Source organism: Burkholderia sp. BCC1638 (genome assembly GCF_902833195.1).
In the GTDB taxonomy this organism is placed as follows: Bacteria; Pseudomonadota; Gammaproteobacteria; order Burkholderiales; family Burkholderiaceae; genus Burkholderia; species Burkholderia diffusa.
This window is the reverse complement of sequence record NZ_CADFEC010000003.1, coordinates 53860-282518: the sequence shown is the minus strand read 5'-3', so window position 1 is coordinate 282518 and position 228659 is coordinate 53860. Positions and strand designations below refer to the sequence as shown.

Sequence of the window (228659 nt, the reverse complement as noted above, 5' to 3'; positions counted from 1 at the left end):
GCGAGCGCGCTGGCGGGCACCGCCTGAGGCCGGCACGCCGCCAGCCAGCCCGATTCACGACCGATATTTGATTTCAAATCAAATATTTTTGACCTCTAGAGGCGTTTATCTCATCAGTCCAGGACGCCAGAATGGCTTCCATAACGCAATCGGTCCACCTCTTCCAGGAACACAAGATGAGCAACATTCCCGCATTCGGCCTCGGCACTTTCCGCCTGCAAGGCCAGGTTGTCATCGACTCGGTCCGCAACGGCCTCGAAGTCGGCTATCGCGCGATCGACACCGCGCAGATCTACGGCAACGAAGCCGAAGTCGGCGAAGCGATCGCCGCATCGGGCGTGCGCCGCGAAGACCTGTTCCTCACGACGAAGATCTGGGTCGACAACTACGCGCCGGAAAAACTGGTCGCCAGCCTCGAGGAAAGCCTGCGCAAGCTGCGCACCGACTACGTCGACCTGACGCTGATCCACTGGCCGGCGCCGGAGAGCGGCGTGTCGGTCGAGACGTTCATGACCGCGCTCGCCGACGCGAAGGCAAAGGGCCTCACGCGCCGGATCGGCATCTCGAACTTCAACATCGAACTGACGAAGGAAGCGATCGCGGTGGTCGGCAAGGATGCGATCGCGACGAACCAGATCGAACTGAGCCCGTACCTGCAGAACCGCAAGCTGGTCGAGTTCCTGAACGGCGAAGGCATCCACGTGACGTCGTACATGACGCTCGCATACGGCAAGGTGCTCGGCGACCCGGTGATCGGCGCGATCGCGCAACGTCACGACGCGACGCCGGCGCAGGTCGCGCTGGCCTGGGCGCTGCAGCTCGGCTACTCGGTGATCCCGTCGTCGACGAAGCGCGAAAACCTCGCAAGCAACCTGCTCGCGCAGACGCTGCGCCTGACCGACGAGGACATGGCGCAGATCGCCGCGCTCGAGCGCAACGGCCGCGAAGTCGACCCGATCGGCCTCGCGCCGACGTGGGACTGAACGCACCGCCCCCTCAATCGAACCGTCCGCGGCCAGCCGGCCGCGGCACCGACAGGAATTCATCATGACCCAGGACCCGCTTTTCCAACCGCTGCAATTCGGTTCGCTGACACTGCCGAACCGCATCGTGATGCCGCCGATGACGCGTTCGCGCGCCAGCCAGCCCGGCGACGAAGCCAACGAACTGATGGCCGCGTATTACGCGCAGCGCGCGAGCGCGGGCCTGATCGTCAGCGAAGGCACCTACATCGCGCCGCTCGGCAAGGGCTACGCATGGACGCCCGGCATCCACACGCCGTCGCAGGTCGCCGGCTGGCGCAAGGTGACGGACGCCGTCCACGCCGCGCACGGCCGCATCTTCGCGCAGCTCTGGCACGTCGGCCGGCTGAGCCACACGAGCCTGCTCGGCGGCCGGCAACCCGTGTCGTCGTCGCCGCTCCAGGCGAAGGGCGTGAACGTGTTCGTCGCCGGTCAAGACGGCACCACGCCGGGCTTCGTGCAGGCCTCCGAGCCGCGCGCGTTGTCCGTCGACGAAATCCGCGAGATCGTCGATCAATATCGCGCCGCCGCGCGCAACGCGATCGAAGCCGGCTTCGACGGCGTCGAGCTGCACGGCGCGAACGGCTATCTCGTGAACCAGTTCATCGACTCGAACGCGAACACGCGCACCGACGCGTACGGCGGCTCGCTCGAAAACCGGCTGCGCTTCCTGCGCGAAGTCGCGCAGGCGCTGATCGAAGGCACCGGCGACGCGTCGCGCGTCGGCATCCGCCTCGCGCCGCTGACCACGCTGAACGGCTGCGTCGACGACGATCCCGAGACGACCTACCTCGCCGCCGCGAAGCTGCTCGGCGAACTTGGCGTCGGCTACCTGCACATCGCGGAAGCCGACTGGGACGACGCGCCGCTGATGCCGGTCGAATTCAAGCAGCAGCTGCGTGCAGCGTTCCCGGGCGTGCTGATCTACGCCGGCGCGTACACCGCCGAGCGCGCGCGCGAAGCGATCGCCGCCGGCTGGGCCGACCTCGTCGCCTTCGGCCGCCCGTTCGTCGCGAACCCCGACCTGCCCGAGCGCCTGCGTACCGGCGCCGCGCTCACGCCGCACGACCGCAACACGCTGTTCGGCGGCGGCGCACGCGGCCTGACCGACTATCCGACGCTCGCGCAGGCCGCGGCCTGAGCGATCGACAGGAGTCCGACATGAGAATCACGTCCCCTTCCCGCGTAGGATTCGGCACCGCGCCGCTGGGCAACATGTATCGGGACATCCCGAACGAGGAAGCGCTGGCGACCGTCGACGCGGCCTGGGAAAGCGGTATCCGCTACTTCGACGCGGCGCCGCTGTACGGCGCCGGCCTCGCCGAGCTGCGCCTCGGTGAAGCGCTCGCCGGCCGCCCGCGCGACGAATATTCGCTCGGCACGAAGGTCGGCCGCCTCGTGCTCGACGAGCACGAGGATGCGTCGCAGCGCGATCTCGGCGAGAAGGGCGGGCTGTTCCGCCATGGGCTGCCGAACAAGGTCGTCTACGACTACACGGAAGACGGCACGCTGCGCTCGCTCGAGGCGAGCCTCGAGCGGCTGCGCACCGACCGCCTCGATACCGTGTGGATCCACGATCCGGCGATCGACTTCCACGGCGAGCGCTGGCTCGAGGTGTTCGACGTCGCGATGTCGGGTGCGGCCAAGGCACTCACGCGGCTGCGCGACGAGAAGGTCATCAAGGGCTGGGGCCTCGGCGTGAACCGGATCGAGCCGTGCGAGCTCGCGCTCGAGCGCTCGGATCCGGACGGCTTCCTGCTCGCCGGCCGCTACACGCTGCTCGACCATGCGGGCGCGCTCGAACGGCTGATGCCGGAAAGCGCGGCGCGCGGCCTCGGCATCATCGTCGGCGGCCCGTACAACTCCGGCGTGCTCGCGGGCGGCACGCACTTCGAATACCAGCCGGCCACGCAGGAGATGCTCGGCCGCGTCGCGCGCATCCGGCAGATCAGCGAGCAGTTCGGCGTCGACGTCCGCGCAGTGGCGCTGCAGTTCTCGCTCGCGCACCCGGCCGTCGCGGCCGTGATCCCCGGCGCGAGCCGGCCCGATCGCATCGCCGAGAACCTGCGGCTCGCGTCGGCGCCGATTCCGGCAAGCCTGTGGGACGCACTGAAGGCCGAGCGCCTGATCGGGGAACACGCTCCGACGCCGGCCGGCGCGGCCTGAGCCGCTTCCGCGCGACCGCCGCGACGAGCGGCCGCGCACATCCCTTCCCTTGCAATCGCGGCGACTATCGCCGCGATTGCCATTTCCGAATTGCAGCCTGCGCAGTCGCCGCCTAACGTTTACACGATCGACTCCGCACGACCGTCACCCGACCTGAAAGGACGCCCCGCCATGCCAAGCCGCTTTCCGACACGCGACATGCTGCGGGCCCTCGCGGCCGGCCTTTCGTTCGCGGCCTGCACCCTGCCGGCCTACGCCGACGATGCAACCGGTCTCGTGCCGCCCCAGCCGGCGTCGCCCGTGCTCTCGACGACCGCGACCGGCGTTCAGATCTACGCATGCGAATACGACGCCGGACACCGGCTCGCATGGGCATTCCAGCGCCCGGAGGCGATGCTGTTCGACGCCACCGGCGCGCTCGTCGTCCGGCACGGCGCGGGGCCGTCGTGGGAAACGCTCGACGGCAGCCGCATCACCGGCAAGAAGCTCGCGGAAGCGCCCGGCGCGCGCCCGGGCAGCATTCCGCAGCTCCTGCTCGCCGCGACGCCGGCCGCAACCGGCACGCTCGCCGGCGTGCGCTTCGTCCAGCGGCTCGATACCGTGGGCGGCACACCGCCGGAGGCGACGTGTGCGACCGAGCATGCGATCGGCCGCTTTCCGTATTTCGCGCGATACGTGTTCCTGAAGTAACGCGCGGCGGCATCCCGAAGCGCGGACGCCGCCGTCAGCGTGCTGATCACCACGTCCGTTTGATCAGTGATCCTGCATTTACCGATCGGATGCCCGACGCATGCATCGTCATCGATCCGGTCACGCGCGAGGCCCCGGTATCATCCGGACTCACGTTGCGCACGGCGGCGCGGCGCGTCACGCGCGGCCGCATTCACGCACCTGCGCGGCCTCGATGAAAGACATTCGTAATCCCCGATGCCTCACCCGCTCCCGCCCCGCCCGCCGACCCAGCGTTCAAATAATCGCCTTAACGGATTCGAACTAGGCGTATACACGCGTTCCGCGACGACGAAGCCCCGTTGCACGCCGATATAAGCGCTGCGACATGCGCTGCATGCTCTTCCCCCAATGGGACGTGATGGGCCGTTCGCCTAACCTTCGCTACGGCAAAGCACACGTGACGGGGTCGACCACGCCACGCGTCGTACGACGCGGCACACGCGCACCCTTCGACGCGCGGACGACGACACGAATCACGCGTGATGCGTCCCCACGACGCTGCCGATAATTTCAACCAGATACGAGACACCCTGACGACGGCCTGCCACAGGCCGTTTCAGCATGCTGATAAAGGAGCAAGCTCATGAGTGATACCCCGGTGCAGCCGACGGTCGGCGTCGGCGCGGAAGAAACGGACTTCGGCACCAAGGGAGTCATCGACCGGTACTTCGGCATTTCGTCGCGCGGCAGCACGCAGCGTCGCGAAATCGTCGCGGGCGTGACCACTTTCCTCGCGATGGTCTATTCCGTGTTCGTCGTGCCCGGCATGTTCGGCAAGGCCGGCTTCGACACGAGCGCGGTATTCGTCGCGGTCTGCCTCACCACCGCGTTCGGTTCGCTGCTGATGGGCCTGTGGGCGAAGCTGCCGATCGCGATCGGCTGCGCGATCTCGCTGACGGCGTTCACCGCGTTCGGCCTCGTGCTCGGCAAGGGCCTGCATCCGACCGTCGCGCTCGGCGCCGTGTTCCTGATGGGCCTCGTGTTCACGGGCATCTCGGTCACCGGCGTGCGTTCGTGGATCCTGCGCAACCTGCCCGCGGGCGTCGCGCACGGCACCGGGATCGGCATCGGCCTGTTCCTGCTGCTGATCGCGTCGAACGACGTCGGCCTCGTGATCAAGAATCCGGGCGCCGGCCTGCCGGTCTCGCTCGGCCAGATCACCGCGTTCCCGGTCATCATGTCCGTCGTCGGCCTGGCCGCGATCTTCGGGCTCGAAAAGCGTCGCGTGCCCGGCGGCATCCTGCTCGTCGTGGTCGCGATCTCGCTGATCGGCCTCGTGTTCGATCCGGCCGTGAAGTATCGCGGCATCTTCGCGCTGCCGTCGCTGAGCGCACCGGGCCACGCATCGCTGATCGGCGCGATGGACATCAAGGGCGCGCTGTCGATGGCCGTGCTGCCGAGCGTACTCGCGCTCGTGATGACCGCCGTGTTCGACGCGACCGGCACGATCCGCGCGGTCGCGGGCCAGGCGGGCCAGCTCGACGAGAACGGCCGCATCATCAACGGCGGCCGCGCGCTGACCGCCGATTCGATCAGCTCGATCTTCTCCGGCTTCCTCGGCGGTGCACCGGCCGCGGCCTACATCGAGTCCAGCGTCGGCGTGGCCGCCGGTGCGAAGACGGGCCTCGCGGCCGCGGTGGTCGGCGTGCTGTTCCTGGTCGTGATGTTCTTCTCGCCGCTCGCGGGCCTCGTGCCGTCGTACGCGACGGCCCCGGCGCTGATGTACGTCGGCCTGCTGATGCTCGGCAGCGTGAGCAAGCTGCACATGGACGACATGGTCGATGCGATGTCGGGCCTCGTGTGCGCGGTGTTCATCGTGCTGACCGCGAACATCGTGACCGGCATCATGCTCGGCTTCTCGACGCTCGTGATCGGTCGCATCGCCAGCGGCGAATTCCGCAAGCTCAACGTCGGCACCGTGCTCATCGCGGCCGTGCTCGTCACGTTCTATCTCGGCGGCTGGGCGATCTGACCGCGCATCGTGCGCGACGTCGCCGGCAGAAGGACGGCGCGCATCGGGACGACACCGTCTCCTCCACCATCGTCGTCGATGGCCTCCGGCCTGGAAACGCACGTTTCCGGGCCTTTTTTGTCGGTGCGGCCGGCGTTGCGGCGCGCTGTCCGGCGAGACGGAAGGCGGCAGGTGGCGCGTCGCACCGCGAGTCCGAACGCGGTGCTACGATCGCATTTTGTCCTCCGGAACGACCATGAATCCGTTCGGCATCGTCTCTGAATCAGACACGCGAACCGCGGCGAGCAAGCCACCGTTCATCCCGTCGTTCGGTTTCGTCGAAGTTCATGAATCGCGGCCGATCGACGCGCCGCCGTCGCGCATCATCGACGCCGTGGCCGCGCTCGACATGCGCGCCGATCCGGTCATCGACGCGTTGCTTGCCGTGCGCGAATCGCCGGCGGCCATCGCGCGTGCGCTGGGCAACCGCCCCGCCGAAGCCGCACGCGAACGCTTTGGCTTCGATACGTTCACGCTGCTGCATCGCGACGACACGTCGCTGTCGCTGGGGCTCATCGGACGCTTCTGGCGCCCGACGCCCGACGTGCGGACGATCGACGACGCCGCGGCCTTCGTCCGGCACGACGATCCGCGCGACGCGAAGCTGGTGCTGCGGTTCGAGGTCGTCGGACTGTCGTCCGGCACGCGCCTGCTGCGCACCGAAACCTTCGTGCACTGTCCGAGCACGCGCACGCGCCTGCTGTTTCTGCCGTACTGGCTCGCGATCCGGCTCGCGAGCGGCTGGATCCGCCGCCGCACGCTCGCGGCCGTCGAACTGGCGCTTGCCTGACACACCGGGCCGCCACGATAACTTCACGCGGTGTGTCGTCACGCGGCGCATCTCGACGACGTCACGCACCGCACGCACCGTCATCTGCAATCCTGATCGCCGCGCCGCGCCTTGCGGTTTTTGTTCCGCCCGGCGTTCGCCGTCGCGGCGCGCTACCCTATCGATCTTCGCGCCGGCGCCCCGCCCGCCGCCAGATCCGAACCGATCGATGACCCGCATCCGAAACCACCTGAACATCGCGCAGCTCCAGGCGTTCGTCTCCGCCGCGCATCACAAGAGCCTGCGCGCCGCCGCGCGCGAACTCGGCGTCACGCAGCCCGCGATCACGCATACGATCCGCGAACTGGAAACGGCGCTGAACGCGGAACTGCTCGCGCGCAGCGTGCGCGGCGTAGAGCTGACCGCGTGCGGCCATGCGCTGCTGCCGCGCGCCGAGCAGTTGCTCGGCGACATGCGCCGCACCGTCGAGGCCGTCGAGCAGGTGAAAGGGGAAATGTCCGGACGGGTCGCGGTCGGCACGATGCCGTCGATCGCGCTGACCGCGCTGCCGCACGCGGTCACCGCCTTCCGCCGGTCGATGCCGAACGTGAGCCTGCATCTGGAGGAAGTGACGGTGCCGGACGCGCTCGCGCAATTGCGCAACGGCACGCTCGACATCGCTGCGATGCACCATGTGCCCGCGCTCGACCGCGATCTCACGCAAGTGCCGCTGCTGTCGACCGAATTCACCGTCGTGATGCGCGAAGGCCACCCGCTCGCGCACGCGCGCCGGTTAGAGGAATTGCTCGACGCCGAATGGATCGTCACGGTCGGGGCCGAGCAATTCCCGCACAGCGTGATGGTCGGCATGTTCGAGGCGCGCGGGCTGCCGCTGCCGAAGCGCCTGCTGCGCTCGCCGATGTCGTTCGCGGTGACGCTCGGGCTCGTCGCGCGCTCCGACGTGATCGGCTGCTTCACGCGCCCGCTGGCCGCGATGGTGGCGCCGCTCGGGGTTCGCACGGCCAACCTCGACGAAAGCATGCCGCGCTTCGACCTGTCGATCATCGCGCGCCGCGACCTGCTGCCGACGCCGGCCGTGTCGCAATTCGTCACCTGTCTGCAGCGCGCGGTCAACGAAACGCTCGGTTGAATCGTTCCTTCGTCTGAAACGGTCGCGCGCAGCATGCGCGGCCGTCGGGTCCGGTATCGGGGCATGTCCTAGGCGCCCTGCCGGTATTTTGTCTTGATAATCTTGCGCACGTCGCGCGCCCGCATCGGGCAGCGAAACGGACAGTCCGACGCGAAGCCGCGCCGGACCGAAGGCTTACGGCGCGGCACAACCGCGCACCCATCGAACAAAACGAGGAGTCACCGAGTGAAAAAGATTCTTGCGGCTGTGACCGTAGCCCTGCTCGCCGTATCGGCCGGCACTGCATACGCGAAGGACTGGACGACCGTGCGCTTCGGCGTCGACGCAAGCTACCCGCCTTTCGAATCGAAAGGCGCCGACGGCAAGGTGGTCGGCTTCGACGTCGACCTCGGCAACGAAATCTGCCGCCGCATGAACGCGAAGTGCGTGTGGATCGAAAACGACTTCGACGGGATGATCCCGGCGCTGAAGGCACGCAAGTTCGACGGCGTCCTGTCGTCGATGTCGATGACGCCGGCGCGCCAGGAACAGATCGCGTTCTCGTCGAAGCTGTTCAACACGCCGACGCGCCTCGTCGCGAAGAAGGGCGCCGGCCTGATGCCGACGGCCGAATCGCTGAAGGGCAAGTCGGTCGGCGTCGAGCAGGGCACGATTCAGGAAACCTACGCGAAGACGTACTGGGCCCCGAAGGGCGTGAACGTCGTGCCTTACCAGAACCAGGACCAGGTCTACGCGGACCTGATCTCCGGCCGTCTGGACGGCGCGCTGCAGGACGCGGTGCAGGCTGAAATCGGCTTCCTGAAGACGCCGCGCGGCGCGAGCTTCGATTTCGCCGGCAAGGACATCGACGATCCGAAGACGCTCGGCAACGGCGCCGGTATCGGCCTGCGCAAGGAAGACACCGACCTGAAGGCGAAGATCGACGGCGCGATCGCCGGCATGCGCAAGGACGGCACGTACGACAAGATCGCGAAGAAGTACTTCGATTTCGACGTGTACGGCAAGTAACACCGCGCAACGCGCGCTTCGCATCCGCGCAGACGGGCTCCGGAAGGAGCCCGTTTTTTTTGCCCGCGCGCGCCGAAAGACCGCGTGGCACGCGTGAGCGAAGGGCCGTGGCGACGTTATTTTTTACGCAACAACCCGATGATTCGTAAGGGAAATCGACTTGCCATGTACGCGGTTTGATAGGTTCGCGGAAGGCAACGTACAATCGATCTTCCACGCATACCGGATCACTCGCGGCTGCGCCGCCCTCCCCTCATCATGCAAACGCAGACCCATCCGCTGATTTCCCCCGCCGTCGGCACCGAACGCCAGATCACGAGCTTCCACTACGGCCCGCGCGGCGGGAAGAAGGTCTACATCCAGTCGTCGCTGCACGCGGACGAACTGCCCGGCATGCTGGTCGCCGCGCTGCTGCGCCGCAAGATCGCCGCGCTCGAGACGGCCGGCAAGCTGCGCGGCGAGGTGGTCATCGTCCCTGTGCCGAACCCGATCGGCCTGTCGCAGCACGTGTTCGGCGATCACCTCGGCCGCTTCGAGCTCGGCTCGATGCAGAACTTCAACCGCAATTTCCACGATCTCGCAGCGCTCGTGATGCCGCGCATCGAAGACCGGCTGACGAACGACGCGCAGCGCAACGTCGCCGCGGTACGCGCCGCGATGCGCGAGGCGCTCGACGAACAGAAGCCGCGCACCGAGCTCGAATCGCAGCGCCTCGCGCTGCAGAAACTGTCGTTCGACGCCGACATCGTGCTCGACCTGCATTGCGACAACGACGCCGTGATGCACCTGTATACGAACCCCGATCTGTGGGAAGACGTCGAGCCGCTGGCGCGCTATCTGGACGCGCAGGCGTCGCTGCTCGCGCTGAATTCGGTCGGCAATCCGTTCGACGAGATCCACAGCTTCTGCTGGTCCGATCTGCGCAGCCGGTTCGGCGATCGCTTCCCGATCCCGAACGGCGCGATTTCCGTCACGGTCGAACTGCGCAGCGAGCGCGACGTGTCGTACGAGCTCGCGGAGAAGGATTCGCAAGCGATCGTCGAATACCTGACCGAGCGCGGCGTCATCGACGGCACGCCGGCGCCGCTGCCGCCGCTCGCGCATCCGGCCACGCCGCTCGCGGGCACCGATCCGCTCGTCGCGCCGGTGTCAGGCGTGATCGTGTTCCGCACGCCGGTCGGCGCGTGGATCGAAGCCGGCCAGGACGTCGCCGACATCGTCGATCCGCTGACCGATCGCGTGATCACGCTGAAGAGCAGCGTGTCGGGCGTGCTGTACGCGCGCCAGGTCGTGCGCTTCGCGACCGCCGGGATGGAAGTCGCGCGGATCGCCGGCGCGACGCCGATCCGCACCGGGTCGCTGCTGTCGGCCTGAGCCCCCGAGCGGCCCGAGCGGCCGGCCTGTGCGCCGCATCGCGGCGCGCCAACGAAATCGCCCGCTTGCGCGGGCGATTTGCTTTTCGGTCCGGCGCGATGCCCGGCGACGCGGCCGGGCAACGGCCGACGTTCAGAATGCCGGCACGATCGCACCGCCGAACTTCTGGTCGATGAACTTGCGCACGTCGTCCGATTCATAAGCCGCGACGAGCTTCTTCACCCACGGCTTGTCCTTGTCCTGCGCGCGCACCGCGATCAGGTTCGCGTACGGCCCGCGCAGATCCTCGATCGCGATCGCATCCTTCACCGGCGTGAGGCCGGCCTTCACCGCGTAGTCGGTGTTGATCGACGCGGCGTCGAGGTCGGGCAGCGCGCGCGGCAGTTGCGCGGCGTCGAGCTCGACGATCCTGATCTTCTTCGGATTCTCGGCGACGTCGAGCGGCGTCGCGTTCACGCCGTTCGTGCCAGCGCCCGCCTTCAGCTTGATCACGCCGTATTTCTGCAGCAGCAGCAGCGCGCGGTTGCCGTTCGACGGATCGTTCTGGATCCCGACCTTCGCACCGGTCGGCAGATCCTTCAGCGACTTGAGCTTCTTCGAATAGAAACCCATCGGCGCCGTGTAGGTCAGCCCGACGTTGACGATCCGGTAGCCGCGCTGCTTGATCTGGCTGTCGAGAAACGGCTGGTGCTGGAAACCGTTCGCGTCGAGATCGCCCGCGTCGAGCGCCGCGTTCGGCTGCACATAGTCGTTGAATTCGATGACCTTGATCGCGAGGCCTTCGCGTGCGGCGACTTTCGTCACCTCGGTCCAGATCTGCGCGTCGGGGCCGCTCATCGTGCCGATCTTCAGCGTCTGGGAGTCGGCGTGCGCGCCGGGCGCGGCAAAGGCCAGCGCCGCGGCAAGCGCGCCGAGGCCGGTCAGGATCGAACGTCGCATGGTGTCCTCTTGTCCCGTGTCGTTGTTGAAGCGCGCATCGTGGCACGGGGCCGGAACGGCACCAACCAAGCTTATTTCATGTGCATATTCCGGATCCCGATCGAATCTCAGCCGAAATCGGTATAACTCCCCGCTGTACAACCGGGCAGAATCCAGTGTCGCTTCGGCACCACAGATTCGTCATATGACAAAGCCTGTCACATTCATTACGTGGCCCGCCGATAAAGTTGCGACCGGTCCGTGAAAGCGCCCATAGAGAGCGCCGGAACCGCAACTGGACACGCCATTTATTCGCTCGGAGAATCCTTTGAACAAGAAACTGTTGACCATCGCCATCCTCGCAGCAACGGCCGGCGCGGCACACGCACAAAGCAGCGTGACCCTGTATGGCGTCATCGATGCCGGTATCAGCTACGTGAACCACAGCAAGACCGCGAACGGCGGCAGCGGCAAGCTGTTCAAGTACGACGACGGCGTGGCCCAGGGCAGCCGTTGGGGCCTGCGCGGCACCGAAGACCTCGGTGGCGGCCTGAAGGCGATCTTCGTGCTCGAAAACGGCTTCAACAGCGGCAACGGCACGATCGGCCAGGGCGGCGCGATCTTCGGCCGTCAAGCCTACGTCGGCCTGAGCCAGTCGCAATACGGCACGGTCACGTTCGGCCGCCAGTACTCGTTCTCGACCGACATCCTCGGTTCGAACTACTCGACGGGCGGCAACACGGTCGCGGGTAACTACGCGTACCACGTGAACGACATCGACCAGCTCACGTCGAGCCGCATCAACAACTCGGTGAAGTTCCAGAGCGCGAACTACGCCGGCTTCACGTTCGGCGCGTTGTACGGCTTCTCGAACTCGACCGACTTCGCCGGCGCACCGTCGACGACGACGGGCACCACGACGACGGCCGGTTCGTCGCGCGCATACAGCTTCGGCCTGAACTACGCGAACGGCCCGTTCGCACTCGGCGCCGCATACACGGACATCCGCTTCCCGAGCCAGTCGACGCCGGCATTCTCGACGTCGATCGCGAACATCGCGCTGACGAACATCCGCGACCTGCGCACGTACGGCGTCGGCGGCCGCTACATCTTCGGCCCGGCAACGGCATGGCTGCTCTGGACGCGCACGCAGTTCACCCCGATCGCGGCTGGCGCGTCGGGCACGTTCTACAACGCGTATGAAGCAGGCGTGAAGTACGCGATCACGCCGGCCCTGTCGGCAGCAGCGGGCTACACGTACACGAACGCAACGCAAAGCGGCAACTCGGCGCACTGGAACCAGGGCAACCTGGGCCTCGACTACGCGCTCAGCAAGCGTACGGACGTGTACGGCCTGGTCGTCTACCAGAAGGCGTCGGGCAACGGCGTGCAAGCGCAGATCGGTTCGAGCACGAGCTACTTCAGCACGTCGGGCAACGGTTCGTCGAACCAGCTGGCCGCTCGCGTCGGTATCCGTCACAAGTTCTAAAGCATCCGCTTAACTTGTCCGCGCATTTCGCGGACGACGACGGCAAGAAGCGCCCCGCTCCACACGGGGCGCTTTTTTATGGGCTTTTAAGTTTCGCTTAATTCTGGGCTGAGAGGATGCTCTCACCCCCCCTGTTGGCCGCCTGAGCATCGGCGGCTTTTTTTTTGAGACCCACTACGGCACCGCCATCAACTGCCCACAAGACAGGATCGGAGCCCAAGATGATCGAAGATACCGTTTTCAGCCATCTGCACGCGATTCTGACGCGCCGGCATTCGCTGCCGGTCCAGAGCTGCCGCGTGTCGGTCGAAATGCAGCGCCCGTGGGGCCGCCCGTACCGGCTCGTCGAATGGACGATGCATCTCGACGCACCCGCGCGGCGCCAGATCGTGCCGGCCGAATCGACCGACGAGGAAATCGCCGAGGTCGTGGCGTCGCACGTGCCGGGCCGCCTGTACGGCGACGGCCGGCTGCAGTTCTGATTCCCCTCGTTACTCGCCATCACACGCCGTTGCCCGCATCGCGGCCGGCCCGCACGCATCGTGCGGCACTCGGTCTCGTTTGACGCGGCAACGAAGTCTGCTACGCTGCGCGTTTTCGTCCACGCAACACACGATGGAAAACGCATTCAACGAACGCGGCGTGATGGTCACCCGCAACGGCCTGTCGGCCGCCGGGCAGGTCTTCCCGCTGCGTGACATCCGCAACGTCGATGTCGTCAAGATTCCGAAAAATCGCCTCGTGCCCTGGCTGATCTCGCTGATCGGCGTGGCCACCGCCGTCGCAGGCGGCATCGGCGCATCGAGCGCCGCGCTGGTCGTCGGCGTGATGCTCGCGGTCGTCGGCTATCTCGCCTGGACCACGCAGGACATCACCTACCGCCTGATGGTCGAGATGCCCGACGGCAAGCGCGAAGCGCTATCGAGCGTCGACGCCGAATTCGTCGAGCGCGTCGCGCAGGTCGTGCGCGACGCACGGATGGCGACGGCCGCCGGCTGATTTCCGCTGCGCGCGCCGACCACCTACTATGAAATGAGCGGCACGCCGCCGCGTCGTTCGAGGAGGTCGGCATGAACGCCCAATCGCTGTCCGGCATGCTGCGCGCGCAGGAACTGCTGCTCGTCTCGATGATCCGAGCGCTGCCGCCCGACACACGCAGCGCGCTCGTCGACCTCTACGCCGAACAGCTCGCGTTCGCCGAACAGGCCGGCTTCGAAGGCCACGGCGATCGCGCGACGCACGATGCGTTCATCGCGCATGCGCGCAACCTGCTGATTCGTATCGAATCGCTGGCCTAGGGCCAGCCTGCTTTCACCGCATGTCTCGCCGCGCGCGGCTCGCCCGATCCGCGCCGACGGCGCGCGTCCGCACGCGCCGCTTTTCGTCCTTGTATTGATAATAATTCTCATTTACACTGGCGAAACTATCAATTCCCTTTCAACTCGCCGTTCGCCGCCAGTCGCGCGCGAACGGGCCAGCCAGGTGAACGCGTCACCCAGCCAGCCTTCGGGCTAGTCATCGTCAATGGGAGACCACCTGTGCATTGCCATCCACTCGCGCGGCAGCCGATCTGTGCCGCGTTGTTCGGCGCGTTCAGCCTGTCCGCCGCCCCGGCTCATGCCGATTCGCCGCCGCAAGGCGCCAACCCGCCAGCTGCCGTCCTGACCGCAGCCGCGTCCACGCGCGGCGATGCGGCGCTGCTCGACCCCGTCACCGTCACGGCCACCCGCACCGCCACCGCCGCGAGCCGCACGGCCGCGTCCGTGTCGGTGATCAGCGACGACGATCTCGAGGAACAGCAGGTCACCAACATCAAGGATGCGCTGCGCTACGAGCCGGGCGTCACGGTGCGCCGTACCGCGTACCGCCCCGGCAACGCCGCGCTCGGCGGCGGCCGCGACGGCGATTCGAGCATCAACATCCGCGGCCTCGAAGGCAATCGCGTGCTGCTGATGGAAGACGGCATCCGCCTGCCGAACGCGTTCTCGTTCGGCCCGCTCGAAGCCGGCCGCGGCGACTACGCCGATCTCGACATGCTCAAGCGCATCGAGATCCTGCGCGGGCCGGCGTCGGCGCTGTACGGCAGCGACGGGCTGACCGGCGCTGTGAACTTCATCACGAAGGATCCGCGCGACCTGCTGTCGATCTACGGCAAACCCGTCTACTTCTCGTTCAGGCCGAGCTACGACTCGGCCGACCGCAGCATCGGCGCGACCGTGTCAGCCGCGGGCGGCAACGATCGCGTGCAGGGGATGATCATCGCCGATGGCCGGCGCGGCCACGAAGTCGACACGCGCGGCGGCGACAACTCGGCGAGCACGCTGCGCACCACGTCGAATCCGCAGGACGTCTATTCGGAATCGCTGCTCGGCAAGCTCGCGCTGACACCCACCACGCGCGACTCGATCAGGTTCACCGCGGAAACCGTGCAGCGGCGCGTGAGCACCGACGTGTTGTCCGCGATCAATGCGCCGACCACGCTCGGCCTCACGACGAACGACCGGCTCGAGCGCAACCGCTTCAGCGTCGACTACGACTTCCGCGACGACGCGTTCCGCTGGTTCCAGACCGCGCACGTGCAGTTCTATTATCAGGACGCGAAACAGGACCAGTACGCGTTCGAGACGCGCGGCCGGCAGCCTTCGCGCTCCCGCGACAACCAGTACAAGGAGCGCACGTTCGGCGGTGCCGCGTTCGCCGAAAGCGGCTTCGCGACCGGCCCGTTCGCGCACAAGCTGCTGTATGGCGTCGACGGCAGCGTGTCGCGCGTGACGAACCTGCGCGACGGCACGGTGCCGGGCGTCGGCGAAGCGTTCCCGAACAAGGCGTTCCCCGACACCGACTACACGCTGTTCGGCGCGTTCGTGCAGGACCGGATCGGCTATGGCCGCCTGCTCGTCACGCCGGGGCTGCGCTTCGATACGTACCGCCTAAACCCAACGCAGAACGATCCGCTGTTCACCGGCACCGCGGTGTCGACGAGCGCGAACGAAGTGTCGCCGCGCGTCGCGGTGCTCTACGAGATCACGCCCGCGGTCATTCCGTACGTGCAGTACGCGCACGGCTTCCGCGCGCCGACGCCCGACCAGGTGAACAGCAGCTTCTCGAACCCCGTGTACGGCTACACGTCGATCGGCAATCCGAACCTGAAGCCCGAGACGAGCGACACGTTCGAAGCCGGCCTGCGCGGCAAGGCCGGCACCGGCTACGGCATCGTGCGCTACAGCGCGGCCGCGTTCACGGGCCGCTACCGCAACTTCATCTCGCGCACGACGATCGCCGGCAGCGGCCGCCCGGCCGATCCGTTCGTATTCCAGTACGTGAACTTCGCCGACGCGCGCATCCACGGCCTCGAAGGCCGCGCCGAATGGGCGATGCCGAACGGCATCACGCTGAAGACGGCGATGGCGTTCACGAAGGGCTCGACGCAGAACGACGGCGCGGCGAGCCAGCCGCTGAACACGGTCAATCCGTTCTCGGCGGTGTTCGGCGTGCGCTACGAACCCGGCGAACGCTGGTTCGTGCAGACCGACCTGCTGTTCCAGGCCGCGAAACGCGACAAGGACATCGACAAGTCCGACTGTTCGAACAAGACGTGCTTCTCGCCGCCGTCGTCGTTCGTCGTCGACCTGCGCGGCGGCTACCGCTTCAACAAGCACGTGAGCGCGACGATCGGCATCCGCAACCTGTTCGACCGCAAGTACTGGAACTGGTCGGACGTGCGCGGGATCGCCGCCGATTCGCAGGTGCTCGATGCGTATACGTCGTCCGGCCGCACCGTCGCGGTCAGCATGAAGGTCGATTTCTGATGCGCGCCGCCCGCGCTGCCACCCCAACCGTTACTTGAAGGAGTCCGACATGATGCAATCCGCCCTTCCCGGTCAGCCGGCCACGCCGGCCCGCGCGCCCGCCGCGTTGCGCGACGCGTTCATCAAACTCAAGACCGAGCGCCAGCTGCGCAACCGCGACGTCGCGCAAGCGCTCGGCGTCAGCGAAGGCGAGGCGCTCGCCGCGTTCGTCGGCGAACACGTCGTGCGGCTCGACGCGCGCTTTCCGGCGATGTTCGAGGAAATGCCGCGCCTCGGCCGCGTGATGGCGCTCACGCGCAACGACACGGCCGTCCACGAGAAAGACGGCGAATATGCGCAGATGAGCCATGACGGCCCGGTCGGCCTCGCGCTCGGCGACATCGACCTGCGCATCTTCTACCGCCACTGGGCGTCGGCGTTCGCGGTGCACGACGAAACCGCGCACGGTCCGCTCAAGAGCCTGCAGTTCTTCGACGCGCAAGGTCATGCGATCCACAAGGTCTACCTGCGCGCGCACAGAGATCACGCGGCGTACGACGCGTTCGTCGAACGCTGGCGCGCGGCGTCGCAAACGCCGGGGCTCGACGTCGCGCCCGCCGCGCCGAAAACGCCCGAGCGCGCGGACACCGAGATCGACGTCGCGGGCTTTCGCGCCGCGTGGGACGCGATGACCGACACGCATCAGTTCTTCGGCATCACGCAGCGCTTTGGCGTGAGCCGCATGCAGGCGCTGCGCCTCGCCGATCCGCAATATGCGTATCCGGTCGAAGCGGCACACGCGCTGCGTCACGTGCTCGAACGGGCCGCGTCGAGCGGCCAGCCGATCATGGTGTTCGTCGGCAATGCGGGCATGATCCAGATCCACACGGGCCCCGTCGCGAACGTGCGCGAGGTCGGCGCGTGGATCAACGTGCTCGACCCGGGCTTCAACCTGCATGTGCGCGAGGACCTGATCGCCGCCGCGTGGGTCGTCAAGAAGCCGACGAGCGACGGCATCGTCACGTCGCTCGAGCTGTTCGACCGGCAGGGCGACCACGTCGCGCTGCTGTTCGGCGAGCGCAAGGCGGGTCAGGTCGAACGCGACGACTGGCGCGCGCTCGTCGCGACACTGCCGTCGGCGGCGCGCGGAGACGCACGGTGAGCGCGCGATCGTTCCTGCCGCGTCGCCGCGTCGTGCTCGCGAGCGCGGTCGCCGGTGCGCTCGCGGGCGCGCTGCCCGGCCGAGCGCGCCCGCAAGCCGCGCAAAAGCGCGTCGTCGTGATCGGCGGCGCGCTCGCGGAAACCGCGTTCGCGCTCGGCGGCGCCGACGCGCGCGGTTACCGGCTCGTCGGCACCGACACGACCTGCACGTACCCGGACGCCGCGAAACGCCTGCCGAAGGTCGGCTATCAGCGCGCATTGTCGGCCGAGGGGCTGCTGTCGCTGCGCCCCGATCTCGTGCTCGCGTCGGCGGAAGCCAGCCCGCCTGCCGCGATCGCGCAAGTGAAAAGCGCGGGTGTCGCGGTGACGACGTTCAACGAGCGGCATGACGTCGACTCGGTGCGCGCGAAGATCACCGGCGTTGCACAGGCGCTCGACGTGCGCGACGCGGGCACGGCGCTGCTGCGGCGCTTCGATCGCGACTGGCAGGCCGCGCGCGACGCGATCGCCACGCGCGTGCCCGGCGGCGCGCAGCCGCCGCGCGTGCTGTTCGTGCTGAACCATACGGGCAACCAGGCGCTCGTCGCCGGCCAGCGCACGGCCGCCGACGCGATGCTCCGCTACGCGGGCGCGCGCAACGCGATGCAGGGCTTCGATCACTACAAGCCGCTGACGACCGAGGCGCTGGCTGCCGCCGCACCCGACGTCGTGCTGATCTCCGACGAAGGGCTCGCGGCGGTCGGCGGCCGCGACGCGCTGCTCGCCGCACCCGGCTTCGGCGCGACACCGGCCGGCCGCGCACGGCGCGTCGTGTCGCTCGATGCGCTGTTCCTGCTCGGCTTCGGCCCGCGCCTGCCGCTCGCCGTCACGACCCTGCACCGGCGCCTGTCGGATGCGCTCGCCTGATTCCGGATCAACACGATGCCCGCTCACGCTTCACCTTTCCCCGCGCGGTCGCACGTAGCGCGCACGGGCGCCGCACGCGTCGGCGCGACACGCCGCATCGCGCCCTTCGCGCTGGCCGCGCTCGCCGTCCTCGTGTGCGCCATGTCCGTCGTCGCGCTGTGCGTGGGCGCGTATCGCATTCCGTTCGCGGAAGCCTGGGCCGCGCTGAGCGGCGACCCGACCGCGCAACAGGCACGCGCGGTGCTGGTCGACATCCGCGCGCCGCGCGTCATGCTCGCGCTGCTGGTCGGCGGCGGCTTCGGCGCGGCCGGCGCCGCGATGCAGGCGCTGTTCCGCAACCCGCTCGCCGATCCGGGGCTCGTCGGCGTGTCGAGCGGCGCGGCGCTCGGCGCGACGACGACGATCGTGCTCGGCCCCGCGCTGTTCGCCGCGCATGCAAGCGCGGTCGCGCTGCCCGTCGCCGCGTTCGCGGGCGCGCTCGCGGTCGCGGCGCTCGTCTACCGGCTCGCCGCGTCGCGCGGCCGGCTCGCGCTGCCGCTGCTGCTGCTCGCCGGCATCGCGATCAACGCGCTGGTCGGCGCGGCGATCGGGTTGCTCACGTTTGTCGCCGACGACGCGCAACTGCGCTCGCTGACCTTCTGGAGCCTCGGCAGCCTCGGCGGTGCGCAATGGTCCGCGCTGGCGGCCGTTGCACCGTGCGTCGCGATCGGCTGTGGGCTGCTCGCGCGCGATCGTGACGCGCTCAATGCACTGCAGCTCGGCGAGACCGAGGCGTTGCATCTCGGCGTGCCGGTGCAGCAGCTCAAACGGCGCGTGCTCATCGCGGTCGCGCTCACGGTCGGCGCGCTCGTATCGTGCGCGGGCGTCATCGGTTTCATCGGCCTCGTCGCGCCGCACTGCGTGCGCCTCGCGTGCGGCGCCGACCAGCGCGTGGTGCTGCCCGGCGCCGCATTGCTCGGCGCGCTGCTGACGCTCGCCGCCGATCTCGCCGCGCGCACCGCCGCCGCGCCCGCCGAGATTCCGCTCGGCGTGCTCACCGCGCTGCTCGGCGCGCCGTTCTTTCTCGCGCTGCTGTGGAAAAGCCGCGGCGCGCTCGGCGGCTGATCCTTCATTCGCTCATCATGCTGACCGCCCAACATCTCGACGTCGCCCGCCGGCACCGCATCGTTCTGCACAACCTGTCGCTGTCGATCGAACCCGGCCGCGTGACCGCGCTGCTCGGCCGCAACGGCGCAGGCAAGAGCACGCTGCTGAAGACCTTGGCGGGCGAACTGACCGGCAGCGTCGCGCCGCACGGCGTGCGCGTGACCGGCGACATCACGCTGAACGGCGAACCGCTCGCGCGCATCGACGCGCCGCGGCTCGCGTGCCTGCGCGCCGTGCTGCCGCAGGCCGCGCAACCGGCGTTTCCGTTCAGCGTCGACGAAATCGTGCTGCTCGGCCGCTATCCGCATGCACGACGCAGCGGCGCGCGGCACGTGATCGCACATCGCGATCGCGACATTGCGTGGCAGGCGCTCGAACGCGCGGGCGCCGAGACGCTCGTCGGCCGCGACGTCACGACGCTGTCCGGCGGCGAGCTCGCACGCGTGCAGTTCGCGCGCGTGCTCGCGCAGCTGTGGCCGGACGACGACGCATCGGAAAACGGCCCGCGCTACCTGCTGCTCGACGAACCGACCGCCGCGCTCGATCTCGCGCATCAGCACCGCCTGCTCGACACCGTGCGCATCGTTGCGCGCGAATGGCGGCTCGGCGTGCTCGCGATCGTCCACGATCCGAACCTCGCCGCGCGGCACGCGGATACGATCGCGATGCTCGCGGACGGCACGATCGTCGCGCAGGGCGCGCCGCGCGACGTGATGACGCCCGCGCATATCGCGCAGTGCTACGGATTCGCGGTGAAGATGGTGGAAACGGGTGACGGGTCGCCACCGGTCATGGTGCCGGCGTAGCGCACGCGTGTCGTCGCATCCGTGCGGCAGCCTCACTCAATGCTCGACGTCCGCGACGCCGAACGTCCGCATTTTCCATCCGAGCCGCACCGCGAGCATGCGCGTCGTGAAGCCCGCCGCCAGCGCGACCATCGACGCCAACCCGGCATCGATGCCGAGATGCTGGCTCCCGACGTACAGCGTGCCCGTGAAGAATGCGACGCTCGCATACAGTTCCTCGCGCAGGATCAGCGGCATCTCGTTGCACAGCAGGTCGCGCAGCATCCCGCCGCACACGCCGGTGATCGCACCGGCCAGCACGACGATGATCGGCGCGCTGCCCGTCGCCGCGCCGATATCGCAGCCGATGATCGTGAACGCCGCGAGACCGATCGCGTCGACGGTGACGAACAGCGTCTTCATCCGCGCGACGTGCCGCGCGGCCCACGACGCGACGGTCGCCGCGACGAGCGTGATCACCAGATATTCGGGATGCGCGATCCAGCCGAGCGGATAGTGGCCGAGCAGCACGTCGCGCACCGTGCCGCCACCGAGCGCCGTCACCGCGCCGACGAGCGCGAGCCCGAAGCGGTCCATCCCGCGCCGCATGCCCATCAGCGCGCCCGACATCGCCTCCGCGACGATCGCGATCAGATAAAGCGTATGCATCGCGCGCCTCAGTCTTCGGTACGGAAGAGGTCGAGCACGCGTTCGCGCTCGGCCGCATCGACGGCCGCGGGCATCGGCTCGTCGGGCCTGCCCTTTTCGCCCGAAGCATCCGGCGCCTCGGCCGCCGGCGCGCCGCCGCACGCGAAGCGGCTGCGGATGTACGACGGCACGTCGGCCGTGCACGTGCCGCGCGTGTATTCGGCGTACACGAAATCGCCGTCGACGAGCGCGACGTCCTGGGGCGGCGTCGCAGCGACCTGCGTGCGTCCGTCGACGGCCGTCTTCATGTAGTCGAGCCAGACCGGCAGCGCGAGCGTCGCGCCGGTCGCGCGCCCCATCGGGCGCGGCGTGTCGTAGCCGAGCCACGCGACCGCGACGATGCCCGACGAGTAGCCGGCGAACCAGACATCCTTCGATCCGTTCGACGTGCCCGTCTTGCCGGCTGCGTCGTCGCGGCGCAAGGCGAGCGCGCCACGCGCGGTGCCGGCCTTCACGACGTCGCGCAGCATGCTGTCCATCACGAACGCGTTGCGCGCCGACACGACGCGCGCGCCTTCAGGCGTCGTCGCCTCGTACATCGCGCCGCCGTGACGCTGCTTCACCGACAGGATCAGGCGCGGCTCCATCCGCGTCCCGCCGTTCGCGAACACGCTGTACGCGCTCGCGAGTTCGAGCGGCGTCACCGCGCCCGCGCCGAGCGCGAGCGGCAGCGACGCCGGATTGCGCTGCGCGTCGAAGCCAAAATGCACCGCGTGCTGCTGCACGTAGCGCGCGTCGGTGGCCTGCATCAGGCTGACCGCGACCAGGTTCTTCGAGCGCACGAGCCCGCGCCGCACCGGAATGAAGCCCTCGTAGCGGTTGCCGAAATTGCGTGGGCGCCACGGCCGCGCGCCGGTTTCCTCATGGGTCAGCGTGCGCTGCGTGTCGTCGACCAGCACGCCCGGAAAGTAGCCCTTCTCCAGCGCCGCCGAATAGACGAACGGCTTGAAGCTCGAACCCGGCTGGCGATACGCCTGCAATGCGTGGTCGAACACGTTGCGGTTGAAATCCGCGCCGCCGACGAGCGCGAGCATGTCGCCCGTCGCCGCATCCAGCGACACGAGCGCGCCTTCGAGCCCGCTGCGCGCATCGCGCCTCGCGCGCGGCTGCCGGTTCAGCGTGCGCTGGAGCGCGGCTTCGGCCGCGCGCTGGTCGCGCATCGAGATCGTCGTGGTCACGTCGAGGCCGAGCGTATAGGCGTCGTCGTGAAAGCGCTCCACCATCATCCGGCGCGCGCGCTCCGCGACGTACGGCGCCGCGATGATGCCGGGCGGCGGCGTGGTCGCCAGCGCGATCGGCGCGTCGACCGCCGCACGATAGGTCGCCTCGTCGAGCTCGCCGAGCGCATGCATGCGGCCGAGCACGTAGTTGCGCCGCGCGGTCGCGCGCGCCGGATTGACGACCGGATTGAACGCGGACGGCGCCTTCGGCAATCCGGCGAGCACGGCCGCTTCGCCCGCGCTCAGCGCGTCGAGCGGCTTGCCGAAATACACGTTCGCGGCCGCCGCGAAACCATACGCGCGCTCGCCGAGATAGATCTGGTTCATGTAAAGCTCGAGCAGCTTGTCCTTGCTGTACTCGCGCTCGAGCTTGATGGCCATCAGGATCTCGGCGAGCTTGCGGCTCAGCACCTTGTCGCGCGTCAGGTAGAAGTTGCGCGCAACCTGCATCGTGATCGTGCTGCCGCCCTGCCCCGGCTGTCCCGTCACGACGTTCGCGAACGTCGCGCGCGCGAGGCCGCCGATATCGACCGCGCCGTGCTGGTAGAACTTCGCGTCCTCGGCCGCGAGCAGCGCGTGCCGCATGAGCGGCGGAATGCGTTCGAGCGGCACGAATTCGCGGCGCTCGACGCCGTACTCGGCCAGCAGTTCGCCGTCGCGCGAGAAAATCCGCAGCGGCAGCGCGGGCCGGTAGACGGCCAGGTGCTCGACGGATGGCAACTGCGTCCAGATGCGATCGATCGTCCATGCGCCGATGCCCGCGCACGCGAGCGTCAGGCCGAACAGCGCGCCGGCGAAGATGCGCCATGCGCGGCGGCGCGGCGATGCGGGAGGCGGGGCCGGTGGCGTTGGAGGGTTGGCGGTGTGGTCGGTCATGCAGGCTCCTTCTTCAATGCGGCGAACGCGGGCGCGCAACAGGCGCCCGCCGATCACGGAAGGCGCGCATTGTCGAAGGGATACCGGGATACCGGAACATTCTTTAGCCTAAGTTTGGCTGGCTAAATTTTATTTAGGAATGGTTGCGCGGCAGCCGTGCCGGGTGGCCCGCGCGGCGCACGAGCCGGTTCGCCTGTACCATCGTCTGCATGTTCGACACGTACCTGCGCCTGTGGGACCTCGTTCCCGACGGCGGCCCGATCCTGACCGCGAGCGGCGGCGTGCTGCCCGTCGTCTGGCACGCGCGCCCCGCGATGCTCAAGGTCGCGACCTGCGACGAAGAGCGCCGCGGCAATGCGCTGATGACCTGGTGGAACGGGGATGGCGCCGCGCGCGTGTGGCTGCACGACAGCGACGCGGTGCTGCTCGAACGCGCGCAGCCGGCGCCGACGCTCGTCGGCCTGTCCGCCGCGGGCCACGACGACGATGCGATCCGGATCGCATGCCGCGCGGTCGCGCGGCTGCACGCGCATCGCGCACCGGCAGCGCCCGAGGTCGTGCCGCTGACCGACTGGTTCCACGCGCTGCTGTCGCATGACACCGGCGATGACACGCTGCGGCGTTCGGCCACGGCGGCGCGCCGGCTGCTGGCCGCGCCGCCCGTCGACGACGTCGTCGTGCTGCACGGCGACATCCATCACGGCAACGTGCTGCACTTCGGCGATCGCGGCTGGCTGGCGATCGACCCGAAGGGTTTGCGCGGCGACCGCGCGTTCGATTACGCGAACCTGTTCTGCAATCCCGCACACGACATCGCCGTCGATCCCGCCCGCTTCGCGCGGCGCGTCGCGCTCGTCGCCGAGGCTGCGCAACTCGACCGCCGCCGGTTGCTGCAGTGGATTCTTGCGTGGGCCGGTTTGTCGGCGGTCTGGCTGATCGAGGACGGGCTGTCACCCGATACGCGGCTGCAGGTCGCGCGGCTGGCCGCCTCGGCGCTCGACGCGTAGCGTGCGACGACGGTCCGGCCGCCGCGTCCACTGCATCGCACGGCGGCATCAATAAAAAAACCCGCCGGCATGCACCAGCGGGTTTTCGTGTCCGACGTGCGCGACGCTTAGCGCGCCGGGTTCAGCGTCAGATTCATGTGACGGTTCACGTCCTTGTACAGCAGGTAGCGGAAGCGGCCAGGGCCGCCCGAATAGCATGCCTGCGGGCAGAACGCGCGCAGCCACATGAAATCGCCCGCTTCCACCTCGACCCAGTCCTGATTCAGGCGATAGACGGCCTTGCCTTCCAGCACGTACAGGCCGTGCTCCATCACGTGCGTCTCCGCGAACGGAATCACGCCGCCCGGCTCGAACGTCACGATGTTCACGTGCATGTCGTGACGCATGTCGCTCATGTCGACGAAGCGCGTCGTCACCCATGCGCCGTTGGTGCCCGGCATCGGGATCGGCTCGACATCCTGCTCGTTGGTCACGAACGCTTCCGGCAGCGCAATGCCGTCGACGACCTGATAGTGCTTGCGGATCCAGTGGAAGCGCACGGCGGCATCGCTGACGTTGTGCAGCGTCCAGTCGGCGCCCGGCGGGATGAACGCGTAGCCGCCCGGCTTCAGCGTGTGCTGCTTGCCCTGCAGCGTCAGTTCGGCCTCGCCTTCGACGACGAACAGCACAGCTTCGGCGTTCTTGTCCTGCTCGGGCTTGTCGCTGCCGCCGCCCGGATTCACTTCGACGATGTACTGCGAGAAGGTTTCGGCGAAACCCGACAGCGGACGCGCGATCACCCACAGGCGCGTGTTGGTCCAGAACGGCAGCCAGCTCGTGACGATGTCGCGCATCACTCCCTTCGGAATGACCGCATACGCCTCGGTGAACATCGCGCGATCGGTCAGCAGATCGGTCTGCGGCGGGTGGCCGCCATGCGGCGCGTAATACGTTGTCTTAGACATAAAGCATCCAGGCAATGGGTTGGTCCGGCCCCGGGTCGCAACGGCAGGCGCGGCACGCGCGTGGGGCACGCATGCGACGGCGGGACATCGTTGCCGGGGTGGCTTGAAAGCGCGGGCGCCTTCGTTCGGTCGGCCAGGCTTCGCGACGGGCCCGCCCGGTTCAGCGGGCGGGGCGCCCCATGCTTGCGGGTCCGGCGGCCGGGCCGCGGACACTCGGGGTCATGCGGCGGGGCACGGGGGACGGCACGGTTCGATTCCGTACGCGGGCAGCGTTGACGATAGCGAAGTCGATCCGGATCGACCAATTAAATGTTGCGATGACATCCATTCGATTTCCCACTACCCGCCGTTGCGCGCGATGGCCCGACAACGCGTGCCGTGGACGCGTCGGCGCCTCAGGGAAATCCTGATGACCGGACGGCAACCCGTCGATCGGCGATGGCGAAATGGGGATGGCCGACCCTGCGCGGTTGCATGTCGATGCAACTGGCGATGTCGTCTACAAGCGGGAAAGGTGAAGCGGGAGAGAGCGTGCCAACCCGTCGAGCGGGGCCGGGTATGAACTGCCGAAGGGGATGAAGATCGCCGGCCTTGCCGGCGATGGCGGCCCGGCTGAGGCCGCCGGGCCGGCTGTCGGATCGGGCGCCGACGCGTCGGGCGCGTCGGTGCGCAGGCCGCGCACCGTGCCGCGCCCGGGGCGATCAGTCCCAGTCGCGGTGGTGGCGATGCTTGCGGTGACGATGGCCGCGATCGCCATAATCGCCGCCGCGGTCATACGAGTTGCGCGACAGGTTGCCGCCGAGCGCCGCGCCGGCGCCGCCGCCGACGGCCGCGCCCAGCAGGCCGCCCGTGCGGCCGCCCATCGCGTTGCCGGCCGCGGTACCCGCGCCGCCGCCGAGTGCGCCGCCGATGATCGCGCCGGTGCGCTCGCGACGGTTCGACGTCACGGCACCACCTGCGCCGCCGCCGATCGCGCCACCGATCACGGAGCCGGTGCTGCCGCCGACCGCGCCGCCGACCGCTGCGCCGGCAACCCCGCCGAGCGCGCCGCCGAGCGCGTTGTTCATGTCACCGGCCAATGCCGGCACTGCGGTCGCGCCGGTCAGCACGGCGACGACGAGAGCGGGGGCGATTTTCTTCCACATTCCCGTATTCTTCCTTGTTCGCAATCTGGTTATCGAAGGTCCGCTCGATACGACGATCTGAATCGATCGACGTCGATGCCGGCATTGTGCCGAATCCCGGACCAATTCATTTCAATGAGCTTGCGGCGAAGAATAGCACCGGTCGAGCCTGCTTGCCGTCGACATTCTGGTAACAAGTTGTTTACCGAAAGCGGACCGGAAAAGCTTGCCGAAAACCGCCGGGAACGCCCGCCGGCAGGGGCTCCGGCCATGGTCAAGCCCCGTTTTTCGGCGATGCGGAACGTGCCCGTCGCGCGGGTTCGGACACACGTGGCAACACATCGGCGGCATGCCGCGAGCCGGCGGAATCGCCCGGTCGTTCGCGTCGAAAGAGGGTCAGTACACGCCCGGAATCAGCCGCCAGGTGTGCGCGCAATACGCGTCGTATTCGGCGCCGAATTGCGTGCGCAGCAGCGCTTCCTCGGAACGGATGCGCGCGACGAGCGGAATCAACGTCAACGCGACGAGCAGCAGCCCGACGCCCGAGCGGAACGCCAACGCCCAGCCGGCCGCATTGACGAGCAGGCCGAGATAGCTCGGGTTGCGGATCTTGCTGTAGATGCCGTCCGTCACCAGCGTGTGGCCCGGCTGGATCGCAACGAGCCCGCTGAAGCGCTTGCCGAGCACGAACACGGGCCAGAGGCGCAGCACGCCGCCCGCGACGTAGAGCGCGACGCCGATCCAGCGCACCGTGTCGCCGCCGAAGGTCCACACGTCGAGCCGGTCGGTCAGCGCCGGCAAATACGCGAGCAGGAACCCGCTCGCGCCGAAGGCCGCGAGCACCCAGCGATTGTCGCGGTTCTCGCGTTCGCCGGCGCTCAGGTTGCCTTCGGTAAACATCGCGACGACGGCAAGCGCGAGCGTCGCGACGGCAATGGCGATCAGGGGCGGATGCGAGAAGAAGGCGGCGAACCCGCCGATGCCGAGCACGGCAAGCCCGAGATAGACGAGCGTGGAGACGCTCGCAACGATTGCGAACTTGCGCGTAACGGCCATGGCTTGCCTCGCCGGAGTGGGCTTTCCTGTGAAGTATAGGAACCCGGGCGGGCGATGCGCACGCGCGCCGTCATGCGGCGCGCGAGTTTTCCCTGCGAGAAGCGGCGGCGGCGCGTCGAACGACGCGCTCGATCGACGTGCGGGCTGCGCCCGCGACCGCCGCCGGGTCAGCGAATGCGGAAGTTGCCGCCGATCCCGACGCTGACGGGCGGTGCGTAATAGGCCGGCGCATAGCCGTAATAGACCGGCGCGGGCGCGTAGCCGTAAGGCGGCGCGACATAGCAGCCGGACAGGCCGCCGATCAGCGCAAACGTGATGAGAACTTTGTACATGGCTCGATTCCCGGCGAAGAGGACACGTCGCATCGCGCGAAAGCCGTGCCGTCGCAACCCGTGACGGCCGGCACGAAGAGGCGACCAGCCCTACCTGTCGCGCGATGCGGCAATGCGAATGCGCGGAGTCTAGCGCCGGAGCCGCCAGGCCGAGTTTCGCGAGCGGTTACACGTGTTACGTGGTGTGACCGCTGAAACAGGCGCGAACGGCGTCGCCGCACGCGCCCGCTGGCGCTGCCCGAATCACGAGCCGTACAGGCGTTACACGAAATGCGCGCGGATGCGCTCGGCGAGCGATTCGAGCGTGGCCGCGTCGGCGATGTCGCGCGCGTGCATCCGCAGGTCGACGCCTTCCCAGCGCGGAATCACGTGGAAATGCACGTGCGGGACCGTCTGGCCCGCCGCCGCGCCGTTGAACTGACCGATGAACACGCCGTCCGGCCCGAGCGCCGCGCGCACGGCCGCCGCGACACGCTGCGTCATGCGGATGCCGGCCGCCGCCGCGTCGCCGGACAGCTCGAAGATCTGCGCGGCCGGCTCCTTCGGGATCACGAGCACGTGACCGTCGGCCTGCGGCATGAGATCCATGATCGCGAGCGTCGCGTCGTCTTCGGCGACCTTCACGCACGGCAGTTCGCCGCGCAGGATCCGGGCGAACGGGTTGTTGTTGTCGTAGGACATGGCGTTTTCCGATTTTGCGATTGCGGTTTGACTGGGAACGATGCCGGACGATTATCGGCCGACGGCGGGTCGGATTTCAACTTGTCAGGCCGTGTCGCGATCACGGTGAACAATGCACGTCGGATCGCACGTCGTGTCGCTCGCCGGATGGAATATCCGGCCGTCGCCATTCGTTTATTCCGAGTGCGGATTCGCACGGCAAGACTGCGGATCCGCACCGGACATCCGCCAGCTGCGCAGACCGGCAGCCGGGATGACTGCTCGCGATCACCAACCGGAGTCATGCCATGGACCCTCTCCCCTCCTGTCGTTCGCCCGCCCTCGCCATTCACCCGCCGCTCCTCGCCCACGCCTGTCGCACGATGACGCGCACGCTATATCGCGCGGCTTGCGGCGCCGGGCTCGTCGCGTTGTCGTCGGCATTTGCGTGGGCCGGCGGCAACGACGTCATCCTGCCGGTCTCGTCGGTCACCGCGTCGACCGTGCCCGCCAACGGCGACGTCAATCCGTACGGCATCGCCTTCGTGCCGCGCGGCGTGCCGAGCTGGAGCACGCTCAAACCGGGCGACGTCGTCGTGTCCAACTTCAACGCGGCGTCGAACGCGCAAGGCACCGGCACGACGGTCGTGAAGCTGTCGCCCGGGAAGACGCCGACCACGTTCTTCCAGGGCAGCAATCTCGGCCTGACGACCGCGCTCGCGGTGCTGCGCAGCGGCTTCGTGCTGGTCGGCAACCTTCCCGCGCCGGACGGCAAGACCGTCGTGCCCCCGGGTTCGCTGCTCGTCATCGGTCCGCAAGGCAATCTCGTCACGCAACTGTCCAGCAGCACGCTGCTCGACGGGCCGTGGGACATGACCGTGATCGACCGCGGCCAGCGCGTGACCGCGTTCGTGTCGAACGTGCTGAACGGGACGGTCGCGCGGATCGAACTGGCGATCGACAACAACGGCGTCAGGATGCTGCCGAGTTCGCGGATCATCGCGTCGGGCTACGTGAACCGGACCGATCCCAACGCGCTGGTCGTCGGCCCGACCGGCCTCGCGTACGACCCGAACATCGACGTGCTGTATGTCGCCTCCACCGGCGACAACGCTGTGTTCGCGATCCAGAACGCCGCGTCGACGAATCGCAACGCCGGCGTCGGACGGATGATCTACTTCGACGCGGCGCACCTGCACGGCCCGCTCGCACTGGCGCTCGCGCCGAACGGCCATCTCGTGACCGCCAACGGCGACGCGGTCAACCCCGACCCGCTGCAACCGAGCGAGATCGTCGAATTCACGGTGACCGGACACTTCGTCGCGCAGATGCAGGTCGATACCGTGCCGGGAGCGGCCTTCGGCCTCGCGTTCGGGCGCGGCAGCAAGGGCCAGCCGGAATTCGCGGCCGTCGACGACAACACGAATACCGCAACGATCTGGACACTGCGTTCGGACAACGACAACGCACAATGACGCACCGCGTGGACGGGCCGAATGCGGCCCGTTCGAACCCGCGCGATCGACACATGCGATTCGCACACGCCGGGCACCATGCCGCCTGATCGACGCCGCCCGGCGTCGCCACCCCCGCGATTGCCACCGCTCGCCCGAACCTGCGACACTGCCGGATCGTTGCCGGCCGGCACGCCACCGAGGACGCTCGCGCATGACGATCCCCTTCAAATCGCTGATCCTGCGCGGCATCGCCGTCGCGCTCGTCGCCGCGGCCGGCTACACCGGCTACATGCTGTCGCGGCTGGCCCCGATCGCGACGGGTTATGCCGCGAAGGCGCTGTGTTCCGGCGTGTTCGTGTCGGGCCGTCCGGCCGCGTCGGTGATCGACGTCGACATCATGGCCGGCGTGCACCCGCTGCTGAAACTGGTGCGCCCGTCGATCGATCCGGAGCATCATCGCGCCGTCGCGACCTTCGCCGGGTTCGCGCAACGCGAGGCGGACTTCCGGCCCGGGCTCGGCTGCACGCTCGCGCTCGGGCCGTCGCCCGGCGTGCTGCCGGCCGCGCTGCCGCCCGTCCCCGATCCGCCGCCCGTGCAGGCGGCGGCGCCGGCCGCACCGCCCGCCGGCATCGACGCTCGCAAGCTGCAGACCGCGCTCGACCGCGCGTTCGACGAACCCGATCCGGCGCGGCCGCGGCGCACCCGCGCGGTCGTCGTGATGTGGCGCGGCCAGATCATCGCCGAACGCTATGCGCCCGGCTTCACCGCCGACACGCCGCTACCCGGCTGGTCGATGACGAAGACCGTGACGGCCGCGCTGGCCGGCATGCTCGTCGCGCAGCACAAGCTGTCGCCGGACGCGTCGGCGCTGCTGCCCGAATGGCGCGACGTCGGCGACCCGCGCGCGGCGATCACGTTCGACGAGCTGCTGCGGATGACGAGCGGCCTGCAATTCAACGAGGACTACGACGACCCGCTGTCCGACGTCGCCGTGATGCTGTTCACGCAGCCGGACACCGCGCGCTTCGCGTCGGCCAAGCCGCTCGCCGCGCAGCCCGGCACGCAGTGGTACTACTCGAGCGGCACGAGCACGATCGTCGCGCGCGTGATGCGCGAGGCGATGGGCGGCACCGAGAGCGACTACCTCGCTTTTCCGCGCCGCGCGCTGTTCGCGCCGCTCGGGATGCGCAGCGCGGTGTTCGAGCCGGATGCGGCCGGCACGCTCGGCAGCGCGTCGTTCATGTATGCGAGCGCGCGCGACTGGGCGCGCTTCGGGCAGCTTCTGCTGCAGGACGGGGTGTGGGACGGGCAGCGGCGGCTGCCGGAAGGCTGGGTGCGCTACCTGACGCGCGCGACGCCGCTGTCGACGCGCGGGGAATTCGGCGCGCATCTGTGGATCAAGGTGCCGGAGCCGTTCAACGATCGCGATCCGCACGCGCGCCCGCTGCCCGCCGATGCGTTTCATGCGGTCGGCCATGAAGGCCAGTTCGTGAGCGTAGTGCCGAGCCGCGAGCTGGTGGTCGTGCGGCTCGGATTGTCGCGGCCGGAATCCGCGTGGAATCACGAGGCGTTTCTCGCGCGCGTGCTGGAGGCCGTACCGGCGTCCGGCACGTGACGTGCCGCGGGAAGGCAGCGATGCGGCGGCGGTCAAGCCACCGCATCGCGCGCGACATGCAATGCGTTACGGGTTCGCGCTGCCCGCATACTGCTTGAAGCCCTCGCGCGTCGCCAGACGCTCGATGTAACGCTTCACCGCCGGGAAATCCGGGTGCTCGAACGGCGTGCCGAACCAGCGGTTCACCGACAGGCCGATCGGAATGTCGGCGAGCGTGAAATGGTCGCCGGCCACGAATGCGCCGGTCGCTTCGAGCTGCGCGTTCAGGATCTGCATGTGCTTCGTCCAGCCCGCGATCGACTGCGCGATCGCCGCCGGGTCCTGGTGATCGGGCGACTTGCGTACGAGGCCGAGGAACGCGCCGACCCACGAACGATTCAGGTCCGTGCCCTGCCAGTCGATCCACTGGTCGACCCGCGCGCGCGCCCGCGGCTCGGCCGGATAGAGCGCGTCGCCGCCATAGCGGTTCGCGAGATAGCGGATGATCGTGTTCGACTCCCACAGCACGAAGTCGTCGTCCTTGATCACCGGCACGAGACCGTTCGGATTCAGCGCAAGGTAGGTCGGATCGTTGGTCGTGCGAAAGCCCGCGCCCCAGTCTTCCTGTTCGAACGGCAGGTTGAGTTCGGTGCACAGCCACAGCACCTTGCGGACGTTGATGGACGGGATCTTGCCGAGGATGTGCAGCATGCAGGCTCCTTGTGAGGTCGAATGCGAAGCGTTCGGAACGCGCGAAACGGCCCGAACGCGCTCCCGTCGAGTTTATACACGACCACCCGGCAAACGACATGCCGTGCGCGGAAAATCCGCGTGCGGCCGATTCGTCAGGTCACGCAGCGCATGCTCGGCCGTCGGGAACCGAAACACGAATCCGTCCTGATGCAGCCGCGCCGACATCACCCGCTGCCCGTCCAGCAGCAGCTCGGCCATCTCTCCCATCGCGATGCGCAGCGGCGCGGCCGGCACGTGCAGCCACGCCGGGCGGTGCAGCACCTTCGACACGACCTGCACGAACTCGCGCTGGGTCAACGGCGCGGGTGCGACCGCGTTGTAGACGCCGCGCATGCCCGAATTCCCCATCGCGCGCGCGATGATTCGCAGCACGTCGTCCCGGTGGATCCAGCTCATCACCTGCGTGCCGTCGCCGAATCGCCCGCCCACCCCGAAGTAATGCGGCAGCAGCATCGGGCGCAACGCGCCACCGGGGCCGAACACGAGGCCCAGCCGCAGCACCACCGAGCGAACGCCGTGATGCTCGAGCGCCTGCGCGGACTGCTCCCACTGCCGGCACAGCTCGGACATGAAGCCGGTGCCGGCGCTGCTGCTCTCGTCGAGCGGCTCGTCGGAAGGACGCACGCCGTAGTAGCCGATCGCCGACGCCTGGATCCACGTGCGCGGCTTGACCTCGGCGGTCTCGACCCAGCGCATCAGCGATTCCGTGACACCAACCCGGCTGGCGAGCAGCAATGCCTGCCGGCGTTTGCTCCAGCGCGCGCCGAGCACCGGCGCCCCCGCGAGATTGATGATCGTGTCGAAACGCTCATGCGGCTGCAACTGCTCGACGGACGTCACGCTGCGCACACGGCCGTGGAACTGGTAGGCCGCGCGCAGCGGATCACGTGCCAGCAACGTGACCGTATGCCCTGCATCGAGCAGCCCGTTCACGAGGGTTTCGCCGATGAAGCCGGTCCCGCCGGTGACGAGCACGTTCCCCGGCGGGTGCCCCGCGAACGGATTGGCGGCCGGCGCGCGTCGCGCGATCCGGCAGGCCGCGATCCCGTCGCGGATTCCCGATACCGTCACGCCGACGGCAAACAAGCTCAGCAACCCGCCGCGCCAGCCGAGATCGAGCGCCTGCAGCGCGGTCGGTTCGTGCGCCCAGGCGGCCAGCTGTATCGCGACCATCCCGAACAGCGCACCGCCGTTGACGGCCAGCAGCGTGTGCAGCACGCGCTCGGTCGCCGGCAGCTTGCGGCTCCGATCCTCGACGACGAAATCCCACAACGTCAGCACCACCTCGACCACCACCACCGCCGCGATGGCCGCGACCCAGGCACCGTGAAAGGCCACGTTCGCGATCGACGCGAACACAAGACCGTAAAGTACGGAGCGCACCGCGTGAATCGCCAGCTCGAGCCGCGCGCGCGGGCGGTGCGGCAGATCCTGAGTGAGCTCGTGGTGATAGAGCGTATCGAATGCGCCCATCGCGCCCTGCACGATCAACAGGATGAGCGCCCAATCGAAAGCGGGCAAGGTGTTCATACGCTATCCCTCCTCCAGAGCCAGACGAGTGGCGGCACCATCGCGACGAGTGCCGCCGCGTCGATCGCGACGTGGCCCCATACATGTGCCTGCAATGAAAACAGCATGTCCTGCGGCGCCCAGATCAACAGGCCGGCCAGCAACCACCCCCACACTTCCCGCCGGCGCAGCCGGTTGCCGAGGTGGACGAGCGCCAGCATCCAGACCGACGCGCATTGCACCGTCGCACCGATCAGCGCCATCCACCAGATCTGCTGCGCTCGCGCCGGTTCGGGCGCCATTCCCGCCCAGAAATGCCGCTCGATGACGCTGTGATACGCGTCGAACCACGGCGTGCCGGCTACCCACGGAACGGCAATGCCGACGAGCAGATGTGCGATCGCCGCGCCGTACATCCAGGCCAACACGATGTGGCGCACGTCATCACGTGCGGGACGATCCGCTGCGGATTCGGCGGCTCGGTCGATACCGCACGCCACCCCATCGCACGGTGCTTCGGCGCGATAGCCGAGCCAGCGCGAGACGGCAAGCCGGTTGCGCGCGATGCGGCGATACAGCAGCGACAGCGCACTGCGCACGACCGGCACGCGAAGCAGCCGGACGAGCCGGCTTCGCCCGGTCAGCGCATGGGCGGCCAGGATGCCGTCCACACCGGTCAGCATGCGTCCGTCCGGCAGGCGCACGTGCAGCTCCCGATTCAGCGCGGGCAGGTCGACGCCCAGCGGAGCGGGATCGAAGCCCGGCCCGGCGATATCGACGAAAGCCAGCTGTTGTCGCGCGTCGCGGGCCCGAAGACGCTGTATCGCCGCGACACATAACGGACATCGCCCGTCGAAGTACAGCACCAGTTCACTTGAGCCCATGATTCGCACTCCTTTTGTTTTCGCGTGCATCATGAATCGATCGACTGCTTTCCCGTACGCCATGCCGCCGCTCCCGTGCGCCGGCGGCGCGCTTACATCGGCTTGACCACCATCAGGAAATACACGCTCAACATCGCGAAGAACGCCGGATAGCCGAGCAACTCCCAGCGCTTCGCGTAACGCCAGTAGCGTGCCGGCAGATCGGCATCGCCATTCGCATGCGCGAGCTTCGCCATCGCGGCCAGCTCGATCTGCAGCCACACGACCGGCAGCCAGCACGCGCCCGCGACCGCATACAGCACGATCGACGCCATGAGCCACGGCGTCGTCAACGGCCAGCCGGCCGTGTGCGCGAGCCACAGCCCGGACGCGGGCTGGAACAGTACGGCCGGCGTCGTGAACCACCAGTCGGCGCGCACCACGAGGCGCGACACGGCGGCGATCGCCGGCACCGAGCGCGTGCGGTTCGCGAAGAACAGGTAGAACGCGGTGCCGAAACCCGTGCCGACCATCAGCACCGAGGACAGGATATGCAGCGTCTTGATCACGAGATAGATGTTCATGCGTGTTCTTCTGAAAAAAGGATCAACAGGATCGCGAGAATCGGCACGTTCTTCAGCACGGGGCCGAACGGCTCGGCGAGCAGCCCGGGCATCGTGATCGCGATGACGGCCGAATACGCGACGATCAGCGCGCCTTGCGCGGCCCACAGACGGCGGGACGGCGCGGCGACGGTCGCCACGCCGAACGCGAAGTCCAGCGCGCATGCGCCGTAGAGCGCGATCAGCGCGGGCAGTCCGCTCAGGTGGACGCGGGCGAGCATCGCGAGGCTGTCGTGCCGCGGATGGATGAACGCGCTGACGATGGCCGTCCAGATCCAGACGATCGCGAGCGCGCCGAGCAGCAGCGGCCGCCGCCACATCGCGAGCGCATCGCAGCGCAGCGCGGCCGCGCTCGCGTTCGCGCCGATGAAATCCCGCAGGCCGCGCGGCGGCCGGCCAAGCACGGCCGCGAGCGCGGCGGGATCGCCGGTGTTGCCGCCGCGCAGCATCGTCCACGTATCGCGGGTCAGCATCGCGCCCGGCATCGTGCCGAGCAGCGCGGCCGCCGCGCCGACCAGCGGGCCCGGCAGCGTCACGCGCGCCGCCGGCGGGAAGCCCAGCGCGGCGCGATAGACGCTCAGCATCTCGCGATACTCGACTTCGTCGCCACCGACCGCGTCGATGACCGGTCCGCCGGCCGCCGGCGCATCGACGAGCCGCGCGACGAGTTCGGCGAGATCGTCGATGTGCACGGGGCGCAGCGGCTGATGGCCGCCCGCAGGTAACACGTGCACGGGCAGGCTCGCGAGCATCCGGAAGAACCGGGCGGACGTGCCGGCGGTGCCGTAGACGAGCGCCGGACGCACGATCCGGTAATCGAGCGGCAGCGTCTGCAGGAAGGTGTCGGCCGCGTACTTGCTGGCGAAATACGGCGTGTCGCCGCGCTCGACGCCCAGCGCCGAGATCTGGATCACGCGTCGCACGCGGGCACGGCAGCATGCGGTGAAGAGCGCGCAGGGCGCCGCGCGATGCACGGTGTCGAACGTCTCGTCACGCCGGTCGGCGAGGATCCCGACTGCATTGATCACCACGTCGACGCCATCCAGCCGGGCGAGCCACGCGTCGGCATCGACGTCCTTCGCGAAGTCGATCGCGACGTCGTGCGGGCCGACCGCATGCCGCACGCCGCGCAGCACGCGATGGCCGCCGGCCTCGAGCCGCGCGCCCAGCGCCCGCCCGATGAAGCCGTTCGCGCCGCAGACGAGGATGTTCATGTCGCGCTCCGCGATACGCAATGCCGGCGGATCGACAGCACGATTTTGTTCATTTTTTCATCCTCTATATACAGTTATTTCTGTAATGACAGAAATAAAGATTCCAAAAAAAGCGGGCTGCGTGCCCGCATGTCCGGTGCCGCCTACTTCGACGACTTGCGCCTGACCGTCTGGCTGATCTTCGCGCCGATCCCCAGCGCCTTCATCAGCGTGTCGGGCTTGAGCCGCAGCATCTCGTCCGACCAGGTCGTGAGCGTCTCGACGAACTGCAGCGTGTCGCGAATGCGCTGTTCGGTTTCGCGGCTCTCGTTGGCGATCTCGGGGCTCGTCAGGCAATCGCGCAGCACCGTGAGCGTCGGTTCGATCTCGCGCTGCCGCCGCCCTTCGACGATCAGCTTGAACAGTTCCCAGATGTCGGTCGACGTCTCGAAGTGGTCGCGGCGATCGCCCAGCACGTGCACGACCTTCGCGAGCCGCCACGCCTGCAGCTCCTTCAGGCTCGTGCTGACGTTGGAGCGCGCGACGTTGAGCGTCTCGGCGATCTCGTCGGCCGCGACCGGCCTTCCGGCCAGGTACAGCAGCGCATGAATCTGCGAGACGGTGCGGTTGACGCCCCACCGCGAGCCCATTTCGCCCCAGTGGAGAATGAATCGTTCGGCAATCGGTGTGAGTTCCATGTCCGGAAATTTAGTTTTTTCAGTTATTTCTGTCAATAGAGAAATAACTGGCTGCGACGTCAATCGCCGCCCTCGATGATCCGACCCCGGGCAACCGCGAATGACGCCGCCGCCCGCCTTTCCCGCCCTGACCGCCCGCTTCCATTACAATGCGCGGGATTTTTCCGATTTCAGGCCGTCCGCGCCTTTCTGACTAGAGGTTTTCATGATCATCAAACCGCGCGTGCGTGGCTTCATCTGCGTGACGACACATCCGGTCGGCTGCGAAGCCAACGTCAAGGAACAGATCGACTACGTGACTTCGCACGGCCCGATCGCCAACGGCCCGAAGAAGGTGCTCGTGATCGGCGCGTCGACGGGCTATGGCCTCGCCGCCCGGATCTCGGCCGCGTTCGGCTCGGGCGCGGACACGCTGGGCGTGTTCTTCGAGCGCGCCGGCAGCGAAACGAAGCCGGGCACCGCCGGCTGGTACAACAGCGCCGCGTTCGAGAAATTCGCCGCGGAAAAGGGGCTCTATGCGCGCAGCATCAACGGCGACGCATTCTCCGACAAGGTCAAGCAGATCACGATCGACACCATCAAGCAGGATCTCGGCAAGGTCGATCTGGTCGTCTACAGCCTCGCGGCACCGCGCCGCACGCATCCGAAGACGGGCGAAACGATCAGCTCGACGCTGAAGCCGGTCGGCAAGTCGGTCACGTTCCGCGGCCTCGACACCGACAAGGAAGTGATCCGCGAAGTCTCGCTCGAGCCGGCGACGCAGGAAGAGATCGACGGCACCGTCGCCGTGATGGGCGGCGAGGACTGGCAGATGTGGATCGACGCGCTCGCTGAAGCCGGCGTGCTGGCCGACGGCGCGAAGACGACCGCGTTCACGTATCTCGGCGAGCAGATCACGCACGACATCTACTGGAACGGCTCGATCGGCGAAGCGAAGAAGGATCTCGACAAGAAGGTGCTGTCGATCCGCGACAAGCTCGCCGCGCACGGCGGCGATGCCCGCGTGTCGGTGCTGAAGGCCGTCGTCACGCAGGCGAGCTCGGCGATCCCGATGATGCCGCTCTACCTGTCGCTGCTGTTCAAGGTGATGAAGGAAAAGGGCACGCACGAAGGCTGCATCGAGCAGGTGTACGGGCTCCTGAAGGACAGCATGTACGGCGCGACGCCGCACATCGACGACGAAGGCCGCCTGCGCGCGGACTACAAGGAGCTGGATCCGCAAGTGCAGGCCAAGGTCGTCGCCATGTGGGACAAGGTGACGAACGAGAATCTCTACGAGATGACCGACTTCGCCGGCTACAAGACCGAGTTCCTGCGCCTGTTCGGCTTCGAGATCGCCGGCGTCGACTACGACGCGGACGTGAACCCGGACGTGAAGATCCCGGGCATCATCGACACCACGGTCTGACGACCGGGCCCGCCGCGCACGACGCGTGGCGGCGGGCTGACTCTCCAGGGGCGAAGCACGAACGGCGTCGCCCCGTCTGCACACATCCGCCGACAACGCGGTTCGCGCTCGCCCGCCGTGCGAGCGCGTCCCGCGCTATTCCACCGCCCTTGCGGCATCCCACATCGGCTGTCCGCCCAGCGCCGCATGCCACGCGCCGAAACGCGCGCGCCACGACTCGAACGGCTCCGTCAGCGGATGACGCGGATCGTCGCTGAGCGCATACGCCATCCCCTCGATCAGCCAGCGCGGCTTGGTCGCGACCGCGAGGTTGCCGAGCACTTCGGCCTGACGGTGATGAATCAGTTCGTGCGCGAGAAAGTAGGTCTGCCAGCCGCGCGGCGCGATGACCACGCCGAAATCCCCCAGCGTCAGTGCCGCGCGTTCGCCGAGACCGAACTTGTCGGCACACTCGCGCGTCGAGCAGAACACGACGCGCGGGGCCTCGCGAAACGGGCCCACGGCCGCCGCCGCGCGCGCATAACCGTCGCGATAGAGCTGCTGCGCGGCGCCGAACGTCGCGGCATCGTCCGTGCAGATGTCCGCGCTGGGGCACGACACGCCGGGAAGCAGCGCGGGCGCGACGACGCGCAGCGGCTTGACGAGCGCGTAGGCGGCAATCGGCACCGCGACCAGCAGGCCCGTGAGGGCGAAGGCGACATGGGAGCGTTTCATCGAGGCAGTGATTCCTTCCGTTGGCATGGTCGTGGCGTGTTCGAGCACGAATATATCGGAGCGGCGCCGTCGCCGGCCGGCTTTTCGTGTCCGCCCGGCGTCCTGCCCGCGGCCCCGCTCCGCCGCAAGGCGGGCCGATCGCGAGCCGGCTTGCGCACGCATCCAGCCCGGTTACGCGAGCTGCTTGTGAAAATACGTCGTCGCGCACAATGCGCCGTCGGGCATCAGCGCGAAGTTCGGCACGACGCCGACGCGCTGCCAGCCGGCCCGCTCGTACAGACGCTCGGCATCGCCGCCCGTCACCGTGTCGAGCACGAGCACGGTCTTGCCGGCATCGCGCGCGGCTTCGTCGGCAGCCGTCATCAGCCGCGCCGCGATCCCCTGCCTCCGTGCATGACGGGACACGAGCATCTTCGCGATGTCCGCGCGATGCGGCTGGTTCTCCGGCTGCGCGGTCACGACCTGGACGGTGCCGACGATCCGGCCGGCGGCGTCCTCGGCCACCAGCAGGATGCGCTCGCCGCTCGCGACGCCGTCGGCGACGCGCGTCCAGAACGCCACGGCGGTCGAGCGCTCGATCGGCAACATGAAGCTGACGGACGCGCCCCCCTCGACGCAATCGATCAGCACATCGGCCAGCGCGTCGATGCGCGCATGCGCTTCGCTCGCATCGAGGCGGCGCACGGTCACGGGTTCGGTCATACCCTCTCCGGTATGTCAGGTGGGGCACGCGTTCGGCCGGCGTGCGCCCGGATCGAATGGAATGCCGGCGTGCGGTGGATGCATGCGCAACGGCGGCCGGTGTCGGGCAACACGGCGCCCAGCCCGATCGGCGCGTGTTCCCGCCCCATCATGCTACGCGACGAAAAATCCCGCTGCATCGCCTATGCTTAGCCACATGGCTAACTTTCAACCCGGTATCAGCGACGTATTCCACGCCCTCGCCGATCCGACACGCTGCGCGATCGTCGGCGCGCTCGGCAATGGCGGGCGAACCGTTTCGGAACTGGCCGCGCCGTTCGGCATGGCGCTGCCGTCGTTCATGAAGCATCTCGCGGTGCTCGAGCGCAGCGGCCTCGTCACGACCCGGAAAACCGGCCGCTCGCGCACCTGCGAGCTGGTCGGCAGCCGGCTGGCGGAGGCCGAGCAGTGGCTCGCCGCGCAGCGCGCGCAGTGGGATGCGCGCTCCGATCGCCTCGTGGAATTCGTCGAACGCCGTCACCAGGAGGAGCAAGCGCATGTCAACCAGCCATGTCGACCCCGCCGAAACCCATGACCTCGTCATCACGCGCACGCTGCGCGCGCCGCGCCAGGCACTCTGGCGCGCATGGACCGACCCGGAATTGCTGAAGGAATGGTGGTGCCCGAAACCGTGGACCACCGAAGTGCGCGCGTTCGACCTGCGCCCGGGCGGCGCCTTCCACACGTTCATGCGCGGCCCCGACGGCGGCACGAGCGACAACCCCGGCTGCTTCCTCGAAATCGTGCCGGAAGCGCGAATCGCATTCACGTCGATGCTCACGGGCGGCTGGCGGCCGCAGGTGCCGTGGCTGGGCTTCACGGCCGTCATCACGATGGCCGACGACCCCGCCGGCTGCCGCTACGAGGCGCGCGTGATGCATCCTGATGCCGCGACGCGCGAGCGCCACGAGGCCCTCGGCTTTTTCGAGGGCTGGAACATCTGCATCACGCAGCTCGACGAATTCGCGGCCGCGTTGCGCTGAATGCGGCTGCATGCGCGGGCCATTGCATGCGGCCGCGCGCGCGCCTAGGATTCCTGAAGGAAGCATGACGACACGCCGGCATCCGGCGTGCACCGTCGTGCGCGTTCCGCGGGAGGCAACATGCTGCACATGCACACGCATTCGACCCGGGTCAGCCGGCACCTGAACGCGCCGCGCGGGCGCGTCTACCGCGCGCTGCTCGATCCGCACGCCGTCGAACAATGGAAGGTGCCCGACGGCATGACGTGCCGCGTGCACGCATACGACACGCGCGAAGGCGGCGCGCTGCGCGTGTCGCTGAGCTACGACGAACCGTCGGACGGCACCGGCAAGACCACCGCGCACACCGACACCTATCACGGCCGCTTCGTGACGCTCGTGCCGGACCAGCAGATCGTGGAAATCGACGTGTTCGAAACCGACGATCCGATGCTGCGCGGCGCGATGACGGTCACGATCACGCTGTCCGACGAAGCAGGCGGCACACGCGTCGATGCGGTGCACGACGGTGTGCCGCCCGGCGTGCCGGCCGCCGACAACGAGGCCGGCTGGCAAATGGCGCTCGCCCGGCTCGCCGCGTTGGTCGAGAAGGGCTAGCGCGAGGCAACGGACGCAGTACGCGTCAGCCGAGCCGGTACGCGCGCGTGACGGTTCCGCGGAACAGCGCGTCGCGCTCGCTCGGGCTCGCGTGCGCGGTCAGCCGCTTGAACGCGTTCCAGCCGTTCACGTACGAATACGAGCCCTTGTCGACCGGGAAATTGCTCTCGAACATGCAGCGCTCGGCGCCGAACGCCTCGATGCACGTGAGCATCCACGGCTTCCATGCGTCGGCCAGCTGTTCGGACGACGGCGGCCGCGCGCCCTTCTCGAACTCGAAGCCGTTGATCCGCATGCCGAGGCCGCCGACCTTCACGTATACGTTCGGCAGCCGCGCCAGTTCGCGCATCGACGCCGACCATTGCTTGAACACTTCCGGCCGCTTGTCCGCATAGCTCGCGATCCGCACGACGCCGCCGCAGTGATTGACGACGATCCGCGTGTCGGGGTTCGCCTTCGCCAGATCGAACAGCTCGGGCAATTGAGGAAAGAACAGCCACGCGTCGTACGACAGTCCGAGCGGCGCGAGCTGCGCGACGCCGGCGCGGTACGCGGGATCGAGCAACAGCCCGCGCGGCACCGCCGATAACGGATTGGCGAGCGACGGATCGGCATCCCAGGTGGTCAGGTGTCGAATGCCGCGAAAGCGTCCGCGACCGGCGTCGACATGCGCTTCGAGCACGTCGCGCACGCGCTCGCCGAGCCGCAGGTCGGCATGCCCGACGATGCCTTTCGCGACGGCCGGACGGCTCCGTTGCAGCGGCGCCGTCACGCCGGCGACGTAGGCCGTCTCGCCGACCGGCTTCAGTTCGGCCGGCCCCGCGTCGCGATAGCGCGTCAGCGCCTGCATGTAGACGGATGCCTGGACGTTGTGGCCGGATCGCGCATCCTGCAGATAGTCGTCGAGCATGTAGATCCAGCCCGGCCGCTCGTAGAAGTGATGGTGCGCATCGACGATCGGCAGATCCGGGTCGAGTGCGGGTTCGAGCGCGGATGCGAGCCAGTCGTTGCGCACCGCGAGATAGTTGCCTTGGGTCGTCATGCGGGAAGGTCCGTGTTGGGCCGGCGCGCGCGTATTGACGCACCCGGGCAGCGTGAGCGAGGCGGCGGCCGCACCGAGCAACCGGCGTCGTTTGATCGAAATGGTCATGTCATTCGCTCCGGTCGAATGCATACAGCGACAGCGTGAGCAGCGTCGTGATCGCCAGAACGATCGCAAGGCCGAGCATCCCGGCCGTGAAGGTGCCGAAGCTGTCCTTCAGGTAGCCGACGAGATACGGGCCCGCGAATCCGCCGAGCGCGCCGATCGAATTGATCAGCGCCAGCCCGCCGGCCGCGGCCTGGCCGGACAGGAAGCGGGAAGGCAGCGTATAGAAGATCGTGCGTCCGGCGATCGTGCCGATCAGCGCGAGCGTGATGCCGACGAGCGCGGGCCCGAGCGTCAGGAAATGGGTCGACACGCCGAGCGCCACCGCGCCGATGAACAGTCCGATCGCCAGGTTCGCGACCGGGCCGCCGCGCCGGTCCACCCGCTTCGCCCACCACAGCAACGCGATCGTCGCGAAGAAGTACGGCACCGCGGACAGCCAGCCGGTCTGCATCGTGGACATCCCGTGCGCCTTCAGCATTTGCGGCAGCCAGATGCCGATGCCGTACGAGCCCATCGTGAAGCCGAACGAGATCAGCGCGAGCACGTAGACGCGCACGTCACGCAGCGCGACGCCGAAGCGCTTCTTGCGGCCGGCGGCGGCGCCGTCGCGCTCGAACGCGCGCTGCAGCGCGGCACGCTCGTCGTCCGACAGCCAGGCGGCCGTGGCCGGGGAATCCGACAGCAGCTTCAGGACGAGAAAGCCGAGCGCGCACGCGGGCAGCCCTTCGACGATGAACATCCACTTCCAGCCCGCGAGGCCCAGCGCACCGTCGAGCTGCAGCAGCCAGGTCGAAAGCGGGCCGCCGATCAGCGACGAAAGCGGCGTCGACACGGTGAACCAGGCAAGCACGCGCGTGCGGTAACTCGCCGGAAACCACACCGCGAGGAAGAAGATCACGCCCGGAAAGAACCCGGCCTCGCCGATGCCGAGCAGCAGCCGGATCGCATAGAAACTCGTCGGCCCCGTCGCGAGCGCGGTCGCCGCCGCCATCAGCCCCCACGTGATCATGATGCGCGCGAGCCAGCGCCGCGCACCGAAGCGGTACAGCGCGAGATTGCTCGGCACTTCGAACGCGCAATAGCCCGCGAACATGATCCCCGCGCCCCAGCCGAACTGCGTCGCGGTCAGGCCGAGATCGCGGTTCATCGTCAGCGCGGCGAACCCGACGCTCGTGCGGTCCAGGTAGTTGAAGAAGTACGCGAGCGCGAGCAGCGGAATGAAGCGCCATGCGGCCTTGCGCACGGCCCGTTGCTCGATCGACGCGTCGGTTTCGCGATCGGCGGCCAGCGCCGGGGAAGCGGATGTCATGGTTGTCTCCGTGGATGCGGCACTCCGCGCCCGCGCGATCGCGGGCGGGATGCGTTGTTCGTTCGATGGGTCGCGGCGGCGCTACGCGCTCGCCACTTCGTTCGGCGAAGGCGTGTCGACCGGCACGCCCGGCGGTTGGCCGTCCGCGCCTTGCGCGTGCCGCCCGGCGACGACGCCGGCTTCGATCAGCGCTCGCGCCTCGTCCGGCGTATAGCCAAGTTCGCCGAGCAGCACGCAGGTGTCCTGACCAAGCGCGGGCGGCGCCGAGCGCAGCCGCAAGCGCTCGCCCGCGAGCGTGAGCGGCAGCAGCGCGGTATGCGTGTCGACCGGCCGGCCGGCGCTGCTCGCGTCGGCCGGCAGCGTCACGGCTTCGAGCCCGCCCGTCGCGAGCAGGTGAGGATCGTCGAACAGGTCCTGCGGCTTCGTGATCGGCGCATACGGCAGGCCGATCGACTCGAAGATCGTGCCGATCTCCTCAGCCGAATGCATGGCGAGCCGCGCACGCAGTTCGGGCAACAGCCACTCGCGCGCCTGCACGCGCAGGTTGTTGGTCGCGAGGCGCGCGTCGTCCTTCAGTGCGGCAAAACCGAACGCGTCGCAGAACAGCGCCCACTGCGTGTCGGACACCACCGCGAGAAAAATCTGTTCGCCATCCTTGACGGCAAACACGTCGTAGACGGCCCACGCGGAAATGCGGCTCGGCATCGGCGACGCGGCCTGCCCCGTCACCGCGAACTGCATCATGTGCTGCGCGACGAGAAACACGTTGTTCTCGAACAGCGCGCTCTGCACCTGCTGGCCGCGGCCGGTGCGTTCGCGCTGCGCGAGCGCGGCCATCGCGCCGATCGCGCCGAACATCCCGCCCATGATGTCGTTCACGCTCGAGCCCGCGCGCAACGGCCGGCCTTCGGGGCCCGTCATGTAGGCGAGACCGCCCATCATCTGCACCACTTCATCGAGCGCGGTGCGATGTTCGTACGGCCCCGGCAGGAAACCCTTGTGCGACACGTACACCAAGCTTGGATTCAGCGAGGACAGCGCCGGGTAACCGAGACCGAGCCGATCCATCGTGCCGCTCTTGAAGTTCTCGCTGAAGACGTCCGCCGTCGCGACGAGCCGCCGCACAATCTCCAGACCGCGCGGGTCCTTGACGTCGACCGCGAGACTCTTCTTGTTGCGGTTGAACATCCCGAAGAAGCCCGCGCCGGAACCGCGCAGCGCACGCGTGCTGTCGCCCGCGATCGGCTCGATCTTGATGACTTCCGCGCCGAGATCCGCGAGCAGCATGCCGCAGGTCGGGCCCATCACCATGTGCGTCATCTCGATCACGCGCACGCCTTCGTACGGCAGCGGCGAAGCCGGTTGGCGATCGTTCATTGCGCAACTCCCGTCACGCAGCCTTCCGGCTGGGCCGCCGCCGGCGCACGGCCGTCCGCGTATCGGAACCCCTTCGGCAGCCCCGCGTCCGGCACGTGGCCATACAGCGGCTCCCCGGGCAGCGCCGCGTGCAGGATCGCGCGCGCGGCGAGCAGCGCGTCGGCGTCGACGCCCGTGTCGACGCCCATCGACTCCAGCAGGAACACGAGATCCTCGGTGACGATGTTGCCGGTCGCGCCCGGCGCATACGGGCAGCCGCCAAGACCGCCCTGGCTCGCGTCGATCGTCGTCACGCCGGCGTCGAGCGCCGCGACGACGTTGGCGAGCCCCTGCCCGCGCGTGTTGTGGAAGTGCGCGCCGCCGGCCTTGTCGCCGACTTCGCGCTGCAAGCGCACGAACAGCCGGCGCACCTGCGCCGGATTCGCGTAGCCGCTCGTATCGGACAGACCGATCTCGTCGACCCCGCATTCGGCCATCGCGGCCGCCATCGCGATCGTCTCGTCGTCGGAGACCGCGCCGGCGATCGTGCAACCGAACGCGACCGACACGCCGGCCTCGATCTGCACCGACGGAAACCGCGCATCGCGCAGCGCGACGATCGCGCGCACCTCGTCGATCATCTGCGCCGGCGTCTTGCGGATGTTCGCCAGCGAGTGCGCCTCCGTCACCGATACCGGCAGCGTCAACTTGTGGATCCCCGCCTCGAACGCGCTTTCGGCGCCGCGCAGGTTCGGCGCGAGCGCGGCGACGTGCAGCCCGGGAATCGTCAGCGCATGCGCGACGACTTCGCCGACGTCGGCCATCTGCGGCAACAGCCGCGCGGGCACGAACGACCCGACCTCGATCTCGCGCAGACCGGCCGCGGCGAGCGCGGTGATCCAGCGCAACTTGTCGGCCGTCTGCATCACGGACTTGATGCTCTGCAGGCCGTCTCGCGGCCCGACCTCGCTGACCAGCACCTTCGAATACCCGGCAACGCTCATTCGACACCTCATAGTTCTATCTGGAAGAACATCGTTCTGTTTGACGGAACTTTAGAGGCGTGTCGAATCGGCTGTAAGCGGGGTATACCCGTGAAATCTCGATTTTTCGGAACTTGAGTTCTGTCAGGCAGAACGATATAGTCGATCGACCGTCACCCAAAGGAACCACGCGCCGTGCCCCCGACCTCGACTCCCGCAGATCACACCGACGAAATGCCCGACGCGTCGGCCGAAGCCTCCAGCGGCGTCGCCGTCCTGGATCGCGCGTTCGCGATCCTCCACGCTTTCGGGCAAACCGACGACCGGCTGTCGCTCGCGGAACTGTCGCGCCGCACCGGGCTGTACAAGAGCACGATCCTGCGCCTGCTCGCCGCGCTGGAGCACGGCGGCTTCGTGCGCAAGCTCGACGACGGCCAGTACGCGGTCGGACACGAGCCGTTGCGGCTTGCCGCGCTGTATCAGCGCTCGTTCCGGGTCGGCCCGGTCGTCGAACCGTTGCTCGAGACGCTGAGCCGCGAACTCGGCGAGACGGCATCGTTCTACGTGCGCCATGGCGACATGCGCTCGGTGCTCTATCGCGTCGAACCCACGCGCACGGTGCGCGTGTCGATCCGGGTCGGCGAGGAGTTTCCGGTTCAGCAAGGGGCGTCGGGGAAGGTGCTGCTCGCGTTCACCGAGCCGCACGATGCGCGCTGGAACGACGTGCGCGAACAGTTGTGGGCTGCGTCGTACGGCGAGCGCGACCCGGAAACCGCGTCGGCCTCCGTGCCGGTGTTCGGCGCGGCCGGCGACTGCGTCGGCGCGCTGACGGTGTCCGGTCCGATATCGCGGCTGGCCGCCGCGCCGGCGATGGCCGCGGCGCTCGCGATGTTGTTGCCGCTCGCGCAAAAGGCCACCGTCGCGCTCGGCGGCGCGGGCGCGCGCTACGATGCGCAAGCCGTGCGCGACAGTCTCGCCCGATTCGCGATACCGGACAGCCCCGCCCAGCCATAGCCGGCCGCGCGCATGCGGCGACGAGGCAGCGCAAAAGGCGGCCGCATGCGACACTGGCCGTCGACGCATGCGGCACGCCGCCTGTCGGCACCGCACATGCAACCGCCGTCCGGACACGCAAGGGAACCCCACAATGAACACCGCGCGCACCGCCACCTGGTATTTCGATTTCGTTTCGCCGTTCGCGTATCTGCAGCAGGAACGGTTCGACCAATTGCCGCCTGCCGTCGCATACGAGCCGAAACCGATCGTGCTCGGCGCGCTGCTCACGCACTGGGGCCAGAAAGCGCCGGCCGAGATCGCCGCGAAGCGCATCTTCACCTATCGCCACGCGCAATACCGCGCCAACAAGCTCGGCATCCCGTTCCGGATGCCGCCCGCGCATCCGTTCAACCCGATCCGGCCGCTGCGTCTCGCGATCGCGATGGGCAACACGCCCGATGCGATCCGGCGAATCTTCCGGCATATCTGGCGCGACGGCCAGGACGTGTCGACGCCGGACGGCTTCGCCGCGCTGTGCGAGGCGGTCGGCTTTCCGGAAGGCGTGACGGCCGTCGAGGCCCAACCGGTGAAGGACGCGTTGCGCGCGAACACCGATCAGGCGATCGCGCACGGCGTGTTCGGCGTGCCGACCTTCGAGCTCGACGGCGACCTGTTCTGGGGCGACGATGCGACCGACATGTTCGTCGACTGCGCGACGTCCCGCGCGTGGCTCGACTCGCCCGAAGTGCGCCGCATCAGCGCGCTGCCGGAAGGCATCCGGCGCGGCTGACGGCACGCACGACGACGCTTGCGTGCCGCGCCCTTCGACGCGCAGCGGCACGGCTTCGCGTCATCGCGACGAAGTCCGCGAGCAGCGCCCGGCGCAAGCGCTGTTGGCAAATGCGGAGCGGGCAGGCCCACACGGTCTGCACATCTTTTCTTTTTATTTTTTATTTTCGTTCGGTGCTGCGCGGCACGGCAGATCCGCGCGAGACGCGACGCGCATTCGATCATCCGATGCAAGATCCTCGGTGGCCCGCCGAATTGTCCAGTTCAACAGATTATTTTCGGCGATGCGCAGCGAACGCGCGCGCAACCGTCAGATGATTCGACATGACCGCGCCGCACGGTCACTTCCAATCCGGCCCCATCGGAAAATCGCGTTTTCTCAGGGGAATCCCGGTATTTTTTCCCATTTTCTTCGAAATTACCGGTGACATACTTGCCCCCCATTGCGCTCCGGTGCGAGCGCGCTTCCTGATCCCCGTCGGTCGCATGTCATGTGCTGCGTGTCCGCCGGGGTCGCAGAACATGAATAATTTCGACACCACGATCCAGGTCTTCCTCACCCACATCTCGTTCGGACCGCTGATGAACCACGCGATCCGCGTGATCGCCGGCCTCTATACGTTCAAGGGCTTCATCCTCATCCCCGTGCTGTGCTGGCTGTGGTTCCAGCCGGGACCGGAACGCGAACGGCAACGCGAACTGGTCATCGCGACCGTCGCGAGCGGGCTCGTCGCGCTCGCGTTCGGCCGGCTGCTCGCGAAAGTCCTGCCGTTCCGCGTGCGGCCGATCTACAACCCCGATCTGCATCTGCACTTCCCGTCCGAGGAACTGCGTGCGGCCACGCTGCAGGCCTGGAGTTCGTTTCCGAGCGATCACGCGATGCTGTGGATGGCGATCGCGACCGGCATCTTCATCATCGCGCGCCGCGCCGGCGTGCTCGCGCTGCTGTACGCGGTCGTGTTCATCTGCGTGCCGCGCGCGTATCTCGGCTATCACTATCCGACCGACCTGATCGCCGGTGCCGCGATCGGCATCGCGATCGCGTGGCTGCTGACGCGCGATGCGATCCGATCGCGCTTCGCGCCGCAGGTGCTGGAGGCGATCCGGCGCTTTCCCGCGCCAGCCTATACGCTCGCGTTCCTGCTGTGCTTCGAGCTGATCACGCAGTTCGACGAACTGCTGACGCTCGCGCAGTCGGTCAAGCACACGACGATGTAACGGGACGGCGCCGCGATGCATCCGCTGCTGTCGTCACGACGCCCCGGCACGCGCTGCCGGCCCTGCGCGGCGGCATCGCGCCCCGCGCGCGCCGCCGGTCAGGTCGTCGCCGCGCCGGCAACCGCGGCCGCGCTCGTCAGTCGCGATCGGGCGCGCCGAGCGGAAAGAACGCACGATACGGCCGCGCCTCGTCGACCGCACGCGCAAACGACGGCCGCGCAAGCAGCCGCTTGCGATACGCGATCACGTTCGCGAACGACGGGTCGATCCGGTGCGTCCAGTCCGCATAGAACAGGAACGGCGCCGCGCCGCAGTCGGCGAGGCTGAAGCGGTCGCCGGCCGCCCATTCGCGATCGGCCATCGTTCGATCCAGCCATGCGTACGACGTTTCGAGCATCGCGCGCGCATCGGCGACGCCCCGCGCATCGCGCTCGTGCGCCGGCCGCAGCGCATCGAACACGACCTTCTGCTGCGGCGTCGACACATAGTTGTCGAAGAAACGATCCATCGTCCGCACTTCCAGCGCCGCGCGCCGGTCCTCGGGCACCAGCCGCACGGGGCCCGGATGATAGAGATCGAGATACTCGACGATGATCGTCGCCTCGATCACGGTGCGGCCCGCGTCGACGAGCACCGGAAAGCGCTTCAGCGGCCACAGCGCGGCCAGTTCCTGCATCGGCTTCGGATCGTCGTGCGCGAGCACGCGATACGCGAACGGCGTGCCGTTCTCGTACAGCGCGGTCAGCGCCTTCTGGCAATAGGAGGAAAAAGGATGGGCGTATAGCGTCGGCATCATCGCGAGGTCTCTCAGGGTTTCGGCGCCGCGTCATGCGGCGCCACGTGATCGGATACCTTGACGACGAACGGCGCCAGGCCGATTCGACATCGGACCGATCGATTTTTTTTGCTCCGCGCGCACCGCGCCGCTACGACCGGCCGTCCATCACGACGCGGCCTTCGCCGCGCCAGCGCAGCATCCCGCCGCCGAGGTTCGCGACGGCGTCGAAACCGGCTTTCAGCAGAATCACGGTCGCCTGCGCGGAGCGGCCGCCCGCGCGGCATACGGTCACGATCGGCCGGTCATGCGCAAGCTCGCCGGTGCGCGCGGCCAGTTCGCCGAGCGGAATCGGCGTCGCGCCGGGCAGATGGCCGAGCGGGCCGGTGAATTCGTCCGGCTCGCGCACGTCGACCACCTGTACCGCCGACAGGTGATCCTCGAGCCACTGCGGATCGATTTCCCAGAACCCCGCGAACGTATAGACGAGCGGCGCCCAGTCGGGCGCCACCTGCACGTCGGGCGCGTTCGCGGCGACGCCGCATTGCAGGTTCGCGGGCACCGCGACGTCGATCTGGCGCGGATGCGCGAGCCCGAGGTTGCGCATGTAGCCTGCAAAATCGTCCTCGCTGAGATCGCCGCCGAGGCGCGGATTGAAGCGCCGCTCCTCGCCGACGCTCGTCACCGTCAACCCGCGATAGTCGTGCGCGGGGTACAGCAGGCATGCGGCCGGCAGCGTGAAGAGCCGACCGTGGACCGCGCGATACAGCGCGCGCGGGTCGCCCTGCTGGAAATCGGTGCGGCCGGTGCCGCGAATCAGCAGGCAGTCGCCGGTGAACGCCATCGATTCGTCGTCGAGCACGAGGCTGATGCAGCCGCTCGTATGGCCCGGCGTCGCGCGCACGGTCAGGTAGCGCGTGCCGAATGCGCAGCGATCGCCGTCGTTCAGGTAGCGGTCGGCGCCCTGCGCGCCGCTCGCGGCCGAAATCGCGATCGCGCTGCCGGTGCGCTGCTTCAGCAGCCACGCACCCGTCACGTGATCGGCGTGCACGTGCGTATCGATGGTGGCGACGAGCCGCAGCCCGAGCTCGTCGAGCAGCGCCACATCGCGGCGCACCTGCTCGAACACGGGATCGATCAGCAGCGCCTCGCCCGATGCGCGGTCGGCGAGCAGGTACGTGTAGGTCGACGATTGCGGGTCGAAGAGTTGCCGGAAGATCATGGCGAAGTCGCTCCGTCGGCTGGGCGTGTCGGTTGGATGGAGGGTGCGGGTCGGACAACCCGCCCCGCGTATATCGCCGGCGCGCGGGGCGCACGTTCATACAGCGTAGTTCAAAACACGCGCGCCGCCGGCGGCGAGACGTCATGCCGCGCCCGGAGCGTCGCGCGCGCTGCCTTACACTACCGCCTGTTCTCGTCTTACGTTCACAGGAATTGCGCCGACATGTCGATGACGATCGATCCGAAGCAGGCCGCCGCGCTGCTGGCCGTCGCCGACACCGGCAGCTTCGAGCAGGCCGCCGTGCGCCTGCACGTGACCGCGTCCGCCGTCACGCAGCGCGTGCGCGCACTGGAGGCGAGCCTCGGCACGCCGCTCGTGCTGCGCACGCGGCCGTGCCGGCCGACGGTGGCCGGACAGCGCGTGCTGCAGCACCTGCGCCGCGTCGCGCTGCTGCAGGCCGACCTGCAGAGCACGCTCGCGGCCGAGCGCGAATCGCCGATCTCGGTCACGATCGCGCTGAACTCCGACAGCCTCGGCACCTGGTTCCTGCCCGCCCTGACGTCGGTGCTCGCGGGCGAGCGCATCCTGTTCGAGCTGATCGTCGAAGACCAGGATCACACGTTCGCGTTGCTCGAAAGCGGGATGGCCGTCGGTTGCGTGACGACCGAGCCGAAACCGATGCGCGGCTGCGTCGCGACGCCGCTCGGCACGATGCGCTACCGCCTGCTCGCGGCCGCCGCGTTCGCGGTGCGCTGGTTTCCGCGCGGGCTGAACCGCACGAGCGCGCGCCATGCGCCCGTCGTCGCGTATTCGCGGCGCGACACGCTGCAGTCCACGTTCCTGAAGGAGAAATTCGGGTTGCCCGAAGGCGCGTATCCGTGCCATTACGTGCCGGGCACGCACGCGCATTTCGCGGCGGTGCGGCACGGGCTCGGCTACGCGATGGTGCCGGAGCCGCTGATCGGGGGCGCGCCGCTCGACGCGCAGGGGCTCGTCGATCTCGCGCCCATGCATCCGACCGATATCGCGCTGTACTGGCACGCATGGACCGTGCAGTCGCCGACGATGGCGTCGCTGTCCGCGCGGGTGGTCGAAGCGGCGCGCCGGCTGCTCGCGCCGCTGCCGTGACCAGCGGGTGACCGACGTCGCCAGCGCGGCACGCGGTGCGGCACACGTGGCAACGAACAACCCCGCCGCGCCGCCTATACTTTTTTCATCGGCCTCGCGAACGCGCCGCGCGGCCGATCAAGCATATTCGGCCGTTCCCTTTCCCGTGAGGAGAACATCATGTCCCGCCGCTATATCGATTGCCGCGAGTTCCCCAGCGCGATGCATTGCTCGATCGCGATTTCCGCCGACTCCGACAACGAACTACTGGAGGCCGCCGTGCAGCATGCGGTCTCGGTGCACCAGCACACCGACAGCGCCGAGCTTCGCACGCAATTGAAAGCACTGTTCCGCGACGGCACGCCGCCCGCCGACATGCCCCGGCAAGCCTAATCCGCCGGCACGCCAGATATCGACAGACGGGCTGCAGCACCGCCCCGTCGCCTCCCCACTCCTGCTTCGCGCCATGAGCGCCGGCGCCTCCGCCGGCCGGCGCATTCCGCCTCACGCGCGCCGCTGCGCGAAATACGCGCCGACCGCATCGATGAAGGTATCGATATCCGCCCGCGACACGTCGCAATGCGTGACGAAGCGCGACGCGTACAGCATCTGCGTGAGGATTCCGCGTTCCTTGAGCCACGCTTCGAGCGGCGCGCAATCGGCTTCGGGGAATTGCGCGAACACCATGTTCGTCGCATGCGACAGCACCTTCACCGGCTCGATGCGCGCGAGGCCCGCGGCGAGATGCGCGGCGTTCGCGTGATCGTCGGCCAGCCGTTCGACGTTGTGGTCGAGCGCATACAGACAGGCCGCCGCGAGAATGCCCGACTGGCGCATCCCGCCGCCCAGCACCTTGCGCCAGCGCTGCGCGCGCTCGACCAGCGCGCGATTGCCGACCAGCACCGAACCGACCGGCGCGCCGAGCCCTTTCGAGAAGCAGATCGACACGGTATCGAACGGCGCACACAGTTCCGCGATCGGACGGCCGGACGCGACGGCCGCATTGCACGCGCGCGCTCCGTCGAGGTGCGTGGACAGCCCACGGCTGCGGGCGAGCGCGACGGCTTCCTGCACATAGCCTTCCGGCAACACCTGGCCGCCGATCGTGTTTTCGAGCGCGAGCAGGCGCGTGCGGGCGAAGTGATTGTCGAGCGGCTTGATCGCCGCGGCGATCTTCGCGAGCGGCAGCGTGCCGTCGGGCGCGTTCTCGATCGGCTGCGGCTGGATGCTGCCAAGCACGGCCGCACCGCCGCCTTCGTACTTGTACGTGTGCGCGAGCTGACCGACGATGTATTCGTCGCCGCGTTCGCAATGGGCCATCAGCGCGGCCAGATTGCTCTGCGTGCCGCTCGGGAAAAACAGGCCGGCTTCCTTGCCGGCCCGCTCGGCCGTCACCGCCTGCAGGCGCAGCACGGTCGGGTCGTCGCCCCATACGTCGTCGCCGACTTCGGCGGCAGTCATCGCGGCCAGCATCGCCTGGCTCGGACGTGTCACGGTATCGCTGCGCAAATCGATCATCTTCGTGCCCTGAGTGAATGCGGACCGGAACCGATGCACCCGGCCCTGCCGAAACGAGACTCAGAGTGTACGCAATTCGCGCAGCGCTTGCCGATGCGTCGCACCGCCCAATCCGGGCACCACCGGCACGGCGCACACACTCCGCGTCGGCGTGTCGTTCCCGTGATGCGACGCGCCATATTGCCGCACATGCGGCAGACCGCCACGCCGCCGGCACCCGCGGCGCGCGTCGCGATCTTGATACGAATCAACGATTTATCCCGAAACCACCCGTGAAGGGCTGGACATCTGCGACGAGTTGGCGCATTCCGCGGCGCAACATCGCGGCACATACTCCAGCCAACCCCGATGCCCCGTCGGCCGGGGTCCGCCGGCACCCCGCCGGCGGGTATCGTCAGCTTCGGTCAACTGGTATGGACACCGCTTTTTCGGCCCTCGATCTGGCCCGCCTGCAATTCGCGTTCACCGTCTCCTTTCACATCGTCTTCCCGGCGCTGAGCATCGGCCTCGCCAGCTTCATCGCCGTGCTCGAATATCGCTGGCTGAAGACCGGCAAGCAGTATTACAAAACCCTCTGCCTGTTCTGGTCGAAGATCTTCGCGGTCGCGTTCGGGATGGGCGTCGTCTCCGGCGTGGTGATGAGCTATCAGTTCGGCACGAACTGGTCGGGCTTCTCGAGCTTCGCAGGCGCCGTCACCGGGCCGCTGCTGATGTACGAGGTGATGACCGCGTTCTTCCTCGAAGCCGGCTTCCTCGGCATCATGCTGTTCGGCTGGAATCGCGTCAGCCCGCGCGCGCACTTCGGCGCGACGCTGATGGTCGCGATCGGCACGCTGATCTCGACGTTCTGGATCCTCGCGTCGAACAGCTGGATGCAGACGCCGCAGGGTTTCGAGATCGTCGACGGCCGCGTCGTGCCGACCGACTGGTTCGCGATCATCTTCAACCCGTCGTTCCCGTACCGCCTGTTCCATATGGCGATCGCCGCGTTCATCGTCGCCGCGCTGGTCGTGGCCGCGACGGGTGCATGGCACCTGCTGAAGGGCCGCCGCGACAAGGGCGTGAAGAAGATGTTCTCGATGGCGCTGTGGCTGCTGCTGGTGCTCGCGCCGCTGCAGGCCGTGATCGGCGACCAGCACGGCATCAACACGCTGAAGCACCAGCCGGCGAAGATCGCCGCGATCGAAGGGCTGTGGGAAACCGAAAAGGGCGGCACGGCGCTCAACCTGTTCGGCATTCCGGACATGAAGGCCGAGACGACCCGCTACGCGGTGAAGGTGCCGCACCTCGGCAGCCTGATCCTCACGCACAGCTGGGACGGCGAGATCCGCGGGCTCAAGGACTTCGCGCCCGAAGACCGCCCGAATTCGACGGTCGTGTTCTGGAGCTTCCGGATCATGGTCGGCCTCGGCTTCGCGATGATCGGTCTCGCCGCGCTCGCCTGGCTGCTGCGCCGCCGCGGCGGCCTGTATGAATCGAAGTGGTTCCAGCGCTTCGCGCTCGTGATGGGCCCGACCGGCTTCGTGTCGCTGCTCGCGGGCTGGGTGACGACCGAAGCGGGCCGCCAGCCGTGGGTCGTCTATGGCGTGATGCGCACGGCGCAGGCCGTGTCGCCGCTGTCGGTGCAGCAGGTCAGCCTGTCGATGATGACGTTCGTGATCGTGTATTTCCTCGTGTTCGGCACCGGCGTGTACTACATGCTGAAGCTGATGAAGGCCGGCCCCGCGCTGCCCGACGTCGGGCACGACGCGCAACACGGCGAGCCCGACACGCGCCCCGACCACACCGCGCGCCGCCCGATGTCGGCCGTCGACGAGCTGATCGAGACCGTCTGAGCCCCTTCATATTCGCAAACGAGAAAACCTATGGACGTCACCGTAATCTGGGCCGCGATCATCGCATTGGGGCTCTTCATGTACGTCGTGCTCGACGGCTTCGACCTCGGCATCGGCATCGTCTTCCCGTTCTTCCCGGACGAGAAGGAACGCGACCTGATGATGAACACCGTCGCGCCCGTGTGGGACGGCAACGAGACGTGGCTCGTACTGGGCGGCGCCGGGCTGTTCGCGGTGTTCCCGATCGTCTATTCGACGGTGCTGTCGGCGCTGTACCTGCCGCTGATCTTCATGCTGGTGTGCCTGATCTTCCGCGGCGTGTCGTTCGAGATCCGCGCGAAGGCGCGGCGCACCAAGCAGCTGTGGGACCTCGCGTTCATCGGCGGCTCGGCCGGTGCGACGCTGTTCCAGGGGATCGCGCTCGGCGCGTTCCTGCAGGGCATCGACGTGAAGGACGGCGTGTTCGCGGGCGGCGCGTTCGACTGGCTCACGCCGTTCAGCCTGCTGACCGGCCTCGGCCTGCTCGTGACCTATGCGCTGCTCGGCTGCTGCTGGCTCGTCGCAAAGACGGAAGGCGACCTGCAGCGGCGCCTCCATCGCGTCGTGTGGCCGCTGACGGTCGTGCTGCTCGGCTTCATCGCGGTCGTCAGCCTGTGGACGCCGCTGCAGGACCCGGCCATCGCGCAGCGCTGGTTCGATTCGGGGCTGTTCTGGCGCCTGCTGCCGGTGCCGTTCCTGGTCGCCGGGTGCGCGGTGTGGATGCGTCGCGCGGTGCGCGACCGGCACGACATGACGCCGTTCGTGCTCGCGCTGGCGCTCGTGCTGCTCGGCTACGTCGGCCTGCTCGTCACGATGTTCCCGTATGCGATTCCGCAGACGATGACGATCTGGGAAGCCGCGGCACCGCGTTCGAGCCAGACCTTCACGCTGGTCGGCGCGGCGGTTATCCTCCCGATCATCATCGCCTACACGACGATGGGTTACTGGGTATTCCGAGGCAAGGTGCGCCATGAAGACCAGCATTACTACCACCACTGATTCCGCCGCTCGCCAGCCCGACGCGCCGCGGCCGCGGATGCGCGGCTGGATGTGGTTCGTCGTGCTGTGGGCGGGCGGCGTGCTCGGCGCCGTCACGCTCGGCTATGCGTTCAAGATCTTCATGAACCTGACGCTGTTCGCGGTGAAGTAGGCCGCGCGGCCGCTTCGATCGAACGACGATCGGGGCGGCCGTTTTCGTATCGCCGGCCGATTTTTCCGATTCGCCGACCTCGCCGGCGCCGCGCGCCTCTCCCCTACCCCCGCTCGCGCAGCGCCGCCTCGATCTTTCGATCGGTCTTGTACTGGCTCAGCGCATACACCGACCAGATCGCGGCCGGCAGCCAGCCGATGATCGTGAGCTGCAGGATCAGGCAGATGACGCCGGCGATCGGGCGGCCGATCGTGAAGAACTGGAACCACGGCAGCAAGAGGGCAAGCAGCAGACGCATCGGATTTCCTTTTTCGCATCATCGAGGAACAACGTACGCGGCCAATATGGCGCGTCATGCCCCCGATTTCAAGCCGATCTACGCCGAACCGGACAACCATCGCGCGACGCGCGCGACGAGCGGGTCTGCTTCGTCGAAGCGCTCGACGCCCGCCACCTGCGGCGCGTCGCAGATCCCGAACACCGGCTTGCCCCATTGCAGCCCCAGCGCGATTTCCGACAGCGTGCCAAGCCCGCCGCCGACCGCGATCAGGCACACGGACGCGCGCGCGATCAGCGCATTGCGCGTGATGCCGAGCCCGGTCGGCAGCGCGACGGTCAGATACGGATTCGCGTCCCGCGCATCATCCTCGGGTAGCAGCCCGATCGCGCATCCGCCCGCGGCCCGCGCGCCGCGCGCAGCGGCCTCCATCACACCCTGCTTGCCGCCGCCGACGATCGCGAGGCCCGTCGCCGCGATCCCGTGCGCGATCCGCTCGGCGACGGCGAGCTGCGCGTGCGTCGCGTCGCGCGGCCCGATCACGCCGACCGGCATCCGGTGCCGTTGCGCGCCGCGCTGTCGCTGCGCGAGTTGCGCCAGCGCGGCGCGCGTGTCGTTCGACCATTCAATGACGTCGTTGCCGTGCAAGTCCTTCCCCCAGTGCAAGAACGCAGGTGCAAAGCGCCGTCAGCACGATCGACAGCACGGCGGCCTGCGAGAAATCGGTCTGTCCGTCGGACAGCTTCAGGTACATCAGCAGCGGCAGGATGTTGACCTGCGTGCCGGCCAGCGCGAGCGCCGTGCCGTACGTGCCGAGCGCGATCGCACCCACGAGGCACCACGCGGAGGCGATCGACGGCCACAACTCGCGCCACGCGACGTCGAACCACGCGCGCCACGGCCGCGCGCCGAGCGTCAGCGCCGCCTCGAGCGGCCGCCGGTCGAGATTCGCGAACGCCGGGTAGAGAATCAGCGCGACGCGCGGGATCAGGTAATACGCATAGGCGAACGCGAGCCCCGGCATCGAGTAGATCGCGCCGCCGACCACGGTCGGGTCCGCGCCGAGCGACGCCAGCAGCATCGTGACGAAACCGGCGCGGCCGAACACGAGGATGAAGCCGTACGCGATCACGAGGCCGGAGAAGGCGAGCGGCACGCCGAGCAGCGCCAGCGACCAGCGGCGCCGCGCCGGCGACTGTCCGGCCAGCACGAACGCGACCGGCACGCCGACGGCGACGGACAGCGTGCCGGCGCCGATCGCGAGCGCCAGCGAACGCACGATCGCGTCGGCGACGAGCGGATCGCCGACCACCGCGGCGAACGCGCGGCCGCCGCCGTCGAACGCGGCGCCGACGAGCGCGGCGAGCGGCAGCACGAAGCACACCGCGAACAGCGCGGCCGCCGGCGCCGCGCCGTAGCGGCGCAGGACGCCATCCCGCATGGACGAAACCCGCATCGCGCGCCCCTTACTTGCCGAGCGTGGCCTGCGACCAGAGCTGGTCGACTTCGGCCTTGTGCGTCGCGGCCTTCGCGACGTCGAGCGGACGCACCTGCGGCGCGTTCGGCAGCTTCGCCGCGACGTCCTGTGCGACCGGCGTGCCGGGCACGGCCGGGCGCACGTAGCCCTGCGCGAACAGCCCCTGCCCGACGTCGCTCATCACGAGGTTGAGCCACAACTGCGCGGCGGCCGGATTCGGTCCGTTCTTCACGAGACTCATCGCATACGGCGCCGATACGCTGCCGTCCTGCGGGATCACGACTTCGGCCGCATCGCCCATGCCGTCCGTGTACTTGGCCTTGAGCCCGTCGTTTTCGTAGCCGATCAGGATCGGAATCTCGCCCTTGACGAATTTCGCGTACGGCGTGGTCCCCTCGACGCGCAGCACGTTGCCCGCCTGCTTCAGCTTGCCGAAGAACTCCGCGCCCGGCTTCGGGTTGTCGACGCTGCCGCCGTTCGCATAGGCGGCGGCGAACACGGCGACCTGCCCCTGCCCGGTCGAACGCGGGTCGAGATAGACGACCGCATTGCGATATTCGGGTTTCAGCAGGTCGGACCAGCGCTGCGGCACGTTCTTCACGAGCTTCTTGTTGACGAGCAACGCGATGTTCAGCGAGTGCACCGCGAACCAGCGGCCGTCGGCCGCGCGGAACACCGTGGGCAGCTTGTCGAAATTGACCGGCTTGAACGGCGCGACGACGTCCTTGGCCGTCGCGTCGAGCGCCGACGCCGCGAAGTAGTACGCCGTGTCGGCCTGCGGGCGACGTCGCGACTTGTCGAGCGCGACGACCGTGGCCGCCGATCCGATGTCGTTGTACGTGATCTCGACCTTCGGGTAACGCTTGCGGAATTCGGCGAACAGCGACTTCCAGTTCGCCCACTCAGGGCCCGTGTCGAACGACACGACGAGCCCTTCGTCGGCGGCCTTCTCGTACAGCGCATCCTCGCCGGGATACAGCGGCGCGGCATGGGCCAGCGCCGGCGCGAGGGTCGCGAACGCGCAGAGCGCCAGCAGGCGGCGGCGCGTCGCATGAAGAAAGTGGCGGCGTGCGGACATCGTGATTCTCCGTTGAATGAATAGGTCGCCCGCGCTCACGCGGCGGGCAGCACGAGCAAATGGCGCGGCTCGATCGACACGCAACGCGCGGGCAGTTCGCGCCCTTCGCCGAGCAGTGCGTCGGTCGCGCCGGCCGGCACGAAATCGAAGCGCTGGGTCGCGCCGAAATAGCGCACCTCGCCGACCCGGCCATCGATGCGGTTCGCGACGTACGCGGGGGGATCGGGCTGCAGGTGTTCCGGACGGATCAGCACCTCGACGGCGTCGCCCGGCCGGTGCGCACCCGTATCCGCGCACAGCGTCGTGAACCGCACGTCGACCGCGCCATGTGCGAGCACACGGCCGCGCAGCAGCGTCGAATGGCCGACGAAACGCGCGACCTGCGCGGTCGCCGGACGCTCGTACAGGTCGCGCGGGGTGCCGGCCTGCAGCATGCGTCCGCCGTCGACGATCGCCACGCGATCGGCCATGCTGAGCGCTTCGTCCTGGTCGTGCGTGACGAGCAGCGTCGTCGCGCCGCATGCGCGCTGCAGCGCGCGGATCTCGTCGCGCAGCTGGTGGCGAATGCCGGCGTCGAGCGCCGCGAGCGGCTCGTCGAGCAGCAGCAGCTTCGGTTCGATCACGAGCGCGCGAGCGAGCGCGACGCGCTGCTGCTGCCCCCCGGACAGCAGCGCCGTGCTGCGCCCAGCCTGCGCGGCGAGGCCGACACGTTCGAGCATCTCGAGCGCGCGGCGTCGGCGCGGCGCCGCGGCCATGCCGCGCATCTTCAGGCCGTAGGCGACGTTGTCCACGACCGACAGGTTCGGAAACAGCGCGTAGTGCTGAAACACCATCCCGACCTCGCGCTGCCACACCGGCACGCCGGCCATGTCGCGGCCGCCGATCGCGATACGGCCGCGGTAGCCGTCGAGCAGGCCGGCGGCGAGGCGCAGCAGCGTCGATTTGCCGGAGCCGCTGCGGCCCATCACGGCGAGCAGTTCGCCCTGGGCCGCAGACAGCGTGACCGCGTCGACGCCGTGACGGGCGCCCGGATACTGGAAGCTGACGTTTTCGAAATCGAGACTCATGACGGTTTCACTTCAGGCGTTGCACGGTGAAGACGGAGGCGAGCGTCGCGAGCACGGCGAGGACGAGCAGCACGACGGTCGCCGCGCAGGCCATCCCGGACGCGCCGTAGAACGCCTGCAGCAGCACGATCGGATAGTTGCGGTAACGGAAGCCGGCGATGAGGTTCGAGATCTGGAATTCGCCGATCGACAGCGCGGCGACCATCACGAGGCCGGAGAACAGGCTGTGTCGCAGGTTCGGCAGCACGATCGTGACGAACTGGCGCAGCGGCGTCGCGCCGAGCGTCGCCGCACATGCCTCGAGATGCACGAGGCCCAGGTGCCGCAGGTCGCTCAGCAGCGTCTGCAACAGGTACGGCAGCGTCAGCACGGCGTGCGCGGCGATCATCAGCGGCAGCGTGCCGAGCCACGGCAGCGCATCGCCGCTGAAGATCGCGATGTAGCCGAACCCGAGCGTCAGCGCCGGCACCGCGATCGGCATCAGCATCACGATGCGCGCCGCGAAGCCGCGGCCGGCCAGTGCGCGGTGATGCAGCGCATACGCGAGCGGCAGCGCCAGCACGGCATTGATCGCGCAGCAGGCGAGCGCGACCACGAGGCTCGTGCCGAATGCGCGGGTGAAGCTGCGATTCGCGGCCAGATCGACGAACCAGTGCGACGTGATGCCGGTCGGCAGCAGCGTGTTCGTCCACGACTGGCCGACCGAGCCGATCAGCAGCAGCACGATCGGCAGCGCGAGATACAGCCCGAACGCCGCGACGAACGCCCGCAGCAGCAGGCGTCCCGCCATCGCGCGCGGCCGTTTGTTACGACGAATCGGAATAGCTTCGGCAAGGGCCGGAGCGGATGGCGAATGCATGGCGAATCTCGCTGACGGACACGGAACGGGTCACGCAACGCCCGCCGGGCCGGGCCGGCACGCGTTGTCATGACGGACGCAGTGTGCGGATCCGACATGGCATCGTCATGAAAAAAACGTACAACGCCCGCATCGTTCTGTGCGCGCAAGGAATAGTTCGCCGTGAAGCACCTGTTTCCCAACGTCGCGGAGCTGCACGCGTTCGCGAGTTCCGTGAAGTACCTGAACTTCTCGTATGCGGCGCGCGAGCTCGGCCTGACGCCGAGCGCGGTCAGCCGGCAGATCGCGAATCTCGAGGCACTGTTCGGCGTGAAGCTGTTCGTGCGCGAGGGGCGCAATCTCGCGCTCACGCGGGCCGGGCAGGTTTATCACGCGCGCGTGATCGGCCCGCTGCGCGAGATCGGCAACGCATCGATCGAATTGCTGAGCGCGCGCGAGGACAGCGACCTGCTGACGATCGCAAGCGTGCCGACCTTCACGACGAAGTGGCTGGTGCCGCGTCTCGCGCGCTTTCTGGCCGTCGCGCCAGCGGTCACGCTGAGTTTTCGCCGCCATCTCGCGCACGGCGACGTGTTTCCGTTCGGGCTCGACGCGGCGATCCGCTATGGCGACGGCGCATGGGAAGGCGTCCGGTGCGATTACCTGGACGGCCGCACGTTCGTGCCGGTCTGTTCCGGCGAATTCGCGGCACGGCATGCGCTGCGCACGCCCGCCGACACGGCCGCCGCGCCGCGGCTCGTGCACGAGCAGGCGGAAATCGCGTGGTCCCTCTGGGCGGAGCGCCATCGCGTCGCCCGGATGAACGCGCTCGCGGGGCCGCGCTTCGAACAATATTCGGTGCTGATCCAGGCCGCGCAAGCCGGGCTCGGGCTCGCGCTCGTACCGCGCTTCCTGATCGTCGACACGCTCGCGAGCGGCGCGCTCGTCGAACCGTTCGACGCGCCCGTCGACGTCGACGCGCAGGGGCACTACCTGTGCTACGCGCCGGAGCGCCTCGAGACGAGCGCCGCGTTGCGGCGTTTCAGGGAATGGATGCTCGACGAATGCGCGACGGCGTGAACGGGCCCTGGCCGGCATCGTCAAGCGGAAAAAAATGCGGCGCCGCCGGCCATCAGCCGAACGGCGCCGCGTGCACGGTACCGGACACCGCCCGAAGGCGGCGCCCGTCACGTTGCGTCAGTGGTCGATACCGAGCCCCGGCAGCACGTGCGTGTTCTCGGCCACGACCGCGTGCAGCAGCTTCGGTTCGGCGCCGAGCAGCCCGAGGATGGTCGGCGCGACCTGCTTCGTGCCGACGAGATCGCTCACGGTGCGCGCGCGGTGGAGGCCCGGATACGACACGAGCAGGCCGAGGTGGCTGTCGTCCGGCGCGTTGCCGCCGTGCTCCTCGTCCTTCTTCGTGCTCGACGTGTAGATCACGCCCGGATTCGGCTGGACGACGATGTCCGGCGTGCGGCCGTTGGCCGGATCACCGAACCGGTCGGCCAGCGCCGCGCCGTACAGGATGTATGCCTGCGAGCCGTCGGCGCAGATCCCCGGCGCGTTGCAGCCGAGGTTCGCCTTCAGCGTCTGCACCACGGCCGTGCGCTGGCTGCGGTCGCGCAGCCAGATCAGGCCGACGTCGTCGGTCTGCACGAAGCCCGTGCCGACCAGGCCCGAACCGTCGTTCAGGTTGCCCGTCGTCGTGTTGTTCTGGCCGAAGTTGCCGTTCGGGTCGAGATAGTTGTTCGCTTCGAGCAGTTTCGTCAGCGTGTCGCCGTTCTTCACGAGCTTCGTGTGATCGGTCGGCGACTGGCCGTGCTTCGCCGTGACGATCACCGCCGTCGACGTGTACAGGTTGCGCTGCTTCAACTCGTTGACGATGCGGCCGATCGAGTTGTCGACGTACGTGATCGCGTTCGCGACCTGGCCGTTCGGCGTGAAGTTCGCGTCGAGATAGCCGCCGCCCTTCGCGACCGGCGCCTTCTGCGCGACGCTGAGCGTCTGGAAGTTGGCGCCGAACAGCGTCGGCACCGGCGCGTTCTTCGTGCCGGTCGAATCGCGGCCGTCGATCTGGTTGACCAGCGCCTGCACGTGCAGGTTGTCGAAGCGCGCGGTGTGCGAATAGACGTCGGTGTAGGCGGTGTTCGTCGCCGGGTCGATCGAGTTGATCTCGGTGCGCATCAGATCGTCGACGCCGGTGCCCGACGGGCCGTTCAGCCAGTCGTAGCCCCATGCGTGCTTGTCGGCCCATGCGGTGTATGCGTTCGGCACGCCGGCCTTGACGGCCTCGAACACCGTGTTGGTCTTCACGTAGTTGTGCGGATAGACCGGCACGCACTGACCATTGACCTTCGCATGCGGGATCGCCTGCGGATTGAACGCGCCGCCACCGTCGAGGTGCACGAGCGCGCCGCCGTTGATGGCGTCGATGCCGGTCGTCTCGTCGAACACGACGTTCCAGCCCTGCTTGCCCGAGCAGGTCGTGTCGCTCGGCGCATACAGATTGCGGTCGTACGACACGTCGTAGAACAGGCCGGCCGTCTTCGGCGAGCCGCCCGTCACGAGCGCCGCGAGGCCCGGGAACGAATCCGACAGGCCCGGCGTATAGGCGTTCGTGTACGTGACGCCGGTTTGCGCGAGCACCGCGATGTTCGGACACGTGTTCGCGCCGATGCAGCGCGCGAGGTCCTGCTCGTGCAGGCCGTCGACGCTGATCAGCAGCACGTGCTTCACGACGCGCCGGCCGTGGCCGGCGTCGTCGCCCTGACTGTTGCCGTCCTGCTGCGCGGCGTAGACACCCGCGCTTGCGAGCGCCAGCGCGCCCGCCACCATCGCCGCCACCTTCCGCTGCTTACCAAGGAAAGACATCATCACCCCACCTCATCGATTGACGTTGAACTGCGTGACCTGCCAACAGGCGCGCAAAATATGGCCGGATCGTGCGGCGCTCCGATGAAGCGGGGCTTTCTGTTTTCTGTCAAACGTAACCAATCGCAAATGACACGACGCCGTCGCAATGCAGGGTGACCCGGCGCACGCCGCGACGTGCGCACCGGGCCGGTGCATGGTGCGCGCCATCGCCCGCCGCACGATTTTTTTTCGTGCTTGGCGCATGACTATTGGCGTGTGATAAAGGGTTTTCCCTGACCCGGAGCACGACTATGTCGACCCTGGAAGCTCTCCGGTTCGTGCTGGACGATGCACGTACCCCCGAAATCATTCGCCATCACGTCGTCGACGCGCTGCAGTACGCGCTGCGCAACTACGGACAGGTGTTCACCGCGAAGGAAGTCGAGTGGCTGACGCAGTGGGACGACGCCCGCCTGCCGCTGGCCGCGAGGAAGGAACTGGACAAGCGCGAACCGGCGATCGCCGAGCGCTGACAGGAAGGCGCGCCGCCGCGCCCGATTGCCGGTCGGGCGCGGCGGCGGCGGATGATGGCGTGACGCGGCTTACTGCAGGCCGAAGTCGACGCGCGTCGTCGCGCCCTTGTCCTCGATGCCCTTCGCATCGAGCTTCGGCGCCACGACGAACATGCGGCTCGAATCGATCTTGCCGTCGAGGTATTGGCGCACGGCCTGCGCGCGCTGCTGCGCGAGCGCGCGCAGCGCATTGTCGTCGGCCGGCGCGTGATCGGCCAGCGCCTGCTTCATGTCCGCATCGGGCAGCGTCTTCTGCAAGCCGATCAGGTTGCGCGGCTTCTTGAAGTCGGCGGCCTTGTACGCACGCGTCAGGTACTTGGTGTACTCGGCCGGTTCGACCTTCACCGACATCGGATCGATGCTCTCGCCCTGGCCGACCACGTCCTTCAGCTTCTGCTGACGCACCAGACGCTCGACGTACGCGTCGCGCAGCCCCGGCGTGTCCTTCGCCGGATCGACGCGGCCGATCAGGTCCAGCCGGATCGACGGCTTTTCGGTCAGCATCTTCACGACGGTGTCGAGCTTCTTCTGCTGCGCGTCGGTCAGCGCGTACGTGCCCGGCGCGAACTCGACGTAGCCGAGATCCTCGCCACCGCTGCCGCCGAACGCGTTCGCGAGCAGCGTGAACGGCGACGTGACGGCCTTCGCGATCAGGTTCAGCACCGCGCGCCAGATCAGCCCGCCGACGCTGAACTCCGGATTCGACAGCGAGCCCGACACCGGCAGGTTCACGTCGATCTCGCCGCGCGTGTTCTTCAGGAGCGAGATCGCGAGCTTAACGGGCAGCTTCGTCGCCGTGTCGTTCTCGACGTGATCGCCGAACGTGAGCTGGTCGATGAAGATGTGATTGTTCGCCTGCAGCTGATCGTTCGCGAGCTGGTAGTGCAGGTCGACGTTGAGCTTGCCCTTCGTGATCGGATAGCCGGCGTACTTCGCCGAATACGGCGTCAGGTTGGTCAGCTCGATGTCGTGCGCGGTCGCCGTGAGGTCCAGCGCCGGCTTGTCGATCAGCGGGTTCACCGAGCCCTTGATCGAGATCGGCCCGTTGCCCGCGAGGTTCGCGGCGACGTCGACCGGCGCGGACGTCGTCGAGTCCGTGCCGAACGCGCCGACCGTCCCCTTGATCGCGACCAGATTCGCCGTGTAGTTCGGCTTGATGAAGTTGTCGGTGTAGGTCACGCGGCCGTTCTGCAGCAGGAGCTGGCCGAAATGCATGCGCACCGGATTCTGCGGCGGCGGCGCGGCCTTCACGACGACCGTCGCCGATGCGGCGGCCGGCGCGGACGCCTGCTGCACGGCCGCGGCCGATGCGGCCTGCGCGGCGGCCGGCGGCGTCACGCCCGGCGACAGCGGCACGGGTTCGCCCTTGCTCGCGTCGCGCGTGAGCGATTGCGCGGGGCCCGTCTCCTTCGCGACGACGTCCTTCAGGTTCAGCCGCCCCTGCGCATCGAGCAGCACCCGGCCGTAGAAGTTCGAGAACGTCACGCGCGCGGCGTCGACGTCGGTGCCCTTCTCGTCGTAGTTCACCTTCAGGTTCGACAGCGCGAGCGAGCGCCAGCCCGCGAACGGGTCGGACGTCGCCTTGTCGAGCATCCGCACGTCGACCAGCGCGACATCGCCGCGATAGGTCGCGCGCGGCGTGTCCTTCACCTGCGCGAACGTCAGGTTGCCCTGCGCGTTGAGCAGCGCGCTCGCGATGGTCGCGTTCAGCGCGCTGCCGAAGTACGGCTCGAACGCGGCCGCGTCGAGGCGGTTGCCGTTGATCTTCAGGCCGAGCTTCAGCGGCTGCGCGGTCACGTCGCCCGACACGTTCACCGAGCCCTTGCGGTTCAGCGTCGCCTTCAGCTGCACCGGCAGCGGCTTCGTCATGTCGTCGCTGATCTTCTGCACCGACAGGTCGAGCGGCTTGATCGCGAGCTTCACCGGACGCGGCGTCGACAGGTCCGTGAAGTTCGCGGACGACTCCTTCACGTTCAGCGCGTCGATCCGGTAATGCCACGACGGCGCGGCTGCCTCGGCCTTGCGCGCGACCGTGCGCTTGGGCACCGCCGCCTGCGCGGGTTCGGCCAGCGCCGCCAGGTCGATCTTGCCGTCCTTCAGGCGCTTCACGTCGAGCGCGAGCCCGGTCGCATCGACGCTCGCGATTTCCGCGGTGCGCGCGGCGACGTCGACCTTCGCGATCTTCGCGCTCGCGTCGGGCAGCACGATCGCGGGCGCCTTCGCGTCCGGCGTCGCGAGCTTCAGCGATTTCAGGCTCACCGTGCTGTCGGCGACCTGCGCGTCGAGCGGCGTCTTGCCCCAGTCGGCCTTCGCGTTGACGCTCGCGCCGAGCGTGCCGTCGAGCACGCGCGCGCGGGTCGCCTCGCCGAGATACGGCTGCAGCGCCGGCAATGCGAGCGCGTCGACCGTCAGCTTCGTGTCGGCCTGCTTCGCCGCCAGGCTGAACGCGCCTTCGGCCTTCACGTCACCGCCGCGCGACAGCGACGTCGACAGCATGTATTTCGCGGGCGTCTTGCCCTGCAGCGTGAAGCCGTCGAGCGTCGCGGCGAGCTTCGTCAGCGACAGCGCGGTCGGCGTCGCGGGCACGCGGTCATCGACGTTGATCGTGCCGCCGTCGATCGCGAAATGACGGATCGTCAGGTCGAGCGGCGGCGCTTCCTTCGCGGCGGCTTCGGCCTTCGCGCCGCTCGCGGCGTTGGCGGCGTTGGCGGCGACGGTCGATGCGGCGGCGCCCGACGCAGCCGGCTTGCCCGCGTCGGCCTTCGGCGCGGCGGCCGGCGTGCCGGCGAGCTTCTCGACGTTCAGCACGCCCTGCTTGTCGCGCGCCAGGTCGACGACCGGCTGGTCGAGCCGGATCTCGTCGAAATGCAGCACGTTGCGCAGCGGCTCGAGGCCGGCGGCCGCGACGTGCACGCCGCGCGCGGCGAACAGCGGCGCGGACGCGCGGTCGGTCACCTTCGCGTCGTTGAGATCCACGGTGCCCGACACGCGCAGCGACGGCGTGGCGCCGCTCATCACGAAGTTCAGCGTGAGGTCGCTGCTCAGCAGGCCGCTGGTGACGATCACCGGCAGCTTCGCCGGCGCGTAGGAAATCAGCTTCGGCACGTCGAGCCGGTCGAACTTCAGCGCGACTTCCGATTCGCGCGACAGCGCGAACGGCTTCGTTTTGCCGTCGATCGCGATCGGGCTGCCGTCGAATCGCGCGCGCAGCTTCGGCTGCACGAAGATGTCGGTCTTCGACGGCAGCGTCGCGATGAACGGAATGCCGAGCGTCCAGTTGTCGACCACGTGCTTTTCGTTCAGCAGGCGGTCGTCGAAGTCGATCCGCCCGTCGTTGACCTGAATGTTCGACACCGAGAAATGGGTCGGCTTGCTTTCGGGTTTGGACGGCGTCGAGAACTTCTCGATCAGGTCGGTGAAGTTGAAGCGTTGCGCGTCGTAGCGAACGATATGGAAGCGCGGCGAGTCGACGCGCACTTCGTTGACGATCGGCGCGCCGCGGAACAGCGACGACCACGACGGCCGCACGACGAGCTTGCCAATGTCGATGAAGTCGCCCTGGCCGCCGCGCTCGCCGACGTGCACGCCGTCGGCTTCGAGGTTCAGCGTGTACGGGTTCAGCGCGATGCGCTGGACAGTGGACGGCCGGCCGAGCTGCTGGCTCAGTTGCTGTTCGGCGATGTGGCGGATCAGCGGCGGCGCCGCGAAGAATCCGAGCAGTCCAAATACAACGAGGAAGATCAGCACGCCGAGGCCGATACGTCGGGTCCGGCGCGAGCGTGCAACGCTGCCGAGGGCGTGGAAGGTCGAGGGTACGGTTTCTTTGTCTGCGCTTGACATGCTTGGATGCCTCGGGAATGGATGCCGGGCCGCGCCGGAAAACCGGCACGGCCGCGCACGCTATCCCGAAAGTATAGGCTCAGGTGGTGACGGAACGACGCTCGGGCGAGGCCGCCGCGCCCGCGGGTCGGACAGCGGCGGCGCCCGTCGGTTCACTTTCGGACGACGACGGGCGGCATCCACGAGCCGTCGCTCGCCTGCGGCTTCGGTGCGTAGAGTCGCAGCGCGAGCGCGAAGTCGGCGCGCGGCGCCGGCAGCCAGTTGGCCGCGTGCGTGCCGCCCGGCGACGCCGACACGACCACGTCGATCGAGCCGTCGTGGTTGCGGCGCAGCCGGTCGCGGTCGCCCAGCGACCGGCGCGCCGAGCCGACGTCGGGCAGCGCGCCGTTCGTCGTGTACGGCGTGAGCGTCCAGAACCCGCGCACCGGCGGCAGCGCGCCCGGCGCGAAGTGCAGCACGTAGCGGTTCGCGCCGTTCAGCGTGTGGCCGTCGCTATCGACGCGCACGAGCGCGAGCGTCTCGTCGTCGCGCGTCGCGGTGCCGAACTGCGTATAGGCCGCGTATGCGCGCAGCGCGTAGTCCTGGCCGTACTTGCCGGCCGTGTCGCCGATCCAGCTCCAGCCGTTCGCGTTCAGCAGGTTTGACGGCGGTGTCGCGAGCCGCGCGCGCGCCTCGGCGACGCCGGCCGTCGCGGCGTTCAGGCGATCACCCGTCCATAGCACCGGGTAGCCGGCCGTCACGCCGATGTCGCCGAGCAATTCGTTCGCGTGCGCGTCGTCGGCCGGTGCCGGATTGTCCTGCAGCGCCCGCGCGAAGCGCGTGAAGAACGCCTTCGGATCGAGCGCGGCCACCTGCTCGGCCGGCGTGCCGCCGCTCGCCGCTTCCAACGGCGCGCTGCCCGCATGGACCGCGACCGACGCGCCACGCGTGCTGCCCATATAGACGGACAGCGGCACCACGCGGATCGCCCGCTGCAGTTTCTTCACGTTCGTGAGGTCGCGCCCGCCGCTCGTCTGCAACCGCACCTCGAGCCACGCGTTGGCCGACGGCACGTCGATACGCAATGCGCCCTTCGGCAGCGTGCCCTGCCAGTCCTTCGCGGCGAAGGCAATCGTTTGCGATCGCGCGGCGCCGCGAGCGCCACGCGCCGCCACACTCGACGACGACCACAGCACGTTCGTCCACATGTCGAGCGCGCGGGCATCCCAGTAGCGGCCGCGGGTATCCGGCAGCGTGACGATCACCGGCTCGGCACCGACGTCGAGCCAGCCGGTCGAGTCGAGCGTGTCGACGCCCGGCAGCGGCGGGTTGAGCGCGCCGACGGGCGGCAGCGCCTGCGCGTGGCGCAGCGTGTTGAGCGGCGCCTGGCCCGGCTGCGCGCTGTCGCCGCCCGTCGCGGCTTCCTTCGCGACGTCCATCAGCACGAGCGGATACGCGTATACATAGGAGTCGGCCACTTCGGCACGCATCCAGCCGGTTTTCCGCTGGATCGCGTCCGGTTGCGACGCGCATCCCGCCAGCAGCGCCGCCAGAGCCAGCGACGCGCCTGCCGCGCGCCGCAGAGAAATTGATTCTCGTAGGTTTTCAATCATTGAGTACTGGCCGAATATCGTTCTTGTCAGTCAACGCCTTGTTCGACTCACGATCGGCGAAAGCAAGGCACCCCAGCGTGCCCGGTCGCCGCTTCGCTCGGCGGGCGCTGATGTCAGGCCGGTATCATAGCGCCTAAGGGCATCCCCCAATATGCCGAATATCGGGCGCAGCGGTAGCCGGGCTGTCGTCGGCCCGGAGTTCCATTGATCCGACCCTTGTCCGGAGCCGCCCGCCGCCTTCGCGGGGCGGCAGGTCGGGCGAGAATGGGCCGGCCGTCGGCACGATGCTGTATTGCATCGCCACCCCTTGACCTTCCCATCATGGGAATGTTGATACTGGAGTCATTCGCGGCACGAACCGCGCTTTTGGGGAATCCGACATGACTGAACCACTCGCCTCCGCCGACATGCAAACGATCGAACTGTCCATCGACGGCATGCATTGCGGCGGCTGCACGGGCCGCGTGCAGCGTGCGCTGGCCGCAGTGCCGGGCGTCGTCGAGGCGGCGGTCGATCTCGACGCGCATGCGGCGACGGTGACCGCGCAGGACACGGTCGAGCCCGCGCAGCTCGTCGCCGCGGTCGACGCCGCCGGCTATCGCGCGGCCGTGCGCGAAGCGGCGGTCGAAGCCGTTGCGTCCGCGCACGTCGAGCACGCGATGCACGCGACCGCCCGGCCGGAAACGGCGGCGAGCGCCCTGCCCGCGCCCGCCGCCAGCATCGAACTCGACATCGACGGCATGACCTGCGCGTCGTGCGTGTCGCGCGTCGAAAAGGCGCTGGCGAAGGTGCCCGGCGTCACGCGCGCGTCCGTCAATCTCGCCACCGAGCGCGCGACCGTCGACGCGGCACCGGACGTTTCCGCGTCGCAACTGGCCGAAGCCGTGCGGCAAGCCGGCTACGGCGCGACACCGGTCGCCGCGCCGCCGCCGGCCGCTTCCCATGATCTCGAATTCGACATCGGCGGCATGACGTGCGCATCCTGCGTCGGCCGCGTCGAAAAGGCGCTGGCCGCCGTGCCTGGCGTCACGCGCGCGTCGGTCAATCTCGCGACCGAACGCGCGTCGGTGCATGGCGCCGGCGCGCTCGACGCCGCCACGCTGATCGCGGCGGTCACGACGGCCGGTTATCGGGCATCGCTCGCCGTTGCGCCGGACGCGGACGCCTCGGCCGACGCCGAAGCCCGCGCCGCCGAACCCGCGCAAGCCCCCGACGCCCGCAAGCGCCGCGAAGCGATCCGCGAACGCAATCTCGTGATCGGCTCGGCCGTGCTGAGCGTGCCGCTCATCGTGCCGATGCTCGTCGCGCCGTTCGGCATCGACGCGATGCTGCCCGGCTGGCTGCAGCTCGTGCTCGCGTCGGTCGTCCAGTTCGGCTTCGGCGCACGCTTCTACCGCGCCGCCTGGCATGCGGTGAAGGCACGCACCGGCAACATGGACCTGCTCGTCGCGCTCGGCACGTCGGCCGCGTACGGCCTGAGCCTGTGGATGCTGCTGCGCGACCCCGCGCACCCCGGCCATCTGTATTTCGAGGCATCGGCCGTCATCATCACGCTGGTGCGCTTCGGCAAATGGCTCGAAGCGCGCGCGAAACGCCAGACGACCGAGGCGATCCGCGCGCTGAACGCGCTGCGTCCCGACCGCGCGCGCGTCGTCGAGCACGGCGTCGAGCGCGACGTGCCGCTTGCGCAAGTGCGCGTCGGCACGACCGTCAGCATCCGTCCCGGCGAGCGTGTGCCCGTCGACGGCCGGATCGCGTCGGGCCGCTCGCACGTCGACGAATCGCTGATCACCGGCGAAAGCCTGCCGGTGCCGAAGGAAGACGGCGATCCGGTCACGGCCGGCTCGATCAACGGCGAAGGCGCGCTCGTCGTCGAAACCACCGCGATCGGCGCGGAGACGACGCTCGCGCGCATCATCCGCCTCGTCGAATCCGCGCAGGCGGAAAAGGCGCCGATCCAGCGGCTCGTCGATCGCGTCAGCGAAGTGTTCGTGCCGGCGATCCTCGGCATCGCCGTGCTGACGCTGGGCGGCTGGCTGATCGCCGGCGCCGGCATCGAAACGGCGATCCTCAACGCGGTCGCGGTGCTCGTCATCGCGTGCCCGTGCGCGCTCGGCCTCGCGACGCCCGCCGCGATCATGGCGGGCACCGGCGTCGCGGCCCGCCATGGCGTGCTGATCAAGGACGCCCTGGCGCTCGAACTCGCGCAGCGCACCACGGTGATCGCGTTCGACAAGACCGGCACGCTGACCGAAGGCAAACCGTCCGTGACGGCATTCGACGCCGTCGGCATCCCACGTGAGCAAGCGCTCGCTCTCGCGGCCGCGGTCCAGCGGCAAAGCGACCACCCGCTCGCGCGCGCCGTGGTCGCCGCGCACGATGCGGACGTCGTGGCCCGCGGCGGCGCGGGTTCGGCCGAGATCGTCGCGGCCGACGCGCGCGCGGTGGCCGGACGCGGCGTCGAGGCGCGCGTCGGCGGGGAGATTCTCGCACTCGGCAGCACCCGCTGGCGCGACGAACTCGGCATCGTCGTGCCGCCGGAACTCGACGCGCGTGCCGCGGAACTCGAGCGCGCGGGCAACACGATTTCGTGGCTGATGCGTGCCGACGCGCCGCGCGCGCTGCTCGCGCTGATCGCGTTCGGCGACACCGTGAAGCCGGGCGCGCGCGACGCGATCGCGGCACTGTCGGCGCGTGGCGTCGCGAGCGTGCTCGTCACGGGCGACAACCGCGGCAGCGCGGCGGCCGTCGCGGCGACGCTCGGGATCGGCGAAGTGCATGCGCAGGTGCTGCCCGACGACAAGGCACGCGTGGTGGCCGAACTGAAACGCACGCACGGCGGAATCGTCGCGATGGTCGGCGACGGGATCAACGACGCGCCCGCGCTCGCCGCAGCCGACGTCGGCATCGCGATGGCGACCGGCACCGACGTCGCGATGCATACGGCCGGCATCACGCTGATGCGCGGCGACCCGGCGCTCGTCGCCGATGCGATCGACATCTCGAAGCGGACGTATCGGAAGATCCAGCAGAACCTGTTCTGGGCGTTCGTCTACAACCTGATCGGCGTGCCGCTCGCGGCGCTCGGCTGGCTGAATCCGGTGATCGCGGGCGCGGCGATGGCGTTCTCCAGCGTCAGCGTCGTGACGAACGCGCTGCTGCTGAGGAGATGGAAAGGCCGCGCACGCTGATGCGGGCCGCGACAAGCGCCGGGTCGTTCGATGGACGGCCCGGCGCTTGTCGTATCGGAAATGGCTTGCCGAGCGGCGTGGCGCAAATTGCATGCGCTGCGTCGGGACAGATCATTGGAAGGCGGCCGAACAACGACAACGCGCGTCACCGACGCGCGCGTGCTGGCTTCAGCTCTGGACGACCGGCTTGATCAGCGTCGTCGTGATCGGCACGAAGCCGCACGCCCGATACAACGCGCGGGCCGCCGTGTTGTGATTGAACACCGACAGCCCGATTTCGGTGACACCATGACGGCGCGCCTCGGCCTCGAGTGCATCGAGCGCGCGCGTGGCCCAGCCCTGGCGGCGCCGGGTCGGGACGATGTCGAGATCGTAGATGAACAGCGTGCGGTTCGGCCCTTCGGGCACGATCGCGTACCAGAGGTCGCCGACCGTGTCGCCGCTGTCGGCGTCGATCAGTTGGACGAGCGTCTGGCCGGAAGTGAGCAGGCCATCGGGCAGCAGCGTATCGAAGCAGGCGCGGGCGCGGGTCTGCGCGTCGTCGGTGGCGTTCTGCCCGGATGATACGAGATCGCGCGCGTAGCCGTCGATGGCGCGCGTGCGGTATGCGTGGAATTCACCGGCCGTCATCGGCCGCATCTGCAGCATGGCCCGGGTGTCGCGAGGGAAGTCGGACTTCCAGTGTAGCGGGACGGTCGCACCGGCGCGCGATGCGGCGGTGGAAAACGGGCAGGCAGAGGCGGCGAGCGCCGCGCCGAATCAGCGAATCAGCGAATCAGCGAATCAGCGAATCAGCGAATCAGCGACGGTACAGGACGGTCGGAACGCGGTTCGCACGACGCACGCGCTCGGCTTCGGCGTGACGTGCAGCGTACGAATATTCCGCGTCGAGCGGCAGGTGCGGGGAGACGAACAGGTCGTCGATCTTTTGCAGCAGGGCAAGAATGAAGCTCATGTGAGACTCCTGACAGATGATTCTAGGGTTTTCCCTTAGATGGGTGCCATTCTAAGGGTTTTCCCTGAACTCTGCCAGCTCACCGCATCAGTTTGCCGCACCCGCGCCACCGCTGACCGACGGTCCGCACCGACGCGCCTTGTCACGCCGGTGTTTGCAGGTAGGGTCGGACGATTTAGTGCGTTCGACGCACACGCTTCGCGGCCGCCGCCTCGCGATTCGCATTGCGCTGCAGCCGGTCGACCTGCGACAGCATCGCTTCGTGGTGTTCCGCGAGCGTCATCAGCGTTGCCTGCTGCGTCGACAGGTCGGCAGCCAGCCGGTCGATCCGCTGCTGCCGGGCGTCGACTTCCTGCTTCAGGTGCGCGATTTGCCGCGTTTGCAGCACCAGCGCGACGAGCCCCGCGAACACGACGATCGCCAGCGCCAGCAGCAGCCGGTTGACGCGACGCATCTCGCGATCGGCCGCCTGCTTCATGCCGGCCGTCTCGGCCTGCAGCGCGGCGAGCCGGTCCGACAGCGGGCGCAGTTGCGTGTCGGGATCGAAGGCCGACGCGCTCGACGTGGCCGGTTGCGCACGTTCCGCCGACGGCTTCGTCACGAACGACGCCGCGGACGCAACAGGCTGCGCGAACGGCGCGGCCGGCGCTGCGGCTGCTTGCGCGGCGTCACGGGCACTCGCGGCAACTGCGGCAACCTCGGGCTCGGCCGGTTCTGCGGTCGCCGACCGTTCAGTGGATGGCGCAAGGTGCTGCGTCGGGGTCGCTTCCGCCTCCGCGTCGACGGCGGCCACTTCCGGCGCGCCACGCGCCGCTATCGCTTCGCGCGCGCCAGCGGCTGCACGGCGCTTGCCGCCGGAGGATGCGCGACGCCCCTTCGCGGTCTCGCCAGGTGTTCGCACTGCTTCGTCGCGTGTTGCCGGCACGGCGGCGCCTTCGGGCTCACCGCCCGCTTTCACGGGTCGGTCGCCGATGACAGCATCGACCGCACCTTCCGCCGCTCCGGCATTCGCCGTCGAACGATCGGCGTGCGTCCCGGCCGCGTCGCCTGCTTCCGCCACCCCGCCGGTCTTCACCTGGCTGCCGTCGGTTGCCGGCTCGTCGGCTGCAGTCGCGGCGACACCATTGGGCAGCCGCGTCTCGCCGGGCTTCGTTGCATCGGCATCGGCCACGTCGCCGCTTTCGCGCGTCGACGCAGACGCCGTCGTTTTCGCAACGGCCCCGCCGTCGGCGCCCGGCGTGCCGAATCCATCCAGCGTCGCCTGCCGACCGCCGTCATTGCTGTCGGCAACGGCGGCCACCGTGTCGGCATCCACCGCCCCGTCATCGCGCGAGCCCACCGGCCCACGCGCAGCCGGCTCGAGCACCGGATCGCCGAACAGGTCGAGCGTACGTTCGTCCCGCGGCGCATCGCCGCCCGTCGCGTTGCCGGACCGCGCGGTTGCCCTCGCGGCGGTGTCTGCCGCGGCCGCGACGGAACGCGGACGCGAACGGGCCGACGAGCGGTCGGAGCGGGAACGGGAGCGAGGCAGGGAAACGGATTCGGTCATGGAGTCGGATTACAGGTCCGCGAACGCGGAACCGGATGTCGAACGGAATCAGTGACCGGCCATTGTCGCATGACCGATCGCCGATCCGGCCGATCGGATGCCGTCTATTCGTCGCCCGACAACCCGCCGCCTTCCTCGAATCGCGTCACGCACGACAGCCCGCGCAGCTTGTCGCAGATCGCGCGGTATTCGAGATCCGACACGCGCCCGAGCGCGATGCGCACCTCGTCGTGCTCGCCCGTGTCGTCGGCGCGCTGCACGATGAATTGCTTCACGCGCGCGCTGTCGGGGCCGAGCGCCGCGTGCAGCGAATCGAACGTCAACGCGCCGCCCACCACCGTCAGCGCGAGCTGACGCCGCTGCCGCACCGTGAAGTAGCGGCGCTCGAGCGGCTTGATGCCGGCCAGGATGATCAGAATGATGATCGTCGCGGAAATCGACGCGACGTACAGTCCGCCGCCCACTGCGAGGCCGATCGCGGCGACCGACCAGAGGCTCGCGGCCGTCGTCAGCCCGCGCACGATCTCGCCGCGCAGCAGGATCGAGCCCGCGCCGAGGAAACCGATGCCCGAGACCACCTGCGCGGCGATCCGCGACGGATCGAGCACGATGTGGTCGCTGCTGCCCAGCACATCGGCGAAACCGAACGCCGACACGATCATGATGAGCGTCGAGCCGACACAGACCAGCATGTGCGTGCGCAGGCCGGCCGCCCACGACAGGCGCTCCCGTTCGAAGCCGATGACACTGCCGAGCGCCGCCGCGAGGACCAGGCGCATCACGAGTTCCAGGTTGCCGAGCATTCGATTTCTCTCCCGTTTTGAAGACTGCCGCGCGGAATGGTTTATCCTTGGCCCCGGCCGCGCCGCTCCGCGCCGACTCAATTCGATCCAAGCGCTCAACCCCGCCATGTCCGTTCCCGATTCCGCTTCCGCCCAGGCCGCCCGATTGCGCGACCATTTTGCGCACGTCATTCTGCCGATCTGGCAGGGTTCAGGGTTCGACCAGACGCTGCGGCTGCCGTTCGAGGCCGTCGATCCGGCCACCTATGCACCGCTGCCCGTCACCCGTTATCGCGCAATGGCATGCGCGCGACAACTGTTCGTGTTCGCGCAGGCCGGCCACACCGCGCACGCGGCCACGCTGTTCGACTCGCTGTGCAGCCGCTTCCGCGACCCGCGCCACGGCGGCTGGTTCTACAGCGTCGATGCGCAAGGCGCGCCGCTCGACACGACCAAGGACCTTTATACGCACGCGTTCGTCGTGTTCGCGTGTGCCGCATGGCATGCGGCGTCGGGCGACGCCGCGGCGCGCACGGTCGCCGAGGACACCGCCGCGCTGATCCAGGACCGCTTCGCGCCGCAGCCGGGCGACGCGCTGCTCGACGCCGCGCGTCACGCCGACTTCTCGTCGTCGGGCAGCGGCGCGCTGCAGAACCCGCTGATGCACCTGACCGAAGCATGGCTCGCGGCCGCCGATGCGTTCGGCGACGCGGCGTTCGACGATGCGCTCGTGCGCACCGCGCAGGCCGTCGAGCGCACGTTCGTCGATACGGCGACAGGCTGCGTCGCCGAACTGCCGCTCGGGGCGGCCGACAACCGCTTCGAGCCCGGCCATCAGTTCGAATGGTTCTATCTGGTCGATGCGGCCGGCGTGCGCCTCGCGCAAACCGGGCTCCCCGACGCGCTCGCGCGCGCGTTCGCGTTCGCCGAGCAGCACGGGATCGATCCGCAAACGGGCGCGGTGTGCGCGGCGGTCGACGCGCAAGGCGCATGCATCGACGGCACGCAACGGATCTGGGCTCAGACCGAATACCTGCGCGCGCTCGCCACGCACGGCGGCACGCCGGCCTCCGCACCGCTCGCGCAGCAGATCGAGCGCTTCGCCGCGCGCTTCCTGCATCCGCGCGGCTGGTTCGAGTGCAAGACGGCCGACGGGCAGGTGTCGCGCGCCGACATGCCGTCGACGACGCCCTACCACCTCGCGACCGCTTACGCGGCGCTGCCCGCCGTTTCGTAACCGGCGCCGGCAAACGACGACGACGCGCGCTCGTCGCGGACACCGCGAGCCGCGCGCGCGTCGCCCAGTTCGAACACCGACACCGCCTGCATCAGGTGCGCGGTCTGGTCGTTCAGCGACGCGGCCGCCGCCGCGACCTCCTCCACCAGCGCCGCGTTCTGCTGCGTCAGCTGGTCCATCTGCGTGACCGCCTGATTGACCTGCTCGATGCCGACGCTCTGCTCGACCGACGCGGCCGTGATCTCCGACATCGTCTGCACGACCCGCGTGATCGACGCCGAAACCGTCCGCATCGCGTCGCCGGCCCGTTCGACGAGTTCCGAGCCGCCGTCGATCTGCGTGACCGACTCCTCGATCAGCGCCTTGATTTCCTTCGCCGATTGCGCGCTGCGCTGCGCGAGCGAGCGCACTTCGCCCGCGACCACCGCGAAGCCGCGGCCCTGCTCGCCGGCCCGCGCGGCCTCGACCGCCGCGTTCAGCGCGAGGATGTTGGTCTGGAAGGCGATGCCGTCGATCACCGAGATGATCTCCGCGATGCGCCCGGAGCTTTGGGCGATGCCGCGCATCCGGTCGATCACGCTGTCGACCACGCCGCCGCCGTGGCGCGTCGCGTCGAGCGCCGCGTCGGCCAGCGCGCTGGCCGCACGCGCGCTGTCGGTGTTCTGGCGCACGGTTGCGGCCAGTTCCTCCATGCTCGCGGCGGTTTCCTCGAGCGACGCGGCCTGCGTGCCCGTGCGCGCGGACAGGTCCGCGTTGCCGCCGGCGATCTCGCCCGCGCCGAGGTGGATCGCGTCGGACGCGTGACGCACGGTGCGCACGGTGTCCGCGATGCTCGCCTGCATCGTGGCAAGGCCGCGCAACATCCGGTCGATCTCGAACACACCGCCTGCCCGCACGACTTCGTCGAGCCGGCCCTGCGCGATGCGCTCGAAATGGCGGCCGGCCTCGTCCAGCGGCGCGACCACCGCGCGCCGCGCGGCGGCGTAAATCGCCGCGCTCGCGGCGAGCATCGCCACCAGCAGCACGATGCCGACCCACTTGAACCACTGAATCCCGCTATCGATCGTGGCGAGCGCGTCGCGGCTCGACGCGGCGCCGTAGTCGGCGAAGCGGTGCAGTTCGGCGAGGTATGCGTCCTGGAAGCCCTGCGTCGGCTGGTCAAGGAACGCCTGGATGTTGTCGGCGTCAAGGAACTGCACGAGTTCGCCCAGCGCGCCGCGCAGCGCGCGATAGCGCTCGGCGAGCGCCGCCACGCGCGCGCGGTTCGTCGCGTCGACGGCCTGCGCGGCCGTCAGCGCGGCGAACGCCTTGTCCGCTTCGGCGAGCGAAGCGCTGGCATGGCGGATGATCTCGTCGGGCTTCGGGCCGCCGCGCACCATCCGCGTGCCCGCGCGCGACAGGTTCACGCGTGCGTCGAGCAGGCGCTCGGTCGCCTGGCTGGCCGCGTCGACCTGCGCGATCGCGACGTTCGACAGATCGTCGACGCCGCTGCGCGTCGATGCGAGCGCCCAGAAGCCGAGCGCCTCGATCGCGAACAGAAAGAGGCAAAACACGGTCAACACGCCGAGCAGACCCGACGCGAGCTTGATTTTTCCGAACATGGGGGAGATTCCTGGAGAGGCGACGATGGAGCAATGCCCCGGCATTAGCGGCATTTCTTCGTCGGACTTTAGGAACATCCGGCGAGTGGCGCCCGGCCAGTCCCCGCCATCCCCGTCGAATCGCCGGCAAACGAGGACAACGCGCGCGTTCGGCGCAGTAATCGCGTCGCATCGCGCCGGCCGTCACGCGAAATGCGGACGAATTTCCTTGCTTATCCGCAGCCCCCTTCCTAGAGTTCAGCGCAAGCGGACACGCATTGCGAGGGCAGTCGATGACGGACATCACGGACCACGCGCGCGGCGCATTGCGCGCGCAACCGTTCAGCATGCTGCTGGGCACGGAGCTGATGCATATCGGCGACAACGAAGTGTCGCTGTGCCTGCCCGTGCGGGAAGAGCTGCGGCAGCAGCACGGCTTCGTGCACGGCGGCGTGATCGGCTATCTCGCCGACAACGCGCTGACCTTCGCCGGCGCGCTCGTGCTCGGCCCGCGCGTCATCACCGCCGAATACAAGATCAACTACCTGCGGCCGGCCGTGAACGGCACGCTCGTCGCGCGCGCGAAGGTCGTCTACGCGGGCCGGCACCAGGCGACCTGCCAGTGTCATGTGTTCGTCATCGACGGCGATCACGAGCGGCTCGTCGCGATCGCGCAAGGCACGATCAATCGCGTCGGCGACGGCAAGATGCCGGATGCGCCGGAGGAAACGGCGTAAGCGGCCGATATCGCTCGACACGGCGGAGCACACGCGGCGGCAAGCCCCGCGCACCCTGCTCCGTCAACCCGCGTCATCATCCTGCAACGATAGAAACCGCGGCGCCACGCGCGCCCGCACGTTCCCGTTCTCGTCAGTTCGATAGATCCCGCGCGCTGCATTGTGCGGATGCTCGACCGCAGCGGCCACGCTCAGCACGGGCGCAAAGCACGCGTCGGTCCCTTCGAGCAACGCGCGCCAGTGTGCGGACGGCTGCTGCGCGAATACCTCGGCAAAACGCGCCTTCAGCGCCGGCCAGCGCGCGCGATCGTACTGCGACGCCGGATCGACATCGCTCAACCCGAGCCGCTCGACCAGCAACGCGTAGAACGGCGGCTCGAGCGCGCCGATCGTCACGCATTCGCCGTCCGCGCAGCGATATACGTCGTAGAACGGCGCATCGTGGAAGAGGCTCGGCTGCGCGCCATCGAGCTGCCCGTTCGCGCGTGCCCACAACGCGAGCGAGCCGAGCATCGACACGATGTCGACGATCGCCCCGTCGACCACGCGCCCCGGCCCGCCGCCGCGCACGTCGAACAGCGCGCAGACGATCCCGAATGCGAGCCCGAGCGCGCCGCCCGCATCGCCGACGACGGTCGGCGGCACGCCGGGCCGGCCGTCGCGCGGCGCGGACAGCGACAGCAGCCCGGTCAGCGCGACGTAGTTCAGGTCGTGCCCGGCGGCCGCCGCGAGCGGTCCGTCCTGGCCCCAGCCCGTCATCCGTCCGTACACGAGCTTCGGATTGCCGCGTGCGCAATCGTCCGGGCCGAGACCGAGGCGCTCCATCACGCCGGGCCGCAGCCCCTCGATCAGCGCGTCGGCCTGCGCGATCAGCGCGAGCGCCGCGTCGCGGCCGGCCGGCGTCTTCAGATCGAGTTCGACGATCGTCTTGCCTTCGCGCAGCAGGTCGCCGTCGCGGCCCTGCAGCGCGTCCGGCGCGCTGGTGCGGCCTGCCGGACGCGCGATCAACGTGATGCGCGCGCCCATCCCGGCGAGCATCCAGCCCGCGAGCGGGCCGGGGCCGAGGCCTTCGAATTCGACGATGTGGACGCCGGAAAGCGGCGCGTTCAATGACATGGCGACCTCGCGGAAATGCAACCGGACAGGGGCGAAACGAAACGACGCTCCGATTCTATGCGAACGCGCGCGGCGCCGACGGCAAGACGGCCGATACGCAAGGTTCGCGTCGACATCGGATGATCACCCGCCGCCGTCCGCCCGATGCCGGCGGAGGCCGCCGCAGGCGGACGCGTCGCCGCACGAGCGGCCGCGCGACTCGCCGACCGCTTCGTCCACGCGCTCGGCCAGCGCGTCGCGCATCGCGAGCACGATCGCGCCGCGATGTTCTTCGATCCGCTCGACCGGCCCGGCGACGCCGATCGCGAGCGGCATGCCGTTCCAGCCGTCGGCGATCACCATCGAGATCATCGCCGCGCCTTGCGTCACCGTATGCGCCGAATACGAATAGCCGAGCCGGCGCGTCTCTTCGACCTTGTCCAGCACGACGTCCTCGTCGATCGTCCTGCCCGACCTTCCGATGCGCCGGATGCTGCGCGCCACGAGCCGGCGAATCGTGCTGTCCGGCTGCAGGCTCAGCAACGCCCAGCCGAGCCCCGACATGCAGATCTCGCGACGCGTGCCGATCGGCGCATAGAACTGGACCGGAATCCGGTGCGCGCCCGCGACGGCGTCGATGTACTGCACGTACAGGTCGCTCTGCACCGCAATCACGACGGCCTCCCGCGTGCCGGCCGCCAGCCGTTTCGCCACGGCGTGCCAGTATCGCCGGCTGCCCGCCGCCGAATCGACGAGCGCTTCGCCGAGATTGACGAGCCGCGCCGTCGGCGCATACGCGTGCGTCCGTTCGTCGTACGACAGGTAGCCGAGCACCTTCATGCTGGTCAGCAACGCCGCCGCGCTCGACCCGGGATAGCGGCAACGCGTGGCGATCTCGCGCACGCTCAGCGGCCGCTGCAGTTCGCTGAACAGCTCCAGTACCTCGAACACGCGCGCCGCGCTCTTGACCACGTTTCCGCTCATCCCGCCCCTCCGCGCCCGTCACGGCGGCCCCTTCCACGTATGTGGAACAGAATTTCCCGCCGCCAACCGTCGTGACGATACTAGGCTTCGGCCCGCGGCGTGAAGCCCCGCGGTACAGAACATACGGAGACACCATGTCAGCCTTTCTGATCCGTGAACGACAGGGACCGATCCTGACCGTCACGATGAACCGCCCCGAAACCCGCAACGCCATTTCGGACACCGATGCGATCGACGAACTGGTCGCGTGCTGCGACGAAGCGAACCGCGATGAGTCGATTCGCGTGCTGGTCCTGACCGGCGCCGGCGCCGTGTTTTCGTCGGGCGGCAACGTGAAGGCGATGCGTGCGCTCGCCGAGTCGGACCTGCACGACCTCGCGGCAATCCGCACCCGCTATCGCCGCGGCATCCAGCGCCTCGCGCACGCGTTCCAGCAACTCGAAGTGCCCGCAATCGCGGCGATCAACGGCCCGGCCATCGGCGCCGGTACCGACCTTGCTTGCATGTGTGACATCCGCATTGCCGCCGACAGCGCGCGCTTCGCGGAGAGCTTCATCGCGCTCGGCCTCGTGCCGGGCGACGGCGGCGCGTGGTTCCTGCCGCAGATCGTCGGCGCGGCCGTCGCCGCCGAGATGTCGTTCACGGGCGACGCGGTGGACGCGCAAACGGCGCTGCGCCACGGGCTGGTGTCGCGCGTCGTCTCCGACGGCGAACTGCTGGCCCACGCGCACGCGCTCGCCGCGCGCATCGCGCGCCATCCGGGCACCGCACTGCGCCTGACCAAGCGGCTGCTGCGCGAAGGCCGGCACGCGAGCCTCGACACGCTGCTCGACCTGTCCGCGTCGTACCAGGCATTCGCCCATGCAACGCCGGAACACCGCGCGGCCGTCGAAGCGCTGTTCGCCGCGCGCGACTGAACCCGCGGCGCTTCGCCCTGCACCCAGCCGGCGAACGCCAGCATCGCCGACCATCGAAGGAAACATCGTCATGATCATCAGCAACGAGGGCGCGCTCGCGGGCGTGCGCGTGGTGGACCTGAGCCGCGTCTATGCGGGCCCGTTCTGCACGCAGACGCTCGCCGACCACGGCGCGGACGTCATCAAGATCGAACCGCCGCAAGGCGACGAAACACGCGACTGGGGACCCGCGATGCCGAGCGGCCTCTCCAGCTACTACTGGGGGCTCAACCGCAACAAGCGCAACCTCGCGCTCGACCTGTCGCATCCCGACGGCCGCGACGTGCTGTTCCGCCTGCTCGAGACGGCCGACGTGCTGGTCGACAACTTCAAGCAGGGCACGCTCGAACGCTGGGGCATCGGTTACGACGATTGCCTGCGCGAACGCTTTCCGCGCCTCGTCCATTGCTCGATCTCCGGCTACGGCACCGATGGCCCGCTCGCGCGGTTTCCGGGCTACGACGCCGTCGCGCAGGGGCTCGCCGGCTTCATGTCGATCAACGGCGAGCCGGGCGGCATGCCGCTGAAGGTACCGTTTCCGGTCGTCGACTACGCGGCCGGGCTGAGCGCCATGTCGAGCATCCTGCTCGCGCTGGTGGAACGCACGCGCTCCGGGCTCGGGCAGCACGTCGACATCGACCTGTTCAGCACCGCGCTGTCGATGCTGCATCCGCTCAGCACGACCTGGATGGCGACCGGCGACGTGCCCGTCGCGACGGGGAACGTCTACGCCGCGATCGCGCCGTACGGCGTCTATTCTTGCAAAGACAAGCCGGTAGCGACGGGCGCGGGCAACAACCGCACGTTCGCGAAGCTGGTCGAAGCGCTCGGCGTGCCCGAGCTCGCGCGCGATCCGCGCTTCGCAACCAATGCGCAGCGCGTCGCGCACCGCGACGCGCTCGACTCGCTGATCGGGCAGCTGACCGCCGAGCTGCCCGCCGACGAGGTCGTCGACCGGCTGATGCGCGCCGGCGTCGCGACGGGACCGGTCAACACCATCGCCGACGGGTTCGGCCATCCGCAAGCGGCCCGCAACGCGATGTTCGTCAAGAACGACACCTACACCGGCGCGGGCATCCCGGCCAGGCTGTCGCGCACGCCCGGCTCGATCCGCCGGCCGCCGCGGCCGTTCGCGGCCGACACCGACGCGGTGCTCGACGCGCTCGGCCTCGACGCGGCCCGCCGCGACGCGCTGCGCAAGGCCGGCGTCGTTCACGACGAGCGCGCCGCCACCTCCGGGAGCACGTCATGACCACGCCGCGCACGTTCTCCTCCCTGACCGGCGACGACGCCCCATCGATCCTGCGCAGCGACGACGACGGCATCGCGTGGCTGACGATTCATCGCCCGCATGTCGCCAATGCGCTGTCCGCCGACGCGATCCGGCGCCTGTGCGACGAACTCGTCACGCTCGACGACAACCCCGCGGTGCGCGCGATCGTGATCCGCGGCGCGGGCGAGCGGGCCTTCAGCGCGGGCATCGATCTCGGCGATCCCGAGATGCGCGGCATGCGGCCGATGCGCGGACTTGCACGCAACGTGCACGAGCTGATCCTCGAACTGCGCAAGCCGACCATCGCGGCCATCAACGGCTACGCGGTCGGCGGCGGCTTCGAAATCGCGCTCGCATGCGACCTGCGGATCGCCGCCGATCACGCCTATTTCGCGCTGCCCGAAGCGCGAGTCGGCATGGGTGCGAACTTCGCGAGCGTGCTGCTGCCGCGCATCCTGCCGCGCGCGGTCGCGATGGAGCTGCTGTTCACGGGCCGCCGCTTCGACGCTGACGAAGCGCTGCACGTCGGGTTGCTGAGCCGGGTCGTCCCCGGCGCCGCGCTCGACGATACCGTGCGCGAACTGGCGCAGGCGATCGCCGCGAACGCGCCGCTCACGATCCGGCGCATCAAGGAAACGGCGACCCGCAGCTGGGGCCTGCCGGTTGCCGCGGCGCTGCGGCTCGACGTCGGCCCCGACGTCTATGCGAGCGAGGACCGGGTCGAAGGTGCCCGCGCGTTTCTCGAGAAGCGCAAGCCGGTGTTCAAGGGACGCTGAGCCCGACGGCGCGCGGCCCCGTCCGCCGCGCGCCGTCGATCGCCGCCCCGCACGCGGGCGCGGCGCATAACAAACATGGAACGGAGACACATTCATGCAACGCAAAGCACTCCTGATCGGCGCCTGCGTGCTGTGCACGCCGCACGCGCACGCGTCGTCGGTGACGCTGTACGGAATCGTCGACAGCTACGTCGAATTCGATCGCATCGGCAGCCTGTCGAGCTTCCGGCAGAGCGGCGGTGGCGGGTCGACGAGCCGCGTCGGTCTGACGGGCGTCGAGGATCTCGGCGGCGGCACCTCGACGAAATTCGTGCTGGAAAGCGGCTTCTCGCCGGCCGACGGTTCGCTCCAGGGCGGCACGCTGTTCTACCGGCAGGCGTACGTGGCGCTGCAGGACACGCGCTACGGCGACCTGCGGCTCGGCCGGCAATACACGCCGTCGTTCTACATCGTGTACGAGGGCGACCCGTTCGGCCTGAACGAACGCATGTCGCCGCTCGCGCTGCTCGCGACGTCGACGGACTCGATCACGACCGCCACGACGCCGCCGATTCCGCGCTTCAACCAGGCGGCGTCGTATCTCGGCCCGAACTGGAACGGCCTGCGCGTGATGGCCACCTACGGCTTTCCGACGCCGAACGCGCTGTCCACGCAGGCCGGCCGCAACTACGGCGCGGGGCTCCAGTACCGGATCGGCGGCCTCTACGTCGGCGCGGGCTTCCAGGACGACATGTCGGCCGGCAACCTCGCACCCGTCGTCCAGCCGACGACCACCCGCCACTACGTATTCGCCGCCAACTACGCGTTCGCGCGAGTCAAGCTGTACGGCGCGTTCCTCCACGGCGCCAGCACCGCGCCCGGCTCGCCCGCGTTCTCGACGATGAGCGTCGGCGCGACGGTCGACGTCGGCGCGCTCGACCGCGTGCTGGTGTCGGCCGTGCGCCGCGACGTGAAGGGCTCGGCAAACGACGCGACCGCGTTCGGCCTCGGCTACGACCGTCCGCTGTCGAAGCGGACCTCGCTCTATGCCCGCTACCTGTACATGAAGAACGGCGGCCGCGCGCGCAACACCGTCGTCGCCGGCGTGCAACCGCAACCGGGCGGCACCGAGCAGGTGCTGGCGCTCGGCATCACTCACCGCTTCTGACGGAGTGCCCATGACCTCGACCCTGTCCACCCCGGCCGGCGTGCGCGAAGACGCGATGCCGGCCCTCTACCGCCGCATCTCGCGGCGCCTGCTGCCGTTCCTGATCCTCTGCTACACGCTGTCGTTCATCGACCGCATCAACATCGGCTTCGCGCACGCGCAGATGGCCGCCGAGCTGCGCTTCTCCGACGCCGTCTACGGGCTCGGCGCGGGCATCTTCTTCATCGGCTACATGGCGTTCGAGATTCCGAGCAACGCGCTGCTCGCGCGGATCGGCGCGCGCCGGACCATCGCGCGGATCATGGTGCTGTGGGGGCTCGGCTCGGCCGCGACGATGTTCGTCGCGACGCCCGCGCAGTTCTACGTGTGCCGGTTCCTGCTCGGCGTATTCGAGGCCGGCTTCTTCCCCGGCATCCTGTTCCATCTCGGCGCGTGGTATCCGCCGAAGCAGCGTGCAAAGGCGTTCGCGCTCTTCATGAGCGCGCTGTATCTGGCGGGGCTGATCGCCGGCCCCGTGTCGGGCGTGATTCTCACGGTCTTCGACGGCGTCGCCGGCCTGAGCGGCTGGCAATGGCTGTTCGTCGTCGAAGGGTTGCCGAGCAGCGCGCTCGGTCTCGTCGCGCTGCGCTTCCTCGACGACCGGCCGGACGACGCGCGCTGGCTGTCGGACGCCGACAAGGCCGCGCTGCGCGATGCGCACGCGCAAGCCGATGCCGATGTCGGCAACGGCGTGACGTCGACACGACCGTTGCTCGCGCATCGCGACTTCTGGCTGCTATGCGCGGCCAATTTCTCGATCGCGGCGGCCGGCTACGCGCTCGTGTTCTGGATGCCGGTGATCCTGCACCGCGGTGGCCTGCACGGCGCGATGCAGATCGGCGCGCTGTCCGCGCTGCCCTACCTGTGCGGCGTCATCGGCTTGCTCGGCATGGGCTGGCGCACCGAACACCGGCAGGCGTGGCGCGAACACGGCGCGGCCGCGATGCTCGCGTGCGCGGCGGCGCTCGTCGTGCTGGCGCGCGTCGACGGCACCGCGAACCTGACGATCGCGCTTTGCGTCGCAGTCGCCGCGCATGCCGCGGCACTGCCCGCGTTTTGGGTGCTGCCCGGGCTCGCGCTGCCGAAGCGCTCGATGGCCATCGCGATCGCGGCGATCACGATGTCCGGCGCGATCGGCGGATTCGCGAGCCCGTTCCTGATGGGCGTGCTGAACACCGCCACCGGCTCGATGCGCGGCGGCCTCTATTTCAACGCCGCGTTGCTCGCGGCCGGCTGCGTGGCGCTCTTCCGCACGCTGCGCGCCCGGGCGGCGTCCCCTGCGCGCGCGGTCTGAGCGCGCCCCCTTCCCTTCACTCCTTCATCGACACATCCATGAATTTCGAACTCGATCTCGACCACCAGATGATCAAGGATCTCGTCGCACGCTTCGTGAAAGACGAGCTGATGCCGCTCGAAGCGGCCGTGATGGCGCGCGAGGCCGACGGCCAGCGCTTCGCGCTGCTCGCCGACGAGCGCGCGCGGCTCGACGAGCGCTCGCGGCAACTCGGTCTGTGGGGTCTCGACGCGCCCGCCGATGCCGGCGGCTCGGACCTGCCGGCCGTCGCGATGGTCGGCGTGAACGAAGCGATCGGCACGACCGTGACGCCATACGTCCTCCCGCCCGACTCGCCGAACCTGCGGATGCTGTGCGACGCGGCCGACGACGCACAGCGCGCGCGCTACCTCGAACCGTACGCGCGCGGCGTCACGCGTTCCGCAATGGCGATTTCCGAGCCGGGTGCCGGCTCGGACCCGGGCGCGCTGTCGACGACGGCCGAGCGCGACGGCGACACGTGGGTGCTGAACGGCCGGAAGATCTGGATCAGCCACGCGCGCGAAGCCGACTGGACGATCGTGATGGCGCTGACCGACCGAAGCAAGGGCAAGCGCGGCGGCATGTCGGCATTCATCGTCGAGCGCGACACGCCGGGCTTCGTCATCGAACGCCGCATTCCGATGATCGGCGGGCTGTCGACCTATGAAATCGTGCTGGAGGATTGCCGCGTTCCCGCCACGCAGCTGCTGGGCCGCGAAGGCGCCGGTTTCGCGCCGATGCAGGCGCGCCTGTCGAACCGTCGCCTGGAGATGGCCGCTTGGTGCATCGGCCGCGCCGAGCGCGCGGTCGCGCTGCTGTGCGACCATGCGAAACAGCGCAAGACCTTCGGCGTGCCGCTGGCCGAGCGCCAGGCGGTCCAGTGGTGGGTCGCCGACGCGCTGACGCAGATCCACGCGTGCCGCCTGATGACCTATGAAGCGGCCGCGCGAGTGGATGCCGGACAGGATGCGCGCACGCAGATCTCGATGGTCAAGGTGTTCGCGACGGAGATGGCGTCGGGCGTCATCGATCATGCGATGCAGACGCTCGGCGCGATGGGCATGACGAAGGAGCTGCCGCTGCATCAGATGGCGAACGAAGCGCGGCTGATGCGCATCTTCGAAGGCCCGACCGAAGTGCATCGCTGGGTCGTCGCACGCAGCGTGCTGTGACGCCGCCATCACCGGTTCCCCGGTCGCGCGCGTCGCGCCGTTTTCCTCACGGAGTCGCACCTTGGATACACGTCATCTCGTCGATCCCGACATCCGCCCCTGGCTGGACGCCTGGCCGACCGTCACGCTCACCGCCGACAACCTCGCCCGGCATCGCGACCGCGCCCTGCCGCTGCCGCCGATCGACACGGTCGGCAACACGCTCCAGCATCGGCGCGTGCCGGGCTCCGGCGGCGCGCCGGACGTGCCGGTGCGCGTATACCTGCCCGACGACGCGACGCGCCCGCTGCCGGCGATCGTGCACATGCACGGCGGCGGCTATGTGCGCGGGGCCGCGAAGGATCTCGAAGCCGTGCATCGCCCGCTGGTGAAGACGCTGGGGTGCGCGCTGGTGTCGATCGACTACCGCCTCGCGCCCGAGACGCCGTTTCCCGGCGCGATCGACGACTGCTACGCGGCACTCGCCTGGACCTTCCACCATGCGGACGCGCTCGGCATCGATCCGGCGCGCATCGGCGTGATGGGCGAAAGCGCGGGCGGCGGGCTCGCGGCCGCGCTGGCGTTGCTGGCGCGCGATCGCGGCGAATACCCGCTGGCGTTCCAGCACCTGATGTATCCGATGCTCGACGACCGCACCTGCGTGCGCGCACCGCATCCGCATGCCGGCGAATTCGTCTGGCACGCGGCCAACAACCGGTTCGCGTGGACGTCACTGCTCGGCCACGCGCCGGGCCTCGACGGCGTGTCGCCCTACGCGGCGGCCGCCCGCGCGGAACGGCTCGACGGGCTGCCGCCGGCGTTCATCGCCGTCGGCACGGTCGACCTGTTCGTCGACGAGAACATCGGCTACGCGCAGCGCCTCATCCGGGCCGGCGTGCCCACCGAGCTGCACGTCTTCCCGGGTGGCGTGCACGGCTTCGACATCGTGCCCGACGCGCGCGTATCGACGGCCGCGCGGCGCATCGGCCACGACGCGCTGCGCCGCTTCCTGCACGGCTGACCGCCATCGACGCAGAAACGAAAAAGGGCGGCCGAAGCCGCCCTTGCCGTTCGTCGATACGACGCCCGACACGCTCAGAACGCATCCCCCGGCACCCGCACCCAGCCTTCCATCAGCACGCGCGCGCTGCGGCTCATGATCGCCTTCGTGACCGTCCATTCGCCATTTTCGAGCCGGGCTTCCGCGCCGACGCGCAGCGTGCCCGACGGATGGCCGAAGCGCACCGCGTTGCGTTCACCGCCGCCCGCCGCCAGGTTGACGAGCGTGCCGGGGATCGCCGCGGCCGTGCCGATCGCGACCGCCGCCGTGCCCATCATCGCGTGATGCAGCTTGCCCATCGACATCGCCCGCACCAGCAGGTCGATGTCGCCCGCGTTCACGCGCTTGCCGCTCGACGCGACATAGTCGGCCGGCTTCGCGACGAACGCGACCTTCGGCGTGTGCTGCCGCGTCGCGATCTCGTCGAGCGTGTCGATCAGGCCCATGCGCAGCGCGCCGTGCGCGCGGATCGTCTCGAACTTCTCGAGCGCCTTCGCATCGCCGTTGATCGCATCCTGCAGCTCGGTGCCCGTATAGCCGATCGCCTCGGCCTCGACGAAGATGGTCGGAATCCCCGCGTTGATCATCGTCGCCTTCAGCGTGCCGATGCCCGGCACGGCGAGGTCGTCGACGAGGTTGCCGGTCGGGAACATCGAGCCGCCCGAGCCTTCTTCTTCCGCGGCCGGGTCCATGAATTCGAGCTGCACTTCGGCGGCCGGAAACGTGACGCCGTCCAGCTCGAAATCGCCCGTCTCCTGCACCGCGCCGTTCGTGATCGGCACGTGCGCGACGATCGTCTTGCCGATGTTCGCCTGCCAGATCCGCACGGTCGCGATGCCGTCGCGCGGCACGCGCGACGCATCGACGAGCCCGCCGCTGATCGCGAACGGGCCGACCGCCGCCGACAGGTTGCCGCAGTTGCCCGTCCAGTCGACGAATGCCTTGTCGATCGCGACCTGCCCGAACAGGTAGTCGACGTCGTGGCCGGGGCGCGTGCTCTTCGACACGATCACCGTCTTGCTGGTCGACGACGTCGCGCCGCCCATCCCGTCGATCTGCTTGCCGTACGGATCGGGGCTGCCGATCACGCGCAGCAGCAGCGCGTCGCGTGCGGCGCCCGGCGCCTGCGCGGCGTCCGGCAGATCCTGCAGCCGGAAGAACACGCCCTTGCTGGTGCCGCCGCGGATATACGTCGCCGGAATCCTGATTTGAGGAATGTGAGCCATGTTTGCGTTGTCCCTGTGTGGCCCGGTCAGGCGGCCTGCGACGATTCGAGGAAGTCCTGCGCGAAACGCTGCAGCACGCCGCCCGCCTCGTAGATCGACACTTCCTCGGCCGTATCGAGCCGGCACGTCACGGGCACCGCGACGCGCTCGCCGTTCTTGCGGTGAATCACGAGCGTGAGGTCGGCGCGCGGCGTACGCTCGCCGATCACGTCGAAGGTCTCGGTGCCGTCGATGCCGAGCGTCGCGCGGTTCGTGCCCGGCTTGAACTCGAGCGGCAGCACGCCCATCCCGATCAGGTTCGTGCGGTGGATCCGCTCGAACCCTTCGGCGACGATCGCCTCGACGCCCGCGAGCCGCACGCCCTTCGCGGCCCAGTCGCGCGACGAGCCCTGGCCGTAGTCGGCACCGGCGACGACGATCAGCGGCTGCTTGCGATTCATGTAGGTCTCGATCGCTTCCCACATCCGCATGACCTTGCCTTCGGGCTCGACGCGCGCGAGCGAGCCCTTCTTCACCGCGCCGTCGACCACCGCCATCTCGTTGATCAGCGTCGGGTTCGCGAAGGTCGCGCGCTGCGCGGTCAGGTGGTCTCCCCGGTGCGTCGCGTACGAATTGAAGTCCTCTTCCGGCAGGCCCATCTTCGTGAGGTACTCGCCGGCCGCGCTGTTCGCGAGGATCGCGTTCGACGGCGACAGGTGGTCGGTCGTGATGTTGTCGCCGAGCACCGCGAGCGGGCGCATGCCCTTGAGCGTGCGCTCGCCGGCCAGCGCGCCTTCCCAGTACGGCGGACGGCGAATGTACGTGCTTTGCGGACGCCAGTCGTACAGCGGCGCCGCGCGCTCGCCCGCATCGGCGGTGCGCGCGAACATCGGTTCGTAGACCTTGCGGAACTGCTCGGGCTTCACGCTCGATGCGACGATCGCGTCGATCTCCTCGTCGGTCGGCCAGATGTCCTTCAGCGTGACGGGCTTGCCGTCGTGGTCGTGGCCGAGCGCGTCCTTCTCGATGTCGAAGCGGATCGTGCCGGCGATCGCATACGCGACGACGAGCGGCGGCGATGCGAGAAACGCCTGCTTCGCATACGGGTGAATGCGGCCGTCGAAGTTGCGGTTGCCGGACAGCACGGCGGTCGCGTACAGGTCGCGATCGACGATCTCCTGCTGGATCTTCGGATCGAGCGCGCCCGACATCCCGTTGCAGGTCGTGCACGCGAACGCGACGATGCCGAAGCCGAGCTTCTCGAGTTCCGGCAGCAGGTTCGCTTCTTCCAGATACAGCTCGACCGCCTTCGAGCCCGGCGCGAGCGAGCTCTTCACCCACGGCTTGCGCGTGAGGCCCTTCGCGTTCGCGTTGCGCGCGAGCAGGGCCGCGGCGATCACGTTGCGCGGGTTGCTGGTGTTCGTGCAGCTCGTGATCGCGGCGATGATCACCGCGCCGTCGGGCATCTCGCCCGCCTTCTCTTCCCACTGGCCGGCGATGCCGCGCGCGGCGAGGTCGGACGTCGGCAGCCGCTTGTGCGGGTTCGACGGGCCGGCCATGTTGCGCACCACGCTCGACAGGTCGAACGTCAGCGTGCGCTCGTACTGCGCGCCGTTCAGCGTGTCGGCCCACAGGCCCGCCGCCTTCGCGTAGGTCTCGACGAGCTTCACCTGCTCGTCGCTGCGGCCGGTGAGGCGCAGGTAGTCGGTCGTCTGGCCGTCGATGAAGAACATCGCGGCCGTCGCGCCATATTCGGGCGCCATGTTCGAGATCGTCGCGCGGTCGCCGAGCGTGAGACTCGCCGCGCCCGCGCCGCGGAATTCCAGGTACGCGCCGACCACCTTTTCCTTGCGCAGGAATTCGGTCAGCGCGAGCACGATGTCGGTCGCGGTGATGCCGGGCTGGCGCTTGCCGGTCAGTTCGACGCCGACGATGTCGGGCAGGCGCATCCACGATGCGCGGCCGAGCATCACGTTCTCCGCCTCCAGCCCGCCCACGCCGATCGCGATCACGCCGAGCGCGTCGACGTGCGGCGTGTGGCTGTCGGTGCCAACGCAGGTGTCCGGATACGCGACGCCGTCCTGCGCCTGGATCACCGGCGACATCTTCTCCAGGTTGATCTGGTGCATGATGCCGTTGCCCGGCGGGATCACGTCGACGTTCTCGAACGACTGCTTGGTCCATTCGATGAAGTGGAAGCGATCCTCGTTGCGGCGATCCTCGATCGCGCGATTCTTCGCGAACGCGTCCGGATCGAAGCCGCCGCACTCGACGGCGAGCGAGTGGTCGACGATCAGCTGCACGGGCACGACCGGGTTCACCTTCGCCGGGTCGCCGCCGCGCTCGGCGATCGCGTCGCGCAGGCCCGCGAGGTCGACGAGCGCCGTCTGGCCGAGGATGTCGTGGCACACCACGCGCGCCGGGAACCACGGGAAGTCGCGTTCGCGCTTGCGCTCGACGATCTGCTTCAGCGAATCGGCGAGGATCGCCGGATCGCAACGGCGCACGAGGTTTTCGGCGAGCACGCGCGACGTGTACGGCAGCGTGTCGTACGCGCCGGGAGCGATCGCTTCGACCGCGGCACGCGCGTCGAAGAAGTCCAGCGACGTGCCGGGCAGGGGTTTGCGGTAGGCGGTATTCATGATGTGGGGCGGAAATCGGGGTAAGACGTTCCGCGCGCGCCGGCAGCCCGCATCATGGGCGCCGGTGCGCGCGGCGGGCGTGTCAGCGCTTCTCGATCGGCACGAACTGCAGATCTTCCGGGCCGGTGTAGTTCGCGCTCGGGCGGATGATCTTGTTGTCGACGCGCTGCTCGATGATGTGCGCGCTCCAGCCGGACGTGCGCGAGATCACGAACAGCGGCGTGAACATCGCGGTCGGCACGCCCATCATGTGATACGACACGGCGCTGAACCAGTCGAGGTTCGGGAACATCTTCTTCGCGTCCCACATCACCGATTCGAGGCGCTCGGCGATGCTGTACAGCTTCAGGTCGCCCGCTTCCTTCGACAGCTTGTGCGCAATGCCCTTGATCACCTTGTTGCGCGGATCGGAGATCGTGTAGACAGGATGGCCGAAGCCGATCACGACTTCCTTGTTCTCGACGCGGCGGCGGATATCGGCTTCGGCGTCGTCCGGCGAGCTGTAGCGGCTCTGGATTTCATACGCGACTTCGTTCGCGCCGCCGTGCTTCGGCCCGCGCAGCGCGCCGATCGCGCCGGTGATCGCCGAGTAGATGTCCGAGCCCGTGCCCGCGATCACGCGGCCGGTGAACGTCGATGCGTTGAACTCGTGCTCCGCGTACAGGATCAGCGACGTGTGCATCGCGTCGACCCACGACTTCGACGGCGTCTTGCCGTGCAGCAGGTGCAGGAAGTGGCCGCCGATCGAGTCGTCGTCGGTTTCCGTCTCGATGCGCTTGCCGTTGTGCGAGAAGTGATACCAGTACAGCAGCATCGAGCCGAGCGACGCCATCAGGCGGTCGGCGATGTCGCGCGCGCCCGGCAGGTTGTGATCGTCCTTCTCCGGCAGCACGGTGCCGAGCACCGACACGCCGGTGCGCATCACGTCCATCGGGTGGGCGGAGGCCGGGATCTGCTCGAGCGCGGCCTTCAGCGCGTTCGGCAGGCCGCGCAGCGCGCGCAGCTTGGTCTTGTACGCGGCCAGTTCGGTCAGGTTCGGCAGCGTGCCGTGCACGAGCAGGTGCGCGATTTCCTCGAACTCGCACGATTCGGCGACGTCGAGAATGTCGTAGCCGCGGTAGTGCAGGTCGTTGCCGGTCTTGCCGACCGTGCACAGCGCCGTGTTGCCGGCCGTCACGCCCGACAGCGCCACCGACTTCTTCGGCTTGAATGCGCCTGCGGCGGCCGGTGCTGCTGCGTCTTTCGTCTCGCTCATGTTTCCGTTCTCCAATGGGTATCGGGGGTGTCATGTCGGCCGGGCGCGGCGCGGGTGCGCGCGCTCCGGCTTCATGCAAAGCATTCCGGGAACCGTGTCCCGGCGCGCGGGCCGCGTTACTTCTTGCCCTGCGCGAACAGTTCGTCGAGCTTCTGCTCGTAGGCGTGATAGCCGAGGAAGTCGTACAACTCGGCGCGGGTCTGCATGGTCGGCACGGCAGCCTTCTGCGTGCCGTCGCGGCGCAGCGTCTCGTAGAAATTCAGCGCGGCCTTGTTCATCGCGCGATACGCGCCGCAGCAGTACAGCGCGATGTCGACGTTCGCCTCGCGCAGTTCGTCGAGCGTGAACAGCGGCGTCGAGCCGAACTCGGTCAGGTTCGCGAGGATCGGCACCTTCACGGCGGCCTTGAAGCGGCGGTAGTCGTCGAGCGTCTTCATCGCTTCCGGGAAGATCATGTCGGCGCCGGCTTCCACGTATGCGATCGCGCGCTCGATCGCGGCGTCGATCCCTTCGGCGGCGGCCGCGTCGGTGCGGGCCATGATCACGAACTGGTCGTCGGTGCGCGCATCGACCGCGGCCTTCACGCGATCGACCATTTCGTCGGTCGGCACGACTTCCTTGCCCGGACGGTGGCCGCAACGCTTCTGGCCGACCTGGTCCTCGAGGTGGACGGCCGCGACGCCGGCCTTGATGAACGAGCGCACCGTGCGCGCGATGTTGAACGCGCCGCCCCAGCCCGTGTCGATGTCGACCAGCAGCGGCAGGTCGGTCGCGTTGGTGATCCGGTTCGCGTCGATCAGCACGTCTTCCATCGTGCTGATGCCGAGATCGGGGATCCCGAGCGAATTCGCGGCGACGCCGCCGCCCGACAGGTAGACGGCCTTGAAGCCGACGGCCTGCGCCATCTTGGCTGCGTACGCGGTGATCGCGCCGACCACCTGCAGCGGCTGCTCGGCCGCGACTGCCGCGCGGAATTTCGCGCCGGCGCTCTGAAGATGCGTGTTGCTCATGAACGGCCTCCTGAAGGAATGCCCATCAACAGCAAGGACCGGGCCAGCTCGCGAAACGCCGCTAACCCACTGATTCTTAAGCAACCGGTAGGTGCATTGAATCGTCCGGTGATTTCAATTCGGCAATTCCATGTTTCAAAAATGAAATCGCGCGCGCATAATCGATCGCCATGGACCTCTCCTCGACCAAGCCCGTCGGCCCGGCCGACCGCACCGTTCGCCCGCGCATCTGGGCGATGGGCATCAGCCGCCTGCGCGACCTGTTTCGCGAGATCGCCGGCGAATTCGACGAACGTGCCGACGTGCGCATCGTCACGCGCGCGTACGAAGATGCGCTGAGCGCGATCGCGGAGGCCGGCACCGCGCGGCCCGACGTGATCGTCGCGGCCGGCTCCAACGGCGGCTTCCTGAAAACGCGTGCGCAAGTGCCGGTCGTGGTGGTGTCGCCGACCGGCTTCGACGTGATGCAGGCGCTCGCGCGCGCACGGCGCGACGCGTCGCGGATCGCGCTCGTCAGCGCCGGCGAGACGCCGCCCGAAGTGCGCCGCTTCGTCGCCGCCTACGGCCTCGACGTGCAGTTTGCGTCATATCAGTCCGCGCAGGAAGCGGAAGCCTGCGTGCACGACCTGCACGACCGCGGCATCGAGACGATCGTCGGCCCTGGCCTCGTCACCGATCTCGCGGCGAGCGCCGGCATGGGCGCCGTATTCCTGTATTCGCACGCGTCGGTGCGCAAGGCGGTCGAGACGGCGCTCGAAGTCGCGTACGCCACGCACGCCGAGGCGTTTCGCCGCCAGCGGCTCGACAACCTGTTGCAGCACCTGCGCGACGGCGTGGTCGCGCTCGATGCGCGCGGTCGCGTCGAAGCCATCAACGAGCGGCTCGCGTCGGCGCTCGGGGTCGAACCCGCGGCGGCCGTCGGCCGCGCGCTCGTCGACCTGCGTCCGGAGCTGCGCACGCTGCGCGGCGAGGACGGCGACGCGCTCGCGACCGTGCGCGGCGTGCGCTACGTCGTGCATCGCGGGCCGCTGGTCGATCGCGGCGTCACGTCGGGCAGCGTGCTGACGTTCCAGGAATCGCGGGCGGTCGAACGGCTCGACCGTGCGCTGCGCTCGCAACCGAACACGCAGCAGTTCGCGGCGCGCTACACGCTCGACGACGTGGTCGGCGCGTCCGCACCGATGGCGCGCGTGCGCGACCTCGTGCGCCGCTACGCGAAATCCGACGCGACCGTCCTCGTGCTCGGCGAAAGCGGCACCGGCAAGGAAATGATCGCGCAGAGCCTGCACGCGCTGTCCGTGCGGCGCAACTATCCGTTCGTCGCGATCAACTGCGGCGCGTTTCCGGAGGCGCTGCTCGAGAGCGAGCTGTTCGGTTACGAGGAAGGCGCGTTCACCGGCGCGCGACGCGGCGGCAAGACCGGGCTGTTCGAGGCCGCGCACCGCGGCACGCTGTTTCTCGACGAAATCGGCGAGATGCCACCATCGCTGCAAAGCCGGCTGCTGCGCGTGCTGCAGGAGCGCGAAGTGATCCGCCTCGGCTCGACCGAGCCGATCCGCATCGACGTGCGCGTGATCGCCGCGACGCACCGCCCGCTGCTCGCGGCCGTCGAGGACGGCACGTTCCGCGCGGACCTGTATTACCGGCTCAACATCCTGAACATTGGCCTGCCGCCGCTGCGCGAGCGCGCCGCCGACATTCCGGCGCTCGCGGCCACGCTGCTCGTGCAGGCCGCGCGGCGTGAATCGCGGCTGGCCGAACGCGTGCGCGAAGTCGGCGATGCGATGCGCGTGCTCGACGCGACGCAGGCGACGCTCGCGCGCTACCGGTGGCCCGGCAACGTGCGGGAACTGCAGAACGTGGTCGAGCGGATCGCGGTGGAACTGGCCGAGGAAGTCGACGAACACGATCCGGGCGCCGCGTGCGCGGCTCTCACGCCCGATGCGCTGCAGGCGATCGCGCCCGAGTTGTTCGCGGCGCCGCCCGAGGCGGTCGACGCCGACGACGCGCAGACGCTCCACGCACGCCGCCGCCGCGCCGAAGCCGACGAGATCCGCGCGGTGCTCGATGCATGCGGCGGCGATCGCGATCGCGCATGCGCGATGCTCGGCATCAGCAAGACCACGCTGTGGCGGAAGCTGTCGGCGAAATAGGTTCGGGCGGAATGGGCGCGGCAGCATGACATGCTGCGCGCGCGCTGCCGTCAATCAGCCTTGTGATAGTGGCGGTAAGCCTTCGCGCGATTGCCGCACGACGACATCGAGCACCAGCGGCGGCTGCCGTTCTTGCTGTCGTCGATGAACAGCCACTGGCATGCATCGTTCGCGCAGCGCTTGACCTTCGCGAGCCGCGTGCCGCCCAGCAGGTCCGTCGCCGACCACAGCACCGGGCTCAGCAGCCCCGCGAGCGTCGCGTCTGCTGCCCCGAGCCGCCACGCGTAGCCGCCGTCGATCCGCGCGAGCGCGACGCGCGGCGCCGCTTCCGCCAGAAAACCGCCCAGCAGCGCGAGATCGTCGGCTTGCGGCTCACGCCGCTCGGCTTGCGCGTGAAAGAGCCGATACAGCGCCTCGCGCAACGCGAGCGCGCGCGCCAGCATCGCAGGCTCCCCCCCCTTCTCCGTCACCTGTGCGCGACACACGTCGGCCAGGCCGGCCGGCACGCCCGCCTGCTCGCGACACCATGTGAGCAGGTCGTCCAGCGTGCCGAAGGTTTCGGTCGGCGCGTCCGCGCCGCGCCAATACAGCGTGTTCGCGAAATCGATGCTCAGCGTTTCGGACGGTGCCGGGACCAGGCAGTCCGTCGTGACGGAAGGTTGCGTTTTGCTCATGACGCGATCGTATCTAACCACCATGCCGGTTGACAAGCGTCCGGACGCTTTCTAACATAACCAGCAAGGTGGTTAAAAAAGGTTTGCTGCACTGACGTCCCCTCTTCAGTTCAAGGAGCCACAGATGATCGATCGTTTTTCCTGCGACGTTGTCCACACCGGCCGCAGCCGTGCCTTTCACGACAGCATGCTCGGCGCGCTTCGCTACAAGCGGCTGGCCTGGTGGCTGTAAACGGGTTTGCCGCACTGACGTCCCCCTTCAGTTCAAGGAGCCACAGATGATCGATCACCTTTCGTTCGGCGTTGCCCACATCGACCGCAGCCGCGCGTTCTACGACAGCACGCTCGGCGCGCTCGGCTACAAACGGCTATACAGCGACGACGGATCCCTCGGCTACGGCACCAGCGAACCGGTGCTGTGGTTGCAGCACGCGGCGCGTCCGGTCGTCGCCGATCCCGATTCCGGGTTGCACTTGTCGTTTCGCGCATCGTCGCCCGTGGAAGTCGACGCGTTTTATCGCGCCGCGCTGCAGCACGGCGGACACGACAACGGCGGGCCAGGCAAACGCGAGCACTACGGTCCCGGCTACTACGCGGCGTTCGTCGTCGATCCCGACGGATATCGGCTCGAAGCCCATTGCGAGCTGGACAACGTCGTCTGATCCGGTTCGCACCGACACGGGTGAATGACAAGGGCCCGATTCCGCATCGCGCGGAATCGGGCCCTTGTCTTTGCCGCATCGATGTCCGGTTCGCGGCGGCCACCGCGAACAATCACGCCAGTGACCGAGCGGACGGTCGGACGGCGCGACCGGTCTACTGCGCGTTGCGCGTGCGCTGCAGTTGCTCGCCCAGCCCCTCGACGCCGAGGCGCACGGTCTGGCCGGCTTTCAGGAACACCGGCGACGGCTTGATGCCCATCCCGACGCCCGGCGGCGTACCGGTCGTGATCACGTCGCCCGGTTGCAGCGTCATGCAGGTCGACAGGTAGGCGATCAGTTGCGCGACGGTGAACACCATCGTGCGCGTGTTGCCGTTCTGGTAGCGGTGGCCGTCGATTTCGAGCCACAGGTCGAGGCGCTGCGGATCAGGCACCTCGTCACGCGTCACGAGCCACGGGCCGATCGGGCCGAACGTATCGAAGCCCTTGCCCTTGTCCCACTGACCGCCGCGTTCGATCTGCCACTCGCGCTCGGAGACGTCGTTGACGACGCAATAGCCGGCGACGTAATCCAGCGCGCGCGCCTCGTCGACGTCCTTGCACGTCGCGCCGATCACGACGCCCAGCTCGACTTCCCAGTCCGTCTTCACCGAGCCCTTCGGGATGTCGATGCCGTCGTTCGGGCCGCAGATCGAACTCGTCCATTTGCCGAATACCACCGGCTCCTTCGGTACCGGCATGCCGGCTTCGGCCGCGTGATCGGCATAGTTCAGACCAATGCCGATGAACTTGCCGACGCGCCCGACGCACGCGCCAATGCGTGGCTCGCCCGGGACCAGCGGCAGCGTGGCCGGGTCGATCGCGCGCAGGCGCGCGAGAGCGGCGTCGGACAGCGCGTCGCCGGCAAGATCCGGCACATGCGCGGAAAGGTCGCGAATCCGGCCGTCCGCGTCGAGAATACCGGGCTTTTCCTGGCCGGACGGGCCATAGCGAAGCAGTTTCATCGTGCTCAACCTCTATTGTCGAATGTGACAGGATACCGGCCGACGCAGCCGCCTATGGCCACGCGCCGGACTGAATGCCGATCGTCGATGACGCGCGTCGGCGCCGCATCCGGCAGGCCAATCGACACGCGAGGCTCGCGCTGGCGCAGCGATCGCGGCGCCGCACCGGAGTGCGACGCGCATCGAACGGGCGGCCGCCGGTCTGCGCATCGGCGACGACGGCCCGGCATCCGCGACACGTGCCGGCCTGTGCAGTGCCGGCCGGCTTCACGCGCGGCCGCGCCGTCGCTGGCCCGCCGCTCTTTGTACCATCGGCTGCCCGCCGTGAAATGGCCCGCGACGGATAACGACTATTGGTGCGCCCGCGGCGGTTGCACCGCAGCATCGGGCGCGCCTAATCATCCGGCTTTACGCCAAAAACCACCCGTCCGTCGACTCCGAAAGATGAATTGCGAATATTTCTTATAACACTGTCATCGGGAACGATATCTAATCCGTTCTTGCTGGGTAACGATCGGTAAAAAGACGCTGCATTGCACACTGGATGTTTGTTGTTGAGCTCGCCCGGATGGCAGTCACATCCGCATGCGGCTTCACGAATCCGCGTGCAAAACCAGTCAGCGTGCGTCGCCCACCGATCGGCAATCCCCCGGACTTCCTACCCCATGACGCAAACGACCACTAACCCGCTCCCCGGCAGCGACGCACGGGAGACGATGGGCGCAGCCGACCGATATCGCGCGCCCGCGCTCGACAAGGGTCTCGACATTCTCGAACTCCTGTCGGAACAGAAGGAAGGACTCACCCGCACCGAAATCACGAAGGAACTCGGCCGCAACGCGAGCGAGATCTACCGGATGCTCGAGCGTCTCGTCGCACGCCGCTACGTGATGCGCTCGAGCGGCGGCGACCGTTACACGCTCAGCCTGAAACTGTTCGCGCTCGCACATCGGCATCCGCCGATGAACCGGCTGATCGCCGAGGCGTTGCCGCTGATGCAGCGCTTTGCCGACGCGGCCGAACAGTCGTGCCACCTGACCGTCTACGATCGCGGCAACCTGCTCGTGATCGCGCAGGTGGACGGCCCCGGCCCCTGGGGCGTGTCGGTGCGGCTCGGCTCGCGCGTCGGGCTCGCCGATACGGCGTCGGGGCGCGTGATGCTGTCGTTCCAGGGTGCCGAGCAGCGTGCGCACATGCTGGCCGAGCATCGCAAGGTCAAAGGCGAAGCCGCGATGAACGAGCAGGAACTCGCGCACGCGTGCCAGTCCATTCGCCAATCCGGCTACGTGCGCCAGGACAGCCGCCAGGCATACGGCGTGACAGACCTGAGCGCGCCGATTCTCGGCCCGGCCGGCCATGCGATCGCGGTGCTGACCTGCCCGTACATGCGCCGGATCGACGCGCATATGGCGCCGTCGGTCGAGGTGGTCGTCGCAGGACTGCGCGATACGGCAGGCCAGTTGTCGATGTGCCGCGCGGAGACTTGCTGAACGTTGCAGAACGGTCGACCGCGCTGAAGGCGGTCGACCGTTCGGGCGCGGTGGTCGTTCGGTCACGCGGCCAGCGGATCGGGCAGGCGGGAGGGCTCCACATCGCGCACGCGGCGTACGACGCGCGCCGGCCGCGCGGGCTCTCGTCCCGGCATCCCGCAGACCGTTTCCGGATGCGCGGACGCCGCGCTACGCTAGAATAGCGGCCCTCTCAAAAACTACGACGGCCGGCTGTCGCGGCCGTCGTATCCGATGGATGTCATGGCCAAACTTCTGAACGATCAAGAATTCCAGCGTTTCTCCGAACTTCAGCAGAAGCAGGCAAGCTTCACGATCACGCCCGAGGAAGCGGACGAGCTGCGCGACATCGTCGCGCGCGCGCAGAAGAAGCGCGACGACCGTGCCGAAGCGATGCGCGCGATCGAGAACTACATCGAGCAGTTCGACATCACGCCCGACGAACTCTTCTCGCCCGAGCAGATCGGCGACGCCGCGCGCACCTATGGCCTCATCACGGCCACCAAGAAGGAACGCACGTTGCCGCCGTCGATCACGTTCAATGGCAAGCCGTACCAATGGACCAAGACGCTTCCGGACGACGTGCGCGGCGCGCTGTTCGATGCATTTACGTCCGGCGAATCGGTCAAGCGCTTCATCGCGATGCCGAAAGACACCGCGCGTTGCGCCCTGACGATCGCCCGGCTCGAGCGCGAAACCGGCGGCGTATATGCCGACGCGCACCTCGAAGAACTCGCGATTTCGCGTGACCAGGTGAACGACGCAGCGTCGAAACTCGCTGCGTAAATGCCATCGCGGGCACGGTTCATGCGTGCCCGCACCGGTGCGGACGCCGGCACAAGCCCGCGCCGCGCCAGCCGGAGCACTGCGTCCGCAGGCTCCCGAAAAATCTCACCGAAGCGTCCCGTAAACGCTCACCAGAGCATCCTGTAAAAGCTCACCTGAGGTTCCCGGAGACGCTCACCGGCCCCTCCCGAACGTCCTCACCAACGCATCCCGGAGACGCTCACCACCCCTTCCCAGAAAGGCTCACCGGGGCTTCCCGCAAGGGCTCACCGGCAGCTCCCGCGAAGGCTCACCGGGTGCTCCCGTATCGACTCACCCAATTGCTCCCGGAAAGGCTCACCGTCGGCTCCTGAAAATTCTCACCTTTGTTCTGTTTCCGATGCTGCGGGTGCGCAATGCGGGCGTCAGTGCGCTCAAATATGGCGCCGGGACCGGTGGTACGCGGAGGTCATCGGCGCACGCAACCGCCCGCCGCGGACGCCATGACCCGATGTACTCGCCCTTCCCCGCCGGTCGCGAAGCCAGCGCTTTGCCGATCCGCATATTGGAGCGAAAGAGTTGAACGCTCTGCACCCCGAACTACAATCAATTCGCTCCGTCGCGACTATGAATCCCGGCGTCGCGCGTTCCGCAGCGGCTGCACACGATACCGCCGGACCTTCGGACACGCTCGCCGACGCGATTACGGTTGCAGCTTCATCCTGAACCCCACCACGCCCGGTTCCTCCGTCGTCGACACCTCGAAACCGCAGGATTTCGCCAGCGAGATCATCGCGGTGTTCTCACGCAGCGCCTCGCCCACCATCCACGCGGTGCCACGCGATCGCGCGTGGTCGATGATGCGGGCCATCATCAGCCGCCCGAGACCCTTGCCCTTCTGATCGGGCCGGACAGCGATCGCGAACTCGGCCGTCTCGTTGTCGGGATCGGTAACCGCGCGCGCCACCGCGAGTGTGTGCGACCCGCCCGACACGTCGGTGATCGACACGATGAAGGCCATCTCGCGGTCGTAGTCGATCTGCGTCATGCGCGCGACTTGCGAATGATCGAAGCTGCGCACCGCACCGAAGAAACGCATCCGCAGATCGTCCGGCGTCATCGCGCCAAGCAGCTCGTTGTGCGCTTCCTCGTCTTCCGGACGGATCGGCCGGATCGTCACGGTCTGGCCGCGCCATTCGAACGTCTGCTCGAGATGGCGCGGATACGGCATGATCGCGAGCCGGCTGCGCCCGGCCGCCAGCGTGACGCGCGGCGCGACCACGTATGCCCGGTCGGAGAGCACGCGCAGCGTGACCGACATCGCGACGACCTCGCGCACGTCGCAAACGACTTGCGACAGCGCCGTCAGCGCGTCGAGCGTGGGTTCGACGGGCGTGCGGCGTGCATATGGCGAACGCTCCATCACCACGCGGGCGAGCACCGTATTCAGCGGCGGCAGCCCGTACACGACGAACGGCGCCGATACGCCGTCGGCCGATGGCACGGCATAACGAAACACCGGGCCGAAGTTCGAATCGTCGTACATCTCGACCGTGACGTCGACGACTCTGGCGCCCGCCGACGCATCGGCCGGCTCGCCGTGCACGCCGAAGTGGGACAGCCAGCGCAACGCCGCTTCGCCGGCGAGTTCATGCTCGCCGGCCTCGACCATCCGCCGGGCCTCGGCCTGCGCGGACGCAACGCACTCGGCCGGCTGCAGCGGCGTGCCCTCGGGCGTCTGCATCAGCAACTGCCGCCCGAGGTTGTAGTCGACGAGCCGTGCGTATGCGCGCGCAAGCCGCTGCGGTGTGGTGTGCACCGGAATGCCGTTCGCGTGCAGTGCGTCGCGCGTCGCCGCATCGACCGCACCGAAGAAACACGCGAGGATGCCGCGGTACGCGTACTGCCGCGATTCGATCAGCGTGCGCGCGACCGCATCGGCCGGCGCGCTGTGGGACGTCGAATGCACGACGAACAGCGTGCCCGTTTGCTGGAACGGCGCGAGCGCCTTAATGGCGGCGCCGAAATGCTCGGGGCGCGCATCGTCGCCGAGCGTCAGTGGATTGCCGGGGCCGGCGAGATGCGGCAGCGCGGCCGCGACCGCCGACGCTGCCTCGGCCGGCCAGTCGACCAGCACATTGCGCACCTCCGCGACTGCATCGACCGCGAGTTTCGCGACGCCTGCGTCGCTCGTCACGAGTGTCGCCGCGCCGCGCGCGGTGACGCGCCCGACGCCGAGCGTCTCGATCTCGTCGAGCAGATCGTCGAGCGCATCGACACGCACCATCCCCGCACGCTGGAACGCCGCGGTGTAAAGCGCATCACCGGGATCGGCGCGCCCGGTGCGCAATGCGAGCACCGGCTTGTTGCGCGCCGCCGCACGCGCTGCCGACATGAACTTGCGCGCGGCACACACGGTGTCGAGCTCGAGCAGGATCGCGCGCGTGCCGGGGTCGCTCGCGAGGTAGTCGAGCACGTCGCCCGCATCGACGTCGGCCTCGCTACCCAGCGCAACGACATGTGAAAAGCCGAGGCCTCGCGCATCGGCCCAGCCGAGCACCGCATTCGTCAGCGCGTTGGATTGCGACACCCAGGCGACGCCGCCCGATCGCGCCGTATAGGCCGGTGCGCCGAAATGCGCATGCCGTGCGGGCGACAGCACGCCGAGGCTGCCGGGTCCGACGATACGGAGCACGAACGGCTTCGCGGCCTTGAGCGTGCGATCGAGCGCGGCGCGATCGGCGTCGGTGCGCGCCTCGCCGACGATCACCGCGACACGCGTGCCGATCTCGCCGAGCTTGCGCACGATGCCGGCCCATGTGGCGGGTGGCGTGCAGATCACGGCGACCGATGGCGGCGCGGGCAGCCGGTCGACATCGGCCACGACCGCGTACCCGTTCAGCTCGCGGTACTTCGGATTGACGGGCCACACGGGCCCCTCGAACGCGCCATCGAGCACGCGCGCCCACACCATCGCTCCAATACTGCCCGCGCGCGACGATGCACCGACGACCGCAACGGACCTGGGCTGGAACAACGCATCGAGATGACGGACGGTCACATCGGCTCCATACGGTAACGAAAGACGACCCGACCGGCGCACGAGCCGGATGGCCGTGCGCCGGTCGACGCGAACTCCAAGCATAGGCGAACCCGATGCCGCTGCCTATATGCCGAACGGCCGACTGTGCGACGCGCATCAATGCCCGCAACATGGGCAGGTCATCGACGTCTTCGCACACGCAACGGGCGAGGGCGACACGATGCGGTCTTCCGGTCGCCGCTTCAAAGGTGAGGATTTACAGGAGGCATGGTGAGCAAGTTCGGGAATTGCAGGGCGCGCAGCGTAAATGCGCGAGAGGTGATCGCAATCGGCGGTACGTCTGCACCGCGCAGATCGGGAATGCCAATGCGCGCATGCCGCGCAATTGCAGTGTTGTTTACGGGAATTCGCGGTGATATCCGGTCGAATCGCGGCGAATTCGCAAAACGATATCCGTCAATCGCGCGGCATCGGTGTTCAATTCGCGGTTTCGAGTCGTGCCGCGGCTGCCCAAAAACAAAACGGTGCGACGGCCGCATGGCCGTTCGCACCGTCAGTCAGCGCACGAAAGGTGAGGATTTTCGGGAGTCAGTCCTTGATCAGGAAACGCGCGCGATTCTTGCCGAGCCATGCCGGCGCCCGCCCGCGGCCACTCCACGTTTCACCCGTCTTCGGGTTCAGGTACTTCGGCGGCAACGGACGCTTCGGTTTCGCGGCAGCAGCGGCGCCGATCGGTCGAAAACCGAGCTCTTCCGCGGTAATGTCGAATTCCTCGATTTTCGCCCGAATGGCGGCAATCGCATCGGCAATTGCCTTTTCGCGTTCCTTGTCGATCTTTTGCTGAAGTCTTTCGAGCTGCGCTGTCAGTTGCCTGTAGGTCGCCATATGGATGGGACTCCGTGAGTGTTATTCATGAAAAATAGCCAACTCCAAGCGAATAGAAAAGCGCTTCTCCCGATTACGGTCTCCTTATCCGGCCATGTCGGGATCAATAACCGCTTTTCTTCTTGCATGCGAAGAGAAGATTTCGCGTTGCGTCATCGGTTGATTGCTGGAGGACGTCGAATTCACCATTGCAGATGGCTCGGGCATTGTCCGTGCAATTGCTCCAGTCGCTGCCGGTGCACTGCACCTGCGAAGTCGGGCGCCCGTCAGAAGTGAACAGTGGCGCCCCGCCGCCGCACCCGCCGAGCCCCGCAATCAGGGCCAACAATCCGGCCCGACGCCAATGCGTTCGAGGCCACCGACAGACCGACGCAAGCATGTGTTTCATTGTTCTTTCCGTCAACCGATTTTTTAATGCCGCGAGTATGCCATGCACCGCCGGCAGGCGTTCAGTCGGGCGTCCGGTCCGGCCGTCCACGCGTCTTGTACGGCACGGCCCTGTGCGGATCGTCGGTGATGCGAACGAATACCCGCTCGACGTCGGGAAGCGCGCCGAGTTCGCGCTCCAGCGCCTGCCGATCGAATGCCGGATCGGCACACCCTTCGACATAAATGAAGCGCCGCTGCACGGTGATCCACAGGCTCGTGCCCTGCAGACGATCGGTGCCCGCGAAATGCGCTTTCGCCGCCTCGGCGATCGGCGCGTCATACATATACGAATTCGGTTTCGTGCAGCGGTGGGCGAGCCAGCAGGTGGTCCCGCGCTCGACGCGGTAATGCGCGTCGTCTTCCATCTCGGCGCGCGTCATCCACGGCCCCAGCGGCAACGGGCATTCGGCGAAGCCTCGCGACAGCGCGACGAAGGGATCGTTGTACCAGTTGCGCCGTACCACGGGCGCGTCCGCGTCACCCGCCTGCGCGAGCGAGGACGTCGCCACCAGTGCGGCCAGCCATCCGGCAATTGCGAGTCGCTTCATCGTCGTCTCCTGTCGGGCACTTCACCGGCGCCGTTCGTCATGTCCCAGCGCATCCACCGCTGCTTGCTACCGGTCGATCCCGAGCGCCGTCAGTTTCTTGTACAGCGTCGCCCGGCCGATGCCGATGCGTGCGGCCGCTTCGACCACCTTCCCGTCGCAGGCCGCAAGCGCGTCGATCAGGAACTGGCGCTCCCACGCGGCCAATGCATCGGTATACGAAACGACCGGCGCATCAGGCGCCCCCGCTGCATCGCCCGCATCCCGGCCGACCGGCGACGGAGCAGCCCGCATGCCTGCCGGCACGGCATCCGTCACCACGCGCACCGGCCCGAGGAACGGCGCGAGCGCACCCGCATCGATCACCGAGCGATCCGACAGCATCAGCGCACGCTCGAGCGTGTTGCGCAGTTCGCGTACGTTGCCCGGCCACGGGTACGCGCACAGCATCCGCAGCGCATCGTCGGTCAGTTCGCAGTGCGCAGCGCGACCGTGCTGCGCGGCCAGCTCCTCGAGCGTCGCGTAGACGAGCGCCGCGATGTCGGACGCACGCTCGCGCAACGGGGGCGCGTGGATCGTCAGCACATTGAGCCGGTAATAGAGATCCGCGCGAAAGCGGCCGGCCTCGACCAGCGCGGGCAGGTCGGCCGACGTCGCGGCGATGATCCGCACGTCGGCGCGCACGATCCGGTTCGAGCCAACCGGTTCGAACTCCTTGTCCTGCAATACGCGCAGCAGCTTGCCCTGCAGCGGCAGCGGCATGTCGCCTATTTCGTCGAGAAACAGCGTGCCGCGATCGGCCAGCTCGAACTTGCCGACGCGTCCCTTGCGATCGGCGCCGGTATATGCGCCCGGCGCCGCGCCGAAGAATTCGGTTTCGAGCAGCGTGTCGGGAATCGCGGCCACGTTGACGGTCACGAGCGGCTGAAGCGCGCGCGCCGACGCCGCGTGAATCGCATGCGCGAGCAGTTCCTTGCCGGTGCCCGTCTCGCCGAGCAGCAGCACCGGCGAATCGACCTGTGCGGCGCGCCGCGCCTGCCGCTTGGTTTCGAGGCTTGCGGCGCTCGTGCCGACGAAACTCGCGAACGTGTATTTCGCACGGCGTGCCTGCGCGAGCGAACGCTGCGTGGCGATCAACTGCTGCTGAAGCTGCACGTAACGGGAAAAGATCGGCGTGAGCGTCTTCAACTGGTCGAACAGTGCGAAGCCGATCGCGCCGACCGTCTCGCCCGTCTCGTTCTTCAACGGCAGGCGCGTGACGACGAGCGGCTCGCGGCCCGTCTCCATGATGTCGAGCAGAATCGGCTGTCCGGTCGACACGACCTCGCGCATCAGGCTGTTCGGAATCACCGCCTCGCAGTCGAGGCCGACCGCCTGCTGCGGATCGGCGAACCCGAAGCGTGCCGCATAACGCTCGTTCATCCACACGACGCGCGCGTCGCGATCGACGACCACCGTGCCCGCGCTCGAATCCTCGAAAGTCTGAAACAGCGACTCGGCGGCGCGCCGCAGCACGTCGCCGTAATTGACGGGCAGGCGGGCCCAGTCGTTCATCATCGTGTCGTTGTCTCCGCGTATGCTTGGCCGGACGTCTCCGGAACGAGACGCAGTATCTCATTTTGGAGACATCCCGGAATGCCTTGTCCGGGAAAGCCCTGCCCGATTCAGCGGGCGGTCCTGCCGGCCGAATCGTCTCCCGGTGGAGACGATTTATGTAGAATCTTCAGACATTGGCCGGCGCGGGCCCGCCGGCCTGCGCCGGATCCACGTCCGGCGGCGCAATCCGGCCGATGGCACGAAACCTGCACGAACCTGAGCCGGTTCGCGGCGCGTCCCGCGATCGAACAACAACCAAAGCCATTCCAAGCTATTAGGAGACTCCCCTTGTCTTTCGTGATCGTCCTCGCCGCGCTGGCGTTCCTGATGTTCGCCGCGTATCGCGGCTACAGCGTGATCCTGTTCGCGCCGATCGCCGCGCTCGGCGCGGTCCTGCTGATCGAACCCGCCGCCGTCGCACCGGTCTTCTCCGGCATCTTCATGGAGAAAATGGTCGGCTTCGTCAAACTCTATTTCCCGGTCTTCATGCTCGGTGCCGTGTTCGGCAAGGTGATCGAGCTGTCCGGGTTCTCCGAGTCGATCGTCCATGCCGCGATCCGCTACATCGGCCGCTCGCGTGCGAATGCGGTGATCGTCGCGGTGTGTGCGCTGCTCACCTATGGCGGCGTGTCGCTGTTCGTCGTGGTGTTCGCCGTGTATCCGTTCGCGGCCGAACTCTATCGCCAGAGCAATATTCCGAAGCGGCTGATGCCCGGCGCGATCGCGCTCGGCGCGTTCTCGTTCACGATGGATTCGCTGCCCGGCACGCCGCAGATCCAGAACATCATCCCGACCACGTTCTTCAAGACGACCGCCTGGGCCGCACCCGCGCTCGGCACGATTGGCTCGCTGTTCATCATCGTCGTCGGCCTCTCGTATCTGGAATGGCGCCGCCGTTCGGCGATGGCAAAGGGCGAAGGCTACGGCACGTCGCTCGTCAACGAGCCGGAGCGCGTCGAAGCGACGGCATTGCCGAACCCGGCGCTGGCGATCCTGCCGCTGATCCTCGTCGGCGCATCGAACTTCACGTTCACGAAACTGATCCCGCAGTGGTACGGCGCCGCGTCGTACACGGTCGCGCCGGACGTGCTGCCGGGTGTGCATACGCCGGTCACGACGTCGATCAAGACCGTCGTCGCGATCTGGTCGGTCGAGGCCGCGCTGCTGCTCGGCATCGTGCTGGTCGTCCTGACCGCGTTCAAGCGCGTCAGCGACCGCTTCGCGGCCGGTTCGAAGGCCGCCGTCGGCGGCGCGCTGCTCGCCGCGATGAACACGGCGTCGGAATATGGTTTCGGCGGCGTGATCGCCGCGCTGCCGGGCTTCCTCGTCGTCAGCGACGCACTGAAGAGCATTCCGAACCCGCTCGTGAACGCGGCCGTATCGGTCAGCTCGCTCGCCGGCATCACCGGTTCGGCGTCGGGCGGCATGAGCATCGCGCTCGCCGCGATGTCGGACCTGTTCATCAAGGGCGCGCAGGCAGCCAACATTCCGATGGACGTGCTGCACCGGGTCGTCGCGATGGCCAGCGGCGGCATGGACACGCTGCCGCACAACGGCGCGGTCATCACGCTGCTCGCGGTCACGGGCCTCACGCACCGCGAGTCGTATCGCGACATCTTCGCGGTGACCGTGATCAAGACGCTCGCGGTGTTCTTCGTGATCGCCGTGTACTACACGACGGGTCTCGTGTAAGTCTCCGCATGCGGCGGCGTTCCGAACGCCGCCGCGACGCGTCAGGCCGCATCGCCGCGGCCGGCGCACCTTCCCTCCTCTGCACGCCAAGGCTGGGCAACCGGCCCAGCATCGTCGAAGCAGGCGGCGCAACGCCGGTCGCGACGCGACGCACCTTCCCGATACCTCAGCATGCAAGCCGGGACGGATCACCGAGGTTCTCATCCACCGGTTCGTCCCCCCGCCCGACCGGAGCCGCACGGCCCGACGCCCGTCACGCACCGCCATCCGGCACGGTCCGTTCCCGCCATCCATTGTTACCGGCAGCAGAACACTGCGTTGGGCGCGATCGCATTTTTCGCGCGCGCGGCCGGTCCTACACTGCTTTCAACCGCCGCCGCTTCGTCGAACGAAGGCCGGACGCCCAGTTGGAAACATGGAGGTCACGATCATGAAGCGCCTGATTCACGCAGTTGCCGTTGCCCTCGCCGTATCCGCGTCGTTCGCCGCGCAAGCGCAGTCGAACCCGCCGCTCACGCGCGCGCAGGTTCATGCCGAAGTGAAGGCACTCAAGCAGGCCGGCTTCCAGCCGAGCGACTGGTTCTACCCGGCCAGCATCGTTTCCGCCGAAGCGAAGATCGCCCGTCAGCAGAGTGCCGGGTATGGCAGCGATCAAGGTGCATCGTCGGAGTCGAGCCACTAATCGACGTCACGACGCGGCCGTTCCATCCGGCCGCTTTCTCGCAGGCCATCACGCCTTCACCGGCTCGATCAGCTTCGCGCATGCCGCTGCCTGCGGATCGCCCGCAGGCAACTTCGCGCACACCCCGTCGAACTGCTTCACGACCGACCTGACCGACGCGTCGTGCGCGCCGCCACCGCGCCAGCGATTCAGTTGCGTGACGACCTTGGTCAACGCGCGCAGGTTCGCCCCATAAAACGCATCCTTGGTCTTGCCGGCCTGCGCGAGCACGCTCGCGGCGATCGCCTCGATCCGCGCCGAATCGTCCGGCGCCAGCGCGACCGCGTTCGCGAAATAGGTCGCGCCCCAGCGCAGTTTCGTCGCCGGGCCGCTCGCTGAGTCGTACGCCTTCCGGTACCAGTCGAGCGCCGCGGCCTTGTCGCCGCGCGCCTTCGCATTCGCGGCCAGTCCCGACATGAAGTAGTACGGCGTCGACGAACGCGGCAATTCGGCCTTCAGCAAGACGTCGGATTCGTCGAACAGCCCGGCGTCGGTCAGCGTGTCCGCCGCTTCGCTGACGAGCGCCTGCCGCTCGTACGCGTTCGCGGCGCCCTGCACCGATGCCGCGATCTGCTTGCGTGCGGTATCGACCAGCGCCGGCGCGGCGAGCGGCGCGCCGGCGTGCGCATCGTCGCGCGCGAGCAGCACGCGGCCGTGCAGCGCCATCAGACGGTCGATGGACGACAGCGTCGTATCGGTCGACAGGCGCGCGAGCGCCGTGTCGTACGCGCCGCGCAACTTCGTGCGCTGGGCGGCGTCGCCGCCGAGGTATGCGACCACGCGCGCGGGCGCCGCGACGAGCACGTCCGAATCGGCACGCGCCAACGCCGGCTCGCGCAGCACCGCGCGCAGCGCGTCGGCGAGCGCCGCCTTGTCGAGCGCGCCGGCCTGTGCGGGATCGTCCGATGCCGCCACCACCGCCGACTTCAGCGCGAACCGCGCGGCGTCCGCCTTCGCGCCGGCCGCACGCGCGCGTTGCGACAGCGTCTGCAGCGTCACCGCGACACGGTCGGCCGGCACCGGCAGCGCGCCGTCGGTGTCCCAGGAATAGTCGGCCAGCAGATGCCATTCGGCCGGCGTCAGTGCCGCGCCGTCGTTCAGCGCGGTCGCGAGCGTCTGCCGCACCGGATGCGCGGCCGTCATCCCGAGCGACAGCGCCTGCATGTAGCGGTCGAGATCGGCCTCGCCCGGCAGCCGCGTCACCTCGGTGCCGTCCGGGCGGAACAGGATCATCGTCGGATAGCCGTGCACCTTGAAGCGCTCGCCGAGTTTCTGCGCGCTTTCGGTATCGCCGTCGAGATACACGGGCACGAAGAACGACGAGCGGGTCTTGAATGCCTGCTGGCTGAAGATCGTCGACTTCACCTGGTTGCACGACGGGCACCACACGGCGCCCCAGTATAGCAGCAGCGGCTTGCCGGTGCGCTTCGCGAGCGCGAACGCGGCATCGACGTCGCCCTGCTGCCACGCGATGCCGGGCGGCAGATGCGCGCCGTCACCCGACGGGCTCGATACGGCGGCGCCCTGCGGCGCGGTGGTGGCGAACGCCGCACCCGCGGCGGCGAACAAGCAGGCTGCAGTCACGTTACGGAGAACGGTTTTCATCGAGACGGGTTCCGTTGAAAGAGACGGTTGCGGGAAGCGGCGAAACGAAAACACGATGAAGCGACGAAACGACGAAACGACGAAGGGCATCGACAAGGTAAGCCACGACCGGCCGCTGCATGCTCACATCGCGCAGCCGTGTCGACCGCGACAATCGCGACGACCGGCAAATCGCTCGACGATACGATTCACGCGGCCGGTTGAAAACAAACGAATTCTCGAATGGATATGACGTGCGCTTCGTCGACATCGTCCCGTCATGCCGCCCGATCCCATGCACGAATGCCCTGTTCGCGCAGGCGTTCGAGCCGCTGCCGCCATTTCTCGCGCGACGGAAACGGATGCTGGAGCGCGTTCATGTACACCGCGGGGTGCGACGATGATCTGCCGGATCGCATCGACGTCGTGCGTCTCGCCGCGCCGGATCGTGATATCGGTCATGACTGGGTGGAGTCGCAGTATCGTGCCGGGGCTTGTCGCCGCGCGAACGCAACAACGCACCGAGCTTATCCGATTTCATGCGAATGAAACATGGTCGACGCACAAGTCTATAACGTTGCACGCGCAACTACATGGCGTCACGTCGCCCTCACGAAATCGGCAATTTCTTACCGACATCACGCGCACAAATCGGTAATTTCAGACCGTTCCAACATCCGCACCGCGCGTCGCTTGTTCGTTGCGCACGCAACGTCAAGAACGCGACACGCCATGTCATTTCCGCATCACGAACGCGCGGCGTGCCGGATCCCGGCAACGGCTGTCGCGCGCGTTGCCATACGAGCTGCATGCGAGCGCGCAGATCGACGCCCGCAAGGGCACCGTCACGCTGACGTTCGCGAACACGGGCCGCGCGGCAGCGGTGTTCGACATCACGACGAGACACCTCGACCGCGCGCCACGCCGCTACGTCGTCGAACCGGGCAAGGCGCTGCGCGGCGACTGGGCGGCGCTGGCCGACGACGGCGGCAAATATGACCTGTGGATGCACGGCCCGCACGGCTATCGCCGCCGCTTCACCGGCGACCTCGCCCACTGGTACGACTTCGTCGTCACCGCCGACAGCGGCGCGAGCTTCTCGCGCCGCGTGGCCGGCCGCGTCGAAACGGGTCGCCACTCGGTCAGCGGCCCGGCGATGGGGCTCACCGGGTCGCTTCTGACGGCACTGCGCCCGCCCGACCCGAGCGCCGGCCGGGCGCCGGGCGCGGCGCGGTCCGATCCGGCTGAAACGCCCGCCCGGCGCGGCTCAAACATCAGAGGGATCGGTGGTGCAGCCCTCATTTCGGGTCCACGAAAATGCTCCGTATTGCGGCCCGTTCGCGTTAAACTTCGTCAAGCTGCATTCAACAACGAGATCTTCGCCAATCTGGCACACACGACACGAGGATAGGTTCGATGCGCACTACCGGCTCATCCGGGGCAATGACCCTGCTCACCGAACACGACCCGGCCGACGGCCGCGAACTGCGCTCGCTCAGGCTCGAATCGACCGGCGACGGCAAGAGCGTGCTGCTGATCGAGATCGACGAACGCAAGCCCGGCATTCACCGCGAGGTCCGCTACGAGATCACGCCGGCCGAACTGATCGCGGCGATCCGCTCGCACGGCGCCGAGCTGCCCGGCGAAAACCACGGCGCCGCGTCGCTCGCCCGCACCCCTTCCTGATGTCGAACGGTGAGCCGCGTGCAATGCACTGGCTCACCGTTCTGTCCGCATTTCCCTGCCGCCGTCAGGCGCTTTCCGTCATTCCCCTCCGCCCGCTTGAAAATGGCCGATAATCGGCCCATTCGCGTACCTTCCTCACGCGCTCCCTTTTCGGCCAGCCGTCATGCTCCGTGACCTCGTCGCCCAATACGGGCCGCTTCTCGTCTTCGCCAACGTCCTGGCGGCGGCCATCGGCCTGCCCGTGCCGGCGATGCCGACGCTCGTGCTGTTCGGCGCGATGGCCGCGATGCATCCGGCGATGATCGGCTCGCAGCTCCTGACGGTGCTGGCGCTGTCGGTCCTCGGCGCGCTGATCGGCGACACCGTGTGGTATGTCGCCGGGCGGCGCTACGGCGGCACGACGCTGAAGACGATCTGCCGGCTGTCGCTGTCGCGCGATACCTGCGTGAGGAAAACCGAACGCTTCTTCGGCCGCTACGGCGTGCGCGTGCTCGCGGTCGCCCGCTTCATTCCGGGGCTGTCGCTCGTGTCGGTGCCGATGGCCGGCGCGCTCGGCACGCGCTATCGCACGTTCGCCGGCTACGATGCGCTCGGCGCCGCGCTGTGGACAACCGTCGGGCTCGTCGCGGGGCTCGTGTTCTATCGGCAGATCGACTGGCTGTTCGCCGGCGCGAGCCGGCTCGGCCGCGCGGTGCTGCTGGTGATCGTCGCGCTGCTGGCCGTCTATGCGGCCGTGCGCTGGATGCGCCGCCGTGCGCTGATCCGCCAGCTCGCGAGCGCGCGGATCGGCGTCGACGAACTCGATCTGCTGCTGCGCGACGCGGCCGCGCCGGTGGTGCTCGACGTGCGTTCGCCCGAGCACCGCAAGCTCGACCCGTTCACGATTCCGGGCGCTCAGTTCGCGGACGAGCGGCACATCGAGGACATCGTCGCGCGCTACCCGTTCTCGCAGAAGTTCGTCGTGTATTGCTCGTGCCCGAACGAAGTGACGGCTGCGCTGATGGCCAAGCGCCTGCTCGACGCGGGCTTCACCGATGCGCTGCCGCTGCGCGGCGGTCTCGACGCCTGGCGCGACACGGGCCGCCAGCTCACGTCGCTGGTGGAAGACATCCCCGCCGCGAACGATCCGGTGGCGGGGTTGCACAAGCCGGCCTGATCGAACTGACCGCAGGCCGGCCGCGCGAGACGAGAAATGCCGAAGGGGGCGTTGCGCCCCCCTTCGATCAGAACGCGTGCAGCGGCACGTTCACGACCAGGCGGTATTCCTTGTTGGTCGCGTCCGAGTAGTGCGCGGAACCGTTGTGCCACATCGCGATGAACGTGACCTTCGTGTCCTTCAGCTTGCCGCTCTGGAACGTGTACGACGGGATGAAGCCGAACTCGTGGTGACGGCCCTGCACCGGTGCGCCGTTGCTCCAGTAGATGCTCGACTTGCTCGGATCCGCCGCCGCGCCCGCGCTCGCATCCGCGCCCCAGCCCGTCACGCCCCACACCATCGCCTTGAAGCCCGGCAGGCCTGCTTCCTTGCCGTAGAACGTGTAACGCAGCTGCAGCGACTTTTCGTGCGGCGCGTTGTAGTCGACGTCCATCGAGTTGGTCAGGAAGATGCCGTTGGTTTCGTTCAGGTAGTCGAAGAACTGGTCGCCGAGCACCTGCTGATAACCGAGCAGCAGTTCGTGCGGGCCGTGTTGCGCGGCCAGCGACAGGCTGTACGCGTTGTTGTTGATCTTGCCCTGCAGCGCGTCGCCCGTATCGTGCGTCGAGTAAACGTTACCAAAGCCGGTCCACTTGATCGACTTCGTATCGCCGATGCTGTGCTTCACCGACGCGTAGTACTGGTGCCACACGTCATCGGCCTGGTTTGCGTACAGCGCGACTTCGCCGTCCGGCGAGTAGTCCCACGTGCCGCCGACGTAGGTCAGGCGATTGATGCGCGTGCCGCCGTACTGGGTCGTGAGGTTGGTGAGCGTCGTGTGGCCACGCGCGTCGGTCTTCGTGAAGCTGCCGGCCTCGAGCATCACGTTCTTGAACTCATTGCTGACGATCGTCGCGCCGAGGAACGTCGGCGGCAGCGCGCGGTTGTCGTGCTGCTCCATGAATGGGTTGTCGACGGCCTGCAGACCGTACTTGACCACCGTGTTCGAGATGCGTGCCTTCACGTCGTAGATGCCCGGATAGGCCCACGCAAGCTGGTTCGAACCGCCGCCGCCCTTCGCGATGTGCACCATGCTGCCGGCGCCGGCGCCGCCGTCGAGCTTCAACGCCGCATACAGCGACGCGTCGAAGCCGATGCCGATCAGGCCGGTCGTGTAGCCGGACTCGAAGTTCGCCATCGCACCCTGGACCCACGCGTGACGATGCGGTCCGCCCTTGTTGTCGAGCGTGTCCGCATAGTTGCGGAACAGGAAGTTCAGGTGGCTGTCGGCGATGAAGCCGTTCGATTTCGACTGCGCCGAAGGCTCATCGGGCGGCGTGACGGCCTGGTTCGCCTCGGCGTTGATAATGGCGTTCGGGGTCGTTGCCTGCGCAACCGTCGCGCCGGCGCCGGCGGACGGCGCGGCCTGCGCGACCGTCAGCGGTGCGGGGGCCGCGTCGTCGGCGTGCGCGACGCCGCTCAGCGATACGCCGGCAAGCGCAGGCAAGCCCCATGCAAGCAGCATCTTCGATGCCGTCCCGATCGTCTTTTGCTTTTTCATCGTCATTCTCGTCTTGTGTTGATGTCGTCCACGCCGGTTGCGATCCGCTTCCAGCCCCCCGGCGAGCCCGGTTAAGGACGCGCCTTTACCCGCGACGCGAAGATCATTCGCGCCGCACCCTACCCCTGTTGACCTGCCTGGTTATGTTTGCTGCGTCACTTCACGCCGCCACGCCCGCCCGGATGCACGCGACACGCGCCGCCGAGCCGTGCCGCACTTCCGGCAGCGGCACGTCCTGCGCGCACGCGTCGATCGCGACCGGGCAGCGCGTGCGAAACGCGCAGCCGGACGGCGGGTTGAGCGGCGACGGCATCTCGCCCGCCAGCAGCATCGGACGGCGAGCACGCTCGCGCGCCGGCTCCGGCGTCGGCGCCGCGTCGAGCAGCGCCTTCGTGTACGGGTGTTGCGGCACGCCGTACACGTCATGCCGCGTGCCGAACTCCATCACGCGGCCGAGATACATCACGAGCACGCGCTGGCTGATGGCCTTCACCACCGCCAGGTCGTGCGCGACGAACAGATAGGACAACGACAGTTCGCGTTGCAGATCGCGCAGCAGGTTCACGATCTGCGCCTGGATCGACACGTCGAGTGCCGAGACGGGCTCGTCGCAGATCACGAGCTTCGGCTCGCCGATCAGCGCACGCGCGATGCCGACACGCTGACACTGTCCGCCCGAAAATTCGTGCGGGTAGCGCAGCAGGTGATGCGCGTTCAGGCCGACCCGCTCGAGCATCGTGACCACGCGGCGCCGCACTTCGGCGCGGCCGAGGCCGGCGTGGTGCGTGACGAGCGGCTCCGCGACGATCTGTTCGATCGTCATGCGCGGATCGAGCGACGCGAGCGGATCCTGGAAGATCATCTGCACTTCGCGGCGCATCGCGGTGCCGCGAAGGTGATCGGGCGCGACGGCTTCACCGCGCCAGCGCACCGTGCCTGCCGTCATCGGCACGAGGCCGATCAGCGCACGCGCGAGCGTCGACTTCCCGCAGCCCGACTCGCCGACGAGCCCGACCGTCTCGCCGCGCTTCACGTCGAACGACACGCCGTCGACCGCGCGCAGCGTGCCCTTCGGCGACCACGGATAGCCGCCGAGCGGCACGCGGAAATGCACCTTCAGATCCTCGACGGACAGCAGCGTGTCGCCCGTCGCGCCGGCATTGCGGCGTTCATCGACGCTCATCGCAGACCTCCCGTCAGATCGGCCAGCGGCCGGTGGCACGCGCGCACCGCGCCCGCGGCGCCATAGGTTTCGAGCGCGGGGCGCGCGGCACCGCAGCGCTCCTCCGCATACGTGCAGCGTTTCGCGAACGCGCAGCCGGCCGGCGCGGTGCCGGGCATCGGCGGATTGCCGGGAATCGCGACGAGCGGCGCATCGTCGGCGTCGGTCAGGCGCGGCAGCGCGTTGAGCAGACCGATCGTGTACGGATGCGACGGCGCCGCGAAGATCGATTCGGCCGGCGCGTATTCGACGGTGCGGCCCGCATACATGACCATCACGTCGTCCGCGAGGCCTGCCACCACACCCATGTCGTGCGTGATCAGCACGATCGCGGTGCCACGCTCGCGGTTCAGCTCGCGCAGCAGATCGATGATCTGCGCCTGCACGGTCACGTCGAGCGCGGTGGTCGGCTCGTCTGCGATCAGGATTTCCGGCTCGGACAGAAGCGCCATCGCGATCATCACGCGCTGGCGCATGCCGCCGGAGAATTCGTGCGGATACATGCGGATGCGACGCGCCGCGTCGGGAATGCGCACCGACTCGAGCGCCTCGATCGCGCGCCTGGTCGCTTCCTTGCGCGACAGCTTGCGATGCAGTTGCAGCGTCTCGGTCATCTGCCGCTCGATCGTCAGGAACGGATTGAGCGACGTCATCGGATCCTGGAAGATCATCGCGATCCGGTCGCCGCGCACCGCGTTCAGCGCACGCGTATCCATCTCGAGCAGGTTGTCGCCGCGATAGCGCGCGACACCCGTCGTCGTGCCGTTGCCGGCCAGCAGTCCGAGCAGCGCCATCACGGTCTGACTCTTGCCCGAGCCCGATTCGCCGACGATGCCGAGCGTCTTGCCGGCTTCGAGCGAGAACGACACGCCGCTCACGGCGTCGATCGGCGGCGCGTCCTTGCGCGAGAAGCGCACGCCGAGGTTTTCAACTTCCAGCAGTGCAGCCATTTCAGCGATCCTTCGGGTCGAGCGCGTCACGCAGGCCGTCGCCAACGAAGTTCACGCAATAGAGCGTCACGCACAGCATGACGGCCGGCGCCAGCAGCAGCCACGGCATCGATTCCAGTTTCTGCGCGCCGTCCTGGATCAGCACGCCCCAGCTCGTCATCGGCTCCTGCACGCCGAGGCCGAGGAACGACAGCACCGATTCGGTCAGCACGATGTTCGGCACCGACACCGTCGCGTACACGACGACCACGCCGAGCAGGTTCGGCACGACGTGGCGCACCACGATCGACGCCGGCGACACGCCGATCGCGCGCGCCGCGTCGACGAACTCGCGATTGCGCAGCGACAGCGTCTGGCCGCGCACGACGCGCGCCATGTCGATCCACGAGAACGCGCTGATCGTCAGCACGACCAGCATGAACGAGCGGCCGAACAGGGTCATCATCAGGATTGCGATCAACAGATACGGGATCGCGTACATCATGTCGACGACGCGCATCATCGCGGAGTCGACACGGCCGCCCGCGAAGCCGGCGGTCGCGCCCCACGCGACGCCGAACAGGCCGGACACCAGCGTGCCGAGCAGGCCGACCTCGATCGACACGCGGCCGCCGATCAGCGTGCGCACGAGCAGGTCGCGGCCGAGTTCGTCGGTGCCGAACCAGTGCTGGTTCGCGAGCGTCGGCGGCAGGCTGATCGCGCCCCAGTCGCTCGCGGCGGGATCGGCCGCGAGCAGCCACGGGCCGACGAAACACGCGAGCGTGATGAGCGCGAGCAGCACGAGGCTGAACACGGCCGCGCGGTTGTGAAGGAAGCGCGCGAACGCGAGCGCGAGCGGCGAGCGCGAACGCGGCGGCGAGTCGGTCTGCACGGGCAGACTGACGACGGGAGTAGTCGGAGTCATCGCAGTGCCTCGCTCAATAACGGATGCGCGGATCGAGCCATGCGTACGCGAGGTCGACCAGCAGGTTGAACAGCACCGCACAGACGGTCGTCAGCACGACGAGGCCGAGCACCAGCGTGTAGTCGCGGTTGATCGCGCCGTTCACGACGAGCTGCCCGAGCCCCGGCAGCGCGAACACCGATTCGGTGACGACGGCCGCCGTGATCGACGTGATGCAGACCGTGCCGAACAGCGACACGACCGGCATCAGCGCGGGCTTGAGCGCGTGACGCAGCACGATCGTCGAGCCCGGCAGGCCCTTCGCGCGCGCGGTGCGGATGTAGTTGCTCGACAGCGTCTCGATCATCGAGCCGCGCATCACGCGTGCGAGGAGCGACACGTTGATGAAGGTCAGCAGCACGATCGGCAGCAGCCGGTACTGCCAGCCGCCGTCACCCCATCCGCCGGCCGGCAGCCAGCCGTTGCCGGCCGACGTCTTGAGCAGGATCGCGAAGATCCACACCAGCACCGGGCCGAGCACGAACGGCGGCACGACGTTGCCGAAGTTGCCGATCAGCATCACGAAGCGATCGATCAGGCTGTCGCGGCGCACGGCCGCGACGGTACCCAGCAGCACGCCGAACACGATCGAGATCGGGATCGACACACCGCCCACGCCGAGACTCACGGGCAGGGCCTTCTTCACGAGATCGTTCACCGACCAGTCGACGTAACGGAACGACGGGCCGAGATCGCCTTGCAGCAGCGAACCGAGATACAGCAGGTACTGCTTCCACAGCGGCTCGTCGAGGTGGTACTTCGCGTTCAGGTTCGCGAGCGTCGCCGCGGACAGCTGCTTCTCCGTATCGAACGGTCCGCCCGGCGTGAAGTGCAGCAGCAGGTAGCAGACGGTGATGACGGCGAGAATCGTCGGCACCGCCCACAACGTGCGTCTCAATGCGTAGGCCAGCATGATCGCTCCGCTCAGTGCTTGATCAGGTACATGTCCTGCGAAGCACGCATGTCGATCACGTTCTTCAGCGAGTAGCCGCCCACGTAGGGCTTCACGAGACGGTCCGCCGAGTACTGGAACAGCGGCACCATCGGCGTGTCGTTCATCGCCGTGTCGTGCGCCTGCGTGAGCAGCGCGGCGCGCGCCTTGTCGTCGAGCTTCTGGTTGCCGTCGTCGACGAACGTGTCGACCTGCTTGTTGCAGTAGCCGACAGTGTTCTGCGAGCTGCCGCAGCGGATCAGGTCGAAGAAGGTCATCGCGTCGTTGTAGTCGGCGAACCAGCCGTCGCGCGCGATCTGCACCTTGCCGTCATGCCGCTCCTTCATCAGCACCTTGAACTCGACGTTCTCGAGCTTCGTGTTGATGCCGAGCTTCGTGCGCCATTCCGATGCGGTGAACAGCGCGACCTTCTTGTGCAGGTCGTTGGTGTTGTACGTGAGCGTGAACGACAGCGGCTTCGCGTCCGAGTAACCGGCCTGCTTCAGCAGGTCCTTCGCGGTCGAGATACGCTTGGCCATCGGCCACGACGCCCATTCCGGCGTGAACGGCTGCACGCCCTTCGTGCCGTTCGGCATCAGGCCGTACATCGGCTTCTCGCCGGCCTGCGTGAGCTTCGACGTCAGCACGTCGCGATCGATCACCATCGACAGCGCCTGGCGCACGCGCTTGTCCTTGAGCGCCGCGTCGCTGTTGTTCAGGTAGTAGTAATAGGTCGCGAGCTGCAGGCCCGGGCGCAGTTCGCCACCGAACTGCTTGCTGACCTGCTGGAAGATGCCCGACGGGATCGAGTAGCTGTAGTCGATCTGGCCGGCCTGGTACATGCGCATCGCCGTTTCGTCGCTTTCGATCGGCAGGTACGTGACCTTGTTGATCACGACCTTCGGCGCGTTCCAGTACTTCGCGTCCTTCGAGATCACGATGCGGTTGTTCGGCTGCCAGTCGACGAGCTGGTACGCACCGTTGCTGACGATGTTGCCCGGTCGCGTCCATGCGTCGCCGAACTTCGCGACGGTGTCCTTGTTCACCGGCGCGAGCGGCACCATCGCGGTCAGTTCGGGGAAGAACGCGACGGGCACGTCGGTCGTCACTTCCAGCGTGTACGGGTCGACCGCGCGCACGCCGAGCGTCGTCGGCGCGGCCTTGCCGGCGATGATGTCCTTCGAGTTCTTCACGAACTCGACGAGGATCGTGTATTTCGAGCCCGTCTTCGGGTCGACGAGGCGCTGCCACGAATAGACGAAATCGGCGGCCGTCACCGGCTGGCCGTTGCTCCACTTCGCATCGTGGCGCAGCTTGAAGATCCACGTCTGCGGCGACTTGCGCTCCCACGACTGCGCGACGCCCGGCACGACCTGGCCGGCTGCATCGATGCGGGCGAGCCCTTCGAACAAGTCGAGGCCGATCGTGTTGCCGGTCCACGACTCGATGTGCGCCGGGTCGAGCGATTCGACTTCGGCGGGCACCTGGCGCGTCAGGTCCTGTTGAGGAGCGAGCGCGACGTTCGACGGAACGGTCACGGCGTGAGCGGCGGGCGTCGTCAGGGCGAGCGCGGCCAGCACGGCCGACATGGCATGCAAGGATTTCATCGTGGCGGTCTTGAGAAGGTTGTTCGGTGAGCGATGCGCGGCGAATGCCGCGGTTACGCGTGAGACGCTGACGGGTTCAGCGATTGAGGAGGCCCGTGATTCTCGTATTGCATCTTAGTATTCCTTACGTTTCTTTCGACAGGCATTCCGTCTCGGAAACGAAGGAATACCTGTGCGTTAGAACAGCCGCGGTGTACCGACCCAGACCACCACCGACTCGATCTTCGCGGTGTTGACCCAGCTGTGCGGGACCGTCGACTGATAGTGCGAACTGTCGCCGGCCTGCAGGACGAACGTCTTGCCTTCCAGCGTCAGCGACACTTCCCCTTCAATCACATACAGGAACTCCTCTCCTGCATGTGTCGTCACTTCAGACCGCTTCTGCCCCGGCGGCATCCGCACGAGGATCGCCTCGAGCTGACGCCCTTCGGTCACGTTGGTCAGCCTCGCGAACAGGTTCGCCGAATCGGCGAATCCGAAGAAGCGCAACTGATCGCCTCTGCAGACCGAGCGTTCCTCGCTCGGCGTATCCACGAAGTACTGCACCGTCACGCCGAGCGCCTGTGCGATACCGGCCAGCGACGTCAGCGACGGCGACGCGAGCCCGCGTTCGACTTGAGACAGAAACGGCTTCGAAATCCCCGCGGCGGTAGCGGTGTCGTCGAGCGTGCGCTTGAGTCGTTGGCGCAACGCGCGGATCTTGCTGCCCAGTGCTGCGGCAGCGTCTGCCGACTGCGAGTTTTCAGTGGGGGGAACCATAGCAGGCCGAAATGTGGTCGTCAAAAAATGTTTGATGGAAAGTAACTAAGTTAGATCGATTTGGCTTAGTCTTCGGTTTCGCACACGTCTTCGGTGTTGAGCCCGGTGCACTAAACAGGGCACGAAGCGAGCGAAACGACGCGCTATCTTGCCAGACTCGCCCGCTTCACAGGCAAGCTGCAAGCGGCTCTCCGGGAATTTGCGGAGAACGGGCGCGAAGCTTACAAATAGATGATGAGACAAATGTTCCTGAAAGCTGCTGCCATATCGGGAGTTTCCCTGAGTGGCGCGGACCTGACGCACCGGACCGGCAAACGTTACCATTCGCGCGCCGGTCGGGGCCTTGCACCGCCTTGCCTGGCGGCGTCCGACCCCGGCCCGGGCTAACCGCCCGACTGCTCCATCGCCGACGCAAAGCCTACCCGGCCACAGTGCTCCGGCGCCAGTTCGACCCCCAAGGCGACGCGCGATCCGCGCCGTCCGTTTCAAACGAGATTGATGATGCACGCACCTGTTTCACAGACCCGATCGTTTACGACGGTCTTCCTTATCGAAATGTGGGAGCGCTTCGGCTACTACGGCATGGCCGCGCTCCTGGTCCTCTTCATGGTCGACCGGCTCGGTTTCACCGACAGCCATGCGAACCTGACCTGGGGCGCGTTCACCGCGCTCGTCTACGCGTCGCCGTCGATCGGCGGCTGGATCGGCGACAAGGTGCTCGGCGCCCGTCGCACGATGATCATCGGCGCGGCCGTGCTGTGCGCCGGCTACCTGATGCTGGCGGTGCCGAACGACGCGCTGGCATACATGTATGCGTCGCTCGGCGTGATCGTCGTCGGCAACGGCCTGTTCAAGGCCAACGCGGCGAACCTCGTGCGCCGCATCTACGAAGGCGACGATGCGCGCATCGACAGCGCGTTCACGATCTACTACATGGCGGTCAACATCGGCTCGACCGTGTCGATGCTCGCGACGCCGTGGATCAAGGATCACTGGGGCTGGCACACCGCGTTCGCGGTCTGCTGCGCCGGTATGCTGCTCGCGATCCTGAACTTCATGCTGATGCACCGCACGCTCGCGCACATCGGCTCGCAGCCCGACGACGAACCGATCCGCTGGAAGCGCCTCGGCGGCGTGGCGGCAGGCGGCGTCGCGCTCGCGCTGATCACGCTGTACGTGCTGCAGCACAAGCAGCTCGCGGTCGCGAGCGTGTGGACGGCCGCATTCGCGATCCTCGCGATCTTCGCGTACATGATCGCGAAGTCGGAGCGCTCGGAGCGCGCGGGGCTGATCGCGGCGCTCGTGCTGATCGGCCAGGTGATCCTGTTCTTCATCTTCTACGTGCAGATGTCGACGTCGCTGACGCTGTTCGCGCTGCGCAACGTCGATCCGCGCTTCATCCTGTTCGGCACGACGCTGTTCACGTGGAGCGCCGCGCAGTTCCAGGCGCTGAACCCGATCTGGATCATGATGCTGAGCCCGGTGCTTGTGTGGGTCTACAACGCGGTCGCGAAGAGCGGCCGTGACCTGCCGGTCGCGGCGAAGTATGCACTCGGCTTCGGCGCGGTGGCGGCCGGCTACCTGGTGTTCACGATCAGCGGCCGCTACGCGGTGGACGGTCGCGTGTCGTCGTGGTTCATGGTGTGGGGCTACGGCCTCTACTCGCTCGGCGAACTGCTGGTGAGCGGTCTCGGCCTCGCGATGATCGCCCGCTACGTGCCGGCGCGCATGAGCGGCTTCATGATGGGCGCGTATTTCGTCGCGACGGGTGTGTCGCAGTATCTGGGCAGCGTCGTCGCGAACTTCGCGCAGATGCCGTCGCACGACCTGCCGGCCACCGAATCGCTGCCGCTCTACCTGTCGCTGTTCGAGAAGCTCGGCTGGCTCGCCGCGATCGGCATGCTGCTCGCACTTCTGCTGCTGCCGATGATGAACCGCCTGTCGCGTCAGCATCAGCGCTGCGCGGAAGAACGCCGCGAGGAAGAAGCGGTTCAGGCGCAGGCGATGGCCTCGGCGCAGTAAGTACTATCCCTCGGCGTGCGGCCTGCACGCCACATTCTCCCGCCAGCGCGGCCAGCACGTCCTACACTGGTTGCAACGGCGCATCCGCTCCGTCGCGATGCGCACTGGCGGGAGAAGATCATGAAAAGCAAAACGACTCGGCTCTTGAGGATACTGTCGGATATCCGGCACGCGCAGCGCTGCACCGCGTTGCGCGCCGCCCGGGCCGCGGCCGAAGCCGACGCGGTGCTCGCGGAGCAGGACGATCCGAAGTCCGACGAACGCGACGACGCCGAATCCGACGACGCGACCGCCGTCCCCCGCTCCCGCATCGGCTCACCTCACTGACCGCACCGACGCCGCGCGGCACCCCGCGTGCCGCCTCCGTGCTTCCGCGTTATCGATGCTTCCGTGCCGCTCATGCGGCCGCGCCGCGCCAGCGCGCGAACCACGTTCCCGAACCCGCCACGGCCATCATCAGCCCGACCGCGCATGCGTCGGCCGCGAAGCCCACGCCGATGTGCCGCAGCTCGGCGCCGTTCGCGACCGGATGCAGCAGCGAATCGATGACGAGCGAGATCGCCGCGCCCGCGACGAAGCAGATCAGGCCGCGCCGGCCGACCGCGACGACGGGCTGAACGGCCTGCGCGATGCGCGCGATCCAGCCTCGGCGCACGCAATCGGCCATCAGCCACGCGATCGCCGCGAAGCTCACTATGCGCGGCAGCGCGAGATCGCGCTTGAGCACGCCTTCCGGCACCGGCAGCCCCGAGAACAGCTTGTAGCTGGCGCAACCGAGCACGACCGCGCACGCGACACCGGTCGCCGCGGCGCTCCAGCGCCCGAGCGCGACGTGCCGGTAGAACGGCTGGCAGCGCGCGAGCACGCCGGCGACGAACATCAACTGCCACGCAAACGGATTGAAGCTCCAGCGGAATCCATCGGTGTCCAGCAGTTCGGGGCCGAGCCAGCCGGCCGCGAGCCACGACGCCGCGCTCGACGCGACGAGCAGCCATGGATGGCGACGCGCGAACGGCACGATCACCGGCGACGCGAGCGCGAACAGCACGTACATCGGCAGCACCGACGCGAGATACGGCTGGCGCTGGAACGTGAGCAGCTCGGCCGCGCCCGTGAGCGGCGACGCGAGCATCACGCTGACGTCGTCGAGCGCGAGGTTCGGCGCGTCGATCCCGTAATGGTCGAGCACGGCGGACACGACGAGCATCAGCGTCGACGTCGCGAGAAACGCGCGATAGATCTGCATCGCGCGGTGCACGAACCGCCGCTGCGCGGCGCGCGCGCCGTGCCGGTCGGCGATCGCGCCATACGCGCTCGCGGTCGCGAAGCCGCCGAGGAACACGAACACCTCGGCCGCGTCGCACAGCGCGAATGCGTGGAGCGTCACGCGCGACAGCATGCTCGCGCCGATGTGATCGACGACGATCATCAGCAGCACGATGCCGCGAAAGAAATCGACTTCGATCAGGCGGCCGCCGCGCGCCGGCGGCACCGAGACGGCGGGCGGCATGCTCAACGACATGGCCGCACCTGCGCGACGACGGCGCGGCACGCACCGGTGGAAGAATCGGAAGAGAGAAGGCGAACGCGATCAGCGGCGATGCGCGTATGCTCGCATCGCGCCAACCCGGCCGGCCCGGCACGGAAATGACCGTTCATGGAAAAGCCGCATACGAAGAGAAGACGGTCAGGTCAGTCTAGCGGCCGGCCGGGGGATACCCTAAGTAACAAAGTGCAACGGAATCTTCTGTTCGATTACAGGCGTGACGTCGACGATACGAAGCTGGCAAGGCCGCCAGCCGGGCGTCAGCGCGCTGCCAGTTCGACGCCGGCATCGCGAGATTCGACGCAACGCACACGCGATGCGCGGCACGTTCGCAGCCGCCGTCGCGCCGCCGGGCGATGACGCTCAGCCGCGCATCGGCAAGCGCCGCATCAGCATCGCGCTGTGCCACGCGGTCAGCGCGACGGCGGCCCAGATCGGCCCGTACGTCGCGAGCTGCGCGACGCTCAGCGTCTCGCCGAGCAGCAGCAGCGACACCGCGACGAGCAGCACCGGCTCGACGTAGCCGAGGATCCCGAACAGCGCCATCGGCAGCATCCGGCTCGCCTTCAGGTAGCTCGCGAGCGCGAGCGTGCTGAGCACGCCGAGCCCCGGCAGCAGCACGGCCCACAGCAGCGGATGGCTGGCGACCGGCGTCGCGCTTGCCGACACCATCGCGAGCGCGACCGGACACAGCAGCGCGATCTCGAGCGCGAACGCGGCGAGCGAATCGGCGTTGATCCGGCGACGCAGCACGAAATACGGCGGATAGCCGAGCGCGACGACGAGCGTCGGCCACGCGAACGCGCGCGTCGCCCACACCTCGTGCGCGACGCCGAGCGCCGCGCACGCGACCGCCGCCCATTGCAGCGGATCGAGGCGTTCGTGATAGTAGAAGCGGCCGACGAGCACCATCGTCAGCGGCAGCAGGAAATAGCCGAGCGACACTTCGAGCATGCGCCCGTGCAGCGGCGCCCACAGGAACAGCCACAGCTGCAGGCCGAGCAGCGCCGCGCTCGCCGGCAGCGCGATCAGCAGGCGCCAGTCGCGCACGCCGCGCCGCACGAGTTCGACGAGCGCCGGCCAGCGGCCGCGCAGCGCGATCAGCGCGAGCGCGCCCGGCGCGGTCCACAGGATGCGCCACGCGAAGATGTCGAGCCCGGTGAGCGGCGCGAGCAGTTTCGCGTAGGCAGACATCAGCGCGAACAGCGTCGACGCCATCACCGACAGCGCGATGCCGCGACCGGCCTCCGGATACCCCGTCATGTTGTTTTCGCCTTACTGCTGCTGGAAGCGCTCGAAGCGCTTTTCGACCTGACGCTCCTCGAACGTCACCTCGGTCACGTGCGCGGACGGCGGCCCGTGCCGCAGCCAGGCGAGCATCCGGTCGATCTGCGCGCCGGGGCCCTGGATCATCGCCTCGACACTGCCGTCCTCGAGATTCGCGACCCAGCCGCGCAGCTTCAGCGCATGCGCCTCGCGCACCGTTGCGTGACGGAAGCCGACGCCCTGCACGACGCCGCGCACCCGCACGTAGTAGGTCTCGATCCGTTCGTCCAGTTCATTGCGGCTCATCGCGTCGCCCTCCCGTAGCATTCAAGCCCGGCATTGTAGTCGCGTCGGCGGCTTCGCACACGCGCCCGGCAAGCGGGCCGCACGCGGCCGCCGACGCCCGCTGCGGCCGCCGCGCGGCGCTCGCGTCGCCGGGCGCGCCGACCACGTACAATCTCGCCGACGCACAACCGCCGCGCCGCCCGCGCGCGGCCCTGAAGGAAACGCATGACTGATACCTCCCGCGATCTCGTTCTCGTCACCGGCGCGTCCGGTTTCGTCGGCTCGGCCGTCGCACGCATCGCACAGCAGAAAGGCTATGCGGTGCGCGTGCTGGTGCGCCCGACCAGCCCGCGCACGAACGTCGCGGATCTCGACGCTGAAATCGTCACCGGCGACATGCGCGACGAGACGTCGATGCGCGCCGCGCTGCGCGGCGTGCGCTATCTGCTGCACGTGGCGGCCGACTACCGGCTGTGGGCGCCGGATCCGGACGAGATCGAGCGCGCGAACCTCGAAGGCGCGGTCGCGACGATGCGCGCCGCGCGTGCCGAGGGCGTCGAGCGGATCGTCTACACAAGCAGCGTCGCGACGCTGAAGGTCACGAGCGCCGGCGATCCGTCCGACGAGAACCGGCCGCTGACCGCCGAGCAGGCGATCGGCGTGTACAAGCGCAGCAAGGTGCTGGCCGAGCGCGCGGTCGAGCGGATGATCGCCGACGAAGGGCTGCCGGCCGTGATCGTCAACCCGTCGACGCCGATCGGCCCACGCGACGTGAAGCCGACGCCGACCGGCCGCATCATCGTCGAAGCCGCGCTCGGCAAGATTCCCGCGTTCGTCGATACCGGCCTGAACCTCGTGCACGTCGACGACGTCGCGCACGGCCACTTCCTCGCGCTCGAGCGCGGCCGCATCGGCGAGCGCTACATCCTCGGCGGCGAGAACCTGCCGCTGCAGCAGATGCTGGCCGACATCGCGCAGATGACGAACCGCAAGGCGCCGACGATCGCGCTGCCGCGCTGGCCGCTCTACCCGCTCGCGGTCGGTGCGGAGGCCGTCGCGAAGTTCACGAAGAAGGAGCCGTTCGTGACCGTCGATGGCTTGCGGATGTCGAAGAACAAGATGTATTTCACGTCCGCGAAGGCCGAGCGCGAGCTCGGCTACCGCGCGCGTCCGTACCGGGAAGGACTGCGCGACGCGCTGGACTGGTTCGGCTCGGCGGGCTATCTGAAGTAACACAAAGCGGCGTGCTTCACGCCGCTTTGCGCACTTTGTTACACGTCGCTGACGGACCGGCACCGGCGCAGCGGTTAAAATCGCGGGTCTTACGCAGAGAAGACACGCATGAACCTGAACGAACAGATCGATTCGCTCAACGCGGGCGTCGATCGGCTCCTCCACGATCACCACGCCGCGCAGCAGGCGGCACGCAGCGCGGAAGCGTTCGCGCGCGCCGCCGCGGCTGAAGCCCAAGCCGCCGCCGCCCGTCACGCCGCCGCCGAGACCGAAGCACAGGCCGCCGCGCAGCGCCACACGGCCGCAGCCGCCGACGCCGAAGCCGCGCAGCAGCGCCACGCGGACGCCACCGCCGCGGCCGAAGCCGCCGCCCAACGCCACATCGAAGCCACCGCCCAGGCCGAGGCCGCCGTCGAGCGGCACGCCGAGGCGACCGCGCTGACCGAAGCGCTCGCCCAGCGTCACGCGGATGCCGAAGCCGCGTCGCAGCGTCATGCGGCCGCGATCGCCGAAGCCGAGGCCGCCGCGCAGCGTCATCACGCCGCCGCGACCGAAGCGGATGCAGCCGCGCAGCGTCATGCAGCGGCCGCCACGGAAGCCGAAGCCGCCGCGAAGCGCCATGCTGAAGCAACCGCCGAGGCGGAGGCAGCGACGCAGCGTCACGCGGCCGCGATCGCCGAGGCGGAGGCACTCGCGCAGCGTCACACGCAGGCGATCGCCGAAGCGGAAGCCGCCGCGCAGCGCCATGTCGAGGCAACCGCCGAAGCCCAAGCCGTCACGCAGCGTCACACCGAAGCGATCGCGCAAGCCGACGCGGCCGCGCAACGCCACGCGGCGGCGACTGCCGAGGCCGAGGCCGTCGCGCAGCGCCACACCGAAGCGATCGCGCAGGCCGAAGCGGCCGCCGAGCGTCACGCGAAGGCGATCGCCGACGCGGAAGCGCTGGTCGAAGCCGTCGTGAAGGACGCCGCGACGAACGCGGCGGCTGTGGCAGCCGCGCCGGCCGTCGCGGCCGAAGTCGTCGAACCGGTTGTCGAATCCATGGTCGAGCCGGTGGCGCACGCAGCCGTGGCGGTGACCGCCGACGAAGCCGCGGCAGCGCCCGCCGATGCCGGCACCGCCGTCGTCGCGCCGGCCGCCGACACCGCAATCGAAGTCGCCCCCGCTGCCGAAACAGCGGACGCCGTCGCGGACAAGCCGACGCTGCACGTCGCCCGCCCGTCGCAGAACGAACTGACGCTGACCGTCAACGGCCAGTCGATCACGCTGCACCCGGAACAGCTCGGCCAGTTGATCGAGGAACTCGCGCATGCGCGCGCGTCGATGCAGCCGGAACCGCCGCCGGGCATCCCGGCCGGCTGGCGCTTCGTGACGACGAAGAACCCGATGATGGCCGTGCAGAAGCAGTCCAACGGCGACCGCCTGCTGGTCGCGCGCCACACCGGCTACGGCTGGGTGCCGTTCACGTTCTCGCCGGACGTCGTGATCCAGATGTACATGATGCTGACGCAGCGGTAAGCACGTGCGGCGCCGCCGCATATGACAAAGCCCGATCGATTCACAATCGATCGGGCTTTTTGCTTTCCGGAACCCGGAGCAACGACCGGCATTCGCCGGCGTCTGTCAGCGCTCCACTGGCGCCTGCACGCGCGCCTTCCACTGGCCGCCCTTGCCGCGCCAGTAGCGCCACGCGGACGCGAACGTCGCACCGACGTAGAACAGCGCGACGAGCGGCAGCGCCGGCGCCCACAGCGGCGAGCGGCGGTAGTAGCTCAGCATCGGCGCATATGCGGTGCACATCGACGCCCATGCGAGCCACGCCGGCCACGCGCGCGCGCCGTACGCGAGCGCGGCCACGGGCGGCACGAGGTAGATGATCGTCATTCCGAGCAGCGTGCCGGCGAGCAGCAGCGGCGAATAGTGGAGCTGCGTGAACGCGGTGCGCGCGATCATGTTCCAGATGTCGCGCCAGCTGTCGTACGGACGCAGCGACACGCTGCGGTCGGCGAGATCGAGCCGGATCGGATGCCGGCCGCTGCCGCGATGCTTGATCTGCGCGGCGAGACTGCAGTCGTCGATCAGCGCGCCGCGGATCGATTCGATGCCGCCCGCCTCCTCGAGCGCGCTGCGCTTGACCAGCATGCAGCCGCCCGCGGCGCCGGCCGTCCGGTTGCGCGGATTGTTGATCCAAGAGAACGGATAGAGCTTCGCGAAGAAGAACACGAACGCCGGGATCAGCGCCTTTTCCCAGAACGAATCGCAACGCAGCCGCACCATCAGCGACACCAGATCGCGTTGTTCGGCCTGCGCGCGTGTGACGAGCTGGGCGACGGCGTCCGGCGGATGGCCGATGTCGGCATCGGTCAGCAGCAGATAGTCGGCCGGCAGCCCGAGCGTGCGCACCGCGGCGATGCCCTGCGACTGCGCCCATACCTTGCCCGACCACCCCGCCGGCAGCGGTTTCGCGGCCAGCACCGTCAGGCGGTCGGCGCGGTTGATCGCGAGCGCGGCGGCGCGGGCCGCATCGGCGGTGCCGTCGTCGCTGTGGTCGTCGACGATGATCAGATGAAAGTCGCCCGGATAATCCTGCTCGAGCAGCGACGTCGCCGCCCGGGCGATCACGTCGACCTCGTTGCGCGCCGGCACGACCGCGACCACGGCCGGCCAGCCGGCCTCGGCTGCGGCGCCGCGTGCCTCGGGCGGCAGCGCCCGCGCGGGGCGTGCGCGCCAGAAGCCGCCGCGCGCGACGAGCAGCACGATCCAGATCAGCAGCGACAGGCCAGATACCAGGAAGGTAATCGCCAGCATCATCGGCACGCCTCCTGCCGGATGCCGGCGTGAGCAGCATCGGATCGTCCGGTCATAATCGGGGTCTGAGTAAAAACACCCATGACCGCATCGGCGGCAGGGCAATACGCGTAAGAATCGACGGTCATCGAATGGCCTTGAAATGAGCGCGACGCCGGGCAGCCGGACAGGTTGCCCGCGAAACCGCGCAGTTTACCGGGTTCCGCGCGCGCGAGCGCCGACGCGGCTCTGCGGCGGATGCAACACGGCCGATACGGCACCAGAGCAAGGACGGCGCGATAGGGTTAAAATGCGCGATTAATTCGGGGTTCCGGGGCCTGGCCTGGCCGGTTCGTTTCCTGCCTTCATAACATCAAGCCGGGGCGAGCGAGCAGTGCCAGCTCCTCGAACCCCGGCGTCTGTCGTCGGAGTTCGCTCACTTATGCGAGTCATCCTTGCCCAGCCCCGCGGCTTTTGTGCGGGGGTTGTCCGTGCGATCGAGATCGTCGATCGCGCGCTGCAACAGCACGGCGCGCCGGTCTATGTGCGTCATGAGATCGTGCATAACCGGCATGTCGTCGAAAATCTGCGTAATAAAGGGGCACGATTCGTTGAGGAGCTCGACGAGGTGCCGCATGGGGCCGTGGCGATCTTCAGCGCGCACGGTGTCGCCCAGACGGTCGAACGCGACGCCGAAACGCGCGGGCTCGACGTGCTGGACGCAACCTGCCCGCTCGTCACGAAAGTGCACGTGCAGGGCCGCCAGTACGTCGCGGCGGGCCGCCGGCTGATCCTGATCGGCCATGCGGGCCATCCGGAAGTCGAGGGCACGATCGGCCAGATTCCGGCCGAGGTGATCCTCGTGCAGAGCGAGGCAGAAGTCGATACGCTGACGCTGCCGGTCGACACGCCGGTCGCGTACGTCACGCAGACGACGCTGTCGGTCGACGACACGCGCGGCATCATCGAAGCGCTGCAGCGCCGGTTCACCGACATCGTCGGCCCGGACACGCGCGACATCTGCTACGCGACGCAGAACCGCCAGGCCGCCGTGCGCGAGCTGAGCGGCCAGGTCGACGTGCTGCTGGTCGTCGGTGCGACGAACAGCTCGAACTCGAACCGCCTGCGCGAGATCGGCACCGAAAGCGGTGTGCCGAGCTATCTCGTCGCCGACGGCTCGGAAGTGAAGCCCGAATGGTTCGCGGGCGTGCAGACGGTCGGCCTGACCGCCGGCGCGTCGGCACCCGAGGAAATGGTTGAGGATGTAATCGGCGCGCTGCGCGCGCTGGGGCCCGTCGATGTCACGACGATGGCGGGCCGTGAGGAAAAAGTCGAATTCAAGTTGCCGGCGAAGCTTACGCAAGCTGTCGCCCGCGAAGTTTAAGGAGGACAACTCTTGTCTATTCCGCTGCTCCAGCAAGTCCGCGTCGGCGCATACATCATGCGCCAACACCTGTCCGGCAACAAACGCTATCCGCTCGCGCTGATGCTCGAGCCGCTGTTCCGCTGCAACCTCGCCTGTAACGGCTGCGGCAAGATCGACTATCCGGACCCGATCCTGAACCAGCGCCTGTCCGTCGAGGAATGCCTGGAAGCCGTCGACGAGTGCGGCGCGCCCATCGTGTCGATCGCCGGCGGCGAGCCGCTGCTCCACAAGGAGATGCCGGAGATCGTCAAGGGCATCATGAAGCGCAAGAAATTCGTGTACCTGTGCACGAACGCGCTCCTGATGGAAAAGAAGATGGACGACTACCAGCCGAATCCGTACTTCGTCTGGTCGGTCCACCTCGACGGCGACAAGGACATGCACGACCATTCCGTGTCGCAGGAAGGCGTGTACGACAAGGCGGTCGCGGCCATCAAGGAAGCGAAGCGCCGCGGCTTCCGCGTGAACATCAACTGCACGCTGTTCAACGATGCGATCCCTGAGCGCGTCGCGAAGTTCTTCGACACGCTGGGGCCGATCGGCGTCGACGGCATCACCGTGTCGCCGGGCTATGCGTACGAGCGCGCGCCGGATCAGCAGCACTTCCTGAACCGCGACAAGACGAAGAACCTGTTCCGCGAGATCCTGAAGCGCGGCGAAGGCGGCAAGCGCTGGTCGTTCAGCCAGTCGTCGCTGTTCCTCGACTTCCTGGCCGGCAACCAGACGTACAAGTGCACGCCGTGGGGCAACCCGGCGCGTACCGTGTTCGGCTGGCAGAAGCCGTGCTATCTGGTCGGCGAAGGTTACGTGAAGACCTTCAAGGAACTGATGGAAGACACGAACTGGGACAACTACGGCGTCGGCAACTACGAGAAGTGCGCGGACTGCATGGTCCACTGCGGCTTCGAAGCCACCGCCGTGATGGACACGATCGCGCATCCGCTGAAGGCGTTTGCCGTGAGCCGGAAGGGTATCAAGACGGAAGGCGCATTCGCGCCGGACATCTCGATCGCGAAGCAGCGCCCGGCCGAGTATGTGTTCTCGCGCCACGTCGAGATCAAGCTCGAGGAAATCCAGCGCGCCGGCAAGGGCAAGCTGCAGAAGCCGGCGAAGCCGGCAACGGCGGCTTAAGCGCGTATCGCCACGCGGAGGTTCGCGCCTCCGCGTCGGCCCGCATCGAAGAAGCGCCACGGAGTTCGCTCCGTGGCGCTTTTGTTTTGATGGGCGTCGTCGTAGGGCCGCGTGCAGTCGCGCACGCGTGAGCATGCGAATGCCCGCACGCTAGTGTCTCGATTCCGCCGCCGCGATCAGTTGCCATGCGGTCGGCCCGCGATCGAGCAGCGGGTCGGACGGCGGATCGAAATCGTGACGATGCGCGTCGTCGGACGGCAGCGCCTGCGACTTCGCGATGCCGATCTCGTCGCCGCATACGGTGCATCGATAGATGCCCGCAACCGGCGTCTCGCTGCCCGGCGGCAGGTTCTCGTTGAATGCGCGGCCGCTTCCGCACGTGAAGTAGCCACCGATCCTGTATAGCGCCATCGCGCCTCCTGACTGAAACGAATGCATTCGCGGCGACACGCACGATCGCCGCGAACGCGAGGATGGATCGTCATCGACCGAACCCGTTCGGCTCCTGTCGTGACATTGGGCGGCGAGCGTCGCCCCCGGGGAACGGAACGCGCATGAAACGCAGCCAAGGGTCGGTCGCGTTGCCACCGCTCAATGCAGAACGGCCGCTTCCCGCATCCGGGCCGCCGCCTGCGCGACCAGCCCCGGTTGCTCGCTGGACGCGAACGCGCACACGTGGCGCCACAGCTCGGCGAGCCGGTGCCGCGTGAGCGTCGCGACGCACGCGTCGTTCGCCGCGAGCACACGCTCGAGCGCCGCGCACTCGTCGTCGTGCAGCGTCCATGCGCCGCTTTGCTCGGCGCGCGCCATGCTCGCGTCGAGCACGCGCTCCGCGTCGACGCACAGGTCGACGTTCGCATCCGGGGATACCGCATCGTCGAGCGCGAGGAACACCAGATAGACGCTCGTGCGCAGCCGCATCAGCAACGTTTCGCTGCCGTGCTCGCCGCGCAGCGCGACGAGCGCCATGTGGCATTTCAGCGAGATGTCGCGCACATGCGCGGGCGGCAGCGGCAGCAGCCACTCGCGCGTCAACGGCGGGTGGCGACGGCCTTTTCGGGCGGCCTTCATGATCCGCCCTCGCCTGCCGCAACGTCTTCCACGTCGAATGCCGGCCACGCGGTGCGGCACGCGCGGGCACCGCGCCGTGCATCGCGACCGCCGTTCGCGCGGCGCCGCGCGCCGCCGTACACGTCGTCCCGTCGCCGCGTCGCGCACGTCTGGGGCAGCCGGCGGATCGCGGATGCGCGCAACACGGCGGGGAGTCGGTCAAGGCATGCCATGCTCTGCTCCCGCATCAGAACGTGTTCTCGCCCTTCAGGTAGTACGCGGTCTTCACGAAGAACGCCTTCACCGGATGGCCGCTCTGCGCCGCGCTGGCCGCGCGCGCTTCCATCGCGGCCTTCTCCTCGCGCGAGCGGTCAGGCACCGGGTACCTCACGCGTTCGAGCGCACGCTGCATCGCGAGCGGATAGTTCTGGTTGCCGGCTGTCGTCGCACGATAGCCGGCGCGCGTCATCTGCCTCAATTGCACATCGGTTTCGGCACGCGCCGCCGACCAGCTCAACGGCGCGACGTTCGACTGCCACTCAGTATCGACGGACTGCGCGAAGCTCGCGGCGGGCAGCACGGCAAGCGCGCCGGACAGGACAGCAAGGGAAACAACGGATCGCATCATGGCCTCCAGATGGTTGTTTCCGCATCGATCGTCGTCGTCGATGCGGTGCAATCATCGTATGTCGCGTGACCACGCGCTTGAATAGCCGATTCCGCAATTGATATTTTCGGCACCGACGGACGGGGTGCGATCCACGCGATTCGCCAATGCTGCCTGAGCGGAATTTCTTTATTTCATTCAACTACCTGATCGCGTTTTTGCAGACGAATCGACGTGCCGTGTGAATCGCTTTTGCAGTTTTTGAAATGACGTATTGCCGATGCAATTTCGGCCAAAGCCCTGCCCGGCGCGACTTTCGGCGCGATGCCGCACACGCCGGCACAAGCGGGAAACGATTCGACAAATGCGCTCGTTTCCCTGACATACGACAAAACCTCCGCGCCGATTTACCGCGCCGCGAGAAGACGTGTGCGACACGGACGCGCGATAATTGCGCATCGCGCCGTCAATCACGGCGCTTATCCGTTCCCTATTCTTCTCTCGAGTTCCGCCATGGCTGCCATCGACACCACCGCCATCGACAATTGGCACGCACACGTCTACTTCGATGCCGCGAGCCGCGACGCAGCCTGGGCGTTCCGCCTCGTCGTCGAAGAACGGTTCGGCGCGATCATCGAGCTCGGCCGCTTTCACGAGCGCCTCGTCGGCCCGCATCCGGCCTGGTCGTACCAGATCGCGTTCGACGCCGCGCGCTTCAACACCATCGTGCCGTGGCTCATCCTGAATCACGGCGCGCTCGACATCTTCCTGCATCCGAATACCGGCGAAGATCTGCGCGACCATCGCGACAGCGCGGTGTGGATCGGCAAGTCGCATGACCTGAATCTCGGCGCGCTGGCGGGCTGACGAGCCGCACGCGGTCGCGTTCGACATACGCGACATCCACGTTTCGGCCCGAACTGAAACGTCCGGCGGCGCGGCGTCGATACAGTGGTTCCGTTACCCACGTTTGCCGGAACCCGCCATGACACAAGCCGACACCGATGCGCAACGCATCCATCAAGACTGGCACGCCGCCGTCGTCGCGCGCGACCTCGACGCACTGATGTCGCTGTACGCGGACGACGCGATACTCGAAACGCCGCTGATCGTCGTCGCGCTGCCCGATCACGGCTCGGGCGTGCTGCACGGCAAGGCCGCGATCTGCGCGTTCTTCGCGGCGGCCCTGCGCAATCCGGGAAACAAGCTCGGACGCTGGTATCGAACCGGGCTGTTCTTCTCGAACGGCCGGCAACTCACATGGGAATATCCGCGCGAAACGCCGGAAGGCGATCAGGTCGATCTCGTCGAGATGATGGATCTGCGCGACGGGCTGATCGCGCATCACCGCGTCTACTGGGGGTGGGTCGGGTTCATGGCGCTGCGCGGCGCGGCACAGGCGGCCGGGCACGCATGACGCGCGCCGTGCCGCCCGCGTTCACGCTCACGCGACATACATCGCGACGCTGACGAACTGGCACAAGCTGCCGGCCAGCACGAAAAGATGCCAGATACCGTGCCCGTGGCGGATGCGCTCGTCGTTGATGAAGAAGTAGATCCCCGCGCTGTAGATGACGCCGCCGGCCACGAGCCATGCGGCACCCACCGGCGGCAGCGCATGAATCAGCGGGCGGATCGCGACGAGCGCGAGCCAGCCCATCAGCACGTACAGCACCATCGACACGATGCGCGTGCGCCGACCGAGCGTGAGTTCCTGCGCGATCCCGAACGCGGCGAGCCCCCAGCTCACGCCGAACAGCGACCAGCCCCACGGGCCGCGCAGCGTCACGAGCGTAAACGGCGTGTAGCTGCCCGCGATCAGCAGATAGATGGCCGAATGGTCGCACTTCTGCAGGATCGCCTTCAGGCGCGGGTTGCGCACGCTGTGATACGCCGTCGAGATTCCGTAGAGCAGGATCAGCATCGCACCGTACACGCTGAAGCTCACGATCTTGTAGGGATCGCGGTCGAGCGCGCCCATCGTCACCAGCGCGACCAACCCTGCCACCGACAGCACCGCGCCGACGAGATGGGAAATGCTGTTGAAACGCTCACCGACATGCACGACGGGTTCTCCTGCGCGGATTCTTCGGGGAAAGAGGATGCCTCATATGATACCGACGCCCGGACTTTGCCGCGCTGGACGAAGTCAAACGCCGCAGTGACGGGCGCCTCGCGCGCACCGCACCGGCACGCCAAAGAAAAAGCGCCGCGAATGTCTTCGCGGCGCTTCCCGGTCCGTCACTTGACCGCCTCACCGGCCGGCTGCGCCGGCCCGGTTCAGCAACACTTCCCTGCCCCCGACCCGTACCGCGCATTCTGACGCTCGCGGAAGAATTCCTCGTACGTCATCGGCTCGCGGTCCGGATGGGTTTCGCGCATGTGCGCGACATAGGTGTCGTAGTCGGGCAGGCCGACCATCAGCCGCAACGCCTGCCCGAGGTAACGCCCCGCACTGCGCAGGTCGCTGCCGAGATCGGTGAACATCGCGGCCTCCCGTTATCGTCCGCTGCCGAGCGCCTGCGCGGCCGGCATCGCTTCGTACGGCGTCTCGCGCACGGTCGGGTTCGACTCGCGACGCGCGCGCAGCACGGCGAGCAGGCCGTACCCCGCGATCGCCACGACGACGAAGATGAACAGGCCGGCCAGCGCCGCATCGATGTAGTCGTTGAAGATGATCCGCTGCATCTGCGCGATCGACTTGGCCGGCGCGAGCACCTTGCCTTCGTCCACCGCGGCCTGCAGCTTCGCCGCGTGCGCGAGGAAGCTGACCTTCGGATTCGAATCGAAGATCTTCTGCCAGCCGGCCGTCAGCGTGCAGATCAGCAGCCATGCGGTCGGCACGATCGTCACCCATGCGTAGCGCTCGCGCTTCATCTTGAACAGCACGACGGTGCCGAGCACCAGTGCGATCGCGGCGAGCATCTGGTTCGAGATCCCGAACAACGGCCACAGCGTGTTGATGCCGCCGAGCGGATCGACCACGCCCTGATACAGGAAATAGCCCCACGCGGCCACGCACAGCGCGGTGGCGACAAGGTTCGCCGGCAGCGACTCGGTGCGCTTGAGCGCCGGGTGGAACGTGCCGAGCAGGTCCTGCAGCATGAAGCGGCCCGCGCGCGTGCCGGCATCGACGGCCGTCAGGATGAACAGCGCCTCGAACAGGATCGCGAAGTGATACCAGAACGCCATCATCGCTTCGCCGCCGATCACCTGGTGCAGGATGTGCGCCATGCCGACGGCCAGCGTCGGTGCGCCGCCCGCGCGCGCGATGATCGTCGTTTCGCCCACGGCCTTCGCGGTCTGCGTGAGCATGTCGGGCGTCAGCACGAAGCCCCATTGCGTAACCGTATTCGCGACGGCTTCAGGCGTCGAGCCGAGCACGGCCGCCGGCGCGTTCATCGCGAAGTAGATGCCCGGTTCGATCACGCACGCGGCGACCAGCGCCATGATCGCGACGAACGATTCCATCAGCATCGCGCCGTAACCGATGAAGCGCGCGTTGGTTTCGTTGTCGATCAGCTTCGGCGTCGTGCCCGACGAGATCAGCGCGTGGAACCCCGACACCGCGCCGCATGCGATCGTGATGAACAGGAACGGGAACAGGTTGCCCGACCACACCGGGCCCGTGCCGTCGACGAACTTCGTCAGCGCGGGCATCTTCAGTTCCGGCGCGACGACCAGGATGCCGATCGCGAGGCCGAGGATCGTGCCGATCTTCAGGAACGTGGACAGGTAGTCGCGCGGCGCGAGCAGCAGCCACACCGGCAGCACCGATGCGACGAAGCCGTAGCCGATCAGGATCCACGTAAGCTGCGTGCCGCTGAAGGTGAACCATGCGGCAAGCGCCGGCGAATCGTGCACGGTCTGGCCGAACGCGATCGACGCCATCAGCAGCACGAAGCCGATGATCGACACTTCGCCGATGCGGCCCGGACGAATGTAGCGCGTGTAGACGCCCATGAACAGCGCAATCGGAATCGTCGCGGCGACGGTGAACGTGCCCCACGGCGAATTCGTCAGCGCCTTCACGACGATCAGCGCGAGCACCGCGAGGATGATCACCATGATCAGGAATGCGCCGAACAGCGCGATCACGCCGGGCACCGTGCCGAGCTCCATCTTGACGAGGTCGCCGAGCGAACGGCCGTCGCGGCGCGTCGAGATGAACAGCACGATGAAGTCCTGCACCGCGCCCGCGAACACGACACCGGCCAGGATCCACAGCATGCCCGGCGTGTAGCCCATCTGCGCTGCGAGCACGGGCCCGACGAGCGGCCCGGCGCCGGCGATCGCGGCGAAGTGATGGCCGAACAGCACGTACTTGTTGGTCGGCACGTAGTCGAGGCCGTCGTTGTGCCGGACGGCCGGCGTCATCCGCAGCCCGTCGAGCTGCATGACTTTGCTGGCGATGAAACGGCTGTAGAAGCGATACGCGATCAGATATACGCAGACTGCGGCGATCACGATCCAGAGCGCGCTGACGCGTTCGCCGTGCGCAAGTGCGATCGTCCCGAACGCGAACGCGCCGAGCAGCGCGACCGCGATCCAGAGCAGGGTACTGGAAGCCCGATTCATGGCGTCTCCTGGTCTCCAATGTGGTTTTGAGTGGATCCGGCGAGGCGCCGGACCCGCGTGACGTCGATGCGTCGTGCCGCGTCTCGCGGAAGACACGGCGGTGGGCCGTAGTATTCCGCGCGACGGGGGAGGCTTACAAGCGCACAACTACGTATGCGAGGCTACGTAGAATTACGTAGCCAAGGGGTGAGAGCTCGGGTTGCGGCCGTGATCGACCGACGCGCGGCCGGACATGCCCCGCGGTTGGCCATGCCCGGCGCATTGCGCGCCGGGTCGGTTGCATCAGTGCTTGTCGTCGAGCTTCTTCGGCTTCGGCGGCGACGGCACCTTCGCGTACTGGAACGCGGGCGTTGCCTTCAGCGCGTCCTTCGTCGCGCCCGGCAGATAGATGTTGCCGTTGCGCACGTCGAGCGACGCGATCGGCACCGCGACGTCATGCGCCGCGACGCCCAGGAAACCGCCGGCCGACACGATCGCGGCCGACACCGAGCCGTCAGGCGCGACGATCAGGTCGCGCACCGTGCCGACTTTCTGGTTCTGGTCGTTGTACACGGCCTTGCCGAGCACGCTCTTCTTCACGCTCCAGCCTTCGAGTAGCGCCTGCGATTGCTCGACGGTGACGCTGAGTGGCTGGGCGCCCGCGATCTGCGCATGCACGTTGAGGCTCGATACGAGAACGGCGGCTGCGACGATTGTCTTGGTGAAAGCCATGCTGATTGCACTCCGGTTAGGTTGTTGTTGGTGCCGGGAGCGAAGCGGCGCGGGTGCGGTGGCGAATCGGTGAGCACCCCGCGCTTCGTCGATGCAGCAGCGGCCGGCCGCGCCGCCGCTGCGTGTGCGCGCAACGGGCCCGGACGGGCCCGTCGGTTAACGCAACACGGGTCATGGTAGCGCCAGTCGAGAAGTGCTGCCATGAGGCTGCATTGCACAGCGATGAACGAAGATCAATGTCGGCGTGAAAAATGCCGAGGGAGATTCGGAATCAGACGACGCTCAATGTTTCTCGAGCAGCTTGCGGGACGCGAACAATTCGGCATCGCTGCGGATGCCGAGCTTGCGATACGCCGATTGCTTTTGCGCGCTGATCGTCTTGCGGCTGCGGGAAAATTTCAATGCGATATCGGATACCGACATGCCCGCGAGATAACAGCGCAGCACCTCGTGCTCGCGCGGGCTCAGGCGCAGGTCGGCGGACACTTCCGATTCGGCCGCCGGCGCGTCGTCGCTGACCGCCGGTTTCGGCGCCGTCACACTCTGGACAGGCGTCGCACTCGCCATCACCCTGCCTGCCAATTCGGCACTGATATACGAACGTCCATCTGCGACCACACGGATCGCATGCACCAGTTCGCGAAGATTTTCGCTCTTGCCGAAGAAACCGAGCGCGCCTGCGCGCATCGTCATGTTGACGGTCGCGGGCGTATCGCTGCTCGACGTCATCAGGATCTTGCAATCCGGGAAGCGCGTGCTCACCAGCTTGACGAGATTGAGACCGTCGATCTCGTCCGGGCCCAGCGTGTAGTCGAGCAGCACGACGTCCGCGTGATTCGACTCGAGCCAGCCGATCAGATCGCGCGACCTCGCAAAGCTCGCCGCCACTTCGATGCCGGTCCTCTCCGTCAGATAACTGGCGATCCCGTGCTGGACGACGGCATGGTCGTCCAGGATCACGACGCGGATCGGTTGGAGCTCTGGTCTCATTACTACCCCTTTTGATTCTGGCGATACGGCCCATCAGCGGTTGGCCATTTCTTGCCATGGCAAACCGGAACGGATGATCCGGATTAGCTTACCGGCTTTCTGGATAATTTTTAACCCCGCCGGCTAAACAGCCGAGGTGCGAGTAGTCGTCGCGGACGCCATGCAGTCCGATTCGGCATCCGCAGCAGCGACAGCATGGGAAACGGCCCGCGCGCCCCGTCTCAGCCATCAGAACGGCGTAAGGCGCTGGCGCTGGCGCGACCCGCAACGAATCGCCGACGGCGCTCGCGTCGTCCAAAGGCACTGTTGCTGCCGGTGCTCCCGCCCGCACCGCGTTGCGTCGGCGCAACGGACCATTTGTGATGACGATCTCGCTCCGCGCATTTCTCACGCCGCTGCAGCGCCTGATACAGATCATCCCACCTGCGCAGTTCACGCTTGAGGCAAAGGCATGGATCGCCGCGCATCCGGTCGTGCGTGCCTGTGCCGCCCCACATTAGCGTCCGTTCAAATTTCGCGAATGCGGGAAGGTCGTTGGCGTCGTGTCGTCATATCTCGACGCGATTCCGCGAATCGGCGGACTGCGCGTCGAATATGTCGACAACGTATCGTGGGCCAATTCATACCCGGCTTTCATGTCGGGGAAGATCGACATGGCGCCGGACGCGTCAAGAAGCGCCGACATCTCGCGATACCGCAGTGGCACCATTGTCAGCCTGCCGTAGTTCGCCGGCACGATGGTTGTTGTCGCACCGGAGCCCTTGAATCTCTTCGTCGATCTTGAGAATCTGGCCGGCAAGCAAATCGCGACCAAGGGTAGCGGCGACTCGAATATGCGATCCGCGCATGTCGGCGTGCCGGTGATCCTGCTGACTTTCGACGACGAACGCGACGCGCGCGCGGCCATTCCCGCGCACGACACCGACGAAATTCCGCGTCAATGGATTGAAACGGCCGACTACGGCAAGCCTAGCCCGCAATCGATCGTCCATGACCGTCGCTGGCAAGTCGCAGCGGCCGGCACCATCCTGTTCGCGGTCCCATTCGTTTCGTAGCGCTCGCGCGTCGCAGCTGTGCGCAGCGAACTCGACAAGGCGATGCAACTCGTGTTCACCAGCCACGAGATCCGCAAGGCGGTGCATTCGATCCCGTCGTTGCTCGAACTGCTATCGCGCTCGCAACTAGCACCGAAGCAGGCTGGTCGCGCGGACGCGGCGTTGCTGCTTCGGAATCGCTGCTGACGTTGCTTGACGACGTCCTGGAATATTCGAGTCTCGAGTCTCGAAACGTGACGCTCGTGCCCGAGCCGACGCACGTCCGCGCATTGGCACAGCGCCGACATGGTACGCTGGCGCGTCGACGAGAAAAACCTGAGCCGGGAGCTCGAACTCGCGCCAGACTGAGCTGTGCGCGCCGATCGATCCGCTGCGCACGCGGCAGATCGTGCTGAACCTGCTTGCCAACGCGATCAAGTGCACGCCGGCTGACTCGGTTGCACTGCGCGTCGTTTATCTCGACGGCATACCGGGCCATGCCGGCTCGCTCGCGATCGAAGTCCGTGACACCGGTATCGGCATTCCGCCCGATCGCCAGCGTCGCATTTTCGATGCCCTACCAGTGCGTCGAGCCACCGGGCAGCCGTCGCGTGAACGACAGTGGACCGGGGCTATCGATCCGTCGCGAACGGGTCGACTTGATGAACGCCGTGGAATTCGCGAAGCCGCGTTTCGGCATGCAGCGCGACATTGGCGATATCGCCCAGTTTGGCCAGATGCGACGCCCCCGCAATCCGGTGCGAGGCCCGTGCGGCTGCGGCGAAATCGCGCGATAGCAATCCCTTGACAAGCACGTCGAGATCCTTCGCCACTTCGCGGTCATAGACCGCGTTGAGATCAGCGGCATCGTCGGTATGCGCCGCCTGTTCCATCTCGGCATACGCTGGGCACCACATCGCGATCAGCTGCCGCAACGTTTCGAGCCGCAGCGGCTTGCCCAGCACGCCGTCCATGCCGCTGTCGACGCAGCGCTCCCGATGCCCGTCGCCGGATACCGCGGAAATCCCGATGATCGGAACATGTCTGGCTTCGCGTGCCGACTCGTCCTGACGGATCATCTTCGCGAGCGCATAACCGTCGAAGTCCGGCAGATCGCTATCGAGCAACACGAGGTCGACACGGCCGCGCGCCAGTTGACGCAGCGCGTCCTCGCCGGTAGCGGCGCCGATGCCGACGCAGCCGAGTTCGTCGCATTGCTGCTGCAGCGCGAACTGCACGGTTTCGTGATCGTCGACAATCAGGATACGCGGCGAGTCAGGGTGAGCATATCCAGGCAGTGCGTCGACCAGCACGGGCATCGATGCGGCAGACCGCACCGGCAACGGCTCGTCCACTTCCGTGACCGGCAATCGCACCGTCATCGTCGTTTCGACGCGCGGCAGGCTTTGGACGGTGATCGTGCCGTGCATCAATGCGACCAGTTCACGGCAGATCGCGAGGCCAAGCCCGCTGCCGTTGACGTCCTGGTGAAGCGAGGCAGGCCCCTGCCAGTATGCGTCGAAAATGTGTTCGAGCCGTTCGGGCGCAATGCCGATGCCGGTATCGCGCACCGTGAGGGTCAGCGTGCCATTTTGCCCGTGGCGCCCCGAAACATGCTCGACGCGCAGCGTCACCGAGCCGGCGGATGTGAATTTGATTGCGTTGACGAGCAGGTTCAGCACGATCTGACGCACACGGACCGGATCGATTGAAACACGCACCGCCGGCGGACAAGCAACGTCAAGCACCAGCTCGAGCATCTTCTCGTCGGCACGCCAGCGCACCATGTCGACCGTATGCCGCGCCCACGACTCGAGCTCGACTGTCTGCATGGCAAGCCCGACCTTACGCGATTCGAGGCGAGAATATTCGAGGATATCGTCGAGCAGCGTCAGAAGCGTCTCCGATGCCGAGATCGCCGCATCCGCGCGATTCGCCTGTCGCCCGGTCAACCGCGAGCGCTGCAGCAATTCCAGCGACGACAGGATCGTATGCATCGGCGTGCGGATTTCGTGACTAACGAACGCGAGAAACGTCGCCTTGTCGTGCTCGCTGCGGATCGCGGCCACGCGCGACTTCCACGACAGGAATGCGAGCATCGCGAACGCCACCAGCGCGGCAGCGATCGCGAGCACCTGGGGCGCCCGGTAATGCAGGATCGCACGGATCGTCGGCTTGCCGTAATCGGCCATCTCGACCCAGTCGCGGGTGAGCTCCGCCGTCTTGCTCACGGGAATGGCCGCGAGAGACTTGTCGATGATCGATGCCAGGATCGGCAAGTCTGCCCGCGTGAGCATCGCCAGCGATACAGGGCGGTCAGCAAGCATCCCCGACATGTAAAGCTGCCCGGGAAACTGCCGCTGCACGATCGGCAGAATCGTGACGTCGACGCCGAGCGCGGCATCCGCCTCGCCGTTGGCAACCGCGGCGAGCGCGAGTTCCTCGGTGTCGAACGTAAGCACGTCGAGCATCACGCCGCTGTTGCGCGTGAAATACTCGACCGCGCCTCGCCCCTTGATCGCGACACGCCGGCCTTCGAGCCGCTTCAGGTTGAAGATCATCGCGGAGTCGTTGCGCGTGACGGCTGTCAGCCGGCCGACCAAGTAGGGCGCACTGACGAGAGCACCGGCGCCGACGCGGTCCGGCACCAGGTCGCGCCATACGCCGGGCAGCAGATCAACCTTGTGCGATGCAAGCGCCTCGTACGCGTGCCCCCATTCCGTGCCCGGCACCGTTGCGAACGTCAGCCCGGTCATTTTCGAGATTGCGTTCAGGTACCCCGCGACAAGGCCGGCATGGCTGCCGTTGCGCATGTATTCGATCGGATGCCAGTTCGCCTCGACTGCGATATTGACGACCGGGTGCGCGCGCATCCACTGAAGCTCCTCGTCAGTGAAGGTGGGCTTCCAAGAGGCGGTCGCGCCGTTCGCAGGGAGCGACGAGACAACGAGCCAAAGGAATATTGCGCGCAAGAGCAGGCGCGGTGCGGCGCGGCACGCGATAAGACGTCCTTCCATGTACGATACGGCGGCCGGAGCAAGTGCATCGGAGACCATGCACGGCATGCGCCGTCGGTTGAGGTTTGCAGATGTGTCGACTCTATCCGACGATCCGCAAATCGGCCGTCCATCCAATCCTATTTCGGACAGACGCCTTAGGAATTTGCCTAAATTTTGCCGGAGGCCATGGGATTCGTATTAGCAGGATCGCCCACGGCGCGGCCGCACGCCGCACGGCACCTCGGGCGCACGCGCCTGACAATTTGCGACGCGGCTGAACGAATGTCTCGTCGGCGTCGCCGCGATTCCTGTAGTTCGGATACCGCCGATATGCGACGTGCCGCAGGCCGAACACGCGCGCGAGAAGTTTCCGAGTGGCGCGGCACACGAGACAGATGAATCAACTTGCTCGGCACCAGTCTTAGTCGATGGGCCGACTTTGACGGCGGCGGGCATCAACCCGCCGCCGTCACCTCACGCATTGCGCGAATACACTCGCCGATGCCGCACCGCCTCCGCCAGCACGTCGAGCACCGGCTCCGTCTGCGTCCAGCTCAAACACGCATCCGTAATCGACACGCCATACTGCAACGGCACGCCGGGCTTCAGATCCTGACGCCCCGCCTCGAGATGACTCTCCACCATCACGCCGACGATCCGGTGCTCGCCCTGCGACAGCTGCCGCGCAAGATCCTGCGCGACTTCGATCTGCCGCTCATGCGACTTGTTCGAGTTCGCGTGCGAGCAATCGACCATCACCTGCTCGCGCAATCCGCTCTTGCGCAGCACCGCGCAGCTCGCCTCGACGTGCTCGGCATCGTAGTTCGGCCCGTTCTTGCCGCCGCGCAGGATCACGTGCGCGTCGTCGTTGCCGCGCGTCTCGAAGATCGCGGCCATGCCCATCTTCGTCATCCCCATGAACGCATGGCTCGCGCGCGCGGCGACGATCGCGTCCGACGCGACCTGCACGCCGCCGTCGGTGCCGTTCTTGAAGCCGATCGGGCAGCTGAGCCCCGACGCGAGCTGCCGATGGCTCTGGCTCTCGGTCGTGCGCGCGCCGATCGCGCCCCACGCGATCAGGTCCGCGATGTACTGCGGGCTCAGCAGGTCGAGGAATTCGGTCGACGCCGGCAAGCCGAGCGCGTTGATGTCGAGCAGCAGTTGCCGCGCCGCGCGCAGCCCTTCGTTGATGCGGAAGCTGCCGTCCAGGCGCGGATCGTTGATGTAGCCCTTCCAGCCGACGGTCGTGCGCGGCTTCTCGAAGTACACGCGCATCGTGATCAGCAGGTCGTCCTTCAGCGCATCGGCGGCCGCCTTCAGGCGACGGGCGTAGTCGAGCGCCTGGTCGTGGTCGTGGATCGAGCACGGGCCGACGACGAGCAGCAGCCGGTCGTCCCGGCCGTGCAGGATGTCGCCGATCGCGCGGCGCGTGTCCTCGACGAGCGTCTGCGTGGCGGCCGGCACCGGCAGCTCGTCCTGCAGCAGCGCGGGCGAGATCAGCGGACGCACAGCGCCAATGCGGACGTCGTCGATGCGCGTGGTGTCCTGCGTCGCGTCGGCGCTGCCTACCTCGCGATCGTGGGAAGGATTGTCGAGGTTCTGCATGGGGATTCTCCGGGGACGTCTGGAATGATGTGCAGGCTCGATTATGGCACTCGCGCGTGGCGGCAGCGAGGCGCGGCGGGGGAAGGCGATCGGCGTCAAGGCGCCGGATGAAAAAGGCGATCCGCGAAGGATCGCCGGGCGATTGCGTCGATGCGCGCGGCGGCTAGTGCAGCGTCTCGGGCGCGAGCGAATTGCTCGGCAACAACGCCGTCAGCGCGCAATTGCTCGGCGCGGCCTTGCCGCCGAAGCGGTCGTAGAGCCAGGGCAGCATCCCGGCCACCCACGGCGCGATCGCGCCCGCATGTTCGAGCGGATATTCGGTGTACACGACCGGCACGCCGCTGGCACAGAACTTCTGCGCGAGCGCGCGTACATCGTACGCGAGCATCACGCCGTCGCCCACCTGGCTACCGAACGTGCCGTCGAGCACGCCGGCCGTGCCCTGAACGATGTACATCGGAATCGTCGGCGACGCGGCCAGCCCGGCGTTCACCTTGTTCGCGTAGGTCACGTACGCCGGAATGCTGTTGATGTCGTTCGCGTATTGCGGCTTGAACAGCGTCGCCCAACGCAGCCCCGTGTATTTCGGCAGGATGTAGGCGAGCGACTGGTTCTGGATGTCGTTGAACACGGCGACGCCGCTGTCGCTCAGATACGGCGTCAGATCGAAGCCGAAGCCGCGCGACAGCCCGGCGAGCGCGGCCGCCGCGACGCCGCCCCAGACGATGCTGCCGTCGACGTAGCGCAGGTTGTGCGCGGGGTCGACCAGCACGCCGCCCTCGGCCGCGCCGACGAGCTGCTTGTTGACGTCCGGCGCGTAGCTCGGCGCGAGTTGCGCGGCCCAGTTCGTCGCGATCGCACCGCCGGAATAGCCGATCATCGCGACCTTGCTGGACGGCGCGAGGCCCGTCGACGGCGTGTTGAGCGCCGCGCGGATCGAATCGAGCGTCGTCATCCCGTATTCGGGGCCGGCAGCGAAGTCCGCCGTCTGGCCTTCGGTATCGGGCACGATCACGTTGTAGCCGAGCAGCAGCAGCGTCGACAGCGGGATCGATTCCGCGCTGTAGAGCAAGGTGCCGGCATTGATGATCTTCGTGACGTCGCGATCGCCGGCGATCACCTGCGACGGTTCGTCGTAAGGATTCAGCGAGTCGTAGGCCGACTGGTACGAGATCGCCCGGCCGTTGCTGACCGGGCTCCGGATCACCGACGTCACGTTGACGACCGGCCGGTTCTGCGCGTCGTTGGTGCGATACAGCAACTGCTGGGCGGTCACCGCGGTCGGCATTCCGGCCACGTGATAGGTGACGGTTCGCGTGTTGAGCACCGTGCCGGGTGGAATCGATTTCAACGGCGTGGCGCCCGTATACGTGTAGAACGGGTCGGTCACGGTGGCCGCGCTTGCATGAACCGACGACGTGGCGACGGCCAGCACGGCGGCCGCGATCGTCATCAAACGTTTGGAGGACATCGGAGTTGCCTCTGGGGATAACCTGCTTTTCATCGAGGAAGTTCGCTGTGTTGCGACTTGTCCGGATTGCGGTGTCAAGACGGGTTCCTGGCCATCGGCTGTCTCCTTTGAGTGAAGGGTCTCTTCTGTTTTCGTTATGTCATTTAGTAGGACTGCAAACCGGATGAATTGAAGCACAGCGAGAACGGAATCGATGCGGATTTCCCGTTGTTTGAAGGTAAACGCCTAAACCGCGTCGCGACGATCGCTCTCCGCGAGACGCTCCGGCCGTACGGCCGAGTGTCGCGTATCACCGAGGTACCGTACGATCACGACTGTCCGCCGCCGATGGTGCCTCACGTTCGGCGCGAGCCATCCACGACTCTCACGCAAATATGAAAAAGACACTTGCCGCGTTGCTGGTGTGCATTGCGTTGCCTGCGTCGGCCGAGGTCAGCACCGAGGTGCTGTGCTTCAGGACGACCGGCGACAAACCCGTGCGCTTCGAATTGCGCACGTATTACGACGACGTGGCGAAGTGGCAAGGGGGCGTCGTCCGCTACGCGAAATCGAAGACGTCGATTCCGCTGCTGCTCAAGCACGTGGATCAGGAAGCACTCGCGGAAGGCCGCCCGTACCAGTTCACGACGACGTGGTGGGAAATGGTCGACGGCAAGATCAACGGCGAATACGAAATGATGAGCCAGGGTGCGATCGTCTATTCGATGACGTACACCAATGCGCGCACCGGCAAGAAGACCGATTTCGCGTGGGCGCAGGACGTCGATGCGTCCGAGAAGACGGGGTGCCGCTGGTAGCGCAGGTTCGAGCGGTGTCGGGAGGTGCGTTCGTCAGCCGGCGCGCCCAGATCCGCGCCGGTGTCGAGTTGGCTCGGGCGGGAGGTCAGCCGGCGTCGCCCGGGGTCTCGACGTCGATCCCGAGTTCGGTCGCCATGCGCTGAACGAGCGCGTTCAGCCGCGCCACTTCATCCGCAAGCCGCTTTTGTTCGGCCTTCAGCGCCTCGAACTCGGACGGCGGAACGGAATCCGCGCCGCCGCCGGCATCCGAACCGGCGAAGTCGGCGACGTTCACCTCGCCGCACATCAAGTGCATCCAGCGATTCTCGCGCGCACCGGGCGCGCGCGGCAACCGGACGACGAGCGGCTGCGCACGCGCCGCGAGTTCGTCGAGAAACGCCTCGACCGACGAGATGTCGGCGAAACCGTGCAGGCGTGCGCTGTTCAGGCGCAGTTCGGCGGCCGTCTGCGGGCCGCGCAGCAGCAGGATCGTCAGCAGCGCGATCGCCTGGCTCGGAATCCCGAGCACACGGTTCATGTTGTGCTCGAAACGCGGCACGCGGCTGCTGCTTCCTTCCATCACGAGGCTCAGGTGCTTGAGCCCGTCGAGCGCGGTCGTGACCTCGTCCTCGCTGACGTTCATCACCGGCGAGCGCGCGGTCTTCTGGTTGCAGCCCGAGGTCAACGCATTCAGCGAGAGCGGATAGGTGTCGGGCACGGTGTGCTGCTTCTCGACGAGCACCCCGAGAATGCGGGCCTCGAGGGGCGTAAGTTCGCGCAAGGCGCGTGGCGTGGGCATGTCCGGCGTGGTGTTCATGGATGCGTCGCAGCGTGCAGCAAGTGAAAGGAAACAGTCGCGCCCCGTCCGGCGTCGCGAACGGGCGAGCCATATGATAGCTCGCGACGTGGTGCCCGGCGCCACGCGCCGCCATGGCGTGCGGACTTGCCGCAGTCCGCTTTCGTCCAACGTATCGGCCGCGCGGCGGTGCATGCGTTCGACGTCGCGAATTCACGCACCGCGCCCGCGCGCGGCGTCGCCCGCGTTTGCGCGTCGCGCGGGCCGGCGCTACGATACGCGTTCACTTTTGGAAATGCCGCGCCGCACGCGGCCGACTTCGGCCGCCACGCCGGCGCCGCGCATCGCCCGTCCCGCACGCCGTGCCGCGGCGCATGCGCGCCACGCGTCAACACGCTTCATCCGTTCACTCATTCATCGCCATGACCGCATCCATTTCAGCGCCGCACGTGCGCGCCATCGTCACCGGACACACGCGCGGCCTCGGCGCGTCGCTCGCCGAACAACTGCTGCAGGAAGGCATCGCCGTGCTCGGCGTGTCGCGCAGCCGTCATCCGTCGCTCGCCGCGCAGGCCGGCGACCGTTTCGCCGACATCGAGCTCGACCTGTCGGACACGTCGGCCGTCGCGGCTTGGCTCGCCGGCGACACGCTACGCCGCTTCGTCGACGGCGCGTCGATCGTGCTGCTCTTCAACAACGCTGGCATCGTCGATCCGATCGGCCCGCTCGACGCGCAGGACGCCGCGCTCGTCGCGCGCGCGGTCGGCGTGAACGTCGCGGCGCCGCTGATGCTGTCGGCCGCGCTCGTGCAGGCGGCGGCGGCGCCGACCGAATGCCGGATCCTGCACGTGTCGAGCGGCGCCGCGCGCAACGCGTATGCGGGCTGGAGCGTCTACTGCGCGACCAAGGCGGCGCTCGATCATCACGCGCGCGCCGTCGCGCTCGACGCGAACCGCGCGCTGCGGATCTGCAGCGTCGCGCCGGGCGTCGTCGACACCGGCATGCAGGCGACGATCCGCTCGACCAGCGAAGCGAACTTCCCGATGCGCGAGAAATTCGACCAGTTGAAGTCGAGCGGCGCGCTGTCGACGCCCGAGGCGGCCGCGCGGCAATTGATCGGCTATGCACTGAGCGACGCGTTCGGTTCGGTGCCGACGGCCGACGTTCGCGAATTGCCCGCAACCTGATCCGGGATAGAATTTTGCGGTTGCCTTTCCCCGAGGATCCCCCGATGGTCACGAAGACCACCGCTCCGTTCCAGCAGATCAAGACGCTCGTCCGCCAGAATGTCGACGCGGGCGACTGGCGCCCGGGGGACCGCATTCCGTCCGAACTCGATCTTGCCGCGCAATTCGGCGTCGCGCGCATGACGGTCAACCGCGCGCTGCGCGAGCTGACCGAGGAAGGCGTGCTGAAACGCATTGCGGGCGTCGGCACCTTCGTCGCCGAGGTGAAGCCGCAGTCGAACCTGCTGATGATCGCGCACATCCGCGACGAGATCCGCGCGCGCGGCCACGAATATCGCTGCCGCGTGCTCAGCCAGTCGCGCGAGCCCGCGTCGTTCGACGTCGCGGCCGCGTTCGGGCTAGCGGTCAACACGCCGGTCTTTCATGTGGTGTGCGTGCACGAGGAAAACGGCCGCCCGATCCAGTTGGAGGATCGCTACGTGAACCCGGCCGCCGCGCCCGAATTCATCGACCAGGATTTCCAGGCCGAGCCGCCGTCCGAATACCTGTTCAACAACGTGTCGCACTACGAACTGGAGATCGAGCACGTGGTCGACGCGTCGCTGCCGACCGGCGAACAGGCGCGGCTGCTCGACATGCGCGCCGACGAGCCGTGCCTCACGCTCACGCGCCGCACCTGGACGAACGGACTGCCCGTCACGTTCGTACACTTCCTGCATCCCGGCAACCGCTATCGGCTCGGCTCGCGCTTCAAGCCGGGCGCCGGGCGGCACCAGACCTGAACCTCCCGCGACGCTCGAAAACGACCACGCGCGGCGTCCGCTTCATCGCGAAGCGGACGCCGCGCGCGTGATGTCACCTGATGTCGTCGCGATCCGCCGCTTACGCCCGGATCGCCCCGACCTGCCCCGCGCCGCGCGACCACACGACCGGAAACAGCGGGTGCTCGAGCGGCGCGCCGTCCGGCAGTTCGTCCGCGAGCCCCGGGAAATCGGGCGACGTCTTCCAGCGGCGCGGCGCGTGACGGATGTCGTCGCCGACGAAGCGGATCGAGAACGCGCGCCGGCGGTTCTGCGTCCCGCCCGACGCGTGCAGCGTCAGCATCCGGAAGCACACCATGTCGCCCGGCTCGAGCGCCCAGTGGCGGATCGGGAACGCCGAACGGTCGGCCTCGATGTCGGGCAGGTCGGCGAGGCTGCCTTCCGGGAACCACTTCGCCTCCTTGTCCATGAACGTGCGCGGCATCAGCCACGGCCCCCGGTGCGAACCCGCGACGAACTCCAGCGTCGATTCGAGCGGCACCGGATCGACCGGAATCCACATGCTGACGTTGTCGTCGCCTTCGATGTTGTAGTACGGCTGGTCCTGATGCCACGGCGTGCGCTGCCGCGTGCCGGGCTCCTTCACCAGAAGATGGTCGTGATGCAGCCGCACCGTCCGCGTGCCCATCAGCGCGGCGGCCACCGACGGCGCGGGCGAGCGCACGATGAAGTCGCGGTACGCGTCGTTGTGCTGCCAGTTGCAGAAGTCCTCGAAGAACCAGCCCGGGTCGTCGGGCCGGCTCGCGACCTTCGCGCGCTCGCTCGGCTGCGCGAGGTTCGCGTCGATGCCGGCACGCAGCGCGGCCACTTCGCCGGGCGAGAAGATGCCCTTGATGCAGACCGCGCCTTCTTCACGGAAGGCGGCGATCAGTTCGGGCGTCACGGCTGTCGCGACGCGATCCTGGATACTCGTCATGGCTTGCCTGTCGATTGAATGCGTCACGGGGTCACGGTGCGGCGGTCAGCTGCTGCTTCGCGCCGTAGATGTCGAAGTCGAAGTATTTCGCGGCGATCTTCTGGTACGTGCCGTTCGCGCGGATCGCGGCGATCGCGTCGTTGAGCCGCTTTTTCATCTCGGCGTCGCCCTTGCGCACGCCCATCGCGACGCCGTAGCCGGTGATGCGCACGTCGGTCACGTCGGGGCCCGCGAACGCGTAGCCCTTGCCGCGCGGTGTCTTCAGGAACGAATAGCCGGCCTGCGTCTTGTCCTGGAAGGTCGCGTCGAGACGGCCGTTCACCAGATCCTGATACACCTGGTCCTGGTTCTGGTACGACACGATCGTCACGCCCTTGGTCGCCCATTCGGCCTTCGCGTACGCCTCCTGCGTCGTGCCCTGGTCGATCCCGACGCGCTTGCCGGCGAGCGACGCGGCGGTCGGCAGCAGTTTCGAGCCGGCCGGCGCGACGAGCGCACCCGGCGACGCGTACAGCTTGTTCGAGAAGTCGATCTGCTTGAGCCGCTCGTCGGTGGCCGTCATCGCGGACATGATCACGTCGAACTTGCGCGCGCGCAGCGCCGGAATCATCCCGTCGAAGCCCTGCTCGACCCACACGCACTTCGCGCGCAACTGCTCGCAGATCGCGTTGCGAAGGTCGATGTCGAAGCCGGCGAGCGAGCCGTCGGGCTGCTTCGCCTCGAACGGCGGATAGGTAGGATCGATGCCCCAGCGGATCGTCGCCGTGTCCTGCGCGACCGAGACGAGCGGCGCGAACGCCAGCGCGGAAACGACGAGCTTTGCAGTGCGGTTCATGGTGTGTCCTTGTGGTCTCGACGCGGCGGGCGAGCGCCGGGCGTCCGTTGGGGAGCGTCGTGCCGGCAGGCCCGGCGCGGTACGCGAAAGACTGGGACTTCGATGAAACTGCGATGCAGTCTAGACCGCTCGATTTTCGAGCGCAAGGCGAAGAAATGAAGGCGGAGTGGACGGGCGGGAATTACGCGGAGAAATCGCGCAGAAAGAGCGATCTAACCCACAAAATATAGAAACTTGCCGGGAGTTTGCGCGTGTTCAGGCGTTTACCCGGTAATGCGCACAGCCAACGGAGAGCGTATTCGATCGGATATCCACAAGCCGGGACGATCAGAAATCGCTGGCAAATCAGACCGTCACTCTTCGCGAGTTACCTTGGCCGCGATTCCGACCTATACCGCATCGATGCCACGGTCGAACCGACTCATGTGATCGGCGTTCATACCCGCCCGCACTGCTTCCACATCATCGCCGCCCGTGCACCGCAATCAGCCGCGCCGCGCCGCCGGTCCCCGGGCGCCGGGTCCGGCGAAACCGCGATTGCCCACGGGCTCGGCCCATGTTAAAAATCGTCGCGCGTATTTGAAAATGAAATGTTGCAAGCCGAAAAAGTGCGGATATGAATAGACCTTTGTTCGACCTCGACCTGTTGCGCGCGCTCGTGATGGTCGCCGACTGCGGCAGTTTCACGACCGCGTCCGCGCGCCTGCATTCGACGCAGTCGACGGTCAGCCAGAAGGTGCGGCGGCTGGAGGAGATCGCGGGGCATCGCCTGCTCGACCGCGGCACGCGCGACGTGCGGCCGACCGACGCCGGCGTGACGGTGCTCAGCTACGCGCGGCGCATGATCGCGCTGAACGACGAGATGCTGGAGGCGCTGTCGGGCGCGACCGTCGCGCTGACGATCCGGCTCGGCGTGCCCGACGATTTCGCGGCGGGCCGCACGACCCATGCGCTCGCCGCGTTCAAGCGCGATCATCCGCAGGTGAAGCTCGAGGTGATGTGCGGGCTGAGCCGCGACATCTGCGCGGCCTATGATCGCGGCGAGCTCGATCTCGCGCTGATCAAGCAGCGGCGCGACAGCCGCGAGGCGGTGGCGCGCTGGCCGGAGAAGCTGCGCTGGATCGACAGCGCGCAACATCCGACGATCGACCTCGATCCGGTGCCGATCGTCGTGTTTCCGCCGCGCGGGCTCTATCGCGACGACATGATCAAAGCGATCGAGGAACGCGGCCGCCGCTGGCGGATCAGCTTCACGACGTCGAGCCTGAGCGGCATCCAGGCGGCCGTCGCGGACGGGCTCGGCATCAGCGTGCTGCCCGCGCGCGTGGTGACCGACGACCACGTGGTGCTGACCGAGGAACACGGCGGCTTCGCGCCGATCGAGAACATGGACATCGCGATCCTGCATCGGCCGACGGCCGATCCGATGGTCAGCGAACTGACGAAGGCGCTCGCGGCGATGCTGGAGCACGAAGAGGATTGAGCGCGGCGATGCGGGTCCGCATCAACCGAGCAACCGCGTAACCGTGGAATGCACGCGCATCAGAACATCGTGTTCCCGTTCGCCGCCTGCTCCGGCACCGGCTGGTTCACGTCCCAATGCTCGACGATCTTGCCGTGCTCGAGCCGGAAGATATCCATGATCGCGCTACCGCGCGTGCCGGGTTCGCGCACCGCGTTCACGTGCAGGATCACGTAGTCGCCGTCGACGAACGACCGCTTGATCTCGCTGTGCGACTGCGGATACTTGTCGCGCAGAAACGCGACGAACTTGCGGAAGCCGTCGCGGCCGTCGGCCGCGTTCGGGTTGTGCTGCACGTATCGGTCGCCGACATAGGCGAGCGCGGCATCCGCATCCTTCTCGTTCAGGCCTTTCTCGTAAAACGCGAGCACCGTGCGGCGATTCGCTTCCTGCCGCGCGTCGTCGGGGCCGGCCGCCATCGCATGCGCGGCCGTCGCCGCGAACGTTGCCGCCGCCATCCATCTGGCGGCGCGTGCCGCCCTCGTGCGCGTGCATCGCATCGTCGTCTCCCCGGAGATCAGGCTGAAGAAGGCCCGATCATACCGGCACGATGCGGCGCTCGGCTCAGACCAGCACGCCGTTGCGCGCGACGATCTTCCCCGACGACACGACAAGCCGCCGCGTCGGCCGCGCGACGACGGCCTCGGCGAACGTCAGCGCATCGACGAGCACGACGTCCGCACGCTTGCCCGCCTCCAGACCGTAGTCGGCGAAGCCGCAGCCGCGTGCCGCGCCGTGCGTCACGCAATCGAGCGCGACTTCGAGCGCGTCGTCGCGGCGGAAATCGTTGCGCATGCCGATCAGCATCGCGCGTTCGAGCATGTCGGGCGAACCGTACGGCGTCCACGTATCGCGCACGCCGTCGTTGCCGCCGATCACGGTCACGCCGGCCGCGCGGCACGCAGCGACCGGCGGCACCGGCACCGCGGCCGGCGCGGTCGTGACGATCGCGACGCCGAGTTCGGCCATCCGCGCGAGCAGCGCGTCGCGCTCGCGCTCAGCGATGTCGCCGAGGCAGAAGCCGTGGCTGATCGTGACCTTGCCCTGCATGCCGAGCGCGGCGGTGCGCTGCAGGATCAGGTCGAGCGAGTACGCGCCCATCGACCCGCGCTCGTGCAGGTGCAGGTCGAGCCCGCGGCCGTGACGCTCGGCAATCCCGAACAGCACGTCCACCGCCTCGACCGGATCGCCTTCGATCGCGCACGGGTCGAGCCCGCCGAGCAGGTCGGCGCCCGCGCCGAGCGCGTCGGACAGCAGCGCGGCGGTGCCGGGCCGCTTCAGCACGCCCGACTGCGGAAACGCGACGATCTGGATCTCCACCTGGTCGCGCAGCGTCTCGCGCGTCGCGAGCACGCCGCGCAGATGCCGCAACCCGGCCTCGGTGTCGATGTCCACGTGCGTGCGAATGCGCGTCGTGCCGGCCGCGAGGAACGCGCGCGACAGCGCGAGCGATGCGGCGCCGGCATCATGGCCGCTCGTCGCGCGGTAGTTGCGTTCGTTCTCGATGCGGTCGACGAGGCGCGGCCCCACCGCGTTGCGATACCACGGCATCCCCCATTGGGTCTTGTCGAGGTGCGTGTGGCCTTCGACGAGGCCGGGCAGCGCGAGCGCGCGCGCGCCGTCCTCGATCGCGCAGCCGGCGGGCGCGTCGAGCGACGGGCCGACGCGCGCGATGCGCTCGCCTTCGATCAGGATGTCGAGCGCTTCGTCGGCGTGCGTGCGGACGTTGCGGATCAGCAGGTTCGTCATGTCGGTTCCGGTGTGGTCGGTCAGTGCAAGGCCGTCACGATGCACGCACCGCGACGGCGGTCAGGTCGCTATCGCGTTATCGCGTGAAACGCTGTGCCGGCGCGAACGGCGCGCCGGTATCGCTTTCGCCGCGGCGGAACACCCAGCGTTCGGCCGGCACGCCGGCGACGGCGGCCGCCGCATTCGGCGCGCGCACCGCGACGAAGCTCGCGTCGCAGCCGACCGCGATGCCGTAGTCGGCCTTGCCGATCGCGCGCGCGCCGACATGCGTCGCCATGTCGAGCGCGATGCCGAGCGCTTCGTCGGTGTAGAAGCCCGAGCGGTAGCCGACCATCATCGCGCGCTGCAGCATGTCGCCGTTCCCGTACGGCCACCACGCATCGCGAATGTTGTCGTTGCCGGCGAACACGTGCACGCCCGCATCGCGCAGTTGCCGCACCGGCGGGAATGCGCAATCGCCAGGCGCGTTGGTCAGGATCGACACGCCGGCGCTGGCGAGTGCCGCGGCCGCACGCTCGACGTCGCCGTGATCGACCTGGCCGAGCGCATACGCGTGGCTCACGTTCACGCGGCCGCCGAGGCCCGCCGCGCGCGTGCGCGCCGCGATCCGCAACAATTGCGCGATGCCGATCTCGCCCGGTTCGTGCAGATGGATGTCGATCTTCGCGCCACGCTTCTCGGCGATGCCGAACACGATGTCGAGCTGGCCGTCCGCGTCGCCGTCGAGCGTCGTCGGGTCGATCCCGCCGACCACGTCCGCGCCTTCGCGCACGGCCGCATCGAGGATCGCGGCGGTGCCCGGGCACGTCACCACGCCGGCCTGCGGGAACGCGACCAGTTCGATATCGACGATCCCGCGCCATTGTTCGCGCGCGGCCATCACGGCCTGCAGGTTCGACAGGCCCGTCGTCGCGTCGACGTCGACGTGGCTGCGCATCGCGATCGTGCCGAACGCGGCGGCCTGCGCGATCAGCGCATTCGCGCGTTCGACGATCGGCGGCGCGGCCGCGAGCTGGCGCTTCTCGACCGCGAGCCGCTCGCGCAGCGAGCCGACTGGTTCGTGCGGCACCCAGCGATCGCCGACGAAGCTCTTGTCGAGATGGATGTGGCCGTCGACGAAGCCGGGCAGCACGACGCGCCCGCCGAGGTCGATCGTTTCCGCGCCGGGCGCGGCCGTGCAATCGGCCCCGATCGCGACGAAGCGGCCGTCATGGACGGCGAGGTTGACGGGCTGGCCGCCGACATCGACGGCGTTGGTGAAGAAGCGATCGGTCATGACTCGGAATGTGTGGGGCGGTCGCTGCGCGACGCCGGCGCGGACGGGGGAAAGATCCGCGGCCGGCACGGCACGGCCATTGGCAGGGAATGCGGTCACGATATCGGACGGGGCGGCCAGTGGCCAATTAAATGTCGCGATGCCGTGCATTCGATTTCGCGATGTGCGGACGGGCCGTCCCGTCGGGCCTGGCGCGGCGATGGGGTGCGATCATCGGGGCGGCGCCCGCATTGCCGATAAACGTGCATCGGCGCGGGCGCGGTCGGGCGAATCGCGCCGCCGCGCCCGGCCGCGATTTGCGCGGCAACAGACTTTACACGTTGTTACCCGGCCGCACCGGACGCGCAATCGCCCTTTCCTTATACTCACGCCGAGTTCGCCACCCGTCCTGGAATTCGTCGGCGAACACGTTGCCGATGCAGGAAACATCATGATGCGCATGCCTTCCACGAAGACCGTTCTGTTCGCCTCGCTCGTCGCCGTGGCGGCGCTTCCGCTGACCGCCTGTGTCGCGCCGGGCTACTATGGCGCGCAGCCGGGCTATCCGCAGCAGCAATACACGACGCCCGGTTACGCGCAGCCCGCGTATTCGCAACCCGGCTACGTGCAGCAGCCGGCGTATCCGAGCCAGGCGCCGCAGTACGACCAATACGGCAACCCGCAGTACGGCGGCCAGTACGGCAACGGCTACGGCACGCAATACGGCACCGTCGCGAACATCCAGCCGGTCAGCGGCTCGATCGGCGCGTCGGGCGTCGCCGGCACCGTCGTCGGTGCGCTGGTCGGCGGCCTGGTGGGCAACCAGTTCGGCCGCGGCCACGGCCGCGATGCAGCCACCGTGATCGGCGCGCTCGGCGGCGCGGTCGCCGGCAACCAGATCGGTCAGCAGATGGGCGCGGCCCAACCGCCGAGCAGCTATCGGATCGACGTACAGGTCAGCGACGGCTCGACGCGCTCGTTCGACGTGCAGTCGCCGGGCAACCTGCGTCCGGGCGATCGCGTCCAGATCAACGGCAATCAGCTGTCGCGGTATTGACGTGGGTCGCATGCGCCTGAGCTGATCGGGCGCATCGCGGACACCTCACGTCGCGTCGCGTCGGAATTTCGCGCGCCCGACACCGTGCGCCGCTTCGGCGCAACGCATGGGCGCGCTTCTCTTCATCCCGCTCCCTCCATCCGCGCGGCATGCTTGTCGCGTACGGCATGGCATCGTCACCCGCGGTCGGGCTCGCATCGAACGCAGCGCGGTATGTCCGCATCCGGTTCGTTTCCGCTTGCATCCGTTCGACGCCGAGTGCGCGATTGCCCGCAGGCATCGCGAACGCTCATCGATTCTCCACGCGTCACCTCCATCGCCCTTCGCCCATCGGTGCCGTGTTGCTTCACGCATGCCGATGCGGCACGTCGAACGCACGAGCAAGCGCATGCGTTTCCGCTTAGCATTGCCGATGCCCTGCCGCGCGTCGCGCCGCAGATTCCGATATCCCGGCACACCAACGACAATCCCGACCGATGATCACGATCCGCCTGCTCGACGCCGCCGACGCGGCGCAATTCCAGTCCGTCCGCCTCCGCGCGGTCGACACGTCGCCGACCTCCTTCCTGCCGACGCGCGACGAAGAAGCAGGCGTCCCGATCGATGAATTCGCGACGCGAATCACCCCAACCCTCGAGCGCGCCGTGTTCGGCGCGTTCGACGACGCAACGCTCGTCGGCATCACGGGCGTGCGCCGCGATGCGCGCGCGAAAGTCGCGCACAAGGCGACGATCTGGGGCGTGTTCGTCGACCGCGCGTATCGCGAGCGCGGCATCGCGCAATCGCTGCTCGACAGCGCGACCGCGCACGCAGCGCAAGCGTGGCAGTGCACGCAACTGGTCCTGTGCGTGAACGAGATCAACGGCACCGCGGAACGGCTGTACGCGTCGCAGGGGTTCGTCCGGTTCGGCACGGAACCGCGGTCGCTGTTCGTCGACGGCCGCTTCTACGACGAACACCACATGGTCAAGACGCTGGCATGACGCGTCGCGTTCGCGCGCACCGGCAGGCCGCACGCGAACGCCCCTCCTCGCCGTTACGTCACCGCTTGTCGGTGATCGTCGTGTTGGCGCCTGCCCGGCGATCGTCACGTTCGTCAGCGTCATCGCGCTCACGTTGAACGCATGGATCGGCCCCGGCGCGCCGATCGCCTGTGTGCGCCCACTCACTTCTCAGCGACAGAGAATAAGACATACGTTGTCGTATCTTTATGCGCAAAAACTCCATATCTGATGGATACGCGGTCAGGCCCGAATCGACCGCGCGCATGGAATATGACAAGCTCGCGGAAGCATCACCCGTCCATGCAACCCCGTCACAGGAGCCTCAATTGCAGACCCGCCACGGAGTCGACCTCCTCCGCGCCCGCGCACTGTTCGATCGCGAGCGCCGTGCATTCACCGAAGCCATGCCGATCTCCCGCGCGTTGTCCGCGGAAGCGTCCGAGCATTTGCTGTTCGGCGTGCCGTTGCACTGGATGCAGGACTGGTCGACGCCGTTCTCGCTGGTCGTGAAGGAAGCGCGCGGCGCAACCTTCACCGACGTCGACGGTCATCGCTACGCGGACTTCTGTCTCGGCGACACCGGCGCGATGTTCGGCCATGCGCCCGAACCGGTCGCGCGCGCACTTGCCGAGCAGGCGACGCGCGGCTACACGACGATGCTGCCGAGCGAGGACGCGGCGTGGGTCTCGCGCGAACTCGCGCGCCGCTTCAAGCTGCCGGTCTGGCAATTCGCGCTGAGCGCGAGCGACGCGAACCGCTTCGTGCTGCGCTGGGCGCGCGCGGCCACCGGCCGCAATAGGATCGTCGTGTTCAACGGCTGCTATCACGGCACGGTCGACGACGTGTTCGTCGATCTCGTCGACGGCCGCCCGGTGCAGCGCGACAGCCTGCTCGGGCAGTCCTACGACCTGCTCGCGAACACGCGCGTGGTCGAGTTCAACGATCTCGACGCGCTCGAAGCGGCGCTGAAGGACGGCGACGTCGCGTGCGTGCTCGCCGAACCGGCGATGACGAACATCGGGATGGTCCTGCCCGATCCGGGCTTCTGGGAGGCCGCACGCGAACTGACGCGCCGCTACGGCACGCTGCTCGTGATCGACGAAACGCACACGATCAGCAGCGGCCCCGGCGGCTACGCGGCCGCGCACGGTCTCGAACCGGACGCGCTGGTGGCCGGCAAGCCGATCGCGGGCGGCGTCCCGTGCGCGGTCTACGGGTTCAGCGCCGAATTCGCGGCGCGCGCGAAAGAGGCGAAGCTGAACGCGCCGCCCGGCCATTCCGGGATCGGCACGACGCTCACCGCGAACATGCTGGCCATGCATGCAATGCGCGCGACGCTCGCCGAAGTCGCGACCGATGCCGCGTATGCGCACATGTTCGAACTGGCCGCGCGGCTCGCGACCGGGCTCGAACGGGCGATCGCGAAACACGGGCTGCCGTGGTGCGTGACGCGCATCGGCGCGCGCACCGAGTTCCAGTTCACGCCCGTGCCGCCGCGCAACGGCACGATCGCGGGCGAACAGCTCGACAGCGAGCTCGAGCACATCGTGCATCTGTACCTGCTGAACCGCGGCGTGCTGATCACGCCGTTCCACAACATGATGCTCGTGTGCCCGCAGACGACGGCCGACGACGTCGATACGCTCGTCGCGCAGTTCGACGCGTGCCTGGGCGAACTGGCGTGACGTGATGCAGCGTGCGTTCGGCTCGCCCGCGACGGCGAGCCGAACGCACGCCCGGCGCTACTTCGGCAGATCCGTCGGATCGACCTGCGTGCCGGGCACACCTGCGGTGCGCGCACTCGCTTCAAGCTCGTCGCGCAGCGCCGCACGCGTATCGCCGCCGCCGGAATCCTGCCCCGACGCACCGCTGCCATCGAGTGCCGGCAGGATGTAGCCATTCACCATCCGGCGGAACAGCTTCACGTTCTCCGCGTCGCGCAGGCCGCCATCCACCGGCAGCACGCCGGTCATCACGATCACCGTGTTGCGCTTCGGGAGCACCGTGATGAATTGCCCCTTGAAGCCCATCGCGTCGAATTCGGGCTCGCTCGCGACGATGTTGTTGATCCACCAGTAGTAGCCGAAATGCGGCGACACGCGCGGCGACGTCATCTGCGCGATCCACGCCTGCGGCACGACCTGACGCCCCTGCCAGCGCCCGCCGTCGAGCACGAGCATGCCGATCTTCGCCATGTCGACTGCGCGCAGCCGCAGCCCCCAGCCGGCCGATACGAGCCCCGTGCGGTCCGCGCGCGCCCATGCGGCGCGCTTCATGTCGAGCGGGCCGAACAGATGCGCCTGCGCATAGCGCTCGACGGGTTCGCCGGCCGCCGCGCTCAGCATCGCCGACGCGAGGATCGGATTCACGTCGGTGTACTCGAACGCGGTGCCGGGCGCGACCTTCGGCGCCGCCGACGCGGCGAGCTTCAGCCGGTCCGGCGCGGTGTAGTAGATCGGATCGTCCTTCGGGCTGAAGTCGTAATGCAGGCCGCTCGACATCGACAGCACGTGCTTCAGCTCGATGCCGCGCTTGTCCGCGAGCGCGTCGCCGAGATCGGGACGCCATGCGGTGAGCCGCGCGGCCACCGGTTCGTCGAGATGCACGGCACCGCGATCGACCAGGATGCCCGCGACGAGCGACGTCACGGCCTTCGTCACCGAATACAGTTCGTAGGTCGAATCGCGCGACGCGTTCGCCCCGTAGCGCTCGAAGATCAACTTGCCGTCTTTCACGACGAGCAGGCTGTACACGTCGAGCTTCTGCTCGCGAATCCAGCGCGACAGCTCGACGAGCTTGCGCGAATCCACGCCGACGTCTTCGGGCGCGGCCGCCGCGATGCCGGTTTCATGCAGCGGCGGCAGCGCATCGTCCGCATGCGCCACGGACAGCACCGGCGCCGACGCCAGCGCGCCGCCGCCGATCAGCAGCGCCGCCACCCGCGCGAGCAGCCGTCGCATGAAAGGCGCCGCGGGACGCCGCCCATCGCGACGCCACGTAGACGAAGGGGCAATTACATGCGCAATCCTCATCAAATCTCCGGCGCATCGTTGAACGCGGCGGCGGTGCCGGGCACACCCTTCGTCCGACGGCTGCGCGCGAGTTCGTCGCGCAGCGCCTGCGTGGTTTCCGCGCGCTCGACCGGCGGCTGCGCGGGCGTGAGCGCCGGCAGGATGTAATCGCCGACCATCCGTCGATACAGGTTCAGATAGGTCGCGTCGCGCAAGCCGCCATCGGTCGGCAGCAGGCTCGTCATCACGACGACCGCGCGCTGCGCGGGCAGCACCGTGATGAACTGCCCCTTGAAGCCCATCGCGCCGAATTCCGGCGTGCCGTGTTCGACGACGTGGCTGATCCAGCAGTAATAGCCGTAGTCGGTCGCAGCCGGCGACGGCGTGGTCATCTGCCGGACCCAGCCGGCCGGCACGATCTGCTTGCCGTTCCAGCGGCCGTTGTCGAGCAGCAGCATGCCGATCTTCGCCATGTCGACGGCACGCAGCCGCAGGCCCCAGCCGCCCGCCACCGCGCCGGTGCCGTCGGCGCCGCTCCAGCGGTAATGCGCGAAGCCGAGCGGCTCGAACAGCCGCTCGCGCGCGAAGTCGTCCTCGCGCTCCCGCGCGGCGATCGATACGGCCGTGCCGACCAGCACCGGGTTCACGTCGATGTAGTCGAAATGCGTGCCGGGCGCCTGCGCGGCCCGGCTCGTCACCGCGACGCGCAGCCGGTCGGGCGCGTCGTAGTACAGCGGATCGGTGCCTTCGCGCGTCGTGTAGCGCAAGCCGCTCGACATCGACATCAGATGCCGCAACTCGATGTCCTGCTTGTCCGCGAGTTCGCTCGCGAGATCGGGCCGCGCGGCCGCGATCAGCGGCGCGACCTTCGTCGACGGGCCGAGCTTGCCCTCGCCGTCGAGGATGCCGGCGAGCAGCGCGGTGATCGTCTTCGTCACCGAATACAGCTCGTAGTTGTTGTCGCGCGTCAGGCCGTCGCCGTAGCGCTCGAACACGATCTTGCCGTCCTTCACGACGACGAGGCTGCGCACGTCCATCCGGTCGCGGCGCAGCCATTCGGACATCCGCACGAGCGGCGCCGAATCGACGCCGGCCGCTTCGGGCACGACGCTCGGCAGGTCCTGAGGCGCGCCGCCCGCGGCCAGCGCCGGGCCGCCGCACGACCCGGCGACGATCGCAGCGGCCGCGATGCTGCGCATTGCGAGGGAAACGCTCATCCTTGCTCCTGTTGAAACGCGCGCCCGCCACGTCGTGCGGGCTGTCGCGTCGAATCCCGGGAAATCAGTCGAGACACGGCTTGCCGGCCGGCAGGAATTGCCCGCGCCCCGGCTCCGCCGCGAGCAGCCGGCCGTCCTCGACGAGCAGCTCGCCGCGCGACAGGCAATGACGCGGCCAGCCCGTCACCTCGATCCCCTCGTAAGGCGTGTAGTCGACCGCATGATGCAGCGACGCATTCGCGATCCGCACGCGCTTGTCCGGATCCCACACGACGATATCCGCATCGGCGCCGACCGCGATCGTCCCCTTGCGCGGATACAGCCCGTACAGCTTCGCGGGCCGCAGCGACGTCAGCTCGACGAACTGATGCAGCGACAACTGCCCCTTGCGCACGCCGTCGAACAGCAGCGGCAGGCGCGTCTCCAGGCCCGGGATTCCGTTCGGAATATGGTCGAACGACACGGCCTGCCCGCCCGGATGCTTGCCGCACGGATCGTCGTAGTTGAACGGCGCGTGATCGGACGAGAATACCGAGAATACGCCCTGCTTCAGCGCCTTCCACACGGCCTGCTGGTTGGCCGGATCGCGCGGCGGCGGGCTGCATACGCATTTCGCGCCTTCGTAGCCGTCGTGACCGTGATGACCGAGATCGGCTGCCGTCAGATACAAATACTGCGGGCAGGTTTCGGCCAGGATCGGCAACCCGCGCGATTGCCCCCAGCGGATCTGCTCGATCGCCTCGGCGCCCGACACGTGCACGATCAGGATCGGCACGTCGACGAGTTCCGCGAACGCGATCGCGCGATGCGTCGCCTCGCGCTCGACCACCGCCGGCCGCGCATGCGCATGGAAATGCGGCGCGACGTGGCCGTCGCCGAGCAGCCGCTCGGTCAGCCAGCCGATGCAGTCCGAGTTTTCCGCATGCACCATCACGAGCGCGCCGTGCTCGCGCGCGACCGACAGCACGTCGAGCATCTGCCGGTCGTTCAGCTTCAGGTCGTCGTAGGTCATGTACACCTTGAACGACGTGTAGCCGTTCGCGATCAGCCGCGGCAGCTCCTCGGCCAGCACGTGCGGCGTCGGATCGGCGACGATCAGGTGAAATCCGTAGTCGATCAGCGCGCGCCCTTCCGCGCGCCGGTGATAGTCGTCGACGGCCGCCTGCAGCGACTGCCCCTTCGCCTGCGCGGCGAACGGCACCACGGTGGTCGTGCCGCCGCACAGCGCGGAGCGCGTGCCGGACAGGAAGTCGTCGGCCATCTTCAGCCCGTCGGGCATCGGCTGGTCGAGATGGCAGTGCGCATCGACGCCGCCCGGCATCACCAGCATCCCGGTCGCATCGAGCTCGCGCGGCGCGCGCGGGAGCCCGTGGCCGAGCATGGCCACGCGCCCCGCGCGGATGCCGATGTCGCACGAGAACCGGTCCGCCGCCGTCACGACGTCCGCGTGACGGATCACGAAATCGAGATCGTTCGACATGGCGCGCGCCTCAGATCACGTCGCTGAAGAGACGCCCCCAGCCCTTCACCTGCCGCGTGTCGTAGTCGGCGAGCTGCAGCGACTTCCACACCACGGTCGAGATCGTGTCGTAGATCGGAATGCCCGTCTCTTCCTCGAGCGACGGCACCAGGTGCGCGGCGTTCAGGTTCGTGCAGAAGATCGAGATCGCGCGCGGGCCGGCCTTCGCGACTTCGCGCACCATCCCGCCGATCTGGTCGCCCGTCACTTCGGAGAACGAGAAATTGACCTTCAGGTTCAGGTGGCGCTCGGCGATGCAGTTCAACCCCGAGCGGCGGTAGTTGTCGACGATCTTCGTCTGCACGTCGTCCAGATACGGCGTGACGAGGCCGAACTCGTGCGCGCTGGTCTTCTTCAGGATCTCGTTGAGCGCGAGCACGGAGGTCGTGGCCGGAATGCCGGTCGCTGCGGTGATGCGCTGGCACAGCCGCTCGTCCGCCTCGAAGCCGAGCCAGCCGGACGACGTGCCGTTCCACGCGATCACGTCGACCTTCGCGTCGGCGAGCAGCATCGCGGCCTGGATGATCTTGTCGTCGTCGAACTGGCCGAGCGCCTGGCCCGTCAGCGAGATCTCGGTGACGGGAAAGCGCGCGAAGTGCGCGGACACGCCCGGCAGGCCGGCGACCATCGCGCTCGTCAGCGGTTCGAGCGAGGTGTTGGACGACGGGGTGAGCATGCCGAGCAGGGTACGTTTCTTCATGATGGGTTTCTCTCTACCAGTGAATGCAGTCGATGCAATGAAAGGGGTCGGTCAGACGGGGAGCTTGTTTTCGTAGTCGATCGCGCTGGAGCACGCGAGCAGGCCGACGCCGGCCGCCGCGAACACCATCAGCGCAAGGAAATAGGAACCGGTGAACTGCACGATCGCGCCGACGAGGATCGGCACGGTGATGCCGCCGATGTTGCCGCCGAGGTTCATGAGGCCGCCGAGGAAGCCGATCTTGTTGCGCGTGCCGAGCGACGACGGGATGCACCAGTACAGCCCGCACCAGCGCAGGAAGAACAGCGTCGACGACAGCAGCGCGACGACGACGAGCGGGTTCTTCACATAGGCGACCGAGAAGATCGACACGGTCGCGATCACGGCCGCGATGCCGAACAGCGTGCGCATCACGACGTTCGGACGGCCGCCCGCGGCCTTCCACTTGTCGGCGATCCAGCCGCCGAGCAGCTCGCCGACGAAGCCGCAGAAAAAGATGATGAAGGTCGAGCCGCCCATCTGCTTGATGTCGAAGCCGTGCACCTTGTGCAGATAGTTCGGCATCCACGTGAGCAGCCCGTAAAACACGCTGTTGAAGCACATCCAGCCGAAGAACATGCACCACACCGAGCGGTACTTGAAGAAGTCGCGCGAGCGGCCCGACGCATCGGCCGGCTCGGCCGCGAGATCGCTCGCGTGCGACGCCTCGATGTAGTCGGCTTCGAGATCGTTGACGCCCGGATGCTCGCGCGGCGTGTTGCGGATGTAGTACCACGCGAGGAAACCGGCCAGCACGGTGCCGACCCCGGCCACCGCGAACGCGAGACGCCACGAGCCGAGCAGCGCGATCAGCCCGGCGATCAGCACCGCGCCCAGGGCCGCGCCGAGCGGCGCGCCGCCGTCGAGCAGCGTGGCGCCGCGGCCGCGCTCGGTCTGCGTCATCCAGATCGCGTTGAGCTTGCCGCCGGCCGGATAGATCGGCGCTTCGGACGCGCCGAGGCCGAGGCGCGTGAGCAGCAGCGCCGGCGCGCTCGTGCACAGCGCGGCGATGGCCTGGAAGAAGCCCCAGAACACGGTCGCCGTCGCGATCACGATGCGCGGCTTGAACCGGTCGGCGAGCATCCCGCCCGGGATCTGCATCACCGCATAGGTCCAGAAGAACGAGCTGAGGATCAGACCCTCCATCGCCGGCCCGATGTTGAACTCCTGCGAGATGTAAGGCATGGCGACGGACAGCGACGCGCGATCGACGTAGTTGATCGCGATGAGGCTCAGCATGACGACGAATATCTTCCAGCGGACGGCGGATTTGCCGACCGTCAGGCCGGCGACACCGGAGGTTGAAGACATGGACGGACTCCAGGAGTGAACGAGGATGGTCAGGACGTCGCGCAACGTGGAACCGAGTATAGGATTAGAAATTTATAATTACCGTTAGCGTAAACACTTGGTTTCATTGAATTTGTTTGATCACTACGATGGTGCAGGGTAAGCCCCGATATCGTGATAAGCTTGCCCCATCATGAGCCAGACACCCCGCAATCCCCTGCTTCTGCGCACCCGCGGCATGGCCGCGGAGATCGCCGCGCGCCTGCGCGTGATGATCGACGAAGGCGAATTGCCGCCCGGCGCGCGGATCGACGAAAAGGAACTGAGCCTCGCGTTCGACGTGTCGAAGACGCCGCTGCGCGAAGCGCTGAAGGTGCTCGTCGCGGAAGGCGCCGTCACGCATCGCCAGTACATCGGCTATCGCGTCGCACCGATCGACGTCGACGATCTCGTGTCGACGTTCGAGCTGCTGCACGGGCTCGAGGCGATGGCGGGAGAGTTGCTGCGCAAGCGCATCGCCGCGGCGACGCTCGCCGCGTTGCAGGCGAAGCACCGGCGGATGGTCGAGTGCCACGAGGCCGGCAAGCGCGTCGAATATTTCCGGCTGAACCAGCAGATTCATCAGATGATCGTCGACGCGGCGGGCAACCCGGTGCTGTCGGGCATCTATGCGTCGCTGATGTCGAAGGTGCACCGCGCACGCGGCGCCGCGAACGCGGACACGCTGCGCTGGGCCGAATCGCTGCACGAGCACGAAGCCATCATGGCCGCGCTCGCCGATCCCGACCACACTCAGCTGCCGCAGGTGCTGCGCAGCCATTCGGAAAACACCGCGCGCGAAGTGCTGGCGATCCTCGATCGCACGAGCACGGCGGACGCGCCGGGCAAGCGGGCGGCCGAAGCGTAAAGCCGGCTGCGCGCAGGCCGCCCTGCTCCGGCGGCAGCCGCGTGAAGGTCGGGCTCGAGGTGCCGGTGGAGATCGGAGACTGACGACCGGCGTCAGCGCCGGTCGGCGGCCAATGAACCGAAAAACGTCGCGACCTTGGCCTTGCTCGTCGTCTGCAAGCGCGACATGAGCCCGTGATCGACTTGTCGCAGCCCGTAAGTCTCGCCGATGTCGCGCTGCATCCGGCACCACAGATGGCTCGCGATCTCCGCGTCGACCATCGCGCGGTGGGCGCGGCCTGCCTTCGGCAGCCGCAGCATGTCGGCGAGGCTCGACAGCCTGTGACTTTGCGCGTGCGGGTAGATGCGCCGCGCGACGAGCATCGTGCACGCGAACGCATGCTCGGCCGCCACGCCGAGCATGCCGAGCTCGGCCTGCCAGAACCGCTTGTCGAAGCCGGCGTTGTGCGCGACGACGGGGTGGCTTCCGACGAATGCGGCGGCTTCCTTCATGACCTTCGACACCGGCGGCGCCGACGCAATCATCTCGTTCGTGATGCCGGTGAGCGCGACGACGTCGGACGGAATGCGGCGCCCCGCGTTCATCAGGCTCTGGTAGCGGTCGACGATCTCGCCGTCGCGCAGCAGAATCACGGCGATCTCGGTCGCCCTGTCGCCCATGTTCGGGGAAAGCCCGGTTGTTTCGAAGTCGAGTACCGCTACGGTTTGCATGGTCGAATCGGAGGAAGGATACCTGGCGCGCCACGTCGATCGGGACGCGTCGCGCCGACGGAAAAGCGCCATAGTATCCCCGGATGCGGTGTCGGGCGGCAAACGCCGTCGTCGTTCAGGCCGACACGCTCGCCGCTTCCGCTGCAAAACAACGGCGAATGCACCGATGCCCCCGCGCATCGGTACATTCGCACGCCCGCTGCGTCAGCGACAACTGAAGCTCGCCGCCGAATTCACGTCGCCCGACCCGTTGTAGCGCGCGACCTGCGGATACGGACACAGCGGACGCGTGCGTCCCGCTCCCCACGACGTCGGCACGTCCGCATTCGGCACCGCGTTCGTCGTGTCGCGCGCCGTGGCGACGATCGCCCTGGGCGCCTGCCCCTGCTCGACCCATGCGACGAGCGGCGTCAGCATGTCGAACTGGTCGGCTGCCGGCCCGCCCGAGCAATGGTTCATGCCCGGCACCGGATAGAGGCGCGCGAAATCCGACGCGTCGCCGCCGTTCGCCTGCGCGAGCCGTCCGTACCAGTCGCTCGTGTCGTTGTACGAGAACACCGGGTCGCCGGTGCCGTGATAGACCAGCAGCTTCGCGCCGCGCGACTTCAGCGCGGACAGGTTGGTCTCGTCGGGCGGCGTCATGAACGACCAAGCGGATTGCGTGTAGACGCCGTTCGTCGCGAAGATCGCCGGCGCGTCGTTGTCCATGTCGAAGCCGAGCGCGAAACCCGCGAGGTTCGCGAGCGTCGCGGCGGTTTTCGGCGGCGTCGTGAACGTGAACGCCATCGCGGCCGGATCGAGCGTGACCGAATTCGACTGCTTCCACGCGGCCCAGCCGCCGGCCGCGATGCCCGGATCGTACGGAAAGCTCGCGTAAAGCGCCGTGCCCGCGCTGTTGCGCGCGCCCGCGAACACGTTCTCGAGCGCGCTCTTCTGCGCGGTCGTCAGGCAGGCGCCGGTGCGCGTGCCGTTCGCGCAGGTCGGGATGTCCGTCTCGACGCTGAAATGCGCCTGGCACGCGGCGACGTCCTGCACCATCCCGTCGGCCACGCCGTCGAGCGCATCGCACTTGTCGAGAATCGTCGCGCCGACCAACCGGCGCTCCGTGTCGGTGAAACCGCTACGGATGTCCGGCAGCCCGTTCGCGCCGGTCGCCGACGCGATCTTCGCGAACTGCTGCGCGCCGTACATCTCCCCGATCGCCGCCTTCGGCAGGTGGAAGCCCGGGTCGCCCGCGATGATCCCGTCGTAGTCGCCCGCGTTGCGCACGGCCGTGACCATCGCGTGACGGCCGCCGTTCGAGCAGCCGCCGAAATAGCTGCGGTCGGGCATCTTCCCGTATGCGAGCCGGATCACCTGCTTCGCCATCGGCGTGAGCGCGTCGACGGCGCCGTAGCCGTAGTCGAGCCGCGCCTGCGGGTCGAGGCCGAACAGCGGGTTCTGCGCGGCGCTGTGCCCGGAATCCGAGCTGATCACCGCGAAGCCCATGTTCAGCGCGTCGGTCAGCGGCCCGCCGCCGCCGATCTCGCCGGTCGCGGTCATGACGTTGCCGTCGAGCCCGCCGTTCGCCTGGTAGAAGAAGCGGCCGTTCCACGCTTTCGGCAAACGCATCTCGAAGCCGATCGCATAGGTCTGGCCGTCTACCGCGCTCACGCGCTCGTTCATCTTCCCGTCGATCACGCAGTGTTCGGCGATCGGCTTGCCGGCCACCTTCAGCGCGCCGGCGGCCGCGGTCGTCACCGACGTGAACGACGTGTTCGCATACGACAGCTTCGCGGCGAGCGCGTCGCAGGCCTGCGTCATCGCGGCCGGCGTCGCGGCGCTCAGGTGCGTCGGCGTGGCGCTGACCGAATCGTCGCCGCCGCACCCGGCGAGCATGACCGCCGCCGACAGCGGCGCAATGCAAAGGAATGCAGATTTTCCGTTCAAGATATCTCCCCTTCGTCAGGCTGCCGGATCAGAACATGTGCCGCACGCCGACCATCGCGCCGAGCTGCCCCATCCCCGCGCCGGGCGTCGTGCCGGGGCCGCCGCCGCTGACCGCGTAGCGTGCATGCGCGCTGTTCCACAGATACGACGATTGCGCGTAGACGGCCGTGCGCTTGGTCAGCAGATAGGTCGCGCGCAGCGTGGCCATCGTCGCGCGCGTGTCGTGCGCGCTGTTGACGATCCGGTAACCCTCGCCGTCGACGACGAAGTCAGGCTTGATCGCATACGACGCACCGAGGAAGAACAGGTCCGAATGCGCGCCGGGTGCGGCCGGCGAACCGGTCGACACGCGCCGCCCGATCCAGCCCGCGCCGATTCGCGCGCCGGCCGCCTGCGCATACGCGCTCACGTGCGTGCGCGCGTCCTTGCCGCCGCTGCTGGTGAAGGCGACCGGCGCGACGCCGTCGAAGAAGTTCGCGGCCGCGCCGGTGCCGCCGCGCTGCTCCTCGTACGACGCCGCCGCACCGAAATACGCGCTGTCGTACTTGAGCATCACCGACCAGTTGCGGCACTGGACGGCATCGCCCGGCACCTGCCCCGCGCACGTGCCCTGCCCCGGCGAATTGCCGGTGCCCGCGCCGTCGCGGCCGAACGAATACGCGGCACCGAGCGTCACGCCGCGATACGTGCCGACGTAGGTCACCGCGTTGTCGGCGCGGCCGTTCGGCACGTATGCGTCGAACGAGCCGAGCCCGTAGATGTCGGGGCCGATGATGTCCGCGCCCTGCAGCGCGAGATAGGTCATCGTGTACTGGCGGCCGAACGCGAGCGTGCCGAAGCCGCTCTTCAGCCCGACGAACGCCTGCCGCCCGAACAGCCGGCCGCCCTGCCCGAGATCGCCGCCGCGCACGTTGAAGCCGCTTTCGAGCGTGAACACCGCCTGATAGCCGCCGCCGAGATCCTCGGTGCCGCGCAGGCCCCAGCGCGACGGCAGCTCGCCCGTCACGCCCGGCATGCGCACGACGTGGTCGCCCGCCGCGTTCGCGTGCGACACGAACTCGACGCCCGTATCGATGATCCCGTACAGCGTCACGCTCGACTGCGCGTGCGCGCCGGTCGCGGCCAGTGCGCAGCACGCGCCGGCGGCCAGCAGGCCGTTCCTTGTCTTCGTCTTCATTTCGTTGCGTCTCCAGACCGTGTTGAATTGCGCGCTCTGACGGCGCGCATTGAAAAAACGAAACCTCAGTCGCCGGCTTGCGGGCGGCGAATCAGCACGAATGCAGCGAAGGCCGCGACGAGCGTGACGGGGATGCTCGCGCCGATCACGACGGGCGCGCTGCGGCCGGCGGCCAGCAGCGTCGCGGCCGCGAGCGGTCCGACGACGGAGCCGAGCCGGCCGACCGCCACCGCCGCGCCGACGCCGGTGCCGCGCATCGCGGTCGGGTAGTAGATCGCCGCGAGCGCATACAGCACCGACTGCCCGCCGACCACGAACATCCCCGCCGCGAACGCGGCCGCCGAGAGCGACGCGAAGCCGGGCGCGGCCGCGAGCGCGGCGAGCGACAGCACGATCCCGACATACATGCCGCCGACCACGCGCGACGCGCGCATCCGGTCGAGCGCCGCGCCGATGCCGAGCGCGCCGAGCCCCGCGCCGACGTTGAACGCGATCTGCACGAGGCCGACGTGCGCGCGATCGAGCCCGCGCGAGGCCATCAGCGACGGCAGCCAGTTCAGCAGGAAGTAGAGGACGATCAGCGTGCAGAAATAGCTGACCCACAGCGCGACCGTCGACGTCGTGCGGCCGTCGCCGAACAGCGTGCGCGCGACGCTGGTGCGCGCGGCCGGCGTGCCGGCGACGTCGAGATACGCGCGCGATTCCGGCAGGAACAACGCCAGCAGCGGCACGAGCAGCAGCGGCCCCACGCCGCCGACGTAGAAGATGTGCCGCCATTCGGTGTCGCCGGCGAGCAGCACGCCGATCAGCGACGCGATCACGCCGCCGAACGGGATGCCGCAATACATCGTCGCCACCGCGCTGCTGCGCGAGCGCGGCTCGACCGCTTCGGACGACAGCGCGATCAGGTTCGGCATCGCGCCGCCGAGGCCGATGCCGGTCAGCACGCGCACGACGACGAGCATCGCGAAGGTCGACACCTGCGCGGTGGCGATCGACAGCAATCCGAACAGCATGGCCGACGCGATCAGCACGCGCTTGCGTCCGATCCGGTCGGCGAGGCGCCCGCCGAGCATCGCCCCCGGCAGCAGCCCGAAGGTGCCCGCGCTGAACGCGATGCCCATCTGCGACACCGAGAGCCCGAATTCGCGCGCCATGCGCGGTGCGGCGACGCCGACCGACTGCAGGTCGAGCCCTTCGAGGAGTGCGATCGCGAAACACAGCGCGAGCGTGGTCGCGACCGTGGGTTTTTCGGCAACGTAAGTGTTCATCGTGTCTCCAGTCCCATGTCTTGTAGTCGGTCGGCCTGCATCGGCCGACCTTATCAGGCAGCCTGATTCACTGGCCGCAAGAATGCCTGCCGGTATCGTGGCCGGCAGGTCGTTGTCGCTGCTTGCTTCGGTTTGCTTCGGTTGGCTTCCGCCTACGCGTAAATCACGTCGGGATCGCGCCGCACCGGGTCGTACAGCGCGTCGATCGTCGCCGCGCGATGCTTCTGCACGGCCGCCTGGTTCAGCGAACCCTTGTCGGTCACTTCGCCGAGATCGAGCGACGGCGGCGTGTCGATCAGCCGGATGCGCGCGACGAACGTCGAACCGCCGCTTGCATGCCGGTTCAGCACGGCAAGCCACGACGCGAACGCCGCGCGCACGGCCGGCGCGCGCAGCACGTCGGAAACCGGTGCATCGGCTGCGAGCCCGGCCAGCGCGCGGCATGCGTCGATGCGCGGAAACACCAGCAGCCCGATGTCGTCGCGATTGATCCCGGTGACGACCACGTCCTGCACGTACGGCGCGCCGCTCGACACCGCGTTCGCCCGCAACGGCCCAACGCTGACGAAGGTGCCGCTGCTCAGCTTGAAATCCTCGGTCAGCCGGCCGTCGAACAGCAGCCCAAGTTCCGGCCGCTCAGGATCGGCGAAGACCCCCGCGTCGCCGCTGCGGTAATAACCCTCGTCGTCGAATACGTCGCGCGGATCGACGTCGGCATGCCAGTAGCCGCGCATCACGTTCGGCCCCTTGAAGCGCAGTTCGAGCTTGCCGCCGCACGGCACGAGCTTCGCGTCGCAGCCGGGTGCGGGCAGGCCGATGTAGCCGGCGCGCATCAGCGGCCCGGTCGTGAACAGGCACGACGGCGACGCCTCCGTCATCCCGAGGCCGGCCATGATCCGGATGCGCTCGCCGCAATGCGCGTCGGTCACGCGGTCGAGCCGGTCCCACGCGGCCTGCGACAGCCCCGCGCCGCCGAAGAAATACAGCTTCACGCGCGAGAAGAACGTGTCGCGCAGCACGGCATCGCGTTCGAGCGCGGCGGTCAGCTCTTCCCAGCCCTTCGGCACGTTGAAGTAGATCGTCGGCGCGATCTCGCGCAGGTTGCGCACGGTTTCGTCGAAGCGGCCCGGCACCGGGCGCCCGTCGTCGATGTACAGCGTGCCGCCGTTGTACAGCGCGATGCCGAGGTTGTGACTGCCGCCGAACGTGTGATTCCACGGCAGCCAGTCGACCAGCACCGGCGGTTCGCGCGTCAGCTCGGGCATCGTCTGGCGCAGCATCTGCTGGTTGCTGCACAGCATCCGGTGCGTGGTCGGCACGGCCTTCGGCTGCTTCGTCGACCCTGACGTAAACAGGATCTTCGCGAGATGATCGGGGCCGATCGCTTCATGGATCGCGTCGATCGTGCGCGGAACGGTCGCGAGCAGGCGCGACAGCGGCACGACGCGGCCCGCCGCGGCGCCATCGGCATCCACGTCGTTCGCGACGATCAGCGCCGCATCGGCCGGCAGCGTCGCGTCGAGCGCACGCGCGAACGGCGCGCGTTCGGCGACGAACACCGCGCCCGGCCGCAGCACGCCGAGGGTGTGACGCAGCTTGCCGTAATCGGTCGACACCAGCGAATACGCGGGCGAGATCGGCGCATACGGCACGCCGGCCAGCATCGCCGCGAACATCAGCTGCAGATGCTCGAGATCGTTGCCGGACAGCACCGCGAGCGGTCGCTCGACCGACAGCCCGAGATCGACGAGGCCCTGGCCGAGCGCGCGGGCGCGTTCGAGCATCTGTGCATAAGTGATCTCGATCCAGCGGCCGTCGGCGCCGCGCCGCGCGGCGAGCACGCGGTCGGGATGCGCGTGCGCGCCGCGCACGAGGCAGTCGGTCAGGCGCATCGGGTAGTCGCCGAGCGGTTCGCGCGAGCGCAGGTACCACGTGCCGTTTTCCGCGCGACGAATCTCGGCCGCGCCGACCGCGACGGCCGCCGCGCGATAGCGCACGCCACCGGTGTCGTTCGCCGGCCCGCTTACGGGCGTCGCAACATTCATCGTCGGCTCGCTCATATCGGGTAGTGACGCGGTGTGGTCTGCACGGTGATCCAGCGCAGCTCGGTGAATTCGGCGATCGACGCGCGGCTGCCGAAGCGGCCGTAGCCGCTCGCTTTCGTGCCGCCGAACGGCATCTGCGCCTCGTCGTGCACGGTCGGCCCGTTGATGTGGCAGATCCCCGATTCGATCCGGCGCGCGACCGTCATCGCGCGTGCGATATCGCGGCTGAACACGCTCGCCGACAGCCCGAACTCGCTGTCGTTCGCGAGCGCGACCGCTTCGTCGTCGCTGTCCGCGCGCAGGATCGCGACGACCGGCGCGAACGATTCCTCGCGATACAGCCGCATATCGCGCGTGACGCCGTCGACGATCGCCGGCTGCATCGTCGCGCCTTCCACACGGCAGCCGAGTGGCAGTTGCGCGCCAAGCGCACGCGCATCCTCGACCAAAGACGCCGCGCGCGCGGCGGCCGACGCATCGACCATCGTGCCGAGCGCATGGCCCGCCAGCGGATCGCCCGCGACCAGCGTGCGCGCCTTCGCGGCGAGCCGCTCGACGAGCGCATCGGCGATCGGCCGCGCGGCGATCACGCGCTCGGTCGACATGCAGATCTGCCCCTGGTTGAAGAACGCGCCGAACGCGATCGCGTCGACGGCCGCATCGAGATCGGCATCGTCGAGCACGAGCACCGGCGCCTTGCCGCCGAGTTCGAGCAGCACGGGTTTCAGGTGCGCGGCCGCATGGCGCGCGATGATGCGCCCGACGTGCGTGGACCCGGTGAAGTTGATCCGCTTCACGTGCGGATGCGCGATCAGCCGCTCGACGAGTTCGGGCGCATCGGCCGCCGCGTGCGTGATCACGTTCACGACGCCCGCGCCGAGCCCGGCATCCTCCAGCACCGCGCCGATCAGCGCGTGCACGCCCGGGCACGCCTCGGACGCCTTCAGCACGACCGTGTTGCCGCATGCGAGCGGCATCGCCAGCGCGCGCGTGCCGAGGATCACCGGCGCGTTCCACGGCGCGATGCCGAGCACGACGCCGCACGGCACGCGCATCGCCAGCGCGAGATTGCCGGGCACGTCGGACGGGATCACGTCGCCGTCGATCTGCGTCGTCATCGACGCGGCCTCGCGCAGCATGTTCGCCGCGAGCGTCACGTTGAAGCCGAGCCAGCCGGGCGTCGCGCCGGTTTCGGCGACGCCGGTCGCGATGAACGCGTCGATGCGCGCATCCATCAGGTCCGCGGCCTTCAGCAGGCGGCGGCGCCGTTCGGTCGGCGCGAGCGCCGCCCATGCGGGGAACGCGCGATGCGCGGCTTCGATCGCCGCGTCGGCGTCGGCCGGGCCGGCCGCCGGCGCGCGCGACGCGAGCGCGCCCGTCGCGGGGTTGAATCGGTCGAAGGTTCGGCCGTCGCGGGCGGTGCACCACTCGCCGGCGATCAGCATCCGTCTGTCGGTCATGTCGTCTCCTGCCTTGCCTGTCTCTGTCGGTTGCGTCGGCGCTTGTATCAGCGCTTGTATGCCTGCAGGCCCGGCTTGATCGTCTTGTCGTCGAGGAACTGCTTCAGCCCCTGCTCGCGGCCGCGCTCCGGATCGCGCAGCTGCGCCTGGTCGAGCTTCGCATACAGGTAATCCTCGCACTGCTCCCACGTGAGTTCACGCGAACGCTTGAAGCCGTGCTTCGCCGCGCGCAGCACGACCGGGTTCTTGTCCATCAGCCGCGCGGCGAGCGCGATCGTCGCGTCGCGCAGGCCGGCCAGCGGCACGCTGCTGTTCACGAGGCCCATTTCGGCTGCCTCGACACCGGTGAACGTGTCGCCGGTCATGATGTAGTGCAGCGCGCGGCGATGCCCGACCGTGTCCGCCATCGCCTTGCTGACGAGGTTGCCCGGCGGGATGCCCCAGTTGATTTCGGACAGCCCGAATACCGCTTCGTCCGCCGCGATCGCGAGGTCGCACGCGACGAGCGGCGAGAAACCACCGCCGAAGCACCAGCCGTTCACCATCGCGATCGTCGGCTTGTTGTACATCCGCAGGCGGCGCCACTGCCATTCCGACGCGTCGCGCCGCACCTTTTCCTGCAGCGCGTCGGAGCCGCCGTCGATCTCGCGGAAATATTCCTTCAGATCCATGCCGGCCGTCCACGCCGCGCCCGCGCCGGTCAGCACCAGCACCTTCGCCTCGTCGTCGAATTCGACCGCGTCGAGGACCTCCAGCATCTCCCGGTTCAGCGTCGGGCTCATTGCGTTGCGCTTCTCGGGGCGGTTCAGCGTGACCCACGCGATGCCGGCCTCCACCTTCACTTCAACGGTCTGCCAGCGGTTGTCGTACTTGCTCATGTCTGTTCCTGTCGTTCGTTCCTGTGCGATTCGGTGCGCAGCATTCCTGCTGCGGACGGCTTCATTTAATATCAGGCTACCTGATATTGCAAGCGGCACGAGCGCCGGTGTAAACCCGGAGCGGGAAGCGGCGGCAGCGATGGAATCGGGGAACGGTCAGGCGACCGGCAAGCGGGAGGGAAAGCGAACGCGGGCCGCTCGGGCCCGCGTGATGGAGGCTCGGGAAAGGGTCAGCCGCGCAGGTTGCGCGCGAACAGTTCGAGCGTGCGCTGCACGTGCGTGGCGTCGTCGATGGAGACGTCGCCGAGCATCCGCGTCTCGAGCGGACGCAGCACGGCTTCGCATTCGCGCAGCATCGCCGCGCCTTCGTCGGTCAGCGTCAGCAGGATGATGCGGCCGTGCGACGGGTCGGCTTCGCGCGTGACGAAACCGCGGGCGGCCATCACGCTCATCACCTCGTTCGCCGATTGCGGCGTGATGAACGAGCGTTCCGCCAGTTGCGCGTTCGACGACGCACCGCGCGCCTCAAGCACCGACAGCGCCGTGTATTGCGCGAGCGTGATGCCGAGCGGTGCGAGCGCGTCGGTCATGTGGCGGCGCAGCAGCCGTTCGAGACTGCCGACCACGTAGGTCAGGCGCTGCGGCACGCGCGCCTTCGACTTGTCGCCCGTCGCGCGGGCGGCGTTCTTCGCGGCGTTTTTCGGATTCGCGGGCTTGGTCGGTGCAGAACTCATGGTGCGGGCGGGATGGAATTGCGGGCCATCTTACCAGCACGTCGGGGAGCGAACGGCGTGTTCCGGCAAGCCGGACCGCCTCCGTGCGCGTGTGCATGCGGGGCAGATCGCGCGCCGGATCGCCTGGCTCGCTGCGTCGGACGCATCCCATGAACGGGATCCGACGCGCGGTCAGCCGCGCGGCGCCCCCGCGAATCTTGCGGTCGGCAGCCCAGTGTAGCGCGTCCGGGCGACGAATACGCCGCCGGCGTGCGCATCGCTCGCCAGCGCGTCGTCGCTCAACCCGACGCGCGCGCTCGTCACGTACAGCCGGCCTTCGCCGTCGAGCGTCACGCAGCTCGGCTGCGCGGTCGGCACGGTCACGCGATCCGTCTCGGCGCCGTCCGGCCCGTAGCGCACCACGCGCCGGCCGCCCCACTGCGCGTTCCACAGCCCGCCGTCGCGATCCATCGTCGAGCCGTCCGGGTCGCCATCCGCATCGGTCAGTCGCGCGAACGGCCGCGCGTTGGCCACGTCGCCGCCCGCGCGGTAATCGCAGACGAGAATCTCGCGCACCATCGAATCGCAGAACGTCATCTTCGTGCCGTCCGGCGAGAACGCGATGCTGTTCGCGATCGCCGCCGCCGGCAACGCAAGCCGTTCGAGCGTGAGGTCCGGATTGAGTCGGTAGAAGCCGCCGACCGCACGCGGCGGGTCGCCGCCTTCGTCCTTCATCCCGAACACGAACGCGCCGAACGGATCGCAGCGGCCGTCGTTCAGCCGCGTCGGCAGATCGGGTTCGACGTCGACGATCCGCGTGAATTCGCCGCTGCGCAGATCGAGGAACGCGAGATGCGTCGCGAGCCCGACCAGCAGCACATTCGGTTCGTTCGTCAGCGCGAAGCATGCGAGCCGCTCCGGCATCGGCCACTGCGCGAGGTCCGAGCCGTCCGCGCGGCAGCGCCACAGCCGCGCGCCTTCGATGTCCGTCCAGTACAGCGCGTGTGTCGCGTCGCACCACGTCGCGCCTTCGCCGAGCGTGTTGCGGCTGTCTACGAGCAGCGCCGCCGCGCCCGGATGAATCTGTTGCATGCCGTCTCCCGATATCTGTCGCCTTCGCGGGCGGACGCGCGTTCGCCAGGGTCAGATCTTCATCGCGCGCCGCTGGTTGCGACGATACTGGTCGAACAGCACCGCGAGCAACAGAATTCCGCCGCGTATCAGATATTGGTAAAAGGTCGGCACGTTCAGCAGGCTCATCGCGTCCTGCACGGAACCCATGATCAGCACGCCGACCAGCACGCCGGAAATCGTCGCGACGCCGCCCGTCAGCGACACGCCGCCGAGCACACACGCGGAGATCACGCCGAGTTCGAGGCCGACGGACGTTTTCGGATCGCCGAGGCTCATCCGCGACGCGAGCATCACGCCGGCGAAGCCGGTCACGAGCCCCTGCAGCACGAACACCGCGATCTTGATGCGCATCACCGGCAGCCCCGCGAGCAGCGCGGCCTCGCCGTTGCCGCCGACGGCCAGCACGTTCTTGCCGAACACGGTCTTGCGCAAGAGGAAACCGAACACGACGAAGCCGACGATGTTGCTCCAGATCGGATACGAAATGCCGAGGAACGACCCGCCGCCGAGATCGAAGAAGCGCTCCTCGGAGATCATCACCGCGTCGCCGTTCGACGTGATGAACGCGAGCCCGCGCACGACTTCCATCATCGCGAGCGTGACGATCAGCGAATTGATCCGCCAGCGCGCGATCAGCACGCCGTTGACGAGCCCGACCGCGCCGCCCGCGAGCACGCCGGCCGCGATGCCGAGCACGACGCTGTGCGTCGCGGTGATCAGCGTCGACGCGACGACGCCCGAGAACGCGACGATCGACGCGACCGACAGGTCGACTTCGCCGAGCGCGAGCACGAACATCATGGTCACCGCAATCGATCCGATCAGCGTGACCGACAGCAGCAGGCCCTGGATGTTGCGCGGCGTGAGGAAGTCCGGCACGGTCAGCGACAGCGTCGCGAACAGCACGAGAAACACCATCACGATGCCGGAGCGGTTGATCAGTTGCCACACGCCGCCGCGCGCTCGCGCGGGCGCGGCCGCGGCATCCGGGGACGGGGAAGTACGTTGGGGTTGCATTGCCTGGCTCATATCAGTTGCTTTCCGGTTGACTGCGCTAGCGCGGCAGCGCGAGCTTGATCAGCGCATCGGGCGTCGCCTGCGCCTTCGCGACCTCGCCCGCGATCCGCCCTTCCTTCATCACGACGATGCGGTCCGACACGCCGATCACCTCGGCCAGGTCGCTCGACACGATGATCACCGTGCGGCCCGCTTCCGCGAGCTCGTAGAACAGGTTGTAGATTTCCGCGCGCGCGCCGACGTCGATGCCGCGCGTCGGCTCGTCCATCAGGAACACGTCGATGCGCTCGGCCAGCCAGCGCGCGAGCACGACCTTCTGCTGGTTGCCGCCCGACAGCGCGCCGATCGGCGTCTCGCCGTCGCGGGTCTTGATCGCGAGCCGCTCGATGTAGCGTTGCGCGAGTTCGCGTTCGCGCCGCGCGTCGAGCAGCACGCGCGCCGGGCTGAAATGGCGGCGCGCGCTGATGTTCAGGTTGTCGGCGACCGACGCGATCGCGACGATGCCTTCCTGCTTGCGGTCCTCCGGGCACAGCGCGATGCCGGCACGCACCGCGTCGCGCGGGCTCGCGAACGCGACGCGCTTGCCGCCCAGCTCGACGTGCCCGCCGCTCGGGCGCGCCGCGCCGTACAGCAGCTTCATCAGCTCCGAACGCCCCGCGCCGACGAGCCCGAAGAAGCCGACGATCTCGCCGCGCCGCGCCGCGAACGACACCGGCTCGGACAAGCCGGGCCCGGTCAGCCCCTTCGCCTCGATCAGCACGTCGCCGGCCGTGCGCGGCCGGTAGCCGTACACGTCCTCGATCGAGCGGCCGACCATGCAGCCGATCAGCCGGTCCCGGTCGAGATCGGCGACGGATTCGAACGTCTCGATCCGGCGGCCGTCGCGGAATACCGTCACGCGGTCGCACAGCGCGTCGACTTCCTCCATCCGGTGCGTGACGTAGATGATCGCGCGGCCTTCCGCCCGCAGCGATCGGATGATGCGGAACAGCTGCGTGGTCTCGCGTGCGGACAGCGAGCTGGTCGGTTCGTCGAATGCGATCACGCGTGCGTCGCGCATCAGCGCCTTGCCGATCTCGATCATCTGGCGCTGACCGATCGACAGATACTTCACCGGAATGTCCGGATCGATATGCTCGCCGAGCCGCTCCAGCGCATCGAGCGCGCGCACCGCAAGCGCACGTTCGTCGACCACGCCGAGCCGGCTCGGCAACTGGCCGAGCATCAGGTTCTCCGCGACCGTCAGCTCGGGCACCAGATGCAGCTCCTGGTAGATGATCGCGATGCCGGCCTCGAGCGCGGCGCGCGTCGACGCGAAGCGCTGCACGGTGCCGTTCAGCGTCAGCGTGCCGGCCTGCGGCTGGTTCACGCCGGACAGCACCTTCAGCAACGTCGACTTGCCCGCGCCGTTCTCGCCCATCAGTCCGTGCACTTCGCCCGCGCGCACCGACAGCGACACGCCGTCGAGTGCGCGCACGCCCGGGAACGTCACGGTGATGCCGTCGAGCGCGAGCAGCGCATCGCCGGACGTGGCCGCGTCGTCGTTGTCGGACACGGCCGTCATCGTCTGCATCGTCATCGCGTCGTCGCCCCGCACGCTCAGATGCCGAGCTCGGTGCGCACGGCCTGCCAGTTCGTGCGCGTCATCAGCTTGCCGCTCGTCTGCGTGTCGGCGGGCGGCGTCTTGCCGTTACGGATCCAGTCGACGAGGTTCTGCGTGCTGTCCTTGCCGTGGTTCGTCGAGCTGACCGCGATCGTTCCGTAGAAGCCGGTCGGTTCCTTCTTCTGGAATTCGGCGAACGCCTCGCCCGCGCCGTTGATGCCGACGCCGATCACGTCGGCCGCCGGGATGTGCAGCTGTTCGGTCGCGCGCACCGCGCCGAGCACGGTTTCCTCGTTCAGCGCGAAGACCACCCATTTCTTCACGTTCGGATGGCGCGAGAGCACCGGGAAGGCCGCCTCGAGACCGCCGCTGTCGTCGGTCGTCTTCTGCGGCGCGTCGAAGATGTTCTCTTTGCGGAAGCCGTTCGCGAGCAGCGCCTGCGTCGCGCCGTCGGTGCGCAGCTTCGCCGTCGGCAGCTCGTAGTTGGTGATGCGCAGCGCGCCGACTTCCTCGGGCTTCCAGCCGCGCCGCTTCATCTCGTCGGCGATCGCCTGGCCGACCTGGTTGCCGATCTTGGTCGCCGACATCCCGAGGTGCGGCACGTTCGTGAGCGGCTTGCCGGTCGAGTCGACGAGCTGGTCGTCGACCGTCACGAACTTCATGTTGTAGCGCTTCGCGCGCGCGGCGATCGCCGGCCCGAGGCGCACGTCGGGCGCGCAGATCACGAAGCCCTGCGCGCCTTGCGAGTTGAGGTTGTCGATCGCGGCCAGCACCTTCTCGCCGTCCGGCGTGCCGATCTTCACGACCGAGAAGTTTTCCTTCTGGCCCAGCGCGGACGCCGCGTTCTGCTCGTTGATGAACCATGCCTGCTCGGGCATCTTCACCAGGAAGCCGATCTTCAGCGGCGCGTCGGCGTGCGCCGCGCCGTGCATCCCGAGCGGCGCAATGCAAAGCGCGGCCAGCAGCGCGCGGAGGGTATGTCGGCGAATCGTGCGGTTCATGCGGTGTCTCCTTGTATTGGCTTGGGTCTTCAACTACCGTCGTGCGCGGTCGCGCTCGCGATGGCGCGCGCCGGCACGGTGTCAGCGGCCGAACGCGTCGGTCCCGACGCGCCGCCCGAACAGAAACGCATCGGCGACGAGCCGCAACGGCCGCACGTCGACGTCGCTTTCGCCGCGCGCGATCAGCGCGCGGAACTGCGCATACAGCGCCGGATACTCGCGCTGCGGCCCGATCTCGACCGGCTCGCCGCCGATCGACAATTGTGCACCGCCGCGGCTGATCGCGAGTACGCCGTCCGACGTGTCGACCGCGATCTCCCATTGCTCGACGGGGCCGTGCCGCCAGTCGAATTCCGCGCGCACGGGCACGCCTTCCGTATCGGCGCAATCGAGTTCGGCCGCGATCGGCATCTGCGCGTCGCTCGGCACGTAGAGCGTCGCCTCGCGCAACACGAGTTCGCGCGGCAGGATCCGCGTGACGATCGACAACGCGTTGATGCCGGGATCGAACACGCCGAGGCCGCCGGGTTCCCAGATCCACTGCTGGCCCGGATGCCAGCGCCGCACGTCTTCCTTCCAGCGCACCTGCACCGCGCGGATCGTGCGCGTCGCGAGCCACGCGCGCGCCGGTTCCACCGCGCTCGCGCAGCGCGAATGCCAGGTCGCGAACAGCGTGAGGCCGCGTTCGCGCGCGAGCGCGTCGAGCGCGGCCACTTCGCCGAGCGTCGCGCCCGGCGGCTTCTCGAGCATCACGTGCTTGCCGGCTTCGAGCGCGGCGCGCGCCTGCGCGTAGCGCACCTGCGGCGGCGCGCACAGCGAGACCGCGTCGAGTTCGGGCTCGGCGGCCAGCAGCGCGCGCAGGTCCTGATAATTGCGCACGCCGCTGACTTCCGCGTGACGGCTCGCGCACGCGGTCAGCACGAAACCCGGTTCGGCGGCGATCGCCGGCAGGTGCTGGTCGCGCGCGATCTTGCCGATCCCGATCACGCCCAGCGAAATCACGTTGCTCATCTGCATTCCTCCTTCGCCACTTGCTCAGTGCGCCCAGCGCAGCACGAGCGGATCGAGCCGGCGCGCGATCGCGATCAGCTCCGCGCGCGTGTCCGGATGCAGTTCCGGCATCGGATGCCGCGGCCGCTCGCACGCGATCACGCCGCCTTCACGCATCAGCGCCTTCGCGGTGAGGATCCCGGACTGGCGGTTCTCGTGATTGATCAGCGGCAGCCACGCCTGATAGCGCGCGAACGCATCGTCGTGCCGCCCTTCGCGGAAGGCTTCGAGGATCGGCCGGATGCCGTCCGGAAACCCGCCGCCCGTCATCGCGCCGGTCGCGCCGGCATGCAGGTCGGCGAGCAGCGTGATCGCTTCCTCGCCGTCCCACGGCCCTTCGATCGCGTCGCCGCCGAGCCGGATCAGCTCGCGCAGCTTGTTCGCCGCGCCGGGCGTCTCGATCTTGAAGTACGCGACCTGCTCGATCTCGCGCGCCATCCGCGCAAGGAACGGCGCGGACAACGCGGTGCCGCTCGCCGGCGCGTCCTGGATCATGATCGGGATGTCGATCGCATCCGACACACGCGCGAAGAAGTCGAAGATCTGCGCTTCGGGCACGCGGAACGTCGCGCCGTGATACGGCGGCATCGCCATCACCATCGACGCGCCGAGCTGCTGCGCGCGCAGGCTGCGCGCGGCGCACACCTGCGTGCCGTAGTGCGACGTCGTGACGATCACCGGCACGCGGCCGGCGACGTGTTCGAGGATCGTGCGCGTGAGCACGTCGCGTTCGTCGTCGGTGATCGCGAATTGCTCGGAGAAGTTCGCGAGGATGCACAGGCCGTCGGAGCCCGCGTCGATCATGAAGTCGACCGCGCGCTTCTGGCTCGCGAGGTCGAGCTCGCCGGTGTCGGAAAACGTCGTCGGGACGACGGGGAAGATGCCGCGATAACGCGGCGTGCTGCTCGATGTCATGGTTCGGTCCTGCGTCGGCCTCGAGGCGAGGCCATCAAGCGTTCACGGTTTCATATCGCCACTTCGCGTCGCGCGGGCCATCGCCCGCGCCCGCCTGCCGCTCAATGCGAATGACTCGGCACGTCGGCACCGCGCATGCCGACCAGGAAGTCGAGGTCGCACCCCTCGTCGGCCTGCAGCACGTGATCGATGTACAGCCGCGCGTAGCCGCCCTTGCCGAGCTGGCCGGCCACGCCGGGCGCCGCGGTCGGATCGACGTCCGACAGGCGGCGCTGCAGTTCGTCATCCGTAATGTCCAAATGCAGCGTGCCGGCGTCGCAGTCGAGTTCGATCCAGTCGCCGTTGCGCACGGCGGCCAGCGGCCCGCCCGCGGCGGCTTCCGGCGCGACGTGCAGCACCACCGTGCCGTATGCCGTGCCGCTCATCCGTGCATCCGAGATCCGCACCATGTCCTTGACGCCCTGGCGCAGCAGCTTCGGCGGCAGCCCCATGTTGCCGACCTCGGCCATCCCCGGATACCCGCGCGGCCCGCAGTTCTTCAGCACCAGCACCGAGCTGGCATCGACGTCGAGCGCTTCGTCGTTGATCGTCGCCTTGTAGTGATCGAGATTCTCGAACACCACCGCGCGGCCGCGATGCTTCAGCAGCTCGGGGCTCGCCGCCGACGGCTTCAGCACCGCGCCGCGCGGCGCGAGATTGCCGCGCAGGATGCAGATGCCGCCGTCCGCGATCAGCGGCCGGTCGAGCGGGCGGATCACCTCGTCGTCGTAGTTCGGCGCTTCGCGCACGTTGTCCCACAGCGACTTGCCGTTGACCGTCAGCGCGTCCGGGTGCGGCAGCAGCCCGCCTTCGCCGAGCCGGCGCAGCACGGCCGGCAGCCCGCCCGCGTAATAGAACTCCTCCATCAGGAAGCGCCCGGACGGCATCAGGTCGACGATCGTCGGCGTGTCGCGGCCGATGCGCATCCAGTCCTCCAGCTCGAGCGGCACGCCGATGCGGCCCGCGATCGCCTTCAGGTGGATCACCGCGTTGGTCGAGCCGCCGATCGCCGCATTCGCGCGGATCGCGTTCTCGAACGCGGCGCGCGTCAGGACCTTCGACAGCACGAGCCCTTCGAGCGCCATCTCGACGATGCGGATGCCGGACATGTGCGCGAGCACGTAGCGGCGCGAATCGACGGCCGGAATCGCGGCGTTGTGCGGCAGCGCGACGCCGAGCGCCTCGGCCATGCACGCCATCGTCGACGCGGTGCCCATCGTGTTGCAGGTGCCGGCCGAGCGCGACATCCCGGCCTCGGCCGACAGGAAGTGGTGCAGGTCGATCTCGCCCGCCTTCAGCGATTCATGCAACTGCCACACGGCCGTGCCCGAGCCGATGTTCTTGCCTTCGAGCTTACCGTTCAGCATCGGCCCGCCCGACACGACGATCGCCGGCACGTCGCAGCTCGCCGCGCCCATCAGCAGCGCCGGGGTCGTCTTGTCGCAGCCGGCGAGCAGCACGACTGCGTCGATCGGGTTGCCGCGGATCGCTTCCTCGACGTCCATCGACGCGAGGTTGCGCGTAAGCATCGCCGACGGCCGCAGGTTCGATTCGCCGTTCGAGAACACCGGGAACTCGACCGGGAAGCCGCCGGCTTCCGAGATCCCGCGCTTCACGTGCTCGGCGAGCTTGCGGAAGTGCGCGTTGCACGGCGTCAGTTCGGACCACGTGTTGCAGATGCCGATGATCGGCCGACCATCGAACTCGTGATCGGGGATGCCCTGGTTCTTCATCCAGCTCCGGTACATGAAGCCGTTCTTGTCGTTCGTGCCGAACCATTGGGTGGAGCGCAGCCTGGGTTTTGTTGCCGACATCGTCAGTCCTGTGGTGACGGGATACCGGCGCAGTCTAGGCAGAAATTTGATAACTGGCTAATGACGTTTTAGGCGATTACGATATCGAATCCGATATCGATATAAACCCGTACGATGCAAGAAGCCAGCCCGTGGGGAAACCGCAACCGCCTGAAGACCCGCCAGCTCCTGCTGCTCGTCGCGCTCGCCGACGAAGGCAGCATTCACCGCGCGGCGGCCGCGCTGAACATGACGCAGCCGGCCGCGTCGAAGCTGCTGCGCGAGCTCGAGGAATCGATCGGCGCGGTGCTGTTCGAGCGGCTGCCGCGCGGGATGCGGCCGACGCTGTATGGCGACGTGCTGATCCGGCACGCGCGCGCGGCGCTCGGCAGCCTCGACCAGGCGCGCGAGGAACTGGCCGCGCTGAAGGCCGGCCATCTCGGGCACGTGGCGGTGGGCGCGATCACATCGCCGGGGCTGCGGCTCGTGCCGCCGGCCGTCGCCGCGGTGAAGGGCACGCATGCGAACGTGCGCGTGTCCGTCGCGATCGACACGAGCAACGCGCTGCTCGAACACCTCGCGCAGGACAGGCTCGACATCGTGCTGGGCCGGCTGTCCGCCGAACACGACAAGCTGCACCTGCGCTACGAGCCGCTGACCGGCGAGCCGGTCGCCGCGGTCGTGCGGCCCGGCCATCCGCTGCTCGCGCAGGCGCCGCTGTCGCTCGCCGACGTGCAGCGCGCCGCATGGGTGATGCCGCCGGCCGGCAGCGTGCTGCGCCACCGCTTCGAGCTCGTGTTCCAGCGCGCGAGCCTGGCACCGCCCGCGAACGTAGTCGAGACGGCCGCGCTGCTGTTCATCACGCAGCTGATCGAGCAGAGCGACATGATCGCGGTGCTCGCGGAAGATGTCGCGCTGTACTACGCGCGGCACGGGATCGTCTCGGTGCTGCCGCTGGAGATGGATTGCCGGATGGACGATTTCGGGATCATCACGCGCACCGACCGGCTGCATTCGCCGGCTGTCGAGGTGATGGCGGACGCGATTCGGGCGGCGGCGAGGGAGGTTTACGGGGTCGGGGTGTAACGCGGAGGCCTCTGGTTCGCGTGGGCCGCGTGCCCGTTGAAGGGCTCCTTGCGAGTACGGTGAAGGCATGCATTTTTCCTTTATCGTTAACGGTCTATGCATTGCGTGTCTGCGCGTACTGATTCCAGAAAAAGAAAAGGGGCCGCGCGGCCCCCTGGTCTCATCGTTGACGCAACAACCCCTTAGCTAGCTGCCGCATGCCTGAAGCGTCGCGCTCAGTGTAGAAATTCCGGCTCCGCCTTTTTAGCCTGCACTACGATCTACGCTGACAGAGCCGTCCTGACGACGTTCTGAACCGGCGGCCCCCACGCCTGAACCAATGCCGCCCGCGATTGCGCACGGGCGGCGCTCCAAACCCTGCTACCCACACCCCTCCTGCATACTGAACACCGCCCAAGGTCCATCGTGCTCGGAAGGCTCACGACACACACCCAGCCGCGCTATGGCCGTCTGATACAGGCGGTCGAATCCTGCTTCACCCAACTCGTCTACCCTCTCCAACTCATCCTCATAGTGGCGCAGACCAAGCGCTTTCCACTCGTCGCGCATGAAGTCAAACGCCCACCGACTGAATGACAACGCGCCCCCTTCTGAATCTTCAGGAATCGGGCCTCTGAGGCTTTGGCTTGTGAGTTCGTCGCGGGGATTCTGAGGCCGTCAGCAGCCTGCTAAGGTAGCTGGAGTGATGTACGTCGCATTGGGCAAGCGAAGCTCGCCGGCCCGTGGGAAAAAGTCACATGGAGGCGGGTATATCAATGGCTTTTGAACTGGGTTTGATTAAGTGGGACAAGCCGAGGGCGGTTCGCTAAAATTCTATCCATCAGGGATGGCGGTAAATTGAAATACGACCCATCTCCGTCCTCACCTCCCCTTTGAAACTGCACGCAATCCCTCCCCCAGAATAAATCCGGAACCGGTGAGTCAAAAGTTGTTATTGCCAAAATTTTGCCGGTTTTGTTGTCGTAAAGTCTGGCGACAAATGCATAGTCGACAATGTTAAACGGTTGCTTGCTAAACCGCTCATAGGTTGAGTCGCACAATGTGGCATAGTATTTATTATCCGGGGAAATTGATTTTTTGCAGTATTTCCCAATCGGACTTCTATCAAACCCCCACATGTAACATGCCCATACGCCTACGGCGACAAATAATATTGCTTTGCTCGGTTTCATAGGAAGACACGAATTGGTTTATCCAGGCGAATAAATTTCTTTTCTGAAAACAGAATGAAGTCCCCACCTCGCCCATGCTTTTTCTGCCATGCCCTGAAGTCGCTGTTGTGGACCGGATAGTAAAGACTGCCTTTTTTCCTTGTGTCTCCGAGGGCGACGGGATAATCGAGATATGGGACGCGAGAAGATAACGAGCCAACGAAAGCGTACGGGACTACAATGATTCCGTTTTCACCCCAGTGGCCCAAGTACTGCGATGGGTCCCCATCCTTATCCTCAAAGGTATAACCATCTCTTACATAGACCCAAATGGCATTTACTTCGACACATCGACTCCGACTATACTCGTCAATGTAGAAGTTTGCTTGCGCAACTGCCGCATATAGGTTGAAACTCCCTAACGCAGCAAACAAATCGTCCGGAACGCCTTTGTTTTCTTCGCTGAAGCGAATAAACGATTTTAGCTTATCTCCCAGGGCTCCGTCGACAGATGCGAATTGAAATTGGAACAGTTTGTGCAACAATCGAATATCATCTTTAAATACTTCAGATGTTGCAAAGAAAGTATAGCGGCCGTAGTACGCAGACAATTCACCCCTTAATTTCCCGCGCGCTCTTTCTGAATAAATTCCGATTTCAATCAACTGATCGTACTTTTCTTTCGCTCTCCGATGCTTCAAAACCCAGTCCAGCTTAACGATTGAGTAGTCATACATGTCATCAGCATAGGGTTTCCCGTTCTGGTCGATCGCAAATCTTTGATTATTCGAATCGGTTGAATAATTGAGCCTACCCGCAAACCATCGCTCCATGAGTTTTGCCCCGATCGGCATCATTTCCCCGCGCATGGCCGCAGGAATCTCCTGAATGTCGAAGGGTGGAACGGTCGGTTTGACCTGGACCGGGGGCAAAGGCTTGGGCTGCTTTGGCGGATCGGGGGTATCCAGCCATTTCTTGAATCGCGAAAAAGCGTTACCAATCCTTTCGAAGTCGTCGACCATCTTGTCCAACGAATCCCGCTTGGGTGCCGGATCCGGTTTGGGTGCCGGTGGTTTGGGCGGCTCTGGGGGTAACCGCGGGGCCATGTCCATCGAGAGCTTGGCCTTATGCACGATGCGCGCGCCGTCCCGTTTTCGCCATCGCCAAAGCATTTTGTTGATTTCGTAGTAGGACAGTAACTCTGACATGTGCTCTCCAAAAATCCAGCGAAGGGGCTAGGTTAGGTTTGAGTTTCACTCGCGGGCTGCTGTTCTTGCAAGCCGAATACCTTCACCTCACTTCAGCACATTTGCGTACAGAATACCTCTCACTCTCAATGCCACCTGACTATTGTTTTTATTTCCACACACAACCGACTTTTGAAATAATCGGTCTTTATTTAATTGTCAGCCCCGGCTTTTCCAACAAAAAAAGTCCGCTCTCGACAGCCAGAAGTCACACCAGTGGGTAACGTGCACTGGCCCCTCCGAATCGCGCACTGTTCCACCACGTTCTTAACCATCTGCACAAGCATGGCGCGGGCACCAACTGCACGCTTCAACCCCGCTTGCGCGCGCTCGATCAACAGGTCGCGCCCGAATTCCGCCACGGCACCCAACACGCCCATCGTCACCTTGCCCGCAGCGCTGGTCAAATCTACGCCGCCCAAAGCAAGTCAATGGACACGCACACCCATACCGTCCAGCTTTTCGACCGCTGCTCGCACATCCATAGCATTACGGCCCAAACGATCCAGCTTCGTTACGATCAACACGTCGCCCGATTCCATACGATCCACCAATCGAGCGAAGCCCTTGCGTTCCATTGCCACCACGCTTCCCGAGCCACATGAGCCACGTATAGAAGCGCGCGCGCTCGGGCGCACCGAGCGCCGGCGCAAGCCGTCGCGCCGGATGCGTATCGGCCAGATGCAGGCAAATCGCGTCGGTCTCGTACAGCACGAGGTCGCCGTCGACCAGCACCGGAATTAGCTCGTTCGGATTCAGCGCGAGGTACTCGGGCGACTTGTGCTGGTCGCGCGTGCGGGCGACGAGCGCCAGCTCGAACGGCTTGCCGATTTCTTCCAGCACGAAATGAGGCGCCATGCTCGTGTTGCATGGATAGTAGAAAAGCCTCAACGACTTCTCCCCGGCGTGCGTCAGGCGGCAGCGAACTCGATCACCGGTTCGCACCGGATCGGGAAATTCACCGAATTCGCCACATAGCACTTCGCATGCGCGTCATGATGCAGCCGCTCGGCCAACTCGCGATCGTCGCCCGCGAGGATCGTCACACGCGGGTGCAGCACGATTTCGGTGAAGCTGCCCGGCTCGGGGCTGTCGAGCATCGTCGCTTCGGCGTCGTCGACATACGCGAGCACGCGGATGCCCGCATCGGAACACAAATGCAGATACCAGAGCTTGTGGCACGCCGATACCGACGCCAGCAGCAGGTCTTCCGGATTCCAGCGCGCCGCGTCGCCGCGGAACGCCGGATCCGACGAGCCCGGAATGTCCGGCTTCGAACCCGCGCGGATCACATGATCGCGGCCGTATTCGCGATACCCCGACGTACCGGTTCCCCGGTTGCCGGTCCACTCCACTGCCACGCGGTACTTGTGTTCGCCATGCGCCATCTCGCTCTCCTCTGCTGTCGGAACGTGAAGCCGCCATTGTGGCACCGGAATGTCGTTTGGTATACCATTATTCCAAAATGAGGAACCCGGAAGCATGGAAGCCAGACCCGATTCCACGGCGGACGCCGTGGCCGCATCGTTGCGGGAGATGATCATCAACGGCGAGTTGCAGGCAGGTGAGCGGCTCGTCGAGCGCGACCTCGCCGAGCGCTTCGGAATCAGCCGGATTCCGATGCGCGAAGCGATCCAGCGTCTGGAGCGCGAAGGCTTGCTGGACATCTTCCGCAATCGCGGCGCGGTCGTGCGGATGCTGAGCGCGTCCGACGTGCAGGAAATCTACGACATGCGCGCGCTGCTCGAAGGCGATGCGATCTACCGCAGCGTGAAGCGGCTCGACGACGAAACGCTCGCGCGTGCCGAACTCGTGCACCGGCTGCTCGGCGAATCGAACGTGCCGCGCCGGCAAGGCGAACTGAATCGCGAATTCCATGCGTTGCTGTATTCGTGCTGCGGCAACGCGCGGCAGTTGAAGGCGATCGCGGAACTGCGCAGCCAGGTCGAGCGCTACGAGCGGCTGCAAGCCACGTTGCTCGCGGATACGCCGTCGTTCCAGGTCGAGCACGACGCAATCCTGCAAGCATGCCGAGAACGCAATGCACGTGGCGCCCGCGCGATGACAGTCGCGCATCTCGATTCGGCCCGGCGCATCGTGATGCGGCTCGTCGAAGGCGGGTGACGACGCCGGGCGATCCGGCCGGGCCTCGTCATTGCGTCCACCGGTTCTCGGCTCGCCCCCCGTTCGCAGCTTCCCGGCCTCGCACGGTGCGGGTGAAACACGCGACACTCGTCGCGACCGCACGCGACATCTACACCGTCGTGCGCCGCCCCGGCGCCGCGCCCGTCGTACCCCTCACCACCAATCGCGGCACCGACGCCGTCCGCACGCGCGATGCATCGTCGATGTGCCCGCCCGCCTCGCGCAATGCGTTGAGCAGTTCGACCGCGAGCCCCGCGGCCTCGGCGGTCGGGATCGCAACGGTCGTCAGCGTGGGACGCGTATCGCTGGCCAGATGAATATCGGTGATACCGACGATCGACAGATCGTCGGGCACGCGCCGGCCGCGATCGGCCGCGGCGTGCAGCGCGCCGATCGCGGGCAGGTCGTTGGTCGCGACCAGCGCGGTCAGCTCCGGATGCGCGTCGAGCAGCCAGCCCGCCGCGCGCACACCGCCTTCGATCGAATCCGGTTCGGCCGCGACGATCGACGCGTCGAGCCCGGCTTCGCGCATCACGTCGACGAAGCCGTCGTAGCGCGCCGCCTGCACGCCGCTCGCCGAGCCGCCGACGATCACGCCGATCGTCCGATGCCCGAGCTCGAGCAGATGCCGCGTCGCAATCCGCCCCGCCTCGCGGAAATCCACAGCCACGCACGGCAACCCTTCGGGCGGCGCATCGGGCCGCTCCCACAGGCACAGCACGACCGGCACGCCGCGCCGCGCGACGTCGACCAGATCCGGCAAATGCAGATTCGCGTTGGTCACGAGAATGCCTTCGGAAATCGTGCCGGCGATCTGGTCGAGATACGCGCGCCCCTGCAACGGATCTTCGTTGGTATTGCAGACGATCAGGAATTGCCCGTTGCGGCGCACCGCGCGTTCGACCGCGAGCGCGAATTCCGGATAAAACGGGTTGGCGATGCTCGACACCATCAGCGCGACCGTCGGCGCGCGCCCTTCCGCCAGCGCCCGCGCGGCAAGATGCGGCCGATAGCCGAGCGCCTGCACGGCGTCGAGCACCCGCGCCCGCGTGGCTTCGCCGACCCGGCCGCGGTTGCGCAGCACGTTCGAGACCGTCGCGGCCGTCACGCCGGCGCGGCGGGCCACTTCATCGAGTGTCGCCATGATGTGTCCACTATATGAGATGCCGATCCAGTATTTGCTTCGCTTACCGAAGCGGCGCACTATCGCCGCACACCCTGCCGCCCGATCAACGGGCGCGACTCGGCCACGATCGCTATCGGCGCTTTTTTTGATCGCGATGGTTAAGCGCTTAAGCATCGATGAGAGCGCATTAGAACATGGAGCGGAGACAATGGCGAGCATCTCGATGCGGCGCGTGCAGAAAGCCTACGGCGAGCACGCGCCGGTCATTCGCGACGTCGATCTGGAGATCGGCGCGCACGAGTTCTGCGTATTCCTCGGTCCGTCCGGCTGCGGCAAGTCGACCCTGCTGCGGATGATCGCGGGCCTCGAGGACCTGAGCGACGGCGAGCTCTCGATCGACGGCCGCCGCGTCGACGACGTGCCGGCCGCCGAACGCGGCGTCGCGATGGTGTTCCAGAGCTACGCGCTGTTTCCGCACATGACGGTCTACGAGAACATGGCGTTCGGGCTGAAGCTCGCGCGCGTGCCGAAGGCCGAGATCGACCGGAAGGTGCGCGACGCCGCGCGGATCCTGCAGCTCGACACGCTGCTCGAGCGCAAGCCGAAAGCGCTGTCGGGCGGCCAGCGGCAGCGCGTCGCGATCGGTCGCGCGATCGTGCGCGAGCCCGGCGTGTTTCTGTTCGACGAACCGCTGTCGAACCTCGACGCGGCCTTGCGCGGCCAGACGCGCATCGAGATCGCGAAGCTGCACCGGCAGTTCGAACGTGCGAGCGTCGTCTACGTGACGCACGACCAGACCGAAGCGATGACGCTCGCCGACAAGATCGTGCTGCTGCATGCCGGCGCGGACACCGCGCGGCACGGCAGCATCGCGCAGGTCGGTGCGCCGCTCGACCTCTATCACCATCCGGCCAGCCGCTTCGTCGCCGGCTTCATCGGCTCGCCGCGGATGAACTTCCTGCCGGCCATCGTCGTCGCCTGCGACGCGCAGCGCACGATCGTCACCGTCGTGCCGTCCGGCGAAACCTTCACGCTGCCGCGCGACGGTTCCGTGCTCGCGGTCGGCGCGGCCGTCACGCTCGGCATCCGCCCCGAACACCTGACGCTCGGCGCCGCGCACGACGCAACCACGCTCGCGCGCGACGTCGTGCTCGTCGAGCGCCTCGGCGAGCAGACCTACGTGCATCTCGACCAGCCAGGCGGCACGGCGCTGATCGCGAAAGTGCCCGGCGACGCCGCCGTGCGCAGCGGCGAGCGCGTGCATGCGCATGCGCCGGCCGCGGCCTGCCACCTCTTCACCGAAGACGGCCGTTCGCTGCCCGCGTGCGCCGACCTTCCCGTCCACCATTACGCATAAGGATCGGCATGCGCCTCGGAGTCTGTTACTACCCGGAACACTGGCCGGAATCGATGTGGGCCGACGACGCCCGCCGGATGAAGGCGCTCGGCATCGCGCAGGTGCGGATCGCCGAATTCGCGTGGAGCCGCATCGAGCCGTCGCCGGGCGAATACGACTGGGGCTGGCTCGACCGCGCGGTCGACGTGCTCTCCGCGGCCGGTCTCGAGATCGTGATGTGCACGCCCACCGCGACGCCGCCGAAGTGGCTCGTCGACCGTCACCCCGACATCCTCGCGATCGGCGCGGACGGACGGCCGCGCACGTTCGGTTCGCGCCGCCACTACGACTTCTCGTCGCCGACCTATCTCGACGCGTCGCGCCGCATCTGCACGGCGGTCGCCGAACGCTACGGCCACCACCCCGCCGTGCGCTACTGGCAGACCGACAACGAGCTCGGTTGCCATCAGACGGTCGTCAGCTACTCGCCCGCCGCGCTCGTGCGTTTTCGCGCATGGCTGCAGGCGCGCTACGGCACGATCGATGCGCTGAACCGCGCGTGGGGCACCGTGTTCTGGAGCATGGAGTATCGGCATTTCGACGAAGTCGACGCGCCGGTCGGCACCGTGACCGAAGCGCATCCGTCGCACCGCCTCGACTATCGGCGCTTCGCGTCGGACGAAGTCGCACGCTATCACCGGATGCAGGTCGACGTGATCCGCGCCCATTCGCCGGGCCGCCCCGTCGCGCACAATTTCATGCAGCTCTTCACCGAGTTCGATCACTACGAGGTCGCGCGCGACCTCGACGTCGCGACGTGGGACAGCTATCCGCTCGGCGCGCTCGAGGAGCAATGGTTCGCGCCCGACGTGAAGGCGCGCTGGCTGCGCACCGGCCATCCGGATTTCGCGTCGTTCAATCACGACCTCTATCGCGGCATGTCGAAGCTGCCGTTCTGGGTGATGGAGCAGCAGCCGGGGCCCGTGAACTGGGCACATTGGAACCCCGCGCCGCTGCCGGGCATGGTGCGCCTGTGGAGCTGGGAAGCGTTCGCGCACGGCGCCGGCTGCGTGTCGTACTTCCGCTGGCGGCAGGCGCCGTTCGCGCAGGAGCAGATGCATGCGGGCCTGCATACGCCGGACGATCGACTCGACGAGGGCGGCCGCGAAGCACAGCGCGTCGCGCACGAGATTGCCGCCGTGATCGACGCCGGCGCCGATGCCGACGCGAACGGCGCCGTGCGTGCGCCCGTCGCGCTCGTGTTCGACTACGAAGCGAAGTGGCTGTTCGACGTGCAGCCGCAAGGCGCCGATTTCCACTACCCGCGCTTCGCGTTCGAGTACTACTCGGCGCTGCGTTCGCTCGGCCTCGACGTCGACATCATTTCCGCGCGTGCGCCGCTCGACGGCTACCGGCTCGTCGTCGTGCCGCCGCTGCCGATCGTGCCGGACGACTTCGCGGCGCGGCTCGCCGCATCGGGCGCGCATGCGGTGTTCGGGCCGCGCACCGGTTCGAAGACCATCGACCTGCAGATTCCGCGGACGCTGCCGCCCGGCCCGCTCGCCTCGATCCTGCCGATGCGCGTGTGGCGCGTCGAATCGCTGCGGCCGAACGTGACCGAGCGGATCGACGGCACGCTGCGCGACGGCTCGCCGCTCAACGGCGACGCACGCCACTGGCGCGACCTCGTCGAGCTGCACGACGACGCACGCAGCGTCGTGCGTGCACGCTTCGCCGACGGTCATCCGGCCTGCGTGTCGCACGGCACGCTGCATTACTGGGCCGCGCTGTTCGACGATGCGACCACCGCGCGCCTGTTCGCCGACGTCGCGGCCGAAGCCGGCCTGACACCGTCGCCGCTCGGCGACGGCGTGCGCGTAAGCCGGCGCGGCGGCCTGACCTACGTATTCAACTACGGCAGCACGCCGCACACGATCGATGCGGTGCCGCCGTCCGCGTTCGTGGTCGGCGCCGCGCAGGTCGAGCCGCAAGGCGTCGCCGTGTACCGAAGCCGTTCGTAGCAACCGCCCCCGGCGCCGCGACGCGCCGGTCAAGCACAACGACACACAGGAATGGAGACATACATGACACATCGCCCCCTTCGCGTCGCCGCCCGGCTTGCGACCGCCGCCGCCATCGCGTTCGCTTCGTTCGGCGCCACGGCGCCGGCCGACGCGGGCACGCTGACGATCAACATCGCGTTCAAGGGCGCCAGCCAGCGCGCGGTCTGGCAGTCGACGCTCGAGGCGTTCCACAAGGCCCATCCCGACATCGACGTGAAGCCCACCTTCGTCGACGAGGAAGCGTATAAGGTGCAGCTCCCCGCATGGCTCACGACCGTCGCACCCGACGTCGTGAACTGGCACGCGGGCGAGCGGATGGCGTACTACGCGAAGCGCGGGCTGTTCGAGGACCTGAGCGGCGACTGGGCGAAGAACGGCTGGGGCGCGATGTACGCGTCGACGCGCGACGCATCGTCGTACAACGGCAAGCAGTACGCGGCGCCGACCGTCTATTACTCGTGGGGGCTGTTCTATCGCAAGGACCTGTTCCGCAAGGTCGGCATCGCGGACGAGCCGAAGACCTGGGACCAATTCCTCGACGCATGCAAGAAGCTGAAGGCAGCCGGCATCACGCCGGTCGCGGTCGGCGGCCGCGACGCGTGGACGCTCGCCGGCTGGTTCGACTATCTCGACCTGCGCCTGAACGGCAATGCGTTCCACCAGCAACTGATGGCCGGCGACGTGCCGTACACCGACCCGCGCGTGAAGAAGGTCTACACGACGTGGAAATCGCTAATCGATTCGGGCTACTTCATCGACAACGCGCTGTCCTACGATCTCGACGGCGCGCAGCCGTTCCTGTTCCAGGGCAAGGCCGCGATGATGCTGATGGGTACCTTCATCGCCGCGGGCTTTCCGCCGAACGTGAAGCAGGAAATGGGCTATTACCGCTTCCCGATCATCGACCCGAAGGTGCCGACCGCCGAGGACGGCCCGGTCGAATCGCTGCACATCCCGACCAAGGCGAAGAACAAGGCCGACGCGCATACGTTCCTCGCGTTCGTCGAAACGCCCGAGATGGGCGCGAAGCTCGCGGAAGGGCTCGGCTCGCTGTCGGCCAACAGCAAGTCGCCGGAACCGGCCGATCCGATCTCGCGGATCGGCTTCCGGATCCTCGCCGATACCCGGGGCGGCGTCGCGCAGTTCTACGACCGCGACATGACGAAGGAAATGGCCGACGAAGGGATGAAGGGGATGCAGCAGTTCCTCGCGAATCCCGCGCAGCTCGATACCGTGCTCGCGCAACTCGAGCAGACCCGCAAGCGGATCTACAAGAAGTAACCGCGTGACCCCTGCGGCGGCCCCGTGCCGCCGCGTCCGTCCAGGAGGCTTGCCGTGTCCAGTCCGATCACGTCCAGACCCGTCGAAACGCCTGCCGCACCGGCCGCCGCCGCGCCGCCGGCCGGCAGGTCGCCCGCCGCACTGCGCGCGCGTCGCCCGTCGCCGGCCGTGCGGCGGCAACAGCGCGCCGCGTGGCTCTTTCTCGCGCCCGCGTGCGCAATGGTTGCCGTCTATGTGATCTGGCCGATCCTGTCGACGCTGTGGCTGAGCCTCTGCAACTGGGACGGGATGACCGAGCGCACGTTCGTCGGTCTCGCGAACTACGCCGAGCTGCTGCACGCACCGACGTTCTACACCGCGCTGCGCAACAACGTGATCTGGCTCGCGCTGTTCATGCTCGCGCCGCCGCTCGGCCTCGCGCTCGCGCTGTACCTGAACCAGGCGGTCGCCGGCATCCGGCTCGTGAAGTCGCTGTTCTTCGCGCCGTTCGTGTTGTCGGGCGTGGTCGTCGGCCTGATCTTCTCGTGGTTCTACGATCCGACCTTCGGGCTGCTCGCGCTGATCGCCGGACACGGCATCCCGGTGCTCGGCGATGCGCGCTACGCGACGTTCGGCATCGTGTTCGCCGCGCTGTGGCCGCAGACCGCGTACTGCATGATCCTGTACCTCACCGGCCTCACGTCGGTGAACCCGGAACAGATCGAAGCGGCGCGGATGGAAGGCGCGCGCGGCTTCGCGCTGCTGTGGCACGTCGTTCTGCCGCAGTTGCGGCCGACCACGTTCATGGCGATCGTCGTCACGGTGATCGGCGCACTGCGCAGCTTCGACCTGATTTCGGTCATGACGGGCGGCGGCCCGTTCGAAAGCTCGACCGTGCTCGCGTATTACATGTACGACCAGGCGATCAAGTACTACCGGCTCGGCTATTCCGCGGCGATCGCGGTCGTGCTGTTCGCGATCATGCTCGTCTACATCGTGTTCCAGTTGCGCCGCATGCTGCGCAACGAGCAGTGACCTGACCTTCCGGGGATGCCTTCATCATGTTTCCGACACCCGTTGCCCACTGGAAGCCGGTATCGCGCCGGCTGTACAAGCTGTCGCTGCCCGTCGCGCTGGTGATCTGGCTGCTGCCGATGATCGCGGTGTTCGTCACGTCGGTGCGCTCGACCGAGGAACTGGTCGAAGGCCACTACTGGGGCTGGCCGCGACACTTCTCGATGATCGAGAACTATCGCGACGCGCTGACCACGTCGCCGATGCTGCATTACTTCTGGAACAGCGTGCAGATCACGGTGCCGTCGGTGCTCGGGTCGATCGCGCTTGCCGCGATGGCCGGGTTCGCGCTGGCGACTTACCGGTTTCGCGGGAATGCCGCGTTGTTCGGGACGTTCGTCGCGGGGAATTTCGTGCCGGTGCAGGTGTTGATGATTCCCGTGCGGGATTTGTCGCTCAGGCTCGGGGTATTCAATACGGTCGAGGCGTTGATTCTCTTTCACGTCGCGTTCCAGACGGGGTTCTGTACGCTGTTTCTGCGGAATTTCATCAAGCAGTTGCCGTTCGAGCTGATCGAGGCGGCGCGGATCGAAGGCGCCGGCGAATGGACGGTGTTCTGGCGGATCGTGTTGCCGTTGATCCGTCCGGCGTTGGCGGCGCTTGCGATTCTCGTGTTCACGTTCGTCTGGAACGACTACTTCTGGGCGCTGTGTCTCACGCAAGGCGACGAGGCCGCGCCGATCACCGCGGGGGTGGCAGCGCTGAAGGGACAATGGACGACATCGTGGAACCTCGTCTCGGCCGGGTCGATTCTCGCCGCGTTGCCGTCGGTCGCGATGTTCTTCGCGATGCAGAAACATTTCGTCGCGGGGCTGACGTTCGGGGCAACCAAAGGTTGAATTCGCCCTGACCGCCGATCGCGAATTCGGATCTCCCCCTCTTCATCGAGAGGATTGCCCGCTTCGGCGGGCTTTTTTGTTCTGATGGGGCCTGTGTTCACGTCAGGGCCAAATAGACCATACCCACCTCGGCAATCCCCAAAGAACCTGCGCGGATACGCCCTACCTAAACGCTCCCCGCCCCTTTCTCCCTCAACCGCGCATCCACCGCGCCGATATTCTTCTCGTGCGCGACCAGCATCAACGACAGCGCGTGATGAATATCCGGATCGGCGAGCGTCGGCAGCAGCGCTTGCAGCTTGCGCACGACCCACCGCTGTCCGCGATTCAAAAACGCCATCCGCTCGGCCAGATCATCGATCGCCATCGCCTTTTCATGGAACGCGCCGGTCGCGCGCGTCGGTGTCGCGCCGAGCGTGCGTATCGCATCGACCAGCACGCTGCACCAATGCGCCTCGTCCTGTCGGATATGCGCGATCAGCCGATGGAGTTCGGGATCGTCATTGACCTCGGCCGCCGTCTCCGACGCAACGCGTGCACCCGCGCGCTCCGCCTCCAGCAATTCGTCGAGCGCCGCGAGCAATGCCGTGCGGTCCTCATTCACCTCGCCCGTCGGTGAGACCGCCGCACCTTTCTCGACGATCGCCGCCGCGTCGCGCACGATCCGGCGCAGCACGTCGCCGGCCGATTCGATCGCTCGAATTCGCCCGGCCCCCGTGCCCGCATACAACGCCATCGCCTCGACATCGCCGGTCATCGTACGCAACGGCGAGTCTGTACTGAACAGATAAATCGGCCGCCCCTCCTCGTCACCGATCACGACGCGCTCGTCGTTGAACGGATCACCGCGCTCGCCACGCGTCACGCTCGACGGCAGCACACGAACCCGCGCACCGCGCGGCCAGTTGATGTGAAAGATGTCGGTCAACAACGTGTCGCCTTCACGCGCATCGACGATCCGCTGCTGGTGATACGCATGCGCGAATGATTCGTGCGTCGCGATAAACGCCGTACCCATCACCGCCCCCTGCGCGCCGAGCGCCATCGCGGCGGCCACGTCGGCGCCGTCGACGATCCCGCCCGCCGCGAGCACCGGCAACCGCGTCGCGCGAATCACTTCAGGCAGCAATTCGGCCAACGGCCGATCACCACGCACGTGGCCGCCAGCCTCGCGCCCCTGTGCGATCAGCGCCTGCGCCCCGGCCGCCTCGGCCGCGCGCGCATCGTCGAGCGAGCCCACCTGATGAACCACCCGCACGCCCGCATCGCGCAGACGCCGCACGACGGCCGGCATCACGTCCCAGAACAACGCAACGGCCGGCACACGCAGTTCGATACACGCATCGATCTGCGCATCGAGCAACTCGGGCGGTGTCGAGGCGGGAATCAGGTTGACGCCGAATGGCCGCTCGGTGGCCGCGCGCACCTGTTCGACCTCGCGCCGGATCAACGCGACCGGCTCGCGCACCATCCCGAGAAAACCAAACCCGCCGGCGGCGCTCACCGCACTCGCGAGCTCCGCCCGCGCGACGCCGCCCATGCCCGCAAGCACGATCGGCCATGCACAGCCGAGCAGGTCGCAGACGGGGCGATGCAGGATCTGGACGGCGCGAGCCTCGGCCCCGTCGCCATGCATCGGAATCGACATGCAGCGTCCTCCTTCAAGGATTGGCGGCGCGTCACGGTCAACCGCGAAGGCGCGTGTCGCGCCAGGGCGAAACGGGTCGTGTCGGGCCACGCATCGAATGCATCAGGTTGTGACATATTCGACCGTCAGGCCGCAGGGTCAGCGCGATATTCCTGATACACGTCACGGCGCCCACGGCCACGCCGGGTCAAGCGGCTCAGGTCCACCCTTCGAGGCGCAGCGTCGAGCGCACGAGCCGCTGCTCCTCCGCTTCGATCTCGCGCAGATAATCGACGCACTGCCGGATATGCTCGCTCGCGGCCTTGCGCGCCTGGTCGGGCAGCCGCCCGGTCACCGCGTTGTAGAGCCGCGCGTGCTGGCGGTCGATCTGCTTCTTCAGCGGCTCGCGGTGATAGAGATTGTTCACCGACGCGAACACGGAACTGAGCAGCAGATCGGTCAGCGATTGCAGCGTGTTGACGAGCACCGGATTGTGCGACGCCTCGCAGATCGCGAGATGGAACGCATGGTCGAGCTTCGCGCGCGCGGCCGGATCGAGATCCTGCGCGTCGGCCGCGGTCATTTCCTCGTATCGGCGCTTGATCAGGATGAAGTCGGCGGGCGTGCCGCGCAGCGCGGCGAGCCGCGCGGCTTCGGTCTCGAGCATCCCGCGCACTTCGAACAGGTCGTACAGCGTGCGCGGCTGCGAGCCGAGCAGATGCATCATCGGCGAGACTTCGCGCTGCGGGGTCAGACTCGCGACGAACGACCCCTTGCCGTGCGTCGTGTCGATGATCCCGCGCGCGCGCAGCAGCTTCATCCCTTCGCGCACGGCCGTGCGCGACACGCCGAGCTTCTCGGTGAGCCGCCGCTCGGACGGCAGCGCTTGCCCGGCCTTCAGCACGCCATCGACGATCAACTGCTCGATCCGCTCCGCGACGACGTCGGCGACATTGCGCGCCGGTGCTTGTCGATCCTGCTTTTCCATACTGGTATGACCACTTCTGGCGAATGTCGTCGATTTTCTCACAAACCCTTGTGTGGATTGGGTTTTATGTCTTGATCGAGTCCTCACGAAAGGCACGCCTCGAAAAACTGGTATGACCACGCCAGCAACGTCTGGACACGTGCCGGCCTCCCGCCAAGAATGCGGTCCATCCGGCGCGCCGCGCATCCCGCGGCCGCCTGCATGGTGAAGAGGGTGGAGACGGGAGACACACGATGAGTTTCACCTACGACGAACGCATCGACGGCCCGCTGGCGACCGTCGACCGCGACACGCTCGTCGCCGCGCTCGACGCGGCGGCGCCCGGCCTCGACGTGCTGCACGAACGCGAGGCGCTGAAGCCGTTCGAATGCGACGGCCTCGCCGCGTACCGCACTGTGCCGCTTGCGGTCGTGCTGCCCGACACGGTCGAGCAGGTGCGCGCGGTGCTGTGCGTCGCGGCCGCGCACGGCGTGCCGGTCGTCGCGCGCGGCGCGGGCACGGGCCTGTCGGGCGGCGCGATGCCGCTCGAAAAGGGCATCCTGCTCGTGATGTCGAAGTTCAACCGGATTCTCGGGATCGACGCCGATGCCGGCATCGCGCGCGTGCAGCCCGGCGTGCGCAACCTCGCGATCTCGCAGGCCGCGGCCCCGCACGGCCTCCACTACGCGCCCGATCCGTCGTCGCAGATCGCATGCTCGATCGGCGGCAATGTCGCCGAAAACGCGGGCGGCGTGCACTGCCTCAAATACGGGCTGACGGTGCACAACATCCTGAAGGTCGAGATCCTGACGATCGACGGCGACACGCTGACGCTCGGCGCCGACGCGCTCGACGCCCCCGGCTTCGACCTGCTCGCGCTGTTCACCGGCTCGGAGGGGATGCTCGGCATCGTCACCGAGGTGACGGTGAAGCTGCTGCCGTTGCCGCCGAGCGTGAAGGTGCTGATGGCGAGCTTCGACGACGTCGCCGAAGCCGGCGCGGCGGTCGCGCGGATCATCGGCGCGGGCGTGATCCCCGGCGGGCTCGAGATGATGGACAACCTCGCGATCCGTGCGGCCGAAGACTTCATCCACGCGGGCTATCCGGTCGACGCGCAGGCGATCCTGCTGTGCGAACTCGACGGCGCGGCAACCGACGTCGACGAAGACGCCGAACGCGTCGCCGCGCTGCTGCGCGACGCCGGCGCGTCGGAAATCCGCGTCGCGCGCGACGAAGCGGAGCGTCAGCGTTTCTGGGCCGGCCGCAAGAACGCGTTCCCGGCGGTCGGCCGCATGTCGCCCGACTATTACTGCATGGACGGCACGATCCCGCGCCGCGAACTGCCGCGCGTGCTCGAAGGGATCGCCTCGCTATCCGCCGAATATGCGCTGCCGGTCGCGAACGTGTTCCATGCGGGCGACGGCAACATGCATCCGCTGATCCTGTTCGACGCGAACCGTCCCGGCGAGCTCGACCGCGCGGAGGCGCTCGGCGGCAGGATCCTCGAGCTGTGCGTCGCGGTGGGCGGCAGCATCACCGGCGAACACGGCGTCGGGCGCGAGAAGATCAACCAGATGTGCGTGCAGTTCAACGCCGACGAAATCACGTTCTTCCACGCGGTGAAGGCCGCGTTCGATCCGCGGCGCCTGCTCAATCCCGGCAAGAACATTCCGACGCTGCATCGCTGCGCCGAATTCGGCGCGATGCACGTCCATCACGGCAAGCTGCCGTTTCCCGAACTGGAGCGCTTTTGATGCGACGCGAACGCGAACCCGAATCGATCGACGACAGCGCAGCGCTCGTCGCGCAGGTCGACGCCGCGATCCACGATCGCCAGCCAGTGCACATTCGCGGCGCGGGCACGAAGGCGTTCGTCGGCCGCGCCGTCGAAGGCCGCACGCTCGACGTGCGCACGCATCGCGGCATCGTCGCGTACGACCCGACCGAACTCGTCATCACTGCGCGCGCGGGCACGCCGCTCGCCGAACTCGACGCGATGCTCGACGCGGCCGGCCAGATGCTGCCGTGCGAGCCGCCGACGTTCGGCGGCTCGGCCACCGTCGGCGGGATGTTCGCGGCCGCGCTGTCGGGGCCGCGCCGCCCGTGGGCGGGCGCGGTGCGCGACTTCGTGCTCGGCTGCCGCGTGATCACCGGCCACGCGAAACATCTGCGCTTCGGCGGCGAGGTGATGAAGAACGTCGCGGGCTATGACGTGTCGCGGCTGCTTGCGGGCAGCTTCGGCTGTCTCGGCGTCGTGACGGAGGTGTCGCTGAAGGTGCTGCCGAAGCCGCGCGCGACCGGCGATCTCGCGTTGCCGCTCGCCGCCGCCGAAGCCGTGCAGCGCGTCGCCGAATGGCGTCGCGCGGGGCTGCCGCTGGCGGGCGCCTGCCACGCGGACGGCGTGCTGCGGGTGCGCCTCGAAGGCGGCGAGGGCTCGGTGAAGGCCGCGCGCGACACGATCGGCGGCGCGCGCATGGACGATCGCGACGACGGGTTCTGGGCACGGCTGCGCGACCTGTCGCTGCCATTCTTCGACGATCCGCGCCCGCTGTGGCGCGTGTCGGTGCCAGCCGCCGCGCCGCTCGATTCGCTCGCCGGCGCGCTGCTCGTCGACTGGGGTGGCGCGCAGCGCTGGCTGAAAACCGACGCCGCACCGGCCGACGTGCAGCGGTTCGCCGCGCAGTGGGGCGGCCACGCGACCTGCTTCACGCCCGGCACGACGTCCGAGCCGTTCCAGCCGCTGCCGCCCGCGCTGCTGCGCGTGCATCGCCAGCTGAAGGCGCAGCTGGATCCGCATGCGATTTTCAATCCCGGCCGCCTGTACGCGGACGTCTGAACGCCAACCCGACTTCGAACCGCCGATGCAAACCAATCTCAGCGAAGCCAGCAAGGCCCTCGACCGGGCCGACGAAGCGGAAGCGATCCTGCGCGCGTGCGTGCACTGCGGCTTCTGCAATGCGACCTGCCCGACCTACCAGGTGCTCGGCAACGAGCTCGACGGGCCGCGCGGACGCATCTACCTGATCAAGCAAATGCTCGAGGGCGAACCGTGCGGCGAGCGCACGCAGCAGCATCTCGACCGCTGCCTGACCTGCCGCAACTGCGAGACGACCTGTCCGTCCGGCGTGCGCTATCACACGCTGCTCGACATCGGCCGCGCGGAAGCCGAGAAGCGCGCGCGGCGTCCGGCGCGCGAGCGCCTGCTGCGCGCCGGCCTGCGCCACGTCGTGCCGCGGCCGGCGACCTTCGCCGCGCTGCTGAAGGCCGGCCGCGCGCTGCGCCCGCTGCTGCCCGGCACGCTGCAGGACAAGATCCCGGCCGCCGTGCCCGCCGCCACGCCGCGCCCGCCTGTGCGCCATGCCCGGCGCGTGCTGATGCTGGAAGGCTGCGTGCAGCCTTCGCTGTCGCCGAACACGAACGCGGCCGCCGCGCGCGTGCTCGACCGGCTCGGCATCGGCGTGACGCCCGCGCGCGAGGCCGGCTGCTGCGGCGCGACCGAATATCACCTGAACGCGCAGGAGGCCGGGCTCGCACGCGCACGCCGCAACATCGACGCGTGGTGGCCCGCGATCGAGGCCGGCGCGGAAGCGATCGTGCTGACGGCGAGCGGCTGCGGCGCGTTCGTGAAGGAATACGGCGACCTGTTGCGCTCCGACCCCGTCTATGCCGACAAGGCGCGGCGCGTCAGCGCACTCGCGCGCGATCTCGCGGAAGTCGTCGCGGCCGAGCCGCTCGACGCGCTGGCCGATGCGACGCAGCGCCGCGTCGCGGTTCATTGCCCGTGCACGCTGCAGCACGCGCAGCGGCTCGGCGGCGCGGTGGAAAGCATCCTGACGCGGCTCGGCTTCGATCTGACGAATGTCGCCGACAGCCATCTGTGCTGCGGCTCCGCCGGCACCTACGCGCTGACGCAGCCCGAACTCGCCACCAGACTGCGCGACAACAAGCTCGACGCACTCGAAGCCGCGCGGCCGGACCTGATTGTCACGGCCAACATCGGCTGCCAGACTCACCTGAACGGCGCGGGCCGCACGCGCGTGCGCCACTGGATCGAGCTCGTCGACAACCGACTCGTCAACTGACCGCTGATTCCGGAGGAACGCCATGAAAACGAAGCCCGAACTCGAACTCGCCGACGTCGACCGCATGCTCGCCGCCGCCCGCGCGGAGGCCGAGCGTCATGGCTGGGCCGTGTCGATCGCCGTCGTCGACGACGGCGGGCACCTGCTCGCGTTCGCGCGCCTCGACGGTGCATCGGCGGCCAGCGCCTGCATCGCGCAGGACAAGGCGCGCGCGGCGGCGCTCGGCCGTCGCGAGACCAAGGCGTATGAGGATATGATCAACGGTGGCCGCACGGCGTTTCTGAGCGTGCCGCTGACGGGGTTGCTCGAAGGCGGCGTGCCGGTGACGGTGAACGGCCGCATTGCGGGCGCGATCGGCGTGTCTGGCGTAAAGTCCGAACAGGACGCGCAGATCGCCCGCGCCGGCACACAAAGCGTCGCGGCATAACCAGCCAAGCCGCGCGCGATTTTTTCCCCGGGAGGAATCACGATGATCGACCAAGCAGGACTGCAAGTCGCGCCAGCGCTGAGCCAGTTCATTGAAAACGAAGCACTGCCGGGCACCGGTATCGACAAGGCCGCCTTCTGGAGCGGTTTCTCGGCCCTGGTGCACGATCTCGCACCGCGCAACCGCGAACTGCTCGCGGAACGCGACCGCCTGCAGTTGGAACTCGACGCGTGGCATCGCGCGCACCCCGGCCCGGTGCGCGACCATGCCGCGTATCGCGCGTTCCTCGAACAGATCGGCTACCTCGTGCCGGTCCCGTCGAACGTTGCGGCAGCCACCGCGAACGTCGACAGCGAGATCGCGACGCAGGCCGGCCCGCAGCTCGTCGTGCCGCTGTCGAACGCGCGCTATGCGCTGAACGCCGCGAACGCGCGCTGGGGCAGCCTCTACGACGCACTGTACGGCACCGACGCGCTGCCCGAGGACGGCGGCGCCGAACGCACCACGGCCTACAACCCGACGCGCGGCCAGCGCGTGATCGACTACGCGCGTAACGTGCTCGACAACGCGGCGCCGCTCGCGAGCGGCTCGCACCGCGATGCACTGCGCTATCGCGTGGAGGACGGCCAGCTCGCCGTCGAAACCGGCAAGGGCGTCGTGCACCTCGCGCAGCCGGCGCAGTTCGTCGGCTACCAGGGCGCGGCGGGCGCACCGTCCGCGATCCTGCTGAAGCACAACGGCCTGCACCTCGAGATCCAGATCGACGCGTCGACCCCCATCGGCCGCGCCGATCTCGCGAACGTGAAGGACGTCGTGCTCGAAGCCGCGGTCAGCACGATCATCGACTGTGAGGATTCGGTCGCGGCGGTCGACGCCGACGACAAGGTCCAGCTCTATCGCAACTGGCTCGGCCTGATGCAGGGCACGCTGGTCGAGGAAGTCGCGAAGGGCGGCAAGACCTTCACGCGCCGCCTGAACGCCGATCGCGAATACACGACGCCGGCCGGCGGCACGCTGACGCTGCACGGCCGCTCGCTGCTGTTCGTGCGCAACGTCGGCCACCTGATGACCAACGGCGCGGTGCTCGACCGCGACGGCAACGAGATTCCGGAAGGCATCCTCGACGGCGTCGTCACGGTGCTGTGCTCGCTGCACGACCTGAAGGCGAAGCGCAACTCGCGCACGGGCTCGATCTACATCGTGAAGCCGAAGATGCACGGCCCGGTCGAAGTCGCGTTCGCCGACACGCTGTTCGCGCGCATCGAGGACCTGTACGGCCTGCCGCGCAACACGCTGAAGATGGGCATCATGGACGAGGAGCGCCGCACCAGCGTGAACCTCGCCGCCTGTATCGCGGCCGCCGCCGCGCGCGTCGCGTTCATCAACACCGGCTTCCTCGATCGCACCGGCGACGAGATGCACACCGCGATGGAGGCGGGCCCGATGATCCGCAAGGGCGACATGAAGTCGTCGGCGTGGATCCAGTCGTACGAGCGCAACAACGTGCTCGCGGGCCTGTCGGCCGGCCTGCGCGGCCGCGCGCAGATCGGCAAGGGCATGTGGGCGATGCCGGACCTGATGCACGCGATGCTCGAGCAGAAGATTGCGCATCCGCGCGCCGGCGCGAACACCGCGTGGGTGCCGTCGCCGACCGCCGCGACGCTGCACGCGCTGCACTACCACCTTGTCGACGTGCAGGCCGTCCAGCAGGAACTCGAGAAGACGCCGTATGTGAGCGAACGCGACGCGCTGCTCGAAGGCCTGCTGACCGTGCCGGTCGTCGAACGCGCCGAGTGGAGCGAGGCCGAGATCCTGAGCGAAGTCGAGAACAACGCGCAGGGCATCCTCGGCTACGTCGTGCGCTGGGTCGAACAGGGTGTCGGCTGCTCGAAGGTGCCGGACATCCACGACGTCGGCCTGATGGAAGACCGCGCGACGCTGCGCATCTCGAGCCAGCACATCGCGAACTGGCTGCGCCACGGCGTGATCACCGAGGCGTTCGTGCTCGACGTGTTCAAGCGGATGGCGCGCGTCGTCGATCAGCAGAACGCCGGCGATCCGAACTATCGCCCGATGGCGCCCGGCTATGACCAGTCGACGGCATTCCAGGCCGCGTGCGCGCTGGCGCTGCAGGGCACGTCGCAGCCGAGCGGTTATACCGAGCCGCTGCTGCATCGGTTCCGGCTCGCGTACAAGGCGCAGCAGCACGGCGCGTAAACCCTTGCATGCGGGCTTTCCCGCATGCGGTTTCGCAAAACGGGCGGCCATCGTGGCCGCCCGTTTTCATCTGCGAATTCACGCAGACATCGAAATCGATAATCGGTCCGTCTCGCACCGCTTCAAGTTCCTGCTTCACCGGCCGTTAAAATTGTTAAACCGGCGACCGTGGAATGCGCGCCGCGCCGCCCCTGGCGCAAAGCCTTGCACCGCAACGCTCCACGCGCGATTGGCAAGTATTGGCCACGGCGATAATTTGATCCGGATCAACGGTCCGCAACATTCTCCGCGTATACAAATACGCGCGTTATACTCGGAACAATCCGCGCCGCTCGATTAGTCGGATCGTTGAATCGCGGCCAGTCCTCCTGGTGAATGGAGCGATTTTTGCGGTTTATCCGACCGCAATCATCGATGATCGGCTCCGGTTCTCCGGTCGATCGGGCGGCGTGCGCATCGGAGACCGCGCACCGGATCGCCGCCGGCAAATCATACGAACAATCGCATCGGCCCGCCGCCTGGCGGCGATGCCCATCGATCCACGGACCATGGCAGAAACCGACTACGCAATGCCCAGCGAATCCGGCTTGACGGGCCGCATCGCCGCGCAATTTCGCCGGTTCCTGCTGCCGCACCTGATCTTCTATTCAGGGCTGCTGATCGCGCTGCTCCTGTTGCTGCTGTGCGCCATCGTGCTGTACGAAGGCCGCATCGACGCACGCGATCGCGCGCGCACCACCCAGCAGAACATCGCGCTGATGGCGTCGTGGGACATCGAGCGCAACATCGAGATCTATTCGCTGTCGCTGCAGGCGGTCGTCGACGGCTCGAACGATCCCGCGGTCGCCGCGCTGCCGATGTCGCTGCGCCGCCAGGTGCTGTTCGACCGCGCGACGACGGCCAAATACCTCGGCGGCATCTACGTGCTCGACGCGAACGGCGACATCGCGGTCGACGGCATGAGCGATGTGCCGCGCAAGGCCAACTTCAGCAACGAACCGTATTTCACGGTGCACCGCGACCACCCGAACGTCGGCCTGTACGTCAGCGATCCGTACCATTCGCGGCTGCGCGGCGGCTCGCTGAGCATCGCGCTCAGCCGGCGGATCACGCGGCCCGACGGGTCGTTCGGCGGCGTCGCCGTGATGTCGATCCGGCTCGAATATTTCCAGAACCTGTTCTCGCGCCTGGCGCTCGGCGATCGCGGCTCCGTCGCGCTGATCAACACCGACGGCCGGATGGTCGCGCGCAAGCCGTACGATCCGGCGATCGTCGGCCGCGACATCAGCAAGGCCAGCACGTTCCGTCACTTCATGACCGCGAATGAGGGCAGCTTCGCCGATACCGCGTCGATCGACGGCGTGCGCCGCCTGTACGTGTTCCGGCATCTCGAAAATCTGCCGCTGATCATCATGGTCGCGCGCTCGGAAGCCGACACCTACGCCGCGTGGTACGACCGCGCGATCCCGATCGGCTCGGCGATGGCCATGCTCGCGCTCGGCTTCGTCGGCTTGTCGCTGCTGCTCGACGTGCAACTGCGCAAGCGTCACCGCGCGGAAACCGAACTGCAGGCGCTCGCGCGCACCGACGGCCTCACCGGCCTCGACAACCGTCGCATGCTCGACGTCACGCTCGAGCGCGAATGGCGCCGCGCGGCACGCTCGCAGCATGCGTTGTCGCTGCTGTTCGTCGACGTCGATCACTTCAAGCGCTACAACGACACGCAAGGCCACCAGGCCGGCGACGACGCGCTCGCCGCGGTCGGCCGCTGCATCGCCGGCTGCCTGCGGCGCCCGGCCGACTATGCGGCCCGCTACGGCGGCGAGGAGTTCGTCGTCGTGCTGCCCGACGTCGATACGCCCGGCGCCGTGACGATCGCCGAAGCGATCCGCACCGGCATCCTCGATCTCGGCATCCGGCACGCCACGGGCTCGTCCGACTGCCTGACCGCGAGCATTGGCGTGACGACCTGCTATCCGGAGCGCGACGACAGCATCCAGGCCGCGCTGAAGCTCGCCGACGACGCGCTGTACCGCGCGAAGGAACACGGGCGCAACCGGGTCGTCGTGCAGACGGCCGTGAGCGTCGATCGCACGCCGCGGCGCGCCTGAGCCACGGCAGGCCGGCAGGCCGTCGCCGGGCCTTCCGATCGCCCGCGGGCGAAATCGCCGACAATGTCGGCTCGCCGCCGCCGCGCGACAGACACATGCGCCGGCCGGCCCGCGCCCGCTTCACACCACCATGAGACTCAAGGCAAAGATTTTCCTCCTGGCGATCGTGCCATTCCTGCTCGCGATCGCCGGCATCGGCTTCGGCGTGCGCCAGCAGGCGACGTCGCTCGCGCGCACGCAGCACGCGACGATCCAGGCCGCCTACCTGTCGAGCAAGGAAATCGAGCTGAAGCATTACGTCGAACTCGCGACGAGCGCGATCATGCCGCTGTACGACGCGAGCGGCCGCAATGCGCGCGACGACGCGTTGCTGCGCACGCAGGCGCTCGCGATGCTGCAGAAGATGGATTTCGGCCCCGACGGTTATTTCTTCGTCTACGACCTGCACGGCAATGCGCTGATGCACCCGCGCGAGCCCGAGCGCGTCGGCCACAACTACTGGTCGATGCGCGACCCGCAGGGCGCGCTGACGATCCAGCAGTTGATCGGCGCCGCGTCGCACGGCGGCGGCTACGTGCGCTACACGTGGCAGCGACCGTCGACGGGCAAGCCCGCGCCGAAGCTCGGCTACGTCGTCGCGCTCGAACGCTGGGGCTGGATGGTCGGCACCGGCATCTATCTCGATGACGTCGACACCGCGCTGCAACGCATCGACGCGCGCGCGTCCGCGAACATCGAGCGGACGATGAGCTGGCTCACCGCAATCGCGCTGACCGGCGCGGCGGCGATCGCCGTCTGCGCGCTGGTGCTGAACGTCAGCGAATCGCGCAGCGCCGACGCGAAGCTCAAGCAGCTCGCGCAGCGTGTCGTCGAATCGCAGGAGCAGGAGCGCGAGCGGCTGTCGCGCGAACTGCATGACGGGATCAGCCAGATGATGGTGTCCGCGAAGCTGATGCTCGAATCCGCGCTCGCGCGCTTCGAGCGCGGCGCGACGCGCATGCCCGAAGCCGAGCAGGCGCTCGCGTCCGGCGTCGGGCGGCTCGGCGACACGCTGCGCGAAGTGCGGCGCATCTCGCATGCGCTGCGCCCGGCGATGCTCGACGATCTCGGCCTCGCGGCCGCGCTCGAGCAGCTCGTGCGCGAGCTCGGCGCGGAAAGCGGCATCGACATCGGCTATACGCAGGTCGCGCACAGCGGCGCGCGGCCGTTGCCTGCGCCGGTCAATACGGCGCTGTTCCGGATCGCGCAGGAAGCGCTCAGCAACATCGTGCATCATGCGCAGGCGTCGCGCGCGGCCGTCACGCTCGACGTCGGCGCGCATTCCGCCACGCTGACCATCGCCGACAACGGCTGCGGCTTCGACGCCGAGCGGTCGCAGACCGATGCGCGCCGCGGCATCGGGCTGCGCAACATGCGCGAGCGCCTCGACGCGCTCGGCGGCACATTGACGATCACGTCGCAGGTGGGCCACACCGTCGTGGCCGCGCGCGTGCCGCTGCGCGCCGCCTGAGCACGCGCCCCATAACCGGAGACCTTTGCCCATGAGCGCCCCCGATACCGTCCAGCCCGCCGCCCGACTGCTGCTCGTCGACGATCACCCGCTGGTGCGCGACGGCCTGCGGATGCGGCTCGAGGCGGCCGACCTGTCCGTGGTCGGCGAAGCCGGCAACGCGGACGAGGCGCTCGCGCTCGCCGCGTCGCTCGAGCCCGATCTCGCGCTGATGGACGTCGGCATGAACGGGATGAACGGCATCACGCTCGCCGGCGTCTTCCACGAGCGCTTTCCGGGGATTCGCGTGCTGATGCTGTCGATGCACGACAACATCGAATACGTGACGCAGGCCGTGCGCGCCGGCGCGAGCGGCTATCTGCTGAAGGATTCGCCCGCGAGCGAGATCGTGCGTGCGATCGGCGCGGTGCTCACGGGGCAGACGTTCTTCAGCGAAGGGCTCGCCGCGCGGATGATCCAGGCGAGCGCGGCCGCGTCGCCGCTCGACCGCCTGACGCCGCGCGAACGCGACATCCTCGATGCGCTGGCCGAGGGGCTGTCGAGCAAGCAGATCGCGCAGCAGACGGGGCTGTCGGTGCGCACGGTGGAAACGCACCGGCTCAATCTGAAGCGCAAGCTCGAGATCGAAGGGCAGGCGGAGCTGATCAAGTTCGCGGTCGAGCATCGGCGGCGGTAGCGCCCCGACACGGGTGCCGCGTCATTCCGAACCCGCAACGAAAAAGGGCGCCCGAGGGCGCCCTTGATGCATGCCGGCATGCTGAATATGCCGGCCGACCGGCGGCGATCAGTTCGTCCGCGAGTTGTGCTTCTGCAGATACGCGATCAGGCCGTCGATGCCGCCCGACGCGAGCTGGCCCTTGAACTGGCCCTGGTAGACCTGGATCAGCCACGCGCCCGACATGTCGATGTCGTAGATTTTCCAGTCGTTGCCGACCTTGCCGAGGCGATAGCCGACCGACTGGCTGTCGCCAGGCGTCGTGACCGTCGACTGCACCAGCGCATCGGCGCCCGACGCGCCGCCGGCCTTGAACGAGAACTTCGCGTCCTGGCCGCCGAGCTGCGCGAGCGACGCGGCATAGGTGCGCGTCATCAGCAGCTTGAACTGCTTGTACAGCTCCTGCTGCTGTTGCGGCGTCGCCTGCTTCCAGGCATCGCCGACCGCGATGCGGGTCGTGCGTTCGAAGTTCGTCGCGGGCAGGAAGCGCTGCTCGACGACTTGCGTGACTTTCGCCATGTCGCCGCCGCGCGCACCCGGATCGGCCTTCATCGCGTTGACGGTGCCTTCGACCGCATTGCGGACGATGTCGACGGGCGCGCTCTGCGCGAAAGCGGAAACCGACACGGCGGCCGCCGCGACGAAAGCAAACAGATGACGTTTCATACGGATATCGCACTCGATGAGAAAAAACGGCCGGCGGATTGCATCGGTGGCATTGGCCGGTGGGTCGAAGTATAGCGGCCCGGCGGCCGGCCTGCCGCGCGGTGACCGACTGTTACCTTTCAACCCCTTTTGTCACAGGCCCCGCCACGGCACGATGCCGGTCAATTATGTAAGTATCCCCATACGAATCGCCGGGCGCTGCGCGCCGATTCCTGCGCCGCGGAGCAAATATCCTTCCCGCCCCTTTACGCTCCATCGTCGCGACCGACGCCACGTTGCGCCGGTATACTCGTTGTTTTGTCCTTGCCAGCCCCTCCCCACCGCCACATGGTGACATCTCTCATCGTCCGACTCGTCGCATGGTCGGTACGCCGCCCCGTCTGGGTCGTCGTGCTGTCGCTCGTCGTCGCCGTCTTCAGCGGCGTCTACGTCGCGCAGCACTTCAAGATCAACACGGACATCAGCAAGCTCGTCGACGCGGAACCCCAGTGGGCCGCGCTCGGCCAGGCCGTCGACAAGGCCTTCCCGCAACGCAACGGCACGATCCTCGCGGTGGTCGAGGCCCCGGCACCCGAATTCGCGACCGCCGCCGCGCATACGCTCACCGAAGCCCTGCAGAAGCAGGCCGACGCCGGCCGCGTCGGCCAGGTCGCCGAACCCGGCGGCGGCCCGTTCTTCGAGCACAACGGGCTGCTGTTCCTGTCGCCGCAGGAAGTGACGGACACGACGACGCAGCTCGCAAGCGCACGGCCGCTCGTCAACGAACTCGCGAAGAACCCGAGCCTGACCGGGCTCGCGACCACGCTGTCCACCACGCTTGGCCAGCCGCTCCTGACCGGCCAGGTGAAGCTGCCCGCGATGGCGAAGCTGCTTGCGCGCAGCGCCGCGACGGTCGACGACGTGCTGGCCGGCAAGCCCGCCGCGTTCTCGTGGCGCGGGCTGGTCGACAGCGATGCCGCACGCCAGCCGGCCCGCGCGTTCGTCACGGTGCAGCCGGTCGTCAACTACGGTGCGCTGAAGGCCGGCGCCGAAACGACCCAGGTGATCCGCGACACCGCGAAAGCGCTCGGCCTCGAGCAACGCTACGGCGCGATCGTGCGCCTGACCGGCGAACAACCGCTCGCCGACGACGAATTCGCATCGGTGGAAGACGGCGCCGCGCTCAACGGCGCGCTCACGCTCCTCGCCGTGCTCGTGATCCTGTGGCTCGCGCTGCGCTCGAAGCGGATGATCGGCTCGGTGCTGGTCACGCTGTTCGTCGGCCTCGTCGTGACCGCGGCGCTCGGCCTCGCGATGGTCGGTTCGCTGAACATGATCTCGGTCGCGTTCATGGTGCTGTTCGTCGGCCTCGGCGTCGACTTCTCGATCCAGTACGGCGTGAAATACCGCGAGGAACGCTTCCGCGATCCGCGCATCGACCACGCGCTGATCGGCGCCGCGCACTCGATGGGCATGCCGCTCGCGCTGGCCACCACGGCGGTCGCGGCGAGCTTCTTCTCGTTCATTCCCACGGCCTATCGCGGCGTGTCCGAGCTTGGCCTGATCGCGGGCGTCGGGATGTTCGTCGCGCTGCTGACCACGCTCACGCTGCTGCCCGCGTTGCTGCGCCTGTTCGCGCCGCCGGGCGAATCGAAGACGCCGGGCTTTCCGTGGCTCGCGCCGGTCGACGACTTCCTCGATCGCCATCGCAAGCCGATCCTGATCGGCACGCTCGCGGTCGTGATCGGCGCGCTGCCGCTGCTCGCGTTCCTGCACTTCGACTTCAATCCGCTGCACCTGAAGGATCCGAACAGCGAATCGATGGCGACGCTGCTCGCGCTGAAGGATTCGCCCGAAGCGGCCGTCAACGACGTCACGCTGCTCGCGCCGTCGCTCGCCGAGGCCGACGCAGCCGCGAAGCGCCTCGATGCACTGCCGGAAGTCGGTCGCACGACGACGCTGTCGACCTTCGTGCCGGCCGACCAGCCGGCCAAGCGTGCGGCGATCGCCGCGGCCGCGAGCGACCTGCTGCCCGCGCTGACGCAACCGGCCGCGCCGGCCGCGACCGACGCGCAGCGCGTCGCCGCCCTCAAGCGCGTGTCGGACCTCCTGAGCTACGCAGCGGAAGATCACCCGGGCCCAGGCGCGGCCGCCGCCCAGCATCTGTCGGCATCGCTCGCGAAGCTCGCCGCCGCCGACAGCGCGACGCGCGACCGCGCCGAAGGCGCGTTCTCCGACACGCTGCGCATCGCGCTCAATCAGCTCGCGACGCTGCTGCAGCCGCAGGACATCACGCGCGACGCGCTGCCGCCGCAGCTCGTGCGCGACTGGATCGCGCCGGACGGTCACGCGCTCGTGCAGATTTCGCCGAAGGTGCCGAAGGGCGTCGACCCGAACGACGACACGATGCTGCGCCGCTTCGCGAAGGCGGTGAAGGCCGCTGAGCCGGGCGCGATCGGCGGCCCGATCTCGATCCTGCATTCGGCCGACACGATCATCAACGCGTTCCTGCACGCGGCGCTGTGGTCGATCCTGTCGATCACGATCCTGCTGTGGATCACGCTGCGCCGCTTCGGCGACGTGCTGCGGACGCTGGTGCCGTTGCTCGTGTCGGGGCTCGTCACGCTCGAGATGTGCGTCGTGCTCGGCATGTCGCTGAACTTCGCGAACATCATCGCGCTGCCGCTGATGCTCGGCGTCGGCGTGGCGTTCAAGGTGTACTTCGTGATGGCGTGGCGCGCGGGCCAGACGGGCCTGCTGCAGTCGAGCCTCACGCACGCGGTGCTGTTCAGCGCCGCGACGACCGCAACCGCCTTTGGCAGCCTGTGGCTGTCGCATCATCCGGGCACGTCGAGCATGGGCAAGCTGCTCGCGCTGGCGTTGACCTGCACCCTGATCGGCGCCGTGGTGTTTCAGCCCGTCCTGATGGGCAAACCGCGCGTCAAACGCGCCAAAGAACCAATCGCAAGGAAATAATGAACAAGGTGCGAATCATTGCGGCGACCGTCGCTGCCAGCGCGGTGCTGAGCGGCTGCGCGACGGGCCCGAACCGCAACCCCAACGACCCGCTCGAGCCGATGAACCGGGCGATGTACAAGTTCAACGACACGGTCGACACGAACATCGCCGTGCCGATCGCGAAGGGTTACCAGAAGGTCACGCCGACGCCCGTGCGCACCGCGATCAGCAACTTCTTCTCGAACCTCGGCGATCTCGGCAACATGGCCAACAACCTGTTGCAGCTGCGCATCACCGATGCCACGCAGGATCTGATGCGCGTGGCGATGAACTCGGTGTTCGGCGTCGGCGGCCTGATCGACATCGCGACGCCGGCCGGGCTGCCCAAGCATCACCAGGATTTCGGGCTGACGATGGCGCGCTGGGGCGTGCCGTCCGGCCCGTACCTCGTGCTGCCCGTGTTCGGGCCGAGCACGATCCGCGATGGCGTCGGCCGCGCGGTGGACGTCCGCTTCAACCTGCTCAACTACATCGAGCCGGCCGCGCGCAATCCGATGTACATCGCGCAGTTCATCAGCGCGCGTTCGGACCTGCTCGGCGCGACCGATCTGCTGAAGCAGGCGGCGCTCGATCCGTACTCGTTCGTCCGCGATGCGTATCTGCAGCAACGCAAGTCGCTGACGTATCGCGGCCAGTCGGCATCGGCCGCGCCGCCGAACTACACCGAGCCGGGTGAATCGGGCGCGGTGCCTGCGGCCGCGCCGACCGTGCCGGGCTTGCCGAACTACGAGGATCCGGGCGAGTCGGGCGGCGCATCGGGCACGGCACCGGGCACGGCACCGGGCAATGCGCCGGCCGCGCCGGGGTTGCCGCAGTATGAGGATCCGGGTGCCGACGGCGCGACGCCGGCGAGTGCGCCGGCAGCGGCGCCGGCGGCCGCGTCGGCCGGGGCGACGACTGCGCCGGCTGCCAACGGCGCGCCGGTCGCGCCGGCGATGCCGACGGTGCCCGCGAGCGGTCCGGCCGTGCAGTAACGCGCACGGCATCCGCCCGCAAACCGAAGAGCGCTGCATCATGCAGCGCTCTTTTTTTGCGCGTACGCGAAACGAAAAGGTAAGGGGGAGGAGAAGCGGAAAGCGGCGAGCGCCGCTCAGACGATCCGCATCGCGCCAGCACGCTCGAATGCGTGCCGCGCCTGGATCAGCGTCGTGCGTGCCGCGCGCGCGTCGCCCGCAACCTGCAGCAGCGGGCCGAGCTGCGACGGCTGCTTCAGCAGTTCGCGCAGGATCGGCAAGATGGCCGTGCTGCCGTCGTCGCGCAGGCCGGCCGTCGCCGCGCGCGGCAGCGTGCGCCACGCAGGGTCGACGATCGCGCGGCACACCGCGAACGGCACGCCGCGCGACGCCGCGAAGGCCGCGGCGATATGCGACTCCATGTCGACGGCGAGCGCGCCCTTCGTGCGATGCAGCGACGTCTTTTCCTGCTCGCTGACCACCGGCGCGCCGACCGCCGCCATCGTGCCGCGCGTGACGCGCGCCCACACCGGCGTGTCGTGCAGCGCGGCGACGAGCCGCGCGCTCCAGCCCGGATCGGTCTGCACGCGGCCGAACGGCCCGTCGATCGCGTCCGCGATCACGAGTGCGCCGGGCGCGAGATCGGGTGCGAGCCCTCCCGCCGTGCCGAAACTCACGATCCCCGCGCAACCGCGCGCGGTCGCCTCGGCCAGCGCGCGCTCGAGCCGGTCGGCCCGCGCGGCGAACACGGCTTCGACGCCGTGGCCGCGCGCGATGCGTGCCTCGAACGCCATCCCCGTGACGGCGATGACGGGCAACGTGCCGTTGTGCTGCGCCGGTGCCACGCGTTACATCCCGACCGTCACGCGCGTCGCATTGGCGCGCTTCAGGTTGCGATAGCGCGCGAGCGCCCACAGCGGGAAGAACTTGCGATAGCCGTGATAACGCAGGTAGAACACGCGCGGGAAGCCGGTCGCGGTGAAGCGCGTCTCGTCCCACAGGCCTTCTTCGTTCTGCTGCGCGATCAGGTAATCGACGCCGCGTGCAACGGCCGGGTGGTTCACCTCGCCAGCCGCCATCAGGCCGAGCAGCGCCCAGGCCGTCTGCGACGCGGTGCTCGGCGCCTGCTCGAAGCCGCGGTAATTCAGCTTGTAGCTGTCGCCGTCCTCGCCCCAGCCGCCGTCCTTGTTCTGAATCGACAGCAGCCACTGCGCGCCGCGCTTCACGCGCGGATCGTCCGGCGTCAGGCCGGCTGCGTTCAGCGAGCACAGTGCCGTCCACGTGCCGTACACGTAGTTCATCCCCCAGCGGCCGTACCAGCTGCCGTCCGGTTCCTGCTCCTTCAGCATGTAGTCGAGCGCGCGACGGGCCGGCTCGCTGTTCAGCGCACTCTCGCCAAGCTGCGACAGCATCGACAGGCAGCGGCCCGATACGTCCGAGGTCGGCGGATCGAGCAGCGCGCCGTGATCCGAGAACGGAATGTTGTTCAGGTAGTACTGCGTGTTTTCCGGTTCGAACGCGCCCCAGCCGCCGTCGCTGCTCTGCATGCCGACGACCCATTCGCGCGCGCGCGCCATCGATTCGCGATACGTATCCGTCTGCTTGAGCTTCTGCGCACGGTCCATCGCCATCACGACCACGGCAGTATCGTCGACGTCCGGGTAGTGCGCATTTGCGTACTGGAACGCCCAGCCGCCCGGCCGCACGTTCGGGCGGCGCGAGATCCAGTCGCCGCGCACGTCGAGGATCTGCAGCGGGCGCAGCCAGTCGAGGCCGCGCAGCACCGCTTCCTCGGCACGCGCGTCACCGGTTTCGAGCAGCGCATGCGCGACAAGCGACGTGTCCCACACCGGCGACAGGCACGGCTGGCAATACGCTTCGTCCTCGTGCACGACGAGCAGCTTCTCGACCGACTTGCGCGCGATCGCGCGGTTCGGATGATCTTCCGCATAGCCGAGCACGTCGTACATCATCACCGCGTTGGCCATCGCCGGATAGATCGCGCCAAGGCCGTCCTCGCCGTTCAAGCGCTCGTCGACGAACGACACGGCCTGGCGGATCGCGCGTTCGCGCGTGTAGCTCGGGAACAGGCCGTCGACTGCGCGCAGCGCGTGGTCGACCACGCGGAAGAACGCGAACCAGCCGGGGCTCTGGTGGCCCTGACGCGGCAGGAGACCCGCGTTGACGGGCGGGTCGATGAACAGCTCGTCGATACGCACGCCGCGCGGATTCTTCGCGATCGGACGCTTCGCGTTCAGCACCAGCAGCGGCACGATCACGGTGCGCGCCCAATACGACACCTTCGACAGGTGGAACGGGAACCACTGCGGCAGCAGCATGATCTCGACCGGCATCATCGGCACCGCGCGCCACGGGATCGCACCGTACAGCGCGAGCTGGATCCGCGTGAACACGTTCGACATCTCGGCGCCGCCCATCGCGTGAATCGCGCGACGCGCACGCTGCATGTGCTCGGCGTTCTCGTCGTCGCCGATCACCTTCAGCGCGAAATACGCCTTCACGCTCGCGCTGATGTTCGGCGCGCCGTCGGTGAACAGCGGCCAGCCGCCGTCGGCCTGCTGGATGCGACGCAGATAGCGGCCGATCTTCTGTTCGAGCTCGAGGTTCGGCGTCTCGCCGAGATAGTGGACGAGCAGCACGTATTCGGCGGGAATCGTCGAATCGGCTTCGAGTTCGTAGACCCAGTGTCCGTCCGCATTCTGCGCGGCCAGCAGCGCGTCGGTCGCGCTGGCGACGGCCGCGTCGAGCCTGGCCGGCACGGTGCCGGCGGACAGGGTAGCCATATCGGTGAGATCGTTCATCGGTCCCTCTCTTATTGTGTCTGGAGCACGTCCGCGGCCAACTGGCCGGAACGGATCGCGCCCTCGATCGTGGCGGGCAAGCCGGTGGCAATCCAGTCGCCCGCCAGCACGAGATTGGTCCAGCGCGTACGCACGGCCGGACGTTTCATTTCCTGCGACGGCACCGCCGCGAACCCCGCGCGCGGCTCGATGACGAGCTGCCACGCGGGGAGGGTTTCCGGGTTCGCGCCGGTCACGCGCGCGACGTCTTCCCAGATGCGCCGCGCGAGCGCATCGCGCGGCATGTCGAGCCAGCGGCCCGCGTCGCGGATCGTCGCCGCGAGCGGACCATCGCCGGTGCGCACCGCGTCGACGATGCCGTTGACGACGGCCGTCTGCAGCGGGCTGCCGGCCGGTGTATCGACCGCGAAATACGCGGTCACGACCGCACTGAACGTGTCGGGCGCGGTGAGATCCGGGACGAGCGGCTGCGCGACCTCGGGCGGCACCGCCAGCACGACCGCGTCGCCCGGCGCGAGATCGACGCGCTCGCCGCCGATCGCGACCGCATCGACCGCGTTGCCGTGCGCGCCGAATTCGAACGCATCGAGTCGCGAGTTCAGCTGGATCTGCGCGCCGCCGTGCTGCAGCATCCGCAGCGCCGGTTCGACGAATGCGCTGCCAAGCCCGTGGCGCGCGACGAGCGGGCGCCAACCGGGGCCGCCCGCGGCAAACATGCCGAATAGTGCCGCACGCGCGAGCTCGGCGCTCGCGTGGCGCGGTTCGACGTGCAGCACCCCGAGCCAATATGGCCGCAGCCAACGATCCCACAGCACGCCGTCGCATCGCATCGTCTGTGCGAGTGAACGGCCGGTGCGCGCGAACGCGAGCGACGCCAGCGCGAGGTAGTCGAGCGGCGTGGTGCCCGGCGCACGCGATGCCGCGTCGAACAGCCACGACGGCCAGCGCCCGTTGCCGAAGCGCAGCGTCCAGCGCTGCTGCGACGCGACGTCGACCACCGGATATTCAGGCAGCGCGGGGCCCGTCAGCTGATCGGCCGCGCCGATCGCACGCAGGTAGCGCTGCGTCGCGGACTGCCCCGCGAAGACCTGGTGCAGCCCGCTGTCGAGCGTCGTGTTCAGCGTCCCGTCGAACCACGAGCGGCAGCGGCCGCCCGCATGCGCATGCGCGTCGTGCAGCACGATGCGCCGCCCGCGGCGTTGCAGCTCGACGGCGGCCGACAGGCCCGCGAGTCCTGCACCGATCACGTGGACGGTTCTGGGCATCGGCTCAGAACAGCGCGTAGCGCGCGGCGATCATCAGCATGCGCGCCTTCGGCTTGCGCAGCGGCACGCGCGGGGCGGCGAAGCCCCGCGCGATCGCGGCTTCCAGAATGCAGCGGTACGCGCCCGACATGATGCGCGGCGCCTTGACCTGCGCGCGCGTGCAGCGATCCATCACGGCGTCCGCCGCGCGGAAGTGTTCGAGCGCGCGCTCGACGAGCGTCGCGCACACGCGCGGCAGCGCCGGGTCGCGCACGATCGTCGCCGGATCGGTGATCGCGATGCCTTCGCGCGCGAGCAGCTCGCGCGGCAGATAGCAGCGGTTGATCGCCGCGTCGTCGTCGATGTCGCGCAGGATGTTCGTCAGCTGCAGCGCGCGGCCGAGGTGATGCGACAGCTCGATGCCTTCCGCCTCCGGGATCCCAAAAATCCTCACCGACAGACGGCCGGCCGCGCTCGCCACGCGATCGCAGAACAGGTCGAGCGTCGGTTCGTCCGGCGCGCAGATGTCCTCGGCGGCGTCCATCGCCATCCCGTCGATCATCGCGTGGAAGTCCTCGCGCTTCAGGTCGAATGCGCGGATCTCGCGCTCGAGCGCGACCAGATGGCGCGGCGGCTGGCCGGCGAAGCAGGCATCGATGTCCGCGCGCCAGCGATCGAGGCCCGCGTTGCGCTCGGCGCGCGGCAGGTCGCTGTCGGCGATGTCGTCGACCGCGCGGCAGAACGCGTAGACCTGGAACATCGCGTCGCGCTGCACTGCCGGCAGGATGCGCATCGCCAGATAGAAAGAACTGCCCGATGTGACGGCAGCGGCGTCGGTTTCTTGTTCGTCCACGACGAGATTGGAAACGGCCAAGACGAGCTCCACGGAGACACCCACGCGGGGCGATTGAAGAGGCCATGCCCGGCTGGGTTGGTCAGGGCGTCAAATGCGTGCGAGATATGCGAACGATCGACGCAGACAGGCACAAATTACCGGCCGGAAGCCGGAATTGGGCGAAAGTATAGCAATCTTTGAAGTTCGATGGCGGACACACGCCGCGCCCGGCGGGCCGCCTCGGGGCCCGGTGCCGGCGTGGCCGGCCGCGACGGGGAACGGCGTCGCGCCGCCCGTCAGCCGTAGACGATGTCGCGCTGCAGATCGAGCGCGATGAGCCCCATTTCGCGCGTCAGCTGCAGCATCGAGCGGCGCTCGAGGCGCGAGCCCATGAAGCTCGTCACGCGCCCGTCGGGCTCCGCCGTGAACTGGAACGACGGGCCGCCGGTGCCGAACCACGCGCCCGGCACGTCGGGCGACTCGTGCCAGTCGATCTGCTCGAACACGCGCGCGATCCCCGCGCGCACCACGTCGCTCGGACCGATCGGCGGCGCGATCTCGCCCAGATCGTCGAGCGAATAGGGGCCAGGCTTTTCCGGCCGCCGGTAGAAGAGGTAGTCGACGTTCATGGAGCGCAATCGGTAACAAAGCGTCAAATTAGCGCGCTTCGGCGCAAATTCAAATCAGATCTGGACGAAATGTGGCCTGAACGAGACAAAAGGGCCTGATCGCGACGGCCGATCCGGGCGCGTGCACGGTCGGGCCGCGTGTTCATGCTTGGACGCGCGCGGCTTCGTCTAAGATGAACATCTTTCTCGAAAAAAGACACGGACACCATGGAGACGAACGTAACCGCCGCCGCGCAATCCGACCACCCCGTTTTCGTGCTGGTGCACGGCGCGTGGCATGGTGCGTGGTGCTACGCGCACGTCGCGGCCGCGCTGGCCGCGCGCGGCTACCTGTCGATCGCGCGCGACCTGCCCGCGCACGGCATCAATGCCCGCTTTCCCGCGTCGTATCTCGAACGGCCGCTCGACGAGGACGCATTCGGCGCCGAGCCGTCGCCGGTCGCGAATACCACGCTCGACGATTACGCGACACAGGTAATGCAGGCGGTCGACGACGCATACGCGCTCGGCCGCGGCAAGGTCGTGCTCGTCGGCCACAGCATGGGTGGCCTCGCGATCACGGCCGCGGCGGAGCGCGCGCCGGAGAAGATCGCGAAGATCGTCTATCTCGCGGCGTTCATGCCCGCGTCGGGCGTGCCGGGCCTCGACTATGTGCGTGCGCCCGAAAACAAGGGTGAAATGCTGGGCCCGCTGATGCTCGCGAGCCCGCGCGTCGCGGGCGCGCTGCGGATCGATCCGCGCAGCGGCGATGCCGCGTATCGCGAGCTCGCGAAGCGCGCGCTGTACGACGACGTGCCGCAGGCCGACTTCGAGGCGGTGGCGAACCTGATGACCTGCGACGTGCCGGCCGCGCCGTTCGCGACCGCGATCCCGACGACCACCGCGCGCTGGGGCGCAATCGATCGCCACTACATCAAGTGCCTGGCGGATCGCG

At 67.9% G+C, this 228659-nt stretch carries 201 protein-coding genes and 6 pseudogenes (2 of these 207 only partly in view); 94 read left to right on the top strand and 113 right to left on the bottom strand.

What is annotated here, in order from left to right; all coding sequences use genetic code 11:
- The 10 genes from HWX22_RS04900 to HWX22_RS04855 form a co-directional block, all read left to right on the top strand.
- Positions 1-27 carry the end of an LLM class oxidoreductase gene (locus HWX22_RS04900; protein ID WP_175915133.1) on the top strand. 930 nt of this gene lie to the left of the window's left edge, so 27 of the gene's 957 nt are visible here — the last part of the coding sequence; the start codon falls outside the window, past its left edge; the stop codon is at positions 25-27.
- A gap of 149 nt (positions 28-176) precedes the next feature.
- Positions 177-983: a 2,5-didehydrogluconate reductase DkgB gene (gene dkgB, locus HWX22_RS04895; protein WP_175915132.1), complete on the top strand. Its 807-nt coding sequence runs from the start codon at positions 177-179 to the stop codon at positions 981-983.
- Positions 984-1047: 64 nt separating this feature from the next.
- Positions 1048-2163, top strand: a complete 1116-nt coding sequence (locus HWX22_RS04890) for an alkene reductase (RefSeq protein ID WP_175915131.1) — start codon at positions 1048-1050, stop codon at positions 2161-2163.
- Positions 2164-2183: 20 nt separating this feature from the next.
- Positions 2184-3188 carry an aldo/keto reductase gene (locus HWX22_RS04885; protein WP_175915130.1) on the top strand — a complete coding sequence of 335 codons (1005 nt, stop codon included), beginning with the start codon at positions 2184-2186 and terminating at the stop codon, positions 3186-3188.
- A 171-nt stretch (positions 3189-3359) separates the two neighbouring features.
- Entirely contained in the window at positions 3360-3878 is a 519-nt protein-coding gene (locus HWX22_RS04880; protein WP_175915129.1) for a DUF3455 domain-containing protein, read from the top strand.
- A 625-nt stretch (positions 3879-4503) separates the two neighbouring features.
- On the top strand, positions 4504-5892 hold the full coding sequence (locus tag HWX22_RS04875) for an NCS2 family permease (RefSeq protein ID WP_059815004.1): 1389 nt from the start codon (positions 4504-4506) through the stop codon (positions 5890-5892).
- Between the two features lie 235 nt (positions 5893-6127).
- Positions 6128-6721, top strand: a complete 594-nt coding sequence (locus HWX22_RS04870; protein WP_059528591.1) for a hypothetical protein — start codon at positions 6128-6130, stop codon at positions 6719-6721.
- Between the two features lie 208 nt (positions 6722-6929).
- A complete protein-coding gene (locus tag HWX22_RS04865; protein ID WP_175908530.1) occupies positions 6930-7850 on the top strand; it encodes a LysR substrate-binding domain-containing protein in 921 nt (306 codons plus the stop codon).
- 225 nt (positions 7851-8075) lie between these two features.
- Positions 8076-8858, top strand: a complete 783-nt coding sequence (locus HWX22_RS04860) for an ABC transporter substrate-binding protein (RefSeq protein ID WP_059528597.1) — start codon at positions 8076-8078, stop codon at positions 8856-8858.
- 258 nt (positions 8859-9116) lie between these two features.
- Positions 9117-10232, top strand: a complete 1116-nt coding sequence (locus HWX22_RS04855) for a succinylglutamate desuccinylase/aspartoacylase family protein (RefSeq protein ID WP_059815013.1) — start codon at positions 9117-9119, stop codon at positions 10230-10232.
- Positions 10233-10364: 132 nt separating this feature from the next.
- On the opposite strand, the gene HWX22_RS04850 is transcribed toward HWX22_RS04855, so the two are convergent.
- Entirely contained in the window at positions 10365-11171 is an 807-nt protein-coding gene (locus tag HWX22_RS04850; protein ID WP_059689331.1) for a MetQ/NlpA family lipoprotein, read from the bottom strand.
- Positions 11172-11478: 307 nt separating this feature from the next.
- Between HWX22_RS04850 and HWX22_RS04845 the strand changes: the two genes are divergently transcribed.
- The 9 genes from HWX22_RS04845 to HWX22_RS04805 all read left to right on the top strand — a co-directional run bounded on the left by HWX22_RS04845 (position 11479) and on the right by HWX22_RS04805 (position 20446).
- On the top strand, positions 11479-12639 hold the full coding sequence (locus HWX22_RS04845) for a porin (RefSeq protein ID WP_059467242.1): 1161 nt from the start codon (positions 11479-11481) through the stop codon (positions 12637-12639).
- Between the two features lie 221 nt (positions 12640-12860).
- Positions 12861-13121, top strand: a complete 261-nt coding sequence (locus HWX22_RS04840; RefSeq protein WP_059528608.1) for a DUF2866 domain-containing protein — start codon at positions 12861-12863, stop codon at positions 13119-13121.
- A 133-nt stretch (positions 13122-13254) separates the two neighbouring features.
- Positions 13255-13638: a DUF6232 family protein gene (locus HWX22_RS04835; protein ID WP_175915128.1), complete on the top strand. Its 384-nt coding sequence runs from the start codon at positions 13255-13257 to the stop codon at positions 13636-13638.
- Positions 13639-13709: 71 nt separating this feature from the next.
- Positions 13710-13937: a hypothetical protein gene (locus HWX22_RS04830; protein WP_059528614.1), complete on the top strand. Its 228-nt coding sequence runs from the start codon at positions 13710-13712 to the stop codon at positions 13935-13937.
- 240 nt (positions 13938-14177) lie between these two features.
- Positions 14178-16448: a TonB-dependent hemoglobin/transferrin/lactoferrin family receptor gene (locus HWX22_RS04825; protein ID WP_175915127.1), complete on the top strand. Its 2271-nt coding sequence runs from the start codon at positions 14178-14180 to the stop codon at positions 16446-16448.
- A 49-nt stretch (positions 16449-16497) separates the two neighbouring features.
- Positions 16498-17589, top strand: coding sequence for a ChuX/HutX family heme-like substrate-binding protein (locus tag HWX22_RS04820; protein WP_175915126.1), 1092 nt, complete (start codon positions 16498-16500; stop codon positions 17587-17589).
- On the top strand, positions 17586-18494 hold the full coding sequence (locus HWX22_RS04815; RefSeq protein WP_175915125.1) for a helical backbone metal receptor: 909 nt from the start codon (positions 17586-17588) through the stop codon (positions 18492-18494). The genes HWX22_RS04820 and HWX22_RS04815 overlap by 4 nt, the downstream gene beginning before the upstream one ends.
- Positions 18495-18509: 15 nt before the next feature.
- Positions 18510-19598 carry an iron ABC transporter permease gene (locus tag HWX22_RS04810; protein ID WP_175915124.1) on the top strand — a complete coding sequence of 363 codons (1089 nt, stop codon included), beginning with the start codon at positions 18510-18512 and terminating at the stop codon, positions 19596-19598.
- A 17-nt stretch (positions 19599-19615) separates the two neighbouring features.
- Complete coding sequence (locus tag HWX22_RS04805) at positions 19616-20446, top strand: heme ABC transporter ATP-binding protein (protein WP_175915123.1); 831 nt, start codon at positions 19616-19618, stop codon at positions 20444-20446.
- A 36-nt stretch (positions 20447-20482) separates the two neighbouring features.
- Here HWX22_RS04805 and HWX22_RS04800 read toward each other — a convergent pair whose 3' ends face one another.
- Positions 20483-21094, bottom strand: a complete 612-nt coding sequence (locus tag HWX22_RS04800) for a trimeric intracellular cation channel family protein (protein ID WP_059815035.1) — start codon at positions 21092-21094, stop codon at positions 20483-20485.
- Positions 21095-21102: 8 nt separating this feature from the next.
- Positions 21103-23229 carry a PBP1A family penicillin-binding protein gene (locus HWX22_RS04795; RefSeq protein WP_175915122.1) on the bottom strand — a complete coding sequence of 709 codons (2127 nt, stop codon included), beginning with the start codon at positions 23227-23229 and terminating at the stop codon, positions 21103-21105.
- Between the two features lie 209 nt (positions 23230-23438).
- Between HWX22_RS04795 and HWX22_RS04790 the strand changes: the two genes are divergently transcribed.
- Positions 23439-24236 (top strand): aminoglycoside phosphotransferase family protein, encoded by a 798-nt coding sequence (locus tag HWX22_RS04790; protein WP_175915121.1) that lies wholly within the window; start codon positions 23439-23441, stop codon positions 24234-24236.
- Positions 24237-24343: 107 nt separating this feature from the next.
- On the opposite strand, the gene HWX22_RS04785 is transcribed toward HWX22_RS04790, so the two are convergent.
- From HWX22_RS04785 to HWX22_RS04765, 5 genes are all read right to left on the bottom strand, one after another.
- Positions 24344-25180, bottom strand: coding sequence for a bifunctional allantoicase/(S)-ureidoglycine aminohydrolase (locus tag HWX22_RS04785; RefSeq protein ID WP_059608096.1), 837 nt, complete (start codon positions 25178-25180; stop codon positions 24344-24346).
- 701 nt (positions 25181-25881) lie between these two features.
- Positions 25882-26325, bottom strand: a complete 444-nt coding sequence (locus HWX22_RS04780) for a hypothetical protein (protein ID WP_059528642.1) — start codon at positions 26323-26325, stop codon at positions 25882-25884.
- 375 nt (positions 26326-26700) lie between these two features.
- Positions 26701-27360 carry an isoprenylcysteine carboxylmethyltransferase family protein gene (locus HWX22_RS04775; RefSeq protein WP_175908541.1) on the bottom strand — a complete coding sequence of 220 codons (660 nt, stop codon included), beginning with the start codon at positions 27358-27360 and terminating at the stop codon, positions 26701-26703.
- Positions 27361-27527: 167 nt separating this feature from the next.
- Positions 27528-27692, bottom strand: coding sequence for a hypothetical protein (locus tag HWX22_RS04770; protein WP_175908542.1), 165 nt, complete (start codon positions 27690-27692; stop codon positions 27528-27530).
- 261 nt (positions 27693-27953) lie between these two features.
- Entirely contained in the window at positions 27954-28373 is a 420-nt protein-coding gene (locus HWX22_RS04765) for an HIT domain-containing protein (protein WP_059689320.1), read from the bottom strand.
- A gap of 287 nt (positions 28374-28660) precedes the next feature.
- Between HWX22_RS04765 and HWX22_RS04760 the strand changes: the two genes are divergently transcribed.
- Positions 28661-29827 (top strand): hypothetical protein, encoded by a 1167-nt coding sequence (locus tag HWX22_RS04760; protein ID WP_175915120.1) that lies wholly within the window; start codon positions 28661-28663, stop codon positions 29825-29827.
- A gap of 193 nt (positions 29828-30020) precedes the next feature.
- Positions 30021-31424: a serine hydrolase gene (locus tag HWX22_RS04755; protein ID WP_175915119.1), complete on the top strand. Its 1404-nt coding sequence runs from the start codon at positions 30021-30023 to the stop codon at positions 31422-31424.
- A 66-nt stretch (positions 31425-31490) separates the two neighbouring features.
- Here HWX22_RS04755 and HWX22_RS04750 read toward each other — a convergent pair whose 3' ends face one another.
- From HWX22_RS04750 to HWX22_RS04725, 6 genes are all read right to left on the bottom strand, one after another.
- A complete protein-coding gene (locus tag HWX22_RS04750; protein ID WP_059528655.1) occupies positions 31491-32114 on the bottom strand; it encodes a glutathione S-transferase in 624 nt (207 codons plus the stop codon).
- Positions 32115-32186: 72 nt separating this feature from the next.
- The gene (locus HWX22_RS04745; protein ID WP_175908545.1) at positions 32187-33686 is read right to left on the bottom strand and encodes a TIGR01777 family oxidoreductase; all 1500 of its coding nucleotides are present in this window, start codon (positions 33684-33686) and stop codon (positions 32187-32189) included.
- A complete protein-coding gene (locus HWX22_RS04740) occupies positions 33683-34549 on the bottom strand; it encodes a DUF393 domain-containing protein (RefSeq protein WP_175915155.1) in 867 nt (288 codons plus the stop codon). Before HWX22_RS04740 ends, HWX22_RS04745 begins: the two co-directional genes overlap by 4 nt.
- A gap of 92 nt (positions 34550-34641) precedes the next feature.
- Positions 34642-35112 (bottom strand): DUF2269 domain-containing protein, encoded by a 471-nt coding sequence (locus HWX22_RS04735; protein WP_059815062.1) that lies wholly within the window; start codon positions 35110-35112, stop codon positions 34642-34644.
- Positions 35109-36365, bottom strand: a complete 1257-nt coding sequence (locus HWX22_RS04730) for an SDR family oxidoreductase (RefSeq protein WP_175915118.1) — start codon at positions 36363-36365, stop codon at positions 35109-35111. Before HWX22_RS04730 ends, HWX22_RS04735 begins: the two co-directional genes overlap by 4 nt.
- Positions 36366-36508: 143 nt before the next feature.
- A complete protein-coding gene (locus HWX22_RS04725; RefSeq protein ID WP_047902276.1) occupies positions 36509-37042 on the bottom strand; it encodes a MarR family transcriptional regulator in 534 nt (177 codons plus the stop codon).
- Between the two features lie 205 nt (positions 37043-37247).
- Between HWX22_RS04725 and fabV the strand changes: the two genes are divergently transcribed.
- Positions 37248-38450, top strand: coding sequence for an enoyl-ACP reductase FabV (gene fabV, locus HWX22_RS04720; RefSeq protein ID WP_059467255.1), 1203 nt, complete (start codon positions 37248-37250; stop codon positions 38448-38450).
- A 135-nt stretch (positions 38451-38585) separates the two neighbouring features.
- On the opposite strand, the gene HWX22_RS04715 is transcribed toward fabV, so the two are convergent.
- Both HWX22_RS04715 and HWX22_RS04710 read right to left on the bottom strand, forming a co-directional pair.
- Complete coding sequence (locus tag HWX22_RS04715; protein ID WP_059698037.1) at positions 38586-39164, bottom strand: hypothetical protein; 579 nt, start codon at positions 39162-39164, stop codon at positions 38586-38588.
- A 171-nt stretch (positions 39165-39335) separates the two neighbouring features.
- The gene (locus HWX22_RS04710; protein WP_175908547.1) at positions 39336-39866 is read right to left on the bottom strand and encodes a GNAT family N-acetyltransferase; all 531 of its coding nucleotides are present in this window, start codon (positions 39864-39866) and stop codon (positions 39336-39338) included.
- A 196-nt stretch (positions 39867-40062) separates the two neighbouring features.
- Between HWX22_RS04710 and HWX22_RS04705 the strand changes: the two genes are divergently transcribed.
- From HWX22_RS04705 to HWX22_RS04695, 3 genes are all read left to right on the top strand, one after another.
- On the top strand, positions 40063-40440 hold the full coding sequence (locus HWX22_RS04705; protein ID WP_175915117.1) for a metalloregulator ArsR/SmtB family transcription factor: 378 nt from the start codon (positions 40063-40065) through the stop codon (positions 40438-40440).
- Entirely contained in the window at positions 40403-40888 is a 486-nt protein-coding gene (locus HWX22_RS04700; RefSeq protein ID WP_059689313.1) for an SRPBCC family protein, read from the top strand. Before HWX22_RS04705 ends, HWX22_RS04700 begins: the two co-directional genes overlap by 38 nt.
- A 120-nt stretch (positions 40889-41008) precedes the next feature.
- Complete coding sequence (locus HWX22_RS04695) at positions 41009-41485, top strand: SRPBCC family protein (RefSeq protein ID WP_059689312.1); 477 nt, start codon at positions 41009-41011, stop codon at positions 41483-41485.
- 25 nt (positions 41486-41510) lie between these two features.
- Here HWX22_RS04695 and HWX22_RS04690 read toward each other — a convergent pair whose 3' ends face one another.
- The 4 genes from HWX22_RS04690 to HWX22_RS04675 form a co-directional block, all read right to left on the bottom strand.
- Positions 41511-42635: an amidohydrolase family protein gene (locus tag HWX22_RS04690; RefSeq protein WP_175908549.1), complete on the bottom strand. Its 1125-nt coding sequence runs from the start codon at positions 42633-42635 to the stop codon at positions 41511-41513.
- Between the two features lies 1 nt (position 42636).
- Positions 42637-43944 carry an MFS transporter gene (locus tag HWX22_RS04685; RefSeq protein ID WP_059815087.1) on the bottom strand — a complete coding sequence of 436 codons (1308 nt, stop codon included), beginning with the start codon at positions 43942-43944 and terminating at the stop codon, positions 42637-42639.
- 81 nt (positions 43945-44025) lie between these two features.
- The gene (locus HWX22_RS04680) at positions 44026-45321 is read right to left on the bottom strand and encodes a CaiB/BaiF CoA-transferase family protein (protein ID WP_175908550.1); all 1296 of its coding nucleotides are present in this window, start codon (positions 45319-45321) and stop codon (positions 44026-44028) included.
- Entirely contained in the window at positions 45318-46304 is a 987-nt protein-coding gene (locus HWX22_RS04675) for a hydroxymethylglutaryl-CoA lyase (RefSeq protein ID WP_175908551.1), read from the bottom strand. Before HWX22_RS04675 ends, HWX22_RS04680 begins: the two co-directional genes overlap by 4 nt.
- Before the next feature lie 213 nt (positions 46305-46517).
- On the opposite strand from HWX22_RS04675, the gene HWX22_RS04670 reads away from it, so the two are divergent.
- The 3 genes from HWX22_RS04670 to HWX22_RS04660 all read left to right on the top strand — a co-directional run bounded on the left by HWX22_RS04670 (position 46518) and on the right by HWX22_RS04660 (position 49286).
- The gene (locus tag HWX22_RS04670; RefSeq protein WP_175908602.1) at positions 46518-47297 is read left to right on the top strand and encodes an IclR family transcriptional regulator; all 780 of its coding nucleotides are present in this window, start codon (positions 46518-46520) and stop codon (positions 47295-47297) included.
- 133 nt (positions 47298-47430) lie between these two features.
- Entirely contained in the window at positions 47431-48069 is a 639-nt protein-coding gene (locus tag HWX22_RS04665; protein WP_175908552.1) for a 2-hydroxychromene-2-carboxylate isomerase, read from the top strand.
- A 521-nt stretch (positions 48070-48590) separates the two neighbouring features.
- On the top strand, positions 48591-49286 hold the full coding sequence (locus HWX22_RS04660) for a phosphatase PAP2 family protein (RefSeq protein WP_059689305.1): 696 nt from the start codon (positions 48591-48593) through the stop codon (positions 49284-49286).
- 136 nt (positions 49287-49422) lie between these two features.
- Here the strand turns inward: HWX22_RS04660 and HWX22_RS04655 are convergent, their stop codons facing one another.
- Both HWX22_RS04655 and HWX22_RS04650 read right to left on the bottom strand, forming a co-directional pair.
- Positions 49423-50082 (bottom strand): glutathione S-transferase family protein, encoded by a 660-nt coding sequence (locus tag HWX22_RS04655; protein WP_059689304.1) that lies wholly within the window; start codon positions 50080-50082, stop codon positions 49423-49425.
- A 130-nt stretch (positions 50083-50212) separates the two neighbouring features.
- Positions 50213-51283, bottom strand: coding sequence for an MBL fold metallo-hydrolase (locus HWX22_RS04650; RefSeq protein WP_175908553.1), 1071 nt, complete (start codon positions 51281-51283; stop codon positions 50213-50215).
- Between the two features lie 222 nt (positions 51284-51505).
- On the opposite strand from HWX22_RS04650, the gene HWX22_RS04645 reads away from it, so the two are divergent.
- Complete coding sequence (locus HWX22_RS04645) at positions 51506-52411, top strand: HTH-type transcriptional regulator ArgP (RefSeq protein WP_059815107.1); 906 nt, start codon at positions 51506-51508, stop codon at positions 52409-52411.
- A gap of 159 nt (positions 52412-52570) precedes the next feature.
- Entirely contained in the window at positions 52571-52783 is a 213-nt protein-coding gene (locus tag HWX22_RS04640) for a DUF1059 domain-containing protein (protein ID WP_059528699.1), read from the top strand.
- Positions 52784-52894: 111 nt separating this feature from the next.
- Here the strand turns inward: HWX22_RS04640 and ltaE are convergent, their stop codons facing one another.
- Positions 52895-53908, bottom strand: coding sequence for a low-specificity L-threonine aldolase (gene ltaE / locus HWX22_RS04635; protein ID WP_175908554.1), 1014 nt, complete (start codon positions 53906-53908; stop codon positions 52895-52897).
- Between the two features lie 413 nt (positions 53909-54321).
- Here ltaE and HWX22_RS04630 point away from each other — a divergent pair, with 413 nt between their 5' ends.
- From HWX22_RS04630 to HWX22_RS04620, 3 genes are read left to right on the top strand one after another with little or no spacing between them, the layout of a single operon-like run.
- Positions 54322-55743: a cytochrome ubiquinol oxidase subunit I gene (locus tag HWX22_RS04630; protein WP_175908555.1), complete on the top strand. Its 1422-nt coding sequence runs from the start codon at positions 54322-54324 to the stop codon at positions 55741-55743.
- A 30-nt stretch (positions 55744-55773) separates the two neighbouring features.
- Positions 55774-56781: a cytochrome d ubiquinol oxidase subunit II gene (gene cydB, locus HWX22_RS04625; RefSeq protein WP_059528706.1), complete on the top strand. Its 1008-nt coding sequence runs from the start codon at positions 55774-55776 to the stop codon at positions 56779-56781.
- Positions 56753-56932: a hypothetical protein gene (locus HWX22_RS04620; protein ID WP_059598950.1), complete on the top strand. Its 180-nt coding sequence runs from the start codon at positions 56753-56755 to the stop codon at positions 56930-56932. The genes cydB and HWX22_RS04620 overlap by 29 nt, the downstream gene beginning before the upstream one ends.
- A 103-nt stretch (positions 56933-57035) precedes the next feature.
- Here HWX22_RS04620 and HWX22_RS04615 read toward each other — a convergent pair whose 3' ends face one another.
- The 6 genes from HWX22_RS04615 to HWX22_RS04590 all read right to left on the bottom strand — a co-directional run bounded on the left by HWX22_RS04615 (position 57036) and on the right by HWX22_RS04590 (position 61690).
- The gene (locus tag HWX22_RS04615; protein ID WP_059528716.1) at positions 57036-57230 is read right to left on the bottom strand and encodes a YqaE/Pmp3 family membrane protein; all 195 of its coding nucleotides are present in this window, start codon (positions 57228-57230) and stop codon (positions 57036-57038) included.
- Positions 57231-57308: 78 nt separating this feature from the next.
- The gene (locus tag HWX22_RS04610; RefSeq protein ID WP_175915116.1) at positions 57309-57857 is read right to left on the bottom strand and encodes a TIGR00725 family protein; all 549 of its coding nucleotides are present in this window, start codon (positions 57855-57857) and stop codon (positions 57309-57311) included.
- Complete coding sequence (locus HWX22_RS04605; RefSeq protein ID WP_175915115.1) at positions 57835-58665, bottom strand: ABC transporter permease subunit; 831 nt, start codon at positions 58663-58665, stop codon at positions 57835-57837. The genes HWX22_RS04610 and HWX22_RS04605 overlap by 23 nt, the downstream gene beginning before the upstream one ends.
- A gap of 10 nt (positions 58666-58675) precedes the next feature.
- Complete coding sequence (locus tag HWX22_RS04600; protein WP_175915114.1) at positions 58676-59764, bottom strand: extracellular solute-binding protein; 1089 nt, start codon at positions 59762-59764, stop codon at positions 58676-58678.
- Between the two features lie 35 nt (positions 59765-59799).
- On the bottom strand, positions 59800-60831 hold the full coding sequence (locus HWX22_RS04595) for an ABC transporter ATP-binding protein (protein WP_175908560.1): 1032 nt from the start codon (positions 60829-60831) through the stop codon (positions 59800-59802).
- Positions 60832-60838: 7 nt separating this feature from the next.
- A complete protein-coding gene (locus HWX22_RS04590) occupies positions 60839-61690 on the bottom strand; it encodes an ABC transporter permease subunit (RefSeq protein WP_175915113.1) in 852 nt (283 codons plus the stop codon).
- 162 nt (positions 61691-61852) lie between these two features.
- On the opposite strand from HWX22_RS04590, the gene HWX22_RS04585 reads away from it, so the two are divergent.
- On the top strand, positions 61853-62749 hold the full coding sequence (locus HWX22_RS04585) for a LysR substrate-binding domain-containing protein (protein WP_059815126.1): 897 nt from the start codon (positions 61853-61855) through the stop codon (positions 62747-62749).
- 117 nt (positions 62750-62866) lie between these two features.
- Here the strand turns inward: HWX22_RS04585 and HWX22_RS04580 are convergent, their stop codons facing one another.
- Complete coding sequence (locus tag HWX22_RS04580) at positions 62867-64543, bottom strand: alkaline phosphatase family protein (protein ID WP_175908562.1); 1677 nt, start codon at positions 64541-64543, stop codon at positions 62867-62869.
- Between the two features lie 290 nt (positions 64544-64833).
- Here HWX22_RS04580 and HWX22_RS04575 point away from each other — a divergent pair, with 290 nt between their 5' ends.
- Complete coding sequence (locus tag HWX22_RS04575; protein WP_059448952.1) at positions 64834-65055, top strand: hypothetical protein; 222 nt, start codon at positions 64834-64836, stop codon at positions 65053-65055.
- A 69-nt stretch (positions 65056-65124) separates the two neighbouring features.
- Here the strand turns inward: HWX22_RS04575 and HWX22_RS04570 are convergent, their stop codons facing one another.
- Entirely contained in the window at positions 65125-68934 is a 3810-nt protein-coding gene (locus HWX22_RS04570) for a DUF748 domain-containing protein (RefSeq protein ID WP_175908563.1), read from the bottom strand.
- 152 nt (positions 68935-69086) lie between these two features.
- The gene (locus tag HWX22_RS04565) at positions 69087-70526 is read right to left on the bottom strand and encodes a DUF1254 domain-containing protein (RefSeq protein WP_175908564.1); all 1440 of its coding nucleotides are present in this window, start codon (positions 70524-70526) and stop codon (positions 69087-69089) included.
- A gap of 380 nt (positions 70527-70906) precedes the next feature.
- Here HWX22_RS04565 and HWX22_RS04560 point away from each other — a divergent pair, with 380 nt between their 5' ends.
- The gene (locus HWX22_RS04560; protein WP_175908565.1) at positions 70907-73717 is read left to right on the top strand and encodes a heavy metal translocating P-type ATPase; all 2811 of its coding nucleotides are present in this window, start codon (positions 70907-70909) and stop codon (positions 73715-73717) included.
- A 168-nt stretch (positions 73718-73885) separates the two neighbouring features.
- Here the strand turns inward: HWX22_RS04560 and HWX22_RS04555 are convergent, their stop codons facing one another.
- From HWX22_RS04555 to HWX22_RS04540, 4 genes are all read right to left on the bottom strand, one after another.
- Positions 73886-74365: a GNAT family N-acetyltransferase gene (locus HWX22_RS04555; RefSeq protein ID WP_175908566.1), complete on the bottom strand. Its 480-nt coding sequence runs from the start codon at positions 74363-74365 to the stop codon at positions 73886-73888.
- Positions 74366-74516: 151 nt separating this feature from the next.
- A complete protein-coding gene (locus HWX22_RS04550) occupies positions 74517-74672 on the bottom strand; it encodes a hypothetical protein (protein WP_175908567.1) in 156 nt (51 codons plus the stop codon).
- A gap of 175 nt (positions 74673-74847) precedes the next feature.
- Complete coding sequence (locus HWX22_RS04545; RefSeq protein WP_175908568.1) at positions 74848-76221, bottom strand: flagellar hook-length control protein FliK; 1374 nt, start codon at positions 76219-76221, stop codon at positions 74848-74850.
- 104 nt (positions 76222-76325) lie between these two features.
- Positions 76326-77024: an MgtC/SapB family protein gene (locus HWX22_RS04540; RefSeq protein WP_059528748.1), complete on the bottom strand. Its 699-nt coding sequence runs from the start codon at positions 77022-77024 to the stop codon at positions 76326-76328.
- 106 nt (positions 77025-77130) lie between these two features.
- On the opposite strand from HWX22_RS04540, the gene HWX22_RS04535 reads away from it, so the two are divergent.
- A complete protein-coding gene (locus tag HWX22_RS04535) occupies positions 77131-78240 on the top strand; it encodes an AGE family epimerase/isomerase (protein WP_175908569.1) in 1110 nt (369 codons plus the stop codon).
- Here HWX22_RS04535 and HWX22_RS04530 read toward each other — a convergent pair.
- Complete coding sequence (locus HWX22_RS04530; protein ID WP_175915112.1) at positions 78213-79841, bottom strand: methyl-accepting chemotaxis protein; 1629 nt, start codon at positions 79839-79841, stop codon at positions 78213-78215. The genes HWX22_RS04535 and HWX22_RS04530 overlap by 28 nt on opposite strands.
- A 272-nt stretch (positions 79842-80113) precedes the next feature.
- Here HWX22_RS04530 and HWX22_RS04525 point away from each other — a divergent pair, with 272 nt between their 5' ends.
- Positions 80114-80557 (top strand): PaaI family thioesterase, encoded by a 444-nt coding sequence (locus HWX22_RS04525; RefSeq protein ID WP_059467287.1) that lies wholly within the window; start codon positions 80114-80116, stop codon positions 80555-80557.
- Between the two features lie 63 nt (positions 80558-80620).
- Here the strand turns inward: HWX22_RS04525 and HWX22_RS04520 are convergent, their stop codons facing one another.
- Positions 80621-81673 (bottom strand): CaiB/BaiF CoA-transferase family protein, encoded by a 1053-nt coding sequence (locus HWX22_RS04520; protein WP_175908571.1) that lies wholly within the window; start codon positions 81671-81673, stop codon positions 80621-80623.
- A gap of 123 nt (positions 81674-81796) precedes the next feature.
- Complete coding sequence (locus HWX22_RS04515) at positions 81797-82636, bottom strand: helix-turn-helix domain-containing protein (protein WP_244135190.1); 840 nt, start codon at positions 82634-82636, stop codon at positions 81797-81799.
- 134 nt (positions 82637-82770) lie between these two features.
- On the opposite strand from HWX22_RS04515, the gene HWX22_RS04510 reads away from it, so the two are divergent.
- The 7 genes from HWX22_RS04510 (at position 82771) to HWX22_RS04480 (ending at position 90314) form a co-directional block, all read left to right on the top strand.
- Positions 82771-83553: a crotonase/enoyl-CoA hydratase family protein gene (locus tag HWX22_RS04510; protein ID WP_175915111.1), complete on the top strand. Its 783-nt coding sequence runs from the start codon at positions 82771-82773 to the stop codon at positions 83551-83553.
- Positions 83554-83623: 70 nt separating this feature from the next.
- A complete protein-coding gene (locus HWX22_RS04505) occupies positions 83624-84844 on the top strand; it encodes a CoA transferase (protein WP_175908573.1) in 1221 nt (406 codons plus the stop codon).
- Positions 84841-85641: an enoyl-CoA hydratase-related protein gene (locus tag HWX22_RS04500; RefSeq protein ID WP_244135189.1), complete on the top strand. Its 801-nt coding sequence runs from the start codon at positions 84841-84843 to the stop codon at positions 85639-85641. The genes HWX22_RS04505 and HWX22_RS04500 overlap by 4 nt, the downstream gene beginning before the upstream one ends.
- 94 nt (positions 85642-85735) lie before the next feature.
- Positions 85736-86788 (top strand): porin, encoded by a 1053-nt coding sequence (locus HWX22_RS04495; RefSeq protein WP_059815144.1) that lies wholly within the window; start codon positions 85736-85738, stop codon positions 86786-86788.
- Positions 86789-86798: 10 nt separating this feature from the next.
- On the top strand, positions 86799-88121 hold the full coding sequence (locus tag HWX22_RS04490) for an MFS transporter (protein ID WP_175915110.1): 1323 nt from the start codon (positions 86799-86801) through the stop codon (positions 88119-88121).
- 38 nt (positions 88122-88159) lie between these two features.
- Positions 88160-89314 carry an acyl-CoA dehydrogenase gene (locus HWX22_RS04485; RefSeq protein WP_059815148.1) on the top strand — a complete coding sequence of 385 codons (1155 nt, stop codon included), beginning with the start codon at positions 88160-88162 and terminating at the stop codon, positions 89312-89314.
- 61 nt (positions 89315-89375) lie between these two features.
- Positions 89376-90314 carry an alpha/beta hydrolase gene (locus tag HWX22_RS04480; RefSeq protein WP_175908575.1) on the top strand — a complete coding sequence of 313 codons (939 nt, stop codon included), beginning with the start codon at positions 89376-89378 and terminating at the stop codon, positions 90312-90314.
- A 74-nt stretch (positions 90315-90388) separates the two neighbouring features.
- On the opposite strand, the gene prpF is transcribed toward HWX22_RS04480, so the two are convergent.
- The 4 genes from prpF to prpB all read right to left on the bottom strand — a co-directional run bounded on the left by prpF (position 90389) and on the right by prpB (position 96465).
- On the bottom strand, positions 90389-91579 hold the full coding sequence (gene prpF, locus HWX22_RS04475) for a 2-methylaconitate cis-trans isomerase PrpF (RefSeq protein ID WP_175915109.1): 1191 nt from the start codon (positions 91577-91579) through the stop codon (positions 90389-90391).
- A 26-nt stretch (positions 91580-91605) separates the two neighbouring features.
- Positions 91606-94200, bottom strand: coding sequence for a Fe/S-dependent 2-methylisocitrate dehydratase AcnD (acnD, locus tag HWX22_RS04470; RefSeq protein ID WP_175915108.1), 2595 nt, complete (start codon positions 94198-94200; stop codon positions 91606-91608).
- 82 nt (positions 94201-94282) lie between these two features.
- Entirely contained in the window at positions 94283-95455 is a 1173-nt protein-coding gene (gene prpC / locus HWX22_RS04465) for a 2-methylcitrate synthase (RefSeq protein WP_175915107.1), read from the bottom strand.
- 116 nt (positions 95456-95571) lie between these two features.
- Positions 95572-96465, bottom strand: coding sequence for a methylisocitrate lyase (prpB, locus tag HWX22_RS04460; protein WP_044845010.1), 894 nt, complete (start codon positions 96463-96465; stop codon positions 95572-95574).
- Positions 96466-96635: 170 nt separating this feature from the next.
- Between prpB and prpR the strand changes: the two genes are divergently transcribed.
- Positions 96636-98618 (top strand): propionate catabolism operon regulatory protein PrpR, encoded by a 1983-nt coding sequence (gene prpR / locus HWX22_RS04455; RefSeq protein WP_175915106.1) that lies wholly within the window; start codon positions 96636-96638, stop codon positions 98616-98618.
- A gap of 50 nt (positions 98619-98668) precedes the next feature.
- On the opposite strand, the gene HWX22_RS04450 is transcribed toward prpR, so the two are convergent.
- Positions 98669-99316: an ABATE domain-containing protein gene (locus HWX22_RS04450; RefSeq protein ID WP_059815158.1), complete on the bottom strand. Its 648-nt coding sequence runs from the start codon at positions 99314-99316 to the stop codon at positions 98669-98671.
- 254 nt (positions 99317-99570) lie between these two features.
- Between HWX22_RS04450 and HWX22_RS04445 the strand changes: the two genes are divergently transcribed.
- Positions 99571-99954 carry a VOC family protein gene (locus tag HWX22_RS04445; protein WP_175915105.1) on the top strand — a complete coding sequence of 128 codons (384 nt, stop codon included), beginning with the start codon at positions 99571-99573 and terminating at the stop codon, positions 99952-99954.
- A gap of 154 nt (positions 99955-100108) precedes the next feature.
- Here HWX22_RS04445 and HWX22_RS04440 read toward each other — a convergent pair whose 3' ends face one another.
- A complete protein-coding gene (locus tag HWX22_RS04440) occupies positions 100109-100957 on the bottom strand; it encodes an ureidoglycolate lyase (protein ID WP_059815161.1) in 849 nt (282 codons plus the stop codon).
- 665 nt (positions 100958-101622) lie between these two features.
- Between HWX22_RS04440 and HWX22_RS04435 the strand changes: the two genes are divergently transcribed.
- Together HWX22_RS04435 and HWX22_RS04430 are read left to right on the top strand one after the other, a co-directional pair.
- Positions 101623-102447 (top strand): IclR family transcriptional regulator, encoded by an 825-nt coding sequence (locus HWX22_RS04435; protein ID WP_175908581.1) that lies wholly within the window; start codon positions 101623-101625, stop codon positions 102445-102447.
- A 252-nt stretch (positions 102448-102699) separates the two neighbouring features.
- A complete protein-coding gene (locus HWX22_RS04430) occupies positions 102700-103251 on the top strand; it encodes a hypothetical protein (protein ID WP_059598926.1) in 552 nt (183 codons plus the stop codon).
- A 682-nt stretch (positions 103252-103933) separates the two neighbouring features.
- On the opposite strand, the gene HWX22_RS04425 is transcribed toward HWX22_RS04430, so the two are convergent.
- From HWX22_RS04425 to HWX22_RS04410, 5 genes are all read right to left on the bottom strand, one after another.
- The gene (locus HWX22_RS04425; protein ID WP_175915104.1) at positions 103934-106291 is read right to left on the bottom strand and encodes a GNAT family N-acetyltransferase; all 2358 of its coding nucleotides are present in this window, start codon (positions 106289-106291) and stop codon (positions 103934-103936) included.
- Between the two features lie 570 nt (positions 106292-106861).
- Entirely contained in the window at positions 106862-107158 is a 297-nt protein-coding gene (locus HWX22_RS04420; protein ID WP_059467298.1) for an H-NS histone family protein, read from the bottom strand.
- Positions 107159-107261: 103 nt separating this feature from the next.
- Positions 107262-107546 (bottom strand): hypothetical protein, encoded by a 285-nt coding sequence (locus tag HWX22_RS31920; protein WP_236873246.1) that lies wholly within the window; start codon positions 107544-107546, stop codon positions 107262-107264.
- A 61-nt stretch (positions 107547-107607) separates the two neighbouring features.
- On the bottom strand, positions 107608-108135 hold the full coding sequence (locus tag HWX22_RS04415) for a BON domain-containing protein (protein WP_059689282.1): 528 nt from the start codon (positions 108133-108135) through the stop codon (positions 107608-107610).
- 66 nt (positions 108136-108201) lie between these two features.
- Positions 108202-109689: a sigma 54-interacting transcriptional regulator gene (locus HWX22_RS04410; RefSeq protein WP_059815168.1), complete on the bottom strand. Its 1488-nt coding sequence runs from the start codon at positions 109687-109689 to the stop codon at positions 108202-108204.
- A gap of 327 nt (positions 109690-110016) precedes the next feature.
- Between HWX22_RS04410 and HWX22_RS04405 the strand changes: the two genes are divergently transcribed.
- Positions 110017-111420 (top strand): GntP family permease, encoded by a 1404-nt coding sequence (locus HWX22_RS04405; protein WP_059815171.1) that lies wholly within the window; start codon positions 110017-110019, stop codon positions 111418-111420.
- A 430-nt stretch (positions 111421-111850) separates the two neighbouring features.
- Entirely contained in the window at positions 111851-112102 is a 252-nt protein-coding gene (locus HWX22_RS04400; protein ID WP_175908584.1) for a DUF4148 domain-containing protein, read from the top strand.
- A 48-nt stretch (positions 112103-112150) separates the two neighbouring features.
- On the opposite strand, the gene HWX22_RS04395 is transcribed toward HWX22_RS04400, so the two are convergent.
- Positions 112151-113746 (bottom strand): thioredoxin family protein, encoded by a 1596-nt coding sequence (locus tag HWX22_RS04395; protein ID WP_175908585.1) that lies wholly within the window; start codon positions 113744-113746, stop codon positions 112151-112153.
- A 281-nt stretch (positions 113747-114027) separates the two neighbouring features.
- Positions 114028-114187 (bottom strand): annotated as a pseudogene (locus HWX22_RS04390) (GNAT family N-acetyltransferase); the annotation flags it as partial.
- Between the two features lie 322 nt (positions 114188-114509).
- Here HWX22_RS04390 and HWX22_RS04385 point away from each other — a divergent pair.
- The 3 genes and pseudogenes from HWX22_RS04385 to HWX22_RS04375 all read left to right on the top strand — a co-directional run.
- Positions 114510-114890 (top strand): annotated as a pseudogene (locus HWX22_RS04385) (phospholipase domain-containing protein); the annotation flags it as partial.
- Between the two features lie 251 nt (positions 114891-115141).
- Complete coding sequence (locus HWX22_RS04380) at positions 115142-115411, top strand: hypothetical protein (RefSeq protein ID WP_040138862.1); 270 nt, start codon at positions 115142-115144, stop codon at positions 115409-115411.
- A gap of 163 nt (positions 115412-115574) precedes the next feature.
- Positions 115575-116567: a DedA family protein/thiosulfate sulfurtransferase GlpE gene (locus HWX22_RS04375; RefSeq protein WP_059528794.1), complete on the top strand. Its 993-nt coding sequence runs from the start codon at positions 115575-115577 to the stop codon at positions 116565-116567.
- A 67-nt stretch (positions 116568-116634) separates the two neighbouring features.
- Here HWX22_RS04375 and HWX22_RS04370 read toward each other — a convergent pair whose 3' ends face one another.
- The 7 genes from HWX22_RS04370 to HWX22_RS04340 form a co-directional block, all read right to left on the bottom strand.
- Complete coding sequence (locus HWX22_RS04370; protein ID WP_175908587.1) at positions 116635-118107, bottom strand: OprD family porin; 1473 nt, start codon at positions 118105-118107, stop codon at positions 116635-116637.
- Between the two features lie 160 nt (positions 118108-118267).
- The gene (locus HWX22_RS04365) at positions 118268-119290 is read right to left on the bottom strand and encodes an oligopeptide/dipeptide ABC transporter ATP-binding protein (protein WP_059528798.1); all 1023 of its coding nucleotides are present in this window, start codon (positions 119288-119290) and stop codon (positions 118268-118270) included.
- On the bottom strand, positions 119287-120279 hold the full coding sequence (locus tag HWX22_RS04360; protein ID WP_175908588.1) for an ABC transporter ATP-binding protein: 993 nt from the start codon (positions 120277-120279) through the stop codon (positions 119287-119289). Before HWX22_RS04360 ends, HWX22_RS04365 begins: the two co-directional genes overlap by 4 nt.
- 1 nt (position 120280) lies before the next feature.
- Positions 120281-121183, bottom strand: coding sequence for an ABC transporter permease subunit (locus HWX22_RS04355; RefSeq protein WP_059528804.1), 903 nt, complete (start codon positions 121181-121183; stop codon positions 120281-120283).
- Positions 121184-121196: 13 nt separating this feature from the next.
- Entirely contained in the window at positions 121197-122135 is a 939-nt protein-coding gene (locus tag HWX22_RS04350; protein ID WP_059528807.1) for an ABC transporter permease subunit, read from the bottom strand.
- Positions 122136-122146: 11 nt separating this feature from the next.
- Positions 122147-123760, bottom strand: a complete 1614-nt coding sequence (locus tag HWX22_RS04345; protein WP_059815190.1) for a peptide ABC transporter substrate-binding protein — start codon at positions 123758-123760, stop codon at positions 122147-122149.
- Between the two features lie 177 nt (positions 123761-123937).
- A complete protein-coding gene (locus HWX22_RS04340; protein ID WP_059448921.1) occupies positions 123938-124519 on the bottom strand; it encodes a cupin domain-containing protein in 582 nt (193 codons plus the stop codon).
- A gap of 498 nt (positions 124520-125017) precedes the next feature.
- Between HWX22_RS04340 and HWX22_RS04335 the strand changes: the two genes are divergently transcribed.
- Together HWX22_RS04335 and HWX22_RS04330 are read left to right on the top strand one after the other, a co-directional pair.
- On the top strand, positions 125018-126541 hold the full coding sequence (locus tag HWX22_RS04335) for an oligopeptide:H+ symporter (RefSeq protein WP_059815193.1): 1524 nt from the start codon (positions 125018-125020) through the stop codon (positions 126539-126541).
- A 120-nt stretch (positions 126542-126661) separates the two neighbouring features.
- Positions 126662-126868: a hypothetical protein gene (locus HWX22_RS04330; protein WP_059528816.1), complete on the top strand. Its 207-nt coding sequence runs from the start codon at positions 126662-126664 to the stop codon at positions 126866-126868.
- Between the two features lie 70 nt (positions 126869-126938).
- On the opposite strand, the gene HWX22_RS04325 is transcribed toward HWX22_RS04330, so the two are convergent.
- The 3 genes from HWX22_RS04325 to HWX22_RS04315 form a co-directional block, all read right to left on the bottom strand.
- On the bottom strand, positions 126939-128063 hold the full coding sequence (locus HWX22_RS04325; protein WP_059815200.1) for an OpgC domain-containing protein: 1125 nt from the start codon (positions 128061-128063) through the stop codon (positions 126939-126941).
- A 387-nt stretch (positions 128064-128450) separates the two neighbouring features.
- A complete protein-coding gene (rarD, locus tag HWX22_RS04320; protein WP_175908590.1) occupies positions 128451-129350 on the bottom strand; it encodes an EamA family transporter RarD in 900 nt (299 codons plus the stop codon).
- Between the two features lie 12 nt (positions 129351-129362).
- Positions 129363-129659 carry an acylphosphatase gene (locus tag HWX22_RS04315; RefSeq protein ID WP_059528826.1) on the bottom strand — a complete coding sequence of 99 codons (297 nt, stop codon included), beginning with the start codon at positions 129657-129659 and terminating at the stop codon, positions 129363-129365.
- A 204-nt stretch (positions 129660-129863) separates the two neighbouring features.
- Here HWX22_RS04315 and hpnA point away from each other — a divergent pair, with 204 nt between their 5' ends.
- Together hpnA and HWX22_RS04305 are read left to right on the top strand one after the other, a co-directional pair.
- Positions 129864-130871, top strand: a complete 1008-nt coding sequence (gene hpnA / locus HWX22_RS04310) for a hopanoid-associated sugar epimerase (RefSeq protein ID WP_059528829.1) — start codon at positions 129864-129866, stop codon at positions 130869-130871.
- A 108-nt stretch (positions 130872-130979) separates the two neighbouring features.
- On the top strand, positions 130980-132389 hold the full coding sequence (locus tag HWX22_RS04305; RefSeq protein ID WP_175915103.1) for a phage tail protein: 1410 nt from the start codon (positions 130980-130982) through the stop codon (positions 132387-132389).
- A 105-nt stretch (positions 132390-132494) separates the two neighbouring features.
- Here the strand turns inward: HWX22_RS04305 and HWX22_RS04300 are convergent, their stop codons facing one another.
- Entirely contained in the window at positions 132495-133682 is a 1188-nt protein-coding gene (locus HWX22_RS04300) for a glycosyltransferase (protein ID WP_175908592.1), read from the bottom strand.
- Positions 133683-134100: 418 nt separating this feature from the next.
- Here HWX22_RS04300 and ispH point away from each other — a divergent pair, with 418 nt between their 5' ends.
- Positions 134101-135042 (top strand): 4-hydroxy-3-methylbut-2-enyl diphosphate reductase, encoded by a 942-nt coding sequence (ispH, locus tag HWX22_RS04295; RefSeq protein ID WP_011659818.1) that lies wholly within the window; start codon positions 134101-134103, stop codon positions 135040-135042.
- A 12-nt stretch (positions 135043-135054) separates the two neighbouring features.
- A complete protein-coding gene (gene hpnH, locus HWX22_RS04290; RefSeq protein WP_059528840.1) occupies positions 135055-136215 on the top strand; it encodes an adenosyl-hopene transferase HpnH in 1161 nt (386 codons plus the stop codon).
- 150 nt (positions 136216-136365) lie between these two features.
- Here the strand turns inward: hpnH and HWX22_RS04285 are convergent, their stop codons facing one another.
- From HWX22_RS04285 to HWX22_RS04275, 3 genes are all read right to left on the bottom strand, one after another.
- Complete coding sequence (locus HWX22_RS04285) at positions 136366-136626, bottom strand: hypothetical protein (protein WP_059815212.1); 261 nt, start codon at positions 136624-136626, stop codon at positions 136366-136368.
- A 180-nt stretch (positions 136627-136806) separates the two neighbouring features.
- Positions 136807-137286 carry a hypothetical protein gene (locus tag HWX22_RS04280; RefSeq protein WP_175915102.1) on the bottom strand — a complete coding sequence of 160 codons (480 nt, stop codon included), beginning with the start codon at positions 137284-137286 and terminating at the stop codon, positions 136807-136809.
- Between the two features lie 226 nt (positions 137287-137512).
- Complete coding sequence (locus HWX22_RS04275) at positions 137513-137890, bottom strand: hypothetical protein (protein WP_059815274.1); 378 nt, start codon at positions 137888-137890, stop codon at positions 137513-137515.
- A 495-nt stretch (positions 137891-138385) separates the two neighbouring features.
- Between HWX22_RS04275 and HWX22_RS04270 the strand changes: the two genes are divergently transcribed.
- Both HWX22_RS04270 and HWX22_RS04265 read left to right on the top strand, forming a co-directional pair.
- Positions 138386-138739: a DOPA 4,5-dioxygenase family protein gene (locus HWX22_RS04270; protein ID WP_175915101.1), complete on the top strand. Its 354-nt coding sequence runs from the start codon at positions 138386-138388 to the stop codon at positions 138737-138739.
- A 118-nt stretch (positions 138740-138857) separates the two neighbouring features.
- The gene (locus HWX22_RS04265; RefSeq protein ID WP_175915100.1) at positions 138858-139289 is read left to right on the top strand and encodes a nuclear transport factor 2 family protein; all 432 of its coding nucleotides are present in this window, start codon (positions 138858-138860) and stop codon (positions 139287-139289) included.
- A gap of 27 nt (positions 139290-139316) precedes the next feature.
- Here HWX22_RS04265 and HWX22_RS04260 read toward each other — a convergent pair whose 3' ends face one another.
- The 5 genes from HWX22_RS04260 to cblR form a co-directional block, all read right to left on the bottom strand.
- Positions 139317-139937, bottom strand: coding sequence for a hemolysin III family protein (locus HWX22_RS04260; RefSeq protein WP_059448906.1), 621 nt, complete (start codon positions 139935-139937; stop codon positions 139317-139319).
- A gap of 215 nt (positions 139938-140152) precedes the next feature.
- Entirely contained in the window at positions 140153-140359 is a 207-nt protein-coding gene (locus tag HWX22_RS04255) for a YbdD/YjiX family protein (protein ID WP_027781714.1), read from the bottom strand.
- A 12-nt stretch (positions 140360-140371) separates the two neighbouring features.
- Complete coding sequence (locus tag HWX22_RS04250) at positions 140372-142450, bottom strand: carbon starvation CstA family protein (protein WP_175915099.1); 2079 nt, start codon at positions 142448-142450, stop codon at positions 140372-140374.
- Positions 142451-142732: 282 nt separating this feature from the next.
- A complete protein-coding gene (locus tag HWX22_RS04245) occupies positions 142733-143161 on the bottom strand; it encodes a PRC-barrel domain-containing protein (RefSeq protein ID WP_059528861.1) in 429 nt (142 codons plus the stop codon).
- A 282-nt stretch (positions 143162-143443) separates the two neighbouring features.
- Positions 143444-144151, bottom strand: a complete 708-nt coding sequence (cblR, locus tag HWX22_RS04240; RefSeq protein WP_059815230.1) for a cable pilus system response regulator transcription factor CblR — start codon at positions 144149-144151, stop codon at positions 143444-143446.
- Positions 144152-144513: 362 nt separating this feature from the next.
- Between cblR and HWX22_RS32220 the strand changes: the two genes are divergently transcribed.
- From HWX22_RS32220 to HWX22_RS32205, 5 genes and pseudogenes are all read left to right on the top strand, one after another.
- A complete protein-coding gene (locus HWX22_RS32220) occupies positions 144514-144651 on the top strand; it encodes a hypothetical protein (protein WP_175980859.1) in 138 nt (45 codons plus the stop codon).
- A gap of 42 nt (positions 144652-144693) precedes the next feature.
- Entirely contained in the window at positions 144694-144876 is a 183-nt protein-coding gene (locus HWX22_RS32345) for a hypothetical protein (protein ID WP_059815233.1), read from the top strand.
- Positions 144877-144912: 36 nt separating this feature from the next.
- Positions 144913-145206 carry a hypothetical protein gene (locus HWX22_RS32215; RefSeq protein ID WP_175915049.1) on the top strand — a complete coding sequence of 98 codons (294 nt, stop codon included), beginning with the start codon at positions 144913-144915 and terminating at the stop codon, positions 145204-145206.
- A gap of 42 nt (positions 145207-145248) precedes the next feature.
- Positions 145249-145392 carry a hypothetical protein gene (locus HWX22_RS32210; RefSeq protein WP_175915048.1) on the top strand — a complete coding sequence of 48 codons (144 nt, stop codon included), beginning with the start codon at positions 145249-145251 and terminating at the stop codon, positions 145390-145392.
- 202 nt (positions 145393-145594) lie between these two features.
- Positions 145595-145717, top strand: a pseudogene (locus HWX22_RS32205) (hypothetical protein); the annotation flags it as partial.
- A 100-nt stretch (positions 145718-145817) separates the two neighbouring features.
- Here HWX22_RS32205 and HWX22_RS04225 read toward each other — a convergent pair.
- From HWX22_RS04225 to HWX22_RS04215, 3 genes are all read right to left on the bottom strand, one after another.
- Positions 145818-148058: an ATP-binding protein gene (locus HWX22_RS04225; RefSeq protein ID WP_279610423.1), complete on the bottom strand. Its 2241-nt coding sequence runs from the start codon at positions 148056-148058 to the stop codon at positions 145818-145820.
- 600 nt (positions 148059-148658) lie between these two features.
- Positions 148659-149789: a 3-deoxy-7-phosphoheptulonate synthase gene (locus tag HWX22_RS04220; protein WP_059528867.1), complete on the bottom strand. Its 1131-nt coding sequence runs from the start codon at positions 149787-149789 to the stop codon at positions 148659-148661.
- 163 nt (positions 149790-149952) lie between these two features.
- Positions 149953-151260: a lipase family protein gene (locus HWX22_RS04215; protein WP_175915097.1), complete on the bottom strand. Its 1308-nt coding sequence runs from the start codon at positions 151258-151260 to the stop codon at positions 149953-149955.
- A gap of 374 nt (positions 151261-151634) precedes the next feature.
- On the opposite strand from HWX22_RS04215, the gene HWX22_RS04210 reads away from it, so the two are divergent.
- Positions 151635-152057 (top strand): hypothetical protein, encoded by a 423-nt coding sequence (locus tag HWX22_RS04210; RefSeq protein WP_175915096.1) that lies wholly within the window; start codon positions 151635-151637, stop codon positions 152055-152057.
- An 85-nt stretch (positions 152058-152142) separates the two neighbouring features.
- On the opposite strand, the gene HWX22_RS04205 is transcribed toward HWX22_RS04210, so the two are convergent.
- Positions 152143-152853, bottom strand: a complete 711-nt coding sequence (locus tag HWX22_RS04205) for a YceH family protein (protein ID WP_175915095.1) — start codon at positions 152851-152853, stop codon at positions 152143-152145.
- Between the two features lie 401 nt (positions 152854-153254).
- Here HWX22_RS04205 and HWX22_RS04200 point away from each other — a divergent pair, with 401 nt between their 5' ends.
- Together HWX22_RS04200 and hutC are read left to right on the top strand one after the other, a co-directional pair.
- Positions 153255-154019 carry an SDR family oxidoreductase gene (locus HWX22_RS04200; protein WP_175915094.1) on the top strand — a complete coding sequence of 255 codons (765 nt, stop codon included), beginning with the start codon at positions 153255-153257 and terminating at the stop codon, positions 154017-154019.
- Positions 154020-154063: 44 nt separating this feature from the next.
- Positions 154064-154801, top strand: a complete 738-nt coding sequence (gene hutC, locus HWX22_RS04195; protein WP_059818467.1) for a histidine utilization repressor — start codon at positions 154064-154066, stop codon at positions 154799-154801.
- Positions 154802-154901: 100 nt separating this feature from the next.
- Here hutC and HWX22_RS04190 read toward each other — a convergent pair whose 3' ends face one another.
- Both HWX22_RS04190 and HWX22_RS04185 read right to left on the bottom strand, forming a co-directional pair.
- Positions 154902-155756 (bottom strand): phytanoyl-CoA dioxygenase family protein, encoded by an 855-nt coding sequence (locus tag HWX22_RS04190; RefSeq protein WP_175910821.1) that lies wholly within the window; start codon positions 155754-155756, stop codon positions 154902-154904.
- 31 nt (positions 155757-155787) lie between these two features.
- Entirely contained in the window at positions 155788-156591 is an 804-nt protein-coding gene (locus tag HWX22_RS04185; RefSeq protein WP_059528891.1) for an ABC transporter substrate-binding protein, read from the bottom strand.
- 616 nt (positions 156592-157207) lie between these two features.
- On the opposite strand from HWX22_RS04185, the gene HWX22_RS04180 reads away from it, so the two are divergent.
- Positions 157208-158074 (top strand): LysR family transcriptional regulator, encoded by an 867-nt coding sequence (locus HWX22_RS04180; RefSeq protein WP_059818469.1) that lies wholly within the window; start codon positions 157208-157210, stop codon positions 158072-158074.
- A gap of 59 nt (positions 158075-158133) precedes the next feature.
- Here the strand turns inward: HWX22_RS04180 and HWX22_RS04175 are convergent, their stop codons facing one another.
- The 3 genes from HWX22_RS04175 to HWX22_RS04165 all read right to left on the bottom strand — a co-directional run bounded on the left by HWX22_RS04175 (position 158134) and on the right by HWX22_RS04165 (position 161138).
- The gene (locus HWX22_RS04175) at positions 158134-158571 is read right to left on the bottom strand and encodes a nuclear transport factor 2 family protein (protein WP_244135188.1); all 438 of its coding nucleotides are present in this window, start codon (positions 158569-158571) and stop codon (positions 158134-158136) included.
- Between the two features lie 106 nt (positions 158572-158677).
- Positions 158678-159862: an amidohydrolase family protein gene (locus tag HWX22_RS04170; RefSeq protein WP_175915092.1), complete on the bottom strand. Its 1185-nt coding sequence runs from the start codon at positions 159860-159862 to the stop codon at positions 158678-158680.
- 76 nt (positions 159863-159938) lie between these two features.
- Entirely contained in the window at positions 159939-161138 is a 1200-nt protein-coding gene (locus HWX22_RS04165) for an amidohydrolase family protein (RefSeq protein WP_175915091.1), read from the bottom strand.
- A 430-nt stretch (positions 161139-161568) separates the two neighbouring features.
- On the opposite strand from HWX22_RS04165, the gene HWX22_RS04160 reads away from it, so the two are divergent.
- The 3 genes from HWX22_RS04160 to HWX22_RS04150 all read left to right on the top strand — a co-directional run bounded on the left by HWX22_RS04160 (position 161569) and on the right by HWX22_RS04150 (position 164863).
- Positions 161569-162174: a glycine zipper 2TM domain-containing protein gene (locus HWX22_RS04160; RefSeq protein WP_175915090.1), complete on the top strand. Its 606-nt coding sequence runs from the start codon at positions 161569-161571 to the stop codon at positions 162172-162174.
- Between the two features lie 476 nt (positions 162175-162650).
- Positions 162651-163157, top strand: a complete 507-nt coding sequence (locus tag HWX22_RS04155) for a GNAT family N-acetyltransferase (RefSeq protein WP_175915089.1) — start codon at positions 162651-162653, stop codon at positions 163155-163157.
- Between the two features lie 347 nt (positions 163158-163504).
- On the top strand, positions 163505-164863 hold the full coding sequence (locus HWX22_RS04150; protein WP_175915088.1) for an aspartate aminotransferase family protein: 1359 nt from the start codon (positions 163505-163507) through the stop codon (positions 164861-164863).
- Between the two features lie 57 nt (positions 164864-164920).
- Here HWX22_RS04150 and HWX22_RS04145 read toward each other — a convergent pair whose 3' ends face one another.
- The 5 genes from HWX22_RS04145 to HWX22_RS04125 all read right to left on the bottom strand — a co-directional run bounded on the left by HWX22_RS04145 (position 164921) and on the right by HWX22_RS04125 (position 170975).
- A complete protein-coding gene (locus tag HWX22_RS04145; RefSeq protein ID WP_244135187.1) occupies positions 164921-166138 on the bottom strand; it encodes a serine hydrolase in 1218 nt (405 codons plus the stop codon).
- A 71-nt stretch (positions 166139-166209) separates the two neighbouring features.
- A complete protein-coding gene (locus HWX22_RS04140) occupies positions 166210-167406 on the bottom strand; it encodes a serine hydrolase (protein WP_175915086.1) in 1197 nt (398 codons plus the stop codon).
- A 64-nt stretch (positions 167407-167470) separates the two neighbouring features.
- Positions 167471-168886, bottom strand: a complete 1416-nt coding sequence (gene hydA / locus HWX22_RS04135; RefSeq protein WP_175910805.1) for a dihydropyrimidinase — start codon at positions 168884-168886, stop codon at positions 167471-167473.
- A gap of 10 nt (positions 168887-168896) precedes the next feature.
- Complete coding sequence (locus tag HWX22_RS04130; protein ID WP_175915085.1) at positions 168897-169625, bottom strand: aspartate/glutamate racemase family protein; 729 nt, start codon at positions 169623-169625, stop codon at positions 168897-168899.
- A gap of 51 nt (positions 169626-169676) precedes the next feature.
- Positions 169677-170975 (bottom strand): MFS transporter, encoded by a 1299-nt coding sequence (locus HWX22_RS04125; protein ID WP_059818478.1) that lies wholly within the window; start codon positions 170973-170975, stop codon positions 169677-169679.
- 172 nt (positions 170976-171147) lie between these two features.
- On the opposite strand from HWX22_RS04125, the gene HWX22_RS04120 reads away from it, so the two are divergent.
- Entirely contained in the window at positions 171148-171861 is a 714-nt protein-coding gene (locus HWX22_RS04120) for a GntR family transcriptional regulator (RefSeq protein WP_175915084.1), read from the top strand.
- Positions 171862-171953: 92 nt separating this feature from the next.
- Here the strand turns inward: HWX22_RS04120 and HWX22_RS04115 are convergent, their stop codons facing one another.
- From HWX22_RS04115 to HWX22_RS04045, 15 genes are all read right to left on the bottom strand, one after another.
- Entirely contained in the window at positions 171954-172571 is a 618-nt protein-coding gene (locus HWX22_RS04115; RefSeq protein WP_175915083.1) for a 3'-5' exonuclease, read from the bottom strand.
- Positions 172572-172775: 204 nt separating this feature from the next.
- Positions 172776-174500, bottom strand: coding sequence for a tannase/feruloyl esterase family alpha/beta hydrolase (locus HWX22_RS04110; RefSeq protein ID WP_175915082.1), 1725 nt, complete (start codon positions 174498-174500; stop codon positions 172776-172778).
- Between the two features lie 28 nt (positions 174501-174528).
- Positions 174529-175677 carry a porin gene (locus HWX22_RS04105; protein ID WP_175910797.1) on the bottom strand — a complete coding sequence of 383 codons (1149 nt, stop codon included), beginning with the start codon at positions 175675-175677 and terminating at the stop codon, positions 174529-174531.
- A gap of 65 nt (positions 175678-175742) precedes the next feature.
- Positions 175743-176948, bottom strand: coding sequence for a 3-(3-hydroxy-phenyl)propionate transporter MhpT (mhpT, locus tag HWX22_RS04100; RefSeq protein WP_059528943.1), 1206 nt, complete (start codon positions 176946-176948; stop codon positions 175743-175745).
- A gap of 152 nt (positions 176949-177100) precedes the next feature.
- Positions 177101-179008 (bottom strand): feruloyl-CoA synthase, encoded by a 1908-nt coding sequence (locus tag HWX22_RS04095; RefSeq protein ID WP_175910795.1) that lies wholly within the window; start codon positions 179006-179008, stop codon positions 177101-177103.
- Positions 179005-180453: an aldehyde dehydrogenase gene (locus HWX22_RS04090; RefSeq protein WP_175910793.1), complete on the bottom strand. Its 1449-nt coding sequence runs from the start codon at positions 180451-180453 to the stop codon at positions 179005-179007. The genes HWX22_RS04095 and HWX22_RS04090 overlap by 4 nt, the downstream gene beginning before the upstream one ends.
- A 47-nt stretch (positions 180454-180500) precedes the next feature.
- Positions 180501-181331 (bottom strand): p-hydroxycinnamoyl CoA hydratase/lyase, encoded by an 831-nt coding sequence (locus tag HWX22_RS04085; RefSeq protein WP_059448873.1) that lies wholly within the window; start codon positions 181329-181331, stop codon positions 180501-180503.
- A gap of 230 nt (positions 181332-181561) precedes the next feature.
- Complete coding sequence (locus tag HWX22_RS04080; protein WP_175910791.1) at positions 181562-182065, bottom strand: MarR family winged helix-turn-helix transcriptional regulator; 504 nt, start codon at positions 182063-182065, stop codon at positions 181562-181564.
- Positions 182066-182236: 171 nt separating this feature from the next.
- A complete protein-coding gene (locus tag HWX22_RS04075; protein ID WP_175915081.1) occupies positions 182237-183136 on the bottom strand; it encodes an SMP-30/gluconolactonase/LRE family protein in 900 nt (299 codons plus the stop codon).
- A gap of 51 nt (positions 183137-183187) precedes the next feature.
- Positions 183188-184207 carry an L-arabinose ABC transporter permease AraH gene (araH, locus tag HWX22_RS04070; protein WP_044847378.1) on the bottom strand — a complete coding sequence of 340 codons (1020 nt, stop codon included), beginning with the start codon at positions 184205-184207 and terminating at the stop codon, positions 183188-183190.
- Positions 184208-184232: 25 nt separating this feature from the next.
- Entirely contained in the window at positions 184233-185774 is a 1542-nt protein-coding gene (araG, locus tag HWX22_RS04065) for an L-arabinose ABC transporter ATP-binding protein AraG (RefSeq protein WP_175910834.1), read from the bottom strand.
- Positions 185775-185794: 20 nt separating this feature from the next.
- A complete protein-coding gene (locus tag HWX22_RS04060; protein WP_059689237.1) occupies positions 185795-186799 on the bottom strand; it encodes an arabinose ABC transporter substrate-binding protein in 1005 nt (334 codons plus the stop codon).
- 81 nt (positions 186800-186880) lie between these two features.
- A complete protein-coding gene (locus tag HWX22_RS04055) occupies positions 186881-187810 on the bottom strand; it encodes a Gfo/Idh/MocA family oxidoreductase (RefSeq protein ID WP_059689236.1) in 930 nt (309 codons plus the stop codon).
- Between the two features lie 24 nt (positions 187811-187834).
- Positions 187835-188764, bottom strand: a complete 930-nt coding sequence (locus HWX22_RS04050; protein ID WP_059528961.1) for a dihydrodipicolinate synthase family protein — start codon at positions 188762-188764, stop codon at positions 187835-187837.
- Positions 188765-188865: 101 nt separating this feature from the next.
- Positions 188866-190617, bottom strand: a complete 1752-nt coding sequence (locus HWX22_RS04045; RefSeq protein WP_059528963.1) for an IlvD/Edd family dehydratase — start codon at positions 190615-190617, stop codon at positions 188866-188868.
- Between the two features lie 114 nt (positions 190618-190731).
- Between HWX22_RS04045 and HWX22_RS04040 the strand changes: the two genes are divergently transcribed.
- The gene (locus tag HWX22_RS04040) at positions 190732-191682 is read left to right on the top strand and encodes a LysR family transcriptional regulator (RefSeq protein ID WP_175910787.1); all 951 of its coding nucleotides are present in this window, start codon (positions 190732-190734) and stop codon (positions 191680-191682) included.
- Positions 191683-192850: 1168 nt separating this feature from the next.
- Here HWX22_RS04040 and HWX22_RS04035 read toward each other — a convergent pair.
- From HWX22_RS04035 to HWX22_RS04020, 4 genes and pseudogenes are all read right to left on the bottom strand, one after another.
- Positions 192851-194041 carry a DUF6402 family protein gene (locus HWX22_RS04035; protein WP_175910784.1) on the bottom strand — a complete coding sequence of 397 codons (1191 nt, stop codon included), beginning with the start codon at positions 194039-194041 and terminating at the stop codon, positions 192851-192853.
- Positions 194042-194382: 341 nt separating this feature from the next.
- A pseudogene (locus HWX22_RS31910) lies at positions 194383-194676 on the bottom strand (recombinase family protein); the annotation flags it as partial.
- Positions 194675-194995, bottom strand: a pseudogene (locus HWX22_RS04025) (glutathione S-transferase N-terminal domain-containing protein); the annotation flags it as partial. The pseudogenes HWX22_RS04025 and HWX22_RS31910, both read right to left, overlap by 2 nt.
- Positions 194992-195468, bottom strand: coding sequence for an OsmC family protein (locus HWX22_RS04020; protein WP_175910782.1), 477 nt, complete (start codon positions 195466-195468; stop codon positions 194992-194994). The pseudogene HWX22_RS04025 and the gene HWX22_RS04020, both read right to left, overlap by 4 nt.
- Before the next feature lie 94 nt (positions 195469-195562).
- Here HWX22_RS04020 and HWX22_RS04015 point away from each other — a divergent pair, with 94 nt between their 5' ends.
- Entirely contained in the window at positions 195563-196204 is a 642-nt protein-coding gene (locus tag HWX22_RS04015) for a GntR family transcriptional regulator (protein ID WP_175915080.1), read from the top strand.
- A 130-nt stretch (positions 196205-196334) separates the two neighbouring features.
- Here HWX22_RS04015 and HWX22_RS04010 read toward each other — a convergent pair whose 3' ends face one another.
- The gene (locus HWX22_RS04010) at positions 196335-197369 is read right to left on the bottom strand and encodes a LacI family DNA-binding transcriptional regulator (RefSeq protein WP_175915079.1); all 1035 of its coding nucleotides are present in this window, start codon (positions 197367-197369) and stop codon (positions 196335-196337) included.
- 190 nt (positions 197370-197559) lie between these two features.
- On the opposite strand from HWX22_RS04010, the gene ugpC reads away from it, so the two are divergent.
- From ugpC to HWX22_RS03985, 5 genes are all read left to right on the top strand, one after another.
- Positions 197560-198708 carry a sn-glycerol-3-phosphate ABC transporter ATP-binding protein UgpC gene (gene ugpC, locus HWX22_RS04005; RefSeq protein WP_175915078.1) on the top strand — a complete coding sequence of 383 codons (1149 nt, stop codon included), beginning with the start codon at positions 197560-197562 and terminating at the stop codon, positions 198706-198708.
- 8 nt (positions 198709-198716) lie between these two features.
- Complete coding sequence (locus HWX22_RS04000) at positions 198717-200708, top strand: beta-galactosidase (protein WP_175915077.1); 1992 nt, start codon at positions 198717-198719, stop codon at positions 200706-200708.
- 63 nt (positions 200709-200771) lie between these two features.
- Positions 200772-202031, top strand: a complete 1260-nt coding sequence (locus HWX22_RS03995; protein WP_175910773.1) for an extracellular solute-binding protein — start codon at positions 200772-200774, stop codon at positions 202029-202031.
- Between the two features lie 54 nt (positions 202032-202085).
- Positions 202086-203045 carry a sugar ABC transporter permease gene (locus HWX22_RS03990; protein WP_059689227.1) on the top strand — a complete coding sequence of 320 codons (960 nt, stop codon included), beginning with the start codon at positions 202086-202088 and terminating at the stop codon, positions 203043-203045.
- Between the two features lie 26 nt (positions 203046-203071).
- Positions 203072-203923 carry a carbohydrate ABC transporter permease gene (locus HWX22_RS03985; RefSeq protein ID WP_039318652.1) on the top strand — a complete coding sequence of 284 codons (852 nt, stop codon included), beginning with the start codon at positions 203072-203074 and terminating at the stop codon, positions 203921-203923.
- 166 nt (positions 203924-204089) lie between these two features.
- Here the strand turns inward: HWX22_RS03985 and HWX22_RS03980 are convergent, their stop codons facing one another.
- Positions 204090-205571 (bottom strand): nitronate monooxygenase, encoded by a 1482-nt coding sequence (locus HWX22_RS03980; RefSeq protein WP_175910771.1) that lies wholly within the window; start codon positions 205569-205571, stop codon positions 204090-204092.
- Positions 205572-205767: 196 nt separating this feature from the next.
- A complete protein-coding gene (gene glcC / locus HWX22_RS03975) occupies positions 205768-206538 on the bottom strand; it encodes a transcriptional regulator GlcC (RefSeq protein WP_059604673.1) in 771 nt (256 codons plus the stop codon).
- 233 nt (positions 206539-206771) lie between these two features.
- Between glcC and glcD the strand changes: the two genes are divergently transcribed.
- The 8 genes from glcD (at position 206772) to HWX22_RS03935 (ending at position 217540) form a co-directional block, all read left to right on the top strand.
- On the top strand, positions 206772-208271 hold the full coding sequence (gene glcD, locus HWX22_RS03970) for a glycolate oxidase subunit GlcD (RefSeq protein ID WP_175915076.1): 1500 nt from the start codon (positions 206772-206774) through the stop codon (positions 208269-208271).
- Positions 208271-209353, top strand: coding sequence for a glycolate oxidase subunit GlcE (gene glcE, locus HWX22_RS03965; RefSeq protein ID WP_175910767.1), 1083 nt, complete (start codon positions 208271-208273; stop codon positions 209351-209353). Before glcD ends, glcE begins: the two co-directional genes overlap by 1 nt.
- A 25-nt stretch (positions 209354-209378) precedes the next feature.
- The gene (gene glcF / locus HWX22_RS03960) at positions 209379-210599 is read left to right on the top strand and encodes a glycolate oxidase subunit GlcF (protein WP_175910765.1); all 1221 of its coding nucleotides are present in this window, start codon (positions 209379-209381) and stop codon (positions 210597-210599) included.
- A 22-nt stretch (positions 210600-210621) separates the two neighbouring features.
- Positions 210622-211026 carry a heme-binding protein gene (locus HWX22_RS03955; protein WP_175910763.1) on the top strand — a complete coding sequence of 135 codons (405 nt, stop codon included), beginning with the start codon at positions 210622-210624 and terminating at the stop codon, positions 211024-211026.
- A 42-nt stretch (positions 211027-211068) separates the two neighbouring features.
- Positions 211069-213243 carry a malate synthase G gene (locus HWX22_RS03950; protein WP_175910761.1) on the top strand — a complete coding sequence of 725 codons (2175 nt, stop codon included), beginning with the start codon at positions 211069-211071 and terminating at the stop codon, positions 213241-213243.
- A 548-nt stretch (positions 213244-213791) separates the two neighbouring features.
- A complete protein-coding gene (locus tag HWX22_RS03945; RefSeq protein ID WP_175910759.1) occupies positions 213792-215354 on the top strand; it encodes a sensor domain-containing diguanylate cyclase in 1563 nt (520 codons plus the stop codon).
- 130 nt (positions 215355-215484) lie between these two features.
- Entirely contained in the window at positions 215485-216864 is a 1380-nt protein-coding gene (locus HWX22_RS03940) for a cache domain-containing protein (protein WP_059698177.1), read from the top strand.
- Positions 216865-216895: 31 nt separating this feature from the next.
- The gene (locus HWX22_RS03935; protein ID WP_059528999.1) at positions 216896-217540 is read left to right on the top strand and encodes a response regulator transcription factor; all 645 of its coding nucleotides are present in this window, start codon (positions 216896-216898) and stop codon (positions 217538-217540) included.
- A 108-nt stretch (positions 217541-217648) separates the two neighbouring features.
- Here HWX22_RS03935 and HWX22_RS03930 read toward each other — a convergent pair whose 3' ends face one another.
- Entirely contained in the window at positions 217649-218245 is a 597-nt protein-coding gene (locus HWX22_RS03930) for an ABC transporter substrate-binding protein (protein WP_175910757.1), read from the bottom strand.
- 327 nt (positions 218246-218572) lie between these two features.
- Between HWX22_RS03930 and HWX22_RS03925 the strand changes: the two are divergent.
- Both HWX22_RS03925 and HWX22_RS03920 read left to right on the top strand, forming a co-directional pair.
- A pseudogene (locus HWX22_RS03925) lies at positions 218573-221204 on the top strand (MMPL family transporter); the annotation flags it as partial.
- Complete coding sequence (locus HWX22_RS03920) at positions 221200-222216, top strand: VacJ family lipoprotein (RefSeq protein WP_175915074.1); 1017 nt, start codon at positions 221200-221202, stop codon at positions 222214-222216. The pseudogene HWX22_RS03925 and the gene HWX22_RS03920, both read left to right, overlap by 5 nt.
- Positions 222217-222332: 116 nt before the next feature.
- Here the strand turns inward: HWX22_RS03920 and HWX22_RS03915 are convergent, their stop codons facing one another.
- From HWX22_RS03915 to HWX22_RS03895, 5 genes are all read right to left on the bottom strand, one after another.
- Positions 222333-223040, bottom strand: a complete 708-nt coding sequence (locus HWX22_RS03915; protein WP_175915073.1) for a phosphorylase — start codon at positions 223038-223040, stop codon at positions 222333-222335.
- Positions 223041-223043: 3 nt separating this feature from the next.
- Positions 223044-225017: a squalene--hopene cyclase gene (gene shc, locus HWX22_RS03910; RefSeq protein WP_175915072.1), complete on the bottom strand. Its 1974-nt coding sequence runs from the start codon at positions 225015-225017 to the stop codon at positions 223044-223046.
- Positions 225018-225028: 11 nt separating this feature from the next.
- A complete protein-coding gene (hpnE, locus tag HWX22_RS03905; RefSeq protein WP_175915071.1) occupies positions 225029-226282 on the bottom strand; it encodes a hydroxysqualene dehydroxylase HpnE in 1254 nt (417 codons plus the stop codon).
- A gap of 4 nt (positions 226283-226286) precedes the next feature.
- Positions 226287-227135, bottom strand: coding sequence for a presqualene diphosphate synthase HpnD (gene hpnD / locus HWX22_RS03900; RefSeq protein WP_059529130.1), 849 nt, complete (start codon positions 227133-227135; stop codon positions 226287-226289).
- A 257-nt stretch (positions 227136-227392) separates the two neighbouring features.
- The gene (locus tag HWX22_RS03895) at positions 227393-227725 is read right to left on the bottom strand and encodes a hypothetical protein (protein ID WP_059529016.1); all 333 of its coding nucleotides are present in this window, start codon (positions 227723-227725) and stop codon (positions 227393-227395) included.
- Between the two features lie 207 nt (positions 227726-227932).
- On the opposite strand from HWX22_RS03895, the gene HWX22_RS03890 reads away from it, so the two are divergent.
- Positions 227933-228659, top strand: the 5' portion of a protein-coding gene (locus HWX22_RS03890) for an alpha/beta fold hydrolase (protein WP_059529019.1). Its footprint extends 158 nt past the window's final position; only the first 727 of its 885 coding nucleotides appear in the window; the start codon lies at positions 227933-227935; the stop codon falls past the right edge of the window.

Coding starts and splice junctions, on each gene's coding strand:
- HWX22_RS32220 (WP_175980859.1), top strand. CDS start 144,514: ATGACGATCTCGCTCCGCGCATTTCTCACGCCGCTGCAGCGCCTGATA.
- HWX22_RS04245 (WP_059528861.1), bottom strand. CDS start 143,161: ATGGCTTTCACCAAGACAATCGTCGCAGCCGCCGTTCTCGTATCGAGC.
- HWX22_RS04270 (WP_175915101.1), top strand. CDS start 138,386: ATGGCTGCCATCGACACCACCGCCATCGACAATTGGCACGCACACGTC.
- HWX22_RS04745 (WP_175908545.1), bottom strand. CDS start 33,686: ATGAACACCTTGCCCGCTTTCGATTGGGCGCTCATCCTGTTGATCGTG.
- HWX22_RS04035 (WP_175910784.1), bottom strand. CDS start 194,041: ATGTCAGAGTTACTGTCCTACTACGAAATCAACAAAATGCTTTGGCGA.
- HWX22_RS04805 (WP_175915123.1), top strand. CDS start 19,616: ATGCTGACCGCCCAACATCTCGACGTCGCCCGCCGGCACCGCATCGTT.
- HWX22_RS04730 (WP_175915118.1), bottom strand. CDS start 36,365: ATGAACATCCTCGTCTGCGGCGCGAACGGCTTCATCGGGCGGGCGCTG.
- HWX22_RS04615 (WP_059528716.1), bottom strand. CDS start 57,230: ATGCGTCTGCTGCTTGCCCTCTTGCTGCCGTGGTTCCAGTTCTTCACG.
- HWX22_RS04115 (WP_175915083.1), bottom strand. CDS start 172,571: ATGCAAACCGTAGCGGTACTCGACTTCGAAACAACCGGGCTTTCCCCG.
- hpnE (WP_175915071.1), bottom strand. CDS start 226,282: ATGCCCAGAACCGTCCACGTGATCGGTGCAGGACTCGCGGGCCTGTCG.
- HWX22_RS04695 (WP_059689312.1), top strand. CDS start 41,009: ATGCTGCACATGCACACGCATTCGACCCGGGTCAGCCGGCACCTGAAC.
- HWX22_RS04075 (WP_175915081.1), bottom strand. CDS start 183,136: ATGCAACAGATTCATCCGGGCGCGGCGGCGCTGCTCGTAGACAGCCGC.
- HWX22_RS04085 (WP_059448873.1), bottom strand. CDS start 181,331: ATGAGCAAGTACGACAACCGCTGGCAGACCGTTGAAGTGAAGGTGGAG.
- HWX22_RS04880 (WP_175915129.1), top strand. CDS start 3,360: ATGCCAAGCCGCTTTCCGACACGCGACATGCTGCGGGCCCTCGCGGCC.
- HWX22_RS04765 (WP_059689320.1), bottom strand. CDS start 28,373: ATGTCCTACGACAACAACAACCCGTTCGCCCGGATCCTGCGCGGCGAA.
- hydA (WP_175910805.1), bottom strand. CDS start 168,886: ATGTCGAACGATCTCGATTTCGTGATCCGTCACGCGGACGTCGTGACG.
- HWX22_RS04410 (WP_059815168.1), bottom strand. CDS start 109,689: ATGATGAACGACTGGGCCCGCCTGCCCGTCAATTACGGCGACGTGCTG.
- HWX22_RS04565 (WP_175908564.1), bottom strand. CDS start 70,526: ATGATTGAAAACCTACGAGAATCAATTTCTCTGCGGCGCGCGGCAGGC.
- HWX22_RS04300 (WP_175908592.1), bottom strand. CDS start 133,682: ATGATGCTGGCGATTACCTTCCTGGTATCTGGCCTGTCGCTGCTGATC.
- HWX22_RS04055 (WP_059689236.1), bottom strand. CDS start 187,810: ATGAGCAACGTGATTTCGCTGGGCGTGATCGGGATCGGCAAGATCGCG.
- HWX22_RS04650 (WP_175908553.1), bottom strand. CDS start 51,283: ATGATCTTCCGGCAACTCTTCGACCCGCAATCGTCGACCTACACGTAC.
- HWX22_RS04685 (WP_059815087.1), bottom strand. CDS start 43,944: ATGACATCCGCTTCCCCGGCGCTGGCCGCCGATCGCGAAACCGACGCG.
- HWX22_RS04630 (WP_175908555.1), top strand. CDS start 54,322: ATGGACACCGCTTTTTCGGCCCTCGATCTGGCCCGCCTGCAATTCGCG.
- HWX22_RS04095 (WP_175910795.1), bottom strand. CDS start 179,008: ATGAGCGAGCCGACGATGAATGTTGCGACGCCCGTAAGCGGGCCGGCG.
- HWX22_RS04170 (WP_175915092.1), bottom strand. CDS start 159,862: ATGACGAACCTGCTGATCCGCAACGTCCGCACGCACGCCGACGAAGCG.
- HWX22_RS04395 (WP_175908585.1), bottom strand. CDS start 113,746: ATGAAAACCGTTCTCCGTAACGTGACTGCAGCCTGCTTGTTCGCCGCC.
- HWX22_RS04875 (WP_059815004.1), top strand. CDS start 4,504: ATGAGTGATACCCCGGTGCAGCCGACGGTCGGCGTCGGCGCGGAAGAA.
- HWX22_RS04715 (WP_059698037.1), bottom strand. CDS start 39,164: ATGAAACGCTCCCATGTCGCCTTCGCCCTCACGGGCCTGCTGGTCGCG.
- HWX22_RS04185 (WP_059528891.1), bottom strand. CDS start 156,591: ATGAACCGCACTGCAAAGCTCGTCGTTTCCGCGCTGGCGTTCGCGCCG.
- HWX22_RS04775 (WP_175908541.1), bottom strand. CDS start 27,360: ATGGCCGTTACGCGCAAGTTCGCAATCGTTGCGAGCGTCTCCACGCTC.
- HWX22_RS04505 (WP_175908573.1), top strand. CDS start 83,624: ATGATCATCAGCAACGAGGGCGCGCTCGCGGGCGTGCGCGTGGTGGAC.
- HWX22_RS04535 (WP_175908569.1), top strand. CDS start 77,131: ATGTCCGTTCCCGATTCCGCTTCCGCCCAGGCCGCCCGATTGCGCGAC.
- HWX22_RS04325 (WP_059815200.1), bottom strand. CDS start 128,063: ATGTCGTTGAGCATGCCGCCCGCCGTCTCGGTGCCGCCGGCGCGCGGC.
- HWX22_RS04160 (WP_175915090.1), top strand. CDS start 161,569: ATGATGCGCATGCCTTCCACGAAGACCGTTCTGTTCGCCTCGCTCGTC.
- HWX22_RS04840 (WP_059528608.1), top strand. CDS start 12,861: ATGATCGAAGATACCGTTTTCAGCCATCTGCACGCGATTCTGACGCGC.
- HWX22_RS04125 (WP_059818478.1), bottom strand. CDS start 170,975: ATGTCTTCAACCTCCGGTGTCGCCGGCCTGACGGTCGGCAAATCCGCC.
- HWX22_RS04640 (WP_059528699.1), top strand. CDS start 52,571: ATGTCCCGCCGCTATATCGATTGCCGCGAGTTCCCCAGCGCGATGCAT.
- HWX22_RS04010 (WP_175915079.1), bottom strand. CDS start 197,369: ATGGCGACACTCGATGAAGTGGCCCGCCGCGCCGGCGTGACGGCCGCG.
- HWX22_RS04830 (WP_059528614.1), top strand. CDS start 13,710: ATGAACGCCCAATCGCTGTCCGGCATGCTGCGCGCGCAGGAACTGCTG.
- HWX22_RS04620 (WP_059598950.1), top strand. CDS start 56,753: ATGAAGACCAGCATTACTACCACCACTGATTCCGCCGCTCGCCAGCCC.
- HWX22_RS04865 (WP_175908530.1), top strand. CDS start 6,930: ATGACCCGCATCCGAAACCACCTGAACATCGCGCAGCTCCAGGCGTTC.
- HWX22_RS04485 (WP_059815148.1), top strand. CDS start 88,160: ATGAATTTCGAACTCGATCTCGACCACCAGATGATCAAGGATCTCGTC.
- HWX22_RS04285 (WP_059815212.1), bottom strand. CDS start 136,626: ATGGCGCTATACAGGATCGGTGGCTACTTCACGTGCGGAAGCGGCCGC.
- fabV (WP_059467255.1), top strand. CDS start 37,248: ATGATCATCAAACCGCGCGTGCGTGGCTTCATCTGCGTGACGACACAT.
- HWX22_RS04660 (WP_059689305.1), top strand. CDS start 48,591: ATGAATAATTTCGACACCACGATCCAGGTCTTCCTCACCCACATCTCG.
- HWX22_RS04250 (WP_175915099.1), bottom strand. CDS start 142,450: ATGAATCGGGCTTCCAGTACCCTGCTCTGGATCGCGGTCGCGCTGCTC.
- prpR (WP_175915106.1), top strand. CDS start 96,636: ATGGACCTCTCCTCGACCAAGCCCGTCGGCCCGGCCGACCGCACCGTT.
- glcE (WP_175910767.1), top strand. CDS start 208,271: ATGCGACGCGAACGCGAACCCGAATCGATCGACGACAGCGCAGCGCTC.
- HWX22_RS04380 (WP_040138862.1), top strand. CDS start 115,142: ATGCGCACTACCGGCTCATCCGGGGCAATGACCCTGCTCACCGAACAC.
- HWX22_RS04345 (WP_059815190.1), bottom strand. CDS start 123,760: ATGAAATCCTTGCATGCCATGTCGGCCGTGCTGGCCGCGCTCGCCCTG.
- HWX22_RS04305 (WP_175915103.1), top strand. CDS start 130,980: ATGAACCTGAACGAACAGATCGATTCGCTCAACGCGGGCGTCGATCGG.
- HWX22_RS04275 (WP_059815274.1), bottom strand. CDS start 137,890: ATGCGATCCGTTGTTTCCCTTGCTGTCCTGTCCGGCGCGCTTGCCGTG.
- HWX22_RS04680 (WP_175908550.1), bottom strand. CDS start 45,321: ATGAACGATCGCCAACCGGCTTCGCCGCTGCCGTACGAAGGCGTGCGC.
- HWX22_RS04495 (WP_059815144.1), top strand. CDS start 85,736: ATGCAACGCAAAGCACTCCTGATCGGCGCCTGCGTGCTGTGCACGCCG.
- HWX22_RS04850 (WP_059689331.1), bottom strand. CDS start 11,171: ATGCGACGTTCGATCCTGACCGGCCTCGGCGCGCTTGCCGCGGCGCTG.
- HWX22_RS04015 (WP_175915080.1), top strand. CDS start 195,563: ATGGAAGCCAGACCCGATTCCACGGCGGACGCCGTGGCCGCATCGTTG.
- HWX22_RS04700 (WP_059689313.1), top strand. CDS start 40,403: ATGTCAACCAGCCATGTCGACCCCGCCGAAACCCATGACCTCGTCATC.
- HWX22_RS04795 (WP_175915122.1), bottom strand. CDS start 23,229: ATGACCGACCACACCGCCAACCCTCCAACGCCACCGGCCCCGCCTCCC.
- HWX22_RS04050 (WP_059528961.1), bottom strand. CDS start 188,764: ATGACATCGAGCAGCACGCCGCGTTATCGCGGCATCTTCCCCGTCGTC.
- HWX22_RS04820 (WP_175915126.1), top strand. CDS start 16,498: ATGATGCAATCCGCCCTTCCCGGTCAGCCGGCCACGCCGGCCCGCGCG.
- HWX22_RS04090 (WP_175910793.1), bottom strand. CDS start 180,453: ATGACCGACAGACGGATGCTGATCGCCGGCGAGTGGTGCACCGCCCGC.
- HWX22_RS04080 (WP_175910791.1), bottom strand. CDS start 182,065: ATGAGTTCTGCACCGACCAAGCCCGCGAATCCGAAAAACGCCGCGAAG.
- HWX22_RS04705 (WP_175915117.1), top strand. CDS start 40,063: ATGGCTAACTTTCAACCCGGTATCAGCGACGTATTCCACGCCCTCGCC.
- araG (WP_175910834.1), bottom strand. CDS start 185,774: ATGACGATGCAGACGATGACGGCCGTGTCCGACAACGACGACGCGGCC.
- HWX22_RS04435 (WP_175908581.1), top strand. CDS start 101,623: ATGACGCAAACGACCACTAACCCGCTCCCCGGCAGCGACGCACGGGAG.
- HWX22_RS04140 (WP_175915086.1), bottom strand. CDS start 167,406: ATGAGCGTTTCCCTCGCAATGCGCAGCATCGCGGCCGCTGCGATCGTC.
- HWX22_RS04750 (WP_059528655.1), bottom strand. CDS start 32,114: ATGCTGCACATCCTCGGCAAGATCCCGTCCATCAACGTCCGCAAGGTG.
- HWX22_RS03895 (WP_059529016.1), bottom strand. CDS start 227,725: ATGAACGTCGACTACCTCTTCTACCGGCGGCCGGAAAAGCCTGGCCCC.
- HWX22_RS04210 (WP_175915096.1), top strand. CDS start 151,635: ATGAAAAAGACACTTGCCGCGTTGCTGGTGTGCATTGCGTTGCCTGCG.
- HWX22_RS04335 (WP_059815193.1), top strand. CDS start 125,018: ATGATGCACGCACCTGTTTCACAGACCCGATCGTTTACGACGGTCTTC.
- HWX22_RS04530 (WP_175915112.1), bottom strand. CDS start 79,841: ATGTTCGGAAAAATCAAGCTCGCGTCGGGTCTGCTCGGCGTGTTGACC.
- HWX22_RS04835 (WP_175915128.1), top strand. CDS start 13,255: ATGGAAAACGCATTCAACGAACGCGGCGTGATGGTCACCCGCAACGGC.
- HWX22_RS04375 (WP_059528794.1), top strand. CDS start 115,575: ATGCTCCGTGACCTCGTCGCCCAATACGGGCCGCTTCTCGTCTTCGCC.
- HWX22_RS04890 (WP_175915131.1), top strand. CDS start 1,048: ATGACCCAGGACCCGCTTTTCCAACCGCTGCAATTCGGTTCGCTGACA.
- HWX22_RS04740 (WP_175915155.1), bottom strand. CDS start 34,549: ATGGGCTCAAGTGAACTGGTGCTGTACTTCGACGGGCGATGTCCGTTA.
- HWX22_RS04145 (WP_244135187.1), bottom strand. CDS start 166,138: ATGCGACGGCTGCTCGCGCGGGTGGCGGCGCTGCTGATCGGCGGCGGC.
- HWX22_RS04665 (WP_175908552.1), top strand. CDS start 47,431: ATGAACACCGCGCGCACCGCCACCTGGTATTTCGATTTCGTTTCGCCG.
- HWX22_RS04710 (WP_175908547.1), bottom strand. CDS start 39,866: ATGACCGAACCCGTGACCGTGCGCCGCCTCGATGCGAGCGAAGCGCAT.
- HWX22_RS04885 (WP_175915130.1), top strand. CDS start 2,184: ATGAGAATCACGTCCCCTTCCCGCGTAGGATTCGGCACCGCGCCGCTG.
- HWX22_RS04445 (WP_175915105.1), top strand. CDS start 99,571: ATGATCGATCACCTTTCGTTCGGCGTTGCCCACATCGACCGCAGCCGC.
- HWX22_RS04675 (WP_175908551.1), bottom strand. CDS start 46,304: ATGAGCGTTGCCGGGTATTCGAAGGTGCTGGTCAGCGAGGTCGGGCCG.
- HWX22_RS04595 (WP_175908560.1), bottom strand. CDS start 60,831: ATGAGTCTCGATTTCGAAAACGTCAGCTTCCAGTATCCGGGCGCCCGT.
- HWX22_RS03920 (WP_175915074.1), top strand. CDS start 221,200: ATGAACAAGGTGCGAATCATTGCGGCGACCGTCGCTGCCAGCGCGGTG.
- HWX22_RS04105 (WP_175910797.1), bottom strand. CDS start 175,677: ATGAAGACGAAGACAAGGAACGGCCTGCTGGCCGCCGGCGCGTGCTGC.
- HWX22_RS04735 (WP_059815062.1), bottom strand. CDS start 35,112: ATGAACATCTATCTCGTGATCAAGACGCTGCATATCCTGTCCTCGGTG.
- cydB (WP_059528706.1), top strand. CDS start 55,774: ATGGACGTCACCGTAATCTGGGCCGCGATCATCGCATTGGGGCTCTTC.
- HWX22_RS04205 (WP_175915095.1), bottom strand. CDS start 152,853: ATGAACACCACGCCGGACATGCCCACGCCACGCGCCTTGCGCGAACTT.
- acnD (WP_175915108.1), bottom strand. CDS start 94,200: ATGAATACCGCCTACCGCAAACCCCTGCCCGGCACGTCGCTGGACTTC.
- HWX22_RS04415 (WP_059689282.1), bottom strand. CDS start 108,135: ATGAAGCGACTCGCAATTGCCGGATGGCTGGCCGCACTGGTGGCGACG.
- HWX22_RS04560 (WP_175908565.1), top strand. CDS start 70,907: ATGACTGAACCACTCGCCTCCGCCGACATGCAAACGATCGAACTGTCC.
- HWX22_RS04645 (WP_059815107.1), top strand. CDS start 51,506: ATGTCGATGACGATCGATCCGAAGCAGGCCGCCGCGCTGCTGGCCGTC.
- HWX22_RS04575 (WP_059448952.1), top strand. CDS start 64,834: ATGTCGACCCTGGAAGCTCTCCGGTTCGTGCTGGACGATGCACGTACC.
- HWX22_RS04175 (WP_244135188.1), bottom strand. CDS start 158,571: ATGGCGGCGGCAACGTTCGCGGCGACGGCCGCGCATGCGATGGCGGCC.
- HWX22_RS04870 (WP_059528591.1), top strand. CDS start 6,128: ATGAATCCGTTCGGCATCGTCTCTGAATCAGACACGCGAACCGCGGCG.
- HWX22_RS04525 (WP_059467287.1), top strand. CDS start 80,114: ATGACGGACATCACGGACCACGCGCGCGGCGCATTGCGCGCGCAACCG.
- cblR (WP_059815230.1), bottom strand. CDS start 144,151: ATGAGACCAGAGCTCCAACCGATCCGCGTCGTGATCCTGGACGACCAT.
- HWX22_RS04605 (WP_175915115.1), bottom strand. CDS start 58,665: ATGCGGGTTTCGTCCATGCGGGATGGCGTCCTGCGCCGCTACGGCGCG.
- hutC (WP_059818467.1), top strand. CDS start 154,064: ATGGTCACGAAGACCACCGCTCCGTTCCAGCAGATCAAGACGCTCGTC.
- HWX22_RS04215 (WP_175915097.1), bottom strand. CDS start 151,260: ATGTCCTCCAAACGTTTGATGACGATCGCGGCCGCCGTGCTGGCCGTC.
- ltaE (WP_175908554.1), bottom strand. CDS start 53,908: ATGATCGATTTGCGCAGCGATACCGTGACACGTCCGAGCCAGGCGATG.
- HWX22_RS04120 (WP_175915084.1), top strand. CDS start 171,148: ATGAGCCAGACACCCCGCAATCCCCTGCTTCTGCGCACCCGCGGCATG.
- HWX22_RS04780 (WP_059528642.1), bottom strand. CDS start 26,325: ATGTGGAAGAAAATCGCCCCCGCTCTCGTCGTCGCCGTGCTGACCGGC.
- HWX22_RS03940 (WP_059698177.1), top strand. CDS start 215,485: ATGAGACTCAAGGCAAAGATTTTCCTCCTGGCGATCGTGCCATTCCTG.
- HWX22_RS04790 (WP_175915121.1), top strand. CDS start 23,439: ATGTTCGACACGTACCTGCGCCTGTGGGACCTCGTTCCCGACGGCGGC.
- HWX22_RS04545 (WP_175908568.1), bottom strand. CDS start 76,221: ATGACCGAATCCGTTTCCCTGCCTCGCTCCCGTTCCCGCTCCGACCGC.
- shc (WP_175915072.1), bottom strand. CDS start 225,017: ATGAACGATCTCACCGATATGGCTACCCTGTCCGCCGGCACCGTGCCG.
- HWX22_RS04520 (WP_175908571.1), bottom strand. CDS start 81,673: ATGTCATTGAACGCGCCGCTTTCCGGCGTCCACATCGTCGAATTCGAA.
- HWX22_RS04000 (WP_175915077.1), top strand. CDS start 198,717: ATGCGCCTCGGAGTCTGTTACTACCCGGAACACTGGCCGGAATCGATG.
- HWX22_RS03955 (WP_175910763.1), top strand. CDS start 210,622: ATGAAAACGAAGCCCGAACTCGAACTCGCCGACGTCGACCGCATGCTC.
- HWX22_RS04785 (WP_059608096.1), bottom strand. CDS start 25,180: ATGTCTAAGACAACGTATTACGCGCCGCATGGCGGCCACCCGCCGCAG.
- HWX22_RS04365 (WP_059528798.1), bottom strand. CDS start 119,290: ATGAGCGTCGATGAACGCCGCAATGCCGGCGCGACGGGCGACACGCTG.
- HWX22_RS04360 (WP_175908588.1), bottom strand. CDS start 120,279: ATGGCTGCACTGCTGGAAGTTGAAAACCTCGGCGTGCGCTTCTCGCGC.
- HWX22_RS04500 (WP_244135189.1), top strand. CDS start 84,841: ATGACCACGCCGCGCACGTTCTCCTCCCTGACCGGCGACGACGCCCCA.
- HWX22_RS04280 (WP_175915102.1), bottom strand. CDS start 137,286: ATGAAGGCCGCCCGAAAAGGCCGTCGCCACCCGCCGTTGACGCGCGAG.
- HWX22_RS04045 (WP_059528963.1), bottom strand. CDS start 190,617: ATGTCGGCAACAAAACCCAGGCTGCGCTCCACCCAATGGTTCGGCACG.
- HWX22_RS04330 (WP_059528816.1), top strand. CDS start 126,662: ATGAAAAGCAAAACGACTCGGCTCTTGAGGATACTGTCGGATATCCGG.
- ispH (WP_011659818.1), top strand. CDS start 134,101: ATGCGAGTCATCCTTGCCCAGCCCCGCGGCTTTTGTGCGGGGGTTGTC.
- HWX22_RS04450 (WP_059815158.1), bottom strand. CDS start 99,316: ATGGTGGTTAGATACGATCGCGTCATGAGCAAAACGCAACCTTCCGTC.
- HWX22_RS04510 (WP_175915111.1), top strand. CDS start 82,771: ATGTCAGCCTTTCTGATCCGTGAACGACAGGGACCGATCCTGACCGTC.
- HWX22_RS04370 (WP_175908587.1), bottom strand. CDS start 118,107: ATGAAAAAGCAAAAGACGATCGGGACGGCATCGAAGATGCTGCTTGCA.
- dkgB (WP_175915132.1), top strand. CDS start 177: ATGAGCAACATTCCCGCATTCGGCCTCGGCACTTTCCGCCTGCAAGGC.
- HWX22_RS31920 (WP_236873246.1), bottom strand. CDS start 107,546: ATGAAACACATGCTTGCGTCGGTCTGTCGGTGGCCTCGAACGCATTGG.
- HWX22_RS04570 (WP_175908563.1), bottom strand. CDS start 68,934: ATGTCAAGCGCAGACAAAGAAACCGTACCCTCGACCTTCCACGCCCTC.
- HWX22_RS04225 (WP_279610423.1), bottom strand. CDS start 148,058: ATGCGCGCGCACCCGGTCGTCAATATCGCAGTCGAGGCGAACTGGCAT.
- HWX22_RS04580 (WP_175908562.1), bottom strand. CDS start 64,543: ATGATGTCTTTCCTTGGTAAGCAGCGGAAGGTGGCGGCGATGGTGGCG.
- HWX22_RS03945 (WP_175910759.1), top strand. CDS start 213,792: ATGGCAGAAACCGACTACGCAATGCCCAGCGAATCCGGCTTGACGGGC.
- HWX22_RS03980 (WP_175910771.1), bottom strand. CDS start 205,571: ATGTCGATTCCGATGCATGGCGACGGGGCCGAGGCTCGCGCCGTCCAG.
- HWX22_RS04200 (WP_175915094.1), top strand. CDS start 153,255: ATGACCGCATCCATTTCAGCGCCGCACGTGCGCGCCATCGTCACCGGA.
- HWX22_RS04420 (WP_059467298.1), bottom strand. CDS start 107,158: ATGGCGACCTACAGGCAACTGACAGCGCAGCTCGAAAGACTTCAGCAA.
- HWX22_RS04670 (WP_175908602.1), top strand. CDS start 46,518: ATGCCCGACGCGTCGGCCGAAGCCTCCAGCGGCGTCGCCGTCCTGGAT.
- HWX22_RS04440 (WP_059815161.1), bottom strand. CDS start 100,957: ATGAAACTGCTTCGCTATGGCCCGTCCGGCCAGGAAAAGCCCGGTATT.
- HWX22_RS04165 (WP_175915091.1), bottom strand. CDS start 161,138: ATGACCGATCGCTTCTTCACCAACGCCGTCGATGTCGGCGGCCAGCCC.
- HWX22_RS04020 (WP_175910782.1), bottom strand. CDS start 195,468: ATGGCGCATGGCGAACACAAGTACCGCGTGGCAGTGGAGTGGACCGGC.
- HWX22_RS04800 (WP_059815035.1), bottom strand. CDS start 21,094: ATGCATACGCTTTATCTGATCGCGATCGTCGCGGAGGCGATGTCGGGC.
- HWX22_RS04515 (WP_244135190.1), bottom strand. CDS start 82,636: ATGAGCGGAAACGTGGTCAAGAGCGCGGCGCGCGTGTTCGAGGTACTG.
- HWX22_RS04265 (WP_175915100.1), top strand. CDS start 138,858: ATGACACAAGCCGACACCGATGCGCAACGCATCCATCAAGACTGGCAC.
- glcD (WP_175915076.1), top strand. CDS start 206,772: ATGAGTTTCACCTACGACGAACGCATCGACGGCCCGCTGGCGACCGTC.
- HWX22_RS04655 (WP_059689304.1), bottom strand. CDS start 50,082: ATGATGCCGACGCTATACGCCCATCCTTTTTCCTCCTATTGCCAGAAG.
- prpF (WP_175915109.1), bottom strand. CDS start 91,579: ATGGCTCACATTCCTCAAATCAGGATTCCGGCGACGTATATCCGCGGC.
- HWX22_RS03950 (WP_175910761.1), top strand. CDS start 211,069: ATGATCGACCAAGCAGGACTGCAAGTCGCGCCAGCGCTGAGCCAGTTC.
- HWX22_RS04340 (WP_059448921.1), bottom strand. CDS start 124,519: ATGGTTCCCCCCACTGAAAACTCGCAGTCGGCAGACGCTGCCGCAGCA.
- prpC (WP_175915107.1), bottom strand. CDS start 95,455: ATGAGCGAGACGAAAGACGCAGCAGCACCGGCCGCCGCAGGCGCATTC.
- prpB (WP_044845010.1), bottom strand. CDS start 96,465: ATGAGCAACACGCATCTTCAGAGCGCCGGCGCGAAATTCCGCGCGGCA.
- HWX22_RS03995 (WP_175910773.1), top strand. CDS start 200,772: ATGACACATCGCCCCCTTCGCGTCGCCGCCCGGCTTGCGACCGCCGCC.
- HWX22_RS04725 (WP_047902276.1), bottom strand. CDS start 37,042: ATGGAACTCACACCGATTGCCGAACGATTCATTCTCCACTGGGGCGAA.
- HWX22_RS04180 (WP_059818469.1), top strand. CDS start 157,208: ATGAATAGACCTTTGTTCGACCTCGACCTGTTGCGCGCGCTCGTGATG.
- HWX22_RS04770 (WP_175908542.1), bottom strand. CDS start 27,692: ATGTACAAAGTTCTCATCACGTTTGCGCTGATCGGCGGCCTGTCCGGC.
- HWX22_RS04600 (WP_175915114.1), bottom strand. CDS start 59,764: ATGTCCGCACGCCGCCACTTTCTTCATGCGACGCGCCGCCGCCTGCTG.
- HWX22_RS04220 (WP_059528867.1), bottom strand. CDS start 149,789: ATGCAGAACCTCGACAATCCTTCCCACGATCGCGAGGTAGGCAGCGCC.
- HWX22_RS04590 (WP_175915113.1), bottom strand. CDS start 61,690: ATGCATTCGCCATCCGCTCCGGCCCTTGCCGAAGCTATTCCGATTCGT.
- glcC (WP_059604673.1), bottom strand. CDS start 206,538: ATGGAAAAGCAGGATCGACAAGCACCGGCGCGCAATGTCGCCGACGTC.
- HWX22_RS04315 (WP_059528826.1), bottom strand. CDS start 129,659: ATGAGCCGCAATGAACTGGACGAACGGATCGAGACCTACTACGTGCGG.
- HWX22_RS03930 (WP_175910757.1), bottom strand. CDS start 218,245: ATGAAACGTCATCTGTTTGCTTTCGTCGCGGCGGCCGCCGTGTCGGTT.
- HWX22_RS04540 (WP_059528748.1), bottom strand. CDS start 77,024: ATGCTCGGCAACCTGGAACTCGTGATGCGCCTGGTCCTCGCGGCGGCG.
- ugpC (WP_175915078.1), top strand. CDS start 197,560: ATGGCGAGCATCTCGATGCGGCGCGTGCAGAAAGCCTACGGCGAGCAC.
- HWX22_RS04755 (WP_175915119.1), top strand. CDS start 30,021: ATGACGATCCCCTTCAAATCGCTGATCCTGCGCGGCATCGCCGTCGCG.
- HWX22_RS04350 (WP_059528807.1), bottom strand. CDS start 122,135: ATGCTGGCCTACGCATTGAGACGCACGTTGTGGGCGGTGCCGACGATT.
- HWX22_RS04155 (WP_175915089.1), top strand. CDS start 162,651: ATGATCACGATCCGCCTGCTCGACGCCGCCGACGCGGCGCAATTCCAG.
- HWX22_RS04555 (WP_175908566.1), bottom strand. CDS start 74,365: ATGCTGCAGATGCGGCCGATGACGGCCGGTGAATTCCACGCATACCGC.
- HWX22_RS04810 (WP_175915124.1), top strand. CDS start 18,510: ATGCCCGCTCACGCTTCACCTTTCCCCGCGCGGTCGCACGTAGCGCGC.
- araH (WP_044847378.1), bottom strand. CDS start 184,207: ATGAGCCAGGCAATGCAACCCCAACGTACTTCCCCGTCCCCGGATGCC.
- HWX22_RS04855 (WP_059815013.1), top strand. CDS start 9,117: ATGCAAACGCAGACCCATCCGCTGATTTCCCCCGCCGTCGGCACCGAA.
- HWX22_RS04190 (WP_175910821.1), bottom strand. CDS start 155,756: ATGACGAGTATCCAGGATCGCGTCGCGACAGCCGTGACGCCCGAACTG.
- HWX22_RS03985 (WP_039318652.1), top strand. CDS start 203,072: ATGTTTCCGACACCCGTTGCCCACTGGAAGCCGGTATCGCGCCGGCTG.
- HWX22_RS04550 (WP_175908567.1), bottom strand. CDS start 74,672: ATGAGCTTCATTCTTGCCCTGCTGCAAAAGATCGACGACCTGTTCGTC.
- hpnA (WP_059528829.1), top strand. CDS start 129,864: ATGACTGATACCTCCCGCGATCTCGTTCTCGTCACCGGCGCGTCCGGT.
- HWX22_RS04400 (WP_175908584.1), top strand. CDS start 111,851: ATGAAGCGCCTGATTCACGCAGTTGCCGTTGCCCTCGCCGTATCCGCG.
- HWX22_RS32210 (WP_175915048.1), top strand. CDS start 145,249: ATGCAACTCGTGTTCACCAGCCACGAGATCCGCAAGGCGGTGCATTCG.
- HWX22_RS04760 (WP_175915120.1), top strand. CDS start 28,661: ATGGACCCTCTCCCCTCCTGTCGTTCGCCCGCCCTCGCCATTCACCCG.
- HWX22_RS04255 (WP_027781714.1), bottom strand. CDS start 140,359: ATGTTCACCGATCTCGGCAGCGACCTGCGCAGTGCGGGGCGTTACCTC.
- HWX22_RS04040 (WP_175910787.1), top strand. CDS start 190,732: ATGCAAGAAGCCAGCCCGTGGGGAAACCGCAACCGCCTGAAGACCCGC.
- HWX22_RS04690 (WP_175908549.1), bottom strand. CDS start 42,635: ATGACCATTTCGATCAAACGACGCCGGTTGCTCGGTGCGGCCGCCGCC.
- rarD (WP_175908590.1), bottom strand. CDS start 129,350: ATGACGGGGTATCCGGAGGCCGGTCGCGGCATCGCGCTGTCGGTGATG.
- HWX22_RS03935 (WP_059528999.1), top strand. CDS start 216,896: ATGAGCGCCCCCGATACCGTCCAGCCCGCCGCCCGACTGCTGCTCGTC.
- mhpT (WP_059528943.1), bottom strand. CDS start 176,948: ATGAACACTTACGTTGCCGAAAAACCCACGGTCGCGACCACGCTCGCG.
- glcF (WP_175910765.1), top strand. CDS start 209,379: ATGCAAACCAATCTCAGCGAAGCCAGCAAGGCCCTCGACCGGGCCGAC.
- HWX22_RS04130 (WP_175915085.1), bottom strand. CDS start 169,625: ATGAAGAAACGTACCCTGCTCGGCATGCTCACCCCGTCGTCCAACACC.
- HWX22_RS04060 (WP_059689237.1), bottom strand. CDS start 186,799: ATGAACCGCACGATTCGCCGACATACCCTCCGCGCGCTGCTGGCCGCG.
- HWX22_RS04355 (WP_059528804.1), bottom strand. CDS start 121,183: ATGACTCCGACTACTCCCGTCGTCAGTCTGCCCGTGCAGACCGACTCG.
- HWX22_RS04430 (WP_059598926.1), top strand. CDS start 102,700: ATGGATGTCATGGCCAAACTTCTGAACGATCAAGAATTCCAGCGTTTC.
- HWX22_RS04490 (WP_175915110.1), top strand. CDS start 86,799: ATGACCTCGACCCTGTCCACCCCGGCCGGCGTGCGCGAAGACGCGATG.